Source organism: Corynebacterium sp. TAE3-ERU2 (genome assembly GCF_019209955.1).
GTDB classification, from domain to species: Bacteria; Actinomycetota; Actinomycetes; order Mycobacteriales; family Mycobacteriaceae; genus Corynebacterium; species Corynebacterium megadyptis.
The window spans coordinates 1-230686 of sequence record NZ_JAHUTL010000003.1 but is presented as its reverse complement, the minus strand read 5'-3'; the positions used below and the strand labels follow the sequence as shown (position 1 = coordinate 230686).

General features: G+C 64.1%; 201 protein-coding genes, 5 tRNA genes and 1 riboswitch (1 of these 207 cut by a window edge). Of the genes, 135 read left to right on the top strand and 71 right to left on the bottom strand.

The features are described 5' to 3' along the window. Positions 1 to 520: the 3' portion of a UDP-glucose/GDP-mannose dehydrogenase family protein gene (locus KRX12_RS05835; protein ID WP_218366036.1), read on the top strand. It extends 818 nt beyond the left edge of the window; the window shows 520 of its 1338 coding nt (coding positions 819-1338); its start codon lies beyond the left edge, outside the window; its stop codon occupies positions 518 to 520. A gap of 7 nt (positions 521 to 527) precedes the next feature. On the opposite strand, the gene KRX12_RS05830 is transcribed toward KRX12_RS05835, so the two are convergent. The 4 genes from KRX12_RS05830 to KRX12_RS05815 form a co-directional block, all read right to left on the bottom strand. After that, positions 528 to 1922, bottom strand: coding sequence for a YibE/F family protein (locus tag KRX12_RS05830; RefSeq protein ID WP_218366035.1), 1395 nt, complete (start codon positions 1920 to 1922; stop codon positions 528 to 530). 175 nt (positions 1923 to 2097) lie between these two features. Beyond that, positions 2098 to 3366, bottom strand: coding sequence for a pyridoxal phosphate-dependent aminotransferase (locus KRX12_RS05825; protein WP_218364989.1), 1269 nt, complete (start codon positions 3364 to 3366; stop codon positions 2098 to 2100). Between the two features lie 105 nt (positions 3367 to 3471). Then, a complete protein-coding gene (locus KRX12_RS05820; protein ID WP_218366034.1) occupies positions 3472 to 4056 on the bottom strand; it encodes an alpha/beta hydrolase in 585 nt (194 codons plus the stop codon). A 27-nt stretch (positions 4057 to 4083) separates the two neighbouring features. Then, entirely contained in the window at positions 4084 to 7218 is a 3135-nt protein-coding gene (locus tag KRX12_RS05815; RefSeq protein WP_218366033.1) for a heterodisulfide reductase-related iron-sulfur binding cluster, read from the bottom strand. 177 nt (positions 7219 to 7395) lie between these two features. Between KRX12_RS05815 and KRX12_RS05810 the strand changes: the two genes are divergently transcribed. Both KRX12_RS05810 and KRX12_RS05805 read left to right on the top strand, forming a co-directional pair. Then, the gene (locus KRX12_RS05810; protein WP_218366032.1) at positions 7396 to 8538 is read left to right on the top strand and encodes an alpha-amylase family glycosyl hydrolase; all 1143 of its coding nucleotides are present in this window, start codon (positions 7396 to 7398) and stop codon (positions 8536 to 8538) included. A gap of 73 nt (positions 8539 to 8611) precedes the next feature. Beyond that, the gene (locus KRX12_RS05805; protein ID WP_151529337.1) at positions 8612 to 9196 is read left to right on the top strand and encodes a nucleosidase; all 585 of its coding nucleotides are present in this window, start codon (positions 8612 to 8614) and stop codon (positions 9194 to 9196) included. Positions 9197 to 9339: 143 nt separating this feature from the next. Here the strand turns inward: KRX12_RS05805 and KRX12_RS05800 are convergent, their stop codons facing one another. The 3 genes from KRX12_RS05800 to KRX12_RS05790 form a co-directional block, all read right to left on the bottom strand. Next, the gene (locus KRX12_RS05800; RefSeq protein WP_218366031.1) at positions 9340 to 10776 is read right to left on the bottom strand and encodes an AI-2E family transporter; all 1437 of its coding nucleotides are present in this window, start codon (positions 10774 to 10776) and stop codon (positions 9340 to 9342) included. A 380-nt stretch (positions 10777 to 11156) separates the two neighbouring features. Next, positions 11157 to 12602 (bottom strand): Na+/H+ antiporter NhaC family protein, encoded by a 1446-nt coding sequence (locus KRX12_RS05795; RefSeq protein ID WP_218366030.1) that lies wholly within the window; start codon positions 12600 to 12602, stop codon positions 11157 to 11159. Between the two features lie 25 nt (positions 12603 to 12627). Beyond that, a complete protein-coding gene (locus tag KRX12_RS05790; protein ID WP_255550105.1) occupies positions 12628 to 13848 on the bottom strand; it encodes a glycosyltransferase 87 family protein in 1221 nt (406 codons plus the stop codon). A 462-nt stretch (positions 13849 to 14310) separates the two neighbouring features. Here KRX12_RS05790 and KRX12_RS05785 point away from each other — a divergent pair, with 462 nt between their 5' ends. The 17 genes from KRX12_RS05785 to rfbA all read left to right on the top strand — a co-directional run bounded on the left by KRX12_RS05785 (position 14311) and on the right by rfbA (position 33451). Continuing rightward, positions 14311 to 16077 (top strand): uroporphyrinogen-III synthase, encoded by a 1767-nt coding sequence (locus KRX12_RS05785; protein WP_255550104.1) that lies wholly within the window; start codon positions 14311 to 14313, stop codon positions 16075 to 16077. A gap of 51 nt (positions 16078 to 16128) precedes the next feature. Next, positions 16129 to 17169, top strand: coding sequence for a porphobilinogen synthase (gene hemB, locus KRX12_RS05780; RefSeq protein ID WP_218366028.1), 1041 nt, complete (start codon positions 16129 to 16131; stop codon positions 17167 to 17169). Between the two features lie 38 nt (positions 17170 to 17207). Beyond that, complete coding sequence (locus KRX12_RS05775; RefSeq protein WP_218366027.1) at positions 17208 to 18074, top strand: hypothetical protein; 867 nt, start codon at positions 17208 to 17210, stop codon at positions 18072 to 18074. 49 nt (positions 18075 to 18123) lie between these two features. Beyond that, positions 18124 to 18621 (top strand): hypothetical protein, encoded by a 498-nt coding sequence (locus tag KRX12_RS05770; protein ID WP_218366026.1) that lies wholly within the window; start codon positions 18124 to 18126, stop codon positions 18619 to 18621. Between the two features lie 3 nt (positions 18622 to 18624). Continuing rightward, positions 18625 to 21252 (top strand): cation-translocating P-type ATPase, encoded by a 2628-nt coding sequence (locus KRX12_RS05765; protein WP_218365000.1) that lies wholly within the window; start codon positions 18625 to 18627, stop codon positions 21250 to 21252. A 25-nt stretch (positions 21253 to 21277) separates the two neighbouring features. Further along, entirely contained in the window at positions 21278 to 22048 is a 771-nt protein-coding gene (locus KRX12_RS05760) for a sulfite exporter TauE/SafE family protein (protein WP_218366025.1), read from the top strand. A gap of 99 nt (positions 22049 to 22147) precedes the next feature. After that, entirely contained in the window at positions 22148 to 23224 is a 1077-nt protein-coding gene (hemE, locus tag KRX12_RS05755; RefSeq protein WP_218366024.1) for a uroporphyrinogen decarboxylase, read from the top strand. A gap of 18 nt (positions 23225 to 23242) precedes the next feature. Next, entirely contained in the window at positions 23243 to 24667 is a 1425-nt protein-coding gene (locus KRX12_RS05750) for a protoporphyrinogen oxidase (protein WP_218366099.1), read from the top strand. A gap of 54 nt (positions 24668 to 24721) precedes the next feature. Continuing rightward, the gene (gene hemL, locus KRX12_RS05745) at positions 24722 to 26035 is read left to right on the top strand and encodes a glutamate-1-semialdehyde 2,1-aminomutase (protein ID WP_218366023.1); all 1314 of its coding nucleotides are present in this window, start codon (positions 24722 to 24724) and stop codon (positions 26033 to 26035) included. Next, on the top strand, positions 26025 to 26660 hold the full coding sequence (locus KRX12_RS05740; protein ID WP_218366022.1) for a histidine phosphatase family protein: 636 nt from the start codon (positions 26025 to 26027) through the stop codon (positions 26658 to 26660). Before hemL ends, KRX12_RS05740 begins: the two co-directional genes overlap by 11 nt. Continuing rightward, the gene (locus tag KRX12_RS05735; RefSeq protein ID WP_218365004.1) at positions 26657 to 27238 is read left to right on the top strand and encodes a TlpA disulfide reductase family protein; all 582 of its coding nucleotides are present in this window, start codon (positions 26657 to 26659) and stop codon (positions 27236 to 27238) included. Before KRX12_RS05740 ends, KRX12_RS05735 begins: the two co-directional genes overlap by 4 nt. Positions 27239 to 27246: 8 nt before the next feature. Continuing rightward, entirely contained in the window at positions 27247 to 28032 is a 786-nt protein-coding gene (locus KRX12_RS05730; protein ID WP_218366021.1) for a cytochrome c biogenesis CcdA family protein, read from the top strand. 41 nt (positions 28033 to 28073) lie between these two features. Continuing rightward, positions 28074 to 29696, top strand: coding sequence for a cytochrome c biogenesis protein ResB (locus tag KRX12_RS05725; protein WP_218366098.1), 1623 nt, complete (start codon positions 28074 to 28076; stop codon positions 29694 to 29696). Positions 29697 to 29822: 126 nt separating this feature from the next. After that, entirely contained in the window at positions 29823 to 30836 is a 1014-nt protein-coding gene (gene ccsB, locus KRX12_RS05720) for a c-type cytochrome biogenesis protein CcsB (protein ID WP_218366097.1), read from the top strand. A gap of 75 nt (positions 30837 to 30911) precedes the next feature. Beyond that, positions 30912 to 31895 carry a dTDP-glucose 4,6-dehydratase gene (gene rfbB, locus KRX12_RS05715; protein WP_218365007.1) on the top strand — a complete coding sequence of 328 codons (984 nt, stop codon included), beginning with the start codon at positions 30912 to 30914 and terminating at the stop codon, positions 31893 to 31895. Between the two features lie 54 nt (positions 31896 to 31949). Then, the gene (rfbC, locus tag KRX12_RS05710; protein ID WP_218366020.1) at positions 31950 to 32567 is read left to right on the top strand and encodes a dTDP-4-dehydrorhamnose 3,5-epimerase; all 618 of its coding nucleotides are present in this window, start codon (positions 31950 to 31952) and stop codon (positions 32565 to 32567) included. Beyond that, a complete protein-coding gene (gene rfbA, locus KRX12_RS05705; RefSeq protein WP_218365009.1) occupies positions 32564 to 33451 on the top strand; it encodes a glucose-1-phosphate thymidylyltransferase RfbA in 888 nt (295 codons plus the stop codon). The genes rfbC and rfbA overlap by 4 nt, the downstream gene beginning before the upstream one ends. A gap of 7 nt (positions 33452 to 33458) precedes the next feature. Here the strand turns inward: rfbA and KRX12_RS05700 are convergent, their stop codons facing one another. After that, the gene (locus KRX12_RS05700; protein WP_218366019.1) at positions 33459 to 33839 is read right to left on the bottom strand and encodes a hypothetical protein; all 381 of its coding nucleotides are present in this window, start codon (positions 33837 to 33839) and stop codon (positions 33459 to 33461) included. An 80-nt stretch (positions 33840 to 33919) separates the two neighbouring features. Here KRX12_RS05700 and KRX12_RS05695 point away from each other — a divergent pair, with 80 nt between their 5' ends. After that, positions 33920 to 34240: a DUF4229 domain-containing protein gene (locus KRX12_RS05695; RefSeq protein WP_370625216.1), complete on the top strand. Its 321-nt coding sequence runs from the start codon at positions 33920 to 33922 to the stop codon at positions 34238 to 34240. A 6-nt stretch (positions 34241 to 34246) separates the two neighbouring features. Here KRX12_RS05695 and KRX12_RS05690 read toward each other — a convergent pair whose 3' ends face one another. Beyond that, a complete protein-coding gene (locus tag KRX12_RS05690; RefSeq protein WP_218365011.1) occupies positions 34247 to 35140 on the bottom strand; it encodes a 1,4-dihydroxy-2-naphthoate polyprenyltransferase in 894 nt (297 codons plus the stop codon). A gap of 89 nt (positions 35141 to 35229) precedes the next feature. Between KRX12_RS05690 and KRX12_RS05685 the strand changes: the two genes are divergently transcribed. Beyond that, a complete protein-coding gene (locus tag KRX12_RS05685) occupies positions 35230 to 36063 on the top strand; it encodes a glycosyltransferase (RefSeq protein ID WP_218366018.1) in 834 nt (277 codons plus the stop codon). Here the strand turns inward: KRX12_RS05685 and menE are convergent. Both menE and KRX12_RS05675 read right to left on the bottom strand, forming a co-directional pair. After that, on the bottom strand, positions 36060 to 37196 hold the full coding sequence (gene menE / locus KRX12_RS05680) for an o-succinylbenzoate--CoA ligase (protein WP_218366017.1): 1137 nt from the start codon (positions 37194 to 37196) through the stop codon (positions 36060 to 36062). The two genes, KRX12_RS05685 and menE, sit on opposite strands and share 4 nt — an antisense overlap. Positions 37197 to 37221: 25 nt before the next feature. Beyond that, complete coding sequence (locus tag KRX12_RS05675) at positions 37222 to 38643, bottom strand: short-chain fatty acyl-CoA regulator family protein (protein WP_218366016.1); 1422 nt, start codon at positions 38641 to 38643, stop codon at positions 37222 to 37224. Positions 38644 to 39236: 593 nt separating this feature from the next. On the opposite strand from KRX12_RS05675, the gene KRX12_RS05670 reads away from it, so the two are divergent. From KRX12_RS05670 to KRX12_RS05640, 7 genes are all read left to right on the top strand, one after another. Further along, positions 39237 to 39992: a succinate dehydrogenase cytochrome b subunit gene (locus KRX12_RS05670; protein ID WP_218365015.1), complete on the top strand. Its 756-nt coding sequence runs from the start codon at positions 39237 to 39239 to the stop codon at positions 39990 to 39992. Positions 39993 to 40015: 23 nt separating this feature from the next. Next, positions 40016 to 42025, top strand: a complete 2010-nt coding sequence (locus KRX12_RS05665) for a fumarate reductase/succinate dehydrogenase flavoprotein subunit (protein ID WP_218365016.1) — start codon at positions 40016 to 40018, stop codon at positions 42023 to 42025. Further along, complete coding sequence (locus tag KRX12_RS05660) at positions 42025 to 42774, top strand: succinate dehydrogenase/fumarate reductase iron-sulfur subunit (RefSeq protein ID WP_151529311.1); 750 nt, start codon at positions 42025 to 42027, stop codon at positions 42772 to 42774. Before KRX12_RS05665 ends, KRX12_RS05660 begins: the two co-directional genes overlap by 1 nt. 43 nt (positions 42775 to 42817) lie before the next feature. Next, entirely contained in the window at positions 42818 to 43150 is a 333-nt protein-coding gene (locus KRX12_RS05655; protein WP_218365017.1) for a hypothetical protein, read from the top strand. A 489-nt stretch (positions 43151 to 43639) separates the two neighbouring features. Next, on the top strand, positions 43640 to 45004 hold the full coding sequence (locus tag KRX12_RS05650; RefSeq protein WP_218366015.1) for a DUF445 domain-containing protein: 1365 nt from the start codon (positions 43640 to 43642) through the stop codon (positions 45002 to 45004). Positions 45005 to 45096: 92 nt separating this feature from the next. Beyond that, positions 45097 to 45363: a DUF2516 family protein gene (locus KRX12_RS05645; RefSeq protein WP_255549247.1), complete on the top strand. Its 267-nt coding sequence runs from the start codon at positions 45097 to 45099 to the stop codon at positions 45361 to 45363. Between the two features lie 80 nt (positions 45364 to 45443). Next, positions 45444 to 45914 (top strand): hypothetical protein, encoded by a 471-nt coding sequence (locus KRX12_RS05640; protein ID WP_218365019.1) that lies wholly within the window; start codon positions 45444 to 45446, stop codon positions 45912 to 45914. Here KRX12_RS05640 and KRX12_RS05635 read toward each other — a convergent pair. The 3 genes from KRX12_RS05635 to KRX12_RS05625 all read right to left on the bottom strand — a co-directional run bounded on the left by KRX12_RS05635 (position 45911) and on the right by KRX12_RS05625 (position 48088). After that, positions 45911 to 46627 (bottom strand): LmeA family phospholipid-binding protein, encoded by a 717-nt coding sequence (locus KRX12_RS05635; RefSeq protein ID WP_218366014.1) that lies wholly within the window; start codon positions 46625 to 46627, stop codon positions 45911 to 45913. The genes KRX12_RS05640 and KRX12_RS05635 overlap by 4 nt on opposite strands. A gap of 88 nt (positions 46628 to 46715) precedes the next feature. After that, positions 46716 to 47537: a class I SAM-dependent methyltransferase gene (locus KRX12_RS05630; RefSeq protein WP_218366013.1), complete on the bottom strand. Its 822-nt coding sequence runs from the start codon at positions 47535 to 47537 to the stop codon at positions 46716 to 46718. Between the two features lie 47 nt (positions 47538 to 47584). Next, the gene (locus KRX12_RS05625) at positions 47585 to 48088 is read right to left on the bottom strand and encodes a DUF2505 domain-containing protein (RefSeq protein WP_218365022.1); all 504 of its coding nucleotides are present in this window, start codon (positions 48086 to 48088) and stop codon (positions 47585 to 47587) included. Positions 48089 to 48112: 24 nt separating this feature from the next. Here KRX12_RS05625 and KRX12_RS05620 point away from each other — a divergent pair, with 24 nt between their 5' ends. Together KRX12_RS05620 and KRX12_RS05615 are read left to right on the top strand one after the other, a co-directional pair. Continuing rightward, entirely contained in the window at positions 48113 to 49255 is a 1143-nt protein-coding gene (locus tag KRX12_RS05620; protein ID WP_218366012.1) for a UDP-N-acetylmuramate dehydrogenase, read from the top strand. Between the two features lie 106 nt (positions 49256 to 49361). Next, positions 49362 to 50159 (top strand): hypothetical protein, encoded by a 798-nt coding sequence (locus tag KRX12_RS05615; protein ID WP_218366011.1) that lies wholly within the window; start codon positions 49362 to 49364, stop codon positions 50157 to 50159. A gap of 105 nt (positions 50160 to 50264) precedes the next feature. Here the strand turns inward: KRX12_RS05615 and KRX12_RS05610 are convergent, their stop codons facing one another. Further along, entirely contained in the window at positions 50265 to 52010 is a 1746-nt protein-coding gene (locus KRX12_RS05610; protein ID WP_218365025.1) for a long-chain-fatty-acid--CoA ligase, read from the bottom strand. 491 nt (positions 52011 to 52501) lie between these two features. On the opposite strand from KRX12_RS05610, the gene mshA reads away from it, so the two are divergent. From mshA to KRX12_RS05590, 4 genes are all read left to right on the top strand, one after another. Beyond that, complete coding sequence (gene mshA, locus KRX12_RS05605) at positions 52502 to 53764, top strand: D-inositol-3-phosphate glycosyltransferase (protein WP_218366010.1); 1263 nt, start codon at positions 52502 to 52504, stop codon at positions 53762 to 53764. Positions 53765 to 53860: 96 nt separating this feature from the next. After that, positions 53861 to 54613: a phosphoglyceromutase gene (locus KRX12_RS05600; RefSeq protein WP_218365162.1), complete on the top strand. Its 753-nt coding sequence runs from the start codon at positions 53861 to 53863 to the stop codon at positions 54611 to 54613. A 257-nt stretch (positions 54614 to 54870) separates the two neighbouring features. After that, on the top strand, positions 54871 to 56262 hold the full coding sequence (locus KRX12_RS05595) for an ATP-binding protein (RefSeq protein WP_218365027.1): 1392 nt from the start codon (positions 54871 to 54873) through the stop codon (positions 56260 to 56262). 2 nt (positions 56263 to 56264) lie between these two features. Further along, the gene (locus tag KRX12_RS05590) at positions 56265 to 56954 is read left to right on the top strand and encodes a response regulator transcription factor (protein WP_151529294.1); all 690 of its coding nucleotides are present in this window, start codon (positions 56265 to 56267) and stop codon (positions 56952 to 56954) included. Positions 56955 to 56959: 5 nt separating this feature from the next. Here KRX12_RS05590 and KRX12_RS05585 read toward each other — a convergent pair whose 3' ends face one another. After that, positions 56960 to 57844 (bottom strand): hypothetical protein, encoded by an 885-nt coding sequence (locus tag KRX12_RS05585; RefSeq protein WP_218366009.1) that lies wholly within the window; start codon positions 57842 to 57844, stop codon positions 56960 to 56962. Positions 57845 to 57877: 33 nt separating this feature from the next. On the opposite strand from KRX12_RS05585, the gene KRX12_RS05580 reads away from it, so the two are divergent. From KRX12_RS05580 to KRX12_RS05560, 5 genes are all read left to right on the top strand, one after another. After that, positions 57878 to 58807 carry a Ppx/GppA phosphatase family protein gene (locus tag KRX12_RS05580; RefSeq protein WP_218365029.1) on the top strand — a complete coding sequence of 310 codons (930 nt, stop codon included), beginning with the start codon at positions 57878 to 57880 and terminating at the stop codon, positions 58805 to 58807. A gap of 14 nt (positions 58808 to 58821) precedes the next feature. Further along, a complete protein-coding gene (locus KRX12_RS05575) occupies positions 58822 to 59802 on the top strand; it encodes a hypothetical protein (protein ID WP_218366008.1) in 981 nt (326 codons plus the stop codon). 90 nt (positions 59803 to 59892) lie between these two features. Next, the gene (gene proC / locus KRX12_RS05570) at positions 59893 to 60699 is read left to right on the top strand and encodes a pyrroline-5-carboxylate reductase (RefSeq protein ID WP_218365031.1); all 807 of its coding nucleotides are present in this window, start codon (positions 59893 to 59895) and stop codon (positions 60697 to 60699) included. Between the two features lie 373 nt (positions 60700 to 61072). Next, entirely contained in the window at positions 61073 to 61264 is a 192-nt protein-coding gene (locus KRX12_RS05565; protein ID WP_018019464.1) for a helix-turn-helix domain-containing protein, read from the top strand. Between the two features lie 303 nt (positions 61265 to 61567). Then, positions 61568 to 61669, top strand: a complete 102-nt coding sequence (locus tag KRX12_RS05560; protein ID WP_003855542.1) for a 30S ribosomal protein bS22 — start codon at positions 61568 to 61570, stop codon at positions 61667 to 61669. Between the two features lie 105 nt (positions 61670 to 61774). Here KRX12_RS05560 and KRX12_RS05555 read toward each other — a convergent pair whose 3' ends face one another. Continuing rightward, complete coding sequence (locus KRX12_RS05555) at positions 61775 to 62830, bottom strand: HAD-IB family hydrolase (protein WP_218365032.1); 1056 nt, start codon at positions 62828 to 62830, stop codon at positions 61775 to 61777. A gap of 138 nt (positions 62831 to 62968) precedes the next feature. On the opposite strand from KRX12_RS05555, the gene KRX12_RS05550 reads away from it, so the two are divergent. The 10 genes from KRX12_RS05550 to KRX12_RS05505 all read left to right on the top strand — a co-directional run bounded on the left by KRX12_RS05550 (position 62969) and on the right by KRX12_RS05505 (position 73907). Beyond that, a complete protein-coding gene (locus tag KRX12_RS05550) occupies positions 62969 to 63211 on the top strand; it encodes a glutaredoxin family protein (protein WP_218365033.1) in 243 nt (80 codons plus the stop codon). Positions 63212 to 63279: 68 nt separating this feature from the next. Further along, on the top strand, positions 63280 to 64674 hold the full coding sequence (locus KRX12_RS05545; protein ID WP_218365034.1) for a glutamyl-tRNA reductase: 1395 nt from the start codon (positions 63280 to 63282) through the stop codon (positions 64672 to 64674). Positions 64675 to 64685: 11 nt separating this feature from the next. Next, positions 64686 to 65588 (top strand): hydroxymethylbilane synthase, encoded by a 903-nt coding sequence (gene hemC / locus KRX12_RS05540; protein ID WP_218366007.1) that lies wholly within the window; start codon positions 64686 to 64688, stop codon positions 65586 to 65588. 332 nt (positions 65589 to 65920) lie between these two features. Beyond that, complete coding sequence (gene dnaK / locus KRX12_RS05535; RefSeq protein WP_151529285.1) at positions 65921 to 67756, top strand: molecular chaperone DnaK; 1836 nt, start codon at positions 65921 to 65923, stop codon at positions 67754 to 67756. Continuing rightward, positions 67753 to 68439 (top strand): nucleotide exchange factor GrpE, encoded by a 687-nt coding sequence (gene grpE, locus KRX12_RS05530; protein WP_218366006.1) that lies wholly within the window; start codon positions 67753 to 67755, stop codon positions 68437 to 68439. The genes dnaK and grpE overlap by 4 nt, the downstream gene beginning before the upstream one ends. Positions 68440 to 68484: 45 nt before the next feature. Continuing rightward, positions 68485 to 69693 (top strand): molecular chaperone DnaJ, encoded by a 1209-nt coding sequence (gene dnaJ, locus KRX12_RS05525; RefSeq protein ID WP_151529283.1) that lies wholly within the window; start codon positions 68485 to 68487, stop codon positions 69691 to 69693. 119 nt (positions 69694 to 69812) lie between these two features. Next, complete coding sequence (locus tag KRX12_RS05520) at positions 69813 to 70247, top strand: heat shock protein transcriptional repressor HspR (protein ID WP_218365037.1); 435 nt, start codon at positions 69813 to 69815, stop codon at positions 70245 to 70247. Between the two features lie 207 nt (positions 70248 to 70454). Further along, complete coding sequence (locus KRX12_RS05515) at positions 70455 to 71549, top strand: S-(hydroxymethyl)mycothiol dehydrogenase (RefSeq protein ID WP_151529281.1); 1095 nt, start codon at positions 70455 to 70457, stop codon at positions 71547 to 71549. Positions 71550 to 71551: 2 nt separating this feature from the next. Further along, positions 71552 to 72175 carry an MBL fold metallo-hydrolase gene (locus KRX12_RS05510; protein ID WP_218365039.1) on the top strand — a complete coding sequence of 208 codons (624 nt, stop codon included), beginning with the start codon at positions 71552 to 71554 and terminating at the stop codon, positions 72173 to 72175. Between the two features lie 208 nt (positions 72176 to 72383). Next, positions 72384 to 73907 (top strand): aldehyde dehydrogenase family protein, encoded by a 1524-nt coding sequence (locus KRX12_RS05505; RefSeq protein WP_218366005.1) that lies wholly within the window; start codon positions 72384 to 72386, stop codon positions 73905 to 73907. A gap of 69 nt (positions 73908 to 73976) precedes the next feature. Here KRX12_RS05505 and KRX12_RS05500 read toward each other — a convergent pair whose 3' ends face one another. Then, on the bottom strand, positions 73977 to 75221 hold the full coding sequence (locus KRX12_RS05500) for an alpha/beta hydrolase (protein ID WP_218366004.1): 1245 nt from the start codon (positions 75219 to 75221) through the stop codon (positions 73977 to 73979). Continuing rightward, complete coding sequence (locus KRX12_RS05495; protein ID WP_151529277.1) at positions 75218 to 75487, bottom strand: hypothetical protein; 270 nt, start codon at positions 75485 to 75487, stop codon at positions 75218 to 75220. Before KRX12_RS05495 ends, KRX12_RS05500 begins: the two co-directional genes overlap by 4 nt. Positions 75488 to 75578: 91 nt before the next feature. Here KRX12_RS05495 and KRX12_RS05490 point away from each other — a divergent pair, with 91 nt between their 5' ends. After that, positions 75579 to 76421, top strand: a complete 843-nt coding sequence (locus KRX12_RS05490; RefSeq protein ID WP_218366003.1) for a carbon-nitrogen hydrolase family protein — start codon at positions 75579 to 75581, stop codon at positions 76419 to 76421. Positions 76422 to 76459: 38 nt separating this feature from the next. Here KRX12_RS05490 and KRX12_RS05485 read toward each other — a convergent pair whose 3' ends face one another. Continuing rightward, a complete protein-coding gene (locus KRX12_RS05485; protein ID WP_218365043.1) occupies positions 76460 to 77710 on the bottom strand; it encodes an FAD-binding oxidoreductase in 1251 nt (416 codons plus the stop codon). A gap of 238 nt (positions 77711 to 77948) precedes the next feature. Here KRX12_RS05485 and clpB point away from each other — a divergent pair, with 238 nt between their 5' ends. The 16 genes from clpB (at position 77949) to KRX12_RS05405 (ending at position 103346) form a co-directional block, all read left to right on the top strand. Then, positions 77949 to 80504 carry an ATP-dependent chaperone ClpB gene (clpB, locus tag KRX12_RS05480; protein ID WP_218366002.1) on the top strand — a complete coding sequence of 852 codons (2556 nt, stop codon included), beginning with the start codon at positions 77949 to 77951 and terminating at the stop codon, positions 80502 to 80504. A gap of 93 nt (positions 80505 to 80597) precedes the next feature. Beyond that, positions 80598 to 81395 (top strand): hypothetical protein, encoded by a 798-nt coding sequence (locus KRX12_RS05475; RefSeq protein WP_218366001.1) that lies wholly within the window; start codon positions 80598 to 80600, stop codon positions 81393 to 81395. A 263-nt stretch (positions 81396 to 81658) separates the two neighbouring features. After that, complete coding sequence (locus tag KRX12_RS05470) at positions 81659 to 82531, top strand: sulfurtransferase (RefSeq protein ID WP_218365046.1); 873 nt, start codon at positions 81659 to 81661, stop codon at positions 82529 to 82531. 38 nt (positions 82532 to 82569) lie between these two features. Next, positions 82570 to 84183 (top strand): hypothetical protein, encoded by a 1614-nt coding sequence (locus tag KRX12_RS05465; protein ID WP_218366000.1) that lies wholly within the window; start codon positions 82570 to 82572, stop codon positions 84181 to 84183. Between the two features lie 15 nt (positions 84184 to 84198). Further along, complete coding sequence (gene pyrE / locus KRX12_RS05460; protein ID WP_151549700.1) at positions 84199 to 84741, top strand: orotate phosphoribosyltransferase; 543 nt, start codon at positions 84199 to 84201, stop codon at positions 84739 to 84741. Beyond that, on the top strand, positions 84734 to 85426 hold the full coding sequence (locus KRX12_RS05455; protein ID WP_218365999.1) for an RNA methyltransferase: 693 nt from the start codon (positions 84734 to 84736) through the stop codon (positions 85424 to 85426). The genes pyrE and KRX12_RS05455 overlap by 8 nt, the downstream gene beginning before the upstream one ends. Positions 85427 to 85683: 257 nt before the next feature. Further along, complete coding sequence (locus tag KRX12_RS05450) at positions 85684 to 86892, top strand: glycoside hydrolase family 76 protein (protein WP_218365998.1); 1209 nt, start codon at positions 85684 to 85686, stop codon at positions 86890 to 86892. Positions 86893 to 87099: 207 nt separating this feature from the next. Continuing rightward, positions 87100 to 87633, top strand: a complete 534-nt coding sequence (locus tag KRX12_RS05445; RefSeq protein ID WP_218365997.1) for a hypothetical protein — start codon at positions 87100 to 87102, stop codon at positions 87631 to 87633. A gap of 58 nt (positions 87634 to 87691) precedes the next feature. After that, on the top strand, positions 87692 to 90439 hold the full coding sequence (locus tag KRX12_RS05440; protein ID WP_218365996.1) for a vWA domain-containing protein: 2748 nt from the start codon (positions 87692 to 87694) through the stop codon (positions 90437 to 90439). A gap of 55 nt (positions 90440 to 90494) precedes the next feature. After that, positions 90495 to 94157 (top strand): tubulin-like doman-containing protein, encoded by a 3663-nt coding sequence (locus KRX12_RS05435; RefSeq protein WP_218365995.1) that lies wholly within the window; start codon positions 90495 to 90497, stop codon positions 94155 to 94157. Beyond that, on the top strand, positions 94154 to 97009 hold the full coding sequence (locus KRX12_RS05430; RefSeq protein WP_218365994.1) for a hypothetical protein: 2856 nt from the start codon (positions 94154 to 94156) through the stop codon (positions 97007 to 97009). The genes KRX12_RS05435 and KRX12_RS05430 overlap by 4 nt, the downstream gene beginning before the upstream one ends. Positions 97010 to 97048: 39 nt before the next feature. Then, on the top strand, positions 97049 to 99061 hold the full coding sequence (locus KRX12_RS05425) for a hypothetical protein (RefSeq protein ID WP_218365993.1): 2013 nt from the start codon (positions 97049 to 97051) through the stop codon (positions 99059 to 99061). Then, the gene (locus KRX12_RS05420; RefSeq protein ID WP_218365992.1) at positions 99058 to 100857 is read left to right on the top strand and encodes a hypothetical protein; all 1800 of its coding nucleotides are present in this window, start codon (positions 99058 to 99060) and stop codon (positions 100855 to 100857) included. The genes KRX12_RS05425 and KRX12_RS05420 overlap by 4 nt, the downstream gene beginning before the upstream one ends. 5 nt (positions 100858 to 100862) lie before the next feature. After that, positions 100863 to 101846: a hypothetical protein gene (locus tag KRX12_RS05415; RefSeq protein WP_218365991.1), complete on the top strand. Its 984-nt coding sequence runs from the start codon at positions 100863 to 100865 to the stop codon at positions 101844 to 101846. Next, positions 101846 to 102862 (top strand): hypothetical protein, encoded by a 1017-nt coding sequence (locus KRX12_RS05410; RefSeq protein ID WP_255550102.1) that lies wholly within the window; start codon positions 101846 to 101848, stop codon positions 102860 to 102862. The genes KRX12_RS05415 and KRX12_RS05410 overlap by 1 nt, the downstream gene beginning before the upstream one ends. Positions 102863 to 102866: 4 nt before the next feature. After that, positions 102867 to 103346, top strand: a complete 480-nt coding sequence (locus KRX12_RS05405; RefSeq protein WP_218365989.1) for a hypothetical protein — start codon at positions 102867 to 102869, stop codon at positions 103344 to 103346. Here KRX12_RS05405 and KRX12_RS05400 read toward each other — a convergent pair. Both KRX12_RS05400 and KRX12_RS05395 read right to left on the bottom strand, forming a co-directional pair. Then, positions 103328 to 104350: a S66 peptidase family protein gene (locus tag KRX12_RS05400; protein ID WP_218365988.1), complete on the bottom strand. Its 1023-nt coding sequence runs from the start codon at positions 104348 to 104350 to the stop codon at positions 103328 to 103330. The genes KRX12_RS05405 and KRX12_RS05400 overlap by 19 nt on opposite strands. A gap of 46 nt (positions 104351 to 104396) precedes the next feature. Next, positions 104397 to 105815 (bottom strand): hypothetical protein, encoded by a 1419-nt coding sequence (locus tag KRX12_RS05395; protein ID WP_218365060.1) that lies wholly within the window; start codon positions 105813 to 105815, stop codon positions 104397 to 104399. Between the two features lie 321 nt (positions 105816 to 106136). On the opposite strand from KRX12_RS05395, the gene fbaA reads away from it, so the two are divergent. Then, positions 106137 to 107171: a class II fructose-bisphosphate aldolase gene (fbaA, locus tag KRX12_RS05390; protein WP_218365061.1), complete on the top strand. Its 1035-nt coding sequence runs from the start codon at positions 106137 to 106139 to the stop codon at positions 107169 to 107171. Positions 107172 to 107511: 340 nt separating this feature from the next. Here the strand turns inward: fbaA and KRX12_RS05385 are convergent, their stop codons facing one another. From KRX12_RS05385 to KRX12_RS05365, 5 genes are all read right to left on the bottom strand, one after another. Continuing rightward, entirely contained in the window at positions 107512 to 108639 is a 1128-nt protein-coding gene (locus KRX12_RS05385; RefSeq protein ID WP_218365062.1) for a S1 family peptidase, read from the bottom strand. Between the two features lie 412 nt (positions 108640 to 109051). Continuing rightward, positions 109052 to 110194, bottom strand: a complete 1143-nt coding sequence (locus KRX12_RS05380) for an N-acetylglucosamine-6-phosphate deacetylase (RefSeq protein WP_218365987.1) — start codon at positions 110192 to 110194, stop codon at positions 109052 to 109054. Beyond that, on the bottom strand, positions 110187 to 110906 hold the full coding sequence (locus KRX12_RS05375; RefSeq protein ID WP_218365986.1) for an N-acetylmannosamine-6-phosphate 2-epimerase: 720 nt from the start codon (positions 110904 to 110906) through the stop codon (positions 110187 to 110189). Before KRX12_RS05375 ends, KRX12_RS05380 begins: the two co-directional genes overlap by 8 nt. Before the next feature lie 48 nt (positions 110907 to 110954). Continuing rightward, entirely contained in the window at positions 110955 to 111848 is an 894-nt protein-coding gene (locus KRX12_RS05370; RefSeq protein WP_370625549.1) for an ROK family protein, read from the bottom strand. Continuing rightward, positions 111845 to 112567 carry a FadR/GntR family transcriptional regulator gene (locus KRX12_RS05365; protein WP_218365066.1) on the bottom strand — a complete coding sequence of 241 codons (723 nt, stop codon included), beginning with the start codon at positions 112565 to 112567 and terminating at the stop codon, positions 111845 to 111847. The genes KRX12_RS05370 and KRX12_RS05365 overlap by 4 nt, the downstream gene beginning before the upstream one ends. 455 nt (positions 112568 to 113022) lie before the next feature. Between KRX12_RS05365 and KRX12_RS05360 the strand changes: the two genes are divergently transcribed. From KRX12_RS05360 to KRX12_RS05335, 6 genes are all read left to right on the top strand, one after another. After that, a complete protein-coding gene (locus KRX12_RS05360) occupies positions 113023 to 114633 on the top strand; it encodes an ABC transporter substrate-binding protein (protein WP_370625220.1) in 1611 nt (536 codons plus the stop codon). Positions 114634 to 114805: 172 nt separating this feature from the next. After that, entirely contained in the window at positions 114806 to 115771 is a 966-nt protein-coding gene (locus KRX12_RS05355) for an ABC transporter permease (RefSeq protein ID WP_218365068.1), read from the top strand. Next, a complete protein-coding gene (locus KRX12_RS05350) occupies positions 115771 to 117756 on the top strand; it encodes a dipeptide/oligopeptide/nickel ABC transporter permease/ATP-binding protein (RefSeq protein ID WP_218365069.1) in 1986 nt (661 codons plus the stop codon). Before KRX12_RS05355 ends, KRX12_RS05350 begins: the two co-directional genes overlap by 1 nt. A gap of 6 nt (positions 117757 to 117762) precedes the next feature. Continuing rightward, on the top strand, positions 117763 to 118572 hold the full coding sequence (locus KRX12_RS05345; RefSeq protein WP_218365070.1) for an ABC transporter ATP-binding protein: 810 nt from the start codon (positions 117763 to 117765) through the stop codon (positions 118570 to 118572). Positions 118573 to 118606: 34 nt separating this feature from the next. Beyond that, positions 118607 to 119527 (top strand): dihydrodipicolinate synthase family protein, encoded by a 921-nt coding sequence (locus KRX12_RS05340; RefSeq protein ID WP_218366096.1) that lies wholly within the window; start codon positions 118607 to 118609, stop codon positions 119525 to 119527. A 93-nt stretch (positions 119528 to 119620) separates the two neighbouring features. Beyond that, positions 119621 to 120826, top strand: coding sequence for an aromatic acid exporter family protein (locus tag KRX12_RS05335; RefSeq protein WP_255550101.1), 1206 nt, complete (start codon positions 119621 to 119623; stop codon positions 120824 to 120826). Between the two features lie 24 nt (positions 120827 to 120850). On the opposite strand, the gene KRX12_RS05330 is transcribed toward KRX12_RS05335, so the two are convergent. Further along, positions 120851 to 121687 carry a hypothetical protein gene (locus KRX12_RS05330; RefSeq protein ID WP_218365984.1) on the bottom strand — a complete coding sequence of 279 codons (837 nt, stop codon included), beginning with the start codon at positions 121685 to 121687 and terminating at the stop codon, positions 120851 to 120853. A gap of 33 nt (positions 121688 to 121720) precedes the next feature. Between KRX12_RS05330 and KRX12_RS05325 the strand changes: the two genes are divergently transcribed. The 6 genes from KRX12_RS05325 to KRX12_RS05300 all read left to right on the top strand — a co-directional run bounded on the left by KRX12_RS05325 (position 121721) and on the right by KRX12_RS05300 (position 131676). After that, the gene (locus KRX12_RS05325; protein WP_218365983.1) at positions 121721 to 123091 is read left to right on the top strand and encodes a deoxyribodipyrimidine photo-lyase; all 1371 of its coding nucleotides are present in this window, start codon (positions 121721 to 121723) and stop codon (positions 123089 to 123091) included. An 87-nt stretch (positions 123092 to 123178) separates the two neighbouring features. Then, on the top strand, positions 123179 to 124471 hold the full coding sequence (locus KRX12_RS05320; RefSeq protein ID WP_218365982.1) for an adenylosuccinate synthase: 1293 nt from the start codon (positions 123179 to 123181) through the stop codon (positions 124469 to 124471). A gap of 694 nt (positions 124472 to 125165) precedes the next feature. After that, on the top strand, positions 125166 to 127607 hold the full coding sequence (locus KRX12_RS05315; RefSeq protein ID WP_218365981.1) for an LPXTG cell wall anchor domain-containing protein: 2442 nt from the start codon (positions 125166 to 125168) through the stop codon (positions 127605 to 127607). Between the two features lie 255 nt (positions 127608 to 127862). Continuing rightward, on the top strand, positions 127863 to 129398 hold the full coding sequence (locus KRX12_RS05310; protein ID WP_218365980.1) for a SpaH/EbpB family LPXTG-anchored major pilin: 1536 nt from the start codon (positions 127863 to 127865) through the stop codon (positions 129396 to 129398). A gap of 123 nt (positions 129399 to 129521) precedes the next feature. Then, positions 129522 to 130418, top strand: coding sequence for a class C sortase (locus KRX12_RS05305; protein WP_218365979.1), 897 nt, complete (start codon positions 129522 to 129524; stop codon positions 130416 to 130418). 4 nt (positions 130419 to 130422) lie between these two features. After that, a complete protein-coding gene (locus KRX12_RS05300) occupies positions 130423 to 131676 on the top strand; it encodes a SpaH/EbpB family LPXTG-anchored major pilin (protein WP_218365978.1) in 1254 nt (417 codons plus the stop codon). A gap of 119 nt (positions 131677 to 131795) precedes the next feature. Here KRX12_RS05300 and KRX12_RS05295 read toward each other — a convergent pair whose 3' ends face one another. Next, positions 131796 to 133073 (bottom strand): phosphoribosylglycinamide formyltransferase 2, encoded by a 1278-nt coding sequence (locus KRX12_RS05295; RefSeq protein WP_218365078.1) that lies wholly within the window; start codon positions 133071 to 133073, stop codon positions 131796 to 131798. Positions 133074 to 133200: 127 nt separating this feature from the next. Here KRX12_RS05295 and KRX12_RS05290 point away from each other — a divergent pair, with 127 nt between their 5' ends. Beyond that, a complete protein-coding gene (locus tag KRX12_RS05290; RefSeq protein WP_151530152.1) occupies positions 133201 to 133701 on the top strand; it encodes a phosphoribosyltransferase in 501 nt (166 codons plus the stop codon). A gap of 142 nt (positions 133702 to 133843) precedes the next feature. Here KRX12_RS05290 and KRX12_RS05285 read toward each other — a convergent pair whose 3' ends face one another. The 6 genes from KRX12_RS05285 to KRX12_RS05260 all read right to left on the bottom strand — a co-directional run bounded on the left by KRX12_RS05285 (position 133844) and on the right by KRX12_RS05260 (position 141400). Next, positions 133844 to 134662, bottom strand: a complete 819-nt coding sequence (locus tag KRX12_RS05285; RefSeq protein WP_218365079.1) for a metal ABC transporter permease — start codon at positions 134660 to 134662, stop codon at positions 133844 to 133846. 7 nt (positions 134663 to 134669) lie between these two features. Continuing rightward, positions 134670 to 135515 carry a metal ABC transporter permease gene (locus KRX12_RS05280; RefSeq protein ID WP_218365080.1) on the bottom strand — a complete coding sequence of 282 codons (846 nt, stop codon included), beginning with the start codon at positions 135513 to 135515 and terminating at the stop codon, positions 134670 to 134672. Next, the gene (locus KRX12_RS05275; RefSeq protein ID WP_218365081.1) at positions 135505 to 136161 is read right to left on the bottom strand and encodes a metal ABC transporter ATP-binding protein; all 657 of its coding nucleotides are present in this window, start codon (positions 136159 to 136161) and stop codon (positions 135505 to 135507) included. The genes KRX12_RS05280 and KRX12_RS05275 overlap by 11 nt, the downstream gene beginning before the upstream one ends. Beyond that, the gene (locus tag KRX12_RS05270) at positions 136158 to 137246 is read right to left on the bottom strand and encodes a metal ABC transporter substrate-binding protein (protein WP_218365082.1); all 1089 of its coding nucleotides are present in this window, start codon (positions 137244 to 137246) and stop codon (positions 136158 to 136160) included. Before KRX12_RS05270 ends, KRX12_RS05275 begins: the two co-directional genes overlap by 4 nt. A 212-nt stretch (positions 137247 to 137458) precedes the next feature. Then, positions 137459 to 139828, bottom strand: a complete 2370-nt coding sequence (locus KRX12_RS05265) for a glycogen/starch/alpha-glucan phosphorylase (protein ID WP_218365083.1) — start codon at positions 139826 to 139828, stop codon at positions 137459 to 137461. Positions 139829 to 140032: 204 nt separating this feature from the next. Beyond that, entirely contained in the window at positions 140033 to 141400 is a 1368-nt protein-coding gene (locus KRX12_RS05260) for an FAD-dependent oxidoreductase (RefSeq protein ID WP_218365977.1), read from the bottom strand. A 350-nt stretch (positions 141401 to 141750) separates the two neighbouring features. Here KRX12_RS05260 and pta point away from each other — a divergent pair, with 350 nt between their 5' ends. Continuing rightward, positions 141751 to 143106 carry a phosphate acetyltransferase gene (gene pta, locus KRX12_RS05255; protein ID WP_370625553.1) on the top strand — a complete coding sequence of 452 codons (1356 nt, stop codon included), beginning with the start codon at positions 141751 to 141753 and terminating at the stop codon, positions 143104 to 143106. A gap of 2 nt (positions 143107 to 143108) precedes the next feature. After that, positions 143109 to 144311 carry an acetate kinase gene (locus KRX12_RS05250; protein ID WP_151549965.1) on the top strand — a complete coding sequence of 401 codons (1203 nt, stop codon included), beginning with the start codon at positions 143109 to 143111 and terminating at the stop codon, positions 144309 to 144311. A 51-nt stretch (positions 144312 to 144362) separates the two neighbouring features. On the opposite strand, the gene KRX12_RS05245 is transcribed toward KRX12_RS05250, so the two are convergent. The 5 genes from KRX12_RS05245 to KRX12_RS05225 all read right to left on the bottom strand — a co-directional run bounded on the left by KRX12_RS05245 (position 144363) and on the right by KRX12_RS05225 (position 150404). Further along, positions 144363 to 144770 (bottom strand): hypothetical protein, encoded by a 408-nt coding sequence (locus KRX12_RS05245; protein WP_218365975.1) that lies wholly within the window; start codon positions 144768 to 144770, stop codon positions 144363 to 144365. A gap of 9 nt (positions 144771 to 144779) precedes the next feature. Then, positions 144780 to 145355, bottom strand: coding sequence for a hypothetical protein (locus KRX12_RS05240; RefSeq protein ID WP_218365974.1), 576 nt, complete (start codon positions 145353 to 145355; stop codon positions 144780 to 144782). A gap of 245 nt (positions 145356 to 145600) precedes the next feature. Further along, positions 145601 to 147934, bottom strand: coding sequence for a serine/threonine protein kinase (locus KRX12_RS05235; protein WP_218365973.1), 2334 nt, complete (start codon positions 147932 to 147934; stop codon positions 145601 to 145603). Continuing rightward, entirely contained in the window at positions 147934 to 148950 is a 1017-nt protein-coding gene (locus KRX12_RS05230) for a glutamate ABC transporter substrate-binding protein (RefSeq protein WP_218365972.1), read from the bottom strand. Before KRX12_RS05230 ends, KRX12_RS05235 begins: the two co-directional genes overlap by 1 nt. After that, entirely contained in the window at positions 148950 to 150404 is a 1455-nt protein-coding gene (locus tag KRX12_RS05225) for a hypothetical protein (protein WP_218365971.1), read from the bottom strand. Before KRX12_RS05225 ends, KRX12_RS05230 begins: the two co-directional genes overlap by 1 nt. 59 nt (positions 150405 to 150463) lie before the next feature. On the opposite strand from KRX12_RS05225, the gene KRX12_RS05220 reads away from it, so the two are divergent. Genes KRX12_RS05220 through KRX12_RS05210 form a run of 3 tightly spaced genes read left to right on the top strand, consistent with a single transcriptional unit; the run spans position 150464 to position 152737 of the window. Further along, positions 150464 to 150952: an NUDIX hydrolase gene (locus KRX12_RS05220; RefSeq protein ID WP_218365970.1), complete on the top strand. Its 489-nt coding sequence runs from the start codon at positions 150464 to 150466 to the stop codon at positions 150950 to 150952. A gap of 45 nt (positions 150953 to 150997) precedes the next feature. Further along, positions 150998 to 151951: an ABC transporter ATP-binding protein gene (locus KRX12_RS05215; protein ID WP_218365091.1), complete on the top strand. Its 954-nt coding sequence runs from the start codon at positions 150998 to 151000 to the stop codon at positions 151949 to 151951. 3 nt (positions 151952 to 151954) lie between these two features. Further along, positions 151955 to 152737, top strand: coding sequence for a multidrug ABC transporter permease (locus KRX12_RS05210; RefSeq protein ID WP_218365969.1), 783 nt, complete (start codon positions 151955 to 151957; stop codon positions 152735 to 152737). Here KRX12_RS05210 and KRX12_RS05205 read toward each other — a convergent pair. The 3 genes from KRX12_RS05205 to KRX12_RS05195 form a co-directional block, all read right to left on the bottom strand. Beyond that, complete coding sequence (locus KRX12_RS05205; protein ID WP_218365968.1) at positions 152734 to 153960, bottom strand: Na/Pi symporter; 1227 nt, start codon at positions 153958 to 153960, stop codon at positions 152734 to 152736. The genes KRX12_RS05210 and KRX12_RS05205 overlap by 4 nt on opposite strands. Positions 153961 to 154042: 82 nt before the next feature. Further along, positions 154043 to 155533: a cardiolipin synthase gene (cls, locus tag KRX12_RS05200; RefSeq protein WP_218365967.1), complete on the bottom strand. Its 1491-nt coding sequence runs from the start codon at positions 155531 to 155533 to the stop codon at positions 154043 to 154045. 14 nt (positions 155534 to 155547) lie between these two features. Next, entirely contained in the window at positions 155548 to 156327 is a 780-nt protein-coding gene (locus tag KRX12_RS05195; RefSeq protein WP_218365095.1) for an exodeoxyribonuclease III, read from the bottom strand. Positions 156328 to 156440: 113 nt separating this feature from the next. Between KRX12_RS05195 and KRX12_RS05190 the strand changes: the two genes are divergently transcribed. Then, positions 156441 to 157022, top strand: coding sequence for an RDD family protein (locus KRX12_RS05190; protein ID WP_218365966.1), 582 nt, complete (start codon positions 156441 to 156443; stop codon positions 157020 to 157022). Positions 157023 to 157032: 10 nt separating this feature from the next. On the opposite strand, the gene KRX12_RS05185 is transcribed toward KRX12_RS05190, so the two are convergent. Together KRX12_RS05185 and KRX12_RS05180 are read right to left on the bottom strand one after the other, a co-directional pair. Then, complete coding sequence (locus KRX12_RS05185) at positions 157033 to 158046, bottom strand: GNAT family N-acetyltransferase (RefSeq protein WP_218365965.1); 1014 nt, start codon at positions 158044 to 158046, stop codon at positions 157033 to 157035. Next, complete coding sequence (locus tag KRX12_RS05180) at positions 158046 to 158675, bottom strand: peptide deformylase (protein WP_218365964.1); 630 nt, start codon at positions 158673 to 158675, stop codon at positions 158046 to 158048. The genes KRX12_RS05185 and KRX12_RS05180 overlap by 1 nt, the downstream gene beginning before the upstream one ends. 18 nt (positions 158676 to 158693) lie before the next feature. On the opposite strand from KRX12_RS05180, the gene KRX12_RS05175 reads away from it, so the two are divergent. From KRX12_RS05175 to KRX12_RS05165, 3 genes are all read left to right on the top strand, one after another. Beyond that, positions 158694 to 158909 carry a DUF3263 domain-containing protein gene (locus KRX12_RS05175; protein WP_151549979.1) on the top strand — a complete coding sequence of 72 codons (216 nt, stop codon included), beginning with the start codon at positions 158694 to 158696 and terminating at the stop codon, positions 158907 to 158909. A gap of 52 nt (positions 158910 to 158961) precedes the next feature. After that, complete coding sequence (locus tag KRX12_RS05170) at positions 158962 to 159606, top strand: LytR C-terminal domain-containing protein (RefSeq protein ID WP_255550118.1); 645 nt, start codon at positions 158962 to 158964, stop codon at positions 159604 to 159606. Positions 159607 to 159667: 61 nt separating this feature from the next. Continuing rightward, a complete protein-coding gene (locus tag KRX12_RS05165; RefSeq protein ID WP_218365962.1) occupies positions 159668 to 160849 on the top strand; it encodes a glutamate--cysteine ligase in 1182 nt (393 codons plus the stop codon). Here KRX12_RS05165 and KRX12_RS05160 read toward each other — a convergent pair. From KRX12_RS05160 to KRX12_RS05125, 8 genes are all read right to left on the bottom strand, one after another. Then, entirely contained in the window at positions 160846 to 161292 is a 447-nt protein-coding gene (locus KRX12_RS05160; RefSeq protein WP_218365100.1) for a monovalent cation/H(+) antiporter subunit G, read from the bottom strand. The two genes, KRX12_RS05165 and KRX12_RS05160, sit on opposite strands and share 4 nt — an antisense overlap. After that, positions 161289 to 161567, bottom strand: a complete 279-nt coding sequence (locus KRX12_RS05155) for a monovalent cation/H+ antiporter complex subunit F (RefSeq protein WP_151530177.1) — start codon at positions 161565 to 161567, stop codon at positions 161289 to 161291. The genes KRX12_RS05160 and KRX12_RS05155 overlap by 4 nt, the downstream gene beginning before the upstream one ends. Beyond that, positions 161560 to 162114 (bottom strand): Na+/H+ antiporter subunit E, encoded by a 555-nt coding sequence (locus tag KRX12_RS05150; protein WP_218365101.1) that lies wholly within the window; start codon positions 162112 to 162114, stop codon positions 161560 to 161562. The genes KRX12_RS05155 and KRX12_RS05150 overlap by 8 nt, the downstream gene beginning before the upstream one ends. Next, positions 162114 to 163748 (bottom strand): Na+/H+ antiporter subunit D, encoded by a 1635-nt coding sequence (locus tag KRX12_RS05145; protein ID WP_218366095.1) that lies wholly within the window; start codon positions 163746 to 163748, stop codon positions 162114 to 162116. The genes KRX12_RS05150 and KRX12_RS05145 overlap by 1 nt, the downstream gene beginning before the upstream one ends. Then, entirely contained in the window at positions 163748 to 164251 is a 504-nt protein-coding gene (locus KRX12_RS05140; protein WP_151530180.1) for a Na(+)/H(+) antiporter subunit C, read from the bottom strand. The genes KRX12_RS05145 and KRX12_RS05140 overlap by 1 nt, the downstream gene beginning before the upstream one ends. Beyond that, positions 164241 to 167159 carry a Na+/H+ antiporter subunit A gene (locus tag KRX12_RS05135; RefSeq protein WP_218365961.1) on the bottom strand — a complete coding sequence of 973 codons (2919 nt, stop codon included), beginning with the start codon at positions 167157 to 167159 and terminating at the stop codon, positions 164241 to 164243. Before KRX12_RS05135 ends, KRX12_RS05140 begins: the two co-directional genes overlap by 11 nt. A 636-nt stretch (positions 167160 to 167795) precedes the next feature. Beyond that, positions 167796 to 168365 (bottom strand): acetyl-CoA acetyltransferase, encoded by a 570-nt coding sequence (locus KRX12_RS05130; protein WP_218365960.1) that lies wholly within the window; start codon positions 168363 to 168365, stop codon positions 167796 to 167798. Between the two features lie 892 nt (positions 168366 to 169257). Further along, positions 169258 to 170613, bottom strand: a complete 1356-nt coding sequence (locus KRX12_RS05125) for a dipeptidase (RefSeq protein WP_218365959.1) — start codon at positions 170611 to 170613, stop codon at positions 169258 to 169260. Between the two features lie 232 nt (positions 170614 to 170845). Between KRX12_RS05125 and groL the strand changes: the two genes are divergently transcribed. From groL to ppk2, 3 genes are all read left to right on the top strand, one after another. Further along, positions 170846 to 172492 carry a chaperonin GroEL gene (groL, locus tag KRX12_RS05120; RefSeq protein WP_218365958.1) on the top strand — a complete coding sequence of 549 codons (1647 nt, stop codon included), beginning with the start codon at positions 170846 to 170848 and terminating at the stop codon, positions 172490 to 172492. A gap of 82 nt (positions 172493 to 172574) precedes the next feature. Then, positions 172575 to 173369 carry a DUF2520 domain-containing protein gene (locus KRX12_RS05115; RefSeq protein WP_218365957.1) on the top strand — a complete coding sequence of 265 codons (795 nt, stop codon included), beginning with the start codon at positions 172575 to 172577 and terminating at the stop codon, positions 173367 to 173369. 37 nt (positions 173370 to 173406) lie between these two features. After that, positions 173407 to 174312 (top strand): polyphosphate kinase 2, encoded by a 906-nt coding sequence (gene ppk2 / locus KRX12_RS05110; protein ID WP_151530189.1) that lies wholly within the window; start codon positions 173407 to 173409, stop codon positions 174310 to 174312. 73 nt (positions 174313 to 174385) lie between these two features. Here the strand turns inward: ppk2 and KRX12_RS05105 are convergent, their stop codons facing one another. The 3 genes from KRX12_RS05105 to KRX12_RS05095 form a co-directional block, all read right to left on the bottom strand. Next, on the bottom strand, positions 174386 to 178273 hold the full coding sequence (locus tag KRX12_RS05105; RefSeq protein ID WP_218365956.1) for a Pls/PosA family non-ribosomal peptide synthetase: 3888 nt from the start codon (positions 178271 to 178273) through the stop codon (positions 174386 to 174388). A gap of 5 nt (positions 178274 to 178278) precedes the next feature. After that, positions 178279 to 178734, bottom strand: coding sequence for a MarR family winged helix-turn-helix transcriptional regulator (locus KRX12_RS05100; RefSeq protein ID WP_218365955.1), 456 nt, complete (start codon positions 178732 to 178734; stop codon positions 178279 to 178281). Positions 178735 to 178881: 147 nt separating this feature from the next. Beyond that, positions 178882 to 179358: an inorganic diphosphatase gene (locus tag KRX12_RS05095; RefSeq protein WP_151530192.1), complete on the bottom strand. Its 477-nt coding sequence runs from the start codon at positions 179356 to 179358 to the stop codon at positions 178882 to 178884. Between the two features lie 148 nt (positions 179359 to 179506). On the opposite strand from KRX12_RS05095, the gene dacB reads away from it, so the two are divergent. The 14 genes from dacB to guaA all read left to right on the top strand — a co-directional run bounded on the left by dacB (position 179507) and on the right by guaA (position 191802). Further along, the gene (gene dacB, locus KRX12_RS05090; protein WP_218365954.1) at positions 179507 to 180793 is read left to right on the top strand and encodes a D-alanyl-D-alanine carboxypeptidase/D-alanyl-D-alanine-endopeptidase; all 1287 of its coding nucleotides are present in this window, start codon (positions 179507 to 179509) and stop codon (positions 180791 to 180793) included. A gap of 3 nt (positions 180794 to 180796) precedes the next feature. Further along, on the top strand, positions 180797 to 181738 hold the full coding sequence (tilS, locus tag KRX12_RS05085; RefSeq protein WP_218365953.1) for a tRNA lysidine(34) synthetase TilS: 942 nt from the start codon (positions 180797 to 180799) through the stop codon (positions 181736 to 181738). A 19-nt stretch (positions 181739 to 181757) separates the two neighbouring features. After that, a complete protein-coding gene (hpt, locus tag KRX12_RS05080; protein WP_218365112.1) occupies positions 181758 to 182342 on the top strand; it encodes a hypoxanthine phosphoribosyltransferase in 585 nt (194 codons plus the stop codon). A gap of 14 nt (positions 182343 to 182356) precedes the next feature. Beyond that, positions 182357 to 184669, top strand: a complete 2313-nt coding sequence (gene ftsH / locus KRX12_RS05075; protein ID WP_218365952.1) for an ATP-dependent zinc metalloprotease FtsH — start codon at positions 182357 to 182359, stop codon at positions 184667 to 184669. A 6-nt stretch (positions 184670 to 184675) separates the two neighbouring features. Next, positions 184676 to 185254 carry a GTP cyclohydrolase I FolE gene (gene folE / locus KRX12_RS05070; protein ID WP_218365951.1) on the top strand — a complete coding sequence of 193 codons (579 nt, stop codon included), beginning with the start codon at positions 184676 to 184678 and terminating at the stop codon, positions 185252 to 185254. A 10-nt stretch (positions 185255 to 185264) separates the two neighbouring features. Next, on the top strand, positions 185265 to 186116 hold the full coding sequence (folP, locus tag KRX12_RS05065) for a dihydropteroate synthase (protein WP_218365950.1): 852 nt from the start codon (positions 185265 to 185267) through the stop codon (positions 186114 to 186116). Further along, entirely contained in the window at positions 186116 to 186475 is a 360-nt protein-coding gene (folB, locus tag KRX12_RS05060) for a dihydroneopterin aldolase (protein ID WP_218365116.1), read from the top strand. The genes folP and folB overlap by 1 nt, the downstream gene beginning before the upstream one ends. Before the next feature lie 6 nt (positions 186476 to 186481). Next, positions 186482 to 186964, top strand: a complete 483-nt coding sequence (folK, locus tag KRX12_RS05055) for a 2-amino-4-hydroxy-6-hydroxymethyldihydropteridine diphosphokinase (protein ID WP_218365949.1) — start codon at positions 186482 to 186484, stop codon at positions 186962 to 186964. Next, positions 186961 to 187425 carry a DUF3180 domain-containing protein gene (locus KRX12_RS05050; RefSeq protein ID WP_218365948.1) on the top strand — a complete coding sequence of 155 codons (465 nt, stop codon included), beginning with the start codon at positions 186961 to 186963 and terminating at the stop codon, positions 187423 to 187425. The genes folK and KRX12_RS05050 overlap by 4 nt, the downstream gene beginning before the upstream one ends. Positions 187426 to 187479: 54 nt before the next feature. Further along, entirely contained in the window at positions 187480 to 188292 is an 813-nt protein-coding gene (locus KRX12_RS05045; RefSeq protein ID WP_218365947.1) for a DUF6779 domain-containing protein, read from the top strand. Continuing rightward, positions 188292 to 189068, top strand: a complete 777-nt coding sequence (locus KRX12_RS05040; protein WP_218365946.1) for a pantoate--beta-alanine ligase — start codon at positions 188292 to 188294, stop codon at positions 189066 to 189068. Before KRX12_RS05045 ends, KRX12_RS05040 begins: the two co-directional genes overlap by 1 nt. 64 nt (positions 189069 to 189132) lie before the next feature. Next, a complete protein-coding gene (locus tag KRX12_RS05035; RefSeq protein ID WP_218365945.1) occupies positions 189133 to 189459 on the top strand; it encodes a cupin domain-containing protein in 327 nt (108 codons plus the stop codon). Next, positions 189449 to 190222 (top strand): class I SAM-dependent methyltransferase, encoded by a 774-nt coding sequence (locus tag KRX12_RS05030; RefSeq protein WP_370625547.1) that lies wholly within the window; start codon positions 189449 to 189451, stop codon positions 190220 to 190222. The genes KRX12_RS05035 and KRX12_RS05030 overlap by 11 nt, the downstream gene beginning before the upstream one ends. Positions 190223 to 190233: 11 nt before the next feature. Then, positions 190234 to 191802: a glutamine-hydrolyzing GMP synthase gene (gene guaA, locus KRX12_RS05025; RefSeq protein WP_218365122.1), complete on the top strand. Its 1569-nt coding sequence runs from the start codon at positions 190234 to 190236 to the stop codon at positions 191800 to 191802. A gap of 124 nt (positions 191803 to 191926) precedes the next feature. Here guaA and KRX12_RS05020 read toward each other — a convergent pair whose 3' ends face one another. Then, positions 191927 to 193171, bottom strand: a complete 1245-nt coding sequence (locus tag KRX12_RS05020; RefSeq protein WP_218365943.1) for an HNH endonuclease signature motif containing protein — start codon at positions 193169 to 193171, stop codon at positions 191927 to 191929. A 349-nt stretch (positions 193172 to 193520) separates the two neighbouring features. Further along, a complete protein-coding gene (locus tag KRX12_RS05015) occupies positions 193521 to 194117 on the bottom strand; it encodes a triacylglycerol lipase (protein WP_218365124.1) in 597 nt (198 codons plus the stop codon). A gap of 113 nt (positions 194118 to 194230) precedes the next feature. Between KRX12_RS05015 and purS the strand changes: the two genes are divergently transcribed. From purS to KRX12_RS04985, 6 genes are all read left to right on the top strand, one after another. Beyond that, entirely contained in the window at positions 194231 to 194473 is a 243-nt protein-coding gene (gene purS / locus KRX12_RS05010; protein ID WP_018020473.1) for a phosphoribosylformylglycinamidine synthase subunit PurS, read from the top strand. Continuing rightward, complete coding sequence (gene purQ / locus KRX12_RS05005) at positions 194474 to 195145, top strand: phosphoribosylformylglycinamidine synthase subunit PurQ (protein ID WP_151530209.1); 672 nt, start codon at positions 194474 to 194476, stop codon at positions 195143 to 195145. A gap of 21 nt (positions 195146 to 195166) precedes the next feature. Continuing rightward, positions 195167 to 197464: a phosphoribosylformylglycinamidine synthase subunit PurL gene (gene purL, locus KRX12_RS05000; protein ID WP_218365942.1), complete on the top strand. Its 2298-nt coding sequence runs from the start codon at positions 195167 to 195169 to the stop codon at positions 197462 to 197464. 97 nt (positions 197465 to 197561) lie between these two features. Continuing rightward, positions 197562 to 199637, top strand: coding sequence for an MMPL family transporter (locus tag KRX12_RS04995; protein ID WP_218365941.1), 2076 nt, complete (start codon positions 197562 to 197564; stop codon positions 199635 to 199637). Next, entirely contained in the window at positions 199612 to 200760 is a 1149-nt protein-coding gene (locus tag KRX12_RS04990; protein ID WP_218365940.1) for a sensor histidine kinase, read from the top strand. Before KRX12_RS04995 ends, KRX12_RS04990 begins: the two co-directional genes overlap by 26 nt. Positions 200761 to 200770: 10 nt before the next feature. Then, positions 200771 to 201373, top strand: a complete 603-nt coding sequence (locus KRX12_RS04985; RefSeq protein ID WP_218365128.1) for a response regulator transcription factor — start codon at positions 200771 to 200773, stop codon at positions 201371 to 201373. Positions 201374 to 201379: 6 nt separating this feature from the next. Here KRX12_RS04985 and KRX12_RS04980 read toward each other — a convergent pair whose 3' ends face one another. Continuing rightward, positions 201380 to 202393: an acyl-CoA thioesterase gene (locus KRX12_RS04980; protein WP_218365939.1), complete on the bottom strand. Its 1014-nt coding sequence runs from the start codon at positions 202391 to 202393 to the stop codon at positions 201380 to 201382. A gap of 65 nt (positions 202394 to 202458) precedes the next feature. On the opposite strand from KRX12_RS04980, the gene KRX12_RS04975 reads away from it, so the two are divergent. From KRX12_RS04975 to purM, 3 genes are all read left to right on the top strand, one after another. Further along, a complete protein-coding gene (locus tag KRX12_RS04975) occupies positions 202459 to 202824 on the top strand; it encodes a sterol carrier family protein (protein ID WP_218365938.1) in 366 nt (121 codons plus the stop codon). Between the two features lie 84 nt (positions 202825 to 202908). Then, on the top strand, positions 202909 to 204447 hold the full coding sequence (purF, locus tag KRX12_RS04970; protein ID WP_370625219.1) for an amidophosphoribosyltransferase: 1539 nt from the start codon (positions 202909 to 202911) through the stop codon (positions 204445 to 204447). Beyond that, entirely contained in the window at positions 204444 to 205517 is a 1074-nt protein-coding gene (gene purM / locus KRX12_RS04965) for a phosphoribosylformylglycinamidine cyclo-ligase (protein WP_218365937.1), read from the top strand. Before purF ends, purM begins: the two co-directional genes overlap by 4 nt. A 53-nt stretch (positions 205518 to 205570) precedes the next feature. On the opposite strand, the gene KRX12_RS04960 is transcribed toward purM, so the two are convergent. The 3 genes from KRX12_RS04960 to KRX12_RS04950 form a co-directional block, all read right to left on the bottom strand. Then, positions 205571 to 205762 (bottom strand): DUF3073 domain-containing protein, encoded by a 192-nt coding sequence (locus KRX12_RS04960; protein WP_151550035.1) that lies wholly within the window; start codon positions 205760 to 205762, stop codon positions 205571 to 205573. 163 nt (positions 205763 to 205925) lie between these two features. After that, complete coding sequence (locus tag KRX12_RS04955; protein ID WP_218365936.1) at positions 205926 to 206981, bottom strand: folate-binding protein YgfZ; 1056 nt, start codon at positions 206979 to 206981, stop codon at positions 205926 to 205928. Between the two features lie 11 nt (positions 206982 to 206992). After that, positions 206993 to 207886 carry a Dyp-type peroxidase gene (locus tag KRX12_RS04950; protein ID WP_218365133.1) on the bottom strand — a complete coding sequence of 298 codons (894 nt, stop codon included), beginning with the start codon at positions 207884 to 207886 and terminating at the stop codon, positions 206993 to 206995. A gap of 48 nt (positions 207887 to 207934) precedes the next feature. Between KRX12_RS04950 and KRX12_RS04945 the strand changes: the two genes are divergently transcribed. Beyond that, positions 207935 to 208786, top strand: coding sequence for an aminodeoxychorismate lyase (locus tag KRX12_RS04945; protein ID WP_218365935.1), 852 nt, complete (start codon positions 207935 to 207937; stop codon positions 208784 to 208786). A gap of 5 nt (positions 208787 to 208791) precedes the next feature. On the opposite strand, the gene KRX12_RS04940 is transcribed toward KRX12_RS04945, so the two are convergent. Next, positions 208792 to 209436: an FABP family protein gene (locus KRX12_RS04940; protein WP_151530221.1), complete on the bottom strand. Its 645-nt coding sequence runs from the start codon at positions 209434 to 209436 to the stop codon at positions 208792 to 208794. A gap of 20 nt (positions 209437 to 209456) precedes the next feature. Next, complete coding sequence (locus tag KRX12_RS04935; protein ID WP_218365934.1) at positions 209457 to 210278, bottom strand: DUF2993 domain-containing protein; 822 nt, start codon at positions 210276 to 210278, stop codon at positions 209457 to 209459. A 13-nt stretch (positions 210279 to 210291) separates the two neighbouring features. Here KRX12_RS04935 and mshD point away from each other — a divergent pair, with 13 nt between their 5' ends. The 5 genes from mshD (at position 210292) to pstB (ending at position 215171) form a co-directional block, all read left to right on the top strand. Next, positions 210292 to 211188 (top strand): mycothiol synthase, encoded by an 897-nt coding sequence (mshD, locus tag KRX12_RS04930; protein ID WP_218365933.1) that lies wholly within the window; start codon positions 210292 to 210294, stop codon positions 211186 to 211188. 136 nt (positions 211189 to 211324) lie between these two features. Continuing rightward, a complete protein-coding gene (gene pstS, locus KRX12_RS04925; protein WP_218365137.1) occupies positions 211325 to 212422 on the top strand; it encodes a phosphate ABC transporter substrate-binding protein PstS in 1098 nt (365 codons plus the stop codon). Between the two features lie 33 nt (positions 212423 to 212455). After that, a complete protein-coding gene (pstC, locus tag KRX12_RS04920) occupies positions 212456 to 213472 on the top strand; it encodes a phosphate ABC transporter permease subunit PstC (protein ID WP_218365932.1) in 1017 nt (338 codons plus the stop codon). Position 213473: 1 nt separating this feature from the next. Beyond that, positions 213474 to 214367, top strand: coding sequence for a phosphate ABC transporter permease PstA (gene pstA, locus KRX12_RS04915; protein WP_151550021.1), 894 nt, complete (start codon positions 213474 to 213476; stop codon positions 214365 to 214367). Positions 214368 to 214394: 27 nt separating this feature from the next. Then, positions 214395 to 215171, top strand: coding sequence for a phosphate ABC transporter ATP-binding protein PstB (gene pstB, locus KRX12_RS04910; protein ID WP_151530227.1), 777 nt, complete (start codon positions 214395 to 214397; stop codon positions 215169 to 215171). A 21-nt stretch (positions 215172 to 215192) separates the two neighbouring features. On the opposite strand, the gene KRX12_RS04905 is transcribed toward pstB, so the two are convergent. Then, on the bottom strand, positions 215193 to 215924 hold the full coding sequence (locus KRX12_RS04905) for a PhoU domain-containing protein (protein WP_218365139.1): 732 nt from the start codon (positions 215922 to 215924) through the stop codon (positions 215193 to 215195). Between the two features lie 50 nt (positions 215925 to 215974). Then, on the bottom strand, positions 215975 to 217150 hold the full coding sequence (gene dusB / locus KRX12_RS04900; RefSeq protein WP_218365931.1) for a tRNA dihydrouridine synthase DusB: 1176 nt from the start codon (positions 217148 to 217150) through the stop codon (positions 215975 to 215977). Positions 217151 to 217479: 329 nt separating this feature from the next. On the opposite strand from dusB, the gene KRX12_RS04895 reads away from it, so the two are divergent. Both KRX12_RS04895 and KRX12_RS04890 read left to right on the top strand, forming a co-directional pair. Beyond that, positions 217480 to 219000, top strand: coding sequence for an acetyl-CoA hydrolase/transferase family protein (locus KRX12_RS04895; RefSeq protein WP_218365141.1), 1521 nt, complete (start codon positions 217480 to 217482; stop codon positions 218998 to 219000). A 98-nt stretch (positions 219001 to 219098) separates the two neighbouring features. After that, positions 219099 to 219171, top strand: a tRNA-Lys gene (locus tag KRX12_RS04890). Between the two features lie 43 nt (positions 219172 to 219214). Here the strand turns inward: KRX12_RS04890 and KRX12_RS04885 are convergent. Continuing rightward, positions 219215 to 221266 carry an MMPL family transporter gene (locus tag KRX12_RS04885; RefSeq protein WP_218365930.1) on the bottom strand — a complete coding sequence of 684 codons (2052 nt, stop codon included), beginning with the start codon at positions 221264 to 221266 and terminating at the stop codon, positions 219215 to 219217. Between the two features lie 107 nt (positions 221267 to 221373). Between KRX12_RS04885 and KRX12_RS04880 the strand changes: the two genes are divergently transcribed. The 5 genes from KRX12_RS04880 to KRX12_RS04860 all read left to right on the top strand — a co-directional run bounded on the left by KRX12_RS04880 (position 221374) and on the right by KRX12_RS04860 (position 222311). After that, positions 221374 to 221446 (top strand) — tRNA-Glu (locus KRX12_RS04880). 35 nt (positions 221447 to 221481) lie between these two features. Then, positions 221482 to 221558: transfer RNA gene (locus KRX12_RS04875), tRNA-Asp, on the top strand. Between the two features lie 179 nt (positions 221559 to 221737). After that, positions 221738 to 221811, top strand: a tRNA-Asp gene (locus KRX12_RS04870). A 26-nt stretch (positions 221812 to 221837) separates the two neighbouring features. Next, positions 221838 to 221910, top strand: a tRNA-Phe gene (locus tag KRX12_RS04865). A 110-nt stretch (positions 221911 to 222020) separates the two neighbouring features. Continuing rightward, positions 222021 to 222311 carry a GNAT family N-acetyltransferase gene (locus KRX12_RS04860; protein ID WP_218365143.1) on the top strand — a complete coding sequence of 97 codons (291 nt, stop codon included), beginning with the start codon at positions 222021 to 222023 and terminating at the stop codon, positions 222309 to 222311. Between the two features lie 94 nt (positions 222312 to 222405). Here the strand turns inward: KRX12_RS04860 and epsC are convergent, their stop codons facing one another. Together epsC and cysK are read right to left on the bottom strand one after the other, a co-directional pair. Next, positions 222406 to 223005, bottom strand: a complete 600-nt coding sequence (epsC, locus tag KRX12_RS04855; RefSeq protein WP_218365144.1) for a serine O-acetyltransferase EpsC — start codon at positions 223003 to 223005, stop codon at positions 222406 to 222408. A 26-nt stretch (positions 223006 to 223031) separates the two neighbouring features. Beyond that, entirely contained in the window at positions 223032 to 223976 is a 945-nt protein-coding gene (gene cysK / locus KRX12_RS04850) for a cysteine synthase A (RefSeq protein ID WP_218365145.1), read from the bottom strand. Between the two features lie 148 nt (positions 223977 to 224124). Continuing rightward, positions 224125 to 224363, top strand: a riboswitch (cobalamin riboswitch). An 88-nt stretch (positions 224364 to 224451) separates the two neighbouring features. On the opposite strand from cysK, the gene KRX12_RS04845 reads away from it, so the two are divergent. The 5 genes from KRX12_RS04845 (at position 224452) to ramA (ending at position 228421) form a co-directional block, all read left to right on the top strand. Then, on the top strand, positions 224452 to 225168 hold the full coding sequence (locus KRX12_RS04845) for an energy-coupling factor ABC transporter permease (RefSeq protein ID WP_218365929.1): 717 nt from the start codon (positions 224452 to 224454) through the stop codon (positions 225166 to 225168). Beyond that, complete coding sequence (locus KRX12_RS04840) at positions 225165 to 225497, top strand: energy-coupling factor ABC transporter substrate-binding protein (protein ID WP_218365928.1); 333 nt, start codon at positions 225165 to 225167, stop codon at positions 225495 to 225497. The genes KRX12_RS04845 and KRX12_RS04840 overlap by 4 nt, the downstream gene beginning before the upstream one ends. After that, positions 225494 to 226228, top strand: a complete 735-nt coding sequence (locus KRX12_RS04835; protein WP_218365927.1) for a CbiQ family ECF transporter T component — start codon at positions 225494 to 225496, stop codon at positions 226226 to 226228. Before KRX12_RS04840 ends, KRX12_RS04835 begins: the two co-directional genes overlap by 4 nt. A 5-nt stretch (positions 226229 to 226233) precedes the next feature. Next, positions 226234 to 227043, top strand: coding sequence for an energy-coupling factor ABC transporter ATP-binding protein (locus tag KRX12_RS04830; protein WP_218365926.1), 810 nt, complete (start codon positions 226234 to 226236; stop codon positions 227041 to 227043). Between the two features lie 538 nt (positions 227044 to 227581). Next, positions 227582 to 228421 carry an acetate metabolism transcriptional regulator RamA gene (ramA, locus tag KRX12_RS04825; protein ID WP_151550360.1) on the top strand — a complete coding sequence of 280 codons (840 nt, stop codon included), beginning with the start codon at positions 227582 to 227584 and terminating at the stop codon, positions 228419 to 228421. Positions 228422 to 228436: 15 nt separating this feature from the next. Here the strand turns inward: ramA and KRX12_RS04820 are convergent, their stop codons facing one another. Continuing rightward, positions 228437 to 229009, bottom strand: a complete 573-nt coding sequence (locus KRX12_RS04820) for a cob(I)yrinic acid a,c-diamide adenosyltransferase (protein ID WP_218365925.1) — start codon at positions 229007 to 229009, stop codon at positions 228437 to 228439. 76 nt (positions 229010 to 229085) lie between these two features. On the opposite strand from KRX12_RS04820, the gene murA reads away from it, so the two are divergent. After that, the gene (gene murA, locus KRX12_RS04815) at positions 229086 to 230360 is read left to right on the top strand and encodes a UDP-N-acetylglucosamine 1-carboxyvinyltransferase (RefSeq protein WP_218365151.1); all 1275 of its coding nucleotides are present in this window, start codon (positions 229086 to 229088) and stop codon (positions 230358 to 230360) included. A 60-nt stretch (positions 230361 to 230420) separates the two neighbouring features. On the opposite strand, the gene KRX12_RS04810 is transcribed toward murA, so the two are convergent. After that, positions 230421 to 230686 (bottom strand): hypothetical protein (locus KRX12_RS04810; protein ID WP_218365152.1); only part of this gene is annotated, 266 nt, incomplete at its 5' end.

Below are 230686 nucleotides of genomic sequence, written 5' to 3'. Positions count from 1 at the left end.
CATGGCCCGTGCCGGCGAACTCGGCGCCAATGAGGCGCTCACCTTTTTGCGCGAGGTCGATGCCATCAACATGCGGCGCCGCGATCACCTAGTGCAGGTAGTCAAGCGGGCATGTGGCGGATCGCTGATCGGGCAGAATATCGCGGTGCTCGGCTGCGCCTTTAAACCGCATAGCGATGATGTGCGCGATTCTCCTTCTCTCGCTGTGGCGGGTGCGTTGTCGCTGGGCGGGGCGGAAGTCAGCGTCTATGACCCGCAGGCGATGGATAATGCCCGCGCGATCTTTCCCACCTTGCACTATTCAAACGATGCGCGCGAGGCGCTGGCGGGCGCCGATTGCGTGGTGCTGGCGACTGAGTGGCCGGAGTTTATGGAGCTCGACCCGCGCGAGGCGGCAGCGATGGTGCGCACCCCACGGCTCGTCGATGGCCGCAATGTGATGGATCGGCAGGCGTGGGCGGCGGCAGGGTGGAGCGTGCATGCGCTGGGCCGTCCCAGCCTGGAGCCGGGATCGGTATAAAGAGGCGCTAGGCGCTCGCGGCCTCCTCGGCGATGGTGTCCTGGTCGCGCCGGTTCTGCGCAGCCGCGCGGTGCGGCCCCACCGTCAAGGCCGCAATGCCGGTGGTAATCGGCACCGCCAAGCAGAGGGCGAGGGCGCCCACGGCTGAGCGCATGAGCTCGGTGGACATAATGTCCGAGGTGAGAGTATTGCTCAGCGGGCGATCCGCCACGGAGAGCAAGAGCAGCAGCGGCAGCGCCGCGCCGGTATAGGACAGCACTAGGGTGTAGACCATCGAGGCGATGTGATCGCGCCCCACCCGCATGGCGGAGGTAAACACCTGCCAGGGAGTGTTGCGCGGGTTGAGCTCATAGAGCTCGTTCACGGTGGAGGCCTGGGCAATGGTGACGTCATTGAGCACACCCAAGGCGCCGATGATGAAGCCGCACAGCATCAAACCTGGCACCGTCACATCGGGCAGGTAGAGCTGGATCAGTAGATTGTCCTCATCGCCCAGGCCGCGAATACCGGTGGTAGTAATCGCATAGCGGCCCAGTAGCGCCGCTATGAGCAAGGCGGTGAGGGTGCCGCCCAAGGCGGCTGAGGACTTCCAGTTCAAACCGTGTACCAGGTAGATCACGATGAACAATACGAGCGCTCCGGTCACCACCGATAGCCACAGCGGATCGCCGCCGCGCAGCAAGCTGGGAAGCAAGAACACGGCGATGACCACCAAGCTCACGCTCAGCCCCACCAGCGCCCGCATGCCGCGCCAGCCGCCGATAACCACAAAGCCGAGAGCGGTCAGAAGCGTCCAGAGGATGATCGGGGTTCCGCGTTGAAAATCGGAGAACGCATACTGGGTGCCGCCATTGGGGGTGTCATTAACCAGCAGGCGAATCTGATCGCCCACCTGCAGCTCCGGATCGCCAGGCAGATTGTTGGTGATTAACAGGGTGCGCATCCCGGCGTCATCGCCGGAGGTGAGATCCACGATCGAGTGGGTGCAGGTGTGGTTCGGCTCGACGGGGCGGGCAGAATCGCGACTCGGTGCCCCAGGCGCCCCCGGCGCGGTGGGGCCATTGGGCGCGGGCGGTGGCGTTGGCGCTGCCGGGGCAGCCGGAGCAGCCGCGGGGGCAGTTTCAAACACCTGCCCCGAGCCGGGCGAATCACACGCCCCCTCTTGGACCACGGCGACGGTGCCATCGACCTGCTTGTGCGCGAGCGGGACGGAAAGGGCGAACCCCTCAGCGATGCTCGGCTTCTCGGCGGAGGGCCAGAGCAGCACGGTGCCGACCACCGTCAATAGTGCAGCCAGCGCCAAAGCCCCACCGAGGAACTTCTGCGCCATGCTGAATCGCGCCGTGGTATCGGCGCTGCTGGCTGGTCGCTTGGATTCCGAATGCCGCGAGTGTCTGCCCATAGTTGAAAAGACTACCTTCCTGCCGTGCAGGAAATAACCCCCGCACCAGTGCAGCGCTGCACTGGTGGGGCCGCCTCCAGTGAACAATCACCGACAGCAGCAACCCCGCCCATCCCGCGCGCGGCGGAGTGGACGGGGCGGAAAGGCGGCGAAGCGAGAGGCCGCGCCACGGACGTTATTGCTTATAGCTGGCGAGGAAGTTGCCGAGGCGGTCGATCGCTTCCTCCAGCTCGCTGGGCCAGGGGAGGGTGACCACGCGGAAGTGGTCGGGCTCCGGCCAGTTAAAGCCGGTGCCCTGCACCATCAGGATCTTCTCCTTGCGCAGCAGATCCAGCATCAACTTGGTGTCATCGTGAATGTCGTAGACATTGCGATCGATCTTGGGGAATGCGTACAGCGCGCCCATGGGCTTGACCACGGAGATACCGGGGATCTCGTTGAGCTTCTCATAGGCCACATTGCGCTGGCGCAGCAGCCGGCCGCCCTCGGCGGTGAGGGAGTAGATGGACTGCCGTCCGCCCAACGCCACCTGGATGGCGTGCTGGGCCGGCACATTCGGGCACAGGCGCGTTCCCGCCAGCAGGTCGAGGCCCTCGATGAAGCCCTCGGCGTGATCCTTCGGGCCGGTCAGCACCATCCAGCCGGCGCGATAGCCGGCCACGCGGTAGGCCTTGGACAGGCCGTTGTAGGTGATACACAGCAGATCGGGGCACAAGGAGGCGATGGAGATGTGCTGGGCGTCGTCGTAGAGAATGCGATCGTAGATCTCATCGGCCAGCACCAGCAGCTGGTGCTCGCGGGCGATGTCGGCGATCTTATTCAGCACCTCACGGGAGTACACCGCACCCGTGGGGTTATTCGGGTTGATCACCACGATTGCTTTGGTCTTTTCCGTGATCTTGGACTCGATATCCTCGATCGACGGCTGCCACTCGTTCTCCTCATCGCACAGATAGTGCACCGGGGTGCCGCCGGCCAAGGAGGTGGCGGCCGTCCACAGGGGATAATCCGGGGAGGGGATGAGCACCTCGTCGCCATCATTCAACAGCGCCTGGGTGGTCATGGTGATCAGCTCGGAAACACCATTGCCCAAGTAGACATCGTCGACATCGAACTCGGGGAAACCGTGGATCATCTCATAGCGGGTCACGATCGCGCGGCGCGCCGGGATCACACCCTTGGAGGTGGAATAGCCTTGGGCGCTCGGCAGCGCGGCAATCATGTCGCGCATAATCACGTCCGGGGCTTCGAAACCGAACACAGCGGGGTTGCCGGTGTTCAGCTTCAGGATGCGGTGACCATCCATCTCGAGGCGCTCGGCCTCCGCCGCCACCGGACCGCGAATCTCATATAGGACGTCTTTGAGTTTCTCGGACTGGTCGAACTCGCGGCGCTTCACGTCGGGGCGACGCTCGTCGCGGGGCTGATGGGTGTCATTGCTCATTGTTCCATCATGCCACTGGCCTCCGGCGCAGGAAAGTGCTGTGGGGAATCTGTGGGGCAGAATCGCCGATGGTCATAGAGGGTGGCGTCGATAAGCGCTAGGGGGCTAGGAGCGGAATACGGCGTCGCGGATCTCGGGCACCTGAACCACGTTCTCACTATCACGGAAATGGCCGGCACCTGCGACGATGGTGGGTTCCACGCCGAGATGGGCGGCCACCTCATCGCTGGCGGCGGCGGGCACGAGGGAATCATTATCGGAGCGAATCACCGCGATAGAGGAGACCCGGTCACGAATTTTCTCCCACTCCACCTCCTCGCAGAAGGCACGGATCTCCGCAGGTGTGCCCTCATAGGGGCGGGCAAAGGGGGCAACCAGCACCAACGTCCCCAGCGACCACTCAGAGGTGTCGCGCGTGAGATAGCGCAGCGCCGTGATCCCGCCGAGGGAGTGCGTCACCAGCCCCATCGACGTATCCAGTTCCGGCAGCTGCCGGTCGAGCACATCCTGCCACTGGCTCGGCACGGGCGCATCGGGGGAGGGAAAAGCCACCGCATCCAGCACGGCGCCGCGCATGATCCCCTCCAGCTTCAGCCACTGAAACAAACGCTTCTGTGGCGAACTATGAAAACCGTGGAGGGCGTAGACAGAACGGATAGGGGCTACCGGCTGGGCAGTTTCGAGCGACATAGCAAAGACTGTACCCAGCCGCCGCGGCTATGTCTGCGTGCCGTCCTCGGAGTCGTCGTGCGGTGCGCTTGTCGACGCATCACTGCCCGCATCCCGGCCCGTCACCGGTTGTGGCACGGCGGGTGGGGGAGCAGTAGGCGCGGGCACCGCAGGCTTGGGCGCAGCCGGCTTGGGGGTTGCTGCCTTGGGCACTGCAGCGTTCGGTGTGGCCGGCGTTGGCGTGGCCGGTTGCGGGGTTGCTGGTGTTGGCACTGCTGCCTTCGGGGTCGCCGGTTTCGGCGTTGCCGGTTGGGGCACCGCCGCTTGGGGTGTAGCCGGCTGGGGCGTTGCCGCCTTGGGAGTAGCTGCCTTCGGCGTTGCAGGAGTCGGTGTCGCGGGTTTCGGAACCGCGGGTGCTGGCGCTGCTGCTTTCGGCGTCGCCGGTTGGGGTACTGCGGGTTGCGGAGTAGCTGCCTTGGGTGCTGCCGGTTTGGGGGTTGCGGTCTTGGGCACGGCAGGTTGCGGAGTAGCTGCCTTCGGGGTTGCAGGTGCCGGTGTCGCGGGTTTCGGAACTGCGGGCGTTGGTACTGCTGCCTTCGGCGTCGCCGGTTGGGGTACCGCCGGCTTGGGGGTTGCCGACTGTGGTGTCGCTGGGGTTGCTGCCTTGGGCACGGCTGCTTGTGGCGTGGCCGGCGTTGGCACTGCTGCCTTTGGGGTCGCCGGTTTCGGCGTTGCCGGTTGGGGCACCGCCGCTTGCGGAGTAGTCGGCTGGGGCGTTGCTGCCTTCGGCGTTGCAGCCGTCGGGGCTGCGGGTCGGGGCGCTGCCGGGGTGGCTGGCGCCGGTGCCGAGGGCTTCGGCACTGCGGGGGCGGGGACGGCCGCTTGGGGTGCGGCAGCCTGCGGGCTGGCTGCCTTCGGCGTCGCTGGAGTGGGCGCGGCAGGCGTCGGGGTAGCCGGAGTCTGTTCCGTGTCGGCGGCGGCGTGGGACTCGGGGCCGGGAAGAGGTACGTTCTTCGTGGCAGACCGCGGTGCGGCCACACGGGTGGGCCGCTCGAGGAACGCCTTGGGACGGGCGGGCGGCAGGGCGCCGTCAATGGTGATGGAATCGCGCATCAGCTGGGCGACATCCTTAATCACCGGGGCGTTGCCCTGCTTGTTGGCGGTGGCTTTCACCCCGGCACCCAGCATGGTGTTACAGAAGGGGCAGCCCACGGCGATGGTCTCGGCGCCGGTCGCCACGGCCTCGGCCGCGCGGTTATCGCTGATGCGCTGGCCGATGTTTTCTTCCATGAACATGCGGGCACCACCGGCGCCGCAGCAGAAGCCATCGTCGCGGTTGCGCGGCATCTCCCGCAGCTCCATACCGGTGGATGCGAGCAGCTCACGCGGCGGATCAAATACCTTATTATGGCGCCCCAGGAAGCACGGGTCGTGGTAGGTGAGGGGGCGGCGGTTCTCCGGGCCGCGGGGCACCGGGGTGATCAGCTTCTCGCGCACCAAGCGGTTGAGCAGCTGGGTGTGGTGGAACACGTCATAGTGGCCGTCGAAGTCCGGGTATTCATTGCGCAGCGTATTAAAGCAGTGGGCGCAGCTGGTGATGATCTTGCGCTGCCGCGGTGGCACACCATCAAATACCTGGTTGAGAGTGCTCACATTCTGCTCGGCGAGGGTCTGGAAGAGCAGCTCATTGCCGGCGCGGCGCGCCGGGTCGCCGGTGCAGGTTTCGTCCTGGGCGAGCACCGCGAACTTCACCCCGGCCGTATGCAGCAGCTCCACAATGGCGCGCGAGGTCGCCACACCGTCCTCGTCGAGGGAGCCGGCGCAGCCCACCCACAGCAGGTATTCGGTATCGGAAAAGTCGGCGACATCCTCGCCAAAGATCGGCACCTCGATGCCGTCCTTGCGGGCGCGCTCAATCCACGCACGACGATCGCGGGAGTTGCGCCCCCACGGGTTGCCCTTGTTCTCCAGGTTCTTAAACAGCCCCGTCAGCTCGGAGGGGAAGGCGGATTCTTCGAGCACCTGGTAGCGGCGCAGGTTCGCCACGTGGTCGATGTGCTCAATATCCACCGGGCACTGCTCAACGCAGGCGCCACAGTTGGTGCACGACCACAGCACATCCTCAGTCACGGCCTGGTTGGCGCCGACGAGCTTGAGCACATCTACGCCGTCGTGGCTGTCCTCTGGGGTGAGATCGGCGTGGAGGGCGGCGTCGCGAAGCGACATCATGAGTAGCTTCGGCGAAAGAGGCTTCTCTGTGTTCCACGCGGGGCACACGGCCTGGCAGCGGCCGCATTCGGTGCAGGTGGCCGAATCGAGCAGCATCTTCCACGAGGCATCGCCGACGGTGCCGGTGCCGAGGCTGGCAGGTTCGCTCTGCTCGAGATCGGCGAGCCGGAGGGGGCGCGGGCCATCCATCAGGGGGCTGAGCGCGCCAAGGGAGGGACTGCCGTCGTAGTTGCGGGTCAAGAAAAGATTGAAGAATGCGAGAATGCGGTGCCAGGACACGCCCCAATGCAGGTTGCGTCCCACCACGATCAGCCACGTCATGCCGGTGAGCAGCTTGAATAGGGCGAAGCCGCTGACCATGAGCGGTGCGGCCGGCAGCAGCTGGGATAGGGGACCGGTCACCCAGTCTGTCCACGGCGAATAGCCGCCATAGGTGGCGATGGCGCCGGCCTTGACCAGCAGAATGCCGAGCCCTTCGAGGAAGACCACTGCCTCCACGAAATGCGCGGCGGTGGCGTTCGAGCCATAGAAACGATCGACGCGGTTGGCGCGGCCCACGCGCAGGCGAGTGATGAATAGAAAGAGAATGCCCACGACCGTGCCCAGCCCAAGGACTTCCTCGAGCAGCCGGTAGACGCGCAGCTCATGCAGCCACGGCCAGCCGCCGGCGGGATTGAAGGTTTGGATATAGGCCTCAAACCAGACCACCACACCAAATAAGAACCCCACCATCACCAGCCAGTGGGCAATCGCCACCGCGGGTTTGGGCATCATTTCGCCATGCCCAAACACCTTGCGCAGCACCTGGAAGGCACGGCTAAAGGGGCGATCGGTGCGGGTGGTGGTGGGCGTGCCCCGGGAGACGAAGCGGACAATGCGCCAGCACCCGTGCAGAAATACCGCCCATGCGGGCAATGACAGCACGACGCCCGCAATCCCCAAAAGGGTAGTCATGGTTGTTTCCCGTTCAGCTTCGGCAGTAGTCCCTCGCATTTTAGCTTTAGGACGCCGCCACGCGGTTGTCAGCACTGCCTAAGCGATACGCCCAGACTCGGCGCGAGAACTCACTAAGCTGGAGGGAGGAAACACCACGACAGCGATGTCACTAGCGAAGGATCCAGAGAAAAAACGATGCCCAACATTATTTGGCAGATTTATCCACTCGGCTTCACCGGCGCCCCCGTGCGCCCCAGCGAGGGAGAGCGCGAGACCACCCCGCGGCTGCGCCATATCTGTAATTGGCTGGACTATGCCGCCGCGATCGGCGCGGACACCATTCTGCTCAACCCGATCTTCGAATCCGCCACCCACGGCTATGACACCATCGACCATCGGAAGATCGATACCCGCCTCGGCACGGACGAGGACTTCGATCACCTCGTGAAGGTGTGCCGCGAGAAGAACCTTGAGCTGGTGCTCGATGGGGTGTTTAACCATGTTGCTGAAAGCCACGAGTTAGCTACTGCGGGGCATGTCAGCGGCGGCGACTTCGAAGGACACGGCGATCTGCTGGAGCTGGACCACTCCTCCCCCGAGGTGGAGGACTATGTGGTGGATGTGATGTGCCACTGGCTCGAGTGCGGTATCTCCGGGTGGCGTCTCGACGCCGTGTATGCCACCGATCCGGAGTTCTTTGCCCGCGTCACCACCCGGGTGCGTGAGCGCTTCCCGCACGCCTGGTTTGTGGGCGAGATGATTCACGGCGACTACAACGACTATGTAGCCAAGGCGCATCTGGACTCCATTACCCAATACGAGCTGTGGAAAGCCATCTGGAGCTCCATCAAGGATCGGAACTTCTACGAGCTGGAGTGGACGCTGAAACGCAACGCCGAGCTCACCTTCACCCCGATGACCTTCGTGGGCAATCACGACACCACCCGCATCGCCAGCCAGGTGGGGGAGCACGGTGCCGCTATCGCCGCGGTGTTGCTCTACACCCTGCCGGGTATCCCCGCCATCTACTACGGCGATGAACAGGGCTTTACCGGGGTGAAAGAAGAGCGAGTCGGCGGCGACGATGCCGTGCGGCCAACCGTCCCCGGCTCCCCGGAGGAGCTCCACGAGATCGGGAAGTGGATGTATGCGCTGCATGAGCAGCTAGGACGGCGTCGACAAGCCCAGCCCTGGATCAAGGACGCCCAGGTAGAGATCACCGATATCGACAACGCGGTGCTCGCCTATCGGGTATTCGATGAGAACAACAGCATGAACGTGCGTGTGGAGCTGGACCCGCCGCGGGCAGAGATCGACGGCGAATCTGTGGGGCTCTAGGGCTAGTGGGGTACGGCCGCGGCAGGGAAGAATCCCGCGGTGCTGATCGCGGTTCTTGCTAGACTCCAACTCTATGACGCACATCGTAGAGTCCCGGCCCCTCATCGTTTCCGCAACGAAAGAGGAGGCCGCTTATCTGCCCGAGGATGTGCCGGTACTGGTCACCGGCATCGGCACCCTCGCCGCCGCAATCAAGCTCACCGCCCTGCTCGCCGAGGCCCGCGCCGAAGGGCGCAGTCCCTCGCGCATCATCAATATCGGCACCGCGGGTGGCCTCAAGGACGGCGTCTCTGGCGTATTCGAGATCGCCACCGTGTTCAAGCATGATCTCGACCGCGATGTCTTTGAAGACGCCACCGGCCGCGGCTGGGGCGAGCCCTATGAGCTGAAGAAGGTCGGCCCGCTGCCCGCGGCGGGGCTGGCCACCGGCGATAGCTTTATTCGCGACTCCGAGACGCGCGCCCGGCTGGGCCACTATGCCGAGCTGGTCGATATGGAGGGCGTCGCCTTCGTGGAGGTCGCGCGCTTCTTCGATATTCCGATCACCCTGCTCAAGCAGGTCAGCGACTCCGCAGACGAGAACGCCGCCACCACATGGTTCGACGTGGTCGATCACAGCGCCAAGGAGATCGCCGCCGTGGTGGGGGATTATCTCTAAAAAGCCGCGGCCAGCAGACTAGGCCCTAGTTACCTAGCCCAATCGCGGGACGTCCTGCTTGTGGGACACCTGCGCGGTGGCGCCCGAAAAAAGCACCGCCGGAGAGTACGTTTCCGGCGGTGCTGTGCTGTGTAGCGAGGGGGTTAGTCCTCGTCGTCCTGGCTCTTCTTTGCCTCCTTGGTGGACTGCAAGGAGCTTTCCTTGCGGGTGCCCAAGGCCAGCATCTTCTGCCGGATGGTCTCGAAACTTTGCAGGCCTTCCGATGATTGATCGCCCTTGGCGGTGGCGATCTCGATATCGTCGGCGGTGATCTCGCCGGCGCGCAGCGCCACCAGATCAGAGTGATAGCGCAGCCAGACCGCGAGGGTGGCTGCCACCGGCACGGCCAAGAAGGCGCCAATGATGCCGAAGAGGGTAGAGCCCACGGTCACCGACAGCAGCACGATCACCGGATGCAGATTCATGGCCTTGGACTGCAGGATCGGGGAGAGCACATTGCCCTCCAGCTGCTGCACGATGAGGATCAGCGCCAGCACGGCAATGGCCGTGCCCACACCATTGGACACCAGCGCAATCAGCACCGCGATCGTGCCGGCAGAGATCGCACCCACGATGGGGATGAAGCCGGCGAAGAAGGTGATGGTGGCCAAGGCCAAGGCCAGCGGCACCTGCAGAATGAGCAGGCCGGCGCCGATGAGCACGGCATCCACCAGCGACACGATGGCTTGGGCGCGGATGAAGCCCGCGAGGGTATTCCAGGTGCGGGTGAGCACCTCGCTCAAGTGCCAGCCGGCGTTGTGCCCGGCATAGCGGCGCACGAAGGGCAAGAAACCGGTGCCGTCCTTGAGGAAGAAGAAGGTGAGCACGAGCATCACCACGAAGGTGACCGCGATGGAGGAGGCGGCAGACAAACCGCTGAACACACCCGAGGTGATCTGGCTGGACTGCTGCTGCAGCCGCGAGGCCACCTGATCCATCAGCCCATTGAATTGCTCCAGCCGCAGATTCAGCGGCGGGCCCTGGACCCAGTCGACGAGCTGATCCGCGCCGCGGCGTGCTTCTTTCCACAGCACTTGGCTTTGCGACGTAATGCTCGGGGCGATGGCAGCAATAACCCCGCCGAAGATCGCGAAGAAGCCCAAAATCACCAGCAACGCGGACAGCCCAGCGGGAACCTTCTTGCTGCGAAGCCAACGCACCGGCGGCCACAGCACCGTGCAGAGAAGAATAGCCAAGAGGATCGGGAGCAAACCGACCCAGATTTTGGCCAGACCGAACCACAGCAGGGTAGCGGCAATGACAAGAATGACGAAGCGCAGGGCCCATCCGGCCAGCCAGCGGCCATCCGAGCCGAGAATCGCGCCGCGATCAACCTCGTCGCTGGATTCCTCGCCGCCCTCGCTCAGCGGTGCGGGGCCGGGATTAGCCGCCGAAGTATCGCTGGCGCGCTCTGTGGCCGTGGAGCCAGAGTGGCCGGACTGCGCCGCCTCTGCCTGGGTGGCCGCGTGGCGCGGGCGATGCTCCACATCGTCGAAGGTGTCGGTGACCTCGTCGAGGCCATCGTAGGGCTTATCGTTCATTCCATCTCTTTCGCAGTGGGACGCGACATCGGACATAAAGGTCGTTCACGCGCGCTAGACAACCGAGCGCGGATATCGCGTTAAGGGAATAAAAAGGCTGCTCAGAGTAATCACAGGGCGTTCCATGTGCTGGGAATGGGAGCAGCGTAAAACACATTCTATGGACTAGGCCAGCACAACGCTAAATGGAGCGAGCAGTACGAGTTAGAGCGCGAGCCCTTCTGAACAGGTGTGGCATCCCGCTCGACAGAGCTGCGAAGAGCTGCGGGACGTTGCGGGGAGCTGCAGAGTGCCGCAGCGAAAAATAGGCCCCGCCACAGCCTGTCCCGAGTAGGTGGCAGGTGATGGCGGGGCCGTGTGGTCGAGGCGAGAAGCCTGGACTAGAGGACCATGGCTGCGATCCAGCCTGCGGCCATGAGCGGCAGGTTGAAGTGCAAGAAGGTGGGGATCACCGAGTCGCGGATGTGATCGTGCTGGCCATCGGCGTTCAAACCGGCCGTGGGGCCAAGGGTGGAGTCCGAGGCAGGGGAGCCGGCATCGCCCAGCGCGCCGGCGGTGCCGATGATGGCCACCGTGGCCAGCGGGGAAAAGCCCAGCTCCATGCACAGCGGAACGTAGATGGTGGCGATGATCGGCAGGGTAGAGAAGGAAGAGCCGATACCCATGGTGACCACCAGGCCCACGGCCAGCATGACGAGCGCGGCCACGCCCTGGTTGCTGCCGAAGGCGTTGGTGGCGTCTTCTACCAGGGTGGTCACATGCCCGGTTTCCTTCATCACCGCGGCAAAACCCTGGGCGGAGATCATGATGAAGCCGATGATGGCCATCATCTTCATGCCATCGGTAAAGACATCGTCGGCCTCATTCCACTTCACCGCGCCGGTGATGAGGATGATGGACAGACCCACCAAGGCGCCCACCAGCAGAGAGTTGGATTCGGCGCCCATGGCCTGCATGACCACCTGGATGGCAAAGGTGGCCACGATGGCGATGAGGGCCACGATGATCTGATAGGTGCTGGCCCGCGGGGTGGTGGCGGATTCCACCTCCACCTCAGTGACGGCGGGTGCCGCCGTGGAGCCGGTAGCCGGGGTGGACGGCTGGGTGCGGGTTTCTGCGGGGCGGGAGGTGTCCTCGCCAAGAACCGGCAGATCCTCGTAGTGGCGGCGGCCGCGGTAGCTGATAAAGAGGGCGATGAGCAGACCGATGAACATGCCGAGTGCCGGGATGCCCATGGCTTGCATGATGTTGATCCCCGAGGTATCCATGCCGGCGTCTTGAATATTGCCCAGCAGGATGTCATTGAGGAAGATATTGCCGAAGCCCACCGGCAGGAACATATAGGTGGTGACGAGGCCGAAGGTCAGCGTGGTCGCCACCGCGCGACGGTCCAGGCCGATGCGGTTGAACACGGTGAGCAGCGGCGGGATGAGCAGCGGAATAAAGGCGATGTGCACCGGGATGAGGTTCTGCGACATCACCGCCATGGCGAAGATACCTAGGATCAGTGCCCACTTGGTGGTGGTTTCTGCCCGCTCAGAGGCTTCGCCGGCCGAGCGATCCATTTTCGTGATGATCCAGTCCGCCAACATCTTGGGCAGACCGGTGCTGGCGATGGCCATGGCGAAGGCGCCGAGCAGCGCATAGCTGAGCGCGATACTGGCGCCGCCTGCCAGGCCGTCCTGGAAGGCGAGCATGGTGCCATCGACCCCCAGACCACCAATCAGTCCACCGACGAGGGCGCCGATGAAGAGGGCTAGCACGACATGGACGCGGCTGACAGCCAAGACCAGCATGACGATGACCGCAACTAATACTGCATTCACGCGACTGATCTTAGAGTAGCTTTATTTATTTCTTAGGATTCACCCCTTGATGGGGCACGGGCGTGACGGGCGTCTCCTCCGCAGCGTGGCTGCCCTGGGTCAGGGGCCGGTAGAGCACCCACAACACCGCGATGCACACCACGGTCCACCACAGGTAGCTATTGCCCACCACGTGCCAGAAGATGTTCCACTCCCCGCCGTACTCGGGGATGGGAGTAAAAGCCTTCGGCTCGAGCAGGAAGCAGCAGAATCCCGCAGCAGCACAGACTTTCCAGATAACGCGCATCCGGCTGCTGAAGCTATCGCGGGTGGCGGGGTGCGTCACCCGCAGTGTCACGGCGATAACCAGCAGCGGAATCCACACCCAGTGGTGGGTCCAGGACACCGGGCTGGCCAGCAGCGCGATGAAGCTATTGGCCGCTAGGGCTTCGAAGGGGGCCTGGGCGTGGAAGAGTCGCACCATCAGCGCGGCCACCACGGCGATGGTGATGAGGGCAAGCAGCAGCCACAGCGTGGAGCCGGAGGTGTCATCGCGCAGCCCCGCCCGCCACAATGCGCCGTTGAAGGATTGGTTGGCAGGAAAATCCATATTGCCGATGCGTCCCGTGGCGGAGAGCGTATCTAGCCAGTAGGTGCGCGAATCCTGCGGCAGAATCACCCAGGCAATCCCCGTAAGCCCCAGGGTGCCGGCCCCCATGCGCAGAATCGAGGCCCAGTCGCGCTGCAGCAAAAACCAGAGACCAAAGACCGCTGGGGTGAGTTTGATGGCCACGGCGGCGCCGGTGAGCACGCCCCGCCAGCGCCGCGGCAGAACCATGGTGTCCACGATGATCAGCGCGATGAGGAAAATATTGATCTGTCCGTAGACCACGGTGGACCAGATGGGGCCGATCGGCACCAGCGCTGCCGTGGTGGCGAGCGCCAGCCACGATCCGGTGGAGGAATCCACGGCGGCGAAGCGGGTGATGATCAGCCGCGTCAGCGCGAAGAGCACGGCCACATTGGCGAGGGTGATACACACCGAGGCCACCGTGTGTGAACCGAAGGTGAGCGGCACAAAGAGCAGCGCGGAGATCGGCGGATAGGTAAAGGGCAACACCACATCCGGGGTGATCTGAAACGCCCCGCTATACAGCTCCTGGCCGTCGAGCACCCGCTGGGCGCCCACGCGGTAGACCTCCATGTCCACGCGATAGCGCAGGCCGCGGTCATTATAAAAGGCATAGATGAGGGACGCGGCCATCATCAGTACGAAGACCACCTTGTGCCATCGCAAAAAAGAGATATGGCGAGGTGTGCCCGACACGGCTGTGGCGGAGAGCGCGCCGCGATCGGCAGGGTTAAGGGCGGGGAGCATCGGCAACGAACCTTCAGGGATGTCACGAACTACGACTGAAGCCTTTATATTAAGCCACGTCGATAGCTACGAGGTACGGCTTGTGAGCAAGCAGGGTGGCGTCGATAAGCGTCGGCGGGATCACCGGCACAGAGGGGACCCCAGTACATGGGCTCGTGGGTGGGCGTGGTATAAGGCGATTTTTCACAGGCCGATTCATGCTCTACCCTTTACCTAGCATGTGGACGAACCTCTTCGCCGATAAGGACCGCGTATTTCTAGGCCCGCGAACGGTCGAAGGGGTTATTTCACGTCCCACGACGTATACCTTGTGATCCCACCCCATCCGCCGCGCCAAAAGAAAAGAAGTAGATGACAGCTCAGGACTTGCAGGCCGACGATCGCGCTAGTGAGCAGACCCGCGTTAGCGAGCCTGCCGCTGGGGTGAACGGTGCGACCGTTCTTTTTGTTGGGGCTGGCCCCGGCAACCCCGAGCTGCTCACCGTGCGGGCGCGCGATGTGTTGAGCCACACCGTCTACGCCTTGGTCGATGAGGTGGTACTGCCGGGCGTGCGCGATATTGTGGGGCAGTCGCTGAGCGTGCCGCAGGCCAAGATCGACCAGTGGAATGATGAGTATGAGGCCGCCTGCGCCGCCGCGAAGGCCAAGGGGGCGCGCCGCAAGCCGCCGAAGCCGCCGCAGCCCGGGGCAGGGGAGATCACCGAGGTCACCGCTATTATCGACGCCGCCTCGCAGGAGGATTCGGCCGCCGAGCCCAGTGTGCACGCCAGTGTGGATTGGCTCGAAGAGAAGGTGCGCCAGGGTCATGACGTGATCCGGCTCGTGGCCGGTAATCCGCTATCTAATGATCACACCCTGCGGGAGATCAACGAGGTGTCGCGCCGCGGCATCGAATTCCAGGTAGTGCCGGGCATGTCGCTGCCGGCGACCGTGCCGTCTTTCGCCGGTATCGCCACGGGATCGACCTATACCGAAACCGATGTGGCGGCCACCGATGTGGACTGGGATCAGCTGGCCGAGGCGCCGCAGCCGCTGGTGCTCACCGCCACCCAAGATGATCTGGCCACCATCGCTGCCGAGCTGAGCGAGCGCGGCATGGCCGCCAACACCCCGGTATCGGTGACGGTGCACGGCACCACGAGGCTGCAGCGCACCCACGACACCCAGCTAAACACCCTGGGCAAGCTGAACGGGGAATTCCCCGGCCAGCTGGTGGTCACGATCGGGCGCGGTGTGGACGCTCGCTCGAAATACTCCTGGTGGGAGACCCGCCCGCTTTATGGATGGCGGGTGCTGGTGCCGCGGGCGAAGGCGCAGGCGGCGGACATGTCCACCCGCCTGGCCAGCCACGGCGCTATCCCCCAAGAAGTGCCCACCATCTCGCTGGAGCCGCCGCGCAACCCCGCCCAGATGGAGCGCGCCGTCAAGGGCATTGTGGAGGGGCGCTACCAGTGGATCGTGCTCACCAGCGTCAATGCCGTGGATGCGCTGTGGTCGAAGCTGCAAGAGTTCGGCCTCGATGCCCGCGATCTCGCTGGGGTGCGTATCGCCGCGGTGGGCAAGAAGACCGCCGCTGCCATCCGCGTCTGGGGTATTAGCCCCGAGCTGATGCCGCACGAGAAGCACCAGAACGCCCATGGTTTGGTGGAGGTATTCCCCGAGTATGACGAGGACCTCGACCCCGTGGGCCGGGTGCTGCTGCCGCGCGCCGACATCGCCACCGATGTGCTGGTCGATGGTCTCAAGGCCAAGTTCTGGGACGTCGATGATGTGGTGGCCTACCGCACCGTACGCGCCGCCCCGCCCTCGGCGGAGGTCCGCGACATGATCAAAACGGGCGGCTTCGATGCCGTGTGCTTCACCTCCTCGTCCACGGTGCGCAATCTCGTCGGCATCGCCGGCAAGCCGCATCAGCGCACCATCATTGCCTGCATTGGCCCGATGGCGGCCGCCACCGCCAAGGAGCTGGGGCTGCGCGTGGATGTGGTGCCGGAGGAAGCGAGCGTGCACAACGTGGTGGACGCCCTGGCCGATCACGTGGCCCAGTTGCGGGCCACTGACCAGCTGCCGCCGCCGCGAAAGAAGCGGCGCAGCCGGAAGAAAGCAACGAAGAAGTAGACAAGCGCGCGGGTAGTCCCCCGCGCGCTGTCGCGCGTTAAGGTAGGAAGCATGTCTGAGTTTTCCGAGAATACTGCTGGGGCCCGCGACGCACACTACGATGCCGGACTGCTCCGCCGCCCGCGCCGTCTACGCAGCTCATCGACTATGCGTGAGCTCGTGGCCGAGACCCGCTTGCACCCGAGTGATCTGATCTTGCCGATGTTTATCGCCGATAAGATCGACGCGCCGAATGAAATCTCTTCCATGCCGGGGGTGTACCAGCACACGGAAAACTCCCTGCTGCACGCCGTGGAAGAGGCCGCCGAGGCGGGGGTGCGCTGCATCGACCTCTTCGGCGTTCCGGTGGAGGACAGCAAAGACCATAACGGCTCGCAGAGCTGGGCCGAGGACGGCATCCTCAACCGCGGAGTGCGGGCAGTGCGCGAGCGCTTCGGCGACGATGTGCTGGTGATGGCCGATACCTGCCTCGATGAGTTCACCGATCACGGCCACTGTGGTGTGCTCACCACTGATCGCTTCGGGGCCACCGTGGTGGATAATGACGCCACCCTGCCCTGCTATCAGCGCATGGCTGTGGCCCAGGCCGAGGCGGGCGCCCACATTGTGAGCCCCTCCGGCATGATGGATGGCCAAATTTCCGCCATCCGCGCGGCCCTCGATGCCGCCGGCTTCCAGGACGTGGCCATCATGGCCTACTCCGCCAAGTATGCCTCCGCCTTCTTCGGCCCCTTCCGCGATGCTGTGGGCTCCTCCCTGCAGGGGGATCGCCGCACCTATCAGCAGGATCCCGCGAACTTCCGCGAATCCCTGCTGGAGGTCGATCTGGATGTGGCAGAAGGCGCCGACTTCGTGATGGTCAAGCCCGCCCTGCCCTATCTGGATGTGCTGGCCGCCGTTAAGGAGCGCGTGGAGGTGCCCGTGGCCGCCTACCAGGTCTCTGGCGAGTACGCCATGATTCACGCCGCCGCCCGCAATGGCTGGATTGATCTCGACGCCGTGATGATGGAATCCGCCCTGTCCATTAAGCGCGCCGGCGCCGACCAGATTCTCACCTACTTTGCCGTGGACCTCGCCCGTAGCTGCGGCTAAAGGCGAGACCAGACACCCCAGAGCCAGATAGGTCAGCTGTGCACAACCACACCCCAGCACCACCACCCAGCAACCCCGGCGGGATGGGCGGCCAGCCCACGCCTGGCGGTCAGCCCGTCCCCGGCGGCCAGCCCACGCCTGGCGGTCAGCCCGTCCCCGATGCGCCGCCGCCGGAACGCCCTAGCGGGCTCGGCGAACCAGAGCGCCAGCCGCAGCCGCCGCAACCGGAGCGCCCTGGTGATCGCACCCCACGCACCCCGCGCCGCGGCCCCTCGCGTCCCTGGGACTCGCAGCCGGACCCCCAGCCCTCCCACGGGCCGGCGGGACCAGGTAGCGATCAGCGCCAGCAGCCGCCACAGGGCGGGCGCCCGGCCGGTGAGGAGCCGAAGAAGCGGCCGGAATCGATCGACCTCGCCGTCAAGGTGTGGTGGGTGCTGATCATCGCCGAGGTACTGCGGCATGTGGTGCTGGTGCTCACCACCGCCATGAACCCCCGCGAGGTCGCCTCCCAGGTGATCTCCACCATGGACTCGGAGCAAGTGTCCCAGCTGGAGAATCTGGGGGATACCGCCCTGAATCTGGCGGTGATCGGCTACTACGTGGTCATCATGCTCTTTGCCTTCGCGATCTTGGCCATCGTGGCGTGGATGGTGAATGTGATCGCCCGCGCTCGGGAGAAAGCGCCCAGCGCGAAGCGCCTGCTCACCTTCTTTGGTATCTACTTCACCATTCGGGCGCTGTTCGTGTTCTTCTCTCCGCCGCCGATGTCCGATCCGAACTCGGTGCAATTCCTCATCGACGGCTCCCTACAAATTGTGGTGGGCGTGGCCGCGGTTCTGGGCTTGGTGTTCTTCTCCCGCCCCGAGTCGAAGACGTGGATCGAACCCGCCGAGACCGAGCGCTAGCGGCCCCGCCGCTGCCTCACCCCGCCCGTTGCTGTTGAAGGATATCGCCATGACTCACCCCGCCTCGGCCCCGCAGCCAGTAGCCCCCACCAGTATTCGGGTGGGATTTTTCCTCCTGCTCGCCGGGGCGGCGTTGATGATCCTCGCCGGGCTGGTGGTCACTACCGCCGGCTATCAGGGGGATCCCGCTGCGCCGCTAGAGTTCCAAGACAGCGTGGTGCGTAATCAACGCATCGTCGGCTTCTTTAATATGGTGTTAGGGCTGGTGATAGCGGGCCTCGCCGCGCAGCTGCACTCCGGTTCCGCCCGCTCGCGCCGCATCCTTTTGCTCGTGCTCGCCATCGTCATCGTGCTCGACGTGATGGCCTTCGTATTCCGCTTCGTCGGGCTGTCCTTCGGGCTGATACCGATGGTGCTGGCGCTCGGTGGGCTGGCCATCTTCCGCCCCACGGCAAATGACTATGTGGCCGCCTGCAGCGCGTGGCGGAAAAAACGCGCCCAGAATTCTCATCCCGAGTCCGCCCCTGATCGCGAGAGCGAGGAGTAAATAATGAGCCCCCTGAGTAATGGCAGTCGCGCCGATCTCAGCCCGGCCGCCCTACGCGCGGACTGGCGAGATATGGACGAGGCCATCAAAGAGGCTAAAAAAGCGGCCAGCCTCGCCGGATTGAACACCGATGCCTCCTCCTCTGATCTCGCCTCTCAGCGTCTCGCCTCCCGCGAGGGCTCGGAGCTCATCTCCTTTGCCCTCGAGCTACAAGGACTCTCCTCGGCCGCTGCGGCACGCGATGTGGAACAGGCACTGGAGTGCATCGACGGGGTGCGGGCCTCGCTGATCTACACCAACTCGATCGCGTGGATCACCGCGCCCACCAGCATCCCGCCCGAGACGATCATTGAGAAGCTGGCCAATATGGGGGTGCGGGCCGAGCTCACGGAAGGCTCGCTGCGTCGTCGCGCGGACCGCCTCATTGCTCCGCCGGTGCACCACGCGCAGCGGCATCCGCACCGCAGCTCCCTGCTGGAGCGGATCAAAGGCACCAAGCAGGCACTCACCGAGGCCAACCCCGAAAACCGGCACCTGGGTCTCACCTTGGAGCGCAACGATAATGCCGATGTGCTCTTCACCGCCCGCGGGCTGGTCACCCTCGATCGGCTGCTGGTGAGCCTCGTTCTCACCATCCCTATCTTGGTCTTTAGCTATGTGCCCTCCCTGCAGATCAACTACTGGCAGTGGATCAGCTTCGCGCTATCTATCCCCGTGGTCACCTGGGGCGCTTGGCCCTTCCACCGGGCGGCGCTGGGGGGATTGCGGCGGAAGATGTCCGCGCTGGACGCGGCCAGTGCGGCCGCCATTATCGCCGCCTTCGGCTGGTCCATGATCATGCTCTTTTTCACCCCGGCCGGCTCGATCGGCTGGACCTCCGAACCGCGCTGGTTCGCCTATAACTACCCCTCGATCCTCGATGGAGAGCTCTTCCTAGACGTGGCCTGCGGCATGACGGTGCTGCTGCTGGGCGGGCGCATCGCCATGCGCCACTCCCGCTCCAACTTGGTGGAAGACGCCCGCCGCGAGCACGAGGGCACCATGTATGAAGTCACGGTGGTGCGCAAAGCCGGCCCCCGCGCCGCCGCCGTCAAACAGGTGGTGCCCGTGCAGGAGCTGCGGGTGGGCGATGACATCCTGGTGCCCACCGGCGGGGTGATTCCCTGCGATGGCCGCGTTGTCGGCGGTGCGTCCACGGTGGCTTCGGGGCTGCTGCGCTCGGCAGTAGATAGTGATGACGGCCACCAGGACGCCCGCACCGTGAAGGTGAATTCCAAAGTGTATGCCGGCTCCACCAACCTGGGCGGGCCGCTGAAGATTCGCGTCCGCCACTCCGGCTCCGCCACCCGGCTGGCCGCGATGCTGCGCTGGATCGACGAGTCCACGGCCGTGCAAAACCACTCCGCACAATTGGCCACCCGGTCCGCCTCCCTCTTGGTGCCCTGGGCAGTCACTATCGCCATCGTGGATTTTTGTATGTGGCTGCTCATCCGCGGGAATTACAATGTCGCCTTCGCCACGGCGCTCGCCATACTCGCCTGCGTGGCACCGGTGTCTCTCGCCATTTCCGCACCACTGGCCACCCGCTATGGCATCGAGTCGGGTGCCCGCAAGGGCCTGCTCATTCGTAACTCCGAGACCATCCGCGTGATGGAGCGGGTCAATACCGTGATCTTCAACCGCGTGGGCACCCTGACCAAGGACACCATGTCGGTGGAAACCGTGATCGCCAGCGATCGCGAGAACCCCGAGCTGGTGCTGCGCGTGGCCGCGGCGCTATCGATGGAGTCCGATCACCCGGTGTCCAAGGCCCTGGTCAAGGCCGCCCGCGAGGCCCGCGACCGCGGGGCCGGCGGCGAGGAGATTCCGCACTGGATCGATGTCTCCCAAGCCCATGTGGATGAGCACGGCACCTTCACCGGGCTCGTGGAAATCCCCATCGAGGTCGCCCGCGGGAAAACGGAGCTGCGCCAGGTGGAGGCCTCTCTGTGGCGGCCTCGCGATGAGTCCGATCTCGAGGGCCGCCTGGCCCTGGCGATTTCTGCCGGCGGCACCCCGCTGGTGGTCAATTGGAAGGGCAAGCCGCGTGGCGTAATCACCATGCACTCGGATCCCAAAGACGATGCCATGGACGCCATCGATGAGCTAGAGACGATGGGTATTGAAACCGTCATGCTCACCCGCGACGCCTATCCGGTGGCGCGCCGCCTGGCGAACTTCATGGGCATCTCCAAGGTGCTCGCCGGCATCGCCCCGGCGAAGAAGACCGTCACGGTCCGCAGCGTCCACACCCGCGGCAACGTGGTGGGCATGGTGGGCGATGAGTCCGTGCGCGGCCCGCTCAACGTGGCCGATGTGGGCCTGCTGGTCCAGCCCGGCGATGATTTCGATGTGCCCGAGGCCGATGTGGTGATCCTGCGCCAGGACGTCTCCGCCATCCCCGAGGCCTTCAACCTAGCGCGCCGCGTCGGTGCCCTCGTGGACCGCAACCTCATGTTCGCCTGGGTCTATAACATCACCGCCATGCTGCTCGCCGCCGCCGGCCTGCTGCACCCGATGGCCGCCACCGTGCTCATGCTCACCAGCTCCTTCATCACGGAGTGGTCCTCCCAGCAGGCGCGACGCTTCTAGCGTATCGACGCCTACCCTAGACACCATGATCCTTCTGACCATCGTCGTTGGCCTCGGGGTGGGGCTCGTGGTGGGCGCATTGGGTGCCGGCGGCGGTATCCTCTCCGTGCCCGCCCTCATCTTCCTGCTGGGCTTCGCCCCGCACGATGCCACCTACGGATCCCTCATCATCGTGGCCACCACGGCCGCGTTCTCCCTTGTCGGCCACGCCCGCCACGGCACGGTGGCGTGGCGTCGCGGCGCCAGCTTTGGCCTGCTCACGGTGCTGGGCTCCTTCCTCGGCGGGCGGGTATCGGTGCTGGTGAACCCGGATCTGCTCCTGGTGCTCTTCGCGGCGCTCTTGGCTGTGGTGGCCGGCTATATGGGCTGGCGGGGGCTGCGCGATCGCGCCCAGCCCGAGGCCGCCGCGGCAACACCGGCGCCCTCTCGCCCCTGGTGGCTGGTGGTGGCATTGGCCTGTGCCACGGGTTTTCTCACCGGGTTCTTCGGCGTCGGCGGCGGCTTCATCGTGGTGCCCGTGCTGGTGCTGGCGCTCGGCATGCGGATGCACCAAGCCGCCGGAACCTCCTTGGTGATTATGATTATCAGCGCTCTGGCGGGGCTGGCGGCGCGAGTGGGCACCGACTTCGGCGGAGACTATCTGACCGTGCTGATCTTTACCGCCGCCTCGGTGGTGGGCGGCATCCTGGGCGAGCCGTTGACCCGGCGGGTGCGCCCCTACCAGCTCACCTTGGCCTTCGCCACGCTGCTGGCCGTGGTGGCTGCGGCGACCGCCCTGGAAACCGTGCTCGGCTGAGCCCGCGCCGCGCCCGCGCCGGGCCCGCAGGGCAGCCGTGCTCCGGCAAGGGGCAGCTCGCTAGCGACGTGTCCTACGGGTAGGGCATGATGGAACACTATGACAGATTCCGCCTCTGCCCGCCGCCGCTCGATCCCTTCCGCGCCGTTGCTCGCCGCCGCGCATGGCCGCACCCCCAGCCGCACCCCGGTGTGGTTCATGCGCCAGGCAGGGCGGTCGCTGCCGGAATATCGCAAGGTGCGCGAGGGCATCGCCATGCTGGATTCCTGCTTCATGCCGGAGCTGCTGGCCGAGATCACCCTGCAACCGGTCCGCCGGCATGATGTTGATGCTGCGATCCTCTTCTCCGATATTGTGGTGCCGCTCAAGGCCGCGGGCCTTGATATCGATATTGTGCCCGGCCGCGGTCCCGTGGTGGAGCAGCCGATCCGCTGCGCCTCGGATATTTCGGCGCTGCCGATTCTCGATCACGATGTGGAGGAGATCGTCGAGGGCATTGGCCTGATCCTCAATGAGCTCACTGATCAGCAGGCTCTCATCGGCTTCATCGGCGCCCCCTTTACTCTCGCCAGCTATCTCATCGAGGGTGGGCCCAGCAAAAACCATGAGCAGACCAAGGCCATGATGCACGCCGATCCCGAGAACTGGCATGCGCTCATGCGCCGCATCGTGCCCACTGTGCTGGGCTATCTTGATACCCAGGTGCACGCCGGCATCGACGCCATGCAGCTCTTCGATTCCTGGGCCGGGTTCCTCAGCCAGCGCGACTATCGCGAGTTCGTTCTGCCCTATTCGCAGGAAATCTTCGCGCATATCGAGCAATATGACATTCCGCGCATCCACTTCGGCGTGGGTACCGGCGAGCTGCTGGGCGCGATGGCCGAGGCCGGCCCCGAGGTGGTGGGCGTGGATTGGCGCGTGCCGCTTGACGACGCCGCCTCGCGCATCCGTGCCGCCGCCGGCCCCAAGGTGCTCCAAGGAAACTTGGACCCCGCCATGCTCTTTACCTCGCCAGAGGTGATTTCTTCCGAGGTGCAGCGCATCACGGGTGAGGCCCAGCGGGCCATCGCGGCCGGGGATGCCACCGGCCATATCTTCAACCTGGGACACGGGGTGCTGCCCAGCACCGACGCAGAGATGATCACGCGCGCCGTCGAGATCATCCACGAGACTTAGGAAGTGACATCAGCAACCATGAAGTACGCCATTGTCGGTGCCGGTCTCGCCGGCCTCACCGCAGCCTATGAGCTGAACAAGCACGATAGCTCCGCGCAGATCGATGTGTATGAGGCCGCGGACCGGATCGGCGGGAAGCTGTTCACGGTGCCCTTCGCCTCGGGGCCGACGGATATGGGTGCGGAGGCATTTCTCAACCTGCGCCCAGATATCAAGGAGTTCGTGGCGGAGCTGGGGCTCAGCGATAGCCTGCGCTACCCCTCCGGTCTCAGCTCGCTGGTGTATTCCGGAGAGGAGCTGCATCCGCTGCCCCGCGGCGGGGCGATGGGAATTCCCGCCACCGCCGCCGAGATCCGGGAGCTGATTTCCGCCGAGACGGCTGCCCGCATCGACGCTGAGGGCGAGCAGGAGCCCATCGCGTGGACGGTGGGGCAGGACCTCAGCGTCGGAGAGCTGGTGCGCCAGCGCTATGGCGATGATGTGGTGGATCATGTGCTCAGCTCGCTGCTGGGCGGGGTGTATTCCTGCCAGGCCGATGACCTGGGCGTGCGCGCCACCATCCCGGCGCTGGCCGGCACCTTCGACGCCATGGTCGAGGCGGGGGAGAAGGTCACGCTCTCGGGGGCGGTGAAGAAGATGAATGAGCAGCGCGCCGCCGCACGTGCGGCCCGCAGCGACGCCCCGGCCACCGAGCCGACTCCGATCTTCGCCACCTTCGATGGCGGCTATGCCACCTTCTATGAGGCGCTGGCTGAGCGCTCTGGGGCGAGGATCTTCGTCGATGCCTTCATCACTGGCCTGCAGCGCTGCGAGGGCGGGCTGCGCCTCACAGGCGGCGAGGACGAGGTCTATGACAAGGTCATTATGGCCACCCCTGCACCCACTACCGCGCTGTTGCTGAAGCAGCACAACCCGGCAGCGGCGGCCGCGGCCAAGCAGGTCGAGCTGGCCGGCTCGGTGGTGGTGGGCATGAAGTTCGACGATGCCACCGGCCTGCCCGATAACTCCGGCATCCTCATCGCCGCCGATGAGCCGAATGTGCACACCAAGGCCTTTACGCTCTCCTCGAAGAAGTGGCCGCACCTGGCCGCCCGCGGCGGGGCGCTGGTGCGCGCCAGCTTCGGCCGCTATGGCGATGATTCCTATCTGCGCACTGATGAGGACCAGCTGGTGGACTGGGCCCTGGACGATCTGCAGGCCATCACCGGCTTCGATGGCCGCGCCGCCGGGCTGAGTGAGATCTACACCCAGTACTGGTACGGCGGGATCCCGCGCTACTCCCACACCCACCTCGATACCGTCGCCGCCGTGCAGGAGGCCCTTGCCGCTGATGCGGATGTGGCGGTCACCGGAGCATGGGTCGGCGGCGTGGGTGTGCCCGCCGTGGTGGCCCATGCGCGCTCCACCGCCCGCGCGCTTCTGGGTGTGTCCGAGCGGCTGTAGGGGTGGAAGTGGGCGTCGATAAGCGTGCTGCTGGAGACGTCTACAATGAAGCACATGACTTTTAGCACCTCGCACTCCGCTGAGTACTTTGATCGCGCGCAGAATCTCATCCCCGGCGGGGTGAATTCTCCGGTGCGGGCCTTCGGTTCCGTGGGAGGCCAGACCCGCTTCATCGACCACGCCCACGGCTCCACGCTGGTGGATGTGGACGGCAATGAATACGTGGATCTTTTCTGCTCCTGGGGGCCGATGCTGCTCGGGCACAACCACCCCGCCATCGTGGAAGCCGTGAAGAAGGCCGTGGAGAAGGGGCTGTCCTTCGGCGCGCCCACCCTCGGCGAGGTCGAGCTGGCCCAGACCATCGTGGATCGCACCGCGGTGGACGAGGTACGCCTGGTGAACTCCGGTACCGAGGCCACCATGTCGGCGGTGCGCCTGGCCCGCGGCTTTACCGGCCGGTCGAAGATCATCAAGTTCGAGGGCTGCTATCACGGCCACGTGGATGCGCTGCTTGCCGCCGCCGGCTCGGGTGTGGCCGATTACTCCCTGCCCGGCAGCCCGGGTGTCACCGGCGCCTCCGCCGCCGACACGATCGTGGTGCCCTATAACGACATCGAGGCGGTGCGCGCCGCCTTCGCCGCCCATCCGGAGGATATCGCCTGTGTGATCACCGAGGCCGCCGCCGGCAATATGGGCACCGTCGCCCCGGTGGAGGGCTTCAACCAGCAGCTCAAGACCCTGTGCGGCGAGTATGGCGCGTTGCTGATCATGGACGAGGTGATGACGGGCTTCCGCACCTCCTACCAGGGCTGGTACGGCGTGGATGGCGTGGCCGGCGATCTCACCACCTTCGGCAAGGTGGTCTCCGGCGGGCTGCCCGCCGCGGCCTTCGGTGGCCGCCGCGACATTATGGAATACCTCGCCCCGCACGGCCCCGTGTACCAGGCCGGCACGCTCTCCGGTAACCCGGTGGCGGTGGCCGCCGGTAAGGCCTCGCTGGATAATGCCAGCGCAGACATCTATGACACGGTGCGTGCCAATGCCGATCAGCTGGCCAGCCTCACCCACGCGGCGCTGGACAAGGCCGGAGTGGCGCACCACATTCAGCGCGCCACCACCATGATGTCGGTGCGCTTCGCCGAGGGCGAGGGCCATAATTTCGCCGATATGCAGGGCGCCGATACCTTCCGCTACCCGGCCTTCTTCCACGCCATGCTGGAGCACGGCGTGCACCTGCCGCCGAGCGTGTTTGAAACCTGGTTCGTCTCGACCGCGCTGAGCGACCGCGACTTCGAGACCATCGAGAAGGCCCTCGCAGCGGCCGCCGAGGCAGCGGCCGCCGCCACCCCAACCAAGGATGGAGCCTAACGTGGCCAGCACCCCCGACACCACCATTGTGCACCTGGTCCGCCATGGTGAGGTGCACAATCCGGAGCGCGTCCTCTATGGCCGCCTGCCCGGCTATCACCTATCGGAGCGGGGCCGGGCCCAGGCGGCCGCCACCGCCGCCTCCTTCGCCGGCCATGACGTGACCCAGCTCTATAGCTCCCCGCTGCAGCGCACCCGCGAAACCTCCGAGCCCTTTCAGCAGGTCACAGGCCGTGAGCTGCAGACCAATGAGGGGCTGCTGGAGGCCGGCAATCGCTTCGAAGGCTTGCGCATCAAATCCTGGCGCTCCCAGCTGTGGAACCCGGTGCGCTGGCCGCTATTGGTGGATCCGCGCGTGCCCTCCTGGGGTGAGCCCTATGAGCACATCGCCGAGCGCATGATGGATACCATCGCCGATATTCGCGAGCGCGCCGCCGGCCATGAGGCCATTGTGATCAGCCACCAGCTGCCGATTGTCTGCGTGCAGCGCCATCTGCAGGGCCTGCCGCTGCATCACAACCCCGCCCTGCGCCGCTGCAACTTGGCGTCCGTGACCTCGCTGATCTTCCACGGCGAGGACATCATGGACATGCACTACACCGAACCTGCACGGGACATCTCATGAAGCGCACTACGGCACTGATTCTGAGCCTGGTGGCGGCCGCCGCCACGGCCACCGCCTGCAGCACCGGCGATGATGCCGTGGCCGTGGGTGGAACCTTCTCCTTCGTTGCCCCCGGCGGCGAAACCGATATCTACTACCCGGAAGAGGAGCGCGCCCCCATCGGCACGCTCAAGGGGCCCTCGCTGCTGGACGAGAACACAGAAATCTCCCTGGACGACTACGAGGGCCAGGTGGTGGTGCTCAACGCCTGGGGCCAGTGGTGTGCGCCCTGCCGCTCCGAGTCAGATGATCTGCAGCGGGTGCAGGAGGATATCGAGCCCCGCGGCGGCACCGTGCTGGGCATCAATGTCCGCGACCACAATGTGCAGCTGCCACGGGACTTCGTGAAAGATAACGGGGTGAGCTATCCCTCCATCTACGATCCGCCCTTCAAATCGGCAGTGGCGCTCGGCGGTTTTCCCGCCACCGTGATCCCCACTACCATCGTGCTGGATAGACAGCACCGCCCCGCACACGTGTTCCTGCGAGAAGTCACGGACACCGAGCTGCTCGAGGCAGTGAACCAAGAACTGAGCTAAGGATCTGAGTGGACACCAACGCCGTCGCTGACCTCGTGGCCAGCGGCCCCCTCCTGCTGGGGCTGCTCGCCGCCGCGCTCGCAGGGCTGGTGTCTTTCGCCAGCCCCTGTGTGGTGCCACTGGTGCCGGGCTATATCTCCTATCTCGCCAGCGTGGTCGGCGGCGAGATCAGCTATGACGCGCGCGGCAGCGCCGTGGTGCGCGGCTCCCGCGCCCGCGTAGCCGGGGCGGCGGGGCTGTTCATCCTAGGCTTTACCGTGGTGTTCGTACTCGCCACCGTCACCGTCTTCGGCACCATTCAGGCGCTCACCGTGCAGGCCACCACGCTGCAGCGGATCGGCGGGGTCATCACCATCATCATGGGCGTGGCGTTCATGGGCTATATCCCGGCGCTGCAAAAAGACACGCGGCTGCAGCCGAAGCGCATCTCCACTTGGGTGGGGGCGCCGCTGCTCGGCGGGGTCTTCGCCCTCGGCTGGACCCCCTGCCTCGGCCCCACTCTGGCAGCGATCATCTCCGTGGCAGTCGGCACCCAAGGCACCACCGCCGCCCGCGGGGTGGCGCTCATCATTGCCTATTGCCTCGGGCTTGGCCTGCCTTTCTTATTGGTGGCGCTGGGGTCGGCCCGGGCGATGAACTCGGTGGACTGGATGAAACGCCATTCCCGCACCATCCAGAAGATCGGTGGCGCCCTGCTCATCGTGGTGGGCGTGTGCTTGGTCACGGGGTTGTGGGATAGCTTTATTAACGTGATCAGGCAGTGGACCGTCAATTACGGCACCACTCTGCTCTAGGCCGCGGCTCCGACTCCTCAAAGGACAACGCTGAGTACCTCATGAAAAACCTCAACCGCTATGTCGTTCGCGCATGGAACTGGCTCACCAGTATGCGCACCGCGCTCATCCTGCTCTTCCTGCTTTCTCTGGGCGCCATCCCCGGCGCCCTCTTGCCGCAGCGCAGCCTCAATGAGTCCAAGGTAGAGGAGTACATTGCCACCAATGGGCGTATCGCGGAGGTCTACGATACGCTGCAGCTTTTCGACGTCTTCAGCTCCACCTGGTTCACCGCGATTTATGTGCTGCTGTTCATCTCTTTGATCGGCTGTATTCTGCCGCGCAGCTGGGAGCACTATCAGGCCATGAAGCAGCCGCCGGTGCGTGCTCCTAAAAAACTGGAGCGCCTCCCGCACTACTCCGAGGGCGTCGTGGAGGAGAGCCCGGACGAGGTGCTCGCCGCGGCCCGCAGCCGGATGAAGGGCTGGCGGCTGAAGGAGTACTCGGCCACAGAGGATCGCAGCGGACAGCGGTCGCTGGCGGGGGAGAAGGGCTATGCGCGCGAGCTGGCCAATCTCGTCTTTCACCTCGGTTTGGTGGGCATGTTGATCACCGTGGCCTGGGGCCGGTTGAGCTATTACGAGGGCCAAGTGATCGTGGTGGCCGATACCGAGGAGTCCCAGTTCTGCAATACCGCGGTGGCGAACTATGACAGCTTCCGCCACGGCGCCACCTTCGATGGCACCAGCCTCAACCCCTTCTGTATTGACGTCCACGACTTCACCGCCGACTATCTGCCCAATGGCCAAGCGGAGATGTTCCACAGCAACGTCTCTTGGGCCGAGGGCGAGGACGTATATTCCGATCCCTCCACCTGGCAGGACTATGAGCTGCGGGTGAACCACCCGCTGCGCATCGCCGGCGATCGCGTCTATTTGCAAGGCCATGGCTTTGCCCCCACCGTGACGGTCACCTGGCCGGATGGGGAAAGCCGCACCCAGACCCTGCAGTTCCGCCCCGATGATCCCACCTTCTTCCTCTCCTCCGGCGCGATGCGTTTCGATCCGCCGGCGGGAATGTATGAGGAGCTCTCGGAACGCCGCCAGAACCAGATCGCCCTCGAGGGACTCTTTGCTCCTACCGCCGCGTGGTCGGGGGAGAATAATGAGCTGCTCGCCTCCGCCTTCCCCGCGATGCGTGATCCCGCCCTCGCCATCGATATCTATCGCGGCGATGCCGGGCTGGATACCGGGCGCGGGCAGTCGCTGTGGAGCCTTGATCCCTCGCTGGTGCACACCGGCCAGCTGCAGAAGCTGGAGCGCGTCAATCTGCTGCAGGGCGAGTCTGTCACCCTTGACGATGGCACCACCGTCACCTTCGACGGCGCCAAGGAGTTTGTGAACCTGCAGATCAGCCACGATTCCACCCAGATCTGGGTGCTGGTGAGCACCATGATCACTCTGGCGGGGCTCGTGGGCTCGCTCGCGATCAAGCGCCGCCGCATCTGGATTCGCGTCAGCCCGGTTGCGGGCGGCACCCGGGTAGAAACCGGTGGTCTGGCCCGCACCGACCGCGCCGGCTGGGGCGAGGAGCACGACGACCTCGCCCGCGCCCTCTACGGGCTGCCCGATCCGGAGGAGGAGAGCTTCGACGCCGAGGTGGATGCCCAGCACATTAGGGGCTAGCCGTGCCCCCGCTCGGCTCCCGCCGGGGCCCCGCTGGGCAGGGCAGGCTTATTGAAATTGGCCTAAGGTTCGCTACACTCTCACGAAGAATAAACTCTTGACGGGATAGGACGACTAGTGAATTCCCTGCCGGTTAATCAGTCTGTGGCGACGTTTTCGGATCTCACCTTCGCCTCGGCGTTTGTGGTGTACTTCTTGGCGCTCGCGCTCGCGATCGTCTACTACGTGAAGCACACCGCCGCCGCGGAGGCCACGATCGACGCCACACGCCCCGCGCTCGTGGGCACAGCGAGCTCCGCCTCGGAATCGGATGCCGAGTCCAGCAGCTCCGCTACCCCGTCGCCGGCCGCGACGAAGAAGGCAGCAGACTTGGAGGCGAAGGCGCGGCGCTTCGCCAACATGGCGCAGACCATGGTGTTCCTCGGCATCGTGCTGCACGCCACCTCCCTAGTGCTGCGCGGTGTCTCCGCATCCCGCTTTCCCTTCGGCAACCTCTACGAGTACGTCTCCGTGATCACCTTCGGCACCATGCTGGTGACCGCGCTGATGGTCACCTCCCGCGCCATCCCGGCGCTGTGGCCGTGGGTGCTCACCCCGGTGCTGGCGCTGATGTTCTTCGGTGGCACCAAGCTCTATGCCGAGTCCGCGCCGCTGGTTCCGGCCCTGCAGTCCATGTGGTATCCCATCCACGTCTCCACCGTGGTCACCGGTGCCTCTATCTGCATGCTTTCCGGCCTGGGCTCGCTGGTGTTCCTCTTCCGCAGCCGCTTCCCCAAGGGCAAGGAGCCCGCTACCTTCTTGGGACGGGTGGCCCGGCCGCTGCCCGCGGCGAAGGTCTTGGACCAGATCGCCTATAAGACGGCCATTTGGGCGCTGCCGATCTTCGGCCTGGGTATCGCCTTGGGCGCGATCTGGGCGGAGTCCGCCTGGGGTCGTTTCTGGGGCTGGGATCCGAAGGAGACCATGTCGCTGGTTACCTGGCTGCTCTTGGCCGCCTATCTCCACGCCCGCGCCATCCCCTCCTTCAGCCGCGTATTCGCCGCCTGGATCAACGTGGTCTGCCTCGGCACCATGGTGTTCAACCTCTTCTTCATCAACATGGTCACCTCGGGCCTGCACTCCTACGCCGGCCTCAACTAACGCCCCTGCCTGTACCGAGCGGGTGTGGCCATAGCGCCTTCGCCGCGCCGCGCCCGCGCAGAAAGGACCTCTGTCGTGCATCTCGTGGTCACCGGCGGCGCCGGTTTCATTGGCGCGAACTTTGTCCGCCGCACCCGGCTCACTCGCCCCGAGGTGGAGCGCATCACCGTCCTCGACGCGCTTACCTACGCCGCCAACCCCGATAGCCTGGCCGGTACGGACGCGCAGCTGGTGCAGGGCACTATCTGCGATGAGCAGCTCGTGCACGAGGTGCTTCACGACGCCGACCTCCTGGTGCACTTCGCCGCGGAAAGCCACAACGATAATTCCATCGACCACCCCGAGGTCTTTGCCCGTACCAATGTGGAGGGCACGGTGACCCTCGCCAAGTGCGCGGTGGCGCATGGGGTGCGCATGCACCACATCTCCACCGATGAGGTCTATGGCGATCTGCCCCTCGACTCCGCGGAGCGTTTCCGGGTGGATAGCCCCTATCGGCCCTCCTCGCCCTATTCGGCGTCGAAGGCAGCCAGCGATCACATGATCCGCGCCTTCGTGCGCTCCTATGGGCTGCAGGCGACCATTTCTAATTGCAGCAATAACTACGGCCCCTATCAGCACCCGGAGAAGTTCATTCCCCGGCAAATCCTTAAGCTGCTGCAGGGCGAATCCGTGCGCCTCTACGGCGATGGCCGCAATGTGCGGGACTGGATTCACGTGGACGATCACAATGACGCCGTGTGGCGCATTATCGACGCCGGCACAATCGGCTCCACCTATCTCATCGGGGCGGATGGGGAGGCCTCCAATAGGGACGTGGCCGAGCTGCTCGTCGAGATCATCGGCGGCGGCGCTATCGAGTATGTGCGCGATCGGCCCGGCCATGATCGTCGCTACGCCATCGATCCCAGTTCCACCGAGGAACTCGGGTGGGCGCCGGCGCACACCACGCTGCGCGCTGGGTTGGAAGAGACCGTGGAGTTTTATCGCCGCAATCCGCAGTGGTGGCAGGCGGCCTATGCCCGCTCCGAAGAGCTCTACGCCGCTCGCGGCGTCTAGCCGCACTGCTCAGCGGGGTGCAGCCTCGCGCCGCGCGGCACTATAGTGGTGCCTATGCTGCATGAACTCTCCACCCTGCCCAGTTTCTACACCGAGCCCACCGTGCACCCCGATGCGCGAGGCTGCTTCCACGAGTGGTTTAAGGCCACCGAGTTTGAATCCTTCACCGGCCACCCCTTTGCTTTGCAGCAGGCGAATATGTCTGTCTCCCGGGCCGGAGTCCTGCGCGGGCTGCACTTCACCGCCGTGTTCCCCGGGCAGCAGAAGTATGTCACCTGCGTCAGTGGCGAGATCTGGGATGTGTTGGTGGATGTGCGCCTCGGCTCGGAGACCTTCGGTCGCTGGGAGGGCGTGACCCTTTCTGAGGAGAATCGCCGGTGCCTCTACATCCCGGATGGCTTCGCCCACGGTTTCGCCGCGGTGCGCGATTCCACCGTCTGCTATCTCACCTCCAGCGAATACGACCCGAACGTCGATTTCGGCGTCGATCCGCTCGATAGCAGCCTCGGTATCGAATGGCCGGTCACTGATCCGATTTTGAGCGATAAGGACCGCGCCGCCCCGGGGCTGGACGAGGCCCGCGAGCATCTGCCCACCGCCGAGGACTGCGAGGAGCTGCTCAACATGTACAAGGATGGGTGGGTGCTGGCGAACGAGGAAGCGCAGCAGTGAAAGGCATCATCCTCGCGGGCGGCACCGGCTCCCGGCTGTGGCCCATCACCCTGGGCGTCTCCAAACAGCTGGTTCCGGTCTATGACAAGCCCATGATCTACTACCCGCTGTCCACACTCATGCTGGCGGGTATTGATGACATTCTCGTGATCGTGGATCCGAACGATGAGCCGCAGTTTCGCCGCCTCCTCGGGGATGGCTCCCAATTCGGCATCTCCTTAAGCTTCGCCACCCAGGACGCCCCACGGGGGCTTGCCGACGCCTTCCGCATCGGCCGGGACCATATTGGCGAGGACAGCGTGGCGTTGATTCTCGGCGATAATATCTTCTATGGTGCCGGCCTCGGCACCCAGCTGCGCCGCTTCACCGAGGTGGAGGGCGGGGCGATCTTCGCCTATTGGGTGGCCGATCCCAGCGCCTATGGGGTGGTGGAGTTCGACCGCGAGGGCAATGCGCTGTCGCTGGAGGAAAAACCGGCCCAGCCGCGCTCCCAGTTCGCGGTGCCGGGCCTGTATTTCTACGACAACGAGGTAGTAGATATCGCCGCCGGGCTCACCCCGAGCGCTCGCGGCGAGCTGGAGATCACCGATATCAACAACCACTATTTGCAGCGGCAGGCGCTGCAGGTGGAGGTGTTGCCGCGGGGCACCGCATGGCTGGATACTGGCACCCATGAATCGCTCATGGACGCCGGCGATTTTGTGCGCACCATCGAAAAGCGCCAAGGGCTCAAGATCAGCTGCCCAGAAGAGGTGGCGTGGCGCATGGGGCTGATCTCTGATGAGCAGCTGCGTATCCGGGCGCAGCGTTTGGAGAAGTCCGGCTATGGCGCCTACTTGAGCGAGATTCTTCGGCGCGAACAGGCCGCCGCCGCCCGCGCCTAAGCCCCGGCTAGGAGCCTGGTTTCTCCTCGGGATTCTCCTCCGGGTTATCCTCCGGTTGTTCTTGCGGCGTATCCGCCGAGGCGGGGTCAGGTTGCTGTTCGGCGGCGCGCTGTTCTTCGAGTCGGCGCTGCTCCTGCCTGCGTTCGCGGCGGCGCCGCTCCTCGGCCTCCTGGGCCTGGCGCTCGAGTTCCTGCTGGCGGGCGCGCCGCTCCTTGAACTGGCGTTTTTCCAGCTCCCAGAGGAATTCCTCATCATCGTCGGGGCCCTTGATGACGGGCCGCTGCGACTGCTGGAGCTGGTTGTTGCGTTTCCAGCTCGATGGCCCGAAGGCCTTCCAGATCAGCACCAGGGCGGCAATGATGAGAATGAGAACGATGAGACGACCCACTCGCTGACAACTCCGATCTCTACAAACAATGATGCGGGCTACGTTTTCTTCCCCCAAGGATACGGCTAAACTCGGTGCTTGTGACTAGCAGGGTTGAATCGGACGCACCGGAGTTGGATACAGAGCTGCGCAGCCGCGCGTGGAAAGACTCCGCGCTGTATGCGGGCGCACGCATCGTGCTCTTCGTTGTACTCACCGCGCTCATTAAGGGGGCGGCGGTGCTCATTGATTCCCCCGTGCCCTGGCTCATCTGCGCGCTGCTGGCCCTCCTCGTGGCCTTCCCGCTCTCGTTGCTGATCTTCAGCTCCCTGCGGATGCGCGTCACCGGCGAAATGGCCGAGTGGGATGAGCAGCGCAAGGCCCACAAGAAGTGGGTGGAGGAAGAACTAGCCAATCGCTAAGCGGCGCTAGCCGGCCAGCGCCAGCGCGGCGGCGATAACGAGGGAGAACACCAGCATCCCGCGCCCGGTCAGCCCCAGCACGGGGATGAGTGCCGCGCCGGTGGCGCCGCCACGCACTGGCCGTGCGGCGGCCGCAAGGAAAGGTGCTGCCAGCAGACCCACCAGGCACCACCAGGTGGCACTGACTGCGAGTAGCAGGATGGCCACCAGCGGTACGGCTATGAGTGCCAGCCACAGGGTGCGGGTGCGCTTATCACCGAGAATCACCGCCAGCGTGGTTTTCCCAGTGGCGCTATCGGAGGGGATATCGCGCAGGTTATTGGCTAGGTTCACCGCAGCCGACATCGCGCCCACGCTCACCGCCAAGGCCACGCCCACGGCACTGATGGAGCCGGCTTGGGTGAACTCGGTGCCCAGCACGGCCACAAGCCCGAAGAACACAAAAACGGCTACCTCGCCCAGCCCGCGATAGCCATAGGGGCGCGAGCCGCCGGTGTAGAACCACGCCCCCGCGATACAGGCGATACCTACGAGGATCAGCCACCACGCGCTGAGCAGCGAAAGCACAATCCCCGCTAGTGCGGCCACCCCGAAGGCGGCGAAGGCGGCGCGCTTGACCTTCGCCGGCGCCGCCAGGCCTGAGCCGGTGAGCCGCAGCGGCCCGGAGCGATCATCATCGGTGCCGCGGATCCCATCCGAGTAGTCATTGGCGTAGTTCACCCCCACAATCAACGCCCATGCCACCAGCAGCGCCAGCAGGGCGCGGGGCAGCGAGGCCCCCTGGGCATAGGCGGCGGCCCCCGTGCCGGCAATCACGGGGGCGAAAGCATTGGCCCAGGTGTGTGGTCGGGCCCCTTCGAGCCAGTCGGCGGCGGTCGCGGTGGAGCGGGAGTTCTGCATAGCTACTATTTCTACCCGCGGCCTGTCCCTTAGTGGCGCTTGGGGTGCTGAACTCAGCGGCGGGGTCGGGCTGGGCTAATCTCGAGCGTGTGTGGCTGAACTATCTCTGTACCGCGGCGAAAAATGCGCTGTGTCATCTTCCCTTGCTGCTGCGGTTGGTATGGCGCAACCACACCTCGCGCACCCCGATGCCGCAGCACCCCCAGGTGGTCATTAGCCTCAGCAGCTATGGCCGCCGGCTGCGCTGGGTGCATCTCGCCATCGAATCGGTGGCGCATGCCGCCCCAGTGGAATTGTGGCTCGAACCGCAGGACTATCACGCCCCGCGCTCGGCCGGTCTGCAGCGGCTCTGCGCCCGCGGCCTGCGCATCCGCCAGGCGGAACCGGGCCTGGGGCCGCACACCAAATACCTCCCGGCGGCGCGGGCCCACCCGCAGAGCTGGCTCATCACCATCGACGATGATGTGCTTTATCCGCCCGCGTGTGTGCCGCAGCTGCTCGCGGCGGCCCGGCCCACGCAGATCACCGCCCACCGCGCCCACCGGATCAGGCTGCAGGGCCAGCGCATCGCCCCCTATATCCGCTGGAATCCCGTGCGCAGCACCAGCGCCTCGCTTTTGCACGTGCCCACCGGGGTGAGCGGGGTGTGCTACCCGCCGGGATTCGTGCAGCGGCTCGCCCAGCTGCGCCGCGAGGATATCGCCCCCAGCCTGCACTGCGATGACCTGCTGCTACACCACACCGCTCTGCGCGCCGAGCTGCCCGTAGCGCAGGTGGCGCACACACCGCGCACTTTTCCGCTGCTGCCCTCGGCGGCCCTGCACCCGCTGGTGCGAGAGAACCTCGCCCACGGCAATGATGCCGCCATTGCGCGGCTCTACACCCGGGATGACGTCGTCAAGCTCTATCAGGCGAAGCACTAGAACAGCCGCGCCACCGCCCGCCGATCCACCTTGCCTGGGCCGGTGAGCGGCAGGGTGTCCACCCGCAGCAACTGCTTCGGCAGCTGCCAGCGGGGAAGATGATCGAGCGCCTCAATGATCTCGCCCACCCGCGCTGTGCCGGTATAGGCCGCCACAATGGCCTGGCCGAGGCGCGCATCGGGAATGCCGGTGACACACGCTGTGTCCACCCCAGCGATATTGAGCAGCTCTTGCTCCAGCACCTCGGGGTGCAGCTTCAGCCCGCCGGAGGAGATGATCGCATCGAGGCGGCCGGTCACCTGCAGCAGACCATCCGTGATATGCCCGCAATCATTGGTGGAAAACCAGCCCGGGTGGGCAAAAGCATCCGTGTCCTCCGGGCTCACATTGCGGTAGCCGCGGGCCACCATCGGCCCGCCCAGATGAATCCGCCCATGCTGCCCCGTGAGTTTCACCGAGGCCCATTCGATGGGCACGCCATCGTAGATACAGCCGCCCGCCGTCTCCGAGGAGCCATAGGTGCACACCACGGAGATCCCGAGGCGCCGCGCGGCGGCGCGGGTGCTTTCGGTGGTGGGTCCGCCGCCGACCAGGATGGCGTCGTAAAGCCGCAACGCCTCGATGCCCTGCAGCGACGCCAAGGCCTTGTGCAGCTGGTTGGGAACGAGTGCGGTGTAGAGCGGATCCTGCCCGGCAGCGCGCCGGGCTTGGGCGGTGGCGCGGGCGAAGGCGTCGAGGTGGAAGCCGCCGGAGACATCGAGGGTGGTGGGGGTGGTCTCGGCGAGGATGCTGCGGATAAGCACCTGCAACCCAGCGATGTGATGGGCGGGCAAGGCCAAAAGCCAGGCCCCCGGCCCGTGCAGGGCATTATGGGTGGCCACCGCCGAGGAGGCGAGGTTCTCGCCGCTCAGCAGCGCCCCCTTGGGCGTGCCGGTGGAGCCGGAGGTGGAGACCACCAGCGCCACCTCGGGATCGATCTCCTCGCCGACGCGCATGGTGCGGGCCAGCTGCTGGGCGCGGGAGCGGTCCTGGGCGGGCAGCGGCAGCAGGCTGCGTTCACCGGCGAGGGCCGCGGCGAGATCAGGCAGGATGGCGGCAGGATCAGCGGGGGAGACAGGCAGGGCTTCCAGCATGAATCTCATGGTAGCCGCGGGCCTGCTAATAGGCGGCGAGGGAGGAGGAGTGGGCGTCGAAGCGCGCAATGCCCTGGATGGCGGGGAAGGCGCGCTGCGCGCAATCCGTGCGGGCACACACCCGACAGCCGGGGCCGATGGGCACCGCGGCGGCCGGGTTATTCACCGGCAGCGCATCGAAATACACCATGCGCCCCGCGTGCCGGGCCTCGCAGCCCAAGCCGATCGCGAATTCCTTGCCGCCCTGGTCAAAGGTGCCATAGCGATGGCTGACCGTGCGGGCGACCCACACATAGGTGCGACCATCGGGCATGGAGGCAAATTGGCGCTGCACATGGCCCGGATTGGAGAAGGCCTCGTAGACATTCCACAGCGGGCAGGTGCCGCCGGAATGAGTAAAGTGAAAGCCCCCGGCGGATAGCCGCTTGGACATATTGCCGGCGCGGTCGACGCGGATGAAGGTAAAAGGAATGCCCCGCCGCCCAGGGCGCTGCAGCGTCGAGACGCGGTGGCAGATGGTCTCGAAGCCGAGGCCGGTGTAATTGGCCAGGTACTCCAAGTCATAGCGGGTCTTATCCACCAGCTCGTGGAACTCGGTATAGGGCAGCAGCAGCGCGGCGGCGTAGTAGCTAGCCAGGCCGCGCAGCGCCAGTAGGGAGGATTCACGGGTGCTGAAGTCCGCCTCCTCGACCAGCCGCTGCAGCTCTAAGCCGTGCTCTAAGTGGGCGAGCACACTGGCGATACGAAACGCCTGCTGGCCGGGTCCGATGAGACTGGAGATCTCCAGCGTGGCGGTGCTGGGGTCATAGCGGTGCAGGGTGGTGCCGGTGGTGGTGGGCAGCACGGTCACCCCATGCTCTTCGGTGATGTACTGGTGCAGCGCCGCTAAGGTGGCGGGTGTGGAGCCCAGGTGCAGCCCCAGCTTCCGGTGCAGCTGCTCCGCCGCGGTGTCGAGCTGGTGGAAGTAATTGTTATTGGCGTGGATGAAATCCCGCACCTGCTCGTGGGGCATGTCCAGCAGATCGCCGGTGTGATCCTTCATCTCCTCGCTGTGGCTGCGTTCGTCGGTGAGCAGCGAGAGCTTATCGCGGATGGTGCGATAGCGCCGGTGCATGTCCACGATGGTCTTGGCCACCGTGGGGTGATCGGCCACCACCTCGGAGAGCTCGGCCAGATCCACCGGCTGGGCCACCAGCTCCTTGTCCGCGATCACGTCCTTGACCTCGGCGAGGAGCCGAGAATCGTCCTCGTGGGAGAAGAAGGTGGCATCGATTCCGAAGGCCTCGGTGATTTTGGACAGCACCGATACGGTCAGCGGGCGCACATCGTGTTCGATTTGATTGACATACGAGGCAGACAGCCCCAGCGTCTCCGCGAGGGAGGCCTGGCTGAGGTCCCGTTCCCGCCGCAGCTGCCGCAACCTAGAACCCACGTATGTTTTTCCCATAGAGACATAGTACGTGAGCGGCATCACCTCAACCGGATCAGTGCTCGCCGCGGCGGCAGAGCCGGTTCACCCGCGTATTCGGGGTGCCTGCGCGCCGGGCCGCGGCATATATACGCCCACCTATGGGTGTGTTTTTCCGCGGTTCTCCCCCTGATGCGGCGCCGTCTCGAGCGCTCCCTGCGGGGCTCTTATCGACGTCGTGAGCTGGGCATATATCCCACTATGGCAGCACTGAGGTCGAGGTGGGGTGCGCGGAGCGCTCGCGGGGCCGGTGCGGGCGCAGGAGGTGAATTAAGAATCAAAAATGTTGCGTAATTTCGGATCGCGAAAGTGCCCCCGATAGGGGTTGATTGTGGGGCTTGGGGTAAATGTGAATCTCGAAACGGCCCACCAACCGCGTATCCTGATAGAGGAATGAGAATTCGCAGTGAACTGCCATAATGGCCGTGCAGCACACTTCTTCTAGAGGCGAGCCTAACCTAAAGTACTTGATACATGCTAGTTATAGCGTTGTGAGTTGGGTCACCCCGTCATGGAGCGAGTGGTTCCGCCTGTGAAAACGGCCGTAAGGTATTAGCGACACTGGAGGTGCCATGACTGTTAAATATGACGACCGTGACGCAATCGCGCACGGCAAAATTACTGAAAAACCACTCCGCGAGCGGCCGGGCTTTCCCACCTGGGCCGTGAAGCTCACGATGGCGATTACCGGCCTGATCTTTGCCGGATTCGTCGTCGTCCACATGGTGGGTAACCTGAAGATCTTCTTGCCGGATCATGATGGCCGCCCCGCGCTCGACGAGTACGGCGAGTTCTTCCGTACCGTCGGTGAGCCCGTTATGCCTTATGGGTCGGTGCTGTGGATCCTGCGCATTGTCCTGCTGGTGGGCATCGTTCTCCACATCTGGGGAGCCTTCACCATCGTGGGCCGTGCTCACCAATCCCGCGGCAAGTTCCGCCGCACCAACAAGATGGGCGGTCTGCAGAGCTTCGCGACGCAGACCATGATCGTCACCGGCATCGTGCTGCTGGCCTTCATCATCTTCCACATTCTGGACCTGACCGTTGGTGTCCAGCCGGCAGCATCCGCGTCCTTCGAGCACGGTGAGGTATATGCCAACGTTGTGGCAACCTTCAGCCGTCCGGCCGTGGCCATCTTCTACATCATTGCTCAGCTCTGCCTGTTCCTGCACCTCACCCACGGCATGTGGGTGGCAGTGAGCGACCTGGGCATTGTGGGTAAGCGCTGGCGTGCTGTGCTCTCCTTCGTTGCTTACCTTGTTCCCGCCATCGTCCTGATCGGCAATGTGCTGATCCCCGTCGCAGTCCTTGCGGGCTGGGTCAGCTAAGGATTCCAGGAGAGTTAAGTTCCATGAGTAAAGAAATCGATACGTCCTTCCTCGACAACTTCGAGGCTCCTGCCTCCGTAGTGGAGGGTGTCACCCTCGGCTCGGTCCTCAACGACAATGCACCGCACGGCGTCGTTCCTACCAAGGACATGTGGGAATACCAGAAGGACCACATGACCCTGGTCTCCCCGCTGAACCGCCGTAAGTTCAACGTGATCGTGGTGGGCACCGGCCTCTCCGGCGGCGGCGCAGCCGCGGCTCTCGGCGAGCTCGGTTATAACGTCCAGTGCTTCACCTATCACGACGCCCCGCGTCGTGCGCACTCCATTGCTGCCCAGGGTGGTGTGAACTCCGCCCGCGGCAAGAAGGTGGACAACGACGGCGCCTACCGCCACGTCAAGGACACCGTGAAGGGTGGCGACTACCGCTGCCGTGAGCACGACTGCTGGCGTCTGGCCTATGAGTCCGTGCGCGTGATCGACCACATGAGCGCCATTGGTGCTCCCTTCGCTCGCGAGTACGGCGGCACCTTGGCTACCCGTTCCTTCGGTGGTGTGCAGGTCTCCCGCACCTACTACACCCGTGGTCAAACAGGCCAGCAGCTGCAGCTCTCCGCTGCTTCCGCGCTGCAGCGCCAGATCCACGAGGGCACCGTTGAGATCTTCACCCACAACGAGATGGTGGATTTGATCATCAACGAGCGTGAGGGCGGCAAGCACTGCGATGGCGTGGTCATGCGCAACCTCATTACCGGCGAGATCAAAGCCCACACCGCCCACGCTGTGGTGCTGGCCACCGGTGGCTACGGCAACGTCTACCACATGTCCACGCTGGCAAAGAACTCCAACGCATCCGCCATGATGCGTGCCTATGATGCGGGTGCCTACTTGGCCTCCCCGTCCTTCATTCAGTTCCACCCAACCGGCCTGCCCGTCAACTCGCACTGGCAGTCCAAGACCATCCTGATGTCGGAGTCGCTGCGTAACGACGGCCGCATCTGGTCTCCGGTGACGGAGAAGGACGACCGCGACGCCAATAGCATCCCCGAGGAGGAGCGCGACTACTTCCTCGAGCGCCGCTACCCGGCATTCGGCAACCTCGTGCCCCGCGACGTGGCCTCCCGTGCGATCTCCCAGCAGATCAACAAGGGTCTCGGCGTTGGACCGCTGCACAACTCGGCATACCTGGACTTCCGCGACGCCATCCAGCGTCTCGGCGAGGACAAGATCCGTGCTCGTTATGGCAACCTCTTCACCATGTATGAGGAGGCCACCGGCGAGAACCCCTACAAGGTGCCGATGCGTATTGCCCCCACCTGCCACTTCACCATGGGTGGCCTGTGGACCGACTTCAACCTGATGACCTCCGTGGACGGTCTCTTCGCCGCCGGCGAGTGTGGCTGGACCTATCACGGCGCCAACCGCCTCGGCGCGAACTCGCTGCTCTCGGCATCTGTGGACGGCTGGTTCACCATTCCGTTCACCGTTCCGAACTACCTCGGCGAGCACCTGGGCAAGGAAGTTCTCTCCGCGGACTCCCCGGAGGCCAAGGCCGCCGTGCAGCGCGCGGAGGACCGCATCTCCACGCTGATGAACGTCAAGGGCGACCACGGCCCGGAGTACTTCCACCGTCAGCTCGGTGAGATCCTGTACTTCTCCTGTGGCGTGTCCCGTAACGAGAAGGACCTGGCCGATGGCATCGAGAAGATCCGCGCCCTGCGCAAGGACTTCTGGGCCAATGTCAACATCCCCGGCAAGGCCGATGAGATGAACCAGGTGCTGGAGTACGGTCTGCGTGTGGCCGACTACATCGATCTAGGCGAGCTCATGTGCGTTGACGCTCTTGACCGCGACGAGTCCTGCGGTGCGCACTACCGCGAGGATCACCTAACCGAAGACGGCGAGGCCCGCCGTGACGACGAGCACTGGTGCTTCGTCTCCGCATGGGAGCCCGCCGGCGAGGGTAAGTTCATCCGCCACGCCGAACCGCTGTACTTCGAAGCCGTTCCGCTGATGACAAGGAATTACAAGTAATGAAACTGCATCTAGAGATTTGGCGCCAAGCTGGCCCAAACACCGAGGGACATTACGAGCCTGTCGAGGTTCCGGACGCTGTACCGCAGATGTCGGTCCTCGAGCTGCTCGACCACGTCAACTCCCAGTACGTTGAAGAGGGCAAGGAGCCTTTCGCCTTCGCTTCTGACTGCCGTGAGGGTATCTGCGGAACCTGTGGCGTGATGGTCAATGGCCGTCCGCACGGCCCCCTGAAGAACACTCCGGCCTGCCAGCAGCGCCTGATGGACTTCAAGGATGGCGACAAGCTGCAGATCGAGCCGATGCGCTCCGCCGCCTACCCCGTGATCAAGGACATGGTTATTGACCGCTCCGCCCTTGACCGCGTCATGCAAAAGGGTGGCTACGTCACCGTCAACGCGGGTACCGCGCCGGACGCTGACACCATGCACATGAACTACGAGGACAACGAGTTCGCACTGGACCACGCAGCCTGCATCGGCTGTGGTGCCTGTGTGGCCGCCTGCCCGAATGGTGCCGCTCACCTGTTCACCGGCGCCAAGCTGGTGCACCTGCGCATGATGCCTCTCGGCAAGGAAGAGCGCGGCCGCCGCGCCCGCAATATGATCGACGAGCTGGAGACCAACTTCGGCCCCTGCTCGCTGTACGGTGAATGTGCCGATGTGTGCCCGGCCAGCATCCCGCTGACCGCTGTGGCATCCATCAACTATGAGCGGGCCCGAGCTGCATTCTCGGGCAAGGATCGCTAAGCTGATTCTTAACATTTGCTTAACTTGAACGAAAGGCAAGGGTATGTCTGCGAAGAAGGTTTCAGACAAGGAACTGCGCATCGAGGACAACTACATCGAGGGCTATGATCCCGTGAGCTTGGAGGCACCGCACTCCTCGCTGCTCAAGAGCTCCACCTGGTGGGGTATGGGCATCATCCTCTCCTCGATCGCTTTCTCTGGCATCATCCTGTTCGGCCTGGCTTCAGGCTCGGTGGATTCCCAGGCCAACGCTTCCACCTACGTCATCGTCGGTGTGGTCGCCACCCTCGCGGTGCTGCTCTTCGGAGTGGGCCTCGTGAAGTACGGTCGCCGCGACTACAAGGCGTACGTCAAGCGCACAGGACGCCACAACTAGGCCGCTGACATACCCCTCAACCTCGTTCAGTACCTCACCACCGCGGCCCCGCACAGCGGGGCGGGTGGAACGAGCTGACTGGCGCGGGTGAAGCGTCAGCGCTCCGTGTTCAACTCAGAGCCGCCGAGTCGGATCCCCGAGGATCTGGCTCGGCGGTTTTGGCTATGTCATTCCCCAGTGCAACGGAGAGGAGGTGCCCGTGAATAACCGCACCCGCTGGATCATTCTCATGGTGCTCATCACCATCCTCACCCTGCTCGTGGGGCTGCGTTTCATCAGCACCGGCCTGTCCATGATCTAGGCCGCAGCCCGCGCCTGAACCCGCGCCTGCACCCGCGCCCGAATAATATGGCGCAGCACTACGCGTATGCGCTGGGCACATCTCGCCCGCACCGCAGCAGATGCGCTATAGTGCAACAGTTCATCCCAGCCGCCGCCCCATCCGAGGCGGAGGCTGCACCTAGTACCTAGCTGAGAGTGACAACATCCATGGGACGACACTCACTCGGCCCCGCCGCAGATGTGGCGGAGGCTACCGCGCCCACTGCCCCCGACCCCACCCCGGGGCGTCTCGCCGTTCCTGGCCCCTCCCCAGAGACGGAGGCCGAGCGCCGCCGCGGCCTGCGCAAGTACAAGACCATCGCCACCGGCCTGCTGCTACTGGCCACCGTGGTGTATCTCCTCTGCCGCTGGTTGGAAGCCCAGCCGGGCGAGACCGCCACCTGGGTCGGCTTCGTGCGCGCCGGCGCCGAGGCCGGCATGATCGGCGGCTTGGCGGACTGGTTCGCGGTGACCGCGCTTTTCCGCCATCCGCTGCACCTGCCGATTCCGCATACCGCGATCGTGCGCAATAAGAAGGACCAGATCGGCGAGTCCCTGGCGGGCTTCGTGGGGGATAACTTCCTCAACGCCGAGCTCATTACAGAGAAGGTCTCCCAGGCCCGCATCCCGGAGCGTATCGGCGAGTGGCTGGTGGCCGAGGGCAATGCGGAGCGCACCTCCGCCGAGGCCGGCCGTTTGCTCGCCGCCATTGTGCGGGAGCTCGATCCCGCCGAGGCCGAGGCCATTATCCAGCGCGGCCTCATCGATCGCCTCGCCGAACCGGAGTGGGGGCCACCGGCTGGCCGCATCCTCGAGGGGCTGATCGAGGAAGGCAAGACCGAGCCAGTGGTGGATGCCATCGCCGCCTGGGCGGATGAGAAGGCCCGGGCCTCCGAGGATCTCATCGACCGTCTCCTCGGCGAGCGCGCCCCCAGCTGGGCGCCGCGCTTTGTCAATGATCTCGTCTCGGACAAGGTCTATCGCGAGCTCACCGCGTGGACGGCCGCTGTGGCCCGCGATAAAAACCACGAGGCCCGCCGCGAGATGCGCCGAGTGGTGGCCCGCTTGGCCCATGATCTCCAGCACGATCCGGAGACCATCGCCAAGCTGGAGAGCTGGAAGACGGATGTGCTCGGCTCCAGCGCGATCCAGGGCGCCCCTGCCGCCATCTGGCGGGGCGCATCCTCCTCCATTGTGGAGGCCGCCGAGGATCCCACCTCGGTGCTGCGCACCAAGATCACCGCGTTCGCGCGCGACTGGGGCCACAGGATCTGCGAGGATGAGCAGATGCGTGTCTCCCTAGAGCGTCGCATTATCGATGGTGCGGCTTTCTTGGCCAATAACTACGCAGATGAGATCACCGCGATCATTTCGGAGACCATCGAGCGCTGGGACGCCGAGGAGGCCAGCGACAAGATCGAGCTCATGGTGGGCAAGGATTTGCAGTTCATTCGCCTCAACGGCACCATCGTCGGCGCCTTGGCGGGGCTGATTATCTACGCGCTGTCCCACCTTCTCTTCGGCGCACTCTAAGCGCCGCACATTCCCCGCACCCACCACAGGTGTCTCGCTGCGGAGACGGTAAGGTGGGTGCCACGACGCCCGCTGTCTAAGGAGCTCCGCTGATGTCGCTATTCACCATGATCCTCTACTGGCCGGTCGCCATCGCCGGCGCGCTTGGCGCTGTACTGATCGCCAATACCCGCCCCGACGCTTTCGAGGCCGCCGGCCGCAAGGACAAGTGGACGTGGTTCGGCATGGTGCTGGGTTCTACCCTCGCCACCCTCATCGGTTTCCCGATTCTCGCTTGGGTCGGCATCGTCGTCATCGGCGTCTACTGGTGGGATGTGCGCCCCCAGATCAAGAGCATCCTCAACGGCGACTACTACTAAGGCCCTCGCCGGCGCTTATCGACGCCGCCCCGCCGCCCAGCAGCCGCCCTGCGTGTAGTGATCCGCTAGCCTTAGAAGCCATGACATGGTTGATGGCCCTGCACCCGGGCGTGACAGACGAGCAGATCCGTGCCCGCATGGAGCAGGCAGCGCAGGAAGGCGCTGCCGCAGTGGTAATTCCCCCGCATAAGCTGCACCTGGTGCAGCACGCGAGCGTGCCGGTGCTCTCCACGGCTGGGTGGCCGAGCGGCAACCACGCCCCGCTGATCAAAGCCTCCGAGGCGCGCCTGGCCGTACAGACCGGGGCCGAGGGAGTGCTGGCGATGCTCGACCAAGCCGGCGATGAATCCCATTTCTTCTCCGAAGTTGCCCTGCTCACGGAGGCAGTACCAGAGCCCGCGGGGCTGTGGATTGTGCTCGGCCCAGACTCTGACCCAGCACAGCACGAAGCCCGCGCCGAGCAGGCACGGGCCATGGGAGTGCGGGGAGTCATCAGCGCCGCCGCGGCGCGCGGCTGCGGGCGACTCTACCCAGACAGGGTCGAGATTTAGAGCTGCTCCTGCAGGCTATTGAGGTCCACATTATCGCCCACCGCGACCACGCGCAGGCCAGTATCGACGACCTCCACCTCGGTGATCTTAAGATCCACCGTGGCTTCGGCGACCGCTACCTGGAGGGCGCGGCCAATCTCCTCGGAGAAGGCGTCGGGAAGCCGCACGGTGCCCACCTCGATGCTGTCTACCTGAAATTCCAGCTGGTTGGAGCCGACGCGCGGGGTAAGAGTGAGGGTGGCGAGGCCATCATTGATGAGCACCCGCACCTTCTGGCCGGCGGTGTCGATAGCGGTGACCTCGATGAGGCTGGCGAAGAAATTGCCTTCGCTGCGCTCCGCCTGGGTGCGCTGCGCCATGGCCAAGAGATACTCATCGGGCAGGATGGCGTCGGCCGCGAAGTGCCCGGCCATGAGGCGCTCGCTGCGAATATCGAGGTTCTCGATGTCCACGGTGGCCTTGGGGGTGCCGGTGACGGTCGGTTCCGTGGGATGGGCCTCGGTGGAGACGATCTCTAGGGTGTTCTCGGTGTCGACGGTGAGGTGATTGACGGTACCCGTGGCGGCACCCAGCAGCAGCGGGGAGGCACCGAAGCTCACCGAGGAGCCGGGCACTTCCTCAGTGATGCGTTTACCCACATAGAAGCGGGTTCCTACTTCGGCCACCACCGCGATCACCAGCAGGGCGAGAAGCAGGCCAATAAGAATTTTCATAGGGGACTTCGAGGACCCGTGAGAAGCAGACATCTCTCATAGTGTGCTCGAAAACGGGGGAGTGGGCAACTATGGCCGGCGGCGGGCGCTAGCGCGGCGCCACGGCGGCGAAGTCCACGGTCACCACATTATCCCGCACCCCGCGACGCCAGCCGTGCAGCGGATATTGGGTGGCGAGGGTCTCTAGCGCGTGCCGCCAGCGGATGCGGGGGCCAAAACTCGACCAGCCGGCCGCCTGATCCCAGGCGGCGTCAGCGGCGCGCAGAAAATCATAGATTCTCTCCCCAGCCACATTGCGGTGGATGAGGATCTTCGGCAGCCGCTCCGCCACCAGCGAGGGGCGCGGCGTATGGTGCGGATCCCAGGCCAGGGTGAGGGTGCGCGGGCCGTGCTGATCCAGCAGCACCCACGAGCTACGTCGGCCCAGTTCATCGCAGGTGCCGTCGATAAACATGCCGCCGTCGGCGAGGCGTTCGCCCACCGCCTGCCACACCTCGGGCACATGGGCGGCGTCGTATTGGCGCAGCACATTAAAGGCGCGCAGCAGATGCGGGTGATAGCCGGCGAGTTCGAAACCGCCCAGCTCAAAACGCACCCCATCCCGCGGCGGCAGCACCCGGCTGGGCTCGATCTCGAGCCCGATCACCGCAATATCGGGGCGGGTGCGGCGCAGCCAGCGCGCCCATTCGCAGGTGGTGCGAAATGAGGCCCCGTAGCCGAGATCGATGGCAAGGGGCGTGTCTACGGAACGCAGTAGCCTGCGCACCTCGGGCTGGTAGTGCAACCAGCGATCGAGTTTGCGCAGGCGGTTCGCTCCGGTGGTTCCTCGCGTCACCACGCCCACAGGTCCGCTACTGGGGCGGCTGAGGGCGTGGGAAGAAAAGGCGAGGTTATGCGCGTGATCGGCCATGATATTAGAGCGCCTCGACGCGCAGCGAGAGTCGCGACACGAGCGGACTAGGAGTGCGAGGAAATCCACTCTTCGGTGAGCTTCGCTTCATTAGCGAGTAGCTCACCCACTGCATCGGCCACCTTGGGCTCGATGGCGGGCCCCATGAAGGGGATGTCCACGGTAATGACGTTGTTGTAGGTGAGGGTGGTGGAGGAGTCATCGCCACTCAGGGCGATGTCGCCCTCGAAGTCCACCGGGGCGCCCTTCACATCGGCGGTATAAGAACCCTCGGTGGAGGTGCCCTCGAGAGCCGTGTAGTTAACCACGCGCTTAATCTTGAGTGCCTGGCTGATCATGGCGCTCACAGCCTCGGGCAGCATGTCGGTGGGCATGACCTCGAAGAGCACAGCCTTGGCGCCGTTATCGTCGGCAGTGAACTCGTGCACCTCGCCCGGCTCGGGGGAGAGAGTGGCGGTGTTGTGATCCCAATACGCCTTGTCTGCAAACGCAGCGTAGACGTCTGCGGGCGGGAAATTAATGGTCACGGTGGTAGTTGTACGAGTAGCCATGGCAATAAGACTACCGTTAGAAGGGTGGACGACTCGACTTTCACCCCTAATTACTCCCAGTTGGCATCGAAACTTGCTGCGTGTGAGGGCCTTTCGCTCCAAGACATAGCATTGGCGGATCTCACCACGCTCCGGATCGGCGGGCAGCCGCGCCTCACCGCCGTGGCTGATACCCCCGAGGCCGCCATCGAGGCACTGCGGCTGTGCGACGCCGCCCGCGTGCCCGTGCTCCCCATCGGCGGCGGCTCCAACCTCGTGGTGGCAGACGGCCCCCTCGAGTTGGTGGCCCTAGTGCTGAATTTCCGTGCGATCACGGTGGACGCCGATAGCGGCCTGCTGCAGGCCGAGGCCGGCGCGGTATGGGACGATGTGGTCGCCGCCAGCGTCGAGGCCGGCCTGGGCGGCATCGAGTGCCTGTCCGGCATTCCCGGCTCGGCCGGCGCCACGCCGGTGCAAAATGTGGGCGCCTATGGCGTGGAGATCGCCGATGTGCTCACCCGCGTGCGCCTCTACGACCGCAGCACCGACACCGAGCAGTGGGTAGACGCCAGCGCTCTGGAGATGTCCTATCGCTACTCCAACCTGAAGTTCACCCAGCGCGGCCTCGTGCTGGCCGTAGAATTCCAGCTCCGTACCGATGGCCTGTCGGCGCCGCTGCGCTTCGGGCAGCTTGCCCGCGAGCTCGGGGTATCCGCGGAAGAAGACACCCCGCGTCGCCCTGCCGCGACCGTGCGTGAGGCTGTGCTCGCGCTGCGACGCGGCAAGGGCATGGTGCTTGACGACGCCGACCCCGACACCTACTCCGCCGGCTCCTTCTTTACCAACCCCATCATCGATGCCGCCGATGTGGACACGGTGCGCGCCAATGTGGCGGCGCTGGTGGGCGAGGAAGAGGCCGCCGCAATGCCGGTATTCCCCAGTGGCGAGGGGCGGGCCAAGCTCTCCGCTGCCTGGTTGATTGAGCGTGCCGGCTTCCACCGCGGCCACCCCGGCCCGGATGCGCCCGCGCGGCTATCGACGAAGCACACCTTGGCGCTGACTAATCGCGGCGCGGCCACCGCGGCCGATCTCGTGGCACTGGCCCGCGAGGTGCGTGACGGGGTGCGTGAGCGCCTCGGGGTGACCCTCGAACCGGAACCGATCTGGGTGGGCGTGAGCCTCGATTAAGGCGGAACCACCCCTATTGTCTGGGTGGAACCTTAGAATGGCACACAAACCCGACAATCTACGACGCGGCGTGTACGGCCGTGACACAAGAAGTGAGTGAGTATCGATGACGAATACTGGCAACCCCGGCAACCAGTCCGGCCCTTTCCGCGACCCTAATGAGCCCCAGTGGCAGGCGGGGCAGGGGCAGACGGATCCGCCCACTCAGAACATGCAGCCTATTCAGCAGCCCTACTCGCCTGATGCGGATTTCGCCGCCCCCGCTGGCGCGGCCGCGGGTTATGGCCAGCCGCAGAATTATGGCCCACCACCGCAGCAGACACCCCCGCCGCAGCAGCCACAGCAGCAGCCGCCGAAGAAATCCGGGGGAAAGACCGCCGCCATTATCGCGGGCGTGATCGTGCTGTGTCTGTGTGTCGTCGGCGCTGCCATGGTGCTCGCCCGGGTGCTCAGTGGCGGTGGCGGGGACGATACCCCCACCCAAGCGGTCGGGAGCAGCTCTGAGGAGGAATCCGTGGTGGAAACCGTGGTGGAGACGGTGACCGAGGAGGAAAGCACCCCCGCGGAGACCAGCAGCTCGAGTTCCTCCTCCACCTCGTCGTCTGAGAGCTCATCCCCCTCCACCGCGACTGAGCCGCGGGATCATTTCCGCCCCAATGGCACCTATGCGGGCTCGACGAACACCTTTGAGTACTACACGGGTAGCTCCGTGACCACGAAGCCCTTTGCGAAGGCTGTGGCCAAGGAGATGGTTTCCCACGCCAATGCCACCGATGTGTTCACGATTCGCGCCACCTCGCCGGTGACGAATAAGGAATACGAGATGAAGTGCGTGCCGCAGAAGGCTGATGGTTTCACCTGCAGCGGCGGCGATAACGCGGTGGTCCACCTGGTGCGGAAGTAGGCCCGCTAGCCCCGCGAGTACAGCACAGCGGCTCCTGCTAGGTCCTGAATGCTTGAAGCCCGCCCCACGCTGTGGGGCGGGCGTACTCATGTCTGCGTGCTCGGGCTAGAACTCGTTTTCGCTACCGTAGCGCTCCACTAGGAGCTGCTGCACGTCGCGGCGGCGGATCTTGCCCAGCTGGTCGCGGGGGAGTTCTTCGAAGTGGTAGAACACGCGGGGCACCTTGTAGCGGGTGAGGTGCTCGCGGCAGAAGCTCTTGAGGGAATCCGGATCCAAGGTGGCTCCCGCAGAGAGAGTGATGGCGGCGGTGACCGTCTCAGAACCGTCGCCGCGGGGCATGCCCACCACGGTGCAGTCGGTGATATCCGGGTGCTTCTGGAGCACATCCTCCACTTCCGCCGGGTAGACATTGAACCCGCCGGTGATGATCATTTCCTTCAAGCGGGAAACGAGCTTGACGAAGCCATCTTCTTCCATCAATCCCACGTCGCCGGTGCGGAACCAGCCATTGTGGAAGGAGGCGTCGGTGGCCTCTTGGTTTTTCAGATAGCCGGGGAAGATCTGGGGGCCGCGTGCCAGCACCTCGCCCTCGACGCCATAGGGCTGCGTCTCATCCAAGTTATCGGGGTTGGCGATGCGGATCTCGGTGTCGGGGAAGGGAATGCCCACATAGCCGGGGCGGCGGTCGCTGGTCATCGGGTTACCGATGAGAATCGGCGAGCACTCGGTCAGGCCATAGCCCTCCACGAGACGGCCATTGGTGTGTTCCTCCCAGGCCTGCACCACAGACACGGGCAGGGTGGAGGCGCCAGAGAAGGCGTTGCGGAAGCAGCTGATATCGATGCCGGTTTCCTGGGAGGCTTCCACGATCCGCTCATAGAGGGTGGGAACACCCGGCAGCCAGGTGGGCTTCTTCTTCTTCACTACCTCCATGATCAGCTTGAGATCCGGGGAGGGCAGCAGCAGCACCTGGGCGCCCACGAAGAAGGCGAGGGTGGCGACCATCGTCATGCCATAGGCGTGGAACATCGGCAGGGCGGCGAGCATGCGCTCCTCGCGATCGCCGAGCCCCTCCACCCAGTGCTTGCCCATCAGCAGGTTAGAGAAGAGATTGCCGTGGGTGAGCTGCGCGCCCTTGGGGCGGCCCGTGGTGCCCGAGGTGTAGAGAATCAGGGCCACGCTGTCGCGGGTGACGTCCGGGCAGGAGGTGATGTCGGCGCCATCGCCACCGATGACGGGATCCAGCAGGGTCTCCCACGGAATCGAGTTGCGTGCCGGCTCGGAGAGCTTCTTGCGGGTCTTAATGAGCGAGGGCAGCGGGACGCGCAACGCCACGCGCTTGACCATCGGCATGGCGTTGATCATGTTCACCGACACGATCGTCTCCAGCGAGGTGGAGGCCCGCAGCGATTCCAGCACATGGGCCGACTTATCCCAGCAGATCGCCACCCGTGCACCGTGATCGGCGAAGGGCGGTTCCAGCTCGTGGGAGGTATAGAGCGGGTTGTGCTCCACCACGGTGGCGCCGAGCTTGAGTACCGCGTAGAAGGCAATGAGATGCTGCGGACAGTTCGGCAGCATGATGCCGACGCAGTCACCCTGACGCACACCGAGGGCGCGCAGACCAGCGGCGCAGGCCCGTACCTGGGCGTCGAACTCGCTGAAGGTCAGTGACTTACCAAAGAAGTAGGTGGCGGGGCGGCCACCATTGATCTGGAGGTTGTTGTCATAGACATCCAGCAGGGTGGTCTCGCCATAGTCCAAGGCGTGGGGAGTCCACTCGGCGTAATACTTCAGCCACGGCTTTGAACCGGGTTCCGGTGTGGTGGTGTTCTCAGGATGGTCGGTCATGGTGGAGATGAACTCGCCTTTCGATCAGCGTGGCGTCGAAGCGTATGAGGGTCCGGACGTCTTTTCTGGGGCGTGTAAGGGTCAGTTTGCCAACAGTATAACGATGAATTCCTCATGTTTCGGCGTAGAGGCTCATCGCTCGTTCTTATCCAAATCTTAACTGTGGGGTTATGCGCGGCGCGCATGAGGACCTACTGCTGTGATAGGTGCCGCTGTGTCAAGGCAATAGTCGCTGGTGGGCGCCGCTCGGCAGCGATTGTGTCAGGGGCAGCATCTCCCCACTGCCACTGAATGCTGTTCAGGCGCTGTCCTGCCGTCCCACGGCGCGAAAGATAAGAACAGTGGCGGCGATTCTGGCTGCTGGGAGCGCTGTATCCCCTGCAATGGGCTGCTGCAGCCGCGGTACGTGAAAAAGAGCACATGTGCTCTGGGTGACTATCGCTGACTCTGTCCCGCCCGCTCGGCGCAGGAGCGCTCTAGAATAGACAGCTATGCGTATCGCGATGATTTCCATGCATACCTCTCCGTTGCAGCAGCCGGGGCAGGGCGACGCCGGCGGCATGAACGTCTACGTGATGGCCACGGCCCAAGCGCTGGCGGATCAGGGCATGGACGTCGATATCTTCACTCGTGCTCACCGGCCGAGCCAAGGCGAGATCGTAGAGATTGGGCCGCGGATTCGGGTGATTAATATCGTCGCCGGCCCCTATGAGGGTCTTGCTAAAGAGCAGCTGCCGATGCAGCTCGCGGCCTTTGCCGGCGGGATGTTGGCTTTTGTGCGCTGCCACAAGCTTTCTTATGACCTCATTCATTCGCATTATTGGCTCTCGGGGCAGGTGGGCTGGCTGCTTCGGGATCTCTGGGAGGTGCCGCTGGTTCACACAGCGCACACCCTCGCCGCGGTGAAGAATGCGCACCGCACCGCCGATGACACCGAGGAATCCGAGGCGCGGCGCATCTGCGAGCAGCAGATTGTGGATAATGCCGACAAGCTGGTGGTCAATACCCTCGAGGAGGAGGACAATCTCGTCTCCTACTATGACGCCGAGCGGGACAAGATTGAGATTGTGTACCCGGGGGCGAACACGCAGCTCTTTACGCCGGGCAATGATCGAGCCACCGAGCGGGCGCGCCGGGAACTGGGATTGCCTTTTAATGCCAAGGTGATTGCCTTTGTGGGCAGGCTGCAACGCTTCAAGGGCCCGCACATTCTGCTGCAGGCTGTGGCCCAGATGCTTGAGCGCGATCCGGAGCTGAATGTGCGTGTGGTGGTGTGTGGCGGGGCCTCGGGGCCGAATGCCACCGGCGAGGAGTACTACCGCTTGGCCGAGAGCTTAGGGGTTGGTCGGGTGGTGCGTTTTCTCGAGCCGCGCCCGCCCTCGGAGCTGGTCGCGGTGTTTCAGGCCGCGGATGTGGTGGCGGTGCCGAGCTATAACGAGTCCTTCGGGCTGGTGGCAATGGAAGCCCAAGCCACGGGAACCCCGGTGGTGGCGGCCCGCGTGGGTGGGTTGCCGATCGCAGTCCGGCATGGAGAGACAGGGCTGCTTACTCACAGCCACGAGGTGACGGAATGGGCAGAGGCGCTGACCACGATGGTCAACGACGATGTCACCCGCATCCAGATGGGGGAGAATGCGCGCGAGCACGCCCTGAACTTCTCCTGGGCGGCCTCCGCGGAGCGGCTACTGACTGTGTATTCCGAGGCGCTGAACTCGCCAGTGGATCAGTGCGCCCCCCGTAAGGCGCACGGCTAGCCGGTGCTGCCGCGCTCGCGGAGTCCACAACGAGGTGTGTGAATGTGGGGCACTCAATAGCACAAGGGGGAGACGATGATGCCTGAGCGTGGCACAATGGTGCTTATGACTGGAAAGCTAATTCTTCTCCGCCATGGCCAGAGTGAATGGAACGCATCCAACCAGTTCACCGGCTGGATGGATGTCAATCTCACCGATAAGGGCCGCGAAGAGGCGCAGCGCGGTGGACAGCTGCTCAAGGAGCAGGGTGTTCTGCCGGATCTGCTCTACACCTCGCTGCTGCGTCGCGCGATCAACACCGCCAATATCGCCCTCAACGCCGCTGACCGCCACTGGATCCCGGTAGTCCGCGATTGGCGCCTCAACGAGCGCCACTACGGTGCACTGCAGGGCCTGAACAAGGCTGAGACCAAGGACAAGTACGGTGACGAGCAGTTCATGGCATGGCGTCGTTCTTATGACACCCCGCCGCCGGAGCTGGACGATGCTTCCGAGTACTCCCAGGCCGGGGATCCGCGCTACGCTGACCTGCCCGCCGTGCCGAAGACGGAGTGCCTGAAGGACGTCGTGGAGCGCTTCGTGCCCTACTTCGAGGAAGAGATTCTGCCGAAGGCCAAGGAAGGCAAGACCGTTATGCTCGCCGCGCACGGCAACTCCCTGCGCGCCCTGGTCAAGCACCTGGACAAGATCTCCGATGAGGAGATCGCTGGGCTGAATATCCCCACCGGTATCCCGCTGGTTTATGAGCTCGATGCTGATGGCACGGTGCTCAACCCGGGTGGCACCTACCTGGATCCGGAGGCTGCTGCCGCCGGTGCCGCCGCCGTGGCTGCCCAGGGTGGCAAATAACCCTTCACGCTCACAGTGAGCTCACTGTAGCTGCATGCCTATCACGCGGTGAGTGAAGAGGCCCGCAGTGCGTCCGTGCGCACTGCGGGCTTTTCCGTGTGCTGGGCAGGCCGCGGCGGCGGCTACGTCACCCACGGGTGTGCTCGCGTAGCGGCATCGCCCAAACTGTGCTTGGGTGGGACACAGAACCATCACATTATTCGCAGTGTCACCGCCGCCGGCCGGACCGGCGGCGTCGGCGAGAGAAGGCCAGAGACATGTTCTTAGTCGGAATCATCGTGGGAGCCATGGGGGCTCTCGTGATGATGCCGCTTGCGCGTTTTCTGCGGCGCTGGGCGCAGCGCCGCCGCGAGGCCGAAACGATTACGGATAACCGCATCACCACCATCTCCCAGGTGCTGCACCTAACGGTGCAGGGATCGCCGACAGGCGTGGCGGTGATTGATCGAAGCGGCTCGGTTGTGCTCTCTAATATGCCCGCGCACGATATGGGCATCGTGCACGAGCACAGCGTGAACAAGCAGATTTGGGCCTCCGCGCTGGAGGTATTCGCCGATCAAGACACCCGAGTGGTCTCACTCGAGTTGCCCCGCCGGCTCGCCAGCCGGGTCTCCGCGGTGGATGCGACGGTGGCGCCGCTGACGCTCACCGATGAGCGCTTCGTCGTGGTCTATTCCACCGATGAGTCCGAGCATGTGCGCATGGAATCGGCGCGCCGCGATTTCGTGGCCAATGTCTCTCATGAGCTCAAAACCCCGGTGGGGGGTATGGCCCTTTTGGCGGAGGTGCTGCTGAACTCCGCGGATGATCCAGAATCTGTGCTGCACTTTGGCGAGCGGCTGCTCAACGAGGCGCATCGGATGTCCTCGTTGATTAATGAGCTGATTGCTTTGTCGAAGCTGCAGGGCGCAGAGAAGCTGCCCGCGATGAAGCCGGTATCGGTGGATGAGGTGATTGACGAGGCGGTCAGCCGCAATAAATTGACGGCAGAGACCGCCGGTATCGAGATCATTCGCGATACCCCCTCCGGGGTGCAGGTGCGCGGCGATAGCACGCTGTTGATTACCGCCATTACCAATCTGATTATCAACGCCATCAACTATTCGCCGGAGTCCACTCCCGTGACGATCTCCCAAAAGGTGGTGCATTCCCCTAGCGGAGAGAAGACCGTGCAGGTGCGGGTGACTGATCGCGGCATTGGTATTTCGGAGGAAGATCAGCAGCGCGTATTCGAGCGTTTCTTCCGGGTAGACAAGGCCCGGTCGCGCCAAACGGGAGGCACCGGTTTGGGGCTAGCGATTGTTAAACATGTCACCGCAAACCACGGGGGATCGATTAAACTGTGGTCACAGCCCAATATTGGCTCGACGTTCACCCTTGAGCTTCCTGTTTTCGATGTTCAGGAAACGAATGAGGCTCAGCCGCTGACGTCTGAGGCCCCAGAACTTCCCGCCGATACCTCGGTTGCGGCGCCGAAGCGCGCGAGGCGCTCCCTCCGTCCCCTCGGCGGGGGACGTGGGCACCGCAATGCCGAGAAACAACCGGCTGCGCGGCAGGACAGCTTGATGGATCGTGTGGGAATTACTAGCGCATCTCAGCATGTGGGTATGCGCAATGAAGCCAGCAGGCGGAAGGATGGCACAGAGTAACCATGACCCGAATTCTGATTGTTGAGGACGAGGAATCCCTAGCGGAACCGCTGGCATTTCTGCTGGCGAAGGAGGGCTTCGAGGTAAGCACTGCGGTCGATGGCCCCTCGGCGCTGGTGGAGTTTCATAAGAAAGACATCGATATCGTCCTGCTGGATCTGATGCTTCCTGGAATGTCCGGCACCGATGTGTGTAAGCAGATTCGCCAAAGCTCCCAGGTGCCGGTGATCATGGTCACCGCCCGCGACTCGGAAATCGATAAGGTTGTGGGCCTCGAGCTCGGCGCCGATGACTATGTGACCAAGCCTTATTCTTCTCGGGAGCTCATCGCCCGTATTCGCGCGGTGCTCCGCCGCAGCAAGGAACGCGCGGTGGAGGAGGAGTTCGACGAGCAGGTGCTCAAGGGCGGCCGGGTGCGCATGGACGTGGAATCCCATACCGTCACCGTCGATGGCGAGGAGATCGCCCTGCCCTTGAAGGAATTCGATCTGCTCGAGTACCTGCTGCGCAATTCGGGCCGCGTGCTCACCCGCTCCCAGCTCATTGACCGCGTCTGGGGCGCGGACTATGTGGGCGATACCAAAACGCTGGATGTGCATGTCAAGCGTTTGCGCTCCAAGATCGAGGAGCAGCCTTCCCGCCCCCAATATCTCGTGACCGTCCGCGGCCTCGGCTATAAATTCGAGGCCTGAGCCGCTTATCGACGCTCACTTGCCGCCACCGTAGCCGGGTGCTGCAGTGACGATCCTCCCACCTGGGTGATCAGCTCCACGAGACGCTCATAGGAGGCATCGCCCATCACCTTCCGCAGCTCCGTCTCATAGCTTTGCCACATCGGTATCTCGCTGGTGTGGCAGGACGAGGCGGAGGTGCACCACCAATCGAAGTCTTCGCCACCATTTCCCCATGCCCGCCGCTCATACTCGGAAATGGTGGTTTTCAAAATATCGGCGCCATCGGCGCGCACGGTCCATTCCTCTTCGCGGCGCAGCGGCACCAGCCAACACACCTCCGGTTTGATCTCGGTGATGTCCTGGCCGCTGGCCACCGCATATTGGTGGAGAGCACAGCCCGCGCCTGTGCCGTGTCCATTGCGGTTGGCAAAGATGCAGGCGCCGTCGACAAGCTTTGTTTTCAGCGCCGGCTCCATCTCCCCGTCCTCGTTTTCTAGCTCATCCCATTCCAGCCAGGGCTCGATCTCGGTGGCATCGGCGGCGGCGATGTAGTCATCGACGTCCTTGGGGCGCAGCTGCCAGAAATGCGCGGGCATCTCGGCCACGGAATTGTAGAGCAGATCCTGATCGGACTCGTCTGTGAGAAAAGCCCCATGATTGCAACAGCCCACTACCCGGTTGTTTTCGTCAATCCCGAGGCATTCGGGCTGGCCGAAATGGCAGCGCCAGCGGGAAGTCAACCACGTGATGTCCACGCTGAACAGGTGATTCGGGTCCTCTGGATTGTGAAATTCCAGCCATTGCCGAGGAAAGTCAGGGGGTAATTCGCGGCCCGCGCGAATGGATCGGCCGGCTGGGGATGTCGCGGGAAAGCCAAGAAATGTCGACGTCTCATGCGGGGTGTTCACACTTTTCCAACTTAGACCCGCTACCCTAAAGTTGTGCGATTAGGTGTATTGGACGTTGGCAGCAACACTGTCCACTTGGTGGCAGTCGATGCGCGCTCGGGTGGACATCCCACCCCCATGAGCGATTGGAAGACCACGATGAAACTCGTGGAATTCCTTGACGCAGACGGCGCCCTCAATGACAAGGGACAGTCGAAGCTGATCAAGAATGTGGCAGAGGCGAGCGATCTCGCCGACACACTACGGTGTGATGAGGTGATGGCTTTCGCCACCTCTGCGGTGCGTTCCGCCACGAATCAAAAGAAGGTTCTGAATCGCGTTGAGAAAGAGGCGGGCATCAAGCTCGAGGTTCTCACCGGCGAAGAGGAAGCAATACTGACCTTCCTGGCGGTACGACGCTGGTACGGCTGGTCTGCCGGCCGCATCATCAATCTTGATATTGGCGGTGGCTCCCTCGAGCTCTCCACTGGTACCGACGAGCATCCGGAGAAAGCGTTTTCGCTTGATCTTGGTGCGGGCCGGCTCACTCATAAGTGGTTCGACACGGATCCGCCCTCGCGAAAGAAGATCAATATTCTTCGCGATTACATCGACGCCGAACTTGCGGAACCCGCTCAGCAGTTGCAGAACTGTGGCCACGCCAATCTGGCTGTGGGCACGAGCAAAACGTTCCGCACCTTGGCTCGTCTCACCGGTGCTGCACCCTCCTCGGCGGGGCCGCGCGTCAAGCGCACCCTCACCGCGCCGGGCTTGCGCCAGCTGATCGCATTTATTTCCCGCATGACAGCTAGTGACCGAGCAGAGCTCGAAGGAGTAAGCTCGGACCGTTCCCATCAAATCGTCGCCGGAGCCCTCGTTGCAGAGGCAAGCATGCGCGCCCTGGGACTCGAAAAAATCGAGATTTGCCCATGGGCGCTGCGTGAAGGGGTTATCCTTAGACGAATTGATAAGGGATTGGACTAGGAAAGGAAGCGAGTATGAGCGACCAACAGCTGACAGTCGCAGAGCTCTTAGCCCGCGCATCCAAGGAGAACGGCGATCAGGCTCCGCGTAAGCGTCGCCGGCGCCGCCGCAGCCTCGAAGAGGGCGGTGTGTCCGTTGCCGAGCTCACCGGTTCGATCCCGAAGGTAGATAAAACCCCCGAGCAGCCCAAACACACCTCTCAGCCGATCGACGCGGAAAATACCGCCCGCACGTCCGAGCCCGCCCCCGAGGCAGCGCCGCCCGCTCCGGAGCAGTCGGCTGTGCAGCAGCAGGAGAGCGTCGATAAGCCTGCGAGTGCCCCGGTTGAGGAGCAGAAACCCGAGGGCTTTAGCCCGAAGCTCAACCGCGTGCCCCGTGGCGCTGCGGCGAAGGACAAGGACGAGACCATGGTGCTCGACGTGGTCCAGGAGGGCGAAGAGCCGCGTCTGACCACCGATACCTTTAAGGCCGTGAGCCCCGAGCAGGCGCAGCAGGCCGCTGCACCGCAGCCCGAGACCGCGCCGGAGCCGGTGGAATCCATCGAGCGTTCGCCGGAATCCGAGGGCACGCGCAGCGATGAGCCGCCGACCGCCACCCTCGAGGCGGTACGCGATGAGCACGCCGGCGAGCAAAAGCAGCGCGTGGCCCCCTATATGGCCGCTCCGGAGCAGCCGGCTGCGCAGCCCGATGCAGAGCCCGCTGAGGCCCCCGCGGCGGCTGCGGAGGAGGAGTCCGAGCGCTCGGTGTCCATCCCCGCCATTATCGGTATGACCGTGGTGGCTGTGGTGATTGGTATCGCCATCTTCAAGGGCTTCGAGCTGCTGTGGGCCAACTTCAGCAACCTCATCACCGGGGTGCTGGCCCTGGCCGTGACCGGCGGCATCGTCGGTATCGTGCACGCAATGCGCACTGATCGCGACAAGCTCACCATGCTGCTTGCCGCGGTGGTCGGACTGGTGCTCACCTTCGGCCCCTCGCTCATTGCCGGGCTCTAAGCGCCACCGGCTAGGAAACACCCCCGCTATGGAGATGATCCGGCGGGGGTTCTTTCTTGCGCTGCCAGCTACATCTGGCACAGTGGTGATATGACCAAGATTGCAGTGATTGGTGGCGGAAACATCGGTGAGGCCCTCATTTCTGGGCTCATTTCCGGTGGTATCCGCCCGCAGGATATCAACGTGTCCAACCGCCGTGAGGAGCGCGGACGCGAACTTGCGGAGCGCTTCGAGATCAACGACTACGTCGATAACTACCAGGCCGTTGAGGGCGTGGACGTGGTGTTCTTGGCGGTCAAGCCCTACATGATTGTGGATGTGCTCGAGGAAATCTCCGACTCGCTCAATGAGAACACCGAGGACGCGATCGTGGTGTCCATGGCCGCAGGTATCTCCCTGGCGGCCATGGAAGAGGTGGTCTCCGCCGGCACGCCGCTGGTGCGCGTGATGCCCAATACACCCATGTTCGTGGGCAAGGGCGTCTCTGCCATGGCGGCGGGGCGTTTCGCCGGTGATGCCGAGATGGACACCGTCGCCGAGCTCTTGTCCGCCGTGGGCGAGGTGGTGCGGGTGCGCGAGTCGGATATCGACGTCGTCACGGCGATGTCCGGATCCTCGCCGGCCTATGTGTTCCTCATGGCCGAGGCCATGACCGACGCCGGGGTGCAGCTGGGCCTGAAGCGGGAGCTTGCGGAGCAGCTGGCGGTGAACGCCATCGACGGCGCAGCCGCCATGCTCAAGGAAGGCAGCAAATCTCCTGTGGAGCTGCGTGCCTCCGTCTCCTCCCCAGCCGGTACCACGGCTGCTGCCATTCGTTCCCTCGAGGAATCCGGATTCCGGGGCGCGTTTTATCGGGCCATGGAAGCCTGCGCGAAGCGCTCCGCAGAGCTGTCCTGAACCGGCTCGCCGCAAACCCTTAAGTAGCACTTCACCCCGCCGATGGGTGGGGTGCTTCTTTTTTGCGGGGCCGCCCACCGCCGCGCTGATACTGGCGTCGATCAATGGTGGGAGAGGTCCCGCGAGCCGCCGCTGAGACCGGAACACGGGGTTTCAACTGGGCAAATGGGAAATCCGGTGGGTAGGGTGTGGGGCCTGGCAACTCACGTGCATGTAGTTTCCCACCTGACTCATGTGGCAGCTGAGATAAACTCCATCCCACCAGCTCGCATTCGTAACAACATTAACGCTAAGCTGTTCTCGAACACGATCGTGTCTCCATCTGCAGGAGGGGAAGCCTGCAGCGCGTTCGCGTTATGAAGGGTTTAACACTATGGCACACGAGGACAATGGCACCTTCTTGACCGTCGCAGAAGTCGCTGACATCATGCGCGTATCCAAGATGACGGTGTATCGACTTATTCACTCCAGCGAGCTGCCTGCCGTGCGGGTGGGGCGCTCCTTCCGAGTTCATGAGAAGGCCGTGAATGAGTACCTCGAGGCGTCGTTCTACGACGCCGGCTAAAACATGCTCCCGCGCCGCAGTCGATAGGCTGGGGCGCACATGTGCGGGCTGGTTATCGCGCTAGGGTGCTCTGCAGGGTGTAGCGAGGGGGAATTTTATCCTCGCTCACCCTCTAGGTATGATTGCTAGCATTCGTGTGGCATCACACCTGCTCCCTCTACGGGGGTGGCGGCACTCTCTTGCCGGGCGGTGCGTCCGACGATGTCCGTCCGCCTCGGCAGCGGCCTGCTGCTGCACGGCCGTCGCAGATGCGCACACTATGTATATATACGCACAACGATCTTAAGTAAGTGAGGATGCCCTATGGGTTCTGTTATCAAGAAGCGCCGCAAGCGCATGTCCAAGAAGAAGCACCGCAAGATGCTGCGCCGTACCCGCGTTCAGCGTCGTAAGCTCGGCAAGTAAGCCGCATGCGCGCGGCCCTTTATATCACTCTAGGGCCTGCTCACACACCGCCGCAGTAGAGATAATCTACAGCTCGGCGGTGTGTTTTTATGCTCTGGGCGAGGCCTAGCTCTTTTTCTTGGACTTGCCCAAGTAGCGCCAGGCGCCGGTAGAGAACGCGGCGGTGATGATGGCGGGCAGGCCAAATTTGCGCACGGCCTTGCGCACATTGCGATAGTCGCGCACCTCCCAGCCGCGCTGCAGGGCAGTCTTGCGGAGTTTGGCGTCGGGATTGACGGCCACCGCAGTGCCCACCATGGACAGCATGGGCAGGTCATTAATGGAATCGGAATAGGCCGTGCAGCGCTGCAGGTCGAGCTGTTCCACGGCGGCAAGCGCGGCCACCGCATGCCGCTTGCCGGAGCCGTGCAAGATATCGCCCACCAGGCGGCCGGTGAACTTGCCGTCCTTGACCTCGGCCACGGTGCCCAAGGCGCCCGTGAAGCCGAATTGACGGGCCAAGATCTGTGCTAGCTGCACCGGGGTGGCGGAGACCAGCCACACCTGCTGGCCGGCATTGAGGTGCATCTCGGCGAGCTCCTTGGTGCCGGGCCAGATCTTCTCCGACATATGGGTCTCCACGATGTCCTCGCAGAGTTCCACGAGCTCATTAACATCGCGGCCCTTAATAAACTCCAGCGCCTGCTGGCGGCCCTCGGCCACATCATTGGCGTTCTCGGAACCGCTGAGGCGGAACTTCAGCTGCTTATAGGCCACCGGTGCGATCTCGGAGAATTTAAAATACTTCTTCTTCGCCAGCCCCATGGCGAGCACGATGATCGAGGCGCCCTGGATCAGAGTGTTGTCCACATCGAAAAAGGCGGCCGCCGTATGGTCCTGCGGGATCTCCGGATCGGGGGTTGTGACCGACCGGGCGGACGCTGCCTCGAAGGCGCCGGAGACACTGGTCATGCCCGAGTCAAAGTCAGCGGGGTCGAGGCCAAAGACCTCGGCTACCGCGGCCTCGCCGGCGGCACGCTGGGACTGCTCATCAATCGGCGGGAGGGCGCGATCTTCAAAGAAGTGGCGCAGGTTCCCGCGCGAGGTGGACCACGCCGCCAGAAATTCCGAGGGCGAGCTAGGCCCATCGAAGGGACCGAGGGGAACGTTATTGGAGTTCACGGCGATTGTTCAGAGGCTTTCCGGGTAGGGGCTAGAGCTGAGAGGCACGCCCGAAAGTGGGACCCTTGCCATCGTATAAGGTTAGGGCGCAGCTTGCCGTCTTAATAATCACTCCCAGGATGGAGGCACCGATTGTCTATGCCCACCCACAGCGTTGAACTTATGGTCCGTGCCGGTTGTGGATCCTGTGTGCGCGTCGCCAAGCAAATCGAGCCCATTGTGCGCGCCGCCGGAGCGACATGGCAGGTGCGAGATGTGGATGAGGACCCCGAGCTCGCCATGGAGTTTGGCGACCGTGTGCCGGTGGTTGTGGTGGACGATGAGGAGTTTGCGTGCTGGGAAGTAGACAACTCCGAGTTAGCCAACACTTTGTTGGCTTGAAGGTGAAAGCAGACTAGCGTTCTTATCAGCCTTTAATGTGACTGATGAGGAAGCGGTGAGCTATTTCAATGAGCGTGCTAATTGTGGGTATGTCCCACCGGTCGGCACCTGTGTCGTTGCTTGAACAGCTCAGCATGGATGATGACGCAGCGATTCGCGTTGCGTCGACTCTGATTACCCGTCCCTCGCTCACCGAGGCCCTCATTGTCTCTACCTGCAACCGGGTAGAGGTGTACTGTGTCACCTCCTCCTTCCACGCCGGCGTCCACGAAGTGGTGGATGTCCTGCACGAATACAGCGGGGTAGACATCGATACGCTGCGCGCCAAGCTCTATGTGCGCTATGCCGACGCCGCCGCCGAGCACATGCTCATGGTCACCGCCGGACTGGATTCCATGGTGGTGGGGGAGCAGCAGATCATCGGCCAGGTGCGTCACGCCTACCAGCTCGCCTCGAAATCGGCCACTGCCGGCCCGGCGCTGCACTCTCTGACCCAGACAGCCCTGCACACCGGCAAGCGAGTCCACACCGAGACCGCCATTGATGAGGCGGGGGCATCCATGGTCTCCTTCGCCCTGCAGCAGGCGGTGGCCGAGATGGGCCGTGAGGAGGAGGAACTCCCCCTGAAGGGGGTTAGCGTTCTCGTGCTCGGCGCGGGGGCAATGGCCTCCCTGGCCTCCACTCATGTGGGCCGTATGGGGGTAGAGCGGCTCATCGTGTGCAACCGCACCTACGAGCGGGCGCAGAATCTGGTGGCCCACGCCCTCGAGGCAGGGGTGAACGCCCAGGCGATCCAGTACGAGGACCGCACCTCGGTGCTCAACGAGGTGTCCATGGTGGTCTCTGCCACCGGCGCCGATGGCTTCACCATCAACGCCAGCGACATCCCCGCCGATCATCCGGGCCTGGTGGCCGTGGATCTCTCCCTGCCGCGCGATCTGGACGATGCGATCGAGGAGCGTACCGGCTGCCACCTGATCAATATCGAGAAGCTGCACCACCACGCCGATGGCGAGACCTCGCAGGTGCACGCCGAGTCGCTGCGTATTGTGCGCGATGCCCTCGAGCAGTTCACCTCCCAGCAGCGCGTACGCGAGGTAGCACCCGCGGTCTCGGCGCTGCGTAAGCACGCCGCCGAGCTGGTGGAAGCAGAGATGGGACAGCTCATGCGGCGTACCCCGGGCATGGAGGATGCTGACCGCAATGAGGTCAATCGCACCGTGCGACGCATCGTCGATAAGCTGCTGCATCAGCCCACCGTGCGGGTGAAGCAGCTGGCAGCCCGCTCGGGCACCGTCACCTATGAAACCGTGATTCAGGAGCTCTTCGGGCTGCAGGATCCGGTGCCGGGGCGCTCCATTGCTGTGGCGATGGACGAGCTGCCCGGAAATATGGGGCATATGCCGGTGCGGGCCGAGTCCGTAGCGGAGACCTACCCCTCCTCGCTGAGCGTCAGCGAGTAGTCTTAATGGGCATGTTTCGGATTGGTACTCGCGGATCTCAACTTGCCACTACACAAACCGGCCATGTGCGCGATGCACTGGCCGAACTCGGCCACGACGCCGAATTAACGATCATCACCACCCCAGGTGATAAGAACATGTCCCCGGTGGAGCGCATCGGCGTCGGCGTGTTCACCCAGGCGCTGCGCGAGGCCATGGCCCGCGGCGAATGCGATCTGGCGGTGCACTCCTTCAAGGATCTGCCCACCGCCCCCGATGATCGTTTCGTGCTCGTCACCCCGGCCCGTGAGGATCGCCGTGAGGCCCTCATCGCCCGCGATGGGCTCACCCTCGATGAACTCCCCGAGCACGCCACCGTGGGCACCTCCGCGCCGCGTCGTATTGCCCAGCTGCGGGCGCTGCGCCCCGATCTGGATATCCGCCCCCTGCGCGGCAATATCGACACCCGTATGGGCAAGGTGCTGCATGGGGAACTCGACGCCGTGGTGCTGGCGGCAGCGGGGCTCACTCGCGTCGGGCAGCTCGATCGCGCCACGGAGCTTTTCGACGCCACCCGCCTGATGCCCGCCCCTGCCCAAGGCGCCCTCGCTATCGAATGCCGCGCCGAGGACACTCACGCCGTGGAGGCGATTCGGGCCCTGGCGGATACCTCAGCCGAGCTCTGCGCCGCCGCCGAGCGCTCCGTATTGGCCACCCTGGAAGCCGGCTGTACCGCGCCGGTGGCCGCCCATGCTGAGTTCAGCGAGGGGCAGTTGAGCCTCACCGCCGGTGCTTTTGCGCTCGACGGCAGCGCCCAGCTGGTGCACAGCGCCAGCGGCGCGGCCGAGAACAAGGAACAGGCCCGCGCGCTGGGCGCTGCGGTAGCCCGCGAGTTGCTCTCGCAGGGCGCCTCCGCACTGGTGGCCGTCTCCTAAACTCACGCGCTTGATCGTTTTGTGCGCGTCCTAGCGGCGCCCCGGATAGCACGCTATTGCTCTCCGCGGGCGCCGCTTCTGTCTCTTCCTACCCTGTGTGAGCTGGGAAAATAAAAAAGTTGAGCGAATCGGGAACAACTTTATGGGAAGCGCCGTTGTATGAGGTGAAAAGTTGAGTTAGCTTCACTCAAGAAGGTTGGCGATTATGACGAGAGTTTGTTAGCGTGGTCGCAGACGTTGAGTGAGCATTACTCAACTCGATGAATTCAAACGAGCCCCGTCCGAGTGGGCGGGCACAAACGTACAAACGTACACAGGAGGACAACACAACTATGGGACGTGCAGTAGGCATTGACTTGGGTACCACCAACTCGGTCGTATCCGTGCTTGAGGGTGGCGAGGCAACCGTTATCGCCAACTCCGAAGGCTCCCGGACCACCCCTTCGGTGGTCGCATTCGCAAAGAACGGCGAGGTTCTGGTCGGTCAGTCCGCGAAGAACCAGGCCGTCACCAACGTCGATCGCACCGTGCGCTCCGTCAAGCGCCACATGGGCAGCGACTGGACCGTTGAGGTCGACGATAAGAAGTACACCCCGCAGGAGATCTCCGCTCGCACGCTGATGAAGCTCAAGCGCGATGCTGAGTCTTACCTGGGCGATGATGTCACCGACGCCGTGATCACCGTTCCCGCTTACTTCGAGGACGCACAGCGCCAGGCCACCAAGGAGGCTGGTCAGATCGCAGGCCTGAACGTGCTGCGTATCGTGAACGAGCCCACCGCCGCCGCTCTGGCCTATGGCCTGGAGAAGGGCGACAAGGAGCAGACCATTCTGGTCTTCGACCTCGGTGGCGGCACCTTCGACGTCTCCCTGCTGGAGATCGGCGATGGCGTGGTTGAGGTTATGGCCACCGCTGGCGACAACGAGCTGGGCGGCGATGACTGGGATCAGCGCATCGTGGACTGGTTGGCTGAGAAGTTCAAGAGCTCCCACGGTATCGACCTGACCAAGGACAAGATGGCTCTGCAGCGTCTGCGTGAGGCTGCCGAGAAGGCCAAGATTGAGCTGTCTTCCTCGCAGCAGGCATCCATCAACCTGCCCTACATCACCGTGGACTCCGAGAAGAACCCGCTCTTCCTGGACGAGACCCTCACCCGCACCGAGTTCCAGCGCATCACCCAAGATCTGCTGGACCGCACCAAGGCTCCCTTCAACCAGGTAGTCAAGGACGCAGAGATCTCCGTTTCCGAGATCGACCACGTGGTGCTCGTCGGTGGCTCCACCCGTATGCCGGCCGTCTCCGAGATGGTCAAGGAGCTCTCCGGCAAGGAGCCGAACAAGGGCGTGAACCCGGACGAGGTTGTGGCCATGGGTGCTGCTCTGCAGGCCGGTGTGCTGCGCGGCGAGGTCAAGGACGTGCTGCTGCTCGACGTCACCCCGCTCTCCCTCGGTATTGAGACCAAGGGTGGCGTGATGACCAAGCTCATCGAGCGCAACACCACCATTCCGACCAAGAAGTCCGAGACCTTCACCACCGCAGAGGACAACCAGCCCTCCGTGCAGATCCAGGTATTCCAGGGTGAGCGCGAGATGGCATCCGCCAATAAGCTGCTCGGCTCCTTCGAGCTCGGTGGCATTGCCCCGGCGCCGCGTGGCGTGCCGCAGATCGAGGTCACCTTCGACATCGACGCCAACGGCATCGTGCACGTGACCGCGAAGGACAAGGGCACCGGCAAGGAAAACACCATCAAGATCCAGGACGGCTCCAGCCTGTCTCAGGAAGACATCGACCGCATGGTCAAGGATGCTGAGACCCACGCCGAAGAGGATAAGAAGCGCCGCGAGGAGCAGGAGGTGCGCAACTCTGCAGAGTCCATGGCGTACCAGACCCGCAAGTTCCTCGAGGAGAACTCCGAGAAGGTCTCCGAGGACATCAAGAAGAAGGTCGAAGACGCCGCCAATGGTGTGGACGAGGCCCTGAAGGGCGATGACCTCGATGCCATCAAGGACGCCGTGGACACCCTGTCCAAGGAGTCCCAGGAGATGGGCAAGGCCCTCTACGAGGCCGAGGCCGCCCAGGGCGCTACCCAGGCTGAGGGCGCCGACCAGGCCGCTGATGACAATGTTGTCGACGCTGAGGTTGTCGACGAGGAGGATGAGAAGAAGTGACCCACCCAGGCGAGATGCCCGATAACCCGGGCGATCCCGACGCCACGGATGAGGCCAACTACTCTCCGAACGAGGCCGAAGCCGCCGCTGCGGAAGCGGCGGCCGACGCCGAGGCCAGTGCAGCAGGCGGCGAGCAGGTAGTCGATCCCCTCGACGAGGAGATCAACGAACTGCTCGATGAGGAGGCCGCGCTTGCTGACGCCGAAGCCACCGAGGCTGAGGAAGAGGCAGCGGCCGAGGCTGAGGCCGAGGATCCGGCTGCGGCACAGATCGCGGAGCTCACCGAGGATCTCAAGCGCGTGTCTGCCGAGTACGCCAACTATCGTCGGCGCACCGAGCGGGAACGCGAGGGCGTGATCTCCACCGCCACGGTGAAGGTGCTCAAGGAATTGCTACCTATCCTCGATGACATCGACATGGCTGAACAGCATGGCGATCTCGAGCAGGGCCCCTTGAAGCCCTTCGCGGAGAAGCTCCGCAGCACCGTGAGCGGTGTGGGGCTCAAGCGCTTCGGCGAGACCGGCGACGAGTTCAACCCGGAGATCCACGAGGCCATCCAAGATGCCTCGACCGGAGAAGACAAGGCCCTCGGCACCGTGGTGCGCCCCGGCTACCAGTACAAGGACACAGTCGTGCGCGCCGCTATGGTGATCATCGACGACCCAGTAGAGGATCAAGAATAAAAAGCCCACGATATCGTGTAGCGGAAGGAGGGGACTGTACGTCTCATGGCACAGCGTGAATGGGCAGAAAAAGACTATTACGCGGACCTCGGGGTCTCCTCGTCCGCTTCCCAGGCCGACATCAAGCGCGCCTACCGGAAACTGGCACGAGACAACCACCCCGACACCCACCCAGGTGACACCCAGGCGGAAACCCGCTTCAAGAAAGTCGCCGAGGCCTATGACGTCATCGGCGATGAGCAGAAGCGCAAAGAATATGACGAGATGAAGGCCATGCTCTCCTCGGGCATGGGCGGATTCGGTCGCGGTTTCGGCCAGAGGGGAGGCGCCGGATTTCCCGGCGGGTTTCGCTCGACGTCGACGGAGGACTTCGACATCTCGGACCTCTTCGGCCAAACGGGCGGAGGACCCAGTGGAGGCTTTTCTAGTGAAGGCGGTCTGGGGGATATCTTCGGTGGCATTTTCAACCGCGGCGGTGGTGCTCGCCACGCAACTCGGCCGACGCGGGGATCGGACGTAGAAACCCAGATCACTCTGGATTTCCGCGAAGCCACCAAGGGCACCACCATCCCGCTCCGGCTCACCGGCGATGCCCCCTGCAATAAGTGTCACGGCTCCGGCTCCGCCTCGGCGAAGCCCGCCACCTGCGGGGTGTGCAATGGCACCGGCTATGAGTCGGAGAGCAAGGGCACCTTCGGGTTCTCTAAGCCCTGCAGCAACTGCAATGGCTCCGGCACCAAGATCACCGATCCCTGTTCGGCGTGTAGCGGCACCGGCACCGTCAACCGCACCCGCTCGATCACCGTGAAGGTGCCAGCGGGTGTGATCGACGGCCAGCGGGTACGCCTCGCCGGCCAGGGCGAGGCCGGGCCGAATGGATTGCCCTCGGGCGATCTCTTCGTCACCGTCCACGTCCGCCCGGATCCGGTATTCACCCGCTCCGGCGACGATCTCGAGCTGACCGTACCCATCTCCTTCGCGGAGGCGGTCTTGGACAGCACGGTGACAGTGCCCACCCTCGACGGCCCCGTCACGGTGCGTTTGCGGGAAAACACCCCCAATGGCCGCACCCTGCGGGTGCGCGGCAGGGGAGTGCCGAAGCGTGATGGCACCAAGGGCGATCTGCTGGTCACCGTCGAGGTGGTGGTCCCGGATCATCTCGATGCCGGCGCTACCTCGGCGCTACGCAGCTACGCCCAGGCCGAGAAAGACTCCGGTTTCGACCCGCGGAAGGACTGGGCCGGACAGGACTAAACCCGTTACGCCCACCCGGCTAACGCTGGGTGGGCCTCCACCCCAGGGGCGCCATCGCAGACGCGCGGCGGCGTGCCAACGACCACCGGATGTGAGTGAGGAGGTGTCTACCTAGCGTCATGACTCAACAGAACGACCACTCTGAGCACACGGAAGTCTATGTGATTTCCGTGGCAGCGGAACTGGCGGGCATGCACGCCCAGACGCTTCGCACGTACGACCGCATCGGGTTGGTGACGCCGCAACGCACCCGCGGCGGTGGGCGACGCTATTCGCCCAGCGACGTGGAATTGCTCCGAAAGATTCAGAAGCTCAGCCAAGAAGACGGTGTGAATCTCGCCGGAATCAAGGCGATCATCGAGCTCAGTCAAGAAAACGATCGCCTGCGCCAAGCAAATGAAGAGCTCAGCGAGGATCTCACGGCGCTCGAGCGCGAGGTGCACGAATTGCGCCGCAGCGCCGGGCGCAAGCGCGGCGAGATCGTGCACGTGCCCCGCTCCACCGCGGTGGTGGCGTGGGAGCCGCGCCGCTCCCGCAGCCGCCCCCAGCACTAACAACCTCCAGCCACCCACGACGCCCCGAGCGGGCTCGTGGGTGGTGGTGTATCTACGGCCATTGCGCCGGTGATGCATCGGCATAGGCGGTGCGCAGCGGGAATGCGAGCGTGCTAGTGAAAAACGTTATCGGCAATGATTGAAAATCTGGGTACAATGAAAGGTTGCACAATGACCCCTCTATAACCCTGAAGGAGTGGCACGTTTATGACAGCCACCGTTACTGGAATCATCGCCCGTGAAAAGGGCGCACCCGTAGAAAAAGCGCAGATAATTATCCCCGATCCTGGCCCCACCGATGTGGTGGTGGATATCAAGGCCTGCGGGGTGTGCCACACCGATCTGGCCTATCGCGATGGCGACATCGAGGACGCCTACCCCTTCTTGCTCGGCCACGAGGCGGCCGGCGTGGTCTCCCAGGTGGGCGAGGACGTCACCTTCGTTGCCGAGGGCGACTTCGTGGTGCTCAACTGGCGTGCCGTGTGTGGCGAGTGCCGCGCCTGTAAGCGCGGCGAGCCCAAGTACTGCTTTAGCACCCACAATGCCTCGCAGCCCATGACTCTCGAGGACGGCACCGCGCTCAGCCCCGCACTGGGCATTGGCGCCTTCGCGGAGAAAACCCTGGTGCACGAAAAGCAGTGCACCAAGGTGAATCCGGCGGAGGATCCGGCTGCGGCCGGGTTGCTCGGCTGCGGCGTGATGGCCGGACTGGGCGCGGCGGTCAATACCGCCGATATCGCCCGCGGCGAGTCCGTGGCCGTCTTTGGCTGCGGCGGCGTCGGCATGGCGGCCATCGCCGGGGCGGTGGTGAACCAGGCCCGCACCGTGATCGCCGTGGATGTGGACCAGCGCAAGCTGGATGCCGCCACCGACTTCGGTGCCACCCACACCATCAACTCCTCCGAACTATCGGAGGAGCAGGTGATCGAGCGCGTCCGCGAGATCACCGATGGCTTCGGCGCAGATGTGACCATCGACGCCGTGGGGATCATGCCCACCTGGCGCCAGGCCTTCTATTCCCGCGATCATGCAGGCCGCATGGTGATGGTGGGTGTGCCGAACCTGAGCGATCATATCGACATCCCGGCCATCGACTTCTACTCCCGCGGCGGCAGCCTGAAGCCGGCCTGGTACGGCGATTGCCTGCCCGAGCGCGACTTCCCCGCCTTCGTGGACCTGCACCTCCAGGGGCGTTTCCCGCTGGACAAGTTCGTCTCCGAGCGCATCGAGCTGGGAGCGGTGGAAGAGGCCTTCGCCACCATGAAGGCCGGAGACGTCCTGCGTAGCGTGGTGGTGATCTAATTATGTTCCGAGTTGATCATGTAGAAACCAGTGGCACCTTCGCCCTCGACGGGGGCGAATGGGATGTGGACAACAATATCTGGATCGTCGGAGACGACTCCGAGGTCTACATCATCGATGCTGCCCACCAGGCCCAGCCGATTATCGACGCCGTCGCCGGCCGTCGTGTCCGCGGCATCCTGTGTACCCACGCCCACAATGACCACATCACCGTGGCCCCAGAGCTGTCCACCCGCCTGGATGCGCCGATCTATGTGCACCCCGGTGACGAGATGCTGTGGCAGCAGACCCACCCCGATATCGCCCACGAGGCGCTGCGCGAGGACATGCTTTTCGACGTCGGCGGCGCGGAGATGAGCGTGCTGAACACCCCCGGCCACTCGCCGGGATCGTGCTGCTTCTACGTGCCGGAGGCCGCAGAGCTCTTCAGTGGCGACACCCTCTTCCAAGGCGGGCCGGGCGCCACGGGCCGGAGCTACAGCAGCTTCGACACCATCATTCACTCGCTGCGCACCTCCGTGCTGGAGCTGCCTGCCGAGACGATCGTGCGTACCGGGCACGGCGATCACACCACCATTGGTAGCGAGGCGCCCCACTTGGAGGAGTGGATTAAGCGCGGCTACTAGGGCTGATATGGCTGTAAACAGCGCGCGGACGGTTCCAGTGACATGCTGGCACCGTCCGCGCAGGTGTGTCGTGGGTCATATGCACCATGGTGGGAATGTGCGTAGGCTGTGTGACACATCACTACCCGCCGGGTAGAGGTGGTGCAGAAAGTCCCCACACACTGCGGTGCCATGGATATGGTCCGACGAGAGATACGGAGAACACAGCATGACTGTCTACGCACATCCCAATTCCGAGGGCTCGGTTATGTCCTTCCGCGAGCGCTATGACAACTTCATCAATGGCGAGTGGACCCCACCAGCCAGCGGCGAGTATCTAGACAACATCACGCCGGTCACCGGCGAGGTGTTCTGTCAGTTCGCTCGCGGCAAAGAAGAAGACATCAATCTGGCCCTCGACGCGGCGCACGCCGCCAAGGAGGAGTGGGGCCACACCGCCCCGGCAGAGCGCGCGATGGTGCTGAACAAGATCGCCGAGCGCATCGAAGAAAACGTAGAAAAGCTCGCAGTAGCCGAGACCTGGGAGAATGGTAAGCCGGTGCGCGAGGCCCTGGCCGCGGACATTCCGCTGGCTGCCGACCATTTCCGCTACTTTGCTGGTGTCACCCGCACCCTGGAAGGCCATACCTCCCAGATCGATCGCAATACCGTGGCCTATCACTTCAAGGAGCCACTCGGTGTGGTCGGGCAGATCATTCCGTGGAACTTCCCCATTCTCATGGCTGCGTGGAAGCTCGCCCCGGCCCTGGCCGCCGGCAACTGCGTGGTGCTCAAGCCCGCAGAGCAGACCCCGGTATCGGTGCTCTATCTCATGGAGCTCATCGCGGATCTGCTGCCCAAGGGCGTGGTGAACATCGTCAATGGCCTCGGCAAAGAGGCCGGCGCGGCGCTGACCTCCTCCCGTCGTATCGCCAAGGTGGCCTTCACCGGTTCCACCGAGGTGGGCAAGATGATCAACAAGGCAGTGGCCGATCAGGTGATCCCCGTGACCTTGGAGCTGGGCGGCAAGTCGCCCTCGGTGTTCTTCAGCGACATCATGAGCAAGGACGATGATTTCCTGGACAAGTGTGTCGAGGGTGTGGTCATGTTCGCCCTGAACTCTGGCGAGGTGTGCACCTGCCCCTCGCGCGCCCTGATCCAAGAGGACATCGCCGATGAGTTCATCGCCCGCGTGGTGGAGCGCACCAAGAAGATCAAGGTGGGCAACCCCCTCGACTCCGAGGTGATGCTGGGTGCCCAGGCCTCGCAGGAGCAGCTGGACAAGATTTCCGGCTACCTCACCTCCGGCCCGGCCGAGGGCGCCGAGGTGCTCACCGGCGGCAACGTGGCCAAGCTCGAGGGCAGCCTCGACGGCGGCTTCTATGTGGAGCCCACCATCATGCGGGGCGAAAACTCGATGCAGATCTTCCGCGAGGAGGTCTTCGGCCCCGTGCTGGTGGTCACCACCTTCAAGGACTTTGATGAGGCCATCGAGATCGCCAATGACACCAACTACGGCCTCGGCGCCGGTGTGTGGACCCGCGATCAAAACACCGCCTACCGTGCCTCCCGCGCCATTCACGCCGGCCGCGTGTGGGTGAACCACTATCACAGCTACCCGGCCGGTGCTGCCTTCGGTGGTTTCAAGGAGTCCGGTATTGGCCGCGAGAACCACGCCATGATGCTCGATCACTACACCGAGACCAAGTGCGTGCTCACCTCCTATGACCCCAAGCCCACCGGGCTGTTCTAAACACACACCCCGAGTGAGGATTCCGGCGCCGTGGCCCCAGTACTGCGGGGGGCGCGGCGCCGGTGGCGTTTAGCGGTGGGCGAGCCTGCCCAGGCGGGCAAGGAGCTCGGGATCATCCCAGTAGCTGGTGTGCGTGTGCCCACCGCGCCACACCTCCGCGCCGAAGCGGGAGGAACTGGGATCCGGGCCGTGCACCCCGAAGTGAGGATCGGGGGCGAGCGTGATGACATCCGCGCTGCCGGTCAGGGCCACCACATCTGTCTCCTCGTTATCAAAGACCAACTCCTCGCGGTGGCGCGCGCCCACCCCAGGCGAGCCGAGCAGCACCAAGGCATCGGTGGCCAGCCCCTCCTCGCGGGCGGCCATGCCGGCCACGGTGGAGCCATAGGAATGGCCGAGGGTCAGCAGCCGCGGCTCTGCCACCCGCTCCTCGCCGGGGCCGTCGCCTGCGGTGATGGCGCGGCGGCGATCGCGGAGCGACTGATGGAATGTGCGCAATTCCTCGCTGCCGCGCTGGGCACTGTCACGGGAGAGCGCTTGGCCGAGGTTGCTGGGGGCGCTATAGCCCATCCACATCACCGCGGCGCCGCCGGTGGCGCTGGCGATCGAGCGGGTGCGCTCAAGATAGGTGCCCCAGCCGGAGATATCGGAGGAACCCACCCCGGCGACCACGGTGGTGATCGACTCGGCCGCATCAATATCGCCCACCGCCACCACGAGCCGTCCATCCGAGGCCTCCAGCACGGTGACGTCGGGGTTCTCCGCCAGCAGCGGCTGAATCTCCTGCGGCGCCTGGGCGCGCTGCAGCACATCGATATCGCGGGCAGGAAGCTCGGCATAGTCCGCCAATCGTGAGGTCGGGGGCGGTAGTTCCGCGCCGCAGACACGGGCAATCTCGGCGCCACAGAGCGCGTCGAGCCCGCGGCCGGTGGCGAGGAGAAACATCCGCATCCGCTGGTGTATCTGCAGCACCGGCGCCCCGGCGGCTGCGGCGATCGGCGCGGTGGCGCGCAGCCCCTCCCAGAGGGTTTCAAGCTGCCGTTGGAAGGGGAGCGCGGCCTCTAACACCGAGGCAATCTGCTGCATCTGCGCGGCCGAGCGCGCCGCGGGGACCTGCACCTGCTCCTCATGCTGGGCGGCTGCATCGAAGGCGGCACCGCGTACACCTTCGCTCACAGCCTGCTGCCAGCGGCGAATATTGCTGTCGATCTGTCGCGATACTTCCACCGCGAGGGCCACATAGCGTTCGGCGATCGCCGCCATCTCCTCAGAATCAAGGGGAAGCTGCTGGGCGGGAGTGATCAGGCGTGTCATCGCAGCGCTCCTCCGATCCGCTGGGCGAGGTTGTTTGCGAGATGTTCATTGCAGCTGAGACAGCGGTGGACGAACTCCTCGACGCTGCGGGTGTGCTGGGTGAGGGCGGCGTCGACAAGCGACAGCCGGTGGGTGAGACGGCCACTGGCGGCACGCAGGGCGAGGCTGGTGAAGGCCGGCATGGCTGGCTCGGGTGGGCGCACGCTCACCGTGGCGGCGCGAAAGAGTGGGGAGACACTGTGGGGGCTAAAGCTGAGTTCATTCATGGCGCTCACTATGCGCCAGCCGCAGCGCCTGGGCGAGGGCGCGGCGCCGCGGCGTGTGGATAACCCAGGGTTATGCACATACGCTGGTGTTATGAAAGCAGCAGTAGTGCAAATTCTGAGTAGCGATGATAAAGAGGCCAATCTCGAGCAGGTGCTTGGCAAGGCCCGGGAGGCGGCCGCCCAGGGCGCGGAGCTGATCGTGTTTCCCGAGGCCAGCTCGCAGGCCTTTGGCACAGGTCGGCTGGACCAGCAGGCGGAGCCGCTCGATGGCCCCTTCGCCACCGCCGTCGCCGAGCTAGCCACCGAGCTCGACGTGGTGCTCGTGGTGGGTATGTTCTGCACCGCCGACACCATTGAGCGCGAGGGGAAAGAGGTCCATCGCGTCGATAATGTGGCGCTGGTGACAGGGCGCGGGCTGCACGCCGGATATACCAAGATTCACTGCTATGACGCCTTCGGATTCCGCGAATCAGACACCGTTCGCGCCGGGCATGAGCTGCTGGTAGTGGATGTGCCGAGTAGCAGCGGCGAGACGTGGAGGCTGGGCTGCGCCATCTGCTTCGATGTGCGTTTCCCCGAGCAATTTAAGGATCTCGCGCGGCAGAAGGGGGCCGAGGTGATCGCGGTGCCCACCTCCTGGCAGGACGGCGAGGGCAAGCGGGAACAGTGGCGCGCCCTCACCACTGCCCGTGCCCTGGATTCCACCTGCTATATTCTGGCCGCGGCCCAGGCGCGCCCCGGCGGAAAAGCGAAAGCCGGGGAGGACGATGGCCCCACCGGCATTGGGCATTCCCGCGTGGTGGGCCCGGCAGGGCAGGTGCTCGCCGAGGCCGGCTATGAGCCGGAGATCCTCTACGTGGAGCTCGATCGCGAGCAGCTGGATGCGGCGCGACGCTCTATTCCCGTGCTGCTCAACGAGGCGGACTACAGCTAGCGCCGCCTTTCAGCTAAGGCCGCGGCCTGCTCTCTGCGCTACCCGAGCGGGATGGTGTGAATCCGCGCCGGATCGACTCCGGTGTCGAGCAGCCGGGTCCGCGCCGGCAGGATGAAGTCGCCGCCGCCGTGGATGAAGATGTCATGGTTGCGCCACGCGCGCAGCGCCGAGTGCGACCCAGCGTGCACGGGCGGGGTGGTGCGCATGGCCACCTCGGTGGGGGAGCCGATATTGAGGTTCAGCCCCGTCGGCAGCTGGGAGTAGGTGGTGTCGTGGGCCCAGTAGGGGTTGTCGGGGGAGTCCACGCAGGGATATACCCGCAGCCAGGGATGGCTGGCGGAGAGCTGCATGAGCGTGGAGAGATCATAGAGCTCGGCGGGGAACTCGGCGCCATAGAACAGCGTCACATTGGGTGGGGTGTGCACGGCGGTGGCGGCGGTGCTATCGCCTGCGCTGAGCACGGAGTGGGCGTGCACCCGCATTTGCTGCTCGGCGAGATCGAAGATCATCGAGCGCAGCAGTGCGAGGCCATGAGTGTGGGCGAGCATGAGCACGTCACGGTCGCCGGGGATGGCGAGGGTGCCGAGGGGGTTGCCGATCCACCACACATCGCCGGGTCGGGCGAGACCGAACATGGGCGAGCAGCGTCCTCGCTGGTTGATGCGCACGTGGAACTCGATGAAGCCTTGGGGGTTGCTGGGGTTGGCAGGGGAGAGGAAGCGCCATTCGCCGGGGATGAGGTTGGCATTGCAGGGCACAAACTGCCCCGCGCGGTAGGGGATGGGCCGGTCGGTGACCACGCGCACCACGCTGACGCGCTTGGTGCGGCGCTCCACTTCCACCACTTCCGCCCGATACAGTGCGGGGATGCCGCGATGTTCCTCGGCGATCATGGCCGAGGCCATGATGTCGCAGGCTTTGCTCACCGCTTCTTGGGCGCCGAGCACGTGGCCGACGGACATATCGGCGCAGTTGTCGAGGATGCCGCGGTTGATGATGCGGCCGAACTCGGGCAGGACGTGCACCGGCACCCGGAATTTACGGTGATCGCGCCCCAGCTGGGCGATGATGCGCTGCATGCGTGGGGTGAGCTCGCCGCTGGCGGGGGTGTTGCGCAGCAGCTTCTCGAGCACGGGCACGAGAAAATAGTGGCGTTGTTGCGGCGTCGCGGAGAAGAGGATGGCGAGATCGGGGAGAGCGGCTATGAGTCGCTCATAGGTGGTGGTTCGAAACGCCTCTGCACGGGAGACAAGGCGCTCTGCGATATCACTCAGATCCTCTGTGGCCATGGCCCTATTCTGCACCATTTCGCAGTGAGCTGGGAACTGAAGCCAGAGTTGAGGGTGGGTTGCTCAACTTTTTTTGAAAATATTTCTGCTTGAGTGGAACAGACTCAAGTTTTGGTGCGTTATAGAGAGTGAATCCCCCACGAGGCGATGGCGCACGGCGCTTATCGACGCCACCTACGGCGCTCCCGCCGCGTGGGCAAGATATAACGACACTGATTAATGAGAGGAAAGAACGACCATGGCAGGGTTTAACCCCACAACAAAGACCTCCGAGGCGCTACAGGAAGCCCTGAAGCTCGCCAGCGCCGAGGGGAATCCCGATATCCGTCCCGCCCACATCTTGGTGGCCATCCTGGAACAGGAGGAGGGCATTGCCTCCCCGGTGCTCAAGGCAGCGGGTGCTGACCCGCAGGCTATTACTGCCAAGGCGCGGGATCTGGTGACGTCCTATCCCAGTGCCGAGGGGCAGGGGATGGCAAATCCGCAATTTAACCGCGATGGGCTCAATGCCCTCACCGCCGCCCAGGAATTGGCCGGCGAGTTGGGCGATGAGTTTGTGTCCACCGAGGTGCTGCTGGCTGCGATTGCTCGCGGCAAGGATGACGCCGCCCAGCTCTTGCAGGGTGCCGGCGCCACCTATGACGTGATTAAAAACGCCTTTCCTTCAGTGCGCGGTGGGCACAAGGTGACCACCGAGGATCCCGAGGGCCAGTTTCAGGCACTAGAAAAATACTCCACGGATCTCACGGCCCGCGCCCGCGAGGGCAAGATTGATCCCGTGATCGGCCGTGACGCCGAGATTCGCCGTGTGGTGCAGGTGCTCTCGCGCCGCACGAAGAATAACCCCGTGCTCATTGGTGAACCCGGTGTGGGTAAAACCGCCATTGTGGAGGGGCTTGCGCGACGCATCGTGGCCGGCGATGTGCCGGAGTCGCTGCGCGGCAAGACCCTCATCAGCCTGGATTTGGGCTCGATGGTGGCCGGCGCGAAATATCGCGGCGAGTTCGAGGAGCGGCTCAAGGCGGTGCTTGATGAGATCAAGGGCGCCGAGGGCGAGATTGTCACCTTTATTGATGAGCTCCACACCATTGTCGGCGCGGGCGCCACGGGCGATTCCGCCATGGATGCCGGCAACATGATTAAGCCCATGCTGGCGCGCGGCGAGCTGCGTCTCGTTGGTGCCACCACCTTGGAGGAGTACCGCAAATACATCGAAAAGGATGCCGCGCTCGAGCGCCGCTTCCAGCAGGTGTATGTCGGCGAGCCCTCGGTGGATGATGCCGTAGGCATTCTGCGCGGGCTGAAGGAGCGCTATGAGGTGCACCATGGTGTGCGCATCCAGGACTCCGCTCTGGTGGCCGCCGCCGAGTTGTCCAACCGCTATATCACCAACCGCTTCCTGCCTGATAAGGCGATCGACTTGGTGGACGAGGCGGCCTCGCGGCTGCGCATGGAGATCGACTCCTCCCCGCAGGAGATCGATGAGCTCGAGCGCATCGTTAGGCGCCTGGAAATCGAAGAGATGGCACTGGCGAAGGAAAGCGATGCGGCCTCGCAGCAGCGTTTGGCGAAGCTGCGCGAGGAGCTGGCCGATGAGCGCGAGAAGCTCGGCGAACTGAAGGCGCGCTGGTCCAATGAGAAGAGCGCGATCGATGAGATGCGCGATGCCAAGGAAGAACTCGAGCGGCTGCGTTCTGAGTCCGAGATCGCGGAGCGCGACGGCGACTATGGCAAGGTGGCCGAGCTGCGCTACGGCAAGATCCCGGAGGTAGAGAAGAAGGTCGCCGCCGCCGAGTCGCAGGTGCAGGATGGCCAGAACAACGCCATGGTGGCCGAGGAGGTCACTCCCGATGTGATCGCCGAGGTGGTCAGCTCGTGGACGGGTATTCCCGCCGGCAAGATGATGCAGGGCGAAACCGAGAAGCTCCTGCACATGGAAGATGTGCTGGGCAAGCGAGTGGTCGGCCAGCTGGACGCGGTGCGGGCAGTCTCCGACGCCACGCGCCGGGCCCGCGCCGGGGTGGCCGATCCGAACCGGCCCACGGGTAGCTTCCTCTTCCTCGGTCCCACCGGTGTGGGTAAGACCGAGCTGGCGAAGGCCCTGGCCGAGTTCCTCTTCGACGATGAGCGCGCTATGGTGCGCATCGATATGTCCGAGTATGGGGAGAAGCACTCCGTGGCTCGCCTGGTGGGTGCCCCTCCCGGATACGTCGGCTACGATGCCGGCGGCCAGCTCACCGAGGCTGTGCGCCGCCGCCCCTACACCGTCGTTCTCTTCGACGAGGTAGAAAAGGCGCATCCGGATGTGTTCGACATTCTGCTCCAGGTGCTTGACGACGGCCGCCTCACCGATGGTCAGGGCCGCACGGTGGATTTCCGTAACACCCTGCTGATTCTGACCTCGAACCTGGGCGCCGGCGGCAGCCACGAGCAGATGATGGACGCCGTGAAGCGCACCTTCAAGCCGGAGTTCGTCAACCGCCTCGACGATGTGGTGATCTTCGATAGCCTCACCCAGGAGCAGCTGACCCACATCGTGGAGATCCAGGTGAACCAGCTGGCGGAGCGGCTCGCCGCCCGGCAGCTCACCCTGCAGGTCTCCGATGCCGCCAAGCACTGGTTGGCCGATCGTGGCTACGATCCCGCCTATGGTGCCCGGCCGCTGCGCCGACTCATCCAGAAATCCATCGGCGACCAGCTCGCCCGCAAGCTATTGGCGGGAGAGATCCACGATGGCAACACCGTGCACGTGGATGTCGCCGAGGGCGGCGAGGACCTCGAGCTGAGCTCCTAAGAGCCGTGGTTGAGGCAGCTGCCCCCTCGCCGGCTGGTGGGCAGGTGCGCGCTGGCGCGCACCCGCGGCCGCCGGTGGCATAGAATAGCGCGCATGCATCGAATCTTCTCCGGCCCTGTCCACCGCCTCTGCGCCGGCATTGCCCTGGCGCCCCTCCTGCTGAGCGTGGCAGCGTGCTCTACGGATGAGCAGGACGGACAGCAGCCGGAGGAGACGACGTCGACAAGCGCAGTGCAGCAGGCGGAACCCGTGGATATCGCTGCAGCCACCCTGCAAGAAGGGGAGATGCTGCCGCATCTGCGCTACGCCAACTATGGGCAGGACTATGCCGCGCTCAGCGATGAGGAGCGCACGGAGCTGGCGCGCAGCCAGAAGTACCAAGAGGAACAACTGCGCACAGAGCCGGCAGAATGCGCCGAGGTGGCGCTCGGCGAGAGCTTCATTACCGCGCTCGTGGCCGAGAAACCCGAGGCCGCGAATGTGGTGATGTGGCAGCCCAAGCCCGAGGACTATACGGATAATGCCGATCTCGAGGCCTATTCGGTGCTGATCGCAGACGCCGAGGCCCTGGGTGAGCACGGTGCCCTTGCGGAGAACTGCCTCGACTACAGCGCCACGATGCCCGTGGGTGGGGTGGATGTTGGCTATAGCGTGACGCAGCACTTTCAGAACACCGCCATCGAGGATGTGACGCTGAGCGGGGCCGAGGATGTGCAGGCCTATTCCACAGTGACGTGGGTCGATGGTGCCTCGGCCGAAGAAGGACACCGGACCTATATTGTGCGGGGGCGCACTGGGAATGTGGTTGTGCTGGCCCGCGGTATCGAGCTCAACAGCGTCAAGACCTTGGCGCAGGCACAGCTCGATCGCATCGCCGCGACCCGCGGCTAGCGCGGGGACCGGCGGGCACGCGCCCTCGAGGCCGTGATCTGGAATCCCAGAACAGATCACATTCACACTTTTTAGACGTGGAATGTACCGCATGGCGCGCCGATTTCCCCTCCTGATAGGGGGAAGGTCTGATGAGGAGCGCCTGTTGGGGGAGATCAGGGGACAGTCCTAACAGCCGCAAAAGTACAAAACTTCTGCCCGTTGATCTTTCTGAAAACCGCCTCAACCTGCACAAAGGCGTGGTGTGGCTTAGGCTGGCAGCTATGAATCTCACCATCACCCCTGATGAGTTGGCAGACCGCATCCGCTTTGGCCGCAAGACCACCCTCCTTGCATCCTTCTGGCGGGCAGGCGAAAAAGAAGGCCTGTACAAATTCAATTCCGAACACATCCCCACCTCCCTCTACTGCGATACCGCGCACGCACTGGCTGGTGTTCCCTCCCGCGCGGAGGGACGCAACCCGCTTCCGGACGCCGCCCAGCTGGCTAGGTGGTTCGTGCGGTGGGGCATTAATACCGATCAAAAAGTTGTGGTCTACGACGAAGGCAATGGGCTTTTCGCGGCCCGCGCCTGGTGGGTGCTGACCTGGGCGGGCGTGCAGGATGTGTGCGTGCTCGACGGCGGCATGGCCGCATGGGAAGCAGACGGGCACCAGATCATCGGCGGCCCGGGCAACCTGCCCATGTTTTCTAATATCCGCCCGCACCTGGGCAATCTGGCCGTCGCCGACTATGAGGACGTGCAGCGCGCCGCCACCACCGGCGACGCCGTGCTCATTGACTGCCGCTCCCGCAACCGCTTCGCGGGCCGCAAGGAATTCCTCGATCTCAAGGCCGGCCACATCCCCGGCTCGGTGAATATTCCCGTCACCGACTTCCTCACCGAGGACAATCGTTATCGCAGCCCAGAGGACATTCGGGAGATCTTTGACAAGGCGGGCATCACGCCGGGCATGAAGACCATCATGATCTCCGGTTCGGGCGTGCACAGCTCCCAAGCGATCTTCGCCATGCACCTCGCCGGACTCGATGGCGCGGCTCTCTATCCCGGTGGCTGGTCCCAGTGGTGCGCCGATGCCAGCAACCCCGTGGAGCGTGGCGACGTCGCCAGTGTGTCGGAGTGTGTGCGAAATTAGTTTCACCGCCGCTCAGCACAGATTAAGCTAGGTGAGCGATGAACCTAGTTATCTTTATCGTTGCGGCACTCCTCTTCCTCGTCGGCCTCTGGCTGCTCGTTGTAGATCGCAAACGCCGCACCCGCACTGCCCCGCGCGAGATGTCCCGCACCAGCGACGCCGATCGTCCCGTCGAGGACGAGCAGGCGCCTGAGCGCCCCGCGGCGGATGATGCTGCCGCCGCGCCGCTGCCGGTCGCTGACACCGCGCCCGCCCCGGCCGAGCACTCGGAGCCGCAGCCCGCAGCGGAGGAGGGGCCAGACGAGCCCGCCGAGCCTGCCGAGTCCGCTGAACCTGCAGCTGCCGAGCCTGGCGAGCCTGCAGCCGCCGAGCCTAGCGAGCATGCGCCTGCCCCCGACGGTGCCACGGCCATCTACGCCGAGGAAGAAACCGAGGTGGATGTAGACGCCGAGGACGCCCTCTATGATCTCCCGCACCCGGACGCGGAGGCGGAGGTAAAGCCAGCGCCGCAGGCGCCCATCGCCGAGCCCGACGAGCTCGTGGACTCCGCAGATCCCGACGCTCCCGAGGAACACGAGGAGAACGAGGAGCAGGCTGGCGCCGATACGGCACCGGCCGCCGCGGCCTCGAAGCGCCGTTTCTCCCTGCCCGGGTTTATGAACTCCGCGCGCCGTGAGCGGCGCGACTGGGCCAAGGAGCATGACTACTTCTTCGCTAAAAGCGATGAGTTCCTCAGCGATGAGTGGTCGCGTGGCGCGGCCGCCACAGGCGCGGTAGCGCGCAACGTGGTCAGCGGCACCGCCTGCGGCCACGAGATGCACCTGGTGGATCTCGGTGGGGTGTGCGTGATGGCGATGCGCCGCGGCTCGGTCTCTGATGTGGTGATCGATGCTCGTCGCGCCAGCGCGGAGGATGCCCCCGGCACCGGTGAGGATTTGCTGCCCGTCGGCGAGCTGCACGAGCTGCGCGTGGTGGCCAGCGAAGTCGATGTGGCCGAGCGCTTTCTCGATGAGCGCGTCCACGCCGCCCTCGAGGCCCTGCCGCCGGCCGTTGCCGCCGTGTGGTGCGAGGGCAACTGGGTGCTCGCCCAATTCCAGCCCCACTCGCAGTCGCCGGACTGGGATGCGGTGTGCCAGCCGCTCTCTATGCTTGCCGACGCCGCCCGCGCGCTGCCGCCCCGCCGCGGCGCGCTGCTGGATCTGAAATTGGAGGATCGCGATCCTTCCCGGCCGGTGGTGGAACCCATCGAGCTGGATGAGGTGAGCGTGCCGGAGGAATTCTCCGACCCGCGCCCCGCCGTGGTCACCCGCCCCGAAGAGCCGGTGGAGCTGCCGAGCCGCGCCCAGCAGGTATCGCGCGGGGTCGTGAGCTCCCGCGGTGTGGGCACCGATGACATCGCCCCCATCGCCTCCGGCGATAGCCGCGAGCACACCGGCTTCGATGGCACCAAGGTGCTGCGCGATACGGGAATGTCCTCGTCTATCTTTAATGACATCTCCGCAGAGCTGGGCACCAGCTTCACCCCCGAGTTCGCCGCGCGTCTCAATGACTCTGCGGCCCAGGACGAGGCGGAGACGCCCGTGCAGGACGAGCGCGACGCGGCCGCAGATGAGGGCGGCGACGCGGATGAGAACACCACCACTAACAACTAGGAAATGAGCGCGAGAATGGACGTTGCGGCTGCAAAGGCAGAACTGGCAGAGCTAGTGAAAGAACTGGCCGTGGTGCACGGGGAGGTCACGCTCTCCTCGGGGAAGAAGGCCAACTATTACGTGGATCTGCGCCGCGCCACGCTGCACCACCGGGCCTCCCGGCTGATTGGGGCCCTGCTGCGGGAAGAGACCAAGGACCTGGACTATGTCAGCGTCGGCGGGCTCACCCTGGGTGCTGACCCGGTGGCGACCGCCGTGATGCACGCCGAGGGCCGTGAGATTAACGCCTTCGTGGTGCGCAAGGAAGCAAAGAAGCACGGTATGCAGCGCCGTATCGAGGGCCCTGATGTGGTGGGCAAGAAGGTGCTGGTGGTGGAAGATACCACCACCACCGGCAATTCCCCGCTCACCGCCGTGCAGGCGCTGCGTGAGGCCGGCGCCGAGGTCGTGGCGGTAGCGACGGTGGTGGATCGCGCCACCGGTGCCGCCGATGTGATCGCCGCAGAAGGCCTCGACTACCGCTACCTGCTGGGCTTGGAGGATCTTGGTCTTGCCTAAGCAGCAGACACCGGAACCGGAGGGTTCCTCGGGGCGCGGGCCCACCGAGTGGTTCGAGGCGCCCCGCGGGGTCGGGCCGTGGGCGGAGGAGTATCCCGATACGCCGCTGCCCACGGACTCCCGCTATGATCCTCGGCTGCTGGCGGAGGGGGATCGCCGCAATGTGGTGGACGCCTACCGCTATTGGACGATGGAGGCCATCGTCGCCGATATCGATTCCCGGCGGCACCAGCTGCACATCGCTATCGAGAACTTCGAGAATGACTCGAATATCGGCACGGTGGTGCGCACCGCCAATGCTTTTGCCGTGGACACGGTGCATATCGTGGGCCGGCGGCGGTGGAATCGCCGCGGTGCCATGGTGACCGACCGCTACCAGCACCTGCGCCATCACTCCAGCGTGGCCGAGGTACTGGCCTTTGCCCGCGAGCAGGATCTCAGCGTGGTGGCCATCGATAATGTGCCCGGCTCCGTGCCGCTGGAGACCGCCGAGCTGCCCGAGCGCTGCTTATTGCTCTTCGGGCAGGAAGGCCCCGGGGTCAGCCCCCAAGCCCAAGAGGGGGCGATCATGACCTGCTCGATCGCCCAATTTGGGTCGACACGCTCGATCAACGCCGGGGTAGCAGCCGGCATCGCCATGCATACCTGGATTCGCCAACACGCCGATCTGCGCCATTCCTGGTAGCCGCACAGACCGGCACATACTCACCCGTAGATTATGGTCCCGAAGAATAGCGTTAGCGCAGGCCACGGCGGGTATGTGTCGTTTCTGTTACCGTTTCAATTAGAGAAAGTGTAGAACGTGAGTTGAAGCCACCGCGCTCTGGCAGTGGCTTGCACACGCTGCGCCCTAGTCCCTGCACGGGCCATGGGCGTATCCACCAGTTTCCGCCCCCGTGGGCGGTCGCTGCTCGTGACCTTGATGGAATGAGGACAACTACCGTGCCCGAGAAGTGGATTCACCGCGCTGACCTAGCCGAGGCAGCGATTGAGGATCGTCACGCCACTGGGCTGTGGGCGTTGCCGCGCACCAACCTGGCCGAAGTGGCCTGGCCTGGGGGCGTGAAGGAAAAGCTCATGCTGCATTGGCACTACTGGTGGCAGGCGCACTATCTGGACTGCCAGATTGATGCGGCGCTGCGTACCTCCACTCGGCCCCGCCGGAAACGCATCCAGCACACGGTGCGCGGCATCAGGGTGCGCAATATCTACAAGCTGAGCCGCAATAAGTACTACGACGATAAAGCGTGGCTGGCTCTCGCCTTGCGCCGCATGGATACCGTGCATTCGCTCTCCGCGCCCGCCTATGCGGCGGAGCTAGAGGAGAACCTGCGCGCCAATGTGGACCCCGGTCTCGGCGTGCTGCCCTGGCGGGAAGGGGAGAACTTCTTCAACGTGCCCACCAACGGCCCCGCCGCGATCATGCTGGCCCGCACCGGCTGTGTGGACGAGGCCCGCACCATGACGGATTGGGTCTTTGACAATCTGATGAATGAAAAGGGTTTGATCATGGATGGGGTGCGTATGCGCATGCACGGCCCCGAAATCGTCAAGCCCATTCACCCCTATTGCCAGGGCGTGGTCATGGGCGCCTGCATGGCCATTATCGAACAATTGCGCAACCAGGCAGGGCTGGAGCCCCATGCGCGTATCGAGACTCTCGAGGACGCCGACCGCGCCGAGGACATCATGGATTATGTGGCCCGCGTGCGGCAGCTCGTGCACGCCGTGGCCAAAGAACTGGCTAATGATCGCGGCGCGATCACCACGGTGAACCGCGGCGGCGATGGCGGGCTGTTCAAGGGCATTCTTGCCCGCTACCTCGCCGAGGTGGCCGTGAATCTACCGAATGATGGCGGGCGCAATACCTCCACCAAGAAGATCGCTGCGCGGCTGGTTTTGGCATCCGCCGAGGCCGCCTGGGGATATCGCCTCGAAATCGATGGCCTGCCGGTGTTCCCGGCGGAGTGGACCGAGGATGCCCAGCTGCCACGCAATGCCGGTGTGGTCTCTGCCAAGGTGGGCGGAGCGCTCACCAGTTCCGGCATCCCGGAGCGGGATCTGTCGGTTCAGCTCAGCGGCTGGATGCTCATGGAAGCCGCCGCGCGCGTGAGCACCCAGGTGGGCGCGGAGCTCGACCTCAGCATCTAACTGGGCTGAGAGGGGGTAGGTGTCCGCAGGCATACCTCCCCCTCGCTCACCTGTGCGAAAACACACAATGATTCTTCCGTATTCCTCGTTCCCTGCCGCCGACTGGCGTGAATAAAGGGGAATAGGAGTGCGAAAAAAGGGGCGCGCGTGTCGCGCCGTGGCGCTATTATGAGGCCCTAACCTATTTTTTAAGGAGAATCTTTTACGGTGTCACGTCCCACTTTTGGATCGGATTTTCATGATTCTTGGTCTGATCAGCCTGCAGACTCCCGCGGCGATACCGCGCCGCGGGCTTGGGATTCTGTCCCCTCCTCTTCTTCGGCCGCTTCCGACTCCCCTGGGTTCGGTGGTGGCTCCAGCTTTAGTCAACCCGCGGCCCCCGCAACCCCGCCGCCGCGCCTCCAGCCGGTATCGGGGCCGTGGCCGCTCTTGCTCGTGGCCGGGCTGACCTCGCTGCTCGGAATTTTCTGCGCTCTCGCCGCCCCGCTGTTCGGGGGAACGGCCACCGATCCCGCCTTCCGCACCTATGCCCTCGTGGGGTGGGTATGCGCCGGCATCCTCACGTTTGTGGCCATTGGATTTCACAAGATTGCAGATAATCGTCGAAAAGCGGAGAGCTTTTATGTGGAAAACACGACACAAACGTTGCTGCTGCGCGCAGCCTTGGCTTTAGGCGCTGTGGGCGTAGTGATTACCGCATTCGAATTCGCCCTAGCGATCTCTAAAACGGTCGGTGCGTAGCGTAGCGACGCCACCTCCTTTATCTTCATTGCTTTTACTCTAAGGATCGAGAAACACAGTGAACCACCCCGCCCAGCGCCGTGGATCGTCTCGTCGATGTGGTGCAGCCGCCCTGGCGGCGGCACTGAGCGTGGCAGCAGCGCCGCAGGTAGCTGCAGCGCCGGCGCCCTCGCCAGTCGCAGCAGACAATATCGCGCGCCTGAACTCCTGTATCGCCCAGAAAAAGTCCGCAGACCTGATGTTTGTGGTGGATGAGTCCCAGTCCCTCTCGGGATTCGAGGATCTTCCCGCCACCGACCCAGACGCGGTGCGCGTGGCCGCCGCCCAGGATCTCATCCGGCAGCTCGGCATCGCCGCCCAGGATGTGGATGCGGATATCAACGTCAAGCTCGCCGGCTTCGGCGAAACCTACGAGTCCGATCCTGATTCCTATGGCGACTGGGCCAATGTGGCCAACCAGGCCGATGCGCTCGCCTCCACGGCGGAGATCTTCGCGGAGCGCGACCAGCAAAGCTACACCGATTATGGGACCGCGCTGCGTGGGGCCGGGGCAGATATGGCCGCCCATAGCGATGGCGACTCCTGCCGTGCCGTGCTCTTCTTTACCGATGGTCTCATCACCACCCCGGGCGAGGAGGCTGCCGCCGCCGCAGACCAGCTGTGCTCGGCGGCCGGGCCGGTCAACCAGCTCCGCCAGTCCGGGGTGCAGCTATTTACCGTGGGGCTGATTCCGCGCGGCACCGATTCCCCAGAGCAGCTGCTGCGCGATATGGCCGAAACCCCCGCCTGCGGCGGAGCCCCCGCCAATGGTGCCTTCTTTAATGCCACCGACGATGTGGCCGGGCTCTTCAGCGCCTTCCGTGGCATCCTGCCCAATGCGGGATCCGTGCAGGACGAGCTGCGCATGGGAGAGACCTTCCGCTTCGTGCTGGATAACTCCGTCGATGAGATCCGCCTGGACGCGCAGCCGCAGCAGCGCGGCGCCAGCGATAACGTTCAGCCCTATCTGATTAACCCGCGCGGTGACCGCATTGATCTCGGCGGCAGCGGCACGCAGGATCTCGCCGGGGCAGAGGTAGAGGTCTTGGGAGACAACCAGGTGCTGCCCGGCATGATCGACGCCGAGCTGCGGCAGAATGGCTCCGATGCCTGGGCAGGGGAGTGGACCTTCGGCTATGACTCGCCGGAAAAAGAGGGCCGCTACAAAATAAAGATGCAGATCCTGCCCGGTTTGCACCTCGATATTCCGGCCCTGAGCGAGGGCGAAAAGACCGGTATCACCAACGAGGAGCCGCTGCAGGTGCAGCTGCTCAACCGCGATGGCGAGGCCGTCGATCTGGAGGGCGAGGCCGCGCTGGAGGCGATGTTTGTTGCCGCCGATGGTGCCGCGCCGCTGCCCTTGGGCGAGGCGCAGTCCATCGCCGAGGGCAGCCCCGTGGCCGTGCCTCTCGACGCCATCGATCGGCCCGTCAACGGCACGATCGCGCTGCGGAGCCAGATCACCACCAAGGGCACCGATGATGCGCCGGGCACCGCGCTCTCGCCGATCGTGGCCGAGTACCCGGTGTCGATCTCCCCGCGAAATATGCCCGTGGTGCCGGGCGAGGTGCAGGTGACAGTGGAGGATACCCACGCCCAATTCACCGTGCCCATCACCGGCCCCGGAGAGGCCACTCTCGGCGGAGCCGTGCTCAACGCCGTGCCCGAGGGCGCCGAAGGCGTGAGCGTGCAGGTGGATGAGGCCCCGCTACAGCTCGCCAAGGGAGAAGAAGGCACGCTGTCCTTCACCATTGATAGCGAGCACCTGGCGGATGGCCCCCTGGCCGGCGTCCTACAGCTCAACCTCGCGAGCGCCGATGGCGATGGCCGCACGGCCGAGGTGGATATCCCCCTGACCGGCTCCATGCGCGCCCCCGTGAACACCACCGTGTTCTCGCTGGTGATGGTGGTGGCGCTGCTGCTCGGGCTGCTCATCCCGCTGGCTATCTTGTACCTCTTCAAATATCTCAGCGGCACCCTGACCCGCAAGAAGATCTACGCGCTCACCATCCCCGTGCAGATCAAGGAGCACCAGGTGATCCGGAGCAATACCGGCCGCCCCTTCCACGTGGATCGCGGGGAGCTGATGGACGCCACCGGCACGATGGTCAGCGGTCGGCACGCCACCATCGGCTCTAAGAGCTTCGGGGTGGCCCTGGGGCTGAACCCCTTCAGCTCTGCGCAGGCCCGCGCCCAGCAGGCGCCGTCCATCCCCGATGATGGCCGCCGCTCGGGTGACAACGCCGTGCTGCCCTTGGATCTTGCCCAGCACTGGGTGTTTTATCCGCAGCAAGGCCGCCCCGAGGCCGGCGCCGTGGTGGTGCTCGTCGATCGTTTCGCCACCGATGACGCCGTGGCGCGCATCGAACGCTCGGTCCGCGAGAAGCTGCCGCGCCTCGCCCAGGATCTTCACACCACAGCGAAGGACAGCGGCGAGAACACCGCCAGCGATAGCAGCGGCGGCAGTGGCGCCGCAGAGACGGCCGCCGCAGGCTCTGCGGCCAGTAGCTGGGGCGGGCCCAGCGAGCCCCAGCAGCCGACAAGCGACGGCAGCTGGTCGCCACACACCGGCGCTGGCGGCTGGGATCAGCCCCGCAGCACCGGCTGGGACTCGGGCGGACACGAGGATCAGAAGCCCCATCGCCCCTCCTCGGGCGGCTGGTCAGATGACTCCCGCGGCTGGGACTCGGGCGGACACGAGGATCAGAAACCCCATCGCCCCTCCTCGGGCGGCTGGTCAGATGACTCCCGCGGCTGGGATTCCTAGGCGCACACGGATACGGCAGTAGACACGGTAGATATCTACAAGGAGAGATGAAAAGATGCGGAAGTTTTTGGTAGTAGGCTGTGGCGGCTCGGGAGCGAAAACCTTGGCCTACATGATGGATCAGCTCAAGGCGCTGATCCGAGAGGTAGAGCCAGGGCGCGATACCCTGCCCAAGGCGTGGCAATTTGTCTCTATCGACGCCCCGCTGGCCGCCGAGGATGGGCCCAGCGGCTTAGCCAATGTGGAGCAGGCTGGGGGCCGCTATATCGGTATCGGTAGCCACCAGTCCTATCGCACCTTCGACGCCGCCGTGTCGGCGGAGCTCGCCCGCGGCGACGGCCTCAAAGACATCGCCACCTGGGCGCCGCGGGTGCCCAATGCCATTGAGCTTCCTATCTCCGCCGGTGCCGCCCAGCGCCGCACCCTGGGGCGCATGCTCACCCTGCCCAAGCTGGAGAAGATCCGCGAGGAATTACGCAAGGCACTGGAGGATATGAACACCTCGGATGCCAATGTGGAGTTGAACGAGCTCAACCGCAAGATCCAAGGTTTCTCCTCCGATAAGAGCGAATCGGATCCCACCATCTTGGTGGTCTCATCCATGGCTGGTGGCTCCGGTGCCTCCATGTTTTTGGATGTATGCCGCGTGCTCGCTGGGCTGCCCAATGCCAAGCCCGAGCAGACCGCCGTGTTCCTGCTGACACCTGAGGTATTCGATTCCCTGCCCAAGGACGCCATGAGTGGCGCCTGGCCCAATGCTCTGGCCATGTTCGGTGAGGTCTTCGCCACCCAAACCGGGGCCGCCGCCGCGGCCGATGCCTCCCTCTACCACGCACTGGGTATCGCTACCGCAGATCAAGGCTCCACCTTTGCTCGTCTCTTCCCCATTGGTAGCCGCATGGGTGAGGAGCGGGCGCGTTTCGGCCGCGAGGGCTCGCCCTCGGAAATCTATCGTGGGCTCGGTCGGGCCCTGTCCGGTCTGGTCTATTCTGAGCAGGCGTCCGCGGATTTCGTGCAATACGATCTCGGCAATGCGGGCGCCCCGGATGCGAAGCGCTCCTATCTCGGCTGGGCCGATAACGAGAAGCTGAAGTGGACCGGCCTGCCCTGGGGCTCGATGGGCTACGCCCAGCTCAGCATGGGTCGCGATAAGTACAAGGAGTATGCGGCGCAGCGCATTGCCCGCGCCAGCTTCGATCAATTGCTGCGCGGCCACATCGATCCGCGCAATCACTCCACCGGTGAGGAACAGCTTCGGGAGCGCCTCGCTGAGCGCCTGCCGGACAGCATGAACCGGATGAAGATTCACCCTCAGCTGGTGACGAGCGCCGCCACTACAGACATCATTCGCAGTTGGTACGAGGTTCTTTTCCATGCGGAGCTGGAGGCCGCCGTCAGCGAATCCCAGGCGGTACTGCGCTCGAAGATCCCCACGCCGGTGGAGGGCCAAAAGGGCCAAGAGTGGGCCGACGAGGTAGAGAGCGTGATGGGGAGCTCCTATCTGAGCACGGAGCTCCGCAGGGTCATGCAGCGATCGGCCTATAGCGCGGTATATCGCTGGGCGGACTTCATCACGGACAGCATGCTCGCCGAAGCCGAGGAAGAGCTCTCGCGGCTGGGCATTCCCTATGTGGAGAAGATGCTCTCCGAGCTGGATGTGATTGTGAAAGACAAACTCCAGCCGGGCACCGAGCAATTTATCCTGCGCCACCAGGGACTCGATCCGGCGGCACGTCCCGCTGATGCCGATCAAGCCCTGCACCCGGTCACTGGGAAGAAGCGTATTCACAATGCCGATGCCGTGGTGGAGCAGCTCCTCAGCTGCTACAGCCCGCAGCTGCGCACTGCCATGGTGGTGGAGCTGGCCCGTAGCCTCAGCCCGGTACTGGAGGATTTCCGTTTCGGGGTGCTGCGCCGCCTGCGCGATGAGCTGGACCGCGCCCACAAGGATGTGCGCGCCGCCGATAAGGCCAAGGAGTCCACGCTGGATCTCGCGGATGTGGCCACCGATGAGCCGGCGGCGTGGCCGCGGCCGCACGATGAGAAGGTCAGTGATCGCTTCCGCGGCTCGGTGAATGAAATCGTGATTACCGAGGTGGATAACTTCCCCGCTGATTTCGAGGCGCAGCTGCTGGAGGCAGTCTCGGGCGAGGACGCGAATGTCACCGATCTTGCCGAGGCCACCTCCCGCGTTAGCCGCACCATCATCAAGGGCGAGTGGGAGACCACCGATGCGGTGAAGGCCCCGCGCGATACTCTGGCGCGCCCCGCCGACGAGGTGCCCGGCGGTAACCGGGCGGGCTGGGCGAGCAAGCATTTGCGACGCCACCCCGAGAACACAGGGGAAAGCCGCGAAAGCTCCAATGCCGTATTTAAGGCCCGCATCCGCCCGAAGGACCTGCTCGAGCGCGCCCGCATGTGGGTGGTGCGCCCAGGCGAAAGTTTCGAGCGCTTTATCTCCGCAGACCTGCGTAGCTACATGACCCAAGATGAGATGCTGAGCGACGCCGAGTACGAGCAGCGCATCGCCCGGCTGCGCAGCGAATTCGCCAAGGCGCTGTCCCTATCGCGCCCCTTGGCCGCGGTGGACGCCACGATGGTGCAGGCGGTACACGGGCAGGGAGTCACCTACCGTTATTCCTTCTCCGAGATCCCCTTCAAGGATCAGCGCGTCGCCGCCGAGCTGGAGAGCACCCTGAGTTCGAGCAAGATCGAGGGGCAGTCGCGCACCAAGTTCGACAATGCCCTGCGCGATAGCACCAATATTCAGCGCATCGATATCTTCGGCTCCTATCCGAACTATTCGCCGATCGTGTTCAGCTCCCTGCTGCCGCAGATCGCGAAGGAGTTCAAGGCCAGCCACAATCGCTTCGATTTCTGGAACCTGCGCCGCACCCACACTCTTGATGCCGCGCTGCCGCTGAGTATCGATGAGCGCAAGGCCCTCGTCGGCGGCTGGTTGCTGGGTGTGGCCACTGGCCGCATCCTCATCACCAACCAGGGCACCACGGACGCCGCGGCCCATGTGTATGGGCGCCTGCCCGCCCACCGCGGCTCCGCGGAGCGCGCCGAGGGCTGGTACCACTTCCCCTCGCCGATGCTCACCGGCCCCGGGGAGATGCGCAATGAGGTGGATTGGATGCCGGCGGTGTTGGAGTCCATTCTGCTGGCCTATGCCAATAGTCATGAGCGGGATCGCAGTGGCGCCCCCGGCGCATCCCTGCACCCCTACTGGGCGTTGCGGGCGCTCTTTGATGATTCGCCGGAGAAGGCCAGCAATGTCGATGGCGGTCTGCGCCACCCGGCAGTGAATACTTTGGCGCACTTCCTGCGCACCGGCGAGTGGCCCGCCGAGCGCAATGGCACCCGCGGCACGAGCATCGCGGAGCGCGCCGGCATGGTGGAAGAACACCTGGCCCGCGCCTTGCGCACTGCGGAAATGTTGGCGCCGGTGGATAATACGGGCTTCCCCAGCGCCTCCACGGTGGATAAGTCCTGGGCGCATCCGACCAGCCGCGAGCGCGCTTCGAAGACGCCCTACTACCGCGACTTCGCGGCGGATGTGGTGGAGATGGCCAATCTCTTGCACGGGCTGCTCGATGAGGCGCAGCGAGTGGCGGAGCAGCCGGAAAGCACGAGCAGTATTCCTACCGGCTTCAGCTCGGCGCAGACTGACAATGATGATGAGTTCTCCGGATTCGGTGGTGGTTTGTTGTGAGTTACACCAAAAACACAGATGTTGTCTTCATCGGTGCGGGTCGCCTCTTCGGTGAGGTGCGCGGCGTGGCCGCGGACCTCACCACGCTCGGGCATGTCTCGCGCACCTTCTGGATTGATGCCGGCGCCCAGGATCCCGCTCGCGGCGGCGTGCACTCGACGGTGCGGCTGATGGAGGAACCCGCCGAGCAGCACCGCGGCTGCGAGAGCTTCGTGGCGCTTTCCGATGCACTGCGGGGTATCCGGGGATTGACCTTGGTGGTGCACGTGGTGGACGCCAATGATCCGGATACCGATTATGCGGCCGTGGATCGGTGGATGCGTCTGATCCAGTCCGAGGCCGCGCAGAACTCGGTGCGCCGCGTTCGCCTGCTGCTGCCGCAGCTGCCGCTGCCCAGCACGGAGCCGGCCCCTCGCGAGGGCTGGGCCACGGTGGCGCTCACCGCCTTCGACGCGGATTCTCCTCTGACCTCCTCGCGCCGTATTCAACAAGACGATGGCCCCCTCGAGGTGGCCCGCGCCTATGCCCCGAGCGTGCTCGGGCTCTGCGGTCGTTTCACGGCTGCGCCGGTGGTGGGCGTGCTCAAGGAGGATGGCAGCGAGATCATTCAGGGTCTGGCTGATTCCTTCGTGCTGGCCCGCTGCTTCTTCCGTAATTTAGACGCCAGTGCCGCCGAGGAAGAGCTCCGCGACGCGGTGATCAACGTGCGGGAGGATATCCCGGTCACGCATATGCGCGATGGGCGCCAAACGGTACCCCAGCAGCAGAGCGAGGAGATGGTGCGTCGCTATGCAAGCGAGTTGCTGCAGGCGCACCAGGCCGAGCTCATCACCCAGGAGAAATCCCCGAAGAGCGCCGAACAGGTAGAGCAAAGTGGTGCGGCCGCACTCAAGGCCTTCTTCCGCGAGTTTTTCCGCGCCACGGTGGGCTCGCGCTCGATCTGGAGCTCCTCCCTCCACCAGGGCATGGCGGATCGCATGCGGGATATGCTGCAAAAAAATCTCTATGGAGAAAAAAGCACGATTCGCGTCGTGGTGGGGCAGAAGGGCCGCGGCAGCAGCGGCGAGGCCGGGATGGAGTCGCTGCGCGCCAGCTCGGCGCGACTGCTGGGCGCCTCCAGAAAGGCCGGCATCAACGTCACGAGTCAGACCAATCTCTCGAGCCTGTGGTCCGATTATTGCGCGGCCTCGCTCACCCTCATCGACGGCTCGGATCGTTTGCATGACCGGCTGCCGAACCTGGTGGATAACTCCAATCCCGCCGTGGTGAGCACCGCCGCCGAGGTGGTGCCGGATACGGAGCAGGGCTTCGATGCCAGCCTGCCGATTCTGGACGAGTTTATGAAGCGCGAGGAATCGGAAAAGTTCCTGCACCCCTACGATGCGGTGCGGGTGGGGAGCTTCGATAGGAAACTCACCAAGGCTGTCTCCCGCACCTCGAATCCCGAGGTATTGGACCTGCGCGAGGATTTCCAGCGCTGGCGCGCTGAGAGCGGCACCAGCTTTGCCTCCGAGGTGGGCTCCGGTTTGCTGGATCGTCTCTCCGACGCCCGCCATCGGGTGGGTGCCGCCTTCGACGCAGCTCAGGCCTGCGAGAAGCAACTCAGCCAGATTGGTAGCCAGGATACGGAGGCCATCAATCGCCGCCTGACCAGGAAACTGCGCCTGCTCAGCGGGCTATGGGCGGTGCTCATGCTGCTGCTCATCTACTGCTGCATCCGCTTCTACAAGCCCGATTGGCGCGTGCCTTTCCCGCAATGGCGGGGCCTGAACTGGCAGTGGACGGTGCTCCTTGCGGTGCTGACTACGGCGGTGATTGTGGCGGTGCAGATGGCGATCTTTGCCCGGGCGCGGCGCGGGGTCTATGACCTGCTTCGCCAACGCCGCTTGCTGGAAGAAAACCTCGAGATCTACATGGACAACTACCACGCAGCACTGGGCGATGTGGCCCGCCTGACTGGGGCCTACCAGCAGTTCTTGGCATGGTCCTTGGTGCTTGGCCGCGTGCTCGCCTATCCCTTCGGGGCCCCGCGTACCACCCGCACCACCACGGAGATCCCCACCGCCGGTCTGCCGCGTGCGGCTCGGCTGGGGCGCGCGGTGGCCGATCCGGATAAGCGCCGCGAGCTCACCCATACGCTGCGGCAGTCCTTGTGCCGCGAGGGCTGGGCGGGCAGCGCCTTCGAGCGGAGCGTGGGCGAGCTGGCCCGCCAGGTGGCATCCACCACCGGCAGCCGCGAGCAGCGCGTCACCGATTTCTATAGCCTCAACGGCCTCGGTTCGGGCTCGGAGCTGGATCAGCTCGCCCAGTGTGCGATGCGCACGATCCCGGAGCTGTCTGAGCAGGACCGGCAGCGCCTTATCGACGCTCTCTCGCAGGAGAATAGCGCCGCCACGGTGCAGAGCTATCTGCCGCAGGCCATCTTCTACGAGAACGGCCAGGAACGCACCGTGGAGCGCAGCGAGTTCTTCTCTGGGTTGATGGAGCCGGATCGCGCCGATGTGGAATTCCCCGCAGAGTCGCTCAGCGCCCTCGGCGCCACCCGGGGCGCGACCGTGATCGATCAGGACAAGAGCGTGACCTATCACTCGGATTCCAGCCGCGGTTCGCTCACCCGCAGCGTGCTCAAGCAGCAGTTCGGCGCGGTGGCCAAGCTCTCCTTGCTGGTGCCGCTCAGCGAAGATGATGCGCAGGTGGAGGACTTCAACCCCAGTGCGCAGGGGGCAGATTTTGGGTGGACGATGTACCGCTCCGACGCGGATACCTTCCCCGGCCCCGACGGCGCCCCTGGCGGGCACCGGCGCGGTGAGGATGACTCCCAAGGATTCCCCGGACCATCCACCCTGCTCTAAGCACAGTGCCTTGTGAAAGTTTGAGGAAAGAGAGACCCTATGGCGATCAATAGATGGGTAACTGATCTACCCGCAGACGCTATCGCCCAGCTCAGTGGCCTAGTGGCGCCGTCTCGCGAGCGGGTAGCCGCCATTCTTCGCGACGCCACCCCGCAGCAGGTTGACGCCGCGACCGCGATGCTCAGCTGCGAATCCCAGCAGATCCCGGAACCCAGGGCGGAGCAGTCCGCGCCGGTGGATACCGCGGCAGCGGCGGAGGACAGCGCGGAGGCGGCGTCGACAAGCGTCGCGGACGAATGGGACTTCGCTGCGGGCCCGGAGCCGACGAAGCCGCAGGTAAACCCGGCGGATTTCATGGACGAGAAGCTGCGTGGCTTCAGTTTTGCACCCTTCGCGCACCAGGTTGCCGCTCCCTGCGGACTGGTGAAGGTAGAGGTAGAAGAGGTCACCGATGCGGGCACCCAGGTGCTCGTCTATTGGGATGAGGTCCCCTCCGCTGCGAGTTTCGTGCTCTACCGCCTCGTGGGGAATGTGGGCGAGGGCCCGCTCAGCCCGGAGGAGGGCACGACTCTGGTGCATACCCGCGGCCGCGCCTTCCGCGAGGTGATTCCACCCACGGTGGGTATGCGGCACTACACGGTATGGGCCTATATGGGCGATAGCCCTCGGAGCCTGCTGGGCGTGCAGCCGGAGCTCGTGGGCGAGGAGGCGCTGGGCCTGCCGCCGCGCAATATCACCCTGGTGGAGGATAAAAACGGTACGGTCACCGGCTCCTGGGCGCTGCCGCAGGGCATCGACGATATCGAGGTCTATGCTCGGGTGTCTACCGCGGTGACCCCGCTCTATGATCCGAGCCACCGGGTGACCTCCGGGGTGGGCTTGCGCAACTTCACCCACACCGTGGCCAAGCGCGGAAAAACCTATGACTTCCAGCTCTTTCCCACTTTCGAATTCCGCGGCAGTAGGCGCGTGGGAGAGGGCTCGGAGATCGCGCAGGTGCAGATTTCCGCGAATATTCAAAAGGTAGTGATGAAAGAAGCGGTGCGCCTGCCCAGCAGCGCTGGTGACCGGATCAGCCTGGCGTGGGATGTGCCCTCGATGGGCGAGGTGCGGGTGTATCTGAGCGAACAGGCACCCCAGGCAGATTTGGCGCTCGAGGCGGTGGAGGAGCGGCACATCCTCGACGATGATGCCCTCGGCTCCACTAAGTGGGTGCATACCTTCGACTTCGACGAGATCGACCAGTATCAGCCCGGCGAGGAGCACCGCACCGTGGTGCAGTGGCCGGGGGAGTGGTCGCAAGTGTTCTGCGTGCCCGTGCACGTGGTGGGCGATTCCTTCCAGGTGGGCGACTATCAGGTGGTCAACCGCGTGGAGAAGATTAAGGATACGACCCTGCACGAGCGGGTATCGAGCCAGTTGGTCACCTTCGATTGGCCCAAGGGGGCCTCGGTGGTGCACGTGCGCTCGCGGAGCAGCCACATCGATCACTATCTCGTGGAGGAGGACTATCGCCGCCAGGGTGGGGTGCGTCTCCAGCTGGAGAATCTTGGCGACACCGTGGAGTTGGAGCCGCGCTTCTACTACGGCGGCACCGCGGTGACCGGCGAGACCACCACCATCGATTATGAGGGTTTGTGGACGTATCGCTACCGCATCCGCACAACCATCGACAACGGCAACTATCTGCTCGGGGTGTGGCTGTGGCGCGACGACGTTGAGGATGAACACCCGCCGAGCTTTGTGCTGGTATTCAACCGCGACCGCCTGCCGCTGCACGCCGGTGATGGCGAAAGGCTCCGCACGGTGTGGTCCCTGCGTTCTGAGACTGATGAGCCGGCGCCGAAGATGGTGCCGGAGCGGCTCGAGGCAAGCTGGGACGCGGCCGAGGCCTCAGGAACCTATTGGTTCACGACGATGGAGCCCTCGCAGCACGGCTATGTGCGCGTCTTTCTCGCCGATGCGGAGCGGCGCCGGCCGAACGAGCCCCAGCGCGTGGTGGTAGACGATGATTCGCGGATCTTCGAGGTCGATCCGGGAGGCATACGATGAGCCCTGAGTCTGTGTCCTCGCCCGTACTGGGCACCTTCAGCTTCGCCTCCTTCGGCCGCAGCTCCACCCGCGCCGGTGGTTGGGGCGTGGGCGATAGCACGGGGCGTATCACCCAGCAGCTGATTGCGCAGCTGCGTCCCACTATCCCCTCCACGCTTGTCGACGGCGCCCGCTTCGGAAACTACCCGAGTAGTGCGGAGATCGCGCACCTTAATCGGCGTTTCGCATGGCTGCCGACAAGCGATGCCGAAGGCAATACGGTGTGGGCCTTCTATGCCTCCTGCCACGCCGGGCAGGACGCCTCTGGCAGGCCGGGCAATGTGTTCACCTTTGTGCAGGTGCACGATTCCGCCGCGCAGGTGGACCCGATCAGGATGATGTATTCCCCACAGATCCCTGCACCCTTTGGCAAACGAGAGGTCGATGCCGCAGCGCTTCCGGCCGCGATCACCGAGCCTGGGCCGCTGAGCGACGTCGTGCTGCGCCGCTTCCTCACCGCCTCGGCCGAGTCGGCCGAGCTGCCCGTGCCGTGGGAGAATCTCTCGGCCCACAGCAGCGGCGGGCCGCGCCGGGAGTATGTGGACGCCGCAGTGGCGGCCCTGCGCACCGGCGCCCCTGTGGTGCTGGCCTGCCCCCTGGCTGAATCTCCGCTGTGGGTGGCCGCGGTCTATCGCGCCCACGGGGAGAACACGAGCTTTGCCACCTTCCACAACGCCGAGCGGCTCGCCGATATGCTCGGCACGAAAGCCCAGCTGGTGGCGGTGCGTGCGGAACATGTCGAACTGGCGCGGGAGGTGGTGCCAGAACACGCGGTGGTGCTGGATGTGACCGCCCCGCTGCCGGAGGAGCTGCGCGCCCCCAGCACCAGCGCGACGGATCCTATCGTGGCTGACCCCGCTGTGACTGACCCCGCTGTGACTGACTCGGCTGTGACTGACTCGGCTGTGGCTGACCCGGCCGCAGCACCGCTCGCTGCGCCCCCACAGGAGTCTGCGCAGCAGGAGGAAAGCAGTGCGGCATGGGGCGGACAGGAACGCATGAGCTTGGGCGAACAAGGATCCTCCGCTGCCACGGCCGCCTTTGGAGACATGCAGGACTATCCTTCTTTCAGCTTCGAGCAGCTGGGGCCCCTGCAGCAGGAATGGCCGAGCTCGCAGGGGGCGGCCGTCGATGACGCAGAGCTGTCGTTGAGCGATGAGGAGTTTGTGGCCGACCTCGAGCGGGACGTGGTTCCGTCCGCGCCGCTGGCCCCACCGCCTGTCCCCGAGCTATCCCCAGGTGGCATATACAACGGAGAATGTGTGGTCACAGACGACGATCTGCGTTGGATCCGGCTGCCGCTGTGGGTCTTCGTGGAGAGGATGACGCTGTGGTACAACACCGAAGAACCGAAGGATGCTGTTACAAACACCCGCATGGTCATTCGGATGAATCGCCTCGCCGCAGTCACGACGCTCAGCGATGACATTCTGCGGTTGCGCGCCCGCTGCGCACTGGTGGCGTTGATCAGCGATGTGCATGCCTGCGACAGCATAGGGCCGCTACTCCAGTTGCAGCGCCACGATCTCGATCGTCTGCAGAGTTTCTTTGCTAAGGAGGTCGACGATCTTCTCGCGCACAAGGACGCGATTGAAGAGATTCTCTATTGCGAACGTACTTCTTTTAGATGTATCGAAGACGCGGTGGCGGAGCTGATGGACGCCCCCGAGAACCAGGACAGTGCCCGCTATCTTGGGCCCCAAATACAGAGGCTGCTGCGCGATTCGGGCAGTGATATGAGACCGGAAAGGTACTAAGAGATATGAATACCGTTACTCTCAGCGGCGGCCACAGCTATGAGCTGCCCCTCGGTGACTTCATCAAAGTCAGTGCTACCCGCGTCAGTGGCGATGAGATGGATGTGCGCCTCGATGCGCGTGGCGAGCTCATCCACAACCAGTACAGCGCCGCAGATACCGTGATTACGGAGCTGCACGGTGATGTCACCCTCGCGCTCACACCGGATAGGGGCGCGGAGTTTCCCCCAGACCACTCCGTGATTATGCGCGTCATTCAGCCCGCCACGGCGAAGCCAGTGACCGTGCAGACCGAGGAGATTCGCCTCGACGGGCTGCATGAGAAGACCGTGCTCACCCTCTCCCCGCGGGACGGGGCAGTGCAGGTCACTGCCGTGGATGGGGGTATTTCCACCACCCTGTCGCGCTCGACCACCACCGTGTACTCGGCATTGACCAGTATCGATGCCCCGCGGGCGCAGGTTCGGCGCTGCAGCGTGTGGATGGATGATTCAGCCGCTGTCACCGCGGCCTTGCAGGAGGTAGATCTGGGGCCTGTCCGCGAGATTCTCGACGGCGTTGCAGAATACTTTTCTATCGCCGTGGACGATCACAGCACTGCCGGCGCGGGTGCCGCCACCACCGTGGGGGCTGATCTCAGCTCGCTGGAGTCGGAGGAGTGCGTGGCCGTGCTGAGCACCCACCTGCGTCCCTCCTTGTCCGTGCCCACCCGGCGCACCCTCGTGATTGTGCTGGGCCCGGATGCCCGCCGCGAAGCCGAGATGTATCGCAGCGCCTATGGCGATCGCTATCCCTTGGATCTGCTGGTAATCGACGATGCCCTGCACCACTCACTGAGCACGGGTGATCGCGCCGATCTCCAGGACGAGGCCGAGGTGCTAGTGCACTGGTTGTGCGCCGATGAGCACAGCGCGCCCGAGCAAGATGCGCCGGTTGAGCTGGGCAGGATGAGATTCAACGACGCCGATAAGGAAGGAGGACGATGGTGATGTCGACCGCTCCGGTGTATGCGGGCCCGCGTTGCCCGGACACATTCCAATACCTCGACACCGCACCGACGAGCACTCGCTCCGGGGAGCAGCTGCCGGCCGATTGGGGTGAGGCCGTCGTGCACTGCGTGGTGATGGCGGGCGCCCGCGCCACCGGCAAAAGCCTCTATCTGGCGGTCGTCGTGAAGCAGCTGGAGCTGCTGGCCAACGAGAAATTCCCGGGCATGGTGGTGGAACCGGCGACTGCCTCCACGAAGGAGCGCTACGCCAAATACTATGAGCAGCCGCTCTACGTGGAGATGAAGCAGATGGCGCCCACCCCCACCAGCAGCCAGGAGGACGCCTATCAGCGGGATCCTTTCATTTTCTCTCTCGGCACGTGGCCCGATAGGGACGGCGTGGAGCGCCCTAATTATGTGGTGCTTCGCGACGTCGCCGGCGAGGATTTGGAAAACCCGCGCGTGGATCGGGACGCGCTGAGCTTCTTCCGCGACGCCGATCTGGTGATTATGCTCTTTGACCCGCTGCGGGTGCACTCGGTTCAGGCCTATGTGCAGGGTCTGGTGCCGCGCCAAGACGGGCTGGGAGGCGACCCCGAGGATGTGTTCACCAACCTCATGCGCATCCTGGGCGATGCCCGACCGCCACTGGCGCTCGCGATCTCGAAGTTCGACTCGCTGCAGATTCTCGAGCGCATGCCTGATGGAGATTGGAAGGCCATTATGGGCAACCGTGGCGCGGCTTTCCGCCGCGACAATGGCTGGGACTACAACCCCGAAGCCCAGAAAGTACTCAACCTCGAAGTGAAGTCGCTGCTGGGCTACATGAATGCCGGGGGACTGCTGAACAAGGTGGAAGCAGCCTATATGGACAGTGTTCACTCCTATTTTGCGGTGTCCTCGCTCGGCGATTCCCCAATGGGTGAGCGCCTCAGTCGCAAAGGCATCGCCCCCTACCGCTGTTTAGATCCGCTGCTGTGGATCCTCACCCAACGCAACGTGTTGAAAGAAGACTAAGCAGATGAGCTCCACCGAACCCCAGTGGGAGTTTTTCTCCGAGCAGAAGCGCCCCACCACTCCCCGCTCCGCGCATTCCTATACCACGGGCGTGGTGCACGATACTACGGCGAAGTATTCCCCGAGCTTCACCGCCACCTCGATGCGCACCGCGCCCCTGCCCGTCTGGGGTGCCGCGGCGCTGTATCTGGGGTTGGTGGGCTGGCTGCTCACGGCCCTCGTCCAAGAATTGATGCGCTCTAACGCCCGCGATCTGCTGGTGATTATGCAGGTACTCGCGATCGCCGTCATCGCGACGGGGGTGGTTGCCGTGCTCAAAGCCCAGCAATGGGGGCGGTGGCTGCTGACGGCGGTGTCTGTGGCCGCCATCTTCCTCATCGTGGTGGGGAAGTTGTGGATTGCCACCATCATCGCGGTACTGGCCGCGGTGCTGGTGTGGCTGCCCTTTAATAGCGCCTGGTTTGGCTATCGTCGCCGCGGATAGTTCACCTGGTAGTCGGCGAAGACTCGACGCTGCGCGGCGTCGAGGGTGAGCTGCCCGCCATAGGGGAGGATCCATTGCGGCCGCGTATGCCCAAAAGGCACCCCGAACACGGCAGGCAGCTCGGGGTTATAGTGCGCAAGCTGCTCGAAGATCACATCGCACTGGGCCTGCCAGGCAGCATCCTGCTGCGTCTGTGAGGGAATAACCTCCAACGAGCTCACCGGCGGGGAGGCGATCATGAGCCCCGCGGCGACGTCGAAAAGCCCCCACTCGCCGAGCCCGCGCACCCACCGCATGATCTGATCCGGCGGGGTGAGATTCTCGCAGGCCTCGAGCAGAATGATGTGGCCCCGCAGCCTGTCCAACGCCGGCATACGCCCCGCCATGGCCAGCTGATCAATCACCTCAATGCAGCCGCCCCAGGTGGCGCCGCTGACGCGATCGCGCGCCCCACGCCACTGCCACGGGCGCGCCGGGCGCCGCTCACCGAAGCTGTGCAAGGCCGCAGGCTGAGTCCAGTCCACCCCAACATCCTCCGAGACGTCCACCGGGGTGATCTCGAGGCGGCCGCCATCGCGCAGGGCGGCGAGAAAGGAGGCGCGGTGCTCGGGATCGATATACGGCCCGGACCCGAGGTGCACATGGGTGGAACCGCCGTAGAAGCTCTGTATCCCCAGCTGCCACAGGTGGTTGTGCAGGTTGGTGTTATCGGAGTAGCCGAGGAAGGGCTTGGGGTTGTGCCGAATCACCTCATCATCCAGATGTGGGATCACCTGGAGCTGATCATCGCCGCCAATAACGGCGAGTATTCCAGCGACCGTGGGATCGGCGAAGGCCGCGGTGATATCGCGGGCACGAGCCGCGGCGGAGGCGCCAACGGTGCGGGTGGTGGGAAACTCCACCGGCTCGAATCCGAGCTCCCGCACGCGCCCGAGCGCCTGGGCGTAGACCTCAGGGAAAGCGCCGGCGGCAGCGAAAGAGGGCGAGATAACAGCGAGTTTCATAGCCTCTCACTCTAGCGGCGGCCCCGGCGAGAGGTACGCGGGCGTCTTAGCGGCCCGTGGTGAAACGTGTTTTCACGCGGTGGGCGTCCTCATCCATTCCCAGCTTGCGGAAGGCGCGCAGCGTCTTTTTAAACAGCGGCGCCGAGGCCTGCGGGCCGCGCAGCTGATGCAGCAGTGCGGCGTGCAGCTCATAGAGATAGGCGAGCTGCTTGGCCGCTGCAGGCGAGAGCTGGTCGATATTGAAGATCCCGCCGCACCGTTCCGCTTCCTGAATAGCAGCTTCATACTCGCCGCTGGAGTGGCGCAACTGGGCGGATTGGCGCACGAGGTATAGGTACTGCGTGGTCACCGTGGGGGCATGCTCGGTGAAACAGGCGTCGTGCAGGATCGGTAGGGCCTTATCCAAGGCCGCGCGTTGGGTCTCCGGGCCGACGGACTCGGCCAGCCGGCACATACTGACCAAGGACACGGCGACGGCCTTATAGTCATTGAAGTACTGGGCGGCGTCCACATAAGTCAGAAACAGTGGCAACACGGTGCGGACATCGTCGGGATTGCGCGCCTGGGCCTCGAGGTGATTACCGAGGGACAAATAGCGGCTGAGCTGGGGAATATCCGCCACCATCGCGGCGGGAAGAAGCGGTATCACCTGCATCCAGGCATGCAGTGCCGGCGCCATCTCAGGCAGCGCGGACTCGGAGGCGGCACGAGCCAAGACATACTGATCAAAGATCTTCGCGAACTCCGGCACCCGTGCCGGAGGGATCATCTGATTGCCCTTGGCCTCCGCGTAGAGCTGCGCAGTGAACAGCGTGGCGCAGTGCTCCACAAGGTCGGGCTGCGCGGTGGCGAGGGGTGCGAAGTACTCCTCGAGCGGATACGGAAAGTCCGCCATGCGGTGGCCCTGGGCATAGGCCTCATCGCCGAAGTACTCGGCCATGGAGGTCGCACAGGTGGGATCGGCCTCTGCTTCCCGTTGCTCTGCTTCCCTTTGTTCCGCCTGCTGCTGCTCGGCAGCCTGCTGCGTGGCGTCGTAGTGCTCGTAGAGGAGATCCAGCAGCTTGAGGGAGTCAGCGTCCATCCGCTCCAGAAGCGCTTGGCGCTGGTTGAAGGTGGAGTCTTGGTAGAGATACTCGGAGCAGGCCAGCCACGCCTGCGCATTCTGCAGGGCGGGGGTCGTGCCGAGAACAAGGGCCACCGCGAGTTGCCGCTGATTGAGCTGCCGCAGGGTATCGGCGAGAACGGGGCCCCGGTTGAAGCACATGTTCTCCACTTCACGGCCGAGCAGTGCGGTGTAGTGATCGTCCAAGATCAGTCGCAGGGCGCCATAGTCCGCCTCGCTCCAATCGGGCGCGAGAGGGTTGGTGGCTGCAAGCAATACATTCGCCTGCTCCTCCGCGCCCTGTGTTCCTGCACGCTCGAGCTCGGCGAGCAGCTGATCCAAGGTGAGGCCCGTGTTAGTCATGCCTCTGATATTAGGAAACAGCTGCGACATTGTCTGCTCAACACTCGGCCATATGTTCGTCGGGGCCGCAGGGCGCTCTCCGGATTTTTGTTTAGACACATTTTTCGCCCAGAAAGGCTCCCGCTCATGCCCGAATGTGTGGTTTTTCACGTGTTTTTGGGCGGCTTAGGTACTGCGATAGTGCGCTAAAGCTGGCATAATAAAAATCAAAGCGCACATATCGGATCGGCTATCCGCAGCCTCGCTGCCTCCGTGGTTGGGCTGCGGCGGTCGCCTCGAGAAGATGCGTCGCCAACCACACTCTATGGAGGGATTTTCTTCATGCCAATTGCAACCCCCGAGGTCTACAACGAGATGCTGACCAAGGCCAAGGAGGGCGGCTTCGCCTACCCGGCCATCAACTGCACCTCTTCCGAGACCATCAACGCCGCGCTCAAGGGCTTCGCTGACGCCGAGTCCGATGGCATCATCCAGTTCTCCACTGGCGGCGCTGAGTTCGGTTCCGGCCTCAACGTGAAGAACAAGGTTGCTGGCGCGTGCGCACTGGCCGCTTTCGCGCACGAGGCAGCCAAGCACTACGGCATCAACGTCGCACTGCACACCGACCACTGCCAGAAGGAAGTTCTGGACGAGTACGTGCGCCCGCTGATCGCGATCTCCCAGGAGCGCGTGGACCGCGGCGAGCTGCCGCTGTTCCAGTCCCACATGTGGGATGGTTCCGCTGTGCCGATCGACGAGAACCTCGAGATCGCCCAGGAACTGCTGGAAAAGGCCCGTAACGCCAATATTGTTCTCGAGGTAGAGATCGGCGTCGTCGGCGGCGAGGAAGATGGCGTGGAGGCCAAGGCTGGCGCCAACCTCTACACCTCTGAGGAAGACTTCGCTAAGACCATCGATGCTCTCGGCACCGGCGAGAACGGCCGCTACCTGCTGGCCGCTACCTTCGGTAACGTCCACGGCGTGTACAAGCCGGGCAACGTCAAGCTGCGCCCCGAGGTTCTGGACATGGGCCAGAAGGTGGCAGAAAAGAAGCTCGGCCTGGATGCCGGCTCCAACCCCTTCGACTTCGTCTTCCACGGCGGCTCCGGCTCCGAGAAGGAAAAGATCGAAGAGTCCCTGCGCTACGGCGTGATCAAGATGAACGTGGACACCGACACCCAGTACGCGTTCACCAACCCCGTCGCCCGCCACATGTTCGCTAACTACGATGGCGTGTTCAAGATCGACGGCGAGGTCGGAAACAAGAAGGTCTACGATCCCCGCTCCTACATGAAGAAGGCCGAGACCGGCATGGCCGAGCGCATCGTGGAAGCCTGCCAGGACCTCCACTCCGCTGGCACCTCTGTGTCCAAGTAACACCCCCCTTCACACCCTCCCCACAGCACACCACGCAGCGGGGAGGGTGTTTCGCATGTCTGGGGTTATTCCTTCGACGTGCGCTCAGTGCGCTGCTCACGCGCCGCTTCGCTCCCGGGTGCTCGGGCGTCCACCCCAGCACTCGAGCTCCCGTCCCCGCGCCCCAGTATCCACCCCGAGCCGCCGCCCGCCCGCACACCCCGCGCACAGTACTACCGCCCCCAGCCTGGCCACGAGGGCCGCGCTGGGGGCGGTAGGTGCGTGTTATGCGCTTGTCGGGAGCCGGTTAGCGCACGAACCGGCTAGCAGACTAGCGAACGAGCACGAGCGATCTAGCGACCTAGCGGCGGGTGAGCCACGAGATCAGGCTGCGGCGCTCGGAGCGCTCGTAGTCGGTGGTGTCGGTGGTGATGCGCTCGTAGATCTCGGTCTGCTCGGAGACGATCTCCAGGGTGGAATTGACTTCCTCCAGCTCGCGCTCGAGCTCGGCGCGCTCGTTGAGCTTGTCCTCGGAATCGATCTGCTCTTCCGGAGTGGTGTTCTCCAGCTTCTCCTCGATGTCCTTCTTGCGGCCTTCCAGCTCGCTCTTGGCGGTGCGGGCGCGGCGCAGGTCTTCCTCAAGCGTCTCGCCGCGGCGGTGACGCTCCACGCGCTCCCGCTCCTTGGCGTCGCGCTCCCGCTTTTCGTTCAAGATGCGGTCGGCGTCGGCGGTGCTGGTGACGGGCTGGCTGCGCACGAGGTTGAAGTCCGGCTCATAGCCTTCCACTGGCTGGTGCAGGTTCAGCGGGCGGGCGAGATCGTTGTTGCCGATCTGGCGGAACACGGTGGTGGTGATCTTGCCCTGATCGGAGCGCCAGATCCAGTCGGCGCCGAGCAGCTGGCCGAAGTAGCCCTTGCCCTCGATCCAGGCGGGTCCGCCGGAGTCGCCGTGGTCGCTGCCCACGTCGGCGGTGATGGCCACCGGGCCGGTCAGGTACAGGATCGGGGAGCAGGCGATGCGCTGGGTGCGGTTGCCGTAGGTGCACAGCTTATCGCCGATTTGCGGCTGGGCGATGGTGTCGCCGGAGAAGTAGTTCTGGCCGATGTACTTGGAGTCGTAGAACTCGATGTAGGCCACGTCGGCCATGCGGCTCACCGGCCCCCAGCGGGAGTCGTTGCTGTTTTGTACGGCGGCAAACACGTCGGGGTAGATGTGGTGCAGGCGGCCGATGGGGGTGTAGAAGGCGTCGTAGACCTCGGTGCCGTTGGCGCCGCAGTGGGCGTCGGTCCAGGCGCGGCCATTGGCTTCGTCCACGTAACCGATGGTGCAGGAGCTGACTTGGCCATTGCCGGCGTCGGTGAGCAGTACGTCACCTTGATCGACCAGCGCGGGGGCGGGTTCGGCGACGGCCACGGGGGCGCTGAGCAGGGGAAGTGTCACTGCTGCGGCAGCGACGGCTATCGAGCGTAGGGCTCGAGTTAGGGACATGTGTCATCCTCTCACGAATGTGGGATAGGGGGTGACGAAATCCTAAGCCGGAAAGTAACGAATCTACAACAGATGAAAAGCGCTGCGAACTGATTATAAAACATCCCACCTGTGAGTAATATGCCTTCTTTTCGCTTATCGACGCCACCCTCAGCCACCCTCATGTGGGGGCGAATCGGCCCCAGTCCCGTCTATGTGTCCTCTCAGGATCGGCCGCAGGGGGCGCGTTTAACTGGGGATACGTCAGCAACTGCCCATCAGGGCACGGCATATAACCGCCCCTCCCAGCAGGAAGCAAAAAATTCACCTACTCGCATAACTGCGCAGCCGCTGAGAAACGCGCTCAGCCTTGACTGGGCAGAGAAAAGGGCGCCCGAACCCTATGGTTCGAACGCCCTGAACATGGCGCTAGCTAGGCCTGTGCGCGGTGTCCTTCGCGGTAGACCTCACGCACCTGCATCTGCTCGTCCCACACCACGAGATTGGCGGGGCCCTCGCTGACGCTGGCGCGGTGGGCAAGGTTCAGCAGCCGGTGCCCAGAGGTGGCGGAGCGCAGTACCTCCGGCAGCGGCAGGCCGACGGAGCTCTGGAGGCGCACCTGGTCGCTGACCCGCGAGGTGCCGCCGGCGATGGAGCCTTCGCTGCCATCCTCGGTGCGCAGCCGAGCGACGCCATCGCGGACGGTGACGGCGAGTGCGCCGAGCACATAGTCGCCATCGGCCTTGCCGGCTGCCCCCATCGCATCGGAGACGAAGGTGGCCGCGGGATAGCCCACGGTGTTGAGCACCATCTGCACGGTGTGGTTATCCAGGTGCACGCCATCGGCGATGAGCTCCACGGAGACGTCCTCGCGCTGGGAGGCGGCGTCGAGAAGCGCAGCGATGGGGCCGGGATTGCGGTGGTGCAGCGAGGGCATGGCATTGAAGAGGTGGGTGGCCGTTACCTGTGCGCCTTTGCTGGTGGCATAGTCCACGATCGCGGCGGTCTCGTCGAAGTTCGCATCGGTGTGCCCCAAGGAGACGATGATGTCATGCTGCACGCACAGATCCACCAGCTCTCGGGCGTGATCGGTTTCCGGGGCGAAGGTGATCGAGCGCAGCTGGCCGCGGGCGGCCTCGATCATCTCGCGGAAGAACTCGGGGTCGCCGGGGATGATGGCGGCCGGGTCCTGAGCGCCGCAGCGGCAGGTATTGACGAAGGGCCCTTCGGCGTGGATGCCATCGAGGCTGCCTTCCTCCACCAAGCTGGCGAGGATGCCGAGCTGGGGCAGGAGTACTTCTCGGGTCTGCGAGACCGTGGAGGCCAACAGCGTGGTGGTGCCGAAGCGCCGGTGGTGCAGCGCGGCCTCGCGGCATTCCTCCAGCGAGGAGGTGGGGAAGGAGAAGCCCGCGCCGCCGTGGTTGTGCAGATCTGCCAGCCCCGGGGTGATGACAAGCCCGGTGTCCACGGGCTCATCGAGGCGCTCGATGGCGGCGGCGCCGGAGCTATCGATGCTCACCCGCGCTGGATAGCCGGGCTGGCCTGGTTGGATGAGAGTGCCAATGTACTCAGTCATGATCCACTCCTTCGCGAGCGCGGGCTGCCTCGACGAAGCGGGCGGTCACCCACGCGGTATCTGTGATGGCGGTGCCCACGATAATGGCGTCGGCACCGGCCTCCAGGCCGGCGCTGACGGCCTCGGGGCTGTGATAGCGGCCCTCACCGATGAGGAAGACCTCCGGGCCGATGGCGGCGCGAACCTCGCGCACCAGCTCGAGGTCGGGGCCGGTGGTGGCGGCGCGGTGCTCGGTATAGCCGGCCAGGGTGGTGGAGACAATATCGGCGCCGGCGGCAACCGCCTCGGTGGCCTCGGAGACGGTGGCGATATCGGCCATGGCCAGGGCGCCGGCCTCGTGCACGGCGCGCACCTGCTCGGCGAAGCTCGAGCCGTCTTGGCGGGGCCGCTGGGTGGCGTCGATGGCCACTACCTGCGCGCCCGCCTCGGCCACGGCCACCGCGGAGGCCACGGTGGGGGTGATATAGACGCCCGTATCGCCTTCCTTGGTCAGCCCGATCACGGGGACGGACACGGCCTCGGCCACGGCGCGGATATCGGCCAGTCCGCCATAGCCGCCGCAGCGGATAGCGGTGGAGCCGCCGTGCTCGGCGGCGGCCGCCAAGCGGGCGATGGTGTGGGTATCGCGGAGCGGATGCCCATCGGGGGCCTGGGCGGAGACGATGAGGCTACCGCGAACCTGGGTGCTGAAGTCTGTGAGGGAAAGAGGCATGAACAATTCTCCTGAAATGACGAATGCGTAAAAGACGGGGAAGGACGCTCAGGCGGGAACCAGGGCGGCCGCGCCGATGATCGGGGCGTCGTGGCCGAGCTGGGCGGGCAGGATGTCGATGGTGTCCAGCGGCTGCAGGGAATAGGTGCGGAATGCCCGCTTGAAGGGGCAGAGCACCACATCGCCAAGATTGCCCACGCCGCCGCCGAGGATGATGGCATCGACGTCGATGGCGCTGGCCAGCCCAGCGATGGCTTCGCCCAGGTTGAGCATGCAGCGTTTGATTACGCGCTGGGCGAGTTCGTCCTGCTCATAGCGGGCCATGATGGCACGCAGGTCCAGCTCCTCTGCCTCGCTGCGCCCGGCCGCGCGGTTATAGGTGGCGGCAAGTCCCGTCCCAGAGGCGAAATCCTCGATGGGGGCGGCCATACCCTCGAAGTCGCGGCCGATGATCCGGCGCAGCTCCCCGGCGGTGAAGTGGGGGGATTCGGCGAGGGCTCCGTGGAAGACGAATGCCCCGCCCACCCCGGTGCCGAGGCTGAGAAAGAGCGTGCGCTGATAGCGGGCGCCGGCGCCATAGCGGGATTCCCCGAGGCCCAGCACGCGCACATCATTGGCTACGTGTACCTCGAGCCCGGTGGCGGCGCTGAGATCTGTGCGGATATCGGTGCCGGCCCAGCCGGGCATGGTGGGCCCGGCGGAGACCACCACCCCGCGGGCGGGGTCGATCACGCCCGGGGCGCCGATGCCGAGGGCGCGTGGCGGCTGCGGGGCGGCGTCGATAAGCGGGCGGATGAGCTCGGCGATGCTGGGGATGATCTGGCTGGCCGCGGGGGTGGCAGTGCGTACCTGCTGGATTACCTCGGTGGGCCGTTCGGTGTCGATGAGGCCGGCGGCGATTTTCGTGCCGCCGAGGTCGATGCCGATGACATACCGGCTCACTGTTCGCACCCCTCGGCGGCCAATTGCTCGGAGATGACGCGCCGCAGCGGCCGGTAGTGCTGCTCGATGACGTCCTTATAGGCCTGCATATCGCCGGCTTCGAGGGCGTCGATCATGAGCTCGTGGGCGTTGATGGTGTCTTCCATGTCCTTCGGGGTGGTCACGCCGATGATGGGAATGGCGCGGGTGTGGACCTCCCACATGGCCATGGTGAGCTCGCGCAGCAGGGGATTGGATTGCTGGTCGATGAGCTCTTGGTGAAAGGCGCGATCGTGCTCGGCGAAGGATTGACCCTTATCCCAGGCGGCGCGCATATCGGCCACATGCTGGCGCAGGGTGGCGGTGGAGGTGGCGCGATAATGCGCCATAAGGTCCTCGGCGGCGGCGAGATCGAAGGCGATGCGCGTATCCACCACGTGCTTGAGCTGCTGCAGCGCCACCTTCTCATTGAGGCTCATGCGCAGCACCATGCCGTTGATCAGCGGCGCCAGCGACATCTGCCCCACATAGGTGCCGTAGCCGTGGCGCACCTCCACCACATCCAGAGTGGAGAGGGTGCGCATTGCTTCGCGCACGGAGGAGCGGGAGACGTTGAGGAGCTCGCAGAGCGCGGCCTCGGAGGGCAGCACGTCTCCGGGGGTGAGTTTATGTTCGCGGATATAGTCCTCGATCGCCGTGGCAGTGGGACTAATGCCGTGGGATTTCTTGCGGACGGGCATGACACTTTCAGCTTTCTTGGGTGGTGGGGGTGGCCACGGGGTGGCGGGTGGCTATCGACGCTTATCGACGTCGCCCGCCTGGTGTGCTGCCACCGTTGTGTGCACCTATATGGGGGGTGGGTGCGGACCCTTTTCGGGCTCTACGGTGGGAAAGTGGCCGGATGCAGTTGTCTTTAGGGGCAAGTTTAACAGAAGCGCTTTACCTCATCAGATGTCTGACGTACTATTGGGGCAGGCAGTGATCTGGACCTCTTTCTTTTCGAGCCTTATGGTTCAATCACATCCTCACTGACACAATGAATACATAGGGTCTGCGCCTCGTGCCAGCTTGGCCGGTGCATTGTCCCGCTCTCAATTTCATATTCCGCATCAGGCACCTCCCGTCGAGACGCCACGCGTCGCTCCACCGCCGGGACCGAGTAGGAACAAAGGAAGCAGCCATTATGACTGATTCAATGCACCGCCCATTTAGCCGTCGTGATTTTTTCCGTATCACCGGCGCTCTCGGTGCCGCCGCTGGCCTCACCGCCACCCTGGCGGCCTGTGGCTCCGGTAATGGCGGCGGCGGGGCGCAGCAAGAGCCCGCCAAGGCCGAGGACGCCAAGGACGATGGCACCATCAACGCCGCCATCTCCTATGAGTTGGGCACCAACGGCTATGACCCGATGACCACCACCTCCGCGCTCACCCTGGCCGCCAACTGGCACACCCTCGAGGGCCTGACCGAAATGGACCCCGTCACCGGCGAGTCCTATGCGGCCCTGGCCAAGGAGATGCCAGAACTCGACGGCACCACCTCCGAAATTCAGCTGCGCGATGGTGCCGTCTTCCATGACGGCACCCCCGTTACCGCCGATGACGTCGTGTTCTCCTATGAGCGCGTGATGGACGATGCCAATAAGTCCCTCTACGCCTCCTTCGTCCCCTTCATCGACAAGGTGGAAAAGAAGGATGACTCCACCGTCATCATCACCACCAAGCACGAGACCGGCGTGTTCGCTGATCGCCTCTCGGTCATCAAGATCGTGCCCAAGGCCCTGGTGGAGTCCGATCCCGAGGGCTTCGACGCCAACCCCACCGGTACCGGCGCCTACCGCATGACCGATAACGGCGGTACCTCCAAGAAGGTGCAGTTCGAGCGCTTCGACGACTACACCGGCCCCAAGCCGGCCCGCGCCGCCGCCATGACCTGGCAGATCATCCCCGATGCCTCCACCCGCACGAACGCCATGCAGTCCGCCGAGGTGCAGGCCATCGACTCGGTGCCCTACCTCTCCGTGGAGCAGCTCAAGGCCGTGTCCACCGTGGAGTCCGTGCAGGGCTTCGGATTGCTCTTTGCCATGTTCAACAACACCAAGGACAATCCCTTCTCGGATGTGAAGAACCGCCAGGCCTTCCTCTACGGCATTGATATGGAGAAGATCATCTCCACCGCAATGCTCGATCAGGCGGCCCCGGCCACCTCCTTCCTGCAGAAGGAGCACCCGAACTACCACGAGGCCTCCACCGTCTACAGCTATGAGCCGGACAAGGCCAAGAGCCTGTTCAAGGAGACCGGCCTGACCAAGCTGCGGATGCTGTGCACCGACCACGACTGGGTGAAGAAGTGCACCCCGCTCATCGAGCAGTCCATCTCCGGTCTGGGCATCGAGGTGGAGTTCATCGAGAAGAAGTCCTCCGATGTCTACAACACCATCGACGGCAAGCCCGATGCCTATGACGTGGTGATCGCCCCCGGCGACCCGAGCGTCTTCGGCAATGACCCCGACCTGCTCATGCGTTGGTGGTACGCCGGCGACACCTGGACCGATTCCCGCATGCACTGGAAGGGCACCGAGTCCTATGACAAGGTGCAGGAGCTGCTGGATAAGGGCCAGCGCGCCACCGATCCCACCGACCAGCAAAACGCCTGGAATGAGCTCTTCGATGTCCTGTCCGAGGATGTCCCGCTCTATCCGCTCTTCCACCGCAAGGCACCCACGGCCTATGACGCCTCCACCTTGGTGGACTTCCAGCCGATCTCTCTCACTGGCTTGAGCTTCGTGGGCGTGGGCACCACCCAATAAAACGGGGCCGATCCGCGGGGCGCCGCGCAGCCTGCTGCGCGCCCGTGGACGCCGGCACCCCTGACCGCCGCGGCCCACATCGCCGCATCACTCCTAGGCCGCCGTGGGGCGGATTGCACCCCCACCTGCCCGACGGCGGCCTTGTGTATGCACGAAATGAGAAGAAGAATCTATGTCTAACCTGATCCGACTGATCGGCCGGCGCCTGGTGGCGCTGCCCATCATGGTCCTTGGTGTGACGTTCTTGGTGTTCTTCATCATGTCCTTTAGCCCTGCCGATCCTGCCCGCCTCGCGCTGGGCGAAGCGGCCTCGCTAGAAGCGCTGGAGAACTACCGCGAAACGCACGGCCTCAATGATCCGCTCCTCGTCCGCTATGGCAGCTTCCTCGTGAACATGGTGCAGGGCGATCTGGGCACCACCACCGGTAATACTCCCGTGGTGGACGTGATCGCTAAAGCCTTCCCCATCACCCTGCAGCTCACCTTCCTCGGCCTCATCATCGCCGCTGTCCTCTCGCTCATCTTCGGCGTCGTGGCAGCCCTCTACCGCGACCGCTGGCCGGACCAGGTCATCCGCGTGTTCTCCATCGCGGCGCTGGCCACCCCCTCCTTCTGGCTGGCCATCCTGCTGATCCAGTGGCTGGGCACTATCCCCGGTGGCGCCGGAGTATTCCCCGCGCTTATCACCAGCTGGGTACCCTTCTCCGAGGATCCCGCGACCTATGTGAATAACATGTTCCTGCCCGCGGTGGCCTTGGCGCTGCCGGTGGCCGGCTCGCTCACCCGCGTGGTTCGTACCGCGATGGTGGAGGAGCTGGATAAGGATTATGTGCGCACCGCCATCGGCTCCGGTATTCCGAAGCGGGAAGTGATTTCCCGCAATGTGCTGCGCAATGCACTGATCACCCCGATCACTGTGCTGGGCCTGCGCGTCGGCTATCTCATGGGTGGCGCGGTGATCATCGAGATCATCTTCAATATCCAGGCCATGGGCCAGCTCATTCTGGACGGCGTGACCCGCAACGATGTGTACCTGGTGCAAGGCGTGACGCTCACCGTGGCCATCGCCTTCATCATCATCAACATCATCGTGGACATGTTGTACGTTCTCGTTAACCCGCGGATCAGGAGCATCTAATGCGTAAAAAACTGACTGCTCAACTCGAATCCAACGCCGGTGCACGCTTCCAAGGTCTGCGTGCATTGCCCCTGATCTCCAAAGTTGCACTCGGCTTTGTGCTGCTCGTGGCACTCATGGCGATTCTCGCGCCGCTGATTGCCCCCTATGATCGTCTCGCCACCACCGGCGCCCCGATCGAACCGCCCAGCAGTGCCCACTGGTTTGGTACTGATTCCATCGGCCGCGACATCTTCTCGCGTGTGGCCTATGGCGCCCAGTCCTCCCTGATTATCGGCCTCTGCGCCACCGCCGCTGCCCTCGCCGTGGCCGCCGTGCTCGGCTCTATTGCCGCGACCGCCGGCAAGGTGGTGTCCGAGGTGCTCATGCGCGTGCTGGATATCATCATGTCCTTCCCCGGTATCGCGCTGGCCGCCGTATTCGTGGCCGTCTTCGGCAACTCCATCCCCGTGCTGGTCTTTGCCATTGGCTTCCTCTATGTGCCGCAGCTCTCCCGCGTGGTGCGCGCCAATGTGCTCGCCGAGTTCGGCGAGGACTATGTCTCCGCCGCCAAGGTGATGGGCTCCGGGGTGCCGCATATCCTGTTCAAGCACGTGGCCCGCAATACCATCGCCCCCATCGCGGTGTTCGCCACCGTGCTCGTGGCAGATGCCATCGTCTTCGAGGCCTCGCTGTCCTTCATTAACGCCGGCGTGAATCCGCCCGAGCCCTCCTGGGGCAATATCCTCGCCGATGGCAAGCAGGTGCTGCTCAACGGCGCATGGTGGCCCACCTTCTTCCCCGGCCTGATGATTCTGCTCACCGTGCTGGCGCTGAACATCCTCTCCGAGGGGCTGACCGACGCCATGGCCTCCCCGCGGATCAAGCCCACCGCCGCTACGACGGACGAGGGCGAGACCGTGCAGGGCCGCGACACCCTCGGTGTGGTCTCCGAGGAAGAGGCCCGCGCCTCCCTGCAGACCTCGCTGGCTACCCTCCGCGAGGCCGAGTCCAAGGAGAATCGTCGCCTCGACTACACCTTGGGCAAGGAGCCGCTGATCGAGGTCAAGAACCTCTCCATCGCCTTCCCCGCCGCCCACGGCGATGTGAACATTGTGGATAACATCAGCTTCACCGTCGCCCCGGGCCAAACCATGGGTCTGGTGGGCGAGTCCGGCTGCGGTAAATCCATCGTGTCCATGGCGATCATGGGGCTGCTTCCGGATACCGCCCGCATCACCGGCGAGATCCTCTTCGATGGCAAGAATGTTCTCGAGCTTTCGCCCGAGGAGCACAATGCCCTGCGTGGCCACGATATGGCCATGATCTACCAGGACGCGCTCAGCTCGCTGAACCCCTCCATGCTGATTAAGTCCCAGCTGCATCAGCTGCTGCGCCGCGGCGGCAAGCGCTCCGCCGAGGAGCTGCTGGAGCTGGTGGGCCTCGACCCCGAGCGCACCCTCAAGTCCTATCCGCATGAGCTCTCGGGTGGTCAGCGCCAGCGCGTGCTGATCGCTATGGCCCTGACGCGCAACCCGCGACTGCTCATCGCCGATGAGCCCACCACGGCCTTGGACGTCACCGTCCAGCACCAGGTGGTGGACCTGCTCAATGAGCTGCGCGATAAGCTCGGCTTCTCCATGATCTTCGTCAGCCATGACCTCGCACTGGTGGCCAAGCTGGCCCACAAGATCACCGTGATGTACGCCGGCCAAGTGGTGGAGCAGGGCAATACCCGCGAACTGCTCTCCGATCCGCGACACGAGTACACCCGTGGCCTGCTCGGCGCTGTGCTCTCCATCGAAGCCGGTGCTGACCGGCTCTACCAGGTGCCCGGTACCGTGCCCAGCCCGCGCGAGTTCGTGGAGGGCGACCGCTTTGCCCCCCGCTCCTCCTATCCGGAGATCGGCTTGAATGAAAAGCCCGTGCTGCGCCCAGTGGATGGTTCCCCCAGCCACTCCTACGCTGCCACCGACCAGCTACTGAATAGCTTGAAGGGAGCCTAGATCACGATGGCTAAGAAGAAAGCTGCAGCTGCCGCAGAGCCGCTGATTCAGCTCAAGGACATCAACGTTATTCACAAGACCCGCACGGGTAAGCTCTTCCGCCCCGATAAGGTGCACGCCAATAAGGACGTGAATCTGAGCATTCGCCGCGGCGAGGTCGTGGGTATCGTGGGCGAGTCCGGCTGCGGTAAGTCCACGCTCGCCAGGGTGATGGTGGGGCTGCAAAAGCCCACCTCCGGGGAGGTGTTCTTCAAGGGCCAGCCGATGAAGAACAACGCGAAGATGCGCAAGGAGCTCGGCCGCTCCGTATCGGTGGTGTTCCAGGACCCGGCGACCGCCCTCAACCCGCGCATGAGCGTGCGCGATCAGCTGCTGGACCCGCTGCGCGTGCACAAGATTGGTAGCGAAAACGCCCGCCTGAAGCGGGTGAAGAAGCTGCTGGATCTCGTGGGCCTGCCACAATCGGCGCTCGAGGTGCTGCCCCGCCAGATCTCCGGCGGCCAGCGCCAGCGCGTGGCGATCGCCCGCGCCCTGGCCCTCGAACCCGATCTGATCATCGCCGATGAGCCCACCTCCGCGCTCGACGTCTCGGTGCGCGCCCAGGTGCTCAATCTGCTCACTGATCTCCGCAATGAGCTGGGCCTCGGCTTGGTGTTTATCTCCCACGACATCAACACTGTCCGCTATGTCTCGGACCGTATGTGCGTGATGTACAAGGGCGAGATCATCGAGGAGCAGCCCACCGACGATCTTTTCGACTCCCCGAAGCAGGACTACACCCGGACTCTGCTCGCCGCAACCCCCTCGCTGCTCTAATTCTGTAGCGTTTAGAAAGGCAATAATGACTGCTATGTCGCGCATTTCCCACGGCATTATTCCGCCGCTGTTGACTCCGCTGAGCGCAACGGGCGACATCGATATCCCGGCGCTGAAAAAGCTGATCGATCGGCTCATCGAGGCGGGCGTGGATGCCATCTTCGCTCTCGGTTCCTCCGGTGAGGTGGCTTTTCTTAGCGACGCCGACCGCACCCACGTGCTCCGCACGGCCGTCGAGCATGTCGCTGGCCGGGTCCCCGTGTACGCCGGCTGCATCGATACCCAAACTAATCGCGTGATCGAGCACGTGCGCCAGGCCGAGTCCTGCGGCGTGGACGCCGTGGTGGTCACCGCCCCCTTCTATGCCATCACTGGCCCGGAGGAGATCACCCAGCACTTCCGTTTGGTGGCACAATCCACCGAGCTGCCGGTGATCGCCTATGACATCCCGGTGTGCGTGCACACCAAGCTCGCCCCGGAGCTGCTCGTGGCCCTTGGTACGGAAGGCGTGCTCGCGGGAGTGAAGGATTCCTCCGGCGATGATGTCTCCTTCCGCCGTCTCGTCCAGCTCAACGAGGCCGCCGACCATCCGCTGGTGGTGCTCACCGGCCACGAGGCCGTGGTGGATGGTGCCTTCGCCGCGGGTGCCGATGGCTGCGTGCCGGGCCTGGGCAATGTGGATCCTGCCGGCTATGTGCGGATGTGGCAGGCCTATAAGGCCGGCGATTTCCCCACGGTGATCGCCGAGCAGAATCGCCTGGCCGCGCTCTTCGAGATCGTATTCCAGCCGGTGGGCAAGGTGGGCCCGGCCGCGGGAGTGGGAGCATTTAAAACCGCCCTCGAGCTGATGGGCGTGTTCTCCTCCAACCTCATGTCCCCGCCGCTGCCGCAGATCACGGATGAGCCCTCGCGCGAGGCCATCCGCTCCATCGTGGACCGCGCCGGTTTGCTCTAGCAGCACAGCGCTTATCGACGCCCACCGTCCCGTTGCTCACGCTCGGGAGGGTGTATGTGCGGGGTAGGCGGGGCCGACCTAAAATAATGAGCCATGCCCCAGCCACCCCGCACGTCATCCACCACCGGCCGGGTTCTCCGCCGGCTCCGCGTCCCCAGCAGTCTCTCCGGCCGGGTGAAACGCGGCATCACTCATGGCACCCACCGCCTGAACGATTCCTGGCTGAGTATCGTTCAATCCGCGCTCGGTGCCGGTCTCGCGTTCTTCATCGCGCTGCACATCACCCACCACAACGTTCCCTTCTTCGCCCCCATGGCGGCGGTGATCGTCACCGGTATCTCCGGGGTGGGGCGTATGCGCCGCGCCATCGAGCTGATGGTGGGCGTGGTCATCGGCGTCGGCATCGGCGATCTTCTCATCGTGCAAGTGGGCTCGGGCCCCATACAGATCGCGGCCGCGGTGATCATCACCCAGGCGGTGGCCCGCTTCATGGACAAATCCCCGCTGGTCTCTAACCAGGCGGCGATTGGTGCGGTGCTGGTGGCCACCCTGCTTCCGCCGGGCGATGCCGGCGGCTTCGACCGCATGATTGATGCGGTGATCGGCGGCCTGGTCGCCATCCTCATGATGGCGCTCATCCCGGCCTCTCCGCTCAAAGCGGGCCGGCGGGAAATCGCCAAGGTGCTCGGCATCGCCTCCGATGTCCTGGCCGATGTGGCAGCCGCCCTGCGCAGCAATGATGCCCGCGCCATCGCGGAAGCCCTGGACGAGGTGCGAGGTACTCAGGGATATATCAACTCCATGATCGCCGCCGCCAAGGAAGGCAAGGCCTCGGTAGAGGTATCGCCTTTCCTCTGGGGCGATGCCTCCCGCCGCGTCAATACTCTGCTGAGCACCCTGGAGCAGGTAGATAACGCGGTGCGCACCACCCGCGTGCTGGCGCGCCGGGCCCAGGTGCTCATTGAAGATGGGGATACGGTCAGCGATGAGCAGCTGGCTCTTATTGATGAGCTCTCGGATATCACTCTGCAGCTCTCCGAGCTTTTCGACCGCGGCGAGAAGAACGTTCGTTTCCAGCAAATCCCGCAGGTGGTGCGCCGGCTCCGCCGCCTCGGCGCCCGCATGGGACTAGCCGTGGCCGAGGGGCGCGTGCTCTCGGCGCATATGATGCTCGGGCAGTCCCGCTCGCTGGTGGTCGATCTGCTGCAAGTATGCGGCTTGTCCCGTGATTCGGCGCAGGCGGTACTCAAGCCCACCTCCGATACCCCGCATGTGCCGCCCGAGCTCTGGGAGGACTAAGCCGCCCAGGTGCTCGCAGCCGCGCTAGAGGCGAATAATCTGCGCATCGCGTAAGTGCCGGTAGAAGGTCACAGCCTCTACTGGCTTCGGGCGGGTCACCCCATCAATACTCACCCGCAGCTGCGGCCCACCGGCCTGCACGGCGCGGCCCGTGAGCAGCGAGGAGGCATCGCGTTCACCAGCGGGGCTGCGGCGAAACCACCGGCGCCCGCGTGCCGGAGCGAGGGAGGTGCTCAGCCGCACCGCCGCGATCCCGGGCGCATCCACCATGGGCACCACGCGGGCGCCAAAATACCCGCGCCGGGCGGGGGAGTGCTCCTCGTTATGGTGCAGACGCGCATCATCGACGATGATCTCGCCCACGAGCTGCAGATCCTCGGGGTCGCTGATTGTCGCATGCCCGGCTATCACGCTGCCTTTATCGTCGCGGATGAGGCAGCTCGGCTGCGGCGAGCCATAGCGCGCCAGCCGCCAGGCAGCCGTCGGCTCGGTGGGAATCCCAAAATTCCGGGCGGCCACCGAGTCCGGATCCGTGGGCACAAAACCGATCTCGGCCCAGAGCGCGTCGATCTTCATCAACCTGCTGAGCACCGCTGATAGGGCGGCATCGCTGCCTACCACGATGATCCGCCAGGGCTCCGCTGGTTGCTGCGGGGCAGGTTGGGGCTGGCCGAGGTGCTCCACATCGGGGCGCGCCTGGATCTCGGCCAGGCTCGGGGTGGGATCCTCGGGCAAAATATCGCGCGCCCGCGCGCCGAGAAACATCAGGTCACGCCGTTGCGGCAGCTCCGGAAGCTGCATGAGCTCGCCGGCGTCGAGGGGGCAGGAGTGAGCACCACAATTAAGCACGAGGGTGGACATGACTGCCATAGTATCTGGCTACACTGGGGGATTATGATTTTGGTGTGGTACCGCGATGACCTGCGCACAATCGATCACGCCCCGCTGGAATGGGCGAGGGAGCAGGGCGAGGACATCTGCGCGGTCTACATCTGGGAAACCCCGCCGCCGGGGCTGCGACCGCTGGGCGAGGCGAGCCGCTGGTGGCTGGCCTATTCGCTGCAGGCGCATCGCCGCCGCCTCGCCGCGCTCGGCATTCCTTTACATATTGTGTCTGGCGATCCCGCCCAGCTGCTGCCGCAGCTCGCGGCGGAGTGCGGTGCGCACACGGTGCTCTGGCAGCGCCGCTATGTGCCGCAGCTCGCGGAGCGCGATAGAGCCATCAAATCCGAGCTCTCCACCACCTATACTGTGCGCAGCTTTCCCGGCTATCTGCTGTCTGAGCCCTGGGAAGTAAAAACTAATAAGGGCACCGCCTATGCGGTCTATTCCCCCTATGCCCGTAAAGCGGGGGAGCTGCTCGAGGACCAGGGCGGTGTCGCTGACGTGCAGCCGCCGGCGCCGCAGGAGCCGTCCTGGGAGCTTGATGAGGATATTCGCGCGCTCGGCTTGGTCAGTGAGATCGATTGGGCGGCAGAGTTTCGCGAGCAGTGGCAGCCCGGCGAGGTGGGCGCGTGGGCGGCGCTGCACCGCTTTGCGCAGCGCTGTGAATCCTATGGCGACTACGCAGATAAGCGCGACTTCCCGGCCGTGCCCGCCACCTCGCGGCTCTCACCCCATCTGCGCTTTGGTGAGATCAGCCCCGCGATCCTGTGGCAGCGGGTGTCCGATCCGACGTTCCGTTCTGAATTATTATGGCGCGAGTTCGCCTGGACCCGCCTATGGGAGCATCCGGACCTGGCCACAACGAATGTGCGGCAACACTTCGATTCCTTCCCGTGGGCGTGGAATGGCGACGCCACCGCCTTCCCGCTGACCCCGCCCCACGAGGAATATGCCGAGGAGCTCACCCAGTGGCAGCGCGGCACCACCGGCGTTCCGCTCGTCGACGCCGGCATGCGCGAGCTCTGGGCCACCGGCACAATGCATAATCGTGTGCGCATGGTGGTGGGGTCGTGGCTGACAAAAAACCTGGGTATTCATTGGCGCCACGGCGAGGAGTGGTTCTGGAATTGCCTTGTCGACGCCGACTATGCCGCCAACCCCTTCAATTGGCAGTGGGTAGCGGGCTGCGGGGATGACGCCGCCCCCTACTTCCGTATTTTCAACCCCCTCACTCAGGAAAAGAAGTTCGATGCCGAGCACCGCTATATCCAACGCTGGGTTCCGGAGTGGGCAACACCGCTGTATCCCGAGCCACATGTGGACGTGAAGGAGTCCCGCGCCCGCGCCCTGGCCGCCTACAAAGACACCACACAACGCTGAGATAGTGGTGATGTAGACTGATTCCGGCTCTTCAGGGGGCTAGGACACTCCATACCTCTCAATAGACATAAAGGGAAGTGACACACCATGGCGGTTGTGGTCATCGTCGGCGCCCAATGGGGCGATGAAGGCAAGGGAAAAGCCACCGATATCCTCGGCGGACAAGTAGATTATGTGGTCAAGCCCAATGGCGGAAATAACGCTGGGCACACCGTGGTGGTGGGCGGTGAGAAGTACGAGCTCAAGCTGCTGCCGGCGGGCGTACTGTCAGAAAACGCCACCCCTGTGCTGGGCAATGGCGTGGTTATCAACCTAGAGGCGCTTTTCGACGAGATTGATGGCCTTGAGGCCCGCGGCGCCAATGCCTCGCGGCTGCGCATCTCCGCGAATGCTCACGTCGTGGCTCCCTACCACCAGATCATTGATCGTGTGGGGGAGCGCTTCCTCGGCAAACGCGCCATCGGTACGACCGGCCGCGGCATTGGCCCCACCTATGCGGACAAGGTCTCCCGCGTGGGCGTGCGCGTGCAGGACATCTTTGATGAGTCCATCCTGCGCCAAAAAGTGGAGTCGGCCCTCGACCAGAAGAACCAAATTCTGGTGAAGATGTACAACCGTAAAGCCGTGGACCCGGAAGAGGTTGTGCAGTACTTCCTCTCCTATGCGGAACGCTTGAAGCCGATGGTGATCGAGTCCGAGTTGGAACTCAATCGCGCCATCGATGCAGGCAAGCACGTGCTCATGGAGGGCGGCCAGGCCACCATGCTGGACGTGGACCACGGCACCTATCCCTTCGTCACCTCCTCGAACCCCTCAGCGGGCGGCGCCTGCGTGGGATCCGGAATCGGCCCCACCAAGGTCACCTCCTCGCTGGGCATCATCAAGGCCTACACCACCCGTGTGGGCGCCGGACCGTTCCCCACCGAGCTCTTCGATAAATGGGGCGAATTCCTGCAGACCACCGGCGGGGAAGTGGGAGTGAATACCGGCCGGAAGCGGCGCTGTGGTTGGTACGACTCCGTGGTGGCCCGCTACGCCTCTCGCGTGAACGGCTTCACCGATCTCTTCCTCACCAAACTCGATGTGCTCACCGGCATCGGAGAGATCCCCATTTGCGTTGCCTATGACGTCGACGGCACGCGCTTCGACGAGATGCCGATGACGCAATCAGACTTCCACCACGCCACGCCCATCTACGAGACCATGCCGGCGTGGGAGGAAGATATCACCGGCTGCCGCAGCTTTGAGGAGCTGCCGCCCAAGGCTCAGGACTATGTGCGCCGGCTGGAGGAGCTCTCCGGTTGCCGCATCTCCTATATCGGCGTGGGGCCGGGGCGTGACCAAACTCTCACACTCCACCATGTGATAGATCAGGCATAAAATAAGCCTCAGCTACCTCCCTCCGCGCCCAAACGGGGGGAGGTTTTTTGCTGCCGTGGCGGGGGAGCGCGGCGGGCCGGCGAGAGATTCCTTAGGGCGTCCTATGACTGCTAAAAGTGCAGGTGATAGGGCTATTTGCAGAGTTTCATGCGCAAATTTGTTCAGCTAATTTTCACTGACATGAAACGAACGCGTATGTCTGCGCGATCTACCCTGTAGACACGCCGCAAATTTAGCTGAAAAAAGGATAATTTTTTTCTCTTGTGGCACGGTGCTGGGTGCTATAGCATGAGCACCATCGCTGAATTTTACAGCTATGAACTACAGGAATTTTTAGTCCTCCCAAGGATCACTCATTCTTGGTGCTTTTTTCTTGTTAATCCTCTAACTTTCCGAGGTCAGTATATTGAATCCTTCACAACCCTCTAAGCGGCGGCTCATGAGCGCCATGGCAGTGCTCATGGTGCTCATGCTTGTTGTCGGCGTAATTACGTATGGTGCCGGTGGTGCAGCTTATGCTGAGGATATTGAAGATTCCTCTACCACTACGACCTCGGAGACTGAGAGTGAAAATACTGAGGCTGTACAAGACACTAAGCCCAGTAGCTCTACTACGTCCTCCCCTTCCGTAACTAAGACTCCCTCCAGCACCTCCCGGGCTCCTCAAGCTCAGCCCAAGGAGACGCAGACGCAGGTGGAGTCCACGAAGGGGACGGAGACTGTAGAGACTACCTCGAAGGAAGAGGAGGACGCCGCTGAGGACGAGGCCAACTCCGAGGACGAGGAAAATTCCGAATATGAACCGGCCACTAAACCGCAGCTGAGGAGCCTGAATCGCAAGCCCCGCGCGGCAGGCGATCCCTACCAGAAGCTCTGTGGTCAGCGAGTAGGCATTCTCGTCGACGTATCTGGTTCGACTGTGAACTTCGTAAGCCAGTATCAAGACGCACTTCGTGCGGTCCGAGATAACCTGGCCGGTACCGGCTCTGAGGTCGGGATTCGACCCTTCGCCACTAATTCACCCGCGCTGCCCGGTAGGGGATTTACGCCGCGGGAGCTGGATGACGCCGGAGTAAAAGAACTCAATACGTTTATTGATAATCTCGGCAAGGAATGGCCGCAGTCCAACGAACTTCTTAGCTCGAATTACAGTATTGCACTGCAGAGCGCCCTTGGAAGAGGATACGACGAGATTATCGTTATTGGCGATGGTTTTATTGAAAACGGTGGTCTCGTTCCAGGTAGGAGCGGAACGTATAGCGGTCGCGTCTTTGATTCCTTTAACTATGCCGACCAACTACGCCAAGAGGGTACTCGCGTTGTGGCCCTAAAAATGGGTGATGTCGATACCTCAAATGGTAACGTTTACTGGTCTGATAGTACTTATCGCCTGAATAATTATTTCCCAGATTCCCAGACTCCCCCGCCCGGTTTTGAACGTGGTGAAGACGGTGCGGTGGAAAAAAAGAATGGCAGGCAGCTCACGACCGTTAAATGGAGAACGGTTGAAGGTGAAGTTGGCAGCCGAACCGCTTATGGTGATGGGCGTCGCTCGGACCTTTTCGTCAGGTGGAAATTCACAAGCCCAGAGAAGTATCTTGGCCGCGTCGCGGACCGGGTGGTGAACAGTGACTACAACCAGCTGGCCGCGGACCTCGGTGAACTCACCTCGGGCTGTGTGGGCACAATCAAGATCCACAAGAAGATCGTCGATGCCAATGGCAAGGTGGATAATAAGGCCGATACCGGCGGTTTCACCTTCCAGGCGGATCGTGCTCTCGTCAACGATCGGGAACAGCGCAATGTGCGCCAGTCGACCGGCAATGACGGTGTGACGACGTTCAACTATCCCGTTGCCAAGAACGGAACGGCCACCATCACGATCCAAGAGATCTTGGATCAAAGTTCTGCCTACAAGCTGCGCCCGCAGGATGTCGCCGGCAACAAGAAGACCGTCGCCACCTGTAAAGTGCTTAACGCCGGCGACGACATCAACGTTAGCTATGGCAGTGGCTCGGGCCGTGTGGTGAAGTCCGATGTATCCAAAAATAGCTTTAGCATTAGCGGGCTAAAGGAAAAGGATATCGTCGACTGTACTGTTCATAACACTGCCGGTGAGCCTGAGCTGAGCATTGCTAAGTCGGCCAGCACCGAGCCGCGAGTGATCACCAATGACGGCCAAGAATTCCAGGCTACCTATCAGGTGGATGTGAAGAACAGTGGTACCGCAGAGGGAACTCCCGAAAGCATTCGGGAACTTCCGGCGGCACCGCAGGGACTGCGCATCCTTCGGGTAGAGGTGGAGAATCCCGAGAACGAGGATAATTCACTGATCAAGAAGCCTATTCAACTTAATAAGGACGGCTCCGCGTGGGTTCTGCCCAAGAGCGCTATGAAGCCCGTCCCCGCCAAGCAGACACGCTCCGCCAAGGTGAATGTGATCTACCGCGTGGAGAAGATGGCCGATCTTCAGGGCAACCTTGAGTGCCCGGACGGTGGCCTGACCAACCGCGTGGAATTGGATGGCGACAACAACGCCGAAGCGTGTGTCGGCCTCTCCATTCCGAGTGTGGGGGTGGTGAAGTTCATCAACGGTGAAGATGCAGACACCCGCGAAGAGGCAGCCACCACTACCGGCGGCGGTGACACCACGATCACCTACGACATCCGTAATGATGGAACTGCTCCTTTGGAGAAGTTCACCATTACTGATGAGCGCTTGGACCCGGATACCGGTAACCCGGCTGGGGCCATCGTCCCCGAGGGACTCACCTGTAACCGTGATTCCCGCGTGGAGAAGCAAGGCGACACCATCACGGTGATCCCCAACGAGCCCCTGGCTAATGGGCCCGTCATCACCTGCACCTGGACCTCTGCCAACCTGGCAGCAGAGCCCGGCGAGTATCACGCGAACCGGGTAACGGTGTCGGCTAACGCGGCAGCGCCAGGTGACCAAAAACTCGAAGAAGGCGACATCGCACCGGTGTCCGCAACGGATGACGCGTGGTTGTTCACGCTGCCCGTTCTCACCGGCAACATGCCACTCACCGGTGGCAAAGGAGTCTGGCCATTCCTGCTCGCAGGCCTAGCTTTGGCTCTCGGAGGAGCATTCGCTCTACGTCGCAAGACAGCATAGAGCCGGTGCACTCAGCAGATACTGGCTACGACCACAAGAACAATAAGGAGTGACAATGCAGATCGACCGTCCCCGGTGCAATAGCGAATGACATGGGCACCGCCCAGCTCATTCCCTCGCTTTCAACAGATGATGGCGAGGAACAGCTGGAAACATCCCGTCACCACTCAACGGCGGGACCACCCCCTCGCCAACCATTAGGTGCTAGCACCCTGCTACACCTGATACTTTCTCTCAATCTTTAAGGATTTTTTTATGAATAAGTTCGCACGCAGCGCCTTCGCTGTTGCCGCCTCCGGCGCCCTCGTGTTCGGCTCCGCTGGAATCGCCGCCGCACAAGGTAGCGCAGGGGACGAAACGCCCAACTCCGGCGTTGAAGAAGGCCAGACCAACGAGCAGTGTGAAGGCATCGTCTGTGGCTCCATGGAAGCTGCTAAGGAAGCCGGCATGCAGCTGCACGTCCACAAGTACGATAACGCCAACCCCGGTGAGCGTGGTAACGGCACCCAGATCGACGATGCCAGCTCCCTTGGTGAGCCCCTCAACGGCGCAACCTTCAAGGTGGAGAAGGTCGAAGGCGTTGACCTGACCACCAACGCCGGTCAGCAGAAGGCCGAGAAAATCGCTAAGGGCAACGAGCAGCCTTCCGGATTCACCGAGGTCGGCACCAAAACCACCAGCAACGGCCAGGCTGTCTTCGATATCAAGGAGATCGGCCTCTACCGCGTCACTGAGACCGGCGCTCCGACCGGCTACGAGGCGGCCGACAGCGAGTCCGTGCCCTTCTATGTGGCTATGCCGCTGACCGATCCGGATAACCGTCAGGGCTTCCTGCGCGAGGTACACGTCTACCCGAAGAACAAGAAGCAGGAAGACGTCATCACCAAGTCCGTGAACGACGCCAACGCCATCAAGGCAGGCGGTACCATCACCTATGATCTTGCTGCCAAGGTTCCTTCCGGTTCTGAGTTCACCAAGGTCGTACTGACCGATAAGTACCCCTCTGCCCGCCTCGAGAACCCTGTTGTTCAGCAGGTCACCCTCGGTGACGACACCCCACTTACCGAGGATACCGACTACACCGTCAGCACCGACACCGCCGGCGAGGTCGTTATCACGCTGACCCCGGCCGGCATCAAGCAGGTCGCAGGCAAGGAGGGTGACGCCCGCAAGGTGCAGGCCAAGATTGACTTCACCGTCAAGGAGAATGCGGACGGTGAGACCGGTCCGATCAAGAACAACGCCTCGATCACCACCTCGACCGATGATGATCCGGGCACCCCGGTTGAGATTCCGGAAGACAATCAGCCGGAGACCTACTACGGTAACGTGACGATCAACAAGACCAACACCGCTGGTGATGGTATTGCTGCAACCTTCGACCTCTACACCTGTAATGCGGATAAGGTGATTTCCGAAGACAATCAGGTCACCGAGGGCATCGAGGTGAAGGAGACTGGCACCACCATCAAGGGCCTGCACGTGAACGACTACGTGAACGGCGAGGCTAAGGAAACCGACCCGACCGGCTACTGCCTCGTTGAGACCAAGTCTGCCGAAGGCTACGAGCTGCTCGCTGAACCGCACTACTTCACTGTCGAGAAGGGCGAGGGCGATACCGTTGCTCTTTCCTCTGAAGAGATCAAGAACGTCGAGGACAACGCTGGCTTCGACCTTCCGCTCACCGGTGGTCGCGGTGTCACCATGCTGTTGGTTCTCGGTGGCGTGCTGATCGTGGGTGGCGGCGCTTACGCCTTCTACTCCAACCGTCGCCAGAACGCTGCTTCCTAATAGGAGCTAGCCACAACGGCTGACATCTCTTTTGGGGTCAGAGACTAAACAGACCCCACCTAAACGTGAAAAATGTAATTTCATAGCCCGCTATCAATAACTAGTGAAACTTAAGGAGGCGCCGTGACTACTATCGTTAATTCGGACGCGCCGAGGCCGACACAGGCACGTGCGGGGTCGCTCCGGCGCCGCCTCGTTCCTCTGATCATCATCTTTCTTGGGCTTGCGATCCTCAGTTATCCCGTGGTCGCCACGTATATGGCGAACTCGAAGCAGAGCTCAGCCGCACAGGCCTACTCTCGGACAATCGTGGATAAGACCACCCAAGAAGAACGGGACGACGCCATTCGTCGAGCACACGAGTGGAACGACCAGCACGCAAACGGTCCAGTGCTCGATCCATGGCTCGCGCGAATCGATAGCTCGAATGCTCAATACCAGGAGTATTTGCAGCAGCTCGACCTCGCCGATGTCATGGGCCGCATCGTCATCCCGAAGATCAAATCCGACCTCCCGATCTACCACGGAACCGATGAGGAAACCCTCAATCGTGGTATCGGGCACCTCTATGGCAGTTCCCTCCCGGTAGGCGGGGAATCCACGCACACCGTACTCACCGGTCACACCGGGCTATCCCACGCAACGCTGTGGGATAACCTCACCGACGTGGAAAAGGGAGACGGGATTTACCTCAGCGTCTCCGGCCAAAAGATGAAGTACGTGGTGAGCGATATCAACGTCGTTCTTCCCGACGAAACCGATCTCCTCAAGCCAGAAATTGGCGCAGACAAGATCACCCTCATCACCTGCACCCCCTACGGCGTGAACTCCCATAGGTTGCTGGTTACTGGCCAACGGGCACCGTTGGATGATGAAGAAGCCAGCCAAACATTGGAACAGACCTACACACCGTGGCAATGGTGGATGTCGCTGGTTGCGGCAGTCATCGTGGCCGTGCTCATCGCAACGTTCGTGTGGATCATGAAACAGCGCCGGCGCGCCGCCGGACAAGGAGAGTAAGAGTATGCCCACCACTGCTCAACACCGCCTGCACAGTATCTGCGGCTGGATCATCGGAGCACTACTTCTCGTAGTCGTGTGTGCACCACACGCGTGGGCTGCCGACACACCGCAACCCTCCATTATCGATCCCAACCGCACCGGTGAACTCACCGTCCACAAGGCGCTCGGCGATCCGCTCACCCAGTTCGGCGATCCCACCAACCCCGATGCGGACCTCAGCAGGGAACCGATCGAGGGCCTGAAATTCCAGATCCAACGGATCGAGCGGGTCGGGAAGAAGGATACTGACCACACGCCGATTGAAATAGACCTCACGACGAACGAAGGCTGGAGCGCGCTCGAAGGCACCACTATTGCTGATTACTTCGAAGGCAGCGGGAAAGACGTAAAGTTTGGCCGAGCTCGCACCGCCACCACCGATGACAACGGTGTGGCACATTTCAGCGAACTGCCCATCGGCGCCTACCTCGTCCAGGAATTGCCGAGCGCTGCACAAAAGAATTCCGTATCTTTGGTGAGCCCCTTTATCGTCACCATCCCGACGACGAATCCCGACAACCGCAGCGAATGGACCTATGAAGTCGAAGTCCACGCCAAGGACCAGCGGATCATGGCGAATAAGGATGTCTCCGCAACGTGTATCGAAGCTGGAGACACTATCACCTATGGAATTTCCTCCACCACTCCGGCTCCCGATCACAATGGTGTGATCCACCGCTTCGAGATCGCCGACCCGATCTCTCCAGAACTGTCCATCAAGCTGAATTCGAAGGTAAGCATTCAGCGGCCCGGTTGGGATCCCGAGAAGCTACACGCCGATGAAGACTACTCGGTCGTGCTCACCGGCGGTGTGGCAGTGCTGAAACTCCAAGACAAGGGTTTGGAGAAGCTCGCCAAGCTCCGCAGCGGCAATCCTGAAACCACTGTCTCGTGGACCTTCGAAGCTGCGGGCTCCGCCGAGGCCACGGGCCAGAAGATTCACAACCGCGGTTACGTCCTCGTCGAGGGATACCCGCAGTTCGATCCCCTCACCACTCCGGGTGTGCGCACGAACCGCGTCACCACCCAGGTGGGGAACTGCACGCCCGCCACCTCGACCCCGACCAGTAAACCTGGCACGGATTCCCAAGGCAGCAGCGGCAGCTCCGGCCCGCTCGCCAGCACGGGTGCTAGCGTGATCGGCCTCGTGATCGTTGGTACACTCCTCGTGGCCATCGGTACCTGGCTCAGCACCCGCCGAGGACGCTCTGAATAAGAGCACATAAACCGATACTCGCACTGCGGCCGCTTCCCCACAAAAGGAAGCGGCCGCAGTCGTATGTTCAGCGTTCTTCCCACAACAGCGAGAGCCGAACCCCGCCCGAGAGGCGGGGTTTAGGCATCATCGGTAATGGGGGTGACGGCCTTGGCGGCGCGGCGGGCATGGGTGCGCGCCTCCTCCACCGTTTCCGCGGTGGCCAGCGCCACTCCGAGGCGACGCCCAGGATAGCTATCGGCTTTACCAAAAAGACGAAGATCCACCTCGGGGATACTCATGGCCTCAGAAATGCCGGTATAGCGCACGGCATGGCCATCCTCTGCGCCATTAATCACCGCCGCGGCACCAGGCGAGGTGAGCGTGACATCGACAAAAAAGCCCATCACGGCCCGGGCATGCAACTCGAATTCCGAGAAACGCTGCGTGGCCATGGTGACCATACCGGTATCGTGTGGCCGCGGCGCCACCTCCGAGAAGTACACATCCTCGCCCTTCACAAAGAGCTCGACCCCAAATACCCCGCGCCCCGAGAGCGCATTGGTAATACGGGCGGCAATAGAGCGCGCCAGATCACGGGTGGATTCCGACATCGGGGCGGGCTGCCAACTCTCCAGGAAATCACCGCTCGATTCGGCGCTATCACTGGCGCGCCCAGCACTCATGGCGCCCAATTCTGCGACCTCTCCCAACCGGGTATGGCCAATAGGCTCACAGAACCACGTGGCCTCAGAATCCGAATAGGGGTCCTTAGAACGCACGGTGAGGATCGTCACCTCATAGTCAAAGTCCACGAATTCCTCGGCGATCACCTGTGCCGGGCCACCATCGATGGCATCCAGCGCGTTCGCCCACGCCTGCTCTACATCCGCCATCTCCCGCACCAGAGTTTGGCCGCGGGCGGCGGTGCCCTGATTGGGCTTCACCACACAGGGCAGACCCACATTGAGTACAGCCTGTTTCAGCTCCTCTAGGGACGTGGCAAAGGCGAAACGACAGGTCGGCACACCCAGCTCATAGGCGGCGAGCTGTTTGAGTGTTTCCCGCGAATTCGTCATCTTCGTGGCATGAGTAGAAGGCACCACGGTCGATAGGCCCTCGGCCTCAATACGCTCAAGAGTGGCGGAATCCACCTGCTCGGTCTCGGGCACGAGATAGTCGGGGCGTACCCTATTCACCAGCTCGTAGAGCGCCTCACCATCGCGCACATCCAGCACATAGGCGGCGTGGGCCACCTGGTGGGCGGGGGCGTTTTCATAGCGGTCCACGGCGTGCACCTCTACCCCAAGCCTTTGGAAGGCGATGGCCACCTCCTTGCACAGTTCGCCGGCTCCGAGCAGCATCACTTTCGTGGCGGTATCGGAAAGGGCGGTACCGATCCAGTCCTGGGAATACACGCAGTGCCTCTTTTCCACACGGGTCGTAGGAATTAATGAGCTCTATTCTAGTGGGCGTGAGCGCAATGGGAAGAAGGCGCCGACACATAACGTAGGCAGAAAACAGTCGGCGGGGTAGAGTTTAAACATGGCTTATCACGCAGATTCAGCGGATCTACCCGAGAAGGAAATCCTCACCTGGGACGGTTTCGGCCGCGCTTCCCGCGAGCTCGCCCAGACGGTTGTCAATGACGGTTTCACGCCAGACATTATTGTGGCTGTCGCCCGCGGCGGTCTCGTACCGGCTGGGGCGCTGTCCTATTCCATGGGCGTTAAGCTCTCCGACGCCATCAACGTGGAATTCTATACCGATGTGCACGAAACCTTGCCGGATCCGGTTCTGCTGGAGCCACTGCTGGATATCGAGGCGATTAGCGATAAGAAGCTGCTCGTCGTCGACGATGTCGCCGACTCCGGCCGTACCCTGTCCCTCGTGCTGAAACTTTTGGCCACCCACGGCGCCGATGTGCGCTCCGCGGTGCTCTACGCCAAGCCCACTAGCGAAGTAGATCCCACCTATGTGTGGAAACGCACCGCCGAGTGGATCGTGTTCCCCTGGTCCGCGGAGCCGCCAGTGGAGGCCGAATAACGGCCACCGTCGCCCCTGTCCTGATTGCGCCCTGCACCCTTCATTGCGGTGCGGGGCGCGCTGCGTTGCGCATAAGAAAACCCCGCATCCTCCAGTGGGGGAGTGCGGGGCGTGGTGCGTGCCAGATAGTCTCTGGCGCGTCTTAGCTGCGTCCGAGGCCGGCGAGAGACATGAGCTTCGCCACGGCGTAGACCAGCGCGGCGGTCAAACCGATACAGCCGCCGGCGGAGAGATGAAAAACCACGGCTATCGCCAGCCCACTCAAGCCCATGATGATGCCCATCACGGGCGAAACGAGCAGCAAGGTGCTGGGGCGGGTGGCAAAGATCGCCACCGTGGCTGCAGGAGCGGCCAGCAGGGCGATGGACAAAATGGTGCCCACTGCCGGGATCAGCGCCACCAAGGTAAGCACGATGAGTGCGCTGATCAGTGCCTGCGCGAGGCTGCGTCGATGCGCTACCCCGAAACCAGCCGGATCGAAAGCAAAGAACACCAGCCGTCGCCAGCCGCCGGCGAGCACAATGATCACGCTGGCGAGCAGGATCAGCGCGAGAGTCACATCGGTGCGGGTCACGGTGAGCACGCTGCCCACCAGGAAGCTCTCTACCTTGATCGGTAGCGGCGCGAAGAGCTTATTGAGGAAATAGCCCAAGGCGAAGCCGGTGGTGAGCACGATTCCCGCCGCGGATTGGGAGGTGCCCACCCGCGAGAGCGAAAACAGAGCACCAATGGGCCAGCACATCACCAGCGCGCCGATAAAGAGCGCGAGCGATAGCTGGGAATGGTTCAAGCCGAAGGCGGCACCGATAATCACGCCCACGACCGCACCGGGAAAGGTGGCGTGGGTGATGGCCTCGGCAAAAAAGATTTGCTTATTCAACAGGGCGAGGCTGCCGACCAAACCGGCGAGCGCACCCACTATAACGAGCTCCACAATGGGAAGCGTGAGAATGTCGAGCATGAGTGGCTCACCTCCTTGTCACGGTGCGGCTGCGACGATCCTGCAGCAAACGAATGATGAGAAAAACGAAGTACATGGCCACCACAGACAGTGCGACGACTGCCTGGGGCGAGATCGGCCCGAGCGGAACCAGGCTCAACCCAATGACGCCCGAAACCACCGAGATACCGATGGCGAGGGGAATCATGTGCTGGACGCGGTGCACCACCAGCCGCGCTGCGGCGCCGGGAACGATGATGAAGCCGATCACCAGCAGCACACCGATGGCGGCGGCGGAGGCCACCACCACGGCGGCGATGGCGGCGTTGATCGTGAGATCCACGATCCACAGATTCACCCCAGCAGCCTGGGCACCATCGCGGTCAAAGGCGGTAAACACCTGGGTGGACCAAGTGGCGATGAGCAACGCGAGTGCCACGGCGAAGACTAGGAGCGCCGTGGTGAGGCGGTCATCGGTGATTTCAAGGAGGCGGCCGAACATCAGCGCCTCTAACTGCCCAGAGCGATCTCCCTTATAGAGGGAGATGATCACGCCGAGCGAAAAGAAACCAGTAAGCACAATGGCCACCCCGGATTCGCCGACGCGGGCGCGGGAGACAAGGGTGAGCACAATGGCCACCACCACCGCCACGGCCGAGGCGGTGGGCACGATCATATCGATCCCGCCGAACACCGCTCCGGCCACCACTCCGGGGAAGATGGCGTGCACGCTGGCCTCGGCATTGAACTCGAGGCTGCGGAGGTTCACAATAACCCCCAGCACGCCACTAACTACGCCAAGGGCGAGCAACAAAATGAGGGGCCGAAACATGAAAGGGGCCATGCCCACTTGGTGAGCTAGCTCAGTCCACATAGGCCGCAACTCCCTCAGTCACCGGTCCGAACTGCGGGGGATTCAACAGCGCCAGAACGTTATCGCACGCCCCCTCTGCCAGTTCATAGTCGTGGGTCGAAGCGATCAGGGCCGTGCCGGTGCTCTTGAGCTCGTTGAGCAGCTCCAACAGGATCTCGCGATTGGCCGTATCGAGGCCATTGAAGGGCTCGTCGAGCAGCACCAGATCGGGTTGGGCCACAATGGCGCGTGCGAGCAGCACGCGCTGTTGCTGGCCGCCCGAGAGGCTGCCGAAGTGGGAGCCGGCGCGGTCGCCGAGGCCCACCTTCTCTAGGGCAGCGCGCACCCGGCGCTTGTGCTTACCCAGCGGTTGGAAAAAACGCAGCTGGGCAAGCACCCCCATGGCCACTACGTCGAAGGCAGTGACGGGGAAGGTGCGATCAATATCAGCTGTCTGCGGCACATAGGAAATACGGGGGGCCTGGACCTCCAGCTCGCCGGAACACAGTCGGGCAGTGCCGATGATGCCGCGCAGCACCGTGGTTTTACCGCAGCCATTGGGGCCGATGAGGGCTAGGCCCTCGCCGGCGTTGACATGGGCGGTGACAGAATCGACGACCGTTGCGCCGCCGTAGCTGAAGGAGGCGTCGCGGAGCGACACGATCATTGAAGCTGCTCCGGCAGTTCAGCGACCTGGCCATCCCATGCATCCACCAAGGTGTTCACGTTGTGCTTGATGGAGCCGATGTAGGTCTCGCCATCAGTGCCGGCCGGGCCGAGCGAGTCGCCATAGAGGGCGTCATCGCCCACCACGGCCTTGACTCCGGCGGCCTTAGCGACAGCCTCGATGGACTTGGAGTTATTGGAGTTCTCCGCGAACAGCACGGTAGCGCCAGACTCCTTCACCGTCTCTGCGGCTTCGTTGATGTGGCTGGCGGTGGCGTCCTGCTGATCGGAGAAGTCGCTCAGTGCGGCGCCAATGAAGTCCACGCCGTACTCCTTAGAGAAGTAGCCGAAGGCATCGTGGCTGGTGAAGAGCACTGGGTTGTTCACGCTGCTGATGGACTCGCGAGCCCACTGATCCAGCTGATCGAGCTTGGCGTTGTAATTCTTCACATTTTGCTGGATTTCTTCCTTCAGCTCAGTGTTGCCGCGCTCTTCGGCTTCCTTTTCCAAGGCGTAGCCGATGTTTTCCACCTGGATCTGAGCGTTCTTCGGAGAGGTCCACACGTGCGGATCGTAGGTGAACTCTGCCTCCTCGCCGGGCTCCGGGGCGAAGGGCCACGGGGCGACGTCCACTCGGGCGATGCCGCGGTCGATGTCATAGCGGCCGCTGGCGGACTTCTCCAGCTCCGACTCCCTATCGGTCGGGGCCTCATCCACATCGCTGGCGGTGAGCACGCCGGTGGTGACCAGCATGGTGCCGGAGAACTCGCTGGAATCGATGGCCGAATCGAGGAAGTGCTCGAGGTCAACGCCGTTGACCATGATCAGATCAGCCTCGGAGGTCTTGACGAGCTGCTCGTGGGTCATCTCCAGCTGGTGTGCTGTGGCATTCGGTGCCAGCAGGCAGGTGAGATCCACCTGAGAGACCTCAAGCTGCTTCACATAGTCACAAATTTGGGTGGTGGAGGCCACCACCTTGATGTCGTCATCTGAAGATTCGGACTCGGAGCTGCAGGCGGCCAGGCCGCTGCCAAGAAGGGCAGTGGAGGCCACAGCTGCGAGTACGCGCCTTGTGTAGATGTTCATGGTTGTCCCATCGTGTGGAGGAAATCAGTCAAAGTGTTGCCGATGCCGCCCAGTGACACATCGCGGCGGAACGTTCATCGACCTTTAAATTTTTGCACACTGATAGCCTAAGTTCAATGCACTGAACATTTATGTGCAGGTGTGTTTCCTCACGTACACACAAACCCCCGCCCCTCCGGAGGGAGGAACGGGGGCGAGGTGCGGTGAGTGTATTAGGACTCGAGCGGCTGCGGCTCGATCTTCCATACCTCTTCTGCGTAGTCGCGGATGGTGCGGTCAGAGGAGAAACGGCCGGAGGAGGTGATGTTGATCCATGCCTTCTCGGACCACGCCTGCTGATCGGCATAGTCTGCGGCCATGCGGTCGCGGGTGGCGCGATAGTCGGCGAAATCGCCCAGCAGGTAGTAGACATCCGCCGGCTCCCAGTTATTGGAGTTCAACAGGGACCAGTGGAGATCGTGGAACCAGCCGGAGCCGGAATCGTCCAGAGTGCCGTCGACAAGCGCATCGAGCACCCGCTTCAGCCCGGGCACAGTTTCATACTCGTGCCGCGGGTCATAGCTCTTGCGCAGCTCGGGGAGCTCCTCTTCCGTGGCGCCAAAGATATAGGCATTCTCATCGCCCACCGAGTCGAGGATCTCCACATTGGCGCCGTCCAAGGTGCCCAAGGTGAGCGCGCCGTTCATCATGAACTTCATATTGGAGGTACCCGAGGCCTCCTTACCGGCGGTGGAGATCTGCTCGGAGACATCGGCGGCGGGAATGATCTTCTCGGCGGGTGAGACGTTGTAGTTCTCCACGAATACCACCTTGATGGTGTCATTCACTGCGGGATCATTGTTCACCATGCGGCCCACCTCGTTGATGAGCTTGATGATGGCCTTGGCGCGCACATATCCCGGGGCGGCCTTGGCGCCGAAGATGAAGACGCGCTTCGGCACCTCCAGCTCCGGGTTGTCCTTGATGCGGAAGTACAGATCCAGCACATAGAAGATATTGAGCAGCTGGCGCTTGTACTCGTGGAGGCGCTTGATCTGCACATCGAAGATGGCGTCCGGGTCGATCTCCATGCCGCTGCGGTTGCGGATCCATTCCGCAAACTCCACCTTATTGGCGTGCTTGATCTCGCTCAGGCGCTGGTAGATCTCCGGGGTGCCCTTATCGCGATAGTCGGCGAGAACATCCAGCTGCCGCACCCACTCATCCGAGCCGGTAACCTCGGTGAGCAGCGCCGATAGGCGCGGGTTGCACTGGTTGAGCCAGCGGCGCGGGGTGACACCATTGGTCTTATTGTTGAACTTCTCCGGCCAGATATCGTGCCACTCGCTCAGGGTTTCGCGCTTGATGATCTCGGTGTGCAGGGCGGCCACGCCATTGATGGAGTAGGCGGCATAGCAGGCGATCCACGCCATGTGCACCGAGTTATTAGATACCGGCGCCATGTAGTCGATGGTTTCCTGGGACAGGCCGCGCTCGGCCATGTCGATGCGGAAGCGGCGATCGATCTCGCGCACGATCTCCATGATGCGCGGGAAGAGACGATCAAAGATCGAGCACTCCCACGTCTCCAGGGCCTCGGCCAGCACCGTGTGGTTGGTGTAGGCGAAGGTCTCGGACACGATATCCCAGGCCTTCTCCCAGCCCATGCCGTGCACATCCATGAGCAGGCGCATGAGCTCTGGGATGCCCAGCACCGGGTGGGTGTCATTGAGCTGCACCGAGTTGTACTTCGCGAAGGTGGACAGATCACCGTGCTGGGCGACGTGGTTCTCCACGATCTCCTGCAGAGAGGCGGAGACAAAGAAGTACTGCTGGCGCACACGCAGCACCTTGCCCTCGAAGGTGGTGTCATTCGGGTAGAGCACGCGCGAGATGTCCATCACGGCTTCGCGGCCCACGATGGCGTCGGTGAAGCGCTGGGAGTTGAAGGCATCGTAGTCGAACTCCTGCATCGGCTCGGCCTTCCACAGCCGCAGGGTGCCCACATTGTCGGTGCCATAGCCGGTGATCGGCATGTCATAGGGCACGGCACGAACCTGCATGTCGTTATAGCTAATGATGCGCTGTTCGTGGATGCGGCGAATGATGAAGGGATAGCGCTCCTCCATCCAGGAATCCGGGTGCTCGGTCTGGAAACCATTATCGAATTCCTGCTTGAACAGGCCATAGCGGTAGAGAATGCCATAGCCCACCACGGGCAGGTCTTGGGTGGCGCAGGAATCCAAGAAACACGCAGCAAGACGCCCCAGGCCGCCATTGCCCAGTGCGGCGTCCGGCTCCTCCTCCAGTACCTCGGAGAGGTTCAGGCCATAGTTCTTGGCGGTGGCGGCGGCCTCATCGAACAACCCCAGGTTGAGCAGGTTATTCAGCAGGGCGCGGCCCATGAGGAACTCGGCAGACAGATAGTGCTGCCGGCGACCCTTCTTATATAGCTCGGTGGTGGCTGCCCAGTTCTCGGCCAGGGCGTCCATCACCGTGGCGGACAGGCCCTGCCAGAACTCCATGGTGGTGGAATCGGTGGGGGTGCGGCCAGATACCGAGCGGATATGCCCGCCGGCTGCCTCGTGGAATGTCTGCGTCATCTCTTAATAACCTTCTCTCACACTATGGGTAAATCAACGCAGACCACCTTAGCTGAGAGCCAGCTACTTGTAGAGTTGTCGCGAGCCGCAGGCCCATGGATATTACCCAGCTCACAACCGGCGACGCGGCGCCACCGACGAGCAGCGCCCGCCACCACCTCCGCAAGGGGCAGTGACGGGCGCGATATGAGTTGTGGCTGATGCCTAGATCTCGTATTCGGGGTGGGCATGGCGCACCATGTCATCCCACTCCACAATCTTCTTGCGCTCGCGGCCCTCGGCCTCGCCGGCGGCGCGCTCGGCGGCATCCAGGTTATGCCAGCCCGTCCAGGTGGTATAGGGCACCTTGCGCTCCTCGAGCAGCTCAATAATGGCATCCTCGCCCGGGTGGGCGGGGGCCTCGAGGGTGCCGGCCTCATAGTCCTCGAGCAGCATAGCGGTGGTTTCCTTGGCATCGGACTTGGTATTGCCGATCAGCCCCACGGGGCCGCGCTTGATCCAGCCGGTGGTGTACAGCTTCGGCAGGGGCTCGCCGGTCTCGGAGTCCAGTACGTGGCCGCCATCATTGGGGATCACCGCGCGCTGGGAGTCGAAGGGCACATCCTTCACCTCATCGGAGCGATAGCCGATGGCGTGGTAGACGGCCTGGGCCGGCCACACGGTGAACTCGCCGGTGCCGGTGACCCCACCATTGCCGTCGAGCTGCATGCGCTCGGTCTTGAGCCCGCTCACATGCCCATCCTCGCCGAGGATCTCCACGGGGGATTCGAAGAAGTGGATATAGAGCTTGTGCGGCGCATCCTGGGGATCGCGGATGGCGTACTGCTCCAGGGTGGAGCACACCAGATCCTGCGACTTGGAGGTGCGGCGGGCCTCGATGGAGGCTTCGTCGTAGTCAATATCCTCCGGGTTCACCACAACCTCGATGGTGGGGGAGTGATCCAGCTCCTTCAGTTCCAGCGGGGTGAACTTGGCTTGGGCGGGGCCGCGACGGCCAAAGATGTGCACCTCGCGGGCCTGGTTGGCCTTGAGGTTGGCATAGACATTGTCCGGGATCTCGGTCACGTGCAGCTCATCGCCGGTCTTCGCCAGAATGCGGGCGATATCGAGGGCCACATTGCCCACGCCGATCACGGCCACCTGCTCGGCGTCGAGGTTCCAATTGCGCTCGAAGTCCGGGTTGCCGTCATAAAAGCCCACGAACTCGCCGGCGCCATAGGCCTCGGGCAGATCCGCGCCGGGCACTTCGAGCGCGCGGTCGCCGGTAGCGCCGGTGGAGAAGATGATGGCGTCATAGAAATCGCGGAGCTCATCGACAGTGACGGTGCTGCCCACCTCGATATTGCCGAGCAGACGCAGCTGCGGCTTATCCAGCACGCGGTGCAGCGATTGGACGATGCCCTTAATGCGCGGATGGTCCGGGGCCACGCCATAGCGGATCAGGCCGAAGGGGGCGGGCATCCGCTCGAAGAGGTCGATGGAGACCTCGTGACCGGACTTCATGAGCAGGTCAGAGGCGTAAATGCCGGCGGGGCCGGCGCCAACTACGGCGACGCGAATCGGGCGAGACATCGTATCCTTCACTTGTGCTGGTTGGGGGCGTTATCTGCGGCGTCGCCGGCGCAGAGAAAGGGTGCGGCGGCGACGCTAATCCGCATTTACCTTACGCTGGGCAAACACAAACTGCCAGTGGCCTGCGTCGTGGCGTGTCAGGCAAGCCTCACTCCGCCATGGTGTGTGTTTTGCCACAAATATAGTGTGGGTCGGTGCGTGCACTCGGCTGATATGTCCAGCGCGCACCGGTATTCTGTGTCCCAGTAAGGTTTAGCAGCCTAATCGATAGATGTACTACGTTGCCGCTAGACTTATGCGGTGAATCACATACAACGAATCACAAGCGATGTGCCAGAAGGAAAGGCTCGATTATGACCGCCGTACTGTTGAGTGCCCTTGGTGTCAATCTCGCCACCTATGATCCCACTCTTCTCGCCCAGCATCTCAACCTTAAGCCCCATTCGCTTATCGACGGCGCCCCGCAGCTGTCCACCGTGCTGGGCAGCAGCTATCCCGAGGACGCCCTGCTGTGCGGCACCGGCGATCTCGATTTTGATGCCCGCGCCGCCGCCGGCCTCGGCCTGCCATTGCTCGTGCTCGCCGACGCGCCCGCCGACACCATCGAGCTGGCCACCAAAAAAGCGGCCGAGCAGCACGCGCCTGCCGCCGCGGTATTCGCGCCGGGCGAGGAGGCCTCTATTAATAAGGAGGAGTTGGCTGCTACGGAGCCGGTGATGAGCCCCGAGCTCTTCGAGCACTCCCTGCTTGCGCAGGCCCGCGCCATCGGCGCGCGGATCGTGCTGCCCGAGGGCGATGATGATCGCGTGTTGCAGGCCGCCGCGCAGCTGCTGTCCACCGAGGTGTGCGAGCTGACCATTCTGGGCGATCCGGAGGATATTTCTTCCCGCGCCGCCGCGGCCGGGCTGGATCTTTCCCGCGCCGAGCTGGTGAATCCGCTCACCACCCCCCGCGCCGAGGACTATGCCGCCGAGTTCGCCAAGCTGCGCGCCAAGAAGGGCGTGACCATCGAGCAGGCCCGCGAGCAGATGAAGGACGTCTCCTATTTCGCCACCATGATGGTGCACTGCGGCGACGCCGATGGCATGGTCTCGGGCGCGGCCCACACCACCGCCGAGACGATTCGCCCCGCCCTGCAGATCATTAAAACCACCCCGGATGCCTCCGTGGTCTCCTCCGTGTTCTTCATGGTGCTGCCCGGCCGGATCTGGGCCGTGGGCGATTGCGCGGTGAACCTGAACCCCACCGCCGAGCAGCTGGGCGAGATCGCCGCGATTTCCGCCCGCACTGCCCGCCAATTCGGCCTCGATCCCAAGGTGGCCGTGCTGTCCTATTCCACCGGCTCCTCCGGCGCCGGCCCCGATGTGGATCGCGCCGTGGCCGCCGTGGAGGCCGCCCGCGGCATCGACCCAGAGCTATCCATCGACGGCCCGCTGCAGTTCGACGCCGCCATTACCGCCTCCGTCGCCGCCAAGAAGGCCCCGGAGTCCCCGGTGGCCGGTGCAGCGAATGTGTTGATCTTCCCCGATCTCGAGGCCGGCAATATCAGCTACAAGGCTATCCAGCGCACCGCTGGCGCCCTGGCCGTGGGCCCGGTGCTCCAGGGGCTGAACGCACCCGTCAATGATCTTTCCCGCGGCGCGACGGTGCCCGATATCGTCAATACCGTGGCCATTACCGCCATCCAGACCGGAGGACACCGCTAACTATGAGCTACTCTCTCGTTCTTAACTCTGGCTCCTCCTCCATCAAGTTCCAGCTGGTGGATCCCGCCTCCCACGCCCAAGATGAGCCTTTTGCCTCTGGGCTGGTGGAGCAGATCGGGGAGGACTCCGGCCGCGTCACCCTCAAACACCTGGGGGACAAGCATGTGGTGGAGGCGCCGATTCCCGATCACTCGGTGGGGCTGAAGCTGGCCTTCGACCTCATGCGCGAGCATGGCTGCGGCATCGAGGATGTGGACATCTCCGCAGTGGGCCACCGCGTGGTGCACGGCGGGCTGGTGTTCTCTCAGCCGGTGATCCTCACCGATGAAGTCATCAGCATGGTCCGCGATCTCATCCCGCTCGCCCCGCTGCACAACCCGGCCAATATCGACGGTATCGAGGTGGCGCAGTCGCTGCTGCCGGACATCCCGCACGTGGGCGTGTTCGACACCGGTTTCTTCCATTCGCTGCCGCCTGCAGCCGCCCTCTACGCCATCAACAACGAGGTGGCTGGCGAGTATGGGGTGCGCCGCTATGGCTTCCACGGCACCAGCCACGAATATGTGTCGCAGCATGTGCCGGCGTTGCTCGATAAGCCCGCCGATATGGTCAATCAGATCACCCTGCACCTGGGCAATGGTGCCTCCTGTGCCGCTATTCGCGGCGGGCTGGCCATCGACACCTCCATGGGGCTGACCCCGCTGGCCGGTTTGGTGATGGGTACCCGCTCCGGCGATATTGATCCCGGCATCGTCTTCCACCTGGCCCGCCAGGCGAATATGAGCATCGATGAGATCGATGAGCTGCTCAACCGCAAGTCCGGTGTGAAGGGCATCGCTGGGGTGAATGATTTCCGCGTGCTGCGCGAGCGCATCGAAGAAGGCGATGATGACGCCTGGCTGGCCTACAATATCTACATCCACCAGCTGCGCCGCTATATCGGCTCCTACATGGTGGCCTTGGGCCGCGTGGACGCCATTACCTTCACTGCCGGTGTGGGAGAAAACGATAAATTCGTCCGCGCCGATGCGCTAGAGAACCTCGAGTGGTTCGGCATCAAGATCGATCCCGAGCGCAATGAGCTGCCGAATGACGGCCCGCGTGAGATCTCTGCCGATGATTCTCAGGTGAAGGTTTTTGTGGTTCCCACTAACGAGGAACTCGCCATCGCCCGCTACGCAGATCAATTGGCGCAGAATAGCTAGCACCAAAAAGCACTGTGGCGGTACCGCAAGGGTACCGCCACAGTTGTGTATTTAGCTGTGTTCTTGGGTGTGTAACTTGAAGAGGCCATTGGCCCAGAACATGCAGGAGAGCGCAAGCATGATGCCCAGTACTCCGCCCATGTTGAAGAGATCCGTGACCACGATAAACCACACGGAGCAGACCACCGCCAGCACTGCTGAGAATCTCACTGTCATGCACATTGCCCGGAGGAAGCGCGTGGTCGACCACCCGGTGATGGACAGATACAGGGAGTACACAATGAGTGCAGTGACGCTCAAGCCCGCGAGAAGAAAACACACGGAATAGGGCAGACCGCCGTTATGGACCTTGCTGGCTGTATCCAGTTCTTCTTTTACCGTGATGGCCGCAGAAATAGTAATCAGGGCGCAGGCCAGGGCGAAAAAGGAACCTGAGATGAGTGGGCCTTTACGTAGCATCGGAACACCTTATCGAAGTGTGAAATTGTAATACAACTGTGTTTCAGGTGCCCACCAGTTGGGAGAGTCCCAAGCCGAGGCTACCTTTGTTTGTCCTGTGGTTGCGCGCGCACGTGCAAGAACCTTGCCCCCGCGCTTATAAGTTATAGATGCAGCTACTACTTTACCGCTTCCACCGCACTGCTGACCAGATCCATATTTGCCCGACGCATGAACGGTTCCCTTGTAGCGATAGTAGGCAATTTGCTGATTGCGCACATAGCTCGACCCGCATCGGTAGTACGCATTCTCGTAAGGATTCCAGTGGTTTGCAGGAGCAACCTCATTCGGGTTGGAGGGTGCTGCATTATCAGCGCCAGCTGATGAAAGATTGGTGCAGCCGATGGCGTGTTGGAGCCCGTCGGATCCAACGACGACGCGGTGCTCTCCAGCGGAACAGTCTAGGTCGTTCATTGCTACCAGAACGGCTGCATCCTCGTAGGAGGGATTTGACTCTTGCGCGTGGGAGTTGGGGGCCAAGAGTGTTGATAGCCCAAGGGTTAGCACTGCGGACAGTGCTAAAGCTTTTTTCTTGCTATAAAACATGTGAACGTTCTCCTTATGGTGCTTGGGGGATCACGAGTATCCCAAACGGTTGAGTATCCGAATCGCCCAGTGACGCGTGGTTTCCGGAGGTTGCTCTAGATAGTGAGCTAAGCGAAACAATATATGTAGGTGCGGGAAATTGCTAGAGAATCTGGCCTAGTCTATTGGATTACCTCTTTATAGGGGTGGTGTGGTGCTGTCCTGTCTTGGGCGGCTGCGCCCATCCACGGGCCGCCTCGTGGCATCTACAGCCAGGTGGTGGGGCGCACTTTATTGGCCATGTCGATGAGCTCATAGCGATGCAGGGTGTGGTGGGCGCTGCGGGCCAGGCCACGGAGCCAGCGAGCAAGGCCGTAGCGCAGGCCGGTTTGGGTGAAGGGGTCGTCGAAAAGCTCATTGGGCGAGCATGCCTCACTGAGGTCATTGCTGCGCAGCCAGTAGAGCCCGGCGGCGGTCACCGCGGCCTGCAGCTGTAGGTAGCGGGGCTCGTTGGTAGGGATCTGTTCCAAGCGGCGGGCGGCGCGGCGGATGGCGGATTCGGTGGACTCCCCAGAAATGAGCATCATGATGGTGCTCAGCTGCGCCATGCGCTGATGCCGCGAGGCCTGCGGTACCCGATCGAGCGCCGCCACCGCCAGGTTGGTTTGGCCCTCGGCATAGAGCTGCCGGGCCAGGCCGAAGGCCGAACTCACCGTGGTGGGGTTGGTGGCCCACACCAGCTGATAGAGCTGAATAGTGTGAAAGCGCAGCTTCGCCGGCACGCTGGTGACATAGTTCCAGTCATCGCTGATGGAGCTCAGCTGCTCCGGTGTCACCTCCGCCGCATCGGGGCCGAGGAGCGCGGCCTTCAGCGCGGTGTCGCTGAGCAGCGCCACATGGTCGTGGGAGCTTTCCTGCAGCAGCATGTCATTGACCGCCGCCAGCGCCAGCTTCGGCGCCGGCTCCCCGGGCAGGATGTGCAGCACCTGGTTGAAATGCCGTTGGGCGGCCAAGAGATCCCCGGTGAGCATCGTGGTCACCCCAGAAAACCACTGGTGGCGCCAATCATCGCCGAGTCGTTCTTCCAGCGACTCCAGCCAGGATTTCGCCTCGTCCCGGAATCCTAAGTCCAAAAGGGCGCGCACCACGCCGAGGGGGATCTCGGTGGAGTGTTCATACTCGCTGGACTGCATAGCTTGGTGCAGGGTCTCCAGGGTCTCTGTGGGCTCAGAATAGGAGCTACCCGAGAGCAGCGCCGCCCCCGGATCGGAGCGATCAATCAGCGGCACCGGTAGCGCCGAGATCACCTCGTCCGGGGTGATGCGCACCGTGCGGTCCACTCCATCAATGAGCTGATCGGTTTGGAATACCAGGTGCTTGGTGCCGAAAGTTGTACGCTGCGGGGAAAAGGCCGAATGGTGCGAGGGGTATTGGATGTCATCGCGAATGGCGAGGATTTCCCGCAGCACACCATAGAGCTGGATTTCCAGCTGGGAGACGTCCGTGAAGCGCTGGGCGGGATCCTCGTGGGTGCAGCGCAGCAGCAGCCGGTAGAAGCTCAAATAGCGGCGCAGCAACGGCTCCGCAGTGGGGGAGGGGATACCCGGCTCGTACACCCCATCGCTCATCGGCAGCGGCAGCGTCAGCGCGGCGAGCGTGCGTCCGATGGTGTAGATGTCCGAGGCCACCGAGGGCCCCTCGGTGGCGACCTCGGGGGCCTGGAAGCCCTTGGTGCCGTAGATATAGCCGAAGGCCCCGATACCGGAGACCGCGCCGAGATCAATGAGCTTGACTTGGTCCTCGGTGACGATGATGTTGTCCGGCTTGAGGTCGTTATACACCACGCCGCGGGAGTGCAGATAGGCCAGCGCCGGCAGCACTTCGAGGATATAGCCGATGGCCACATCGATATCGATGGTGCCGCCGGAGCGCTTCGCCCGGTCCCGCAGCGAGGGCCCGCCCACGAACTCCATCACGATGAAGCCGCCCTCCACCCGCGGATCGTCGATGAAGTTGAAGATCTTCACGATCGCCGGGTGGGTGATATCCGCCAGGAATTCCCGCTCGGCCTCGGCCACGCCCTGGGAGGGGTGTGAGGTCTCCGCCATCATGCCTTTGAGCACCACCCAGCGGCCCGAGACATTGCTGTCCTCGGCGAGATACACCCAGCCCATGCCGCCGTGGGCGATCACACCCAGCACGGTGTACTGGTTGGCCACCACATCGCCGGGGCTGAGCGCCGGCGGCTCGGTGCCATTGGCGATGTCCTCGCTGGGGTCAATGAGGGCCCGTTCGGGATCGTGCAGGGGCACGAAGGGAAGCTGCACCATGCCCTCGGCCACCAGTCGGCCCACGCGGGTATGGGTGCGCCGCTCGCGGAAGGTGGACAGCGCCTCGCGGCGGCTGCGCTCAGAAGGATCGTCCTGCACTTTGGTGGGGGCGGTGGGCTGATTCGGCCCATCGCGCAGCGCCCCGAGGTCCGCGAGCAGCGCCTGGATGGAGCTATCGGAATCGAGCTCCTGCTCCTCCTCGCCATCGTCTGCGAAGGGGTCAAAGGGCACGGCCTCGGTGCCCATGACGGGATAGTCTTCATCGCTCATCAGCGTTCTCCCTCCTCATCCACATAGTGGGGCGTGGGCGGAGACACCGAGGTTTGGTAGGGGCCGAGGGTCTGCGCATACATGTCTTGCCACGTGCCATCGCTGATAATGCGCTCGATCGTGGAATTGACTTGCCGCACCAGCCCCGTGGTGTCGTGGCCCTGCTCGGCCGGCGGGATGCCCACCCCATAGCTTTCCTTATCAATGGGGCGGCCCACGATCTCCGTAGTGGGGTCTTGGGCGGCGATGCCGGCGAGAATCGAATCATCCCCCACCACGGCATCCACCTGGTCCTGTTGCAGGGCGACGAGGCAATCCGCCCAGTTCCGCACGCGCAGAATATCGGCATTGGGCGCATAGGTGCGGGTGTGCTGCAGCGCCGTGGACTCATCCACCACGCAGACGCTGCGCCCGTGGAGTGAGTTCACCCCAGTGGTGCCGGAGCCCTTGTGCACCAGCACTCGGGTTTGGGAGGTGAAATAGGGCGCCGAGAACTCCACCTGCCCCTGGCGTTCGGGGGTGATCGTCATGGTACGAATCACCATGTCCACGGTGCCGCTATCCAGCGCCGAGACCCGGTCGGAGGCGTCGATGAAGCGAAAATCCACGGCGTCGGGATCGTCGAAGATATCCCGAGCGATCTCCCGCGCAAGCTCGATCTCGAAGCCGGAGAGTTCCCCCGTGGCGGGATCGCGGTAGGAGAGCAGGTTCTGGGATTGGTCCACGCCCACGATCAGGTAGCCGCGCTGCACAATGTCCGGAATACGCTCCTCGGGGGTGCGCTCATCGGGGCGCAGGGAGGCAAAGTGTTCGGCCTCGTCCACCTGCACCGGCGGCTGGCTGCCGGCCTTTTCCCACTGGGCGCCGGCGGGAAAGGAGCGCTGTTCATGCGCCAGCTCCTGTACCCAGGTGGGGGCGGGGTCGCGCTCGGGTTCCACCTCGGAGCAGCCGGCGATCCCGGCGCTCAGGGCAAGGCCCAGCGCCACGAGGCGGCGGTGCGGTGCGGGCGGGCGCATTAGAGGAACTCCAAGAGTCGGGGGCGAATACCTATCCACACCAGTACCACAGAGAGCACGGAGCAGATACTCACCATGATGGCGAGCAGGCGGGTGGCGCGCAGGCCATCGGCAATATAGTCGCGCATGGTGGCGCGGGCATCGCTGATGAGCGTGGAGAGGTTCGCATCGAGCTCATCGAAGGCGGTGGCCGCGGAGCGGGGATGATTACCGAGGGTTACATCGAGGGCGGTGTCATAGTTGCCGGAGGACTGGGCGTCGCGCAGCCGCTCGTGATACACCCGCCACTGCTCCACGGACTGCTCGGCGCGGTTGGCGGCCATCCGATCCTGCGCGGAGTCCAGCAGGGGAGAGGAGCGATAGCTGTCGATCGCGTTATCGATGCGGTCCATGCTGGCATAGAACAAGGTGGCATTATCGGCCACGGATTGGCGCCGCACCAACGCCAAGGTTTCCTTGGTGCGGGCCTGCTGCGCGGCGATACGCGCATTGGTTAATTCACTCATCGGCCCGGCGGCTTTATTAAAGCCCTGCTGCCCGGCATTCCACGTGGCCCAATTGGCCGATCCCACCCACAGCAGTGCGGCGAGCATGAGGACGGTGGCGGCGGCGAAACCTCGGTTGAGGATGCGGCGAGTGCGGTTATAGAGCCACGCCTGCGCCAGCACCAGCAGCACAAACGCAGCCACCAGCCCAGAGATCGGCACCCATTGGGGGCGGGTGAGGTCCTGCTGCTGCTCGGCCACCGTCGCCGAGGTGAGCTCGTAGAGCCGCGAGGCATTGGGCAGGATCTCGCTGCGCATGAGGCTCGAGGCCTCGGCCAGATAGGCCGTGCCCACCGGGTTGCCCATGTTGTAGTTCGCCCGGGCGGTCTCGATCAGCCCGGTGTAGACCGGCAGTTTTTGATTGATGGAGGCCAGCAGCCGCATTTCCTCGCTATTGCTATCGCGGACCTCCCCCATGGTCTGCGCCGCGGCGATACTGGCCTGCGAAATCGCATCATTGTAGCGCTCCCGCACCCGCGGCGACCCGGCGCGATTTTCCACAAAGCCAGTGGTGGCGGAGGTATCGGCGATGGAAAGCGAAGTATAGAGATTCAGCGCCGAATAGCTCATGGGCTCCACATGGTCGAGCAGCTGATTCAGGTCGCGTTCTTGATCCTCGGAGGAGCGCGCGATCGACAGTCCCGCCGCCAGCAGCGCCACGCTGAGGATGACGCACATCAGCGTCATTAGCCCGGGCGGGGTGCCCACGAAGCGAATAAAGCGCCGCAGTTGCAGCAGCGGCACATCCACCAATTCGCGGGTGACGTCGGCGAATCGCCGTTCAGCGGGTTCTGGCTGATCGAGCCAGGCATCGCCTTCGCTTGTCGACGCCGCCCTCAACTCCGTGACAGCCTCTGTCACGCTGTCACCCGTGGGGCCGGCTTTCTGGCCCGTACCGGAAAGAGTCATGTCCACAAGTCTAGCGAGGATATCTCGCCATACCCAGTACTCGAACTACACTCGCGAACATGGATGGAGACGGAAACGGTTGGAGCCTTGCCCCCGATGGCTCGCGGCGCTGGGGCCTCTTTGGCGCGGCGGGGCTTTTTCTCATCGCCTCGCCCCACACCGCGCCCCGGGTATTGCTGCAGCATCGCGCCCAGTGGACGGCCGAGGGCGGAACCTGGGCGCTGCCGGGCGGGGCGCGGGATTCCCACGAAACCGCGGTGGCGGCCGCGTTGCGGGAGGCGCGCGAGGAAACCAGTATCGATACCGCGCAGGTGCAGGTGGTCGACGCCATCACCACGGCGGGGCCGTATCTGTCTGGCTGGAGCTACACCCAGGTGCTGGCCACCTGCCCGCAGCCACTGCCCACCGCCGGCAATGAGGAATCCGTGGAGCTGCGCTGGGTGCCCTTGGCCGCACTGGAGTCCTATCCGCTCATGTCGGCGTTCGCGGAGTCACTTCCCTTGATGCGCTCGGTGATCGCTGCCGGCGAGGTGGCGTCGACAAGCTAAGGGTAGCCCTAGCACTGCGGGCGGGGCTGTGCCACACTGTGCTACATGATTGAAGTAACTGGGCTGAGCAAACGCTATGGCTCCACGCTGGCGGTGGATAATCTCACTTTCAGCGTGAAGCCTGGCGTCGTTACCGGATTCCTGGGGCCAAATGGCGCCGGCAAATCCACCACCCTGCGCATGATTCTGGGGCTGGATAGCCCCACCTCTGGGCAGGCCACGATCAATGGGCGCACCTACGCCGAGCTGGAGAATCCGCTGCGCACGGTGGGTTCGCTGCTGGATGCGAAGGCGGTGCACCCCAAGCGCAGCGCGGCCAATCACCTGCGGTGGATGGCGGCCTCCAATGGCATCGATACCCGTCGCGTCGACGAGGTATTGGGGCTCGTGGGGCTCAGCGATGTCGCAGGCCGCAAGGCGGGGGGCTTTTCCCTCGGTATGGCACAGCGCCTGGGTCTTGCCGGGGCGCTGCTGGGCGATCCGGAGTATCTCCTGCTCGATGAGCCGGTCAATGGCTTGGATCCGGAAGGTATCCGCTGGGTGCGCACCTTCCTGCGCTCCCTGGCCGAGGAGGGTCGTACCATCCTCGTCAGCTCCCACCTGCTCTCCGAGATGTCCCAGACCGCCGATCACCTGCTGGTGATTGGTCGCGGCCGGCTCGTCTCGGATTGCCCCACCGAGGACTTCATCCGCCAATCCGCGCAGTCGACCGTGCTGGTGCGCACCGATCACCCGCAGGAATTGGCTGCCGCGCTGCAGGAGGAGAACTTCCACGCCGAGCGCTCCCACGACCCCCAGGGCCGAGAGATCCTCGTGGTGCAGGGGACCACCACCGATGTGGTGGGCGGGTTGGCCTACTCCATTGGGGTGGCCGTGCACGAACTCACCGAGCAGCGAGGCTCCCTCGAGGATGCCTTCATGCGCAGCACCGGCGACTCCGTGCAATACCAATCCCACACCACCACCGCTGCGCCGCAGCGTCCGGAAGGGGAGATCTAAACCATGTGGAATGCCATTCGTGCAGAGTTCATCAAGCTCACCACCACTAAGTCCTTCTACATCACCTCGCTGCTCTATGTGCTCATCGCCGCCGGTTTGGCCGGTATGTCGGCCTATGGCACCCGGCAACTAGCGCAGAATCCCGAATTTGCTGGATCCGAGGTCGAGTTCATCGTCGAGCCCCGCGGCCTGGTCTTCACGCTCGATGTCGTTGCCACCATCGTGATGGTCCAGGCGGTACTCATGGTGACCTCCGAGTACAGCCGCAATCAGTCCACTGCCACCTTCACCGCCATGCCGCGCCGCTGGAGGGTGGCCGCGGCCAAATGCGTGCTCTATGCCGTGGTGGTGGCGATCCTCTCTTTCCTCACCCTGATCCTTGTCCTCTACGTGGGCAAAATCATGGGCGGCGAGGCCGCCAGCTCCATGCAGATCTGGGGCGATGACTACGTCCAGCACGCTCTCTGGGCCAAGCCGGTGGCGCTCGTTCTGAGCATCATCTTTGCCATGGGTTTCGCCTGGTTGCTGCGCAACACCGCCGGTGCTCTATTGGTAGTGCTGGTGTGGAGCCTCGGACTCGAGCTCATCTTAGGAAATATGCTGCCGCGGGTGGGCACCTATATCAGCGGCTACGGCCCCTTCAACCATCTCACCGCCTTCCAGACCACTCAGCCCGTCGTCGAGGGCCCGGACTGGGATCCGATTCTCAGCGGCCTCTACTTCGCTGTCTGGGCCGCCGTGATCTTCGCGGCAGGGCTGCTGGCAATGAAGAAGCGCGACGCCTAGTTCAGCAGCACATACAGCGCCACCACCGCGCCGGGAAGCGCCAGATAATAGGCCAGCACCGCCGCGGTGCTCAGCGCCGGATGCGGCTGAGCCACCTTGGCCAGCCAGATGGCGAGCCGAATAATGCCGTCCGTGGCCGGCGGGATGAGCATTACCAACAGCACCCCGACGAGGTTGAAAAGCACATGCACCAAGGCCACCTCGAGGCCCGTGGCCCCCGCCGGTCCCTGTACCGCGAGCGTGGCCATGAGCGTGGTGAGCGTGGTGCCAATATTCGCCCCGAGGGTCAGCGATAGCGCCTCCCGGGTGGTGATCGAGCGCACCGCCGCGAAGGGCACAATCGAGCTGGTCACCGTGGACGAGGAATGAATCAGCGCCGTCAGCGCCGCCCCGGCCGCCACCCCGGTGGCTTGGGAATCGCCCAGGGCCCGTTCCATGAGGGTACGGGTGGCCTGGGCCATCAGCACATGCAGCTGCCGCGTAATCAAATAGACGGCGCTGAGCAGCAGCGTCGCCCCCAGTACCAGCACCACCCACGGGGCGGCCTGGGCGCCGACAAGCGCCCCGGCGAGACCGCGGGTGCCTACCAATTCCACGAGGGGATCGCTGAGCCGGCGCACAAACTCCGCAGTAGGGATTTCCTGGTGGGAGCTCTCGTCGAGGATCCGAGTGCTCAGCCAGTGGCTGCTGCGCTCTAAGGGATGGAAGAGCAGCTCGAGGGGGAAGAGCACCGCCACACTGGCGCTATTAAAAATGCCCTGCACCGTGGCGGCGGCGAAGGCGCTGCGAAACTCCACCGGCGAGCGCACAAAACTCAAGGCCACGATCGCGGAGGTCATCGAGGTGCCGATATTGGCGCCCATGGTGATCGCGATCGCCAAAGGCAAAGGCACCACCCCCGTGGCCACCGCGGCCACGGTCACCGTGGTGATGGTGGTGGAGGATTGCACCACCGCCGTGGCGGCGATACCCAAACACAGCCCCACCACGGGGTGGGCGGCCGCCGCGACCAGGGTGGCGATGGTGTCGCGGGAGAGCATCGAGGTGGCGTCGCCAAGCAATGCGAGCGCAAAGAGGAGCAGCACCACAGCCCCTGCCACGCCCGACCAGCGCACCGCCATGCCCAAGAGGGAGGGCGCGAGAACATCGGAATCAGAGGTGGTGATCCGCGGATTGCGGGGATGGGTGGTGCCCGGCAGCCGGGTGGGTGAGTCAGCTGCCACCTCGTGAATCCTCCTCCTGCGCTGCCGGTTGCTGTGACCTCAACATTAATGGTGGCTGGTGGGAAGCCCTAATTTCCTCCCCCTATGCCAAACCTGAGGTGAGCTTGCAGGCATTATCCAGATACTTGCGCCAGAAACCGCGGGTAGACCACTCCTCCAGTTCAATCTGGGAGGAACTGGCGATATAGCTATCGGCCAGCTCGCTGAGTCGGGTGGTGAGCGAGCCGCGCGCCACCATCAGCGAGATCTCGTAGTTGAGGTTGAAGCTGCGCATATCCATATTGGACGAGCCCATCACCCCGATGGCGTCACGGTCGGAGGAGGCGGGATCGGCCACCATGAACTTCGAGTGCAGCACATAGGGCTTGGGGTAGGTGTGGATGTTTACCCCAGCCTCTAGCAGGGCCTGGTAGTAGCTGGACTGGGCGTGGTGGACGATGAAATTATCGGCGCGCTCGCTGACCAATAGATCCACCTGCACGCCGCGGTAGCAGGCGCTGGTAATGGACTCAAAGAGGGACTCGTCGGGGATGAAATAGGGCGAGCACAGGATCAGCCGTTGCTTCGCGTGGTGGGCGATGGAATTAAAGAGGCGCAGATTCGGCGAGGTGGGAATACCCGGGCCGGAGGGCACCAGCTGCAAAATATTGATATCCGAGTCCGGCTCCTCCGGCAGCTCCGGGCTGGGTTTTTCCTCCAACACGTTCAGCGCCTCGCCGGTTTCGAAGTACCAGTCCATGGCGAACACGGCGCGCAGCGAGTTCACCACCGGCCCCTCGAGTTCCACCATGAGATCGATCCAATGGCGATCGGCCTCAATATTGGCGTCGAGCAGATAGCTGGTATCGATGAGGTTTTGCGAGCCCATGAAGGCCACCTCGGAATCCACGATCACCATCTTGCGGTGATTGCGCAGATCCGGGCGACGCCAGCGACCAAACCAGGGGCGCAGCGGAAGCATCACGTGCCACTCCACCCCGATGGAATCCAGCCGCTTGCCCAGCCGCATATAGCCGGGGTACTTCCACGAGCCCACGTGATCAAAGAGCAGCCGCACCTTCACCCCGCGCTGAACGGCGCGTTCGCAGGCGCGGAAGAAGGGATCCGTGGTGTCATCCCAGGCAATGATGTAGATCTCGATATGCACATACTCGCTGGCATTATCGATGGCCTCGGCCATGCGGCGCAGGCTGTTGTAATAATCCGGCAGCAGCCCCTTGGTGGTGCCGGTGACGGCGGGGATATTGGTGAGCCGGCGATTGAGCTTGACTATGGATTCCAGCTCCGAGCTGAGCGTGGTGTGCTGCGGATAGTCGGGGGCCTCGGACTGCACGGCCTCAATCGATTGATTGGCCTCCTGCTGCAGCCGGTGGCGGCGGCGGTTGATATAGGCCGAGCCCATGAGCAGAAACAGCGGCAGGCCCACGATGGGCAGCACCAGAATGATCAGCAGCCACGCCGTCGATGCGGCGGGACGACGCCCTTCCGGCACGATGCCGATGGCCAAGATACGGATGGAGTAGTCGATGATCAGGCCCGCCGTTTGCCACCACTCCAAGTGCACGCTAATCACACTCTGCGCCCCCGCTAGTCATAGTCCACCACCACGGGCACGTGATCGGAGGCGCCTTTACCGGCGCGCTCCTCGCGATCAACAAACCCGCTGCGGGCGCGGGCCGCCAGGGCGGCGGTGGCCACCTGAAAGTCAATGCGCATGCCCTCGTTCTTGGGGAAACGCATGGCCGTATAGTCCCAGTAGCTATAGTCGCCCTCGCTGAAACGGCGGGAGGTTTCTTCCACCCCCTCGCTGCACAGGAACTCGAAGGCGTGGCGCTCTGGTTCGGTGAGATGGGTTTTGCCCGCGAAGAAGGAAGGATCCCACACATCGCTATCGCGGGGGGCGATATTGTAATCGCCCACGAATACCGCTGGGGTGTCCAGGCTGTGGGCATAGGCGCCGAGGGTATAGAGGAAGCGCAGCTTGTAGTCATAGTGCGGGTGGGCGATCTCGCGCCCATTGGGCACATAGAGGCTCCACACCTCCACCCCGCCGCAGTTGGCGCCGATCGCGCGGGCCTCGATGTCCTGCGGCTGCGCGGGATCATTGTGATAGCCGGGCTGCTGCGGGAAGTGGGTGCGCACATCCGCAATGCCGACGCGGGAGATCAGTGCGACGCCGTTCCACTGATTGAGCCCATAGTGCGCCACCTCGTAGCCGGCCTCGGTGAAGGGGTCGGTGGGGAAGGCCTCGTCTTTGACCTTCGTCTCTTGCAGCGCGAGCACGTCCACGTCGTGGCGCTGCAGAAAATCCACGGCACGCTCGATGCGCGTGCGCACGGAGTTAATGTTCCACGTGGCAATTCGCATGCCCACTACAGTAGTCGTTGGAACAACTGGGGGTAATCCGACGTTGTAGGGGATAAGAACGGAGATTCGTGCCGTCTTCGGCGGCGCCTCAACCTAGGAGTGATGTGGTGTTCATGGAGGATGAGTACCTGCGTACTCAGCAGCTGCAGCAGCCGCGGCGGGGCTTTCCTTTCGCGGGGGTGCGCGATGCCATGAGCCCGCCGGTGGCCTATTCCGAGCTGGAGCGCTACCAGGCCTTCGGCCCGGGCCGGAATCGCGGCCGCCGTGATATCTACTGCGCCCCGGTGCTGCGGCGCATGGCCGCGCACGCACTCGATGCCGCCGGTGTCACCCTGGCGCTGCTGGCCATGCTCCTGGTCGTGTCCACCGGCAGTGTTAGCACCGTCGCCCTCCTGAGCGTCCTGCTCGGCTGGCCGGCCGCCTATTACCTCTATCAGGTAGCCGGCGATGTCTGCGGTGGCAGCGTGGGCAAGCGGCTCCTCGGCCTGCGGGTGGTGGCTCCGGCCGCCCTGCCGGTGAGTATCACTTCCGCTTCTCGACGCAACCTGTGGATCTTGCTCAACTACATCCCTATCGCCGGCCCGGTGGCGGCGCTTGGCGTGGCGGGATGGCTCGGTGCCGATGCCGCCACCGATGCCTTCGGCATGGGCCCGCACGATCGCAGCGCCGAGCTGCGCGTCATCCGCCCCGACTAGCCCCTAGCCTCTAGCCCCCTAGCTCTGTGGCATAGCGGTGGCGGTGATGTTCGATGAAGCCGAGCCGCTCATAGAGCCCGATACCGGCGGTATTGGAGGCGATCACCTGCAAATAGGCGTCGGTGGCCCCGTTCTCCGCGCCCCAGTGCAGCACCGCCTGCCCGAGCTGGGTGCCCAGCCCGCGGCGGCGCCACGCATCCTTGACTTCCACGGCGGAATAGCCCAGCCAGCGCCGCCCATCCGGGGACTCGGTGATGGTGGCGCGGGTAATCGCCACCGTCTGCTCGCCCGCGCGGATCCGGGCGAATCCCATGCGCCCCTCGATCTCTCGCATGAGCAGCTCTAGGGCGTGCACCGGCAGCGCCTGGCCGCGGAAATGATATTGCTCCAGCCACGCCGCATCGGGCTGCTCCTCCACGCTCACCGTCATGCCCTCTGGCAGCGTCGGCGGGGTGTCGGTGTCGTAGTCGCTGAGCGAGCGGCTCATCACAATAATGTCCGGCCCTAGCTCCCAAGCGGGCGGTCGGCAGAGCCTTTCGGCGTTGCGGGCGATACGCTCCGGCAGGTGCACCCGTACCGGCAGCTCGTGGCGGGCATAAAACTCGCGCATCTCCGCCAATGGCGGCAGGCTAAACCCGGCCGACGCGCCCAGCGGGGTGGCGGAATTGGAGCGCTCGGTAATGCCATCGCCGGCGCGCATCAGCCACTGCCCGTCCTCGCTCCAGGCATGCTCGATGCCCGGGAATGCGAGAGCGGTGGCGTGCTCGATGGCGCGGATATCGGAGTTCATCACCCGGCGCGGGCTGAGCACTTTCAGGATTTTCACCAGGGAAGCGTCGATAAGCACAGTCGGCGCAGAAGACGGCAGCCCGCCCACTGACTGGGGCCGCAGGATCAGCGGCTCCAGGCTCACCACATGCCCGATCACATCCGTCAGATGTCCGGGCGTATTGGGGATGCGGCGGCGCACAATCACCCGATCGCCCACTGTGGGGGCGCGGCCACTAAAGGGGAAACTCAGCATTAGTTGTCGAAACCGAAGGGGTCGGGGTCGGTGCCGGGCAGCCAGGTGCGGCCGGCTTCCGTCCAGCCATTGCGCTTCACCATCTTCTTCGCGGCGCGCTTATTCCGGCCGATGAGCATATCGGTATAGACATAGCCATCGAGATGGCCCACCTCGTGCTGCAGCAGGCGGGCGAAGAAGCCATAGCCTTCTACCGCGATCTCCTCGCCATTCTCATCGAGGCCGGTGACCCGCGCCCAATCGGCGCGGCCGGTGGGGAAACCCTCGCCCGGCAGGGAGAGACAGCCCTCATCCTCGGAGCCATCCTCGGCGGGCATGGTCTCCGGGATCTCGGAGGTTTCCAATACCGGGTTGATCACGCAGCCCACCCGAATCCGGCCCCCATCGCGGGCAATATCCGCCTCGGACTTATCGCTGCCCTCAGGGCCGTCGATATCGGGGCAGCGGTAGACAAAGAGCCGCTTATTCACGCCCACCTGATTCGCCGCCAAGCCCACCCCATTGGAGGCCACGAGGGTCTCGTGCATATCGGCAATGAGCTCGGCGAGCTCGCTCACCGGCTCGGTCACGGGCTCGGTGGGGGTGTGCAGGACGGGGTCTCCGTAGATCACAATCGGGCGAATCGTCATGCAATAGAGTGTAGACCCATGAGTCAGTTGAGTGAGCACGACAAAGCGATCCTGGAGCTGGAAAAGAAGCGCTTCGTGCAGTCCGGGCGGAAAGAGGAGGCCATTCGTTCGCTCGGCACCACCCCAGTGCGCTACTACCAGCGCCTAAATGAACTGATCGATCTGCCGCTCGCAGCCGAGCGCGAGCCGCTGCTCATCGCCCGCCTGCGGCGGCTGCGGGAGCGGCGATCTTAAAACACTTTCAGCTCCACCAATAGTTCACGTTAAGATGGCAGGCGTGTCTGAGATGAACTACTCCCCCCACGAGTCCACCGAGCACGATTCCGTGCTCGACGAGCGTGCCGCCGCCCCCGCTGCCGCCGGTGCTTCGCGCGGTTCCGAGGCGCCCATCCGCGGCCTAGCGATGATCCTCATCAGCGTGGCAGTGTTGCTGGCGCTATGGGGAGTATTCACCCTCATCGATTCCGATGATCCCAATGACACCGTGGTGGCCGATCCCGGCTCCTCCAGCTCCGCCGCGCCATCCCCCGCGCCGAGCAGCGCTGCCGAGCGTCCCGAGGGCGCCGAGCAGGCCCCGCCCGCTCGCCCCGAGGGTGAGAAGCCGGCCCGCCCGGCAGAGCAGGGTACTGCGGTGGATCCGAAGACCGTGCCGGTGACCACCCTGAATAACTCCACCATCACCGGCCTGGCCGATAGCGTGGCCACCAAGCTGCGCGATACGGGCTGGAATGTGCGCGAGGTGGGCAACTTTGCCGATACCCCGCTGCCGGAAACCACTGTGTTCTTCACCCCCGGTAATGCCGATGAGGAGCGCGCCGCCCGCGCGCTCGCCGAGGAGCTGGGCGTGCAGGCCCAGCCGCGCTCGGAGGCTGTCGCCACCGCCCCGCAGGGCGTCGTCCTCATTCTCACCAAGGACCTCCGCACTCCTTAAAGTCGGCGATCTTTTCACCCTATGGGCGCGCCCGCCTGCTGGAATCGAGTAGTACTTCACCATGACTCAGTCTTCGTCAACCTCGCTGTCTGCCGGTGAGAAGCGCCGTTCTGTCTCCCACCACCAGAGCTTTAAACGCGGCGGCCCCCATACTCTCGGGGTGGAATGGGAGATCGGCCTGATTGATCCCGTGACCCGCGATCTGGTGCCTCGCGCCCATGAGGTGGTGGATTATATCCACGAGCACTATCCAGAGGTGCACGTGGAGCGGGAGTTTTTGGCCAATACCGTGGAGCTGATTACCGGGGTGGGCTCCACCGTGCCCGAGGTAGTCGAGGAGCTGCGCTACGGGCTGGCCGCCTTGCAGGAGGCCGCCGAGCACCTGGGCGTAAAGCTCTGGTCGGCCGGCTCGCACCCCTTCGCGGACTGGCGGGAACAGCCCGTCTCGGAGAAGGGGCCCTATTCGGAGATTATCGAGCGCACCCAGTACTGGGGGCGGCAGATGCTCATCTGGGGCCTGCACGTGCACGTCTCCGTGGAACACGAGGACAAGGTCTGGCCGCTGATTAATGCGCTTATGACCACCTTCCCGCATCTTCTGGCCCTCTCGGCCTCCTCCCCGGGCTGGAATGGGCTCGACACCGGCTATGCCTCCAATCGGACGATGCTCTATCAGCAGCTGCCCACCGCGGGGCTGCCCTTCGTCTTTGACACCTGGGAGCAGTGGTCGGAGTACATGGAGGATCAAGATACCTCTGGGGTGATCAGCCACACCGGCTCGATGCATCTCGATATCCGCCCCGCCGGCAAGTGGGGCACCATCGAGGTGCGCGCCTGCGATGCCCCCTCCACGATCACCGAGCTCGCCGCTATCGTGGCGCTTACGCACACCCTGGTGGTCTATTTCGACCGCCAGCTCGATGCGGGCGCGGAGCTGCCGCAGCTGCCGCTCTGGCACAACGCGGAAAATAAGTGGCGGGCCGCCCGCTATGGCATGGATGCGCTGGTGATCACCGGCCGCAACACCGAAGAGGAATGGGTGCGCGACTCGCTGCGCGGAATTATCACCACCCTCCGCCCGCTGGCTGCGGAGCTGGGCTGTGCCGAGGAGTTCACCGAGCTCGAGCGCATGGTGGATCGCCCGGCAGCCTATGCCCGGCAGCGGGCCGTCTTTGAGGCCAGCGGCGATTGGAAGGACGTGGTGGACCTCAGCATCGAGGAGCTCTACCGCGGTCGCCCCTAGCCTTCTGGCTGCTCCGCGCGCCCCCGCTGCTCTTTGCGGCGGCGCTGCTCTTCCTTCTGCCGCTGCTGTTCCTTCTCCCGCTCCTTGCGCTGCTTCTCGGCGGGCTCGTCGCTGGTCAATAGCTCGGCGTCGTAAAGCTTTTCCTGCCTGGCGATCCTGCCGAAGCGCTGCGCCACCACCGGCGCGGTGAGCAGGGCGAAGAGGATCACCAGCACCATGGCGGTGATATCGCCGCGCTCTGCGGAGCCGAAATCCTCAATAGCGATCACCCGCAGAATCGCCCCGAGCATCACCAGGATCAGCCCGAGGGTTTGGGGTTTAGTGATGGCATGTAGCCGCTGCATGGTGTCGCGGAAGCGGGCAAGCCCGAGGCTCGCCGAGAGCGAGAGCAGGGCGCCGAAGGTGAGGCAGACAAAGGAGGCGATCAACAAAGCGGAGGTCATCGGCGGGCGTCTCGCTTCCGGAATCGGGTGACGGCCACGGTGGAGATGAAGCCGAGCAGCGCCAGCACCATCATGGCGTTCGACACGGTGGTATCGAGGGTGTAGCAGATATACAGCGCCAGGGCCGCCTGGGACATGGCCACGATCGCATCGAAACTGAGCAGCCGGTCCAGAGAGTTCGGCCCCACGAGGATCCGCCCCAGCGCGATGAGCGCCGAGACCGAGAGCATGATCGAGGGGATGATGAGCAGGGCAGTGTAGAGATCATTATCCACGAGGGCTCACCTTCTCTTTGTGTGTCCCGTTTTTCTGCATATCGCTTTCGAAGATGGCGATCAGCCGCTTCTCTAGGTCGCGCACGCTTTCTTTGGCGGCGGCGATGGCGGCGGGGGAGCGGCCATCGAGCACGTGGTAGACCATGCGGCGATTGGCCACATCGAGATCACAGACCGAGCCACCCGGGGTGAGGTTCAAGACGGTGGCGGCGAGGGCAAAAACGAACTCGTCTTGGACGCGCATGGGCACATAGACGATGGCGGAGCGCGGCGGCTGCCCGGGGCGCAGCGCGATCCACGCCACCCGGGCGGAGGAGACCACCAGATCCCCCACGAAGGCCCCGGCCAGCCGGAGGAGCTGCCACCAAGCGATGCGGGACCACGTCATGGGCACGCTCGGTAGCGGCAGCAGCACCGTCACCGCCACGCCGATGCCGAGGCCGGCGAGAATATTGCCGGGGGTGATCTCGCCGTAGAGCATCACCCAGATGATGGCCAGCAGCACCACGGAGAGCGGCCGGAAGCGGCGTTTGAATCCTTCGATCATCACTGGTCTCCTCGGAGTGCGGGCTGGCGGCCCGGCTCATCGTTGCCGCTGTCATGGCCGAGCACGGCGCTGCGATAGTTCGCCAGATCCTGGGTGGATTCCGCGGCGCGGGTGGTCACCTCGGACAGCGGCCCGGCGAGCACCGTGATGGCCAGGGAGGCGGCCACCAGCAGCGAGGTGGAGGCCACCATGCCGCTGGGCATCCGGCCCACATCGGAGCGCTCGGTGATCTCGATGGTGTCGGTGCTTTCGATCAGCGTGGTGGGGCGAGCAAAAGCCTGGTTGCCCTCGGGGGCATCGGAACGATCGCGCCAGAAGGCCTTGGACCACACCACGGCCATGGTGTAGAGCGTGAGCAAGCTGGTGAGCACCGTGCCGCCAATGAGCAGCCACACCAGCGCCCCGGAGCGGGTGGCGCCGGCCTCGATGAGTAGCACTTTGCCCAAGAATCCGGAGAAAGGCGGGATGCCACCCAGGTTGAGGGCGGGGATGAGAAAGAGCGTGGCGAGCACCGGCGAGGTCCAGGCCAGCGAGCCGAGCCGCCGCAGCGAGGAGGAGCCCGCTTGGCGCTCGATCAGCCCCACCACCAAAAACAGGGCGGTTTGCACCAAAATATGGTGCACGGCGTAGAAGATCGCCCCGCTCAAGCCCTCCGCGGTGCCGAGGGCGATGCCGAAGATCATGAAGCCGATGTGGCTGACCAGGGTGAAGGAGAGCAAACGCTTGATGTCGTTTTGGGCCATCGCGCCGAGGATGCCGAAGAGCATGGTTAATAGCGCCGCCCACATCAGCACGGTATCGAGACTGCCATCGGGAAACACCACGGAGCGCATCCGAATGATGGAGTACACGCCCACCTTGGTCAGCAGCCCCGCGAACACCGCGGTCACCAGGGCCGGGGCGGTGGGGTAGGAGTCCGGCAGCCAGGAGTAGAGGGGAAAGACTGCGGCTTTGACCCCGAAGGCCACGAGCAGCACCGCGAAAATGGCGGTGCGCACCCCGGAGGGCACCTCCTCCATGCGGATGGAGATATGCGCCAGGTTCAACGTGCCCACGGCGGCATAGGTGAGGGCGATGCCGATGAGGAAGATCACCGAGGAGAGCATATTCACCATCACATAGGCGATACCGGCGCGGATACGCTCCCGCGCCGCGCCGAGGGTGAGCAGCACATAGGAGGCCACGAGCAGTACCTCGAAGCCCACATAGAGATTGAAGAGATCCCCGGCGAGGAAGGCGATATTCACGCCCATGCTCAACAGCAGATAGGCGGGTAGGAACACGCTCACCGGGTCTTTCTCCGAGCCATCGCGCATGCCTTGGGCGATGGCAAACCACATCACCGCCAGCAGCACCAGCGAGGAGACGGTGAGCATCAGCGTGGAGATGCGATCGGCCACGAGGGTGATACCGATGGGTGCATCCCAGCCGCCGACTTGCAGGCTCTGCACCCCGGCCTGGTCCACGTAGACCACCATGAGGGTGCACAGCGCCAGCAGCAGAATGAAGGTGCCCATGGCCACCACGTGCTGCACCCGCCGGCTGGAGAGCAGGTGGATGAGCGCGGTGGCGATCACCGGTAGCAAAATCGGGCCGGGGATCAGATAAGGAAACAGCGGCGCGAGGGTATCTATCACTGCTCGTCTCCTTCTTTTTTGCCTTGGCCGTGCACCGGCGCCTCGAAGCTGGAGGGGCCGAAGAGATCGCCGCGCTCCGTCGGCTCGCCGGTGAGCGGATCATCGGAGGCGTCGTGGTCCGGCGCGGCCGAGGCGGCCAGCGGCCGAGTGGCCACGGCGGTGTCCTCGGTGTCATCCTCCACCAGGTCGGCGGTGCCATAGCGATACTGCCGGTAGGCGAGGCCGAGAATGAAGGCGGTCATCGCCATGGAAATCACGATGGCGGTGAGGATCATCCCTTGGGCGAGCGGGTCGGAGTCGGCGTCGTCAAGCGCCGAGCTGCGGCCCATAATCGGCGGCGCTCCTGCGGGGCCGCCGGCGAGCAAAATCAGCAGATTCACGCCATTGCCCATGAGAATCAGACCCATGAGCATTTTGGTCATGGCGCGCTCGAGCAGCAGGAAGGTGCCCGCCGCCACCAACACCCCGGCGGCGAGGACGAGTGAGAGATTAACTACCATGGCGCGCCATCTCCTTCCTAGCGGTCTCCTTCTTCACGGCCTTGCGGCGGCGGCTGCGCTCATCGCGATCCAGCTGCCCGCCCAGCGATTGCAGAATGTAGAGCACCAGCCCCACCACGATGAGATACACCCCGAGATCAAAGATCAGCGGGCTCACCAGGTGCATCTCGCCGATCAGCGGCACATGCAGATCCAGCACATAGCTGCGCAGCGGGGCGTCGCCGAGCAGCAGCGGGGCCACGGCGCTTATCGACGCCAACCCCAAGCCACTACCAATGATCTTGCCCGGATCCACCGGCATGGTCTGCTCCAGCTCCTCTGGGCCGCCGGCCAGGTAGCGCAGAGCAAAGGCCAGCCCCGCCACCAGGCCGCCGGCGAAACCGCCGCCCGGGGCATTGTGCCCGGCGAAGAAAAAGAACACGCTGAGCACAATCATCGCCGGGAAGCTCAGCCGGGTCGCCGCCTCCACCACCAGGGCGCGGTTGCGTTCGCGCTCATGCGCGCCGGGGGCGGACAGCCACTGCCCGCCGAAGGTGCTCTCGTGGAGCACCGGCCGCCGCGAGACGCGGGAAAAGCTGCGGGTGCGATAGACCAGCGAGGCCACGCCAGTGGCCACAATCACGATCACGGAGATCTCGCCCAGGGTATCCCAGGCGCGAATATCCACGAGCAGCACGTTCACCGCATTGGCGCCGTGGGCGATGTCTTTGGCGAGGGCGGGGATCGCCTCGGAAATCGGGGCCATGCTGCGGGCGTTCATGGCGAAGACCCCCAAGACCACGGTGGTCATGCCCACCGCGGCGGCCAGCCACGCCCGGCCGCGCAGATACCCGGTGCGGGTGCGGGCCGAGGTTTCCGCCGGCAGCTTCCGCAGCACCAGCATGAACACCACCATGGAGACGGTTTCTACCAGCAGCTGGGTGAGCGCGAGGTCCGGGGCGCCATAGGTGGCGAAGATCAGCGCCAGCCCATAGCCGGTCACCCCCAGCAGCACCACCGCGGATAGGCGGTTATCCATCCGGGTGGTGGCGATGGCCACCACAATGATGATCAGCGCCAGCACTCCCTGCACCGGGTTGTCCCAGAGTGTCATGCGCACATTGGTGCGCTCGCCGAGCAGGATCGCCACCATGGGCAGCACGCAGAAGGTCAAAAGAATCACGGCCTCGTTGATGGGCAGCGAGCCGCGCTGCGTATTCGCGGTGATGCGCAGCGACAGTCGCCGCAGCGTATCCAGGGTGGAATCATAGGCGGCATCCGCCGAGCCCAGCGCGGGCTTGTCGAAGTGGAATCGCTCGAGGGTTTTGCGCTGCCAGTGCATGATCGCACCGGCGGCGATAATCACCGCGGTGAGCAGCAGCGGGATGCCGAAGCCATGCCATAGCGCCAGCTCGCCGGAGGGGGCGACGGCGCGCATCTCGGCGTCATCGTAGACGGTGCCCGCGTGAATGCTGATCGCCTGATCCAGCAGCTCGGGGCGCAGCCCGAAAAACAGTCCCGCCAACGCCAGCACCAGGGGCGGGGCCCATTGGGTGAAGCTCAGCGTATCCATGGTGGCCACCGCCGGCGAGATGCCGCCGCCGCTGGGGTGATCGGGGCGTTTGCGAAAGAAGGCGGCGTGGAAGAAGTACAGGGTATAGGCCACGGTGAGCACCGAGCCCACCACCAAGCCCAGCAGGGTGGCTTGGCCGGGTAGCCCCACCAAGAGTGGCTCGTGCAGCAGGGTCTCAAATACCGCCTCTTTGGCCACGAAGCCGAAGAAGGGCGGGAGCCCGGCCATGGAGGCCCCGGCGAGGGCGGCGATCAGCGCCAGCCCAGGCTTCTTCCGGCCCAGCCCGGAGAGCTTATTTTTATTGCGGGTGCCGGTGCAGTGGTCGATGGCGCCCACCACCATAAACAGGGTGGCCTTGAACATCGAGTGCGCCAGCATCAGCGCCAGGCCGGCGATGAGCGCGGCTTTCGCGCCCACGCCCATCACGGTGATGATGAAGCCCAGCTGGGAGACGGTGCCATAGGCCAGAATCAGTTTCAGATCCTTTTGCCGCAGCGCCATCCAGCCGCCGAGCAGCATGGTGAAAATGCCGAGCGGCAGCACAATCAGATGCCAGGCGGTGATGCCATTGAGCGTGGGCGAGAGCCGCGCCACTAGGTAGATGCCGGCCTTCACCATCGCCGCCGAGTGCAGATAGGCCGAGACTGGGGTGGGGGCGGCCATCGCGCCGGGCAGCCAGAAGTGGGCGGGTGCGATGGCGGATTTACTGAGCGCCCCGGCGAGAACGAGGGCCACGGCCGCACCCATCCACGGCGCATCGGGGCCGATACCGTGGCTGACCAACCCAGAGAGCGTCCATTGCCCGGAGCGGGTGCCGAAGACCACGATGCCCACCAGCATCGCCAGCCCGCCGAGGGAGGTGACCATCAGCGCCTGCCCGGCGGAGCGGCGGGAGGAGGCGCGCTCGCCGTAGTAGCCCACCAAAAGGAAGGACAGCACGGAGGTGATCTCCCAGAACACGTACATGAGCAGCAGGTTGTCGGAGATCACCAGCCCGTACATGGCCATACAAAAGGCCACCATGCAGCCGCCGAAGGTGGCGAGCCGGCGCGGGTTGGCGTTGAAATAGCCCCAGCAATAGAGCAGCACGAGGGCGCCAACGCCCAAGATGATGAGCGCAAAGAGCGCGGAGAGGCTATCGAGGCGGAAATCGAGGTCCAGGTGCGCGCCGCTCATCCACGGAATCTCCGCGGTGCGGGTGGTGGGTTCCGGGGTGGTGAAGAAGGTGGTGAGCACCCACCAGAACCCGGCGGCAGGAACCAGTGCGACCACGCCAAAGGCCGGCCGCCCCAGCACCCGCAGGAGCGCGGGCGTGAGCAGCGACGCGGCAATTAAGCAGAGGAGCAGAAGAAGCACACATCCACCTCATCTAGTAGAGGAAGCAACGTGTCTCATTCTAAACGAGGCCTCGGCCACCACCACGCCCCACGCGAGCGCGGTATTTCGCAGCCATGCCGCACACCCCACCGCCGCGGAAATGAAGATCCACGGCCACGTGGATGGATCGAACCAGCTCCGATAGCCTATGTCTCTCTCCCGGTAGAGCTCGTTGAGTGCTTCTGCCACGTCCAAAGCTTCATCAGATACCCCGGCACTACGCGCCCTAGAAGTATCTATATGGATACTGTCACCAGGTCCGGGTTCGACACATGGTTGCAATTCCTGCTCAATCTTGGTGGGGCGTCACGCCTGGATTGATGTCCACCGACACTGAGCAGCCAGTACTAGCTTGGGCACTACCACCTCCGGAATAGATGGCAATGGTGGTGTGGAGTAGAGACGCGGCAGGAAGCCTTCGAGGGCCGCAAGAGGGAAGCCGCCAATCAACCCATGTGACACCCTCGGCTCCCGGGGAGGATTGTGACAGTGCCGTGCCTCTGGACAGTGAGAAAGTAATCGGCGGCAAGTTCGATCTCCTGCGGAGCGCACGTGTGGCTTCGCAGAACAAGATAAACACACCCTCAAACAAGAGGAACCGCGTGCCGAATGCTTTTAGCCGTGCAGGCGAGCAGCAGCTGTGCTCAGTGCTGCGGCAACGGAAGCCTCCGAGGTCGGGCCGAACCCCATGGCCCATGCCCGCTTGTTGTTCTCGCAGGTGTAGATGAAGGTGACGGTGGCTTCGAAGATCTCGAACTGGTGGTAGCTGAGGATCTCGACGCGGCGGCCCATGTCGGCCAGCAGGTTGGTGACAGCAGAGCAGGCGCCGGTGGCGATGATCTCGCGGGTGGAGTCGATGCGGGCACCGGAGCTGGTGTCGGTGATGTGGGCGGTGTAGCGGTAGCGGCCGCCGCGCAGGTTCTCACTCTCCAGGTGAGTGATGCGCATATCGCCCAGCGGGGCGTAGGTGGCGGCGAAGGTGCGCCATTCCATGCCGCGAGCCTCCTCGCGCAGGCCGCGCGGCAGGCGGTGGCCGAAGCGGGCGCGGAAGGGGTCTTCGGCAAAAGTGCGGGAGGTGGTGCGCTCGGCGGGGATCGGAGTGTGCGTGCTCGCCGGGGTAGGACGGCGGTGGTACTCGATGATGGTGGAGCGCTGAGACTGGGGAGCGTAGGTGGTGGTGGGCATGATGCCGGATCACATTCCTTTACAACGGAGCGAAAAACAACGGTGTGAAGGACTGAAAATTTCATCGCCTGCGATGAGGCGGTTCTGGGGTCTTAACGACTACTTCCTTGTGCGGAGGTTTCAGTCCTCGCTGTGCGCTCCTCCGCCAAGGTACGTAGCCTTCAGTACTCGTACGCCCTTGAGTCCGGCGGCTCGAAGGGCCACGCTCTCACGGGGTGCGCGTGCGTTCGCGGCTAGGGCGCGAAGGCTGTGTGCTTGACGGGTGATCATGTGGGGCATAGTAAGCCGTGTCACATGCCACTGGCAAATGTTAGTCAGACGTAGAATGGGATGGGGGTACCCACAGGGTGGGATAGCGAGGGGGGAGGTGCATCAGTCGTTGGGTGCGGCTCTCAACGACGCCGCTGGGAATGCGTGTCTATAGGCGCAGGGGAGGGCGAGCCAGCCCCGCTACGGCTTCACCGCCCTAGCGTGTGGCCTTAAGTCCCACATGATTATTCATGGCAGTACCTCCTAAGGAGGAACCCCCATGGCCACCGATACTGGCGCCATCAGTGAAGAGGTAGAAGAGGTGGTATCCAAGCGGGCTATGAGCCCCATGGATACTTCATTGAAGGCCGTGCCTCTTTCCTTCTTATATCGAACGGCCAAGCCCCCGAGGAGTTGAGCTGTGATAGCGAGGCCGGCATGTTCAGCGTCATCGGCAGTAAGGACGTCTTGGAGCCGTTGAAGCAACAGCGAGCGCGCCGGCACTCATCGGCGTCGTGCAGTGAACTGACGCTGCTCCCAGGGTGGGAATGAGGAGACGAAGCCATGCCTTTATGGAAAAGCCTGCGACAGCAATATACGCCCTCCTAGCTGGCTGGGAGGGCGTATGTGTGAACAGGCGTCCTTACTTTGCGTAGTTCTGCAGGAAGAGCGTCTCTGCAACGGCGATGGAGAGAATCTCCTCCGGGTCCACCGACTCATTGGGGGAGTGGATGGTGCAGGAGGGCTCCTCCACGCCGAAGAGGGCGATCTCGGCCTCGGGGAACTTCTCCTGCAGCTTCGAGGTCAGCGGAATCGATCCGCCGGAGCCAATCACCACGGTCTCCTTGCCCTCATAGGCTGCAGAGAGGGCCTCGCCAAGCACGCTGAGCGTGGTGCTTTCCGGGGCGGTGGAGAAGGGTGAATTCACGTCAAAGACGCTGATGTCCACGTGCGCGCCCCAGGGGGTGTGGTTAATCAGGTGCTGCTTCAATGCCTCGGCAACCTCCGCGGAGTCCAGTCCGGCCGGCACACGCAGGTTCAGCTGCGCCTCGGCAGTAGCGGGCACGGCATTGACGGCCTCGCTCACCGGAGTGGAGGTGAAGCCGATGATGCTCACGGCGGGACGCGCCCACAGCATATCTGCGGGGCTATCCTCCTCGGTGCCCATGATCTGGGTGCCCTCAAGCATGCCGGCGTCGCTGCGGAAGGTCTCGCGGTCATAGTCCATGCCCTGCCACTTCGCGGTGCAGTCCACGCCCTCGATCACGGTGCGGCCATGCTCATCGCGGAGCGAGTCCAGCATGCGCATGAGAGCGGCCACCGCATCCGGTGCGGCGCCGCCGAAGGAGCCGGAGTGCACGGCCGTGGCGAGGGTATCGACCTTCACGTTCAGCAGTGCCCCGCCGCGCAGCGAGGTGGTGAGGGTGGGCACGCCCACGCCGGCATTACCGGAGTCCGCGATGAGAATGGCATCGGCGGCGAAAAGCTCGGGGCGTTCGTCGATAAGCGCATCAAGGCCGGCGCCACCGCGCTCCTCGGATCCTTCAATAACCACCTTGATATTGCAGGACAGTCCGCCAATTTCCGCGAGGGTGCGCAGCACGGCGAGGTGCATCACCAGATTGCCCTTACAGTCCGCGGCGCCGCGGGCGTACCAGCGGCCATCCCGCTCGGTGAGGGTGAATGCATCCGAGGTCCAGGCGCTCGGGTCACCGGCGGGCACCACATCATAATGGGAATAGAGCAGCACCGTGGGCGCGGAATCATCGATCACCTTGGTGCCGATGAAGGTGCGGGTGCCGTCGATGGTGTCATAGGCGGTCACGTCCAGCCCGTGCTCGCGCAGGGCGGCCAGCACCCAGTCGCCGGCGGCGGTGTGCTCCTCCTTGAGCTCCTCCACGCTGTGCACAGAGTTAAAGGAGCAGAGCTCGGAGAGATCGGAAAAAATACGGCTTTTTTGCTTCTCGACGCTTGCTCGCGCCGCAGTCGGAGTAGTCATGGTGACCAGCGTACGCGGCACTCCGGTGTTCTTGCACTCAGTAGGGTAGAGTGCTAGAACAGGTCTTAGCACTTGGACATTTCGAGTGCCAGCCTAGAACAAAAGAAACAACGATAAACGCGGGTGAAGTTGGCATCACCAACACTCACCAACTGCAGCCGTCGCGGGCGCCCGCCGATATCGACGCTTGAGTGTCGTCCCTTAACTTGTATATAAGGAGCACTAAAACAACATGGCAAAGATCATCGCTTTTGATGAGGAAGCACGCCGTGGCCTGGAAAAGGGCCTGAACACCTTGGCTGACGCCGTGAAGGTGACCCTCGGCCCCAAGGGCCGCAACGTGGTTCTGGAGAAGAGCTGGGGTGCGCCGACCATCACCAATGACGGCGTGTCCATCGCGCGCGAGATCGAGCTCGAAGAGCCTTATGAGAAGATCGGCGCCGAGCTGGTCAAGGAAGTTGCGAAGAAGACTGACGATGTCGCCGGTGACGGTACCACCACCGCTACCGTGCTGGCCCAGGCTCTCGTCTCCGAGGGTCTGCGTAACGTCGCCGCTGGTTCCAACCCCATGGGTATCAAGCGCGGTATTGAGAGCGCCGTGAAGGCCGTGACCGAGAAGCTGCTCGAGGGTGCGAAGGAAGTCGAAACCCAGGAGCAGATCGCCGCGACCGCCGGCATCTCCGCTGCGGATCCCGCTATTGGCGCCAAGATCGCCGAGGCTATGTACGCCGTCGGCGGCGGCAAGCTGAACAAGGAATCCGTCATCACCGTCGAGGAGTCCAACACCTTCGGTGTGGATCTCGACGTCACCGAGGGTATGCGCTTTGATAAGGGCTACATCTCCGGCTACTTCGCTACCGACATGGAGCGTCAGGAAGCCGTCCTCGAGGATCCCTACATCCTGCTGGTCTCCGGCAAGATCTCCAATATCAAGGATCTGCTGCCGCTGCTGGAGAAGGTCATGCAGTCCGGCAAGCCGCTGCTCATCATCTCCGAGGATGTCGAGGGCGAAGCCCTGTCCACCCTCGTGGTGAACAAGATCCGCGGCACCTTCAAGTCCGTCGCTGTGAAGGCCCCGGGCTTCGGCGATCGCCGCAAGGCCATGCTGCAGGATATGGCTATCCTCACCGGCGGCCAGGTCATCTCCGAGGAGGTCGGCCTCTCCCTCGAGACCGCCGACATCCCGCTGCTGGGTACCGCCCGCAAGGTTGTGGTGACCAAGGACGAGACCACCATCGTTGAGGGTGCCGGTTCCGCCGAGCAGATCGAGGGTCGCGTCAATCAGATTCGCGCCGAGATCGAGAACTCTGATTCCGAGTACGACCGCGAGAAGCTGCAGGAGCGCCTGGCCAAGCTGGCCGGTGGCGTGGCAGTGATCAAGGTCGGCGCCGCCACCGAGGTGGAGCTGAAGGAGCGCAAGCACCGCATCGAGGATGCCGTGCGCAACGCCAAGGCTGCCGTGGAAGAGGGCATCGTTGCCGGCGGTGGCGTGGCCCTACTGCAGGCCGCCCACGTGCTGGACTCCGACCTGGACCTCACCGGTGACGAGGCTATCGGCGTGAAGATCGTGCGCGCCGCACTCTCCGCTCCGCTGAAGCAGATCGCTGAGAACGCCGGCCTGGAGCCGGGCGTGGTGGCCGATAAGGTCTCCAACCTGCCCGTCGGCGAGGGCCTGAACGCCGCTACCGGCGAGTACCAGAACCTCATGGAGGCCGGCATCAATGACCCGGTGAAGGTCACCCGCTCTGCGCTGCAGAACGCTGCCTCCATCGCGGCTCTGTTCCTCACCACCGAGGCCGTCGTGGCCGACAAGCCGCAGCCCGCTGGCTCCGGCATGCCGGACGCCGACGCCATGGGTGGCATGGGCGGCATGATGTAAGCATCACCGCTCACACGCACTAACAAGCCTCAGATCCCGCACGGGTCTGGGGCTTGTGTGCTGTGCGCTAGCATCGGCAATCATGAACGCACCACGCATGAGGGTATCCATCGTGTCCGCGGGAGCAGTGGGCACAGCCATCGGGGAGAAGCTCGCTGCCGTCGGCCACCGCGTCGATTACACGGCCGCACCCGCCACGGCGGCGGAGAACGCCCAGCTGCTGGTGCTCGACCTTGGCGATAACGACCTGGAGGCGGCGGTGGCCGAGCTCCTGCCACACGTGCAGCCACGCCAGATCGTGCTGCACACCGCCGCTAGCCACGGGGTAGGGGTGCTGCAGCCGCTGGCCGAGCGCGGGGCGCTCACCATCGCCGCCCATCCCGCCATGATCGCCGCCGATGCGGCGCGCCTCGATGGCTGCGGCTGGGGTGTGACTACGCGCGATGAGCTCGCCGCCACCGTCGCGGAATTGCTCATCACCGAGATGAACGGCCATGCCATCGCCATCGCCGAGCAGCAGCGGGATCTCTACGCCGCTGCCATAGCCCACGGCTCCCACCATGCGGCGGCGATCGCCGCCCAGACCGCCGAGCTGCTCGAGCAGTGTATGGATGCCCCCTCGATGCGGGGCGCGCAGCTGCTCAGCGAGCCGCTTGTGCACCAGAGCATGAGCCTCGCGCTCAGCGGAGAGCTCACCCCCGCCGCCCCGGCGGATGCCGCCACCGTAGAACGCCAGTTGGCTGCCATCGGCGCTGGTCCAGCCCGTGACAGCTATGTTGCCGTAGCCCGGGCGCTCGCGGCGCAGAGCGGGCCGGCAGCGGTGCTGGAGGTGCTCGAGGCGGCGTCGACAAGCCAAGAAAAGGATTTCCGCTTTTGACCAACGCAGCCGCGATCTCGGGACTAGACTGATTAGTATGGCTGACAAGAAAAAGAAGGATGAAGAGCTGCCCGTCATCGACCTTGCGGCAACCGAGGGTTATTACGTTGATGACTCGGATGAGGATGATCCGGTACTCGTTAAGCCCGATGGCAGCCCGGTGGATACGTGGTTTGAGAACTATCCCTATGACGACCGGATGAGCCGCGATGAGTACGAGCACGTCAAGCGCGCCCTCCAGATCGAGCTCTTGAAGTGGCAGAACTGGACCAAGGACACCGGCCAGGCGCACATCATTCTTTTCGAAGGCCGCGACGCCGCCGGTAAGGGCGGCACGATTAAGCGTTTTAATGAGCACCTCAACCCTCGCGGTGCCCGCACTGTGGCCTTAGAGAAGCCCTCGCCGCGCGAGTCCACCTCCTGGTATTTCCAGCGTTATATCGAGCACTTCCCGTGCGCCGGCGAGATCGTGTTCTTCGACCGCTCCTGGTACAACCGCTCCGGCGTGGAGCGCGTCATGGGCTTCTGCACCGAGGCGCAGCACGCCGAGTTCCTCCGCGAGGTGCCCATGCTGGAGAACATGATCATGGGCTCCGGTATTTCCCTGACCAAGCTGTGGTTCTCCGTGACGCAGAAGGAGCAGCGCACCCGCTTCGCGATTCGCCAGGTCGATCCCGTGCGCCAGTGGAAGCTCTCGCCGATGGACCTCGCATCCTTGGATAAGTGGGATGATTACACCCGCGCCAAGGAGGAGCAATTCCGCTACACGGACACCGATGAGTCGCCGTGGATCACCATTAAGTCCAATGACAAAAAGCGCGCCCGCATCAACGCCATGCGCTATGTGCTGAGCAAGTTCGAATACACCGGCAAGGATCACGAGCTGGTGGGCGAGCCCGATCCGCTGATCGTGCGTCGCGGCCGCGACCAGATCGGGGACTAACCCTTATTACGACACCAGGCGCCACCTATCGGTGGCGCCTGTGGTGTTTCTCGAGTGTTTCTCGCGGGCCGGCTCAGCGGGTCTGCGGTTCGATCGGATTGCCCTGCCAGCGGGAATGGGGCGGTACCTGATCGCCGCGCATCACCAGTGAGGCCGGGCCCACGGTGGTGCCTTCGCCAATGGTGCTGGCGGGCAGCGCCACGGAGTGCGCGCCCAAGGTGGCCCCGTCGCCAATGCTGACGGTATCGAGGCTCATCACGCGGTCCTGGAAGAGGTGGGTCTGCACCACGGTGCCCGGCCCCACAGTGGCCCCGGTGCCCACATGGCAGAGATCCGCCTCGGGGAACCAATAGGACTCGATCCACGCGCCGCGGCCAATATCCGCCCCGAGGCTGCGCAGGCACAGCGAGAGCGTTCCCGTGCCGAGAGCGTGGGTGAGAATCCACGGCGCCGCCACTGTTTCCACGAAGGCGTCTTGCAGCTCATTGAGCCACACAAAGCGGCTCCACAGGGGATGATCCTCGGCGCGGATGGCGCGCACGCACAGCCACTTCATCGCCGCGGTCACCGCCATGGCCACCGCCCCGGCGGCCATGAGCAGCAGCCCGCCGCAGAGAACCAGCACCACCGCAGCGCCCGGGCCCAGCGCGAGCAGCAGAGCCTGCAGTGCCGCCGCCACCGCCACCGCCAGTGTCGCCGAGGTCATCGGCGCTAAGAGCCGCAGGGTTTCCACGACACCGCGGCGCGCTTTGAGCGAGGTGGGCGGATCATAGGTCACGGTCGTGCCCCCGCCGGCGCAGGCCTCGACGCGGCGCATGCGCTCGGGCGGGGAGCCCCACCAATTGGATCCCGCCTTCGGCTTCTTCGGCGTGGAGGACAGCACCGCCACCAGGGAGTTCTTGCTCAGCTTCCGGCCGGGCCCGGTCACACTGGAGTTGCCGAGGAAGCTCCTCTTGCCCACCTTGCAGCGATCCACATACAGCCAGCCGCGGCCGAGTTCATAGCTGGCGATGGAGGTGTCATCGGCCAAGAAGGCGCCATCGCGTACCTCGGTGAGGGCGGGGATCATCACGGCGGTGGATACCTCGGCATCGGCGCCGATGCGGGCTCCCAGGCTGCGCAGCCACACCGGGGTGAGCTGCGCGGCATAGAGCGGGAAGAGATAGTGCCGGGCATCGTCCATGAGCCGGTGGATGGTCCACGCCCGCCAGCCGCCCACCGAGCGCACCGGCACCACCCCGGGTGTTAAGCCGAGCTGGAGCGCGCGCACCAGCACCCAGATCTCCACGGTTAGGGCGCAGAAGGCCACCAGGGCGCCCAGCGGGGCGGTGGCGAGGGCCACCAGCACCGTGGAGGTAGAGCCAGACGCGAGCTGGGTGGCGGCTGCCACCACGGTCGCGCCAGCGGCCAAGGCCAGGATGGGCACGAGCCCCAGCAGCAGGGAGGTGAGATAGTACACCGGCACCCAGCGGGCATTGCGCGGCGGCGGCGAATCCGGGAAGTCATCCTTCGGCTTGCCCACCTTACGGGCCGGAGAGCCCGCCCAGCGGGACCACTTCTTCACCTTCTTATCCCCAGTCACGCACGATCCCGGCTCCACCTGGGCGCCTTCGGCGATGCGGCTGCCCGGCAGCAGCACCGAGCGCGCACCCACCCGGGCATAGGCGTCGATGCGCACCGGGCCCACGTGCAGGGTATCGCCATCGAGCCAATAGCCGGAGAGCTCCACCTCCGGCTCCACACAGCAAAAATCGCCGAGGCGCAGCAGCCCAGTCACGGGGGCAGGGGTGTGCAGGTTCACGCCCTTGCCCACGCGGGCGCCCAGCATGCGGGCGAAGCTCACCGTGAACGCCGCCGAGGAAATCGACCGGGCGCCACAGACATCCGCTACCCGTTCCGCCGCCCAGATGCGCAGGTGCACACTTCCGCCGCGCGGATAATCCCCGGCCGTGATGCCGCGGGTGAGCAGCCGAATGATGCCGGCCGCCAGCGGCAGCCGGCCCAGCGGGGTGAGAAAGACCAGCGTGCACAGCAGCGATAGCTGCCAGGGCACCGGCACCGCCCAATCCACCAGCGGCATCCCACTCGGGAGGGAGAGGAGGGTATTGATAATGAAGAGCCAGCTCACCCACTGGGCGGCCCGCAGCGCCATCACCGGGATCTGAATGAGCTCCTGGGCCAGGCGGCTGCGGCGAGACACTGGGGCGCAGGCGCGCCGGGAGCTGGTGTCCTCCGGCACCGGGGTGCCGAGGCTGTCGAGATAATCGGCGAGCGCCCCGAGGCGCGGCCGGTCATAGAGATCCCGCACGGACATGGTGGGGATGCGTTCGCGGATCCGGCCCACCAGGGTGGCGGCGGCAAGCGAGGTGCCGCCGAGGGAGAAGAAGTCCGCCTGTGGGCCGTCCACGGCCACGCCGAGCACGTCCACCCACACGGTGGCGAGCCAGCGCTCGGTCTCGCTCATACCCTCGCTATGCACGGTGGCGCTCGGCAGCGGCCAGGGCAGGGCGCGCTTGTCTACCTTGCCGGCGGTGGTGACGGGCAGTTCCTCCATCACATGCATTCTGGGCACCAGCGCGGCGGGCATGAGCTCGGCGAGGCGTTGCTGTGCCCGCGCCATATCGAATCCGGCGGTCGGGTCGTCGAGGGAGACATAGCCCACCAGCACGGAATCGCCGCCGCCGGTTTTTTGCACCACCACCGTGGAGGAGCGCACATTCTCCACGCTGGATAGCCCCGCATCCACTTCGCCGAGTTCGATGCGGCGGCCGCCGATTTTCACCTGATCGTCTATGCGGCCCACGAAATAGAGGCCGTCTTCTTCCAGGCGCACGTGATCGCCGGAGGCATAGGCCCGCTCCCAGCCGAGGGCGGGCAGCGGGGCGTATTTTTCGGCGTCCTTGTCTGGGTCGAGATACCGGGCCAGCCCCACGCCGCCGATGATGAGCTCACCCACCTCGCCGACAGCTACCGGCTCGCCCGCGCTATCGACCACCGCCAGATCCCAGCCATCCAGCGGCAGCCCGATACTCACGGGCCGGCCGGGCTGGAGTTGGGTGCCGCAGGCCACCACCGTCGCTTCGGTGGGGCCATAGGTATTCCACATTTCGCGCTGCGGGGTGGCGAGCCGCTCGATGAGCTCCTGGGAGCAGGCCTCGCCGCCGACGATGAGCAGGCGCACATTATCTAAAGCCTCATCCGGCCACAGCCCGGCGAGGGTGGGCACGGTGGAGACCACGGTGATACCCCGGCGAATCAGCCACGGCCCGAGGTCCATTCCGGAACGCACCAGCGAGCGCGGGGCCGGCACGAGGCAGGCGCCGTGCCCGAAGGCCAGCCACATTTCCTCGCAGGAGGCGTCGAAGGCCACCGAGAGTCCGGCGAGCACGCGATCCTCGGGGCCGAGCGGGCCGCCCGGGGAGTCCACGAGGAACCAGCGCGCCTCGGCGTCCACGAAGGCGGCGGCGCTGCGATGCGTCACGGCCACCCCCTTCGGGGTGCCGGTGGAGCCGGAGGTGAAAATAATCCAGGCATCATCGTCTACGCTGGGCGGGCCGGGCGGATAGGCCTGGGGCAGCGGCGTAACGAGTCGCAGTCCCGCGGCGTCGATAAGCGCATCGATATGCGCCTCGCCAAAGACCAGCGCGGCGCGCTCGGCGGGATCATCGGCATCCACCGGCACATAGGCCGCGCCGGCCAGCAGCGTGCCCAGAATGGCCACATAGAGCTGGGCGCTTCCCGACGCCATCTGGATGCCCACCCTGGCGCCGCGGCCAATACCGAGAGCCTGTAGCTGCTCGGCGGTGGCGCGCACCTCGGTCATGAGCTCGGCATAGGTGAGCACGGTGCCGTCGTCGATAGCGGCGGCCTGGGGATGGGCGGCGGCGGTGGCGCTGAGGATATCAATAAGTGTGCGCGCCTCGGGGGCGCGCACACGGGCACTATATTGGGGCAGCAGCACGCCGATTAGTCCTCGTCGGAGGCCTCGGCGGCCATGATGGCCTTGGCCAGCTTGCGGAGGTGCTTGAGCTGCTTATTCGTGGATTCGTCCAAGGCGCGATCCTCGGCTGCAGTCACGATCTCGGTGAGGTGATCGCGGGCCTTGGTGCCCTTCTTGGTGGTGGTGACGATCTGGCGGCGGCGATCCTGTTTATCGCGCTCGCGCTTCACCCACTTCTTTTCTTCGAGGGCGTCAATGAGCCGCACCATATCGGAGGCGTCCATGGAGAGGATGTCGCAGAGCTTGGATTGGCTGGAGGCGCTCGCCGTGGCGAGACAGCACAATACCCAGTACTCCCGCAGGTTGGTGTTTTCTTCCTGCAGCGCCGCCTCGACCTCGTCGCGGGTGCGCCTGCGGAGCCGTTCTAATTGAAAGGAGGGGGATTCAAGCAACATCTGGGGGAGATCAGGATGTATGGCCATAGCCACAAGTGTAGCCAACCGAACCTAAAAAAGAGCGCATAGCAGCAAAAAGGAGCCGGCCCACCCCCTTCGATCTCCACTTCGAAGGGAGGAACCGACTCCTCATACCTGATCCTAGACAGATCACATCTGTCATACAAGAATGCTCTACTTGCCGTAGCGCTCCACGGAGTCCTGCAGGATCTTCTCGGCCTCGGCCTTGGTGCCCCAGCCGGAGCCCTGAACTTCCTTATTGGGCTCGAGATCCTTGTAGTGCACGAAGAAGTGCTCGATCTCATCACGCAGGGACTGCGGCACATCCTCGATGTCCTGGATGTCGTCCCAGCGGACATCGTCGATCACGCAGAGCAGCTTGTCATCGCCGCCGGCCTCATCGGTCATCTTGAATACGCCGACGGGGCGGGCTTCCACGATCACGCCGGGGAATACGGGCTCGGGCAGGATTACCAGCGCGTCCATGGGGTCGCCATCCTCGCCCAGGGTGTGGTCAATGAACCCATAGTCCAAGGGGTAGGCCATCGGGGTGAACAGGTAGCGGTCCAGGTACACCTTGCCGGACTCGTGGTCCACCTCGTACTTATTGCGGGAGCCCTTGGGAATCTCGATGGTTACTTCAACAGACATGGTGTGAGCTGCAGCCCCTTTCGGCTGGGAAACGTTCGGGTTGTTCATACTGCACCCTCTGGGAGGGTCTGCTCCTATCGTAGCGTGGCCTATAATCGCTCGGGTACGTGCGGCGGATAAGAGTGCGCATAGGAGTTAAAGGGAAGAGATGTCTGCGAAGGCGAAGAGTTCAAAGGCGTGGTGGGTCACCTCTATCGTTGTGGCCGGTGCCGCGGTCGGCTCCATCGCTGGGGTGGGTATCGATGCCTATGTGACCGAGCGTGGTCTCAGCCACCCCGAGGTGGTGAGCGCCCACGCCGTGACCGGTAGCTTCAGCCCCGCCGAGCCGAGCGCCGAGGTAGATAATGAGCAGCTGGGCGCCCAGGTGGCCGAGCTGGCCAGCGATCCGCGCCTGGGTTCTTTCGCCGGGGTGCTCACCGACACCACCACGGGCGAGCAGGTGTGGTCGCTCAATCCGGATGAGCAGATGCGCCCAGCCTCCGCCACCAAGCTGCTCACCGCCGCGGCCGCGCTCATCGCGCTGGGCGAGGACGATCGGCTCACCACCACCGTCCACGACGCCGGCGAGGGCACCGTGGTGCTCAAGGCCGCGGGCGATGTGATGCTCAATGACGCCATGCTCGACCAGCTCGCCGCGCAGCTCTCTGGGGTTCCGGTGGAGGCCGTGGCCATGGACACCTCCGTGTGGCCGGAGGAGGAGTTCAGCTCGAAGTGGAATAAGAGCGATATTGGCGGCGGCTATATCGCGCCCATGCAACCGATGATGCTCAATGGCGCCCGCATGGGTGCCGACTCTGGCGATGTGCCGCGCTCCACCACCCCGGCGGAGGATGTGGCCCACGCCCTGGCGGAGAAGCTGGGCGTGGAGTTTGTGGGCACCGCGGAGGCCACCGGCCCGACCCTGGCGAGCGTGAACTCCGAGCCGCTGCCGGTGCGCCTGCACACCATGATGGTGCATTCGGACAATGTGATGGCCGAAGCCTTTGGCCGGGAGGTGGCGGTGCACACCGGCTATCCCGCCACCCAGGATGGCTCCCGCGACGCCACTCTGGCGGTGCTGGCGGAGCACGGTATCGACACCAGCGGCATGGACATGGTGGACAATTCCGGCCTGTCTCAGCAGAACGCTATCTCCACGGCCGCTTTCGCTCGGGTGCTCAGCGCCGTGGCCAGCGACCCCGTGCTGCGGCCGTTGCTGGATACTTTGCCGGTGGCCGGCGGCGAGGGAAGTCTCAGTTCCCGTTTCGGCGGTAGCGCCGGCGAGGGCTGGGTGCGCGCCAAGACGGGCACGCTCACCGATACCGCGGCGCTCGCGGGGCTGATCCCCGCCGAGAATGGCCATAGCTATGCTTTCGCGTTCATCTGCAATGACGCCTCCATCCTGCCGGCGCGCGCCGCGATGGATGAGATTGCCTCCTCGATTCGTTCCTTCTAGCCCATGCCCACCCATATCGGCGAGATTCCGCTGCCGCGGCGCAGCCCGCACTTTCTTGCTTGTCGACGCCATGTTCGCGCCTTCACCACCCCCGTGGCGGCGATTGGCCTCTCGGGCGGGCCGGACTCCCTTGCCCTGGTGGCGGCCGCCGTCGCCGAGGGGGTGCAGGTGCGGGCGATCTGCGTGGACCATCAGCTGCAGCCCGGCTCCCGCGAGGTGGCCGAACGCGCCGCAGCCACCGCCCGCCGCATGGGCGCGAGCGCCGTGGTGGTGCCTGTGACAGTGGATGCCCGCGTCGGCGGGGTGGAGGCGGCGGCCCGGCGGGCCCGCTATGCCGCCCTGCAGCAGCACGCCGATTCTTGGCCGCTGTGGGTGGCCCACACCCTCGATGATCAGGCCGAGACGCTGCTGCTGTCTGCGCTGCGCGGCCGGGTGACGGGCATGGCGGCGCGGGATCGCCACGTACAGCGGCCCTTTCTCGGTCTGCGCCGCGCCGATACCGAGGGCGCCTGCGCCGAGCTGGGTTTAGAGCCGTGGCAGGATCCGCAGAATGCGGATACGGGGCTGCGTCGAGTAGCGATCCGCTCTGCGGTGCTGCCGCTGTTGTCCGAGATCACCGGCGCGGATGTGGCACCTGCCCTCGCCCGGGCCGCCGCCACCGTGCGCGAGGATGCGGACTTTCTGTCCACTCAGGTGCCCGAGATCCACGCCGAGGGGGTGAGCGTGGCGCTGGCCGCCGAGCCGCGGCCGCTGCGGGTGCGGGCCATTATGGCGTTCTTGCGCCAGCACGACGCGGCCGTGTCAGCGGCGATCATTGACGCCGTCGATGCGCTCTTGGTGGATTGGCATGGCCAAGGTGGGGTAGCGGTGGGGAAAACATCGGAGGGGCTACGATTGGTCGTGCGCCGAAAAAGTGGCACACTCGTCATGGACGAATCCCCCTAATTAGCAGCTAGGAACCATCATGGAATCTGCCAAGGACATCGCCGTTCCCGCGGGCAAGTATCACGACGACATCGAAGACGTGATCATCGACGAAAAAGCCCTGCACGCACGCATCCGCGAGCTCGCCGACACGGTGAGCAAGGAGTATGCCGACATTGAGGATGACCTCGTGCTGGTGTGCGTGCTCAAGGGCGCGGTGTATTTCATCACCGATTTCTCCCGCGAGCTCTCCATTCCCGCGCAGATGGAGTTCATGGCGGTCTCCTCCTATGGCAACTCTGTGTCCTCCTCCGGCGTGGTGCGCATCCTCAAGGATCTGGACCGCGATATCGCCGGCAAGCACGTGCTCATCGTGGAGGACATCATCGACTCCGGTCTCACCCTCTCGTGGTTGATGAAGAACCTCAGCAACCGCCAGCCCGCCTCCCTCAAGGTGGTCACGCTCTTGCGCAAGCCGGAAGCTGTGTCCGCCAAGGTGGAGCTTCTCGACGTCGGCTTTGACATCATCAACGCGTTCGTTGTCGGCTATGGCCTCGACTATGCCGAGCGCTATCGCGATCTGCCGTATATCGGCTTGCTCAAAGAACGCGTGTATAAGGACTAGACTCAAAGGCCTCTATGAAGAACAAAAAGATCCTCAATATCGGGCTCATCGCGGCTGTTGTGCTGGTGGGGCTGTTCCTCATCGTGCAGCTCACGGACGATACCCGCTCCTACCGCGAGGTAGACACCTCGGTGGCGCTCACCCAGCTGAACGACAAGAACGCCAAAGAGGTCCGCATCGATGACCGCGAACAGCGGGTGCTCATCGAGCTCAAAGACCCCATTACCGTGGATAAAACCGAGGGCGTAGAGAAGGTGCAGAGCCAGTACCCGGCCCGCACCGCCCCGGAGATCTTCGACCGCGTCACCCAGGCCGATCCGGAGAAATTCACCACCAAGGTCACGCGGGATTCCTTCATCGGCTCGATGCTGACGATGATGCTGCCGCTGCTGCTCATCTTCGCCCTCATCATGTTCTTCTTCAGCCGCATGCAGGGCGGCGGCATGGGGCCCTTCGGTTTCGGCGGCTCCAAGGCCAAGGAACTCACCAAGGACATGCCCACCAACACCTTCGAGGATGTGGCTGGTGCGGATGAGGCCGTGGATGAGCTCCACGAGATCAAGGACTTCCTGCAGGATCCCACTATCTACGAGAAGCTGGGGGCAAAGATTCCCCGCGGCGTGCTGCTCTATGGCCCGCCCGGCACCGGTAAAACCCTGCTGGCCCGCGCCGTCGCCGGTGAGGCCGGGGTGCCGTTCTACTCCATCTCCGGCTCCGACTTCGTGGAGATGTTCGTGGGCGTGGGCGCCTCGCGCGTGCGTGACCTGTTCAAGCAGGCCAAGGAGAATAGCCCCTGCATCATCTTCGTCGATGAGATCGACGCCGTCGGCCGCCAGCGCGGCGCCGGCATGGGCGGCGGCCACGATGAGCGCGAGCAGACCCTCAACCAGCTGCTGGTGGAGATGGACGGCTTCGGCGATCGCCAGGGCGTGATCCTCATGGCCGCCACCAACCGCCCCGATATTTTGGACCCGGCGCTGCTGCGTCCGGGGCGCTTCGACCGCCAGATCCCGGTGACCAACCCAGACTTGAAGGGCCGCGAGAAGATTCTCGAGGTCCACGCCAAGGGCAAGCCCTTCGCCCCCGATGCTGATCTCACGGCGCTGGCCAAGCGCACCGCCGGCATGTCCGGCGCGGACCTAGCCAATGTGCTCAACGAGGCCGCTCTGCTCACCGCGCGTGTGGGCGGCAGCGTAATCACCGCCGATGCGCTCGAGGAGGCCACCGATCGCGTGATCGGCGGCCCGCGACGCTCCTCCAAGGTGATCTCCGAGCAGGAGAAGAAGGTCACCGCCTATCACGAGGGCGGCCACACTCTCTCCGCGTGGGCGCTGAAGGATATTGAGCGCGTGTACAAGGTGACCATCCTGGCGCGCGGCCGCACCGGCGGTCATGCCATGACGGCCCAAGAAGACGATAAGGGCATGTACAACCGCAAGGAGCTATTCGCCCGGCTCGTCTTTGCCATGGGTGGGCGCTCCGCCGAGGAACTCGTCTTTGGTGCCCCTACCACGGGCGCATCCTCCGATATTGAGCAGGCCACCAAGATCGCCCGGGCCATGGTGACCGAGTACGGCATGTCCCCCGAGCTGGGCCTCGTGAAATACGGGGAGGAGCAGGGCGATCCCTTCGCCGGCATGGGCCGCGGTGGCTCCATCGAATACTCCGAGAAGGTGGCAGCCACCATCGACGACGAGGTGCGTTATCTGCTGCGTAAGGCGCATGAGACCAGCTACCGCATTCTGCGCGAGCACCGCGATACCCTCGATGCCTTGGCCTATAAGCTGCTGCAGAAGGAAACCCTGCGCCGCCCCGATCTGGAGGCCTTGTTCACCGATATCGAGCCCCGCGGGGTGGAAGAGGTCTTCCCCTCCGAGGACATCGACTTCCCGGCTCAGCTCGACCGCGAACCGGTCAAGACCCCCGTGGAGGAGGCCATCGAGCGCGGTGAGGAACCGCCGCGGCCCTTCTCTCTGCTCGAGGCATCGAAGGCAGCGAGGGCGCGTCGTGAAGCGGAAATGGCCAAGCGCCAGCAGGAGCTGTCTCCCGTCGCCCCCGAACAGGGCCCGTGGACTCCGAAGTCCGGCTCCACCCCCAACTACGGCACCCCGCCGCCGAAGGGCTGGACCGTGCCGGGCTGGCCGCAGCAACAGCAACCGCAGCCAGAGCAGCCGCAGCAGCCAGAGCAGCAGCCGGACCCGCAGAAGCAGCACCCGGGCGTGGAAAACTATGGCGAGAACACCGAGGTCATCGGCTTCCGTCTGCCGGAGCGGGAGCGCCCCGACGAGGACGAGCACTATAACGGCAGCCACCGGGCGCAGGAGTAAGAAGCGATGAGCGAGCACGAGTTTGACGCCGACCGCATTGAGCGTGCGGTGCGCGAGATCCTGATCGCTATCGGTGAAGACCCGGATCGCGAGGGCCTCGCCGCCACCCCGGGGCGGGTGGCGCGCGCCTATGAGGAGATCTTCGCTGGCTTGCGCGAGGATCCCGCCGACGTGCTGAATACCACCTTCGATGAGGGGCACCGGGAGCTGGTGCTGGTGCGCGATATTCCTATCTATTCGGTGTGCGAGCATCACCTCGTGCCCTTCTATGGGCGCGCCCATATCGGCTATATCCCGGGCAGCAATGGCACCGTCACCGGCCTGTCCAAGCTGGCTCGGCTGGTGGATCTTTATGCCAAGCGCCCGCAGGTGCAGGAGCGGCTGACCACCCAGGTGGCCGATGCCCTCGTGGAGAAGCTGGGCGCGCACTCGGTGATCGTGGTGATCGAGTGCGAGCATATGTGCATGGGGATGCGCGGCATTCGCAAGCCCGGCGCCATGACCACCACCTCGGCGGTGCGGGGCGGTTTCCAACGCTCCGCCGCCTCCCGTGCCGAAGTCCTCAGCCTGATCCGCGGATGCTAGGAATACTGCCATGACCAGCCTCGCTTCCCTTCGCCACCCGCACCGCGCCACGGTGATGGGCATTGTGAACGTCACCGAGGATTCCTTCTCGGATGGCGGCAAGTATCTCGACCCCGAGGTGGCGGTGCAGCACGCCCGCCGGCTCGTGGCCGAGGGCGCGGACATCATCGACGTCGGCGGGGAATCCACCCGCCCCGGCGCCACGCGGGTGGATCCCGTGCTGGAACGCGAGCGGGTGGTGCCGGTGATCGCGGCCCTGCACGCCGCAGGTATTAAGACCTCCGTGGATACCATGCGCGCCAGCGTGGCCGCGGCCGCTGCCGCTGCGGGAGTGGATCTGATTAATGATGTCTCCGGCGGCCTCGCCGATCCGGAGATGCGCGCCGTGATGGCCGAGACGAACCTGCCGGTGTGCCTCATGCACTGGAAGGCCGCCACCTTCGGCAATGCCTCCGGCGCCGCGCATACCCCGGGCAGCGTGGTGGAGGATGTGCGCCGCGCGCTCGACGAGCTCACCACCGCCGCCATCGACGCCGGGGTGCGGCCGGAAAATATCACGGTGGATCCGGGGCTGGGTTTCGCGAAAACCGCCTTCGATAACTGGCAGCTGCTGCATAACCTGCATGTTTTTACCTCTGGCGAGTTCCCGGTGCTGGTGGGGGCGTCCCGGAAGCGCTTCCTCGCAGCGATTCGCGTCGGCCGCGGCCTCGATTCCGCGCCGGATCCGGCCACGGCTGCCGTCACCGCGATCGCCGCGCAGCAGGGCGCCTGGTGCATCCGCGTGCACGATGTGGCGCTATCCCGCGATGCCGTGGATGTGGCCCAGTTGTGGAATCACCCCGGAGATGTGGAGGAGGGCTAGTGGCTGATCGCATTGAACTCACCGGCTTGGAGGCCACCGGCTATCACGGGGTCTTCGACTTCGAGAAGCGCGAGGGACAGCGCTTCATCGCCGATATCACCTGTTGGTTGAACTTTCCCCGCGAGGACAAGCTCGCCGGCACCGTGCACTATGGCGAGCTCGCCGAGCTGGCCCACGCCGTGCTCACCGGCCCGCCCGCCGATCTCATCGAGACGGTGGCCTCCACGATTGCCGAGCGCGCCATGGAGACCTTCCCGCAGTTGCATGCCATCGAGGTGCGCATCCATAAACCCGAGGCCCCCATCGATCTGCCCTTCCGCGATGTGGCCGTGGTGGCTCGTCGCTCCCGGAGGAAGTAGGTGACTATGCGTGCGGTGATCTCGATCGGCTCCAATACCGGTGCTTCCCGACAGCATCTGGCCAGCGTCCTTCACGAGTTCGAGGCGGAGCTGGTGGCGTGCTCCTCGCTTTACGCCACCCCGCCCTGGGGTGTGGAGGATCAGCCGGACTTCCTCAATGCCGTGCTCATCGTGGACACCGATTCCTCCCCGCGGGAGCTGCTCGCCCGTGGCCAAGCCCTTGAGGCCCGCGCCGAGCGGGTGCGGCTGCGCCACTGGGGCCCGCGCACCCTCGACGTAGACATCGTGGACATCGAGGGCTTCAGCAGCACAGATCCCGTGCTCACCGTTCCGCATCCTTATGCCCATCAGCGCGGCTTTGTGCTCATTCCATGGCACGAGATCGCTCCCGACGCCGTCCTCGGCGGCCGCTCTATCAGCGCGCTTATCGACGCTCTCCCGGCCGCCGACCGCGCCGCCATTACTCCGATCGATAAGGTGATCGCATGAAACGCACCCGCATGTCTGTGCTGCTGGCTGCCGGCGGCTTCACCGCGCTTGCCGGGGCGATCCTGACTTGGGGGCGCTATGGCTCCTTGGTGACCGTCTCGGCCACGGCCTCGGTGACGCTCTGGGCGATGGCGCTGATCTGCGTGGTCTTGGGCAGAAGGGTGCGCGAGAACGTCGATCACAGCAATATCGGCATGGACCGCTCCCAGCTCAACCCCACCACCGCGGCCCTGTGGCTGGTGGTGGCGAAGGCCTCGGCGTGGACCGGCGCGATTGTGGGCGGCTGGTATGTGGGCATGGCCACCTTCGTGGTGCCCAAGGCCGGCACGCTCACCGCCGCGCAGAATGATCTGCCGGGGGTCGTGACCTCCGCGGCGGCGGGTGTGGCTTTGGCCGCCGCCGGAATATATCTCGAGCGTGGATGCAGCGTACCGCCCTCGCCAGATGGAGAACCCGCCTGACGTGCCGCGCGGGCTCAGCCCACGAGAAGGTAGTTTTAGGTAGATTAAGGATTCATGAGCTCCCCCACCCCTCCTGAAGAACAGCAGCACGCCGAACAAAGTGACAAAGGCCAGATCGCGCTGATCGTGTTGGTGGTGCTGGCACTTGCCGCCAGCTTGCTCATGTTGTTCATGAACAATGACGCGATGATGAAGCTCGCCGTGCTCGCCGCCCTCTGGGCCGCGGTGCTGGGCTTTTTCCTTGTGTTCCGCTATCGCAACCAGGTTGAGGAGGCGACTGCGGCGCTGAACGTGCAGCGGGATCTCTACGAGGAGAAGCTGGAGCGCGAGCGCGCCGATCACCGTGCCGAGCAGCTGGAGATCGAGCAGGACTATCTCGAGGCCCTCCGCGAGGAGCGCGACGAGAACATCGCCATTATGCGGGAGCAGCTCGATATCGTCCGCGAACAACTCGAGCGGCTGACCGGGCAGGTCTACTACGAGCCGACCACGCTCAGCGCCGCCGCCGAGCGTATCCATGAGATCGAGGAAGCCTCCAGCATTCGCTGGGATCCGCAGCCGGAGCAGCCAAGCAGCTCTTCGCCCTTTGATGCGGAGACCACCGTGTTCAATCGCGTCGAGGAGACCCCGGAGCCCGAGCCTGTACCGGAACCCGAGCCGGAGCCGGAACCGGAACCCGAGCCGCTGTGGGAGCCCGAACCCGAACCGGAACCGGAACCGGAGCCGGAGCCCGAGCCGGAGCCCGAGCCCGTGTGGGCCCCTGCCCCCGAGCCGGAGCCGGAGCCTTCGCACCATGGCCGCCGCCGCGCCGATGAGCGCAGCGGGTCGGTGTCCGTGGCTGATCTGCTGAAGAATTTCAATAAATAATGGCTTTTGAACCTGGTGCAGCACGGGTGATTGATTCCCCCGAGATGCTGCGCACTTTCGCTTCCGCTATGCGCAAAACGGGCCGCTCGGTCGTGCTCGTGCCGCTGAGTGAGTCCTGGGCGCCGCAGCATGTGGCCTTGGTGCGCGCCGCGCGCATGGTGCCGCGTGCCGTCGTGGTGGTAGTGGGGGACTGCCCCGCGGAGCACGCCCGTGAGCTGGGCGTGGATGCCCTCGCCGCCGCGCCGGCCCCGCCCGCGCTGAGCGTGCGCCTCGATGCCCCGAGTCTTGAGCCGCTGGAACAGCGCCTCTCTACGCTGCTGCACCTGCTGGTGCTGGTGAATCCGCATCAGGTGGTGCTCAGTGAACGCGATTTCGAGTTTATGCTGCTTACCCAGCGGCTGATCTCCGAGTATGGTTTCACCACCACGGTGCGCGGGGTGCCGCCGACTCGTTCCGCCGCGGGCGTGGCCCTGCAGCCCGCCCTGGCCGAGCTGTCTGCGGAGCAGATTGATCGGGCCACGGTGCTGTCTGCGGCCTTGCTGGCTGCCACGCACCGCGCCGAGGATGGCGCCGCAGCGGTGCTCGACACCGCCCGCGAGATTCTCTCGGGGATGGACGTGGAGTATGTGGAGCTGCGCGATGCCCGTACCTTCGGCCCAGCCCCCGAGCGCGGCGAGGCCCGCCTGCTCGTGGCCGCCACTATTGACGGGGTGCGGCTCATCGATAATGTCGGCGTGCCCGTCGGCATCGGGTTTAAGAACCTCAGCGAGGACTAAACACGGAAAAATCGGTGTAAAATCTATAAGGGTATATTCACCTTCCTCTTTCTAGGAGTTACCCATGGATTCCTCCACCGTCGCCCTTGGCGTGCTGAGCGATCTTCCCATCGCCCGCGAAGCCACCACCTCCCGCGTCCTCGTCAATAACGAGCACCTGCGCACTGTCGTCTTCAGCTTCGACGCCGGCCAAGTCCTCACCGAGCACGCCTCTCCCCGCGCCGTCGTCGTGCAGCTTCTCGACGGCCGCCTGAGCTTCACCGTTGCCGGCGAGGAGCACGAGATGAACCCCGGCGACGTGATCTATCTCGCCCCCAATGAGCGCCATGCCCTCGAGGCCCTCGAACCCTCCCATATGAGTCTCGTGATGGTGGATGTCGATGTCGCGTAAAGGGCCTGCCGAAAAATACCTCCAAGGACACTGGCTGCTGGCCAGCATGGGCAAGCGGGTGCTGCGCCCCGGCGGGATCGAGCTGACCACCCGCCTCATCGAGGCCGCGCACCCCACCTCCTCCGACCGCATTGTGGAGCTCGGGCCCGGAGTGGGGCGCACCGCCGATATACTGCTGGCGGCTCATCCCCGCAGCTATCGCGGCGTGGACCCCAATCCCGAGGGCAGCGCCCAGCTGGCCGAGGTGCTGCGCGGCCACCCCGAGGCCGAGCAGGTGGTGGCCGATGCCCGCTCCCACGAACTGCCCGATGGCTCCGCCGATCTGGTGGTGGGGGAGGCCATGCTCACCATGCTCAGCACCGAGGATAAAAAGGCGGTCATGGAGCGTACCTATCGTCTCCTCGCCCCCGGTGGTCGCTATGCGATCCACGAGCTCGCTGTCTCGGGCGATAATGCCACGGAGGTGTCGCGGGAGATTTCGCGCAGCATCAAGGTGGGCGCGCGTCCACTACCGGCTGAGGAATGGCAGCAGCTGCTGGAGGAGGCCGGCTTCGAGGTAGTTGCTACCGACACCAGCCCCATGCGGCTCTTGGAGCCCTCCCGCATCATCGCCGATGAAGGACTTGGCGGGGCGCTGCGCTTCTTCTACCGCGTCCTACGTAACCCCACTGCGCGGCGCCGTATTATGCAGATGCGCTCGGTATTTCGGCGGCACCGTGAGCAGCTCTCGGCAGTGGCTTTCGTGGCACGCAAAGGCTGCTAGGCTAAGCATTTGTGACGCAAGCGAATTCTCATCCTGTTGTGGTCGTCGATTTCGGCGCCCAGTATGCACAGTTAATCGCGCGCCGCGTGCGCGAGGCGAATATTTATTCCGAGGTGGTGCCCCACACAGCCACGGCTGAAGAGATCAAGGCCAAGAACCCGGCCGCATTGATTCTCTCCGGTGGGCCCTCCTCGGTGTACGCCGAAGGAGCACCGCGGCTCGATTCCGACATCTTTGAGCTCGGCCTGCCGATCTTCGGCATCTGCTATGGCTTCCAGTACATGACCGCCAGCCTGGGCGGCACCGTGGCAGCCACTGGCGCCCGCGAGTATGGCCGCACCGATCTCTCTGCCACCGAGGGCGTGCTTCACGCCGGGCTCGAACCCACCCACAAGGTGTGGATGAGCCATGGCGATGCCGTGACCGAGGCCCCTGCGGGTTTCGCCGTCACCGCTACTACCGCCGGTGCGCCCGTTGCCGCATTTGAGAACGTCGACAAGCGCATGGCCGGCGTGCAATATCACCCCGAAGTCATGCACTCTCCGCATGGCCAGGAAGTGCTCGAGCGCTTCCTCACGGAGATTGCCGGCCTGGAGCAGAACTGGACCGCCGAGAACATCGCCACCGAGCTCATCGACGCCGTCCGTGAACAAGTGGGCGAGCATGGCCGCGCGATTTGCGGCCTCTCCGGAGGCGTGGACTCCGCCGTCGCCGCCGCGCTCGTGCAGCGCGCTATCGGCGATCGCCTCACCTGCGTGTTCGTGGACCACGGGCTCTTGCGCGCCGGGGAGCGGGAGCAGGTGGAGCAGGACTTCGTGGCCGCTACCGGCGCCAAACTGGTGACCGCGCACGAGGCCGATGCCTTCCTGGGCAAGCTCAAGGGGCTTACCGATCCGGAAGATAAGCGCAAGGCTATTGGCCACGAGTTCATCCGTTCCTTCGAGCGCGCCGTCGCCGGTGTGCTGGAGGATGCCCCCGAGGGCTCCAGCGTGGACTTCCTCGTGCAGGGCACCCTGTACCCGGATGTGGTGGAGTCCGGCGGAGGTTCCGGCACCGCCAATATTAAGAGCCACCACAACGTGGGCGGTTTGCCTGATGACGTGGAGTTCCAGCTCGTCGAGCCGCTGCGCCTGCTGTTCAAGGACGAGGTGCGCGCGGTGGGCCGCGAACTGGGCCTGCCCGAGGAGATCGTGGGCCGCCAGCCCTTCCCAGGACCCGGCTTGGGCATCCGCATTATCGGTGAGGTCACCGAGGATCGCCTCGAGACTCTCCGCAAGGCGGACCTCATTGCCCGCACCGAGCTCACCGCAGCCGGTCTTGACGCTGAGATCTGGCAGTGCCCCGTGGTGCTGCTGGCCGATGTTCGCTCGGTGGGCGTGCAGGGCGATGGCCGCACCTATGGCCACCCGATCGTGTTGCGACCGGTCAGCTCCGAGGACGCTATGACCGCGGACTGGACCCGCCTGCCCTTTGATGTGCTGGAGAAGATCTCCACCCGCATCACCAACGAGGTGGAGGACGTCAACCGCGTGGTCTTGGACGTCACCTCCAAGCCCCCAGGAACTATCGAGTGGGAGTAACGGGCTGGTCGTCCTTCGGGACGATCACGCCTGTGCTCGGCACCACGAGCCGCTTCCTTCCGCAATGATGCAGTGAAGGGGGCGGTTTTCGTGTTCTCTATTCAGTTTTTAGAGTGTGTCAGGCCTAGAAGGGGGCCGGTTCGTTCCGGTCGAAGGGAACGGTGCCGGTGGCGGCCATGACGCGCTCATTCTTGTCGCGCTTGGCCTTTTTCCGATTCGTCATGCGGTCGTCCAGGCTGACGCGGCGCATCTTGGCGGAGACGCCCTCTGCGACGGAGCAGGAGATCTCGCCACTCTTGGAGCGCCAAGTGGTGGTGCCCTGCGGATCGACCGTGACGGTGTATTCGCCGAGGGTCTTCATGTTGTGGTGGCGCTTGCACAGCGGCTGCAGGTTCCATGTGGCCGTCATATCGCCCTCCTGCCATTCGGCGATATGGTCGATCTCGCAGCGATTCGCGGGGACGGCACAGCCGGGGTGGTTGCAGCACCCATAGCGGGCGATGACTTCATGCCGCTGCGCCTCGGTGGGCTGGTAGCCGGGTTTCTCCGAATCGGAGAGCAGTTGGAGGTGTGTGATCCAGTTGAGGATCTCCTCCGTGGCGAGATCCCCCAGCCAGCCGGTGGTGGGAGTCCAGGCGCCCTTGTTGAACCAATCCCCGTAGACGTGCATGACCACGTCGAGGTCGATGGTGTTGAGGATGAGCCCGAGCAGCCCATCGGCGCGGGTGCGTCCCTGTGTCGCCGCCTTAGTGATGGCTTCGGCGACGAGGGTGCCGCGATGGGCGTCCAGGTTGGCGGTGATGGTCACTGTGTTGCTCAGCGGGTTGTGGTTGATGTCTACCCACTCGCGCTCCTCTCGCTGGGGGTCGGGCTCATCTGTTTCTGCGGCCGGCGGGTCGATCATGCGCAGTATCTCCGCGATGCGCGAGCTCAGCCAGTAGGGGCCTTTGAGGGCTTGGTGGTCGACGCGGGGGAGTATCCGGTCTAAAAAGCGCACCTCGAATTCCGCGATGAACTCATCCTCTATGGCCTCTACCGCGTAGGTAAAGGCCCACAGATGCGCGTCGTTGAATACTGGCCGGGAGTTGAGAAAGGCGGCGACGAGGGGGAATCGTCTGAGCGTCCGCGCGAGGTCGAGGTGTTTGAGAATATAGCCGTCGGTGCAGCTAAAGCGTTTCGCCATGTGGGAGCAGAAGGCGTCGTAGTGCTCCTCATCGGCTTCGTACTGTCGCAGTAAATGCAGGGCTAAGCGGATGCGGCGAGCATTCTCGGCTAGGGGGTCGAACTCGCTCAGCCCCAGTTCGGTGCTCAGCGGGGAATCGGCCTCCCAGTGGCGTTCGTGGCAGAAGCGCCGGGACTCATCGGCCATCCGTTGTCTCACTGATCTATAGCCAAAGATGCTTCGGTAGTGCTGATCGTCGGGGAGGGGGAACGCTGTCGGATCTATCATGTGCTGTCCTTGTGTCGAGTGGTGGTTTTGGTGGCCTTAGTATCTCATTCACGCCGGACACTCCACCGCAGTTATTCGAACACACGCGCTAAACAAAAATCAGAGCACGGCACTATAAAACAAGCCATATACAGCACAAACGCGTGCATCGACCCATTCGAACACTGGCACCTATCGCACACCGCCTAACATCAGTCGCGGCAGCACGCTTGTCGACGCTTCCCTGCACAATCTCATAGCGCAGGGCAGAAAAGGGCAGCCGCTCCGCTTAGCGCAGCACCTCACACACGGCCTCGACCTGGTCGGGGAGCCGAGCATGGTGCACCCCAGGTAGTTCAACCACGCGCCCGAGCCGCGAGGAATACTCCGGCACGGTTGTGTCACGAGTGCTGATTATGGACACCACCTCTACCCCAGCGGGGATCACGGGCGAGAAGGGCTGCATGATGTCCACGAAGCTGCGTCCGAGGAGGCGGGCGATGATGGCCTGGCTCCACCGCGGATACGGCGGGACGCCGCGCCAGCAGGCCCCGAGGCCGATGATTTGGCCGATGCGTCCCTGCAGCTCGGGGCAGTCGGCGGCGAGGAGCCCCACCAGCCCGCCGAGGGAATGCCCGATGATGTCGAGCTGCGAGTTGGCGTCGATAAGCGTGCTACGCACCTCGTCGACGCACTCCATGAGCGATGTGGTGCCACGGCGACCATACTCGGGGACGATCACGCGGCGGCCGCGGCCATCGAGCGCGGCGGCGAGGTCGGCGAAGTTGCCGGGCGAGCTGAGCGTGCCATGCAGAAGCACCACGGGACGGCCCGTGCTGTGCAGCTCAGGGAGGCGCCCGCGCCGCGGAATCAGATGTCGAAGCATGCCTTAAGCATGTGCTCTCACCCCCGCTGCGGGCAAATGAAATGGGAATGTCCTGTGGAGGGGTTAAGCTGAGTGGGCCTAGAATCCACGCTTTATATAGGGAGCAAAAACTTATGGCTCGTGTAGTTGTGAACGTGATGCCCAAGACGGAAATTCTCGATCCCCAAGGACAGGCCGTGGTGCGCGCACTCGGGCGCCTCGGTGTTGAGGGAGTGAATGATGTGCGTCAGGGCAAGCGCTTCGTGCTAGACGTTGAGGACACCGTGACCCCTGAAGATCTGGAAAAGGTGGCTGAAAAGCTGCTGGCCAACACCGTGATCGAGGACTTCGAGGTCCTCGGCGTTGAGGTGGTGTAAGTGAGCGCGAAGATTGGTGTCATTACTTTTCCTGGCACGCTCGACGATGTCGATGCGGCCCGCGCGGTGCGTCTCGCCGGCGCTGAGGCCGTGAGCCTGTGGCATAAGGACGCGGACCTGCGCGGCGTGGATGCCGTGGTTGTGCCCGGCGGCTTTTCCTATGGCGACTATCTCCGCTCCGGGGCGATCTCCGCGCTGGCGCCGGTGATGGAATCCGTGATCGAGGCGGCCACCAAGGGCATGCCCGTGCTGGGAATCTGTAACGGTTTCCAGATTCTTACAGAAGCAGGTCTGCTTCCTGGTGCACTCACTAGGAACCAGGGCCTGCATTTTCATTGTGTCGATACCTACCTTGAGGTAGCGAACGCCGATACGGCCTGGACCTCCACGCTGCGCGAGGGGCAGAAGATCCTCATCCCCGCAAAGCACGGTGAGGGCCGCTTCCAGGCCAGCGCGGAAACCATTGCGCAGCTGGAAGATACCGGCCGCGTGGTGTTCCGCTACACCGATAATTTCAACGGATCCATGAACCGCATCGCGGGAGTGTGCTCGGAGAATGGTCGCGTGGTGGGCTTGATGCCGCACCCAGAGCACGCCGTGGAGGAGCTCACCGGCCCCTCGCTCGACGGGCTGGAGCTGTTCCTTTCCGCCATCGGACGAGTCGCTGCCTAGGAATAAGGGGAAGTACTACTTATGACGTTCAATGACACAGTGGCCGCCGCCACCAAGGATCCCCACGCCCCGCAGCCCTATGCGGAACTTGGCCTGAAGGATGACGAGTATCAGCGCATCACCGAGATCTTGGGCCGCCGGCCCACCGACGCCGAGCTGGCGATGTACTCGGTGATGTGGTCCGAGCACTGCTCCTATAAGTCCTCCAAGGTGCATCTGCGCTACTTCGGCGAGACCACCACCGAGGATATGGCCTCCAAGATTCTCGCTGGTATCGGCGAGAACGCCGGCGTGGTGGACATCGGCGATGGCAATGCCGTGACCTTCCGCGTGGAATCCCACAACCACCCCTCCTATGTGGAGCCGCACCAGGGCGCCGCTACCGGCGTGGGCGGTATTGTCCGCGACATTATGGCCATGGGCGCCCGCCCGATCGCCGTGATGGATCAGCTTCGTTTCGGCCCCGCCGATGCCCCGGACACCCAGCGTGTCCTGCCCGGCGTGGTGGATGGCATCTCCCACTATGGCAACTGCTTGGGCCTGCCCAACATTGGTGGCGAGACCGTATTTGATCCCTCCTATGCTGGCAACCCCCTGGTGAATGCGCTCTGCGTGGGCACCCTCAAGGTGGATGACCTCAAGCTCGCCTTCGCCTCCGGCAAGGGCAATAAGGTGATGCTCTTCGGCTCCCGCACCGGCCTCGATGGCATCGGCGGCGTCTCCGTGCTGGCCTCCGACACCTTCGAAGAGGGCGCCGAGCGCAAGCTCCCTGCGGTGCAGGTGGGCGATCCCTTCGCGGAGAAGGTCCTCATCGAGTGCTGTCTCGATCTCTACCAGGCGGGCGTGGTCGTGGGCATCCAGGATCTTGGTGGCGCCGGCCTCGCCTGCGCAACCTCCGAGCTGGCCGCCTCTGGCGATGGCGGCATGACCATCAACCTCGATGCCGTGCCGCTGCGCGCCGAGAACATGACCGCCGCGGAGATCCTGTCCTCCGAATCCCAGGAGCGCATGTGCGCCGTGGTCCGCCCCGAGGACGTGGAGCGTTTCCGCGCCATCTGCGAGCACTGGGATGTCACCTGCGCTGAGATCGGCGAGGTCTCCGAGGGCGAGCACCTCGTGATCAAGCACCGCGGCGAGGTCGTGGTGGACGCCCCGGCGCACACCATCGCCAATGAGGGCCCCGTGTACGAGCGCCCCTTCGCCCGCCCGGACTGGCAGGATGAGCTGCAGCAACAGCGGGAGATCCCGCAGGCCGATAACGCCGCCGTGGCCCGCGAGGTGTGGCTGCGTATGGTCGGCTCCCCGGCGCTGTGCTCCCGCGCCTTCATCACCGAGCAATATGACCGCTATGTGCGCGGCAATACCGTCCAGGCCCGCAACGCCAACTCCGGTGTGCTGCGCATCGACGAGGAAACCGGCCGCGGCGTGGCCGTCTCCGCTGACGCCTCGGGCCGCTACACCAAGCTCGATCCGAATACCGGCGCCCGGCTGGCGCTCGCGGAGGCCTACCGCAACGTGGCGGTCACCGGCGCCCGGCCCATCGCCGTCACCAACTGCCTCAACTTCGGCTCCCCCGAGGATCCGGCTGTGATGTGGCAATTCCGCGAGGCCGTGCACGGGCTTGCCGATGGCTCCCGCGAGCTGGGCATTCCCGTCTCCGGCGGCAATGTCTCCTTCTACAACCAGACCGGCACCGAAGCCATTCTGCCCACCCCGGTGGTCGGCGTGCTGGGCGTAATCGACGATGTCGCCCAGTCCATCCCAGCGCACATCCCCGCCGACGCTGCCCCGGGCACCCGCCTGCTGCTGCTCGGCGAGACCAAGGAAGAGCTGGGCGGATCCATCTACCAGCAGGTGGTGGCCGAGGATCTCTCCGGCATGCCGCCGAGCGTTGATCTCGCCCGCGAGCAGGCGCTCGCCGAGTTCTTCCACGGCTCCACCGATATCCTCGCCGCCCACGATCTCTCCGAGGGCGGGCTTGCCCAGGCCATCGCGGAGCTGGCCATTCACTCGGGTCGCGGCATGCAGCTTTCGCTTGTCGACGTCGCCCCGCAGCCCACCACCGCACTCTTCTCGGAGTCGGCCTCCCGGGCAGTGATCGCCGTCCGCGAGGAGGACTGCGCCGCCGTGACGGCCCGCGCCGCCGAGTGCGGGGTGCCGGTGACGGAGCTCGGCGCCACGGCAGACACGGACACCGTGGATCTCGAGCTTCCCGGCGGAGAGCACCTCCAGGTAGCGGTGGCCGAGCTGGAGCAGGCGTGGACCTCCACGCTGCCTGATCTGTTCGGCCACGCCGCTGGCGCTAACTCCGTGGTCTAAGAGCGCCCCCTGAGCCTGGTATCAACCATATGGTTGATACCAGGTTCATTCTTGTGCACGATGTGCGCTCACCTGCGTCGATGCTGAACTTGAGGGCATGGATGTCACTCGTAGTTTTCGCAGCGCCCGGAATAGTTGGATCACCCTCGCTCTCATCGCTGGGCTGATCGGTGTGTTCTTTGCGGTGCTCGGCGGCGCCGAGGCCTCGCATGCACGGCAGGCCGCCCCCACCGATTCCGAATCCACCCAGGTGGCCCGGCTGGTGGAGCACTTCCCTGGGGCCGATGAGGACACCGTGCTGGCGGTGGTGCAGCAGCGGGATGGTTCCCCGCTCAGCCAGGCGGATCTGGTGGCCGCCGCCCACGCCATCCCGGGCGCCGAGCAAGCCCGCCCCCTGCTCAGCGACGATGCCCGCGCGGGGCTTATCACGCTGCCGGTGCCCGCCGCCGAGAACGGCACGGAGATGAGCACCTATCTCGCCGGACTGCGGGCCGATATCGCCGCCGCGGCCCCGCAGCACCTCGATATCGCCATCACCGGCGGTGCCGCCTTCGGCGCCGATGTGGCCGCGGCCTTCCAAGGGGCGAATATCACCCTGCTGGCCGTGACCGTTCTCATCGTCGCCCTGCTGCTCATCCTCACCTATCGCAGCCCCGTGCTGTGGCTCATCCCGCTATCCGTGGTGGCCCTCGCCGATCGTGTGGCCGCAGTATTCACGGCCTGGATCGGCGCGGAGTTCGGCCTGGAATTCGATGCCGGCATCGTCTCGGTGCTGGTATTCGGCGCCGGTACGAACTACGCCCTGCTGCTCATCTCCCGCTACCGCGAGGAGCTGGTGCGCCACGAGGATCACCGCGCGGCGCTTGCCGCGGCGTGGACGCAGTCCTTCCCGGCGATCGCGGCCTCTAATCTCACCGTCGTGCTCTCCCTGCTCAGCCTCGGCCTAGCCGTCATCCCCGGCACCCGTGGGCTAGGGATTGTTGCCGCAGTGGGCATTCTTCTCGCCCTCGTGGCAGTACTCCTCGTGCTGCCCTCGGCGCTTTCGCTGGCCGGCCGAAAGGCACTGTGGCCGAGGATCCCGCAGCCGGGTGATCCCGCCGCCGAGCCTCGGATTTATCGCCGCGTGGCCACCGCCGTCATGCGCCGTCCCTTGGCGGTGCTGCTGAGTGGAGTGGTGCTGCTCGGCGGGCTCTCCGCCGGGCTGGCGTCGATCACGGTGGGGCTGAATCAGATGGAGAAATTCCGCACGGAGACCGAGTCCGCCGCCGGTTTCGCCACCCTCGCGGAGCACTTCCCCGCAGGCGAGGCCCAGCCCAGCTCTGTGCTCACCCGCGTCTCCCACCAAGACGAGGTGCTGGCCACCATCAATCGCCTCGACGATGTCGTGCGCGCCATGCCGGCCGGTGTCTCCACCGACGGACAGTGGGCACGAATCATGGTGAGCAGCGACGCCGCCCCCGGCACCGCGGAGTCCCTGGATTTTGTGCAGTCGCTGCGCACGGCCGTGCACGCGGTGCCCGGCGCCGAGGCGAAGGTCGGCGGCGAGCAAGCCACCGAGGTGGATGCCCGCGCCGGCACCATTCGCGACCTGAGGCTGCTGGTGCCGGTGATCCTCGGCATCAACCTGCTGGTGCTCACCCTGCTGCTGCGCTCGGTGGCGGCGCCGATCTTCTTGGCCCTCAACGTGCTCAGCGCCGGCGCCGCCATCGCCGTGGGCAGCTGGATCTCCAGCCTCGTGTTCGGCGTCGGTGCCCTCGACCTCTCGGTGCCGCTGCTCTCCTTCCTCTTCCTCGTGGCCATGGGCATCGACTACACCATCTTCCTCGCCCACCGTGCCGCCACGGAGCGCGCCCTCTATGGCAGCCGCGGGGGCATGGTGGAAGCCATCAGCCACACCGGCGTGGTCATCACCTCTGCGGGTGTGGTGCTGGCGGGCGTGTTCGCGGCCCTCGGGGTGCTGCCACTGGTGACCCTGGGCCAGCTGGGCATTATCGTGGGCTTCGGGGTGCTGCTGGATACTATTCTCACCCGCACTATCATCGTGCCGGCCGCGGTCGGCGTGCTGGGCGATGCCATCTGGTGGCCTCGCCGCGCCCCCGCAGCAGAGGAAGCAGCAGGGGAAGAAGCAGAGGAAGGAGAGCCCGAGTATGTCTGTGCCGCTAGCACCAGCTAAGCACCCCTTTGGGGCGCGGAGTTCCTCGCCCGCCGCCATTCTGGTGGTGGGGGAGACGATCACCGCCGGCATCCTGGTGATCGTCGGCGCCCTCGGGGCGCTGCGCGAGGTATCCCCGCTGCTCGTTCTTCCGGCCGTTATCGCATTCTGCGCCGCCTTCGTGCTGCTGCACCGCCCCCGTCTCCGGCTGGGCGTGCTGTTGCTGCTCTGGGCGGGGCTGGTGTGCCTGAGCTTCTCCTTTACCTGGGTTGCCTTCGTGCTCTTCCTGCTCGCCGGGCACTATCTGCGCTTTCCGCTGCTGCCGGTCTATGCCCTGCTGGTGCTAGCTGGGGTGTGGGGCGCGACGTGGGCGGATAAGGATCAGGTGGGCGTGCCGCAGTTGCTCGGCCCGGCGATCGGGGCCGTGGTGGCCATTGGCATGAGCCGCGGCTATGTGGAATTGCTGCGCCTCCTCAATGATCTCGAGCGCGCCCATAGCGAGATGGCCTATTTGCAAGATGAGCTGGCTGCCACGCAGCGCGAGGCTGGGGCCATGGATGAGCGCACCCGCATCTCCCAGGACATCCACGACACGATCGCCCAAGGTCTGAGCTCCATTCGGCTGCTCGCCCAGCCCTCTCATCCCACTCCGGACGCGGAGAAGCTGCTGCTCATCGAGGAGGTGGCCACGGAGAATCTGGCGGAGGTGCGCCGCATCGTCGCCGACCTGGCCCCGCATGGCCTGGAGGACAACCCGCTGGCCGTGGCCTTGCAGACCATGGTGGATGGGCTGGCCGCCGGCAGCGGCATCGACGCCGAGCTCGAGGTGCACAGTGCCGCGCGCTTCAGCGACCCCATCGATATCGCGCTGCTGCGGGTGGCCCAATCCGCCCTGGCCAATGTGCGCCTCCACGCCGCCGCCTCCCGGGTGCGGGTTAGCCTCGATAGCGATCAGGAGCAGGTGCGCTTAGACATCGTGGATGATGGCATCGGCTTCGATGTCGCCGCATGGGAGCGCAACCGCGCCACCACCAGCTTCGGTCTGAGTTTTATGCGCTCGCGCCTGCAGAAGCTGGGCGGCGGGCTGGATATCGAGTCCACCCCGGGCGAGGGCACGGCCATCTCCGCCTGGGTGCCGCTCTAAACTACACAGCATGAGCATTGCCGTTGCGCTTATCGACGATCACCCCGTGGTGCGCTCTGGACTTATGGCGATTCTCAACGCCCAGTCGGAGATCCACGTCGCCGCCGCGGCCGGGAGCGTGGCCGAGGCACTCGCCGCCATCGACGCCGCCCAGCCCGATGTGGTGCTCTGCGATCTCCGCCTCGGGGCCAGCGATAGCGATGGGGTGGAGGTGATCCGCGGCTGCAGCCAGCCGGTGGTCATTCTCTCCACCTATGACCGCGAGCGCGATATTCGCGCCTGCCTCGACGCCGGCGCCGCAGGCTATCTGGTCAAAGACGCCCCCGTGGACACCATCGTGGAGGCCATTCGCGCGGTGGCCCGCGGCGAGGTGTACGTCCAAGCCTCCCTCGCCGGGGCGCTGCTGAAGGCCCCCGCCCCCGCCCAGCTCACCGAGCGGGAACGCGAAGTGCTGCAGCTGGTGGCCACCGGCGCGAGCAATAAGGAGATCTCCACGCGGCTCTTTATCTCCCAGGCCACCACCAAGACGCATCTGGTGCATATCTTTAACAAGCTGGGGGTGGATTCCCGCACCCGCGCCGTGCACGTGGCCACGGAGCGCGGCCTGCTCTAGGCGCTGCTAGTCCACAAAGGCGCGACCCTCGCGCAGCACCAGCGGATGCGGGCTGTACTTGGCGCGGAGCTCGCGCAGGGTGGTGGCGTGCTCGGCGAGTCGCACATCATCCTCGGTGTGCGGCTCGAATTGCCGGGCGGGCAGCACATTATTGTCGAGGTCGGTGGCCACATAGGTGAAGGTGGCATGAATGGCCTGCTGCAAGTGTTCCCGGCCGCCCCGGGGATCACCGCTGCGCACATGCACAGACATCTGCATGCTGCGGGTATCGGTGCGCATCAGCCGTGCATCCACCTCGATGAGATCGCCGATCGAGATCGGGCGGTAGAAGCGAATCCCACCGGCGTAGACGGCGATGGTGCGCTGCCCTGACCACTCCATGGTGCAGGCCGTGCCCGCCTCGTCGATCCACTCCATCGCGGTGCCGCCGTGCACATTGCCGCCCCAGTTCACATCGGTGGGCTTGGCCAAAAAGCGGGTGATCACCCGCGGCGCATCGCTGGGGCCGTCATAGTTCTGCTTCTCCATCTCGGCCTCGATGGCGTGGCGCAGCTCGATGCGGGAAATGGCGGCCTGTTCCACTCGCTGCTCGTCCTCGGTGGCGGCGTGGAATTTCGGCACCGGGGTGGCGGCGCCGGTCTTGGGGTCTTTGGCCACGAAGATCACCAGGCAGTCGCAGGCCCGGGAGAAGTGGCCATCGCGCGGATCCGCGGAGAGCACCTCGTTCACAATGTGCATCGAGGAACGGCCCGTCATCGCGATCCGGGAGCGCACCTCCACCACGTGGCCGGAGGGGATCGGGCGGTTGAAGTGAATATGGCCCACATAGGCGGTCACACAATAGGTGCCCGACCAGCCCACCGCGCAGGCATAGGCGGCCTTATCGATCCACTCCAAGACGCGGCCGCCGGAGACACCCCAGTTGCCGGCTAGCACCACATCGCTGGGTGCAGCCATAAACCGTAGTGTGACCTCGGGCGAGGGGGCTCGATTGGCTGCGAATTGCTCTCGTTCAGTCATAGGTGTGTTCTCCGGGGACGGGGCTGGTAGCTCACAGGCTACCAACAGTTAAGCTGGGTCACACTATGCCGAAAAAGATTGATCCCGCCGAGATGCGCGCCGCCCTACGCGAGTATGAACAGCGCATGGATAGCCCGAATGTCCCGCGCGCGCTGGTTGCCCGTGCCGTGCGGCTCAGCGCCCGCACCGTGGAGAACTGCGCCCCGGGCCATAGCGTGGAATTGCGGGTGCCGCCCTTCGTCGCGGTGCAGTGTATCGAGGGGCCGCGCCATACCCGTGGCACCCCGCCCAATGTGGTGGAAATGCGCCCCGAGGTGTGGCTGCGTCTCGCGATCGGGCACAGCACCTGGGAGCAGGAGCTAGCCGCGGGAAATCTCAGTGTCTCTGGCACCCGCGCCGGGGAATTGGCCCATTGGGTGCCGCTGATTTAGCGCCCGCCCAACAGCCCTGAAACTCACATTGGGCGCGCGGGCCGGCTGCTGCTCCGCGCCCCCGCGTGGGGCTAAATATTCGCCATGCCGCCGGTGAAACAACTACGATTAACCCACGTGGCTATTAGAAACCAGCCCCTATCCGCTTTCGATGATCTCGGAGAACACGAGCCGCGCGAAGAGTGCGGTGTGTTCGGTGTTTTCGCTCCTGGGGAAGAAGTCGCCAAGCTCACCTACTATGGCCTGTACGCGCTGCAGCACCGGGGCCAAGAAGCCGCCGGTATCGCGGTGGGTGATGGCGACAACGTGGTGGTGTACAAGGACCTCGGGCTCGTTTCCCAGGTCTTTGACGAGGGCGCTCTCGACGCCCTGCGCGGCAATCTGGCCATCGGCCATACCCGCTATTCCACCGCCGGCGGCGCCTGCTGGGAGAATGCCCAGCCCATGTTCCGCGTCGCCCCGAATGGCACCGATGTGGCCCTCGGACACAATGGCAACTTGGTGAATTATCTCGAGTTGCTCGAAGAGGCCACCGAGAAGGGCTTGGTGGACCCTGCGACACAGCCCTCCGACTCGGACATCATGTGCGCCCTGCTCGCCGAGGGCATCTCCGAAGAGGTGTCGCTTGTCGACGCAGCCCTCAACCTTCTGCCGCGCATCACCGGCGCCTACTGCCTGACATTTACGGACGGCCACAAGCTCTATGCCGCCCGCGACCCGCATGGCGTGCGACCGCTCTCGATCGGTCGTCTCGAGCGGGGCTGGGTGGTGGCCTCTGAAACCGCGGCCCTCGATATCGTCGGTGCGTCTTTTGTGCGCGAGGTCGAGCCGGGGGAGTTCATCTCCATCGACGATTCCGGTATCCGTTCCCATCAATTCGCGCCCACCAAGCACAAGGGCTGCGTCTTTGAATACGTGTATTTGGCCCGCCCGGATTCCCTGATCCGCGGCCAGTCGGTGAACGATACCCGCGTGGGTATTGGTGCCGCGCTGGCGACGGAGCACCCGGTGGACGGCGATCTGGTGATTCCGGTGCCGGAGTCCGGCACCCCGGCGGCGGTGGGCTATTCCTATGGTTCGGGCATTCCCTTCGCCCAGGGGCTGGTGAAAAATGCCTATGTGGGCCGCACCTTCATCCAACCCACCCAAACCATTCGACAGCTCGGCATCCGGCTCAAGCTCAACCCCTTGAAGCATGTGCTGGCCGGCAAGCGGCTGGTGGTGGTGGATGATTCCATCGTCCGCGGTAATACCCAGCGGGCGCTCATCCGCATGCTGCGCGAGGCCGGCGCCGCCGAGGTGCATGTGCGGATCGCCTCGCCGCCGGTGAAGTGGCCGTGCTTCTACGGCATCGACTTCGCTTCCCCCGGCGAGTTGATCGCCAATGGCACCGGCGCCCGCACCATGGAGGAAGCCGTGGACGTGATCTGCACCGCCATTGGTGCGGATTCGCTCGGCTTCGTCTCTATCGACCACATGGTGGAGGCCTCGAAGCAGAAGCGCGAGGATCTCTGCTGTGCCTGCTTCGATGGCGAGTACCCGCTGGGTATGCCGGCCGGAAACCCGAACACCGCGCTCGTGGAGGACATGCAGCGCAATCTGAAGAAAGTGACCACGACATGACCGATCACACTCCCTCTGATGGCGCATCCTATGCAGCAGCCGGGGTGGATATCGCCGCCGGCGACCGCGCGGTAGAACTTATTGCCCCCTTGGCCAAGAAGGCCACCCGCCCCGAGGTGCGCGGCGGCATCGGCGGTTTCGCCGGGCTCTTCGCCCTCGGTAAGTACGAGAAGCCGCTTCTTGCCGCCGGCTCCGACGGCGTGGGCACCAAGCTGGCCGTGGCCCAGGCCATGGACAAGCACGACACCATCGGTATCGACTTGGTGGCCATGTGCGTCGATGACCTGGTGGTCTGCGGCGCCGAGCCGCTCTTCCTCCAGGACTATATTTCCGTGGGCAAGGTGGTGCCGGAGCATATCGCCGCCATCGTCAGCGGCATCGCCGAAGGCTGCGAGCAGGCCGGCTGCGCCCTGCTCGGCGGGGAAACCGCAGAACACCCTGGGGTGATGGGCGAGGAAGAATACGATGTGTCCGCCACCGCCGTCGGCGTGGTGGAAGAGGAGGAGCTGCTCGGGCCGGATCGGGTGCGCGATGGCGATGTGATCATCGGCATGGCCTCCTCGGGCCTGCACTCCAATGGCTATTCCTTGGCCCGCTATGTGCTGCTGGAATCCGCCGGGCTGCCGCTGGATCAGGAGATCGACGAGCTCGAGCGCACCCTCGGCGAGGAGCTGCTGGAGCCCACCCGGATCTACACCAAGGACTGCTTGGCGCTGGCCGCCGAGTGCGATGTGCGCACCTTCTGCCACGTCACCGGTGGCGGATTGGCCGGCAACCTCGTGCGGGTGCTGCCGGAGAACATGGTGGCAGAGATTTCCCGCTCGGCATGGAAGCCGCAGCCGATCTTCAAGCTCATCTCCGAGCTGGGCAAGGTCAGCCGCGAGGAAATGGAGAAAACCTTCAACATGGGCGTCGGCATGGTGGCCGTGGTGTCTGCGGCGGACCGCGACCGCGCCCTCGCCATGCTCACCGCCCGCCACGTGGATGCCTGGGAGATCGGCACGGTGCGCAGCGCCGCCGCCGATACTGAGGAGCGGGTGCTGCTCAGCGGCGAACACCCCCAGTACTAGCCATGAAGAAACCTCCCTGCTCACTGAGCAAGGAGGTTTCTTAACATAGTGTGCTACTTCTCGTATTCATCCTTGAAGTAGTCGGCCCACTCGGAGTAGGGATCGTCCTCCCGGACATCCTCCTCCGAACGGGAGCTATTGCTGGCGAGTTCACGCTGCAACTGCTCTAAGTCCATCTCAGGAGTTTGGTACTTCAGTTGACGAGCTACCTTAGCCTGCTTAGCCTTCGCGCGGCCGCGACCCATGGCTAGACCCCCTTGGAGTGTGCCTGAAGTGCCTCGGGCGTAGGGCACCCCATTATCGGTTTCTGCAATCTTGTATTCCTGTGAATCCACAATAGCTAATGTGACGAAAAAAGTCGCACCTGGGTCCGTGGCGTGCCGCAAAACCGTTTACGCCCGTACCCCTTTAGAGGGTACGAGAGCGGAAGCGCTGCACCGCCTCCCGGCCGGCCTTCGTGCCATTATCCTGCGGAATCGTCTCCGGGTCTACGGCCACGGAGCAGTCGCCCACGCGCAGATCCTGGGACTGTAGCGCGGATCTTTTCACCACGGCCAGCGCGATCGGACCGAAATCGCAGTCCTGCACCACCGTGCCCACCCGGCCCACGGCGCGCGGCCGGGTGCCCTTGGTGATGCTATCGCCGGGCACCGGCAGACTAGGTGCGGAGCCATCGAGGTGCAGCCGCACCAGCACCCGCGGCGAGGAGCCCAGATTCTCCACCCGGGCCACCGTTTCTTGGCCGCGGTAGCAGCCCTTGTGCAGGTGCACCGCCGTGCCGCCCACCCAGTGCGCCACCTCGTGCGGGATCGACTTATCGTCCAGATCCACCTCCGGCAGCGGCAGCAGATGGCGCACCCGCTCCGCAGTCCACGCCATCAGGCCGACACAGCGCACGCCGTTGCTCTCCAGTTCCGTGAGGGTGGCGTCGATAAGCGCGGCGGGAACATAGAGATCGGTGTGGGCGAGGGGAGCGCTGATGCTGCGGCTAAGCCCGGCGGGCGCGCTGGTGCCGAGGAGGGTGAGCAGGCCGAGGTCGGTGCGGGAGATCTCCACGGCCGACCAAAAGACCATGCGGCGCAGGAACTCCTCCAGGCTGTCGGCGCTGGGGCGGGGGATATCCAGCAGGAATCCCTCCTCGGTGCGCAGCACCCCCAGCGCATGCAGGATATGGCCCTGGGCATCCAAATCCAGGGCCTCGGTGCCGGCGCCCACGGGAAGATCATCGAGCTTTTGCGAGAGCAGATTATTCAGAAACTCCGGGGCATCCGCGCCGCTGACCTGCAGCACCACCCGGTTAGAGCGGTCAATCACCACCGGCTGCTCGGTAATCGCCCGCTGCTCACCTAAAGGATCGCCATAATGCCACGCCACGCCCTCATAGGCGGGGTGGGCGTCGGCGTCCTGCGCAGGGCAGGCACCGGGACGCGCTAGGCCAGGGGAACGATAGGATGTCTCACTCATGCCCGCCCATACTAGAGGAGCGCGGCGAGAGCCTGCGTGGAGGGGCACACGTACCAGCCGCCCGAGAGCGGCGTGGTGAACTCGGTGAGACGATCCGCCGGGCCGCCATCCACCCCGGCCATGCGGCGCAGCATCTCCTCCATGCGCCACTGATCGAAGCTGAAGCCCACGAACACGGTGCCGTGGGTGGACATGTCCCCATAGGAGACATTACGGCGGAAGATCTCCAGCTCGTCCTCGTCGACCTCCACCACGGTGCGATTGACGTGGGAGGACTCCGGGTTGGCATCCTCGTCCAGCTCCACCGAATCGGGCTTGGTGCGGCCGATGATCTGCTCCTGGATATGGGCCTGCAGCGCCTCCCACTCCACGGCCTTGTGCTCCCACAGCTGGTAGAGCAGCACCGAGCTGCCCGCGCCGGGGCGACCCTCCGGCACCGCCACCACGCTCGGGGCCTCCAAGGCCGGCGGGTTTTCAGTACCGTCCTCGAAGCCGGTGAGATCGCGATTGTGCTGGTAGACCCAGCCGGTGGTTTCCTCCACCAGGGTGGCGCTCTCGCGCACCGTGCTGGCGATCGTGCGGGCGATGTCGAATACCTGGGAGCGGGAGGACCCTGCCACCCACACCCATGCATCGTGCTGGGTCGCGGGCATGGACATCGTCGAGCCGCTAATCGGCTCGGAAAAATCGTGCACCTTATCCGGCACATACTCCGCGTCGGCTACCTCGGCCCACAGGCTGGGGCGCACGCCCAGCACCACGTTGACGCCGTGCGTGGTGGGCAGATTGATGGCCTCGGCCAGATGGCGCAGCACCGCGCATCCATCCGCGCCGGGGGCCAGATCGAACTCGAGAAAAATATGGTCAGTGGTGCCTAGACCAGTGATTCCGCTTTGATGACTCATACCTTTGATTCTGCACCAAAGTTCGCGCCGGCGTGAATAATGAAAGGCATGAATCCTCGCCCCATTATCGTTCGCCTCGACATAAGCAGCGGAGAGATCGTCGATCACGACCCCGATACGCCTCTGGTCTACTGGGATGATTATGCCGTGACCCGCGGCGACGGGGTATTCGAAACGGTGCTTGTGCGTCAGGGGCGCGCCTGCAATCTGCAGCGACACGTGGAGCGCTTTCACAGCTCGGCCGAGCTCTTGCATTTGCCGCCACCGCAGCAGCAGCTATGGGACGCCGCCATCCGGCGCGCCGCCGAGCGCTGGGAGCAGGAGAATCACTGCGATGGCGCCATGGTGTGGACCTATACTCGCGGCCGGGCCAGCACGGGGCAGCCCTCGGCGTGGATTAGCGTCAAGGCGGTCAGCGCCGAGCAGCTCGCCCAGCGCCAGCACGGGGTGGCGGTGCTCACCCTACCGCGCGGGGCAGATGATTCCAGCCCCCGCGCCGCCAAGACCCTCAGCTATGCCTCGGCCATGGCGGCGCTGCGCCAGGCCGCCGCCCAGGGCATGGATGATGTGATCTACGTGGCGGGGGAGCGGGTCCTCGAGGGCGCGACCTCCACGGTGGTGGCGGTGAGGGGATCGACGATCCGCACCCCCGAGCCCAAGGGCGATATCCTGCCCGGCACCACCCAGGCCGCGCTATTTAGCTACGCCACCGCCCACGGCTATAGCTGCGAGACCGGGGATATCACGGTGAGCGAGCTGGAGGCCGCGGATTCGGTGTGGCTGGTCAGCTCGGTACGCATCGCCGCCCAGGTCACCAGCATTGATGGCCGGCCCACCCGCGGCCAGGGAACAGCAAACGCCGCCGCAATCCAGACAATGATCACGGCGGCGTTGGGGTAGAAGGTTTAGCCCGCGTAGCGCTGCAGCTGCGCGGAGCGGCGGGGCTTGAGCTCCTGGTCCACCAGGCGCTCGTCCACCCAGCCGAGATCGCCATTGGGCAGCAGGCCGTAGAGGCGCTTGCCGGGGCCGAGCGTGGTCAGCCCCGAGGCGGTGGCCATAGTGGAGGCGGAGCTGAGCTCCCAGGCGCGCTCGTTGAGGGGCTCGCCGTACATGATCTCCACCGCGCCGCCGGAATGACAGAGAATGAACTCGATTTCGTCCTTGTCATTGATGCGCAAGAATCCGGTCTCGCGGGACTCGAGGGACTCCGGCGCATCCTTCTTCCAGCACTTGGACTCCACATTGATGTAATTGCCGCCATCGTGGGAGAAGATCAGCTGGTTGCCGAAGGTGAACTCGCCGTCCTCGGGGGTATCGGCTTGGCCCTCGCCGCGCCAGACACCCACCAGCGGCAGCAGCGCCAACAACCCATCGTGCAGGCTGGGGCCCTCGCGCAGGTTCGCGGTATCGGCGGGAATCGGCAGCTCGCCGAGGCTGGGAATATTCCGCCCGCCGGTGGTCTTAGCGACCTCCGCGGCGCGATTGACGGCCTCGTTGCCATCGAGGCGCGGGCTCAGGTTTTCGGGATGGTTCGTCGATGAATCAGTCACACCGTCCCATAGTAACGAAGCTAGGAACCAAGCTCGGCGATCTCCGCCTCATTACGGCGCTTCCCCTCGGAGGTAATCTCCTGCACCTGCGGCCCGAGCGGCGAGAGATCCCGGATATCTAGGCGCACATTGCGCTGCTCAGACTCGAATACCACCGACCCGCCGCGCACAAATACCTGCGAGGCCTGCGAGGGCAAGGGCAGCTCGCGCGAATCAATCTGGAAGAAGAACTGCTGCTTAATCTCTTCCTGGCGGGCCGGATCCTCCGGGCCATCGCGCAGCTCGGTGGGGGTCATGGTGATGGTGGTGCCGCTAATGCGCAGCCGCGCCAGCACCGTCACCGGCTCCTCGAGCCCGGCGGGGGTGCCGGTGAGCAGCACTTCCGCCGCGGTGCCGCCGGAGGGGGAGATGTCATAGGGGTGGCTGATCTGCAGATCCGTCATCTGCAGATGCTCGCCCAAGGCCACCCCATCGAGGCTCACCGAGCGGGAGATCACCCGCGCCACCACGCCATCGAGATCGCCGGAGAGCACCTGCTCCCGGTTCATGGTGAGGTTAAACACATCGGTGGTGGCGTTGACCACGCCGAAATTGGGCACGTCCACATCCATCACGTGCGTGGAAATCTTCGGCACATTGCCGCTGAGCAGCGCGGCAGTATAGGGCGTGCCGCCGACATAGACCCGCGGCGGCACCGGCAGGTGGGTGGCGTCCTCCACCGAGCGGGAGATCGTGCGTTCCACGTTGATGGCCACGGCGGCATCGGCGAGCCACCCGCTCACCCCGAGCGCTGCCACAACGGCGGCGATACGCAGTAGTCTCCGCTTGCCTTTCACGATCACTACCCTAGTGGATATGCGTTATGAGAAGTTGCATCTGCCCACCCACGCCGCGTTCCGTTCCGCCACCCTGAGCATGCTCGATGCCGTGCAGCGCGAGGACGGCGTGGCAGCCCTCTCGGAGCAATTCCTGCGGGGCCTTGACGACGCCGCCCTCGCCCATACCCACTGGCTGGCCCTCGATGAGGACACGGTGGCGGGGGTCTTGGCCGTCGCCGCGGACTCGGCGGAGCTCGCGGTGCACCCCGCTTATCGACGCCGCCACGTGGCCACCCACCTCCTCGACCATGCAGCGGTCACAGACGTGTGGGCGCATGGCGATTTGCCGGCGGCCCAAGCGCTGGCGCAGCGTCGTCACGCGCGCATCACCCGAGAGCTGCTGGTGATGGGGATCGATGGGGATGCCCTGAGCGAGTATGTGCGCCGCAGCGCCACCACCCCGCCCGATGCGGAGCTGGAGCTGGTGGACTATGCCACCGCCTGCACCCGCTGGGGCGAAGAGCAGGTGCAGCGCGCCTGGCTGGAGGCCAATAACTCGGCCTTTTCTTGGCACCCCGAGCAGGGCGGCTGGGATCTGGCGCGGCTGCGCTCGGGCATGGATACCGACTGGTTCGACCCGGCGGGGGTGCTGTTATATATGCACCGCGAGAGCGGCCAGGTGGCGGGATTCCACTGGACCAAATCCCACGGCGCCGAGCAGGGCGAGATCTACGTGGTGGGGGTGGCCGATGAGTTCCGCGGCCGCGGCCTCGGCGCCCCGCTCATTGCCGCTGGAGTGGCGCACCTTGTGGAGCAGGGGCACAGCTCCGTCATTTTGTACGTGGAGGCGGATAACACTCCGGCAGTCACCGCCTATGAGCAGGCAGGATTCAGCACCATCGAAAGGCATGTGGTGTATTCCAGCGGGCACTAAGGGCAGTTCGGGCAACTTTTGCTGTCTTTTCACCTTCCGTTAACCGCAGTGCGGCGTGGTGGCCATATCGCTGCCTTAGGTTGTCTCCTTGGGCACAGACGGCCCACCCCATCACCCATATGGAAGGACACCCACTGTGACTTATACCTTCAAACGTTCAGCCGCCCTCCTCGGTCTTGTCGCCAGCAGCTCCCTGGTGCTTGCTGCCTGCTCCGAAACCGGAAACAGCAACTCGGAGGGCGCTGAGGCCCCAGAGAACCTCTCCGACGCCTCCGGCCAGCTGGTCGCAGAGGGCGCCTCCTCGCAGCAGAAGGCCATGGACCTCTTCGGCATCAAGTTCAATGAGTCCACGGGAAATAACCTGTCCTATACCGCCACCGGTTCCGGCTCCGGCCAGAAGCAGTTCATCGCCGGCCAGGTGGCCTTCGGTGGCTCTGACTCCCCGCTGGATGAGGAGCAGGTGGCCGCCGCCGCTAAGCGCTGTGAGGGTAATGACGCCTGGCACCTGCCGATGGTGATCGGCCCGGTGGCCGTGGCCTATAACCTCGACGGTGTTGATGGCCTGAACCTCTCCGTGGAGAACGTCGCCAAGATCTTCAAGGGCGAGATCACCAAGTGGAATGACGAGGCGATCGCCGCCGAGAACGAGGGCATGGACCTGCCCGATTCCAAGATCGAGGTGGTCTACCGCTCCGAGGAGTCCGGTACCTCCGATAACTTCCAGAAGTTCCTCAAGGCCGCTGTCCCGGACCTGTGGGACACCACCGGCAAGTCCTTCCCCTCCACCACCGGTGCTGGCGCTAATGGCTCCACCGGTGTGGTGGGACAGGTCGCCGCCACCCCGGGTGCCATCACCTATGTGGAGGCAGGCTTCGCCACCGAGGCCGGCCTGGGCGTCGCCAATATCGACTTCGGCCACGGCCCCGTGGAGTTGAATAACGAGACCGTGGGCAAGGCCCTGGACAATCTCGAGTACGCCGGCGAGGGCCACGACATGGTGGTGGACGCCAACAAGCTCTTCTCCATGGACGTTGAGGGCGCCTACCCGGTGGTGCTCACCACCTACGAGATCGTCTGCTCCGCCGGCTATGACGAGAACACCGCCGGCCTGGTGAAGGACTTCCTCAAGGTTGCCCTCGCCAACCAGGACCAGGACCTCGAGGCACAGGGCTACATCCCGGTGTCCGGTGAGTTCAAGAAGAAGCTGGAAGACGCCGTCGACGCACTCCAGTAATAGCCCCTTCTCAGTCAAAGGACGTTTCCTCTCATGTCCAGTACCTCCGTAGTGACTACGCGCGAGCCGGATGTGCGTACGGCACCGCCGAGCCCGCCCGAGCCGGCGCCGAAGCCCGTTTATCGCCCCGGCGACCGCATTTTCAAGACGCTCTCCACGGCCTCGGCGGCACTGATCACCGTGCTCATCGCAGCCATCGGTCTCTTCCTGCTGTGGCGCGCCGGGCCCGCACTGCTCAATAACGCCGAGGGATTGTCGGGATTCTTCACCTACGCGGGCGATTGGAATACCGCAGACACCTCTGCGATGTACTTCGGTATTCCCAATCTCTTCGCGGTCACCGTGACCGTCTCCTTGGTGGCGCTCCTGCTGGCCATGCCGGTGGCGCTGGGCATTGCGATCTTCCTCTCCAACTATGCGCCGACGCGATGGGTGAAGCCGCTGGGCTTTTTGGTGGACCTGCTGGCCGCCGTGCCCTCCATCGTCTACGGCCTGTGGGGTGTGAAAGTACTCGGGCCGCTGCTCAGCGGAGTCTTTGAATGGATCAATAGCTGGGCGGGAGGATTCTTCCTCTTCGCGCACTATGACAATTCGCCGTCCTTTGCCACCTCCCGCATGATCCTTACCGGTGGCATCGTCTTGGCCATCATGATCCTGCCGATCATCGCCGCCACCGCGCGCGAGGTGTTCGTCCAAACCCCCAAGGGGCATATCGAGGCCGCCCTGGCACTCGGCGCCACCCGCTGGGAAGTCGTCCGGATGACGGTGCTGCCCTTCGGCATGTCCGGTTATATCTCCGGGGCAATGCTCGGATTGGGCCGCGCCCTGGGCGAGACCATGGCGCTCTATCTGGTGATCTCGCCCTCCTCGGCCTTCCGTGCCTCGCTCTTCGACGGCGGCACGACCTTCGCCACCGCGATCGCCAACGCGGCCCCCGAGTTCAACAATGACCTCAAGGCTGGCGCCTATATCGCCGCCGGCCTCGTGCTGTTCTTCCTCACCTTCGTGGTGAATGCGGCAGCACGTGGCGTCGTGAAGCGAGGAAAGTAGCATGACACAGATTCAGACATCCAGTTCTTTCCAGCACATCTCCTCCTCCCGCCGCACGAAAAACAGCATCGCCACAGTGGTGATCTATAGCGCCATGGTGCTGGCGATGGTGCCGCTGGTGTGGGTGCTGTGGGAGGTTGTGTCCCGCGGTATCGGTGCGGTGCTGCAGCCGGAGTGGTGGACCGCCTCGCAGATGGGCATCCTCTACAACGTCGAGGGTGGCGGTGCACTGCACGCCATCGTCGGCACCCTGGTACAGGTGGGCATCGCCTCCATCCTGTCCATCCCCATCGGCATCTTCACCGCTATCTACCTGGTGGAGTACAACAACGGCGGACGGCTGGCGAAGGTCACCACCTTCATGGTGGATATCCTCACCGGTGTGCCCTCGATCGTGGCGGCGCTGTTTATCTACTCGGTGTGGGTGGTGCTCTTCGGCTTCGAGCGCTCCGGTATGGCGGTGGCGCTGTCGCTGGTGCTGCTCATGATCCCGGTGGTCGTGCGCAATACCGAAGAGATGCTGCGGGTGGTGCCGCACGATCTGCGTGAGGCCTCCTATGCACTCGGCGTGCCCAAGTGGAAGACCATCGCCAGGATCGTCTTGCCCACCGCATTGTCGGGCATCGTCACTGGCATCATGCTGGCCATTGCGCGCGTGATGGGCGAGTCCGCCCCCGTGCTCATCTTGGTGGGCTCCTTCCAAGGCATCAACTGGGACCCCGCGAGCGGCCCACAGTCCTCGCTGCCGCTGATGATGCTCGACATGTACAAGGCCGGCTCCTCCGATGCGGTGCTGGCCAAGATGTGGGGTGCGGCCCTCACCCTCGTGCTCCTCATCGCCCTGCTCAATATCGCGGCACGGATCGTTTCCGCGAAATTCTCTGTGAAAAACTAGCCCCACCGCTCAGGAGAACTCACTCACATGGCCAAGCGTCTCGACCTCAACGACGTCAATATTTACTATGGCGATTTCCACGCCGTGCAGAATGTGAACCTGCACGTGCCGCCGGAGTCCGTCACCGCCTTCATCGGCCCCTCTGGCTGCGGTAAGTCCACCGTGCTGCGCACCCTCAACCGAATGCACGAAGTGATCCCAGGGGCGCGCGTAGAAGGCAGCATCACCCTCGACGGTGAGGACATTTACGGCCCCAAGGTGGATCCCGTATCCGTCCGCAACACCATCGGCATGGTGTTCCAAAAAGCTAATCCTTTCCCCACCATGTCCATCGCCGACAATGTGACGGCGGGGCTGCGGCTGTCCGGCATGAAGGATAAGAAGAAGCTCGCAGAGGTCTGCGAGAAGTCGCTGCGCAGCGCCAACCTGTGGGAGGAGGTCAAGGACCGCCTGGATAAGCCGGGTGGTGGACTCTCCGGTGGGCAGCAGCAGCGTCTGTGTATCGCCCGCGCGATTGCGGTGGAGCCCGGCGTGCTGCTCATGGATGAGCCCTGCTCCGCGCTCGACCCGATCTCCACCCTCGCCGTGGAGGACCTGATTCACGAGTTGAAGAAAGACTTCACCATCGTGATCGTCACCCACAACATGCAGCAGGCCGCCCGTGTCTCGGACCAGACGGCATTCTTCTCCCTCGAAGCCACCGGTAAGCCCGGGCGGCTGGTTGAGGTGGGGCCCACCAAGAAGATCTTCGAAAACCCCGACGAGAAAGAAACCGAAGACTATATCTCGGGCCGCTTCGGCTAAACAGTCCGCGACCCGTCCCGCCTAGTCACGGGAAAAGCGCCGCTCCAGATCTGCGATGCGGCGCGCAAAATCTTCTTCGCTGCGCTCATCTTCCAGCTTCAGGCGGTACTCCTCCGGTTGCATACCGGAGGTGAGGTACACGATGCGCGCAGCGACATCCACCGTATGATCGGCGAAGCGCTCATAGTAGCGGGACAGCAGAGTGACGTCCACGGCCTCCAAGGTGGAATATTTCCATTCCCGCTGGGTGAGCACGTGCATGATATGGGCGTGCAGATCATCCATAGCGTCATCATCATCACTGAGCACCAGCGCCACATCCGCATCCGGATTGAGCAGCAGCTCGTGAATTTTGTCCGACATCTGCAAAGCGATGCGCGACATTTCCTCGAAATAGCCCACTAAAATCGCCGGCACGGCATTATTCGGATGCCGGCGCCGCGCCACCCGGGCGATATGCATGCCCAGCGCGCCCATGCGATCAAAATGCTCCACAATATAGATGGAAGAAATGATCTGGCGCAGATCCCGCGCCATGGGGCCTTCCAAGAGCAGCAGGGCAACGGCACGTTCCTCGCAGCGCTGCCGCGTCTCCTCCATAGCGGTGGCAGCTGAGAGCGCCTCCTCGGCGGGAGTGAGCTCATTATTAATCAGCGCCTTGCTAGCTAGTCTCATCGTCTCGCGGACGTGATCACTTAAGACCAGAAGATCGTAGGAAAAGCCGTCTAGGTGCTCGCGAAAGGCAGTGCGCATATGCTGCACTATAGCTACTTCTGTGCAGCTCTGCTGAGTACGAAAAGCGGTTAGCCGCCGGAATGCATGATTTCGGCTCCCTCGGGAACGCTGGCGTCCTCAGGATCGTCCAGCCACCCCTCCGGCAGCAGCACCTTCGCCGGCGAGCCCTGGCGGCCGCGCGGCCCCTCGGCATCGACGGCCAGCTCGCTGCTCTCGGCATAGGGGGCGAGCAGCTCATCCAGATGTGCCAAGGATGTCACCCGTGAGAGCTGGCTCCGAGCCTCGCCGCCGACGGGGAAGCCACGCAGATACCAGCCCATGTGTTTACGCAGGTCGCGGCAGCCCTTCTCCTCGCCTTCGTGGCGCACCATCAACTCGGCGTGGCGCCGGATGATCCGGGTGACCTCGCCCAAGGTGGGTTGCGGCGGTAGCGGCTGGCCCCGCAACACCGCGGCCAGCTCCGCGAAGAGCCACGGCCGGCCGAGACACCCGCGGCCAATCACCACGCCATCGCAGCCGGTGCGCTGCATCATGGTCACCGCATCCTGAGCGGCAAAGATATCGCCATTGCCCAAGACAGGGATATTGGCGAACCCGGAGTCCACCATGTGCTGCTTGAGTGCCGCGATCTCCTCGAGCCGGGCCGTGCCGGAATAGCGCTGGGCGGCGGTGCGGGCGTGGCAGGCCACCGCGGCCGCCCCATTCTCCGCCGCGATCCGGCCCGCATCGAGGTGAGTGTGGTGCTCATCATCAATCCCGACGCGGAATTTCACCGTCACCGGAATATCGGTGCCCTCGGTCGCGCGCACCGCGGCGTCCACGATATTGCCGAAGAGCCGGCGCTTATAGGGCAGCGCCGAGCCGCCGCCGCGCCGGGTGACCTTCGGCACCGGGCAGCCGAAGTTCATATCAATATGATCGGCCAGGTCGTTGTCCACGATCATCCGCGCCGCCTCATAGGTATAGTGCGGATCCACCGTGTAGAGCTGCATGCTCCGCGGATTCTCTGCTGCATCGAAGGCGATCATGTGCATCGTCTTCTCATTGCGTTCCACGAGAGCGCGGGCGGTGATCATCTCACACACATAGAGCCCCGAGACGCTCCCCATCTTCTCCAACTCTTGTTCGCGGCATAGTGTGCGAAACGCGACATTGGTTACCCCCGCCATAGGGGCGAGCACGACGGGGGATTCGAGGGTGAGTGAACCGATCTGCAGCGGCCGATGATTGCGCAATGTAGTCACCCGCCTAGTGTCGCCTATCCGCAGCGTTCACCGCAATTTCACGGCATCGTTCCCAGCTCTGCGCGGCGATGGCGGGCAGCCGATCTCCGGCGAGGTCGGGGGGTAGTGGAAAAGAACCTGAGACATGAACCAAAAGTTCGTCTATTGTGGGGTGCGTAACCTAGTTCACAGCGGGTGCGCTGACGCGTGCAAGATCGCACGGTGGTATCAGCCGGCACATTCAACCGCGGGGCTAGGACAAGTACCGCACTCACGGCCTGTGGTGGTGACCCGATGAGGGGTCGGCCCCGCACCGGACTGCACACAGAAATAAGGAGAACTAAGAGTTCATGTCGGATCGTATTGCCAACGCCAAGCTTCGCGGAAAAGTTATGTCTGCGGAGGAAGCTGCCCAGTTTGTTAACCACGGTGACAAGGTAGGTGTATCGGGCTTCACCGGCGCCGGTTACCCGAAGGTGCTTCCCACCGCTATCGCGGAGCGCGCCAAGGAGGCTCATGCCAAGGGTGAGGAGTACATGATTGACCTCTTCACCGGTGCCTCCACCGCTCCCGAGTGTGACGGTGTACTCGCCGAGGCGGATGCCATCCGCTTCCGTACCCCGTACCAGTCGGACCCGATCCTGCGTGGCAAGATCAACGACGGCACCACCTACTACGCCGACTACCACCTCTCCGAGTCGGGCATGTACGTCTCCCAGGGCTTCTTCGGCAACATGAACGTTGCCATCGTCGAGGTCACCCGCATCACCGAGGAAGGCCACCTCGTTCCCTCCTCCTCCGTGGGTAATAACGTGGAGTACCTGGACGCCGCCGACAAGATCATCATCGAGGTCAATGAGTGGCAGTCCCTGAACCTCGAGGGCATGGCCGATATCTACCGCATCGAGCCGCTGCCGAACCGTCAGCCCATCCCGATCACCAAGCCCGGCGATCGTATCGGTACCACCTACATCGACATCGATGTGGACAAGGTGGTGGCTGTGGTCGAGACCAATAACGAGGACCGCAACGCCCCCTTCAAGCCGCTGGACGAGACCTCCAAGCAGATCGCCGGTAACTTCCTCGACTTCCTCGAGGGCGAGGTGGCCGCTGGTCGCCTGACCTATGACGGCTACATCATGCAGTCCGGCGTGGGTAACGTGCCGAACGCCGTGATGTCCGGCCTGCTGGACTCCAAGTTCGAGAACATCAAGGCCTACACCGAGGTCATCCAGGACGGCATGGTGGACCTCATCGATGCCGGCAAGATGACCATGGCATCCGCCACCTCCTTCTCGCTCTCCCCCGAGTATGCCGAGAAGATGAACGCCGAGGCCGACCGCTACGCCAAGTCCATCGTGCTGCGCCCGCAGCAGATCTCCAACCACCCCGAGGTTGTGCGCCGCCTCGGCCTGATCGCCACCAATGGTCTGATCGAGGCCGACATCTACGGCAACGTCAACTCCACCAACGTCACCGGCTCCCGGATGATGAACGGTGTGGGTGGCTCCGCGGACTTCACCCGTAACGGCTTCATCAGCTCCTTCATCACCCCCTCCGAGGCGAAGAACGGCGATATCTCCGCCATCGTGCCCTTCGTCTCTCACGTGGACCACACCGAGCAGGACGTCAAGGTCCTCATCACCGAGTACGGCTACGCCGATCTCCGTGGTCTGGCACCGCGCCAGCGTGTGGAGAAGATCATCGCCATCGCGCACCCGGATTACCGTCCGGTGCTGGAGGAGTACTACTCCCGCGCACTCGAGGCAGCCAAGAAGAACAAGACCCTCCAGACCCCGCACGATCTGGAGACCGCACTGTCCTTCCACCAGCGCTTCGTCACTCACGGCTCCATGAAGCCGCAGAGCTAAGAGCTCACTGAGTCTCGCTGCCACCTCGCCCGCACACGCGGGCGGGGTGGTCTTTTTTCCAAACACCGCACCGCATTGATAAACTACATGTCTCGTACGGGCCTTTAGCTCAGTTGGTAGAGCTACGGACTTTTAATCCGCAGGTCGTGGGTTCGAGCCCCACAGGGCCCACTACAACAGCACTCCCCAGCCAGATGGCTGGGGAGTGCTGTTTTTATTCCTGGGGGTAGCGCTGCTGCGCCGGCCACCAGATCCGGTTGCCCGCCCAGAGGGTGAAGGCAGGGACGAGGAAGGAACGGATGAGGAGGGCGTCGATAAGCACTCCGAGGGCCACAATCACCGCCAGCTGTACGAGGAACTGGATGGGGATCACGGCCAGGGCGGAGAAGGTGGCGGCCAACACGACGCCGGCACTCGTAATCACCCCGCCGGTGGTGATCAAGCCGCGGCGTACGCCGTGGTGGGTGCCGTGCTCGAGTGCTTCCTCGCGGACGCGCGTCATGAGGAAGATGTTGTAGTCGATACCGAGGGCCACGAGGAAAACGAAGCCGTAGAGCGGCACGGTGGGATCAGCGCCGCTGAAGCCCAAGAGGTGGAAGATGAGCGCGGCCACGCCGAGGGCGGTGCCGAAGGAGAGAATCGTGGTGGCCAGGAGCATGACGGGCGCCAGCAGGGAGCGCAGCAATACCGCCAGCATGACGGTGATTACCAGCAGCACCACGGGGATGATCACCTGGCGGTCGCGGATGGAGGTGTCATTGGTGTCGATGTCCACAGCCGTGGTGCCGCCCACGGCCGCATCGGGAAGCGCGGCGCGCAGCTGGCGGACGGTGTCTTTCGCTGCGGCGGAATCGGCGGGGGCGTCGAGGGTGGCCTGGATCATCACTCGGCCATCCACCACGGTGGCGGCGCCGCGCCCCGGAATCGGGGATTCGAGCGATAGCGCGGCGGGCTGCTCCACCCCGGCAGTCGCGGCGATGGTGGCGATGGTGGTATCCGCAGCGGACTCATCGGCGAGCACGTACACCGGAGAGCCGGAGCCGCCAGGGAAGTGACGATCTAATACCTCCTGGCCATCGCGGGCATCGCTCTGGCCGAGCACGAAATCGGATTGGGGAACGCCATCGGCGTCGAAGCCGATCAGCCCGAACCAGCCACAGGCCAAGAGCGCGGACATGCCGAGGGCAAGGGCACGAGGATGGCGCTCCGTCGCATCGGCCACCCGCGTCCACGTGGGCGATTCCTGGCTCTCCTGGCTGGGGCGGGGGCGACGAGGCCAGAAGGCCACGCGGCCGAGAAGCAGCAGCAGGGCGGGGAGGAAGGTGAGGGAGGAGGCCACCGCGGCGGCGATGCCGATCGAGGCCACCGGCCCGAGCGCGGCCGTCGACGCCAGATCGGAGAGCATGAGGCAGAGCAGGCCCGCCACGACGGTGCCGGCCGAGGCCGCAATCGGCTCCCAGGTGCCCGTGATCGCCCGAAGCGTGGCCGTCCACGCCCGAGAGTGCTTCGTGAGTTCCTCGCGGTAGCGGGCGGTGTACAGCAGCCCATAGTCGGTGGCGGCGCCGATCACCAAGATGAAGAGGATTCCTTGGACCTGGCCGTTGATGGTGACGATGCCGGCCCGCGCCAGGGCCACGTTGATCGCCACGGCCAGACACAGCGCCGTGAGCGCAGAGAGCAGCACCAGCAGCGGCAAGATGGGGGATCGGTAGACCACAATCAAAACCAGCAGCACGGCGATGACGGTGACGAGCAGGAGCTGGGAGTCGATACCGGCGAAGGCGGCGGAGAGATCGGCGGTGAAGCCGGCGGGGCCGGTAATCCACATCTCATCGGCGGCAGGGAGGCGTTGCTCGATCGCGGTGTCGAGCGCGGACACCACCTCGGTGATGGCGGCGTCGCTGGGAATGGCAGCCACCAGCTGCACCGCCTCGCCGTCCGCGGAAGGCAGGAGGGGGCTGAAGCTGAGTTCGGGGAACTCAGGGGCGAGTTCCTCGGGGAGCGAGCCGAGGGCCTCTGGGGTGGCAGAGTCGCCGCTGATGACCACGACGGCAGGGATAGAGTCGCCGTCGCGGAAATCGCTGAGCGCCTTCTGCACGGTCGTGGACTCCGCGGTTTCGGGGAGGAAGGAGGCGGGGTCAGTGGAGGAGACCTCGCTGATGGCGCCGAACTGGGGGCCGCCGAGGCCCATAATGGCGATCCACAGTGCCACCAGTGCCAGGGGCAGTCCTGTGCGCAACCAACGGGAAGGAGCAGAGGTGGTCATAGGCAATGAGTGTAGTCTGAAGCCCTGCTGAGAAAGGGCGTAGGAGCTGAGGTTTTGTGCGATCTCATGGTTCATGTATGATTCATCTCAGTCCGCACGCGGACTACGCCCCCATCGTCTAGCGGCCTAGGACACCGCCCTTTCACGGCGGCGGCACGGGTTCGAATCCCGTTGGGGGTACTTTCCACTCATTGTGGAAAGGCACAACAAAATATGGCCCTGTGGCGCAGTTGGTTAGCGCGCCGCCCTGTCACGGCGGAGGTCGCGGGTTCGAGTCCCGTCAGGGTCGCCATGGATAGGCGGCTATCGATGCTTCGAAGAAGCACTCGGTAGCCGCTTTTTCTGTGTCTCAGTACAGCCGTGCAAAATGGGATCTGAACAGCGGATTTGCGGGCATGTAAGAGTGTTATGTAGAGTATCCACTCGTGCACAGCGCACTGCTTAGCCAGTAGCTGGTACACAATAAAATATGGCCCTGTGGCGCAGTTGGTTAGCGCGCCGCCCTGTCACGGCGGAGGTCGCGGGTTCGAGTCCCGTCAGGGTCGCAGATCGTTGCTTAGGCAAGGATCGTGGCCAGATAGCTCAGTCGGTAGAGCGTCCGCCTGAAAAGTGGAAGGTCAGCAGTTCGATCCTGCTTCTGGCCACAACATGAAAAGCAGTCTCCTCGCGCAAGCGAGGGGGCTGCTTTTCGCATCTGCGCTATCCTCGGCTCCACAGAGATACATAACTCTAGGGAGAAAGGACGGCACCGCCCATGAGCGCTGCACAGCACGTACACCTCGACGAGGGATCGCAGACATATGTGATTGAGGTCGATGGCCAGATGGCCGGCTACGCCGAGTTTCAGGCGGTGGATGAGACGGTGCGCGACTTCAACCACACCGTGGTGCTCAACGAGTATCGCGGCCAGGGCCTATCCTCGCCGCTGATTCGCTACGCCCTCGATGATTCGATCCGGGCGGGCATGACGATCGTGCCGAGCTGCTCTGCGGTGGAGCACTTCATCTCCAAGAATCCCGAGTATCGGGAGCACCTCGCCCGCTAGCCACAGCGGAGTCACAGCGGAGCCACAGCGCGCGCCGCAGCCGAGGCACAGAAAAACTCCCAACGGGTAGCACCGTTGGGAGTTATGTGCGTTCTTAAATCGTGTAGTCGTTGCCCGGCACGTAGCGGTCGGGGTCCACCAGCTTCACGCACTCGGAGGAGTCGCGGGGCCGCATCTTTGCGGGCACACCCACCGCGATGTGCTGGCAGGGGACATCCTTGGTGACCACCGCGTTGGCGCCGATCGCCGAGCCCTTGCCGATGGTGATCGGGCCCAAGACCTTCGCCCCAGCACCCACCACCACATCATCTTCAAGGGTGGGGTGGCGCTTGGTTTGGGTGAGCACCTGCCCGCCCAAGGTGACGCCGTGATAGAGCATCACGCCATCGCCGATCTCCGCAGTTTCGCCGATGACGATGCCCATGCCGTGATCGATGAAGAAACGGCGGCCAATGGTGGCGCCTGGGTGAATCTCCACCCCGGTGAGGAAGCGGGCGCATTGCGCGAGCACGCGGGCGGGACCGCGATAATTACGCACCCACAGGGCGTGCGCGACGCGGTGCGCCCAGATGGCGTGGAGCCCCGAATAGACGATGGCGTTTTCCACGTCCCCGCGGGCGGCGGGGTCGTGCTCGCGGGCATTGCGGAGATCTTCGCGCATGCGGGAGATGGCGGTGGAGATGACATCGATCATGAGGGTCGATCCTACCTCAGAGTGTGCTAGTTGAACTCTGCGCGCACATCCTCGAAGAGAACGGTGGAGGCGTAGCGCTCGCCGTAGTCGCACACGACGGTGACGATGGTCTTGCCCTTATTTTCCGGCTTCTTGGCCTCCCGCAGTGCGGCGAAGACATTGGCGCCGGAGGAGATGCCGCCGAGGATGCCCTCCTGCTCGGCCAGGGCGCGGGCGGTGGCGATGGCGTCCTCGTTGGTGACGGTAACGATCTCATCGATCACCTTGCGATCCAGCACCTCGGGGATGAAGTTCGCACCCAGACCCTGAATCTTGTGGGAGGAGGCCTTGCCCTCGGTGAGCAGCGGGGAATCAGCGGGCTCCATGCCGATGATCTCCACCTCCGGCTTGCGCTCCTTGAGTACGGTGCCCACGCCGGTGATGGTGCCGCCGGTACCGAAGCCAGCGAGGAAGATGTCTACCTCGCCGTCGGTGTCGTTCCAGATCTCTTCCGCGGTGGTCTCGCGGTGGATCTTCGGGTTGGCGGCATTGGAGAACTGGCGCGCCAAGATAGCCCCCTCGCGCTGCTCCACGACCTCGTGCGCCTTATCGACGGCGCCCTGCATGCCGGCAGAACCCGGGGTCAGCACGATTTCCGCGCCATAGGCACGCAACATGATGCGGCGCTCCATGGACATGGTCTCGGGCATGGTGAGCACCACGTTATAGCCGCGGGCGGCGCCGATCAGGGCCAGGGCGATACCGGTGTTGCCGGAGGTGGCCTCCACGATGGTGCCGCCTGGCTGTAGCTCACCGGACTGCTCGGCGGCGTCGATAATGGCCTTACCAATGCGGTCCTTAACGCTATTGGCCGGGTTATAGAACTCGAGCTTGACCAGTACCTCGGCGTCGAGGCCCTCGGTGAGGCGATTGAGACGAACCAGCGGGGTGCCGCCGACGAGCTCGGTGACGTTGTTGTAGATGCGCGACATGAGTCATGCACTCCTTTGAAAAGTCGATAATAAGTTACCGCTCCTCAGCATAATGCCCCGCCTGCACAATTACCAGACAAGACAGTATTACATATATAGACCAAGTAGTCTATAGGCACACCCCTATAGGGGGAATACAACCCCGCGGAGCAGCGCACGGCGTTAAGGTGAGTGAGTCGCGGAGAACGGGAATGCGGTTCAGCGTCATGCCACGCCGCAGCGGACCTCGCCACTGTAGGGCTCGCCTCAACACTCATTGAGACGCAGACACTCGGATAACTCGCCGGATACACACCCCGGCCCACCACTGCAGCAGTTGCTGCGGGAAGGTGCATCCGAGTTGCCTAGGGCCAAGCCAGGAGACCGGCCGCGACACGATAGCCGAACACATATCGTCAGTCCAGTTCGGCGCAAACCGGTTCTGGTGCGAGGAATCACCCGGACATGAGTCAAAGAGACGAGCGTTTCTTCCACCATGCATATTGCAGAAGGATTCCTGCCTATTGAGCAGGCCGTGGGATGGGGTGTGGCTGCCGCGCCCTTCGTGATCCACGGAGCAATCCGCGTCAACAAGCAACTCAAAGAACGGCCCGAAACCGGGCTTCTTCTCGGCGCCGCCGGCGCCTTCACCTTCGTGCTCTCCGCACTGAAGATCCCCTCCGTGACCGGCTCCTCCTCCCATGCCACCGGCACCGGGCTTGGAGCGGTCCTCTTCAAACCGCCCGTCATGGCGTTTTTGGGCAGTATCGTGCTGCTCTTCCAAGCGCTCCTACTCGCCCACGGCGGCATCACCACCCTGGGGGCCAATATCTTCTCCATGGCCATCGTCGGCCCGTGGATCGGCTATGGCGCGTGGGTAGCAGTCCGCAAGGCCGGCGGTAGTGCCACCATCGGCATCGCCCTGGCCGCGTTCTTCGCCGACCTCTCCACCTATGTGGTCACCGCCTTCCAGCTGGCCGGCGCCCACCACGCCAATGGCTTCTTCAACTCGGCCCTGACCTTCCTCGCGCTCTATGCGCCCACGCAGCTGCCGCTCGCAGTCGTGGAATCCATCATCACGGTGCTGATCTTCCGTTCGCTGCGCACCATCGCGGCCCGCGAGCTCTCCCTGCTGGGAGTGCTGGGCGGCCGCGAGGAGGCCAGTGTGCAGCAGGAGAGCGTCGATAAGCCAAAGGCAGGGCAGAAGGCATGAAAAAGAACAACACCGGCGTCACCATTGCGCTGATCCTCGCGGCCATTTTTATCGCCGCATTCCCGCTGTTCTTCAACCTCGGCGACAAGGACGCGGAGGAACACTTCGTGGGCACCGACTCCGGCGCGGAAACCATCGTGGAAGAGGTCGATCCCGGCTATGAGCCCTGGTTCGAGCCGCTCGTCGGCGAGCTGCCCGGCGAGGTGGAGTCCGGACTCTTCGCACTCCAAGCCGCCCTCGGCGCTGGCGCGCTCGGCTATGTGATCGGGCTCTACCGCGGCCGCACGAAGTGGGCGCAGGAGCACGCGCAGAGCTCCACGCCCCGATGAATCCACTCGACATTGCTGCCGCCCGCTCTCCCTGGGCACAGCACAGCGTGTCGGAAAAGGTCCTCGCCTTCGGCGGGGCGCTGGTCTTAGTGCTGGCGCTGCCGCCGCTTCCCGTACTGCCAATTCTGCTGCTGATCGTGCTGATCGCGGCGGCGCGGGCGCAGGTGGACTGGCGGCTCTATATCGGGCTCGTGCTCGCCCCCTTCGGGTTTATCGTGCTCGGTATCTGGCCGCTGATGATCAACCTGACCCCCAGTGGTCTCGTGCTGGTCGAGGGCGGCGTCGCCCACGCTGCGGTTGTCGCAGGCCGCAGCCTAGTGGGTATGAGCATCACCATGCTTTATGCCCTCAGCACCCCCATTGCCGCCCAGCTCACCTGGGCGCGGCGCATCGGGATCCCCGAGACCCTCGTCGTGGTGAGCATGCACATCTACCGCTTTTCCTCGCTCCTCTACACCCAGTCGCAGGCGATGTGGCATGCGCAGGCACAGCGGTTGGGGCATAGCTCCTGGCGGCGCTTTCTGCGTTCGGTCGCCGATCAGGCAGCCAATCTCTTCCTAGCGGCTTTCCAGCGGGCCCAGCGCCTGCAGGAGGGCCTCGAGCTGCGCGCCGATAGCGCCGCGGCAGCCGTCTACGGCACCTTTACTCCCGCCCGGCCCGCGCGCTTGGCGATCATCCTTGTCTGCCTGGCCGCGGTCTGTGCCGTGGGCCTCATCCCTGTTGTGTGGTGAAACCTTTGACAACCTCCCATCCTCTACTCGGCCTTGACGCCGTCAGCTTCGCCTACCCGCACGGGCCCGATGTGCTGCATGATGTGCAGCTGCGTATCGAGCGCGGCGACGCCGTGGCCCTGCTCGGGGCCAATGGCTCCGGAAAATCCACGTTGATGAAGCTCATGGCGGGCGCATTGCAGCCGCAGCGTGGGCAGGTGCTTATCGACGCCGCCCCCGCGGCCTATGATCGCGCCGGCCGCAACCGCGCCCGATCGGTGATTCAGCTGGTGCTCCAAGAGCCGGATGATCAAATCTTCGGCGTCTCCGTGCGCGCCGATGTCTCCTATGGCCCCACCAACCAGGGGCTCTCCGAGGAGGAGATCGCGGCGCGCGTGGAATGGGCGATGGAGCGCGCCGAGATCACCGATCTAGCGGAGCGCGTGCCGCAGCAATTGTCCTATGGGCAGCGCAAGCGGGTGAGCCTGGCTGGCGCCTTGGCCATGCGGCCGCGGGTGCTGCTGCTGGACGAGCCCACCGCGGGGCTCGATCCGGCCGGCTCTGCCCAGCTGCTGCGCACCCTCGCGCTGCTGCGTGCGGAGGGTACCGCCATTGTGCTCTCGACCCATGACGTGAACCTCGCCTATGCCTTCGCCGATACTGCGGCGGTGCTCACGGGCGGGGTGGTGCGCAGCGGGGCCTGCGCGGAGATCATGACGGATACCGAGCTCATCGAGCAGGCGCGTTTGGAGCTTCCCTGGGCGCCGCTGGTCTCGCGGGCACTGGGTCGTGACGTACTTACGGCCGCCGATGTCCTCGCTCAGCCCGATCGTTAAGAGTGATATATGTCACTCTAAACGGCGCTAAACCCACGTGCGTGTTTGTTCTAACTTGTTTCGCAATTGCCCACCTTTTAGCCCTGAATCCCACTGTGCGGGATGCGGTAGCGGATCTGCTGTAGTGGTATGGAGAGGGTGTACTGACGGGGGTATATGACCTGTCTGAGTCTCCAGAAGGGCTTTTACCTGCAGGTTTGCGGGTGGCGATGGGGTGGGAAATTTGTGGCGTAAATCTGAGAGAGAGATAAAAATTTACCGAGAAAAAGGCGCAGCGGGGGAGGTGGGATGGCTAAAAGCGGGGGCACCCATGCAGGGGTAGAAAGGGGTTGTTTGTGAACTTTTCATCTCGGGCGGTGCGGAAAACTTCCCCTAAGTACTTATGATTACCCCCGTTTCTTGTTTATAATCCTGTCCTACGAGCAACCTAAGCGAGGCGGGTGTGAACAGGGGCACCCACTACCTCCCCGTCGTTATATGCCAGGGGAGGTGCCGATCCCCCGGACCGGCATTAGGTGAACAACGCAGGAAGAAGAGTATGGATCCGCAGCGTCTCAAGGATGACGAAGAAGCGATTCGCGCAGCACTCACCACACTGAAGACCGCCACCGGCATTCCGGTCACCATGTATGCCACGGTGCTACCTGATAGCCGGCTCCAAATCAGTGCCTGGGTAGGGCTGCGCACCCCGGCTCTGCAGAATCTCGTGATTGAGCCCGGCGCCGGCGTCGGCGGCCGTGTTGTCTCTTCCCGCCGTCCGGTGGGCGTCTCTGATTACACCCGTGCTTCCATCATTTCTCATGAGCACGACAAGCCCATCCAGGACGAGGGCCTGCACTCCATCGTGGCCGTGCCGGTGATCGTGCAACGCGATGTGCGCGGCGTGCTCTACGTGGGCGTGCACTCGCCCGTGCGTCTGGGTGACAAGGTGATCGAGGAAGTTACCATGACCGCCCGCACTCTTGAACAGGACTTGGCCGTCAATAGTGCGCTGCGTCGCGGCGATGCTGGCGGCAGCGGGGCCAAGCCCGGGCGCGTGATGAATGGCGCCGAGTGGGAGCAGGTGCGCTCCACCCACTCCAAGCTGCGCATGCTGGCCAATCGCGTGGGGGATGAAGACCTGCGCAAGGAGATCGAAAGCCTCTGTGACCAGCTCGTCTCCCCGGTACGCGTAAAGCAGACCACCAAGCTCTCCGCCCGCGAGCTCGACGTGTTGGCCTGTGTGGCCCTCGGCCACACCAATGTCGAGGCCGCCGAGGAAATGGGCATCGGCGCCGAAACCGTCAAAAGCTACCTGCGCTCGGTCATGCGCAAGCTCGGCGCTCACACCCGGTATGAGGCCGTCAACGCCGCCCGCCGCATCGGCGCGCTGCCCTAAAGCCGCGCGCTGCTTTTAGCGCTCGCCGCCGGGAACCCAGCGCACATCCTGGCCCTGGTTTTCCACCCGGCCCAGAATAAAGAGCGCATCACTGAGGCGATTGAGATATTTCGCCGGCAGGACCGACATCGACTCGCCGTGCTCGGCGATGGCCGCCCACGCGGCCCGCTCGGCGCGGCGAGCCTTCACCCGCGCGGTGTGCAGCAGCGCCGAGGCGGGCGTGCCGCCGGGAAGAATGAAGGAATCGAGAGTCGGCAGCTCCGTATTAAAACGATCGCAGTCCTGCTCGAGGCGCTCGATATACTCCGGCTCCACGCGCAGCGGGGGATACTTCGGATTCTCCACGACGGGGGTGGCGAGATCCGCGCCGCAATCGAAAAGCTCGTTTTGTATCCGGCGCAGCACCGCACTCACCTCCTTACTCGGGGAGGCCAGCGCCAGCACCTCGCCGATGGCGCAATTGGTTTCCTCGCAGTCGGCATAGGCCTGGAGACGAGAATCATTTTTGGGTACGCGGGAAAAATCCGACAGACCCGTGGTGCCGTCGTCTCCGGTGCGGGTATAGATCTTGGTCAAATGAACACTCATAGTTCTCGAGTCTAGGGAAAAGTCGGCACCAAGCAGGTAGCGCACAACCGCACCCAAGGCACTAGGCTGGTGCACTGTGAAAGAACATTTCTTGGTAGAAGGTGGCGCCCGGCTGCAGGGCGCTGTGAAAGTCCACGGCGCGAAGAACAGCGTGCTCAAGCTCATGGCCGCCGCATTGCTGGCAGAGGGCACGACGACGCTCACCAACTGTCCCGAGATCCTCGACGTCCCGCTCATGCGCGATGTTCTAGAAGGCCTGGGCTGCACCGTGGAGATCGACGGCCCCACCGTGCGCATTAGCACCCCGGCGCAGCCGCAGAGCAATGCCGACTTCGAGGCGGTGCGCCAATTCCGTGCCTCCGTGTGTGTGCTCGGCCCACTCACCGCGCGCTGCGGTCACGCCGTGGTGGCCCTGCCCGGCGGTGATGCCATTGGATCTCGCCCGCTCGATATGCACCAATCCGGGCTGGAGAAGCTCGGGGCCCGCACCTATATCAAGCATGGCTGTGTGGTCACCGAAGCCGAGTCGCTGCGAGGGGCCTATGTGCAGCTGGACTTCCCCTCGGTGGGGGCCACGGAGAATATCCTCACCGCTTCGGTGCTGGCGGAGGGCCGCACCGTCTTAGACAATGCGGCGCGGGAGCCGGAAATCGTCGATCTCTGTGTGCTGCTGAAGGAGATGGGTGCCCAGATCACTGGTGAAGGCACCTCTACGATCACCATCGATGGCGTGGAGAAGCTGCATCCCGCCGAGCACGAGGTGATTGGCGATCGCATCGTCGCCGGCACTTGGGCCTATGCGGCCGCAATGACGCGCGGCGATATTACTGTCGGCGGCATTAACCCGCAGGCGCTGCACATCGCGCTGGAAAAGCTCAAGATCGTCGGCGCCGAGGTGGAAACCTATGACACCGGTTTCCGCGTCCGCATGGACTCGCGCCCCTCGGCCGTGGACTACCAGACCCTGCCCTTCCCAGGATTCCCCACGGACCTGCAGCCGATGTCGATCGGGCTTGCCGCCGTGTCGGAGGGCATGAGCGTGATTACAGAGAACGTCTTTGAATCCCGCTTCCGCTTTGTCGACGAGATGCAGCGCCTCGGCGCGGACACCTCCGTGGATGGACACCACGTGGTGGTCCGCGGCGTTGAGCAACTTAGCTCCACCCCGGTGTGGTCCTCCGATATTCGTGCCGGCGCCGGACTAGTGCTGGCGGCCCTGTGTGCCGATGGGGTGACAGAAGTGCATGACGTCTTCCATATCGATCGCGGCTATCCGCAGTTCGTAGAGACCCTCAACCAGCTGGGCGCCCGGATCACTCGCGTATCGGCATCACGCCACGGCAAGGACTAAGACGGTTATAGATCCTCTTGAAATCCCCTTCTAGCAGGGGATTTGCGTGTATCTAGCGATCTATGTAGATTTATCTCCTGTCAGCGCGACCGACAGCGCCCCACGTTGCAAGAGAGCAACGAAGAGTGGCGGAAAGAAAACAGCGTTGATACCAAGCCTTCCGAAACAGTCAGGATTCTGACTCGATTGGTTGTGCCTGTGTTGTTTGAGAACTCGATAGTGTGCCAGCTTTGTTTTGTTGATGTGTGCTGCTTTTGTTGTGGTGTGCGTGTTTGGTTGTGTGTGGATCAGGTGCCCTTGTGATTGGGGTTTGTTTGGTCGCATGT

What these genes read in the sequence shown, in the direction of transcription:
- KRX12_RS05815 (WP_218366033.1), bottom strand. Translation starts at nt 7,218, where the DNA reads ATGACTACCCTTTTGGGGATTGCGGGCGTCGTGCTGTCATTGCCCGCA.
- KRX12_RS05600 (WP_218365162.1), top strand. Translation starts at nt 53,861, where the DNA reads ATGGTGCTTATGACTGGAAAGCTAATTCTTCTCCGCCATGGCCAGAGT.
- KRX12_RS05770 (WP_218366026.1), top strand. Translation starts at nt 18,124, where the DNA reads ATGACTCACCCCGCCTCGGCCCCGCAGCCAGTAGCCCCCACCAGTATT.
- fbaA (WP_218365061.1), top strand. Translation starts at nt 106,137, where the DNA reads ATGCCAATTGCAACCCCCGAGGTCTACAACGAGATGCTGACCAAGGCC.
- KRX12_RS05150 (WP_218365101.1), bottom strand. Translation starts at nt 162,114, where the DNA reads ATGATCGAAGGATTCAAACGCCGCTTCCGGCCGCTCTCCGTGGTGCTG.
- KRX12_RS05735 (WP_218365004.1), top strand. Translation starts at nt 26,657, where the DNA reads ATGAAGCGCACTACGGCACTGATTCTGAGCCTGGTGGCGGCCGCCGCC.
- KRX12_RS05335 (WP_255550101.1), top strand. Translation starts at nt 119,621, where the DNA reads ATGCCCCAGCCACCCCGCACGTCATCCACCACCGGCCGGGTTCTCCGC.
- KRX12_RS05785 (WP_255550104.1), top strand. Translation starts at nt 14,311, where the DNA reads ATGACAGCTCAGGACTTGCAGGCCGACGATCGCGCTAGTGAGCAGACC.
- KRX12_RS05630 (WP_218366013.1), bottom strand. Translation starts at nt 47,537, where the DNA reads ATGGCCGATCACGCGCATAACCTCGCCTTTTCTTCCCACGCCCTCAGC.
- KRX12_RS05595 (WP_218365027.1), top strand. Translation starts at nt 54,871, where the DNA reads ATGTTCTTAGTCGGAATCATCGTGGGAGCCATGGGGGCTCTCGTGATG.
- KRX12_RS04995 (WP_218365941.1), top strand. Translation starts at nt 197,562, where the DNA reads ATGGATGTCACTCGTAGTTTTCGCAGCGCCCGGAATAGTTGGATCACC.
- KRX12_RS05470 (WP_218365046.1), top strand. Translation starts at nt 81,659, where the DNA reads ATGAATCTCACCATCACCCCTGATGAGTTGGCAGACCGCATCCGCTTT.
- mshA (WP_218366010.1), top strand. Translation starts at nt 52,502, where the DNA reads ATGCGTATCGCGATGATTTCCATGCATACCTCTCCGTTGCAGCAGCCG.
- KRX12_RS05225 (WP_218365971.1), bottom strand. Translation starts at nt 150,404, where the DNA reads ATGACTCTTTCCGGTACGGGCCAGAAAGCCGGCCCCACGGGTGACAGC.
- KRX12_RS04860 (WP_218365143.1), top strand. Translation starts at nt 222,021, where the DNA reads ATGAGCGCTGCACAGCACGTACACCTCGACGAGGGATCGCAGACATAT.
- KRX12_RS05500 (WP_218366004.1), bottom strand. Translation starts at nt 75,221, where the DNA reads ATGACACGCCTGATCACTCCCGCCCAGCAGCTTCCCCTTGATTCTGAG.
- KRX12_RS05345 (WP_218365070.1), top strand. Translation starts at nt 117,763, where the DNA reads ATGGCTAAGAAGAAAGCTGCAGCTGCCGCAGAGCCGCTGATTCAGCTC.
- KRX12_RS05230 (WP_218365972.1), bottom strand. Translation starts at nt 148,950, where the DNA reads ATGCGCCCGCCCGCACCGCACCGCCGCCTCGTGGCGCTGGGCCTTGCC.
- pstA (WP_151550021.1), top strand. Translation starts at nt 213,474, where the DNA reads ATGACACAGATTCAGACATCCAGTTCTTTCCAGCACATCTCCTCCTCC.
- KRX12_RS05140 (WP_151530180.1), bottom strand. Translation starts at nt 164,251, where the DNA reads ATGGTAGTTAATCTCTCACTCGTCCTCGCCGCCGGGGTGTTGGTGGCG.
- KRX12_RS05765 (WP_218365000.1), top strand. Translation starts at nt 18,625, where the DNA reads ATGAGCCCCCTGAGTAATGGCAGTCGCGCCGATCTCAGCCCGGCCGCC.
- KRX12_RS05100 (WP_218365955.1), bottom strand. Translation starts at nt 178,734, where the DNA reads ATGGCCATACATCCTGATCTCCCCCAGATGTTGCTTGAATCCCCCTCC.
- KRX12_RS05115 (WP_218365957.1), top strand. Translation starts at nt 172,575, where the DNA reads ATGAACGCACCACGCATGAGGGTATCCATCGTGTCCGCGGGAGCAGTG.
- KRX12_RS05800 (WP_218366031.1), bottom strand. Translation starts at nt 10,776, where the DNA reads ATGAACGATAAGCCCTACGATGGCCTCGACGAGGTCACCGACACCTTC.
- folP (WP_218365950.1), top strand. Translation starts at nt 185,265, where the DNA reads ATGACCAGCCTCGCTTCCCTTCGCCACCCGCACCGCGCCACGGTGATG.
- rfbC (WP_218366020.1), top strand. Translation starts at nt 31,950, where the DNA reads ATGCTGCATGAACTCTCCACCCTGCCCAGTTTCTACACCGAGCCCACC.
- KRX12_RS04845 (WP_218365929.1), top strand. Translation starts at nt 224,452, where the DNA reads ATGCATATTGCAGAAGGATTCCTGCCTATTGAGCAGGCCGTGGGATGG.
- KRX12_RS05195 (WP_218365095.1), bottom strand. Translation starts at nt 156,327, where the DNA reads ATGCGAATTGCCACGTGGAACATTAACTCCGTGCGCACGCGCATCGAG.
- KRX12_RS05040 (WP_218365946.1), top strand. Translation starts at nt 188,292, where the DNA reads ATGGCTTTTGAACCTGGTGCAGCACGGGTGATTGATTCCCCCGAGATG.
- KRX12_RS05375 (WP_218365986.1), bottom strand. Translation starts at nt 110,906, where the DNA reads ATGCCTCTTTCCCTCACAGACTTCAGCACCCAGGTTCGCGGTAGCCTC.
- KRX12_RS05350 (WP_218365069.1), top strand. Translation starts at nt 115,771, where the DNA reads ATGCGTAAAAAACTGACTGCTCAACTCGAATCCAACGCCGGTGCACGC.
- KRX12_RS04840 (WP_218365928.1), top strand. Translation starts at nt 225,165, where the DNA reads ATGAAAAAGAACAACACCGGCGTCACCATTGCGCTGATCCTCGCGGCC.
- hemC (WP_218366007.1), top strand. Translation starts at nt 64,686, where the DNA reads ATGTTTCGGATTGGTACTCGCGGATCTCAACTTGCCACTACACAAACC.
- KRX12_RS04955 (WP_218365936.1), bottom strand. Translation starts at nt 206,981, where the DNA reads ATGAGTGAGACATCCTATCGTTCCCCTGGCCTAGCGCGTCCCGGTGCC.
- KRX12_RS04905 (WP_218365139.1), bottom strand. Translation starts at nt 215,924, where the DNA reads ATGCGCACTGCCTTTCGCGAGCACCTAGACGGCTTTTCCTACGATCTT.
- dacB (WP_218365954.1), top strand. Translation starts at nt 179,507, where the DNA reads ATGTCTGCGAAGGCGAAGAGTTCAAAGGCGTGGTGGGTCACCTCTATC.
- KRX12_RS05475 (WP_218366001.1), top strand. Translation starts at nt 80,598, where the DNA reads ATGCATCGAATCTTCTCCGGCCCTGTCCACCGCCTCTGCGCCGGCATT.
- hemE (WP_218366024.1), top strand. Translation starts at nt 22,148, where the DNA reads ATGACAGATTCCGCCTCTGCCCGCCGCCGCTCGATCCCTTCCGCGCCG.
- KRX12_RS05340 (WP_218366096.1), top strand. Translation starts at nt 118,607, where the DNA reads ATGTCGCGCATTTCCCACGGCATTATTCCGCCGCTGTTGACTCCGCTG.
- KRX12_RS05435 (WP_218365995.1), top strand. Translation starts at nt 90,495, where the DNA reads ATGCGGAAGTTTTTGGTAGTAGGCTGTGGCGGCTCGGGAGCGAAAACC.
- KRX12_RS05545 (WP_218365034.1), top strand. Translation starts at nt 63,280, where the DNA reads ATGAGCGTGCTAATTGTGGGTATGTCCCACCGGTCGGCACCTGTGTCG.
- pstB (WP_151530227.1), top strand. Translation starts at nt 214,395, where the DNA reads ATGGCCAAGCGTCTCGACCTCAACGACGTCAATATTTACTATGGCGAT.
- KRX12_RS05725 (WP_218366098.1), top strand. Translation starts at nt 28,074, where the DNA reads ATGAAAAACCTCAACCGCTATGTCGTTCGCGCATGGAACTGGCTCACC.
- KRX12_RS05045 (WP_218365947.1), top strand. Translation starts at nt 187,480, where the DNA reads ATGAGCTCCCCCACCCCTCCTGAAGAACAGCAGCACGCCGAACAAAGT.
- ftsH (WP_218365952.1), top strand. Translation starts at nt 182,357, where the DNA reads ATGAAGAACAAAAAGATCCTCAATATCGGGCTCATCGCGGCTGTTGTG.
- KRX12_RS05590 (WP_151529294.1), top strand. Translation starts at nt 56,265, where the DNA reads ATGACCCGAATTCTGATTGTTGAGGACGAGGAATCCCTAGCGGAACCG.
- KRX12_RS04960 (WP_151550035.1), bottom strand. Translation starts at nt 205,762, where the DNA reads ATGGGTCGCGGCCGCGCGAAGGCTAAGCAGGCTAAGGTAGCTCGTCAA.
- KRX12_RS05505 (WP_218366005.1), top strand. Translation starts at nt 72,384, where the DNA reads ATGACTGTCTACGCACATCCCAATTCCGAGGGCTCGGTTATGTCCTTC.
- folE (WP_218365951.1), top strand. Translation starts at nt 184,676, where the DNA reads ATGAGCGAGCACGAGTTTGACGCCGACCGCATTGAGCGTGCGGTGCGC.
- KRX12_RS05645 (WP_255549247.1), top strand. Translation starts at nt 45,097, where the DNA reads ATGTCGCTATTCACCATGATCCTCTACTGGCCGGTCGCCATCGCCGGC.
- KRX12_RS05385 (WP_218365062.1), bottom strand. Translation starts at nt 108,639, where the DNA reads ATGTCCCTAACTCGAGCCCTACGCTCGATAGCCGTCGCTGCCGCAGCA.
- KRX12_RS05160 (WP_218365100.1), bottom strand. Translation starts at nt 161,292, where the DNA reads ATGACCTCCGCTTTGTTGATCGCCTCCTTTGTCTGCCTCACCTTCGGC.
- KRX12_RS05490 (WP_218366003.1), top strand. Translation starts at nt 75,579, where the DNA reads ATGAAAGCAGCAGTAGTGCAAATTCTGAGTAGCGATGATAAAGAGGCC.
- KRX12_RS05215 (WP_218365091.1), top strand. Translation starts at nt 150,998, where the DNA reads ATGATTGAAGTAACTGGGCTGAGCAAACGCTATGGCTCCACGCTGGCG.
- KRX12_RS05820 (WP_218366034.1), bottom strand. Translation starts at nt 4,056, where the DNA reads ATGTCGCTCGAAACTGCCCAGCCGGTAGCCCCTATCCGTTCTGTCTAC.
- KRX12_RS05015 (WP_218365124.1), bottom strand. Translation starts at nt 194,117, where the DNA reads ATGCTTCGACATCTGATTCCGCGGCGCGGGCGCCTCCCTGAGCTGCAC.
- KRX12_RS04980 (WP_218365939.1), bottom strand. Translation starts at nt 202,393, where the DNA reads ATGACTGAACGAGAGCAATTCGCAGCCAATCGAGCCCCCTCGCCCGAG.
- KRX12_RS05675 (WP_218366016.1), bottom strand. Translation starts at nt 38,643, where the DNA reads ATGGGAAAAACATACGTGGGTTCTAGGTTGCGGCAGCTGCGGCGGGAA.
- KRX12_RS05760 (WP_218366025.1), top strand. Translation starts at nt 21,278, where the DNA reads ATGATCCTTCTGACCATCGTCGTTGGCCTCGGGGTGGGGCTCGTGGTG.
- KRX12_RS04945 (WP_218365935.1), top strand. Translation starts at nt 207,935, where the DNA reads ATGAATCCTCGCCCCATTATCGTTCGCCTCGACATAAGCAGCGGAGAG.
- KRX12_RS05125 (WP_218365959.1), bottom strand. Translation starts at nt 170,613, where the DNA reads ATGACTACTCCGACTGCGGCGCGAGCAAGCGTCGAGAAGCAAAAAAGC.
- KRX12_RS05185 (WP_218365965.1), bottom strand. Translation starts at nt 158,046, where the DNA reads ATGCTGAGTTTCCCCTTTAGTGGCCGCGCCCCCACAGTGGGCGATCGG.
- KRX12_RS05425 (WP_218365993.1), top strand. Translation starts at nt 97,049, where the DNA reads ATGGCGATCAATAGATGGGTAACTGATCTACCCGCAGACGCTATCGCC.
- KRX12_RS05415 (WP_218365991.1), top strand. Translation starts at nt 100,863, where the DNA reads ATGAATACCGTTACTCTCAGCGGCGGCCACAGCTATGAGCTGCCCCTC.
- KRX12_RS05395 (WP_218365060.1), bottom strand. Translation starts at nt 105,815, where the DNA reads ATGACTAACACGGGCCTCACCTTGGATCAGCTGCTCGCCGAGCTCGAG.
- KRX12_RS04820 (WP_218365925.1), bottom strand. Translation starts at nt 229,009, where the DNA reads ATGAGTGTTCATTTGACCAAGATCTATACCCGCACCGGAGACGACGGC.
- KRX12_RS05130 (WP_218365960.1), bottom strand. Translation starts at nt 168,365, where the DNA reads ATGCCCACCACCACCTACGCTCCCCAGTCTCAGCGCTCCACCATCATC.
- KRX12_RS05220 (WP_218365970.1), top strand. Translation starts at nt 150,464, where the DNA reads ATGGATGGAGACGGAAACGGTTGGAGCCTTGCCCCCGATGGCTCGCGG.
- KRX12_RS05565 (WP_018019464.1), top strand. Translation starts at nt 61,073, where the DNA reads ATGGCACACGAGGACAATGGCACCTTCTTGACCGTCGCAGAAGTCGCT.
- purF (WP_370625219.1), top strand. Translation starts at nt 202,909, where the DNA reads ATGCCGCCGGTGAAACAACTACGATTAACCCACGTGGCTATTAGAAAC.
- KRX12_RS04895 (WP_218365141.1), top strand. Translation starts at nt 217,480, where the DNA reads ATGTCGGATCGTATTGCCAACGCCAAGCTTCGCGGAAAAGTTATGTCT.
- KRX12_RS05270 (WP_218365082.1), bottom strand. Translation starts at nt 137,246, where the DNA reads ATGAACATCTACACAAGGCGCGTACTCGCAGCTGTGGCCTCCACTGCC.
- pyrE (WP_151549700.1), top strand. Translation starts at nt 84,199, where the DNA reads ATGGACGTTGCGGCTGCAAAGGCAGAACTGGCAGAGCTAGTGAAAGAA.
- dnaK (WP_151529285.1), top strand. Translation starts at nt 65,921, where the DNA reads ATGGGACGTGCAGTAGGCATTGACTTGGGTACCACCAACTCGGTCGTA.
- KRX12_RS05495 (WP_151529277.1), bottom strand. Translation starts at nt 75,487, where the DNA reads ATGAATGAACTCAGCTTTAGCCCCCACAGTGTCTCCCCACTCTTTCGC.
- KRX12_RS05615 (WP_218366011.1), top strand. Translation starts at nt 49,362, where the DNA reads ATGACGAATACTGGCAACCCCGGCAACCAGTCCGGCCCTTTCCGCGAC.
- KRX12_RS05300 (WP_218365978.1), top strand. Translation starts at nt 130,423, where the DNA reads ATGCCCACCACTGCTCAACACCGCCTGCACAGTATCTGCGGCTGGATC.
- cysK (WP_218365145.1), bottom strand. Translation starts at nt 223,976, where the DNA reads ATGTCGCGCATCTACAACAACGTCACCGAGCTCGTCGGCGGCACCCCG.
- KRX12_RS05740 (WP_218366022.1), top strand. Translation starts at nt 26,025, where the DNA reads ATGGAGCCTAACGTGGCCAGCACCCCCGACACCACCATTGTGCACCTG.
- tilS (WP_218365953.1), top strand. Translation starts at nt 180,797, where the DNA reads ATGCCCACCCATATCGGCGAGATTCCGCTGCCGCGGCGCAGCCCGCAC.
- KRX12_RS05625 (WP_218365022.1), bottom strand. Translation starts at nt 48,088, where the DNA reads ATGGCTACTCGTACAACTACCACCGTGACCATTAATTTCCCGCCCGCA.
- KRX12_RS05275 (WP_218365081.1), bottom strand. Translation starts at nt 136,161, where the DNA reads ATGATCGTGTCGCTCCGCGACGCCTCCTTCAGCTACGGCGGCGCAACG.
- KRX12_RS05610 (WP_218365025.1), bottom strand. Translation starts at nt 52,010, where the DNA reads ATGACCGACCATCCTGAGAACACCACCACACCGGAACCCGGTTCAAAG.
- KRX12_RS04835 (WP_218365927.1), top strand. Translation starts at nt 225,494, where the DNA reads ATGAATCCACTCGACATTGCTGCCGCCCGCTCTCCCTGGGCACAGCAC.
- KRX12_RS05420 (WP_218365992.1), top strand. Translation starts at nt 99,058, where the DNA reads ATGAGCCCTGAGTCTGTGTCCTCGCCCGTACTGGGCACCTTCAGCTTC.
- KRX12_RS05180 (WP_218365964.1), bottom strand. Translation starts at nt 158,675, where the DNA reads ATGACGATTCGCCCGATTGTGATCTACGGAGACCCCGTCCTGCACACC.
- KRX12_RS05235 (WP_218365973.1), bottom strand. Translation starts at nt 147,934, where the DNA reads ATGAGCGATGAAGACTATCCCGTCATGGGCACCGAGGCCGTGCCCTTT.
- proC (WP_218365031.1), top strand. Translation starts at nt 59,893, where the DNA reads ATGACCAAGATTGCAGTGATTGGTGGCGGAAACATCGGTGAGGCCCTC.
- KRX12_RS05380 (WP_218365987.1), bottom strand. Translation starts at nt 110,194, where the DNA reads ATGACTGAGTACATTGGCACTCTCATCCAACCAGGCCAGCCCGGCTAT.
- KRX12_RS05510 (WP_218365039.1), top strand. Translation starts at nt 71,552, where the DNA reads ATGTTCCGAGTTGATCATGTAGAAACCAGTGGCACCTTCGCCCTCGAC.
- KRX12_RS05265 (WP_218365083.1), bottom strand. Translation starts at nt 139,828, where the DNA reads ATGACGCAGACATTCCACGAGGCAGCCGGCGGGCATATCCGCTCGGTA.
- KRX12_RS05355 (WP_218365068.1), top strand. Translation starts at nt 114,806, where the DNA reads ATGTCTAACCTGATCCGACTGATCGGCCGGCGCCTGGTGGCGCTGCCC.
- purM (WP_218365937.1), top strand. Translation starts at nt 204,444, where the DNA reads ATGACCGATCACACTCCCTCTGATGGCGCATCCTATGCAGCAGCCGGG.
- groL (WP_218365958.1), top strand. Translation starts at nt 170,846, where the DNA reads ATGGCAAAGATCATCGCTTTTGATGAGGAAGCACGCCGTGGCCTGGAA.
- KRX12_RS05790 (WP_255550105.1), bottom strand. Translation starts at nt 13,848, where the DNA reads ATGATGGCCGCGTCCCTCATCTATGCCTTTTATAATGACCGCGGCCTG.
- KRX12_RS04990 (WP_218365940.1), top strand. Translation starts at nt 199,612, where the DNA reads ATGTCTGTGCCGCTAGCACCAGCTAAGCACCCCTTTGGGGCGCGGAGT.
- KRX12_RS05210 (WP_218365969.1), top strand. Translation starts at nt 151,955, where the DNA reads ATGTGGAATGCCATTCGTGCAGAGTTCATCAAGCTCACCACCACTAAG.
- menE (WP_218366017.1), bottom strand. Translation starts at nt 37,196, where the DNA reads ATGCTGGAAGCCCTGCCTGTCTCCCCCGCTGATCCTGCCGCCATCCTG.
- KRX12_RS05405 (WP_218365989.1), top strand. Translation starts at nt 102,867, where the DNA reads ATGAGCTCCACCGAACCCCAGTGGGAGTTTTTCTCCGAGCAGAAGCGC.
- pstC (WP_218365932.1), top strand. Translation starts at nt 212,456, where the DNA reads ATGTCCAGTACCTCCGTAGTGACTACGCGCGAGCCGGATGTGCGTACG.
- KRX12_RS05165 (WP_218365962.1), top strand. Translation starts at nt 159,668, where the DNA reads ATGACTCAGTCTTCGTCAACCTCGCTGTCTGCCGGTGAGAAGCGCCGT.
- KRX12_RS05640 (WP_218365019.1), top strand. Translation starts at nt 45,444, where the DNA reads ATGACATGGTTGATGGCCCTGCACCCGGGCGTGACAGACGAGCAGATC.
- KRX12_RS05825 (WP_218364989.1), bottom strand. Translation starts at nt 3,366, where the DNA reads ATGAGCAATGACACCCATCAGCCCCGCGACGAGCGTCGCCCCGACGTG.
- KRX12_RS05030 (WP_370625547.1), top strand. Translation starts at nt 189,449, where the DNA reads ATGTCGCGTAAAGGGCCTGCCGAAAAATACCTCCAAGGACACTGGCTG.
- KRX12_RS05830 (WP_218366035.1), bottom strand. Translation starts at nt 1,922, where the DNA reads ATGGGCAGACACTCGCGGCATTCGGAATCCAAGCGACCAGCCAGCAGC.
- KRX12_RS05170 (WP_255550118.1), top strand. Translation starts at nt 158,962, where the DNA reads ATGAACTACTCCCCCCACGAGTCCACCGAGCACGATTCCGTGCTCGAC.
- KRX12_RS05635 (WP_218366014.1), bottom strand. Translation starts at nt 46,627, where the DNA reads ATGAAAATTCTTATTGGCCTGCTTCTCGCCCTGCTGGTGATCGCGGTG.
- KRX12_RS05250 (WP_151549965.1), top strand. Translation starts at nt 143,109, where the DNA reads ATGAGCTACTCTCTCGTTCTTAACTCTGGCTCCTCCTCCATCAAGTTC.
- KRX12_RS05465 (WP_218366000.1), top strand. Translation starts at nt 82,570, where the DNA reads ATGAACCTAGTTATCTTTATCGTTGCGGCACTCCTCTTCCTCGTCGGC.
- KRX12_RS04885 (WP_218365930.1), bottom strand. Translation starts at nt 221,266, where the DNA reads ATGACCACCTCTGCTCCTTCCCGTTGGTTGCGCACAGGACTGCCCCTG.
- KRX12_RS05260 (WP_218365977.1), bottom strand. Translation starts at nt 141,400, where the DNA reads ATGTCTCGCCCGATTCGCGTCGCCGTAGTTGGCGCCGGCCCCGCCGGC.
- KRX12_RS05690 (WP_218365011.1), bottom strand. Translation starts at nt 35,140, where the DNA reads ATGCAGAACTCCCGCTCCACCGCGACCGCCGCCGACTGGCTCGAAGGG.
- KRX12_RS05245 (WP_218365975.1), bottom strand. Translation starts at nt 144,770, where the DNA reads ATGCTACGTAAAGGCCCACTCATCTCAGGTTCCTTTTTCGCCCTGGCC.
- KRX12_RS05035 (WP_218365945.1), top strand. Translation starts at nt 189,133, where the DNA reads ATGGATTCCTCCACCGTCGCCCTTGGCGTGCTGAGCGATCTTCCCATC.
- KRX12_RS05515 (WP_151529281.1), top strand. Translation starts at nt 70,455, where the DNA reads ATGACAGCCACCGTTACTGGAATCATCGCCCGTGAAAAGGGCGCACCC.
- KRX12_RS05750 (WP_218366099.1), top strand. Translation starts at nt 23,243, where the DNA reads ATGAAGTACGCCATTGTCGGTGCCGGTCTCGCCGGCCTCACCGCAGCC.
- KRX12_RS05290 (WP_151530152.1), top strand. Translation starts at nt 133,201, where the DNA reads ATGGCTTATCACGCAGATTCAGCGGATCTACCCGAGAAGGAAATCCTC.
- KRX12_RS05325 (WP_218365983.1), top strand. Translation starts at nt 121,721, where the DNA reads ATGATTTTGGTGTGGTACCGCGATGACCTGCGCACAATCGATCACGCC.
- KRX12_RS05280 (WP_218365080.1), bottom strand. Translation starts at nt 135,515, where the DNA reads ATGTGGACTGAGCTAGCTCACCAAGTGGGCATGGCCCCTTTCATGTTT.
- KRX12_RS05330 (WP_218365984.1), bottom strand. Translation starts at nt 121,687, where the DNA reads ATGTCCACCCTCGTGCTTAATTGTGGTGCTCACTCCTGCCCCCTCGAC.
- purL (WP_218365942.1), top strand. Translation starts at nt 195,167, where the DNA reads ATGACGTTCAATGACACAGTGGCCGCCGCCACCAAGGATCCCCACGCC.
- KRX12_RS05665 (WP_218365016.1), top strand. Translation starts at nt 40,016, where the DNA reads ATGAGTAAAGAAATCGATACGTCCTTCCTCGACAACTTCGAGGCTCCT.
- KRX12_RS05410 (WP_255550102.1), top strand. Translation starts at nt 101,846, where the DNA reads ATGTCGACCGCTCCGGTGTATGCGGGCCCGCGTTGCCCGGACACATTC.
- KRX12_RS05020 (WP_218365943.1), bottom strand. Translation starts at nt 193,171, where the DNA reads ATGGCCGATGAGTCCCGGCGCTTCTGCCACGAACGCCACTGGGAGGCC.
- hpt (WP_218365112.1), top strand. Translation starts at nt 181,758, where the DNA reads ATGGAATCTGCCAAGGACATCGCCGTTCCCGCGGGCAAGTATCACGAC.
- KRX12_RS05400 (WP_218365988.1), bottom strand. Translation starts at nt 104,350, where the DNA reads ATGAAACTCGCTGTTATCTCGCCCTCTTTCGCTGCCGCCGGCGCTTTC.
- KRX12_RS05285 (WP_218365079.1), bottom strand. Translation starts at nt 134,662, where the DNA reads ATGCTCGACATTCTCACGCTTCCCATTGTGGAGCTCGTTATAGTGGGT.
- clpB (WP_218366002.1), top strand. Translation starts at nt 77,949, where the DNA reads ATGGCAGGGTTTAACCCCACAACAAAGACCTCCGAGGCGCTACAGGAA.
- hemL (WP_218366023.1), top strand. Translation starts at nt 24,722, where the DNA reads ATGACTTTTAGCACCTCGCACTCCGCTGAGTACTTTGATCGCGCGCAG.
- epsC (WP_218365144.1), bottom strand. Translation starts at nt 223,005, where the DNA reads ATGATCGATGTCATCTCCACCGCCATCTCCCGCATGCGCGAAGATCTC.
- KRX12_RS05560 (WP_003855542.1), top strand. Translation starts at nt 61,568, where the DNA reads ATGGGTTCTGTTATCAAGAAGCGCCGCAAGCGCATGTCCAAGAAGAAG.
- KRX12_RS05670 (WP_218365015.1), top strand. Translation starts at nt 39,237, where the DNA reads ATGACTGTTAAATATGACGACCGTGACGCAATCGCGCACGGCAAAATT.
- KRX12_RS05485 (WP_218365043.1), bottom strand. Translation starts at nt 77,710, where the DNA reads ATGGCCACAGAGGATCTGAGTGATATCGCAGAGCGCCTTGTCTCCCGT.
- KRX12_RS05360 (WP_370625220.1), top strand. Translation starts at nt 113,023, where the DNA reads ATGCACCGCCCATTTAGCCGTCGTGATTTTTTCCGTATCACCGGCGCT.
- dnaJ (WP_151529283.1), top strand. Translation starts at nt 68,485, where the DNA reads ATGGCACAGCGTGAATGGGCAGAAAAAGACTATTACGCGGACCTCGGG.
- KRX12_RS05240 (WP_218365974.1), bottom strand. Translation starts at nt 145,355, where the DNA reads ATGTTTTATAGCAAGAAAAAAGCTTTAGCACTGTCCGCAGTGCTAACC.
- KRX12_RS05550 (WP_218365033.1), top strand. Translation starts at nt 62,969, where the DNA reads ATGCCCACCCACAGCGTTGAACTTATGGTCCGTGCCGGTTGTGGATCC.
- KRX12_RS05320 (WP_218365982.1), top strand. Translation starts at nt 123,179, where the DNA reads ATGGCGGTTGTGGTCATCGTCGGCGCCCAATGGGGCGATGAAGGCAAG.
- KRX12_RS05520 (WP_218365037.1), top strand. Translation starts at nt 69,813, where the DNA reads ATGACTCAACAGAACGACCACTCTGAGCACACGGAAGTCTATGTGATT.
- KRX12_RS05050 (WP_218365948.1), top strand. Translation starts at nt 186,961, where the DNA reads ATGAAACGCACCCGCATGTCTGTGCTGCTGGCTGCCGGCGGCTTCACC.
- mshD (WP_218365933.1), top strand. Translation starts at nt 210,292, where the DNA reads ATGCGTTATGAGAAGTTGCATCTGCCCACCCACGCCGCGTTCCGTTCC.
- KRX12_RS05310 (WP_218365980.1), top strand. Translation starts at nt 127,863, where the DNA reads ATGAATAAGTTCGCACGCAGCGCCTTCGCTGTTGCCGCCTCCGGCGCC.
- KRX12_RS05805 (WP_151529337.1), top strand. Translation starts at nt 8,612, where the DNA reads ATGACGCACATCGTAGAGTCCCGGCCCCTCATCGTTTCCGCAACGAAA.
- purS (WP_018020473.1), top strand. Translation starts at nt 194,231, where the DNA reads ATGGCTCGTGTAGTTGTGAACGTGATGCCCAAGACGGAAATTCTCGAT.
- KRX12_RS05810 (WP_218366032.1), top strand. Translation starts at nt 7,396, where the DNA reads ATGCCCAACATTATTTGGCAGATTTATCCACTCGGCTTCACCGGCGCC.
- ppk2 (WP_151530189.1), top strand. Translation starts at nt 173,407, where the DNA reads ATGGCTGACAAGAAAAAGAAGGATGAAGAGCTGCCCGTCATCGACCTT.
- KRX12_RS05095 (WP_151530192.1), bottom strand. Translation starts at nt 179,358, where the DNA reads ATGTCTGTTGAAGTAACCATCGAGATTCCCAAGGGCTCCCGCAATAAG.
- KRX12_RS04985 (WP_218365128.1), top strand. Translation starts at nt 200,771, where the DNA reads ATGAGCATTGCCGTTGCGCTTATCGACGATCACCCCGTGGTGCGCTCT.
- KRX12_RS05660 (WP_151529311.1), top strand. Translation starts at nt 42,025, where the DNA reads ATGAAACTGCATCTAGAGATTTGGCGCCAAGCTGGCCCAAACACCGAG.
- KRX12_RS05575 (WP_218366008.1), top strand. Translation starts at nt 58,822, where the DNA reads ATGAGCGACCAACAGCTGACAGTCGCAGAGCTCTTAGCCCGCGCATCC.
- KRX12_RS04975 (WP_218365938.1), top strand. Translation starts at nt 202,459, where the DNA reads ATGCCGAAAAAGATTGATCCCGCCGAGATGCGCGCCGCCCTACGCGAG.
- folK (WP_218365949.1), top strand. Translation starts at nt 186,482, where the DNA reads ATGCGTGCGGTGATCTCGATCGGCTCCAATACCGGTGCTTCCCGACAG.
- hemB (WP_218366028.1), top strand. Translation starts at nt 16,129, where the DNA reads ATGTCTGAGTTTTCCGAGAATACTGCTGGGGCCCGCGACGCACACTAC.
- KRX12_RS05190 (WP_218365966.1), top strand. Translation starts at nt 156,441, where the DNA reads ATGGAGGATGAGTACCTGCGTACTCAGCAGCTGCAGCAGCCGCGGCGG.
- KRX12_RS05655 (WP_218365017.1), top strand. Translation starts at nt 42,818, where the DNA reads ATGTCTGCGAAGAAGGTTTCAGACAAGGAACTGCGCATCGAGGACAAC.
- KRX12_RS05365 (WP_218365066.1), bottom strand. Translation starts at nt 112,567, where the DNA reads ATGCCCGTCCGCAAGAAATCCCACGGCATTAGTCCCACTGCCACGGCG.
- KRX12_RS05650 (WP_218366015.1), top strand. Translation starts at nt 43,640, where the DNA reads ATGGGACGACACTCACTCGGCCCCGCCGCAGATGTGGCGGAGGCTACC.
- ramA (WP_151550360.1), top strand. Translation starts at nt 227,582, where the DNA reads ATGGATCCGCAGCGTCTCAAGGATGACGAAGAAGCGATTCGCGCAGCA.
- KRX12_RS04950 (WP_218365133.1), bottom strand. Translation starts at nt 207,886, where the DNA reads ATGAGTCATCAAAGCGGAATCACTGGTCTAGGCACCACTGACCATATT.
- KRX12_RS05175 (WP_151549979.1), top strand. Translation starts at nt 158,694, where the DNA reads ATGAGTCAGTTGAGTGAGCACGACAAAGCGATCCTGGAGCTGGAAAAG.